Genomic DNA, 230,686 nt, shown 5'->3' with positions numbered 1-230,686 from the left:
TAGGACATCGAAGACTTCACTATTCAATTTCTCAATATTGGATTCTCTTAGTTTCATAGATTGTACTTATTTAAAACTCTGGGATTGCTCCAATTGAGCAAGGAAAAATACATAATCATCCAAGGAATAGCCTCAGTTGGAAAATAAAAAATTCATCATTTTTTATTTGACATCTTTCCTTATATCGGTAAAATACGATAAAGCAAAATGGGAATTACAAAAACGGAAAATTTTTCTAAGCACGAAAATGAAGTGGCGAAGTATGCCAAAGCACTCGCATCCCCAGCTCGAATCGCTATATTAGAAATCTTGATCGAGAGAAAAGAATGCATCTGTGGAGAGTTAGTTGAGCTCCTCCCTTTATCGCAAGCTACCGTATCCCAACATTTGAGAGAACTTAAGGACGCAAACCTTATCAAAGGTGAGATCTCAGGTCCGAAAGTTTGCTATTGCATTGATCTTGAAGGTTGGAACCAAATGGTGACATTGTTCGGAAATTTATTTACAAAAACCAATATACTATCAGCAACAAATGAATGTTGTTAAAAAATCAGGAACCTATATGCAAGAAAATTCAATTCCCAATGTCAATCCTAAATCTTTAGGATTTATAGATCGTTATCTAACTTTATGGATTTTTATAGCTATGGGAATTGGCATTGCAATCGGCAATTTATTTCCAGGTTTCTCAACGAATCTAGAAACAATGCAATCAGGTACAACTAATATTCCTATCGCAATTGGATTGATTCTTATGATGTATCCACCACTTGCAAAAGTGCGATACGATCAATTGCATATAGTTTTTCGAAATAAAAAAATCATTGCTATATCAGTTCTACTCAATTGGATAGTCGGTCCTTTATTGATGTTTGGACTTGCCATTCTATTTCTAAATGACAAGCCCGAATATATGGCAGGACTGATATTGATCGGAATTGCAAGATGCATTGCAATGGTGTTAGTCTGGAATGATCTTGCAGAAGGGAGTCGCGAATACGCCGCAGGATTGGTTGCTCTCAATTCCATTTTTCAAATACTTACTTATAGCTTTCTTGCATATTTTTTCTTATCCATTGTACCGGGCTACTTGGGTCTGGAAAATATGAAAATTGATCTTAGTATATATGATATAGCTGAATCTGTATTATTGTATCTTGGCATTCCGTTTCTTGCTGGTTTCTTGAGTCGATACTTTCTTGTCCGAATTAAAGGTGAAGAGTGGTATACTAAAGTTTTTGTTCCATTCATAAGTCCGATTACTTTGATTGCTCTACTACTTACTATTGTATTGATGTTCAGTTTGAAAGGAGGTTTGATTCTAACACTTCCTTTAGATGTAATTCGAATTGCTATTCCTCTTGTTCTGTATTTCCTAATCATGTTTCTTCTAACTTTTTGGATCTCCGTCAAAGTGGGAGCTAACTACTCTGAGAATGCTGCTGTTTCATTTACAGCAACGGGAAATAATTTCGAATTAGCAATTGCTGTTGCAATCGGAACCTTTGGATTGCAATCAGGCCAAGCATTTGCGGGAGTTATAGGACCTCTAGTAGAAGTTCCTGCACTGATTCTCCTAGTTCAAGTTAGCTTTATACTCAAGCGAAAATTCTACAAAAATAAAAAGTAATCTGATTCAATTGTGGAAAACAATAATACTCACTAAGGACATAAGCCCATGAAACTCTACCCGGAATTGGACAACTGGGTCCAAACTGAGATTTTAGATTCTCAGTCTCTTGCAGAAGATAGAATCGCAATATTAAATAAAATCAAAGAATATATCCTAAGCAAAAAGAAAGAAGATACGCTTGTGAATCTAAATTTTATATGCACGCATAATTCAAGACGTAGTCATATATCGCAGATTCTTGCTTATATTGCGTCTATTTATTATGAAGTGAATGGAATAGAATTCTTCAGTGGCGGAACTGAAGCAACTGCCTTTAATCCTAGGGCAATATCCGCCTTTCAAAACATTGGAGTCAACATTTCAACTTTAGATCCAAAATCACCAAATCCTCATTATATGATAAAAGCTACAGATAATGAAAATATTAAACCATTGATTGCATTCTCTAAAAAATACAATGACTCGCCCAATCCTAGTGAGAGTTATCTCGCAATTATGACTTGTGATCACGCCGCAGAAAATTGCCCAGTAGTATTTGGATCCGACAAGAAAATCAACCTTACTTATAAAGATCCTAAAGAATCGGACGATACGTCAGACGAGAAAGAAACTTATAGAAACAAATTGATAGAAATAGGAAGAGAAATGTTCTATCTTATGGCACCCTAAGAATAAGAATCTAAACATTTATTTGACTGCAAATTTCGAATTCCATCTGAAACGCATTGATTACATAATTTTATTTACCAAAATCGATTGACATGGCAATTTTCATTCTTTTGACTAAATTTGTAAAAGGGTTCGGTGTATTCGATAGCCCGGGACTTAAGCCCCGGGCTATTTCAAAACAATACTCGTTATCTCGGACGGGGCTCCAATCCGTAGCGGTGGCCCCCAATAACCTGTTCCACGACTAACATACAAAGTGGTTTTATTGTAAACATGTAAACCAGCAACAAATTTCTGGACTAAATAGATAATTAGATTACCTGGGAAATACTGCCCACCATGAGTATGTCCAGAAAGTTGAAGGTCATATCCAACCTTGGATGCTTCCAGAATACTATTGGGTTGGTGAGCAAGTAATATTTTGTAGTCAGCATCTTCACCGCCTTGAATAGAAGCATGGGGGTTAGTTGCATGTTGCGGCAAGATACTTCCAGCTTTCAAATCTGTTACACCACCTAATGCAATTTTTGCGGAATTGTGATTGATAATTGTATTTTCATTTAGGAGCACGCTGATTCCAAGATTTTTTATAATTTGAATCCAAGTTAGCACACCTGAATAGTATTCATGATTTCCCGTAACAAAAAAAGTTCCGTATTTTGACTTTAGATCAGCAAGAGGAAGCAAATGATCTTTGAATTGTGACGCAGGTCCATCTACAAGATCCCCCGTTATCACAACTATATCGGGATTCATATTATTGATTCTATTAACAACATGTTGTAAAAACGGCCTCTTTATCGTTGGACCAATATGCACATCCGAGATTTGCACTATTTTAAATCCTTTAAGATCTTTATGGTGTTGAGTTGCAGATACTTCGACGTTCACAGTTTTAATTCTCGTAGTTGCTTGGAACATTCCCCAAATCGTAAGAATCGCCGTTACAAAAAGAAAAAATAATGTGAGAACTAATTGTCCAAGGAAAGGATCATTGGTATTCCAGTTCAAACCAACTACGCGAACCAGATCTCCAAAAATTTTACTAAATTGTGAGTTAAGATCTATTGCTGCAATCAAAGGTATGAAATTAAGAAGTTTCCAAATCGAAAAAACCAGATCCATCACAACAATCATCGTGAGTAGAATGGTAAAAAATCCCAAACTTAAGAAAGCAACAAAACTTAGTGCCGACTGAATTCTTGCATGATTTACTGAATGACTTGCATAATAAGAAATGGGAATCGAAAAAACAAGAAATGCGATCAATAACCACAAACAAAAACTGGAAGTAGAATCAAGCTGTAAGCTTTGTATCAAACTTCTGCCAATATAAAAATATCCGGCGGCAATCAAACTTGTAAAAACAGATAAAAAAATTATCATTCTAGTCAATCAGAAATCTCCATTACTCAGAAATAAACTGATAGTTAGACAATTAGAATATCTAAGAAAGCTGTCTAAAATAGGATAATTGATAATTTAGATAACCTCATCAAAAATTAACTTATCTTTAATCAAGCATTCTAAAACATTATGACGAGAAATCTATTTACAAGCTTTAAAAAAAGTTCTAAACTATGAGACTACATGATAATCAATCAATTTATGATTTAGCCACAATTCGCGCTTTTTTTGAAAAAGATAGGCAAGATATTGCCTCATCTTCTAGCACACTTCATATCTCAATGGTTGATTTAATAGACGCTTGGATATCTTACTTTTGGCCTATATTTATTGGTGATTTTATATCATTAAAACGATTTGAGTCTTTAGACAGACCAATGATTTCATTTAGAAATAATTTATCTGAATTAATTGATTACTTTGAATCGCTTGAGAAGGAACAAAAAAATGACAATCCAATTCAAGCATACGATCTATTCAGAAATAAATTATCTCTTACTCGAAGCAATAGAATTATCGACAGAAATCTTGGAAATAAAATCCAAACAGTACTGAGTCAAATCGAGAAGACAATATTGACTAGTACTGTAAGAAATTTTAAAGATATAAATGGTCGCTCAGTGTTTCAATACGATCCTAAACTTAAGTCTATCAAAATCGAATCAGCATCTTACAATTGGCTCGAATCGGAGATTGATAAACTAAGAAAAAATGGAGAATCGAATCAGATAGTAATTACAAATCTATGGCTAAGTTTAATTCAAGAATTCAATACATTCCTAATCAAAGATAAAATCTCCTGACTGCAATAATTCAATCAGGATTGTATATGATGCATCACTTAGGAGGTCAACAATATCATTTGGTTTCTGCTATTGCATATCACTGAATGCTCTCGTGATGTAATTCAACCGACGAATTGAATAAGACTGACAAGTAAGATGCAAGCAAAGTGGAATCCGACCACCGGGATAATACTCTCCGATCTTTCTCGACAAAGCCCTGCAGACAGCCCAAAAACAAACCCACCTAGCATCTGCGAAACCCAGGCAAAATCTCCCAAGAAAGATTCAATTGGGAAAGTAAAATGAACAGGAGATAATACAACCGCTAATGCATAAATCATAGCGGAAATAATTACAGGAGTAGAGACAAACCATTCTCCACCTGATTTTTGAATTCGAAACATGCGAACCAGTTGTCCGTGTATAATTCCCCGAAACAAAACTTCTACTGCAATAGGAAGAGATAGCAACATTAAAATATTAGAAATCCCTGGTACTGCATCAACTATTCCAATTAAAGGAATCCAAGCTCCTCCCATCAAGGCACCAAGAAAAGTAATAGGAAAGAACAACCACCAATCATTGCCCGCAGGAATGCGCATTCCATAAAACCAAGGAATCTTTCTACCTATTGCGAAAAACAAAGTCGTTGTATACAATACTGTAACAACAGTGTAAATTTCTAGGGGCAATCCAAAGGATTCCAATATCCAAAATCCAAACGCATCCGAGAATTTCCAAAAGCCAAGACAAATCCAACCAAGGATTGCTAAACCAACTCCAAGAAAAGTTGTCCAAGATATTCTGACCAATTTTTCCAAAAAGTTTGGTTTATAAAATGATTCTCGAATGATATCGGCTATTTCGGACGGATTTAAATAAGTTCCAGTTGTTCTCGGTGATCCACCAATATCACCCGCCCCGCCCCAACGATTTTTGGGAATTTTACCACTAACATTTTTATCATATAGATTTAGCCTATCATAGATTAGGTTCATATCGAGCGGCGTGAAAATATCAGATTTACGAAGTGTGTAATGTCCATCTCGTTTTTGGAGTACTATAAGTCCTGGATTTTTACCGTACATTTTGTTCAAATGTTGTTCAATCTCGTATATGCCCATATCAGCTCGATACACGACTGCACTATTTTTATCATCTAGTTCAACTCGAGCCAATTCATCTAAACCTTTAAAATCTTTGAAATCTTCGGGATGATAGACTAGCTCATCAATTTTTTTGAGAACTTGAATTGTATATTCTATAAAGTCCGACTCTTCCCATTTGCCAGATTTCTTAACGGCAATTTCTTTCTTACGAAGAATTTCTATTTTTGCATTGGTCTCTTCTTGCAATTTTTTAGGAAAGGCTGTGAAATGATTCAGCTCTAAACCTATACCGTCAATCAGACCTTCCAATCTTAGAATAGGTAAGATCTCTGAAATGGTAGAATAATCTTCATCGTTTAGATGAACATGATTGAGTAGAACCCAGATAGCAAGTACTGTATCTAAGTCTGGATCATTCGCCCAGATATTCCAATTCTTCTCAGTGAGATCCAATCCTTTCATAACAAGGATTGCTGCTTGTTCGCATGTCGATAGAGTAAATGATCGCACAACACCTGTATGGTGATCTAGATTATAAACTTGTCTTTTAACATCTATAAATGGGGCAGCATCGCAAGCTCCATCAAGGAAAATAGTGCGATCGTTAGCTTTGCGTCCGCTATTTTCGGAGAAAACTTTCCCTTTCTCAATTCTTACGGAAAGATTAGGAGATTCTAAACAAATAATATGACTGCCTTCGGATGATTTTTTGATCGAATATCGATCAGGAATATTCTTACGAACGGATTTTATCTGAGGCTTTGATTGGGATTTATCTTGTCTTTGGGATGTTTTTTGAGACGAAGACTTATTGGTTCTAGTCTTAGATTTTTTCTTGGGAGATTTATTATTCAACAAAATACCCTAAAATTCAAGCCGTAAGTATTTACTATCAAGTTTCATATCACAAAACTATTTCTATCTCAATACTAAACGGCTTGTATTTTTTCTATCCTAGATCATATCCTTGACTTCGTTTCGCTCTTCTTGCAATTCTTTGTGAGTAAGATCAAATTTGCCCTTACCGAATTCATTCAAAGGAACATCTTTAACGATTTCATAGTCAGTTCCATTAGATCGGACAGGATATCCAAATATCAAACCTTTGTCCACACCATACTCACCGTTAGAGCATACAGCAACACTGAACCAATCTCCAGCAGGTGTTGGAGTAGTTAAGTTACGAACTGTATCAACAACTGCGTTTGCCGCGGACGCCGCAGAAGATGCTCCTCGTGCTTCAATAATTGCAGCTCCTCTCTTTTGTACAGTAGATATAAAATCAGACTTTAGCCAATCGTGATCAGAGATCGCATCAGTCGCAGATTTGCCACCCACTTTCGCATTGAAGAAATCTGGATACTGAGTTGCAGAGTGATTGCCCCAAATAGTTAGGTTCGTTACTTGCGATACAGGAACATTTGCTTTTTGCGCCAATTGACTCTTCGCTCTATTCTCATCCAATTTAGTAAGCGCAAACCATCTGTTAGCTGGGATGCTCTTAGCATTGTTCATAGCAATCAAGCAGTTAGTATTGCATGGATTTCCAACAACAAGTATTCTCACATCACTTGCAGCATTGGCCGCGATTGCCTTGCCTTGATTGGTAAAGATTCCGCCATTGATTTTGAGTAGGTCTCCTCTTTCCATTCCCGCTTTACGAGGAACAGATCCAACAAGCAGAGCCCAATTCACATCTTTAAAAGCTTCGTCTGCTTTATGAGTTACAGAAACTTTTTGCAACAATGGGAAAGCACAGTCATCCAACTCCATAATTACGCCACGAGCTGCAGGTAGAGCTGCTTCCAATTCCAGCAATTGCAATTCTACAGGAGTATCTGGTCCAAACATACTTCCCGATGCGATTCTAAATAATAATGAATATCCAATCTGACCTGCGCCACCGGTTATTGCTACTTTTACTGCTTTTTTCATAAATTCAATATTTCTCCTTTAATTTTTTTGCGCCTTGGTTACCACAATGGGATCAAGACGCGATATTCGAATATTCTAATTCAAATCTTAATCTAGTTCTTTTTTGATGATCTCATCAAAGTTTTCAAATGGAAGAGCTCCACTTACGAAAATACCGTTGATAAAGAAAGCAGGAGTTCCAGTTACACCGAACTTCTGTCCTTCAGACATATCAGAACGAATCTCAGCAACCAAACTCTCTTCTTTACTCATACATTCTTGGTATTTGCCTTTATCTAAGCCAGCTTTCGTTGCCAAATAATCAACATTGCCTTTGCCCAAGTTACCGGAATTTTCAAATAAAATATCAAAAAATTCCCAATATTTATCTTGTGGAATAGCACAATTTGCAGCGGCATGAGCGTACATTGCGTTCTCATGAAAGTCCAAAGGAAAATCTCTAAATACCCAGCGAATTTTGTCTTTGTATTTCTCGCGTAGTCTCTTGTTTACGTCTTGACTTCTCTTGCAGAAAGGACATTCAAAATCCGAAAATTCAATGATTGTAACTTTCGCATTCTTACTTCCTATTGAAGGATTGTCTCCCTCGGGAACTTCGTGACGAATTGTTGGAGGATCTTGAACATTCATAGCAACATTGTATTTTTTGATAAGTTCGCGTTGAACTGTCTGTGCATGTTGTCTTTCAGAGTTGCCAACTAGGTTTTTGCGAATCATATCTTTTGCTTCTGGAAAAGATCGCCCGCCCAATTGAGCCTTATACTGATTGTAAATCACAAGCATTTCAGAATCACTTGGTTCGCTCGCTGCAAATCCTTTTTTCAAAACTGCTTCTGGGGAATCAACACCAGCTTCTTTCATCGCAATATCCAAAATCTTTTTCTCGGTAAATTCCCCGAGGATTTCTTTTGATAGATTTGCTTTCTCAGTGAGGTATCGATTGTACAGAGCAGGATTCTCGCCCTTGATTTTCTCAAGAGTATAAGTGGTTCCATCTATTTGAACAGAGTCAGATGGGCTAAAAAAGCCAATCATTGCCGGTAAACTAGCTGCCAAATAAACTACGAATAAGGCAGCTATTCCAATTGCGGTTTTACCTTGCACGGATTGGATCCATGGGTTGTTATTTTCTTGCATCGTTAACCAGACTAGTCGGGTTCGACCTTTTCTGCAAATGTAAAATTTCTATAAAAAAAGTGAATTTTTAGTTAATGTTCGATCAGATATTCCGATAAGTACGATGGAGGAAAATCTTTTTCTCGAAGTCCATAAACACGGAGGTTTATGACTATGAATATATCTAACTCGCAGCAATACATCAATGCAGCTGCTTTTATGCCCAAGTTGCCTTCTTCTGGTTCGGAAACCGAATTGAATCTTCGTCCTGCAAAGGATAAAGAAAAAACGGAAGAATTGAAGGTAAATGAGCTAAGGCTTCCAGGCTCCAAAAAGAGCGAGGATGAAAATGAACATGAAGATCCCAAAGCAAAAATGAAGGCTTTGGATGACTTGGTTATGAAACCTTCTCCACTCAGCTTAGAGGAGAGAATGTCTCAAGTAATCAGTCCTGAGCAAGTTCGAGATTTGCTTTCTCTTATTGCAAGGTTTCCTGTTCAATCGAAAGATGAGAAACATAATCTGGATGTGAAACGCTGATTTGACTCTACATCTGGGCATTTTACTTCAAGACAGCCAAGTTGCGATGCAATGGCTTGTATTTGTGATAGCCCTGATTGGACTGATTGGTGTGATCATCCATCAATTCATTATACCATTTGCTAAGTTAAAAGCATTGGATCTTCCAGATGCTGTTAACGTCGGCGATAGCTTCGACTTCGTCGTTGATGAAACTTCAAGACAATCTAAATTCACAATCGGCAAAAGGCTTGGGAACATCCGTACGCTGTGTAAAGCGATTGATGATGATCATTTAATTTTTAATTTTAAGAAAGATCGCGATCAAGAAGAATATGAGATCACGGTTGATAGAAATGGTGCTGTTCTTTTCAAACCACCAAGAATGGATACCTATTCGAAAATGGAAGGTAAGGAAAAATTCGATAGCGTAGAAATCATTGGTCATTCTGCGGACTTTCGTTTATCTGATAAACTCACCAAAGAGAGAATGGTAAATTTTATTGAGATCAGTTTATCAACATCTTATTTCTTCAACAAAAATGGTGAAGAAAGAATGAAATTCACTTTTACGATAACTCGAATCCAACCAGGACTCAATCGAAACAAAAGAAATCGAGATGGATCTATGGATTGGGGAGCTGAAGCCGGTGATGAGGAAGAATCGGATGATGGTTCAAACGATAACGACGATTAGTTTACCTTTGCTTAACAATCTTTACGCCGATTGTATCTGTTTGCATTCGAGATAGTTTATAGGATACTCCCAAATTCTTCATTACCTCTGCTACTTCGAGTCCAAAGGCTTTTTCCAAACTTTTTACCTTTTTGCGTTCCATAAAAATTAGTAATGTAGGTCCAGATCCCGATAAACAGGTTGCCATTTGCTTTCTTTCTGCTATGGCAATTATCTCTCTCAGTCCAGAAATATGCGGAACACGATAAGGTGTGTGAACTCTGTCCTGCAAAGCAAGTTGCAGATCTGAGAATCTTCTAGTTTCGAAGAATTGAATCCAGGTTGCAATTCGAGTCATGTTAAAAATTACATCATCCACAGAATACGTTGATGGAAGAACTTTTCTGCTCTCATGAGTTGATACTTCTGTATTAGGTGTTAGAGCAAATATAGCAACACTGTTGGGAAATTTTTTCTTATAATAGCTTATATGTCCTCGTTTATCAAAGTATGATAGCACAAATCCACCAAGGTAAGCTGGGCTTGTGTTGTCAGGATGTCCTTCAAGCATAGCAAGCTCATACAAAAACCTTGCTTCGGAAGGAATCGGTTGGTTCGCATATAAATCTTTATGTATTTCCCTTGCAAGACAGAAACCCGCAACAACTGCAGAAGCACTAGAACCCAATCCTCCTTTCATTGGTAGGTCTAATTCCATTTTACATTGATAGGTTGGATAAGAAATATTCGGCAAAAATATTTTAAAATAATTCTTGTAAGCTGAATATACTAAGTCATCGGATTCCGAGAATGGAAGTGCTTGCCCATTCTTGAGGGTAGCAGAATATCCAATTGATGGATCAAAATAAAATTTGAATTCATTATAAACTTTTAATGCAAGTCCCAAAATATCAAATCCAGGACCCAAATTTGCGGATGTTCCTGGAACTGATATGGTGATAGATTTAGGCAAGCCCATTCCCTGACATGGTATTATTCTGGAGGTCTGGAATCAAGACAATCTCTTCGAAAGATTCAGTGCACCAAGAACAACCGCAGGAATTCCCTGCCCTGGATAAACAGTGTCACCTAGTAAATAAAAACCATTTACTGACTTGAGAAAAGAACTTGGAAAACGAAATGGATTGAAAAAATAGGAAGCAGGAATTCCTCCAACACGTCCTTGGCTGCGACCAGTCCATGTAACCCAACTAGCAGGAGAGGCAGAATTCTGATAAAGAATTTTTTTACGATCAAATCCTTGCCAATGGGATTCCAAAAATTGGATAACCGCTTCTGTAATTTCTAATTTACGACTTTTGTAATCTTCATCTTTTCTCGACCAAAGATGAGGATTTTCCACATGAGTAGAAATGGCAAGAACACGTTGTCCAATATTGCATCTTGTTTTGTCTTCAGAATGGGAGACTGAAATAAAAATCGAATCTCCACAACCATGCGGAAGTTTTGAATCTAAATGAAATTGGAAATGAATATTCGGATCATCAACCAAAAAATCTTGTACCACCATTGCTATGTTAAATGCTCCCCAAATGCCTTTGGAGAAAGCATTAGATCTCTTCTGAATCTCTCGTTTCAATTTCGAAATGATTGTTGAACTAGATTGGGAAGGTGAATCCAGTAATTTTTCTATATTCCAAATGGGAATTCCACTTACCAATTCCTTGGATTCATATACTTTATTTCGTCTGGTTGCTATTGAGTATTTAGTTTCATTTTTAATAAATGGATTTGAGAATATTGGCTTTCTTTCGGCCGTCAGTATATCAATCGATGTTACTTCTTCTAATAGATGGACTTCTCCTTGATTGTTCCGAATATATTCAACCAGGAATTTTGCAAGGCTTCCAATACCGTTATCTAAATAGTAATTTTTTAAATGAGCATAGGTGATTCCTGCGGCACCCATAGTTACAGGTGAGCCATCCGATTTTGTTTGAACCGTAATAAGTAATTGCTCGTCCAAAAACTTTTGGAACCGATTGGAACGTGGAAATCCAGGTAACCTTAGTAAAGTTGCCATGGACAATAAAGAAAATCCGAATATTACAATATCTTTGATCTTGAATTGAAACAATAACCTTATCCAATCAAGTCCTGACCTAGGAGGAAAATGAACAAATCGAGCGGACACATTCCAGACTTGATCTGCCAAATAGAAAATCAATTTCCAAAAACGTTTTTGTGCTTTCTCTTCCCCAAATTTCGAAATGCATTCTTGGACAAATTGTTTACGATCGGAATTTCTTGACAAAGAAATACTATCATGAAGATAAACTCTCATTGCCGGGTTGAGCATTCTAAGCGGAAGCGCTGAGATATCTACTTTTAGTTCTTGGAATAAACGCTGCAATGGTAGATTTTTTTCAAATCCAACCAAAGTAGTTGCACCCGCTTCAAATCGATACCCATCCTTGGTATAAGAAGAAGCACATCCTCCTGGCTCATTTGCTTTTTCAAGAACCAAAATTTTAGATCCTTTGGACGTACGAATTGCTGCATATGATAGTGCACCAAGTCCTGATCCTATGACGATCGTATCAAATTTTTGATTATTCATAAAAAACAAAGCTCATTGTAAAACTTACGTTTTAACGGCTTATTTTTCGATCAATTGTTTTATCTCATCGATGGTAAAATTCGGAAGTAACTTATGAATTTGTTCTATGGTCGCATGGGTTCCGTAGAGAATTTTAGCTTCAGCTTTTGCATCTTTTAGAAAATCCATTTTGGCTTGATCCGTAGTTGTTTGGAAAAGCTTCATAAAAGTATCTACTTTATCCAAAGTGGATTGTGTGGTTTTTTCTTGAAATAGCAGCCTTAAGTTCAATTGATCCAAAATGATTTTGCTTCGACAATTTTCTACTGCTTCTTCCAAAAGATTACTCATCTTGAAAAAATAAAATATCTTATGGTACCAACGCATTTGCGAAGAAAAGGATGCAAACAAGGCAAGCGTTCGATTCTTTCTATATTCTGAATCGAGAACCAATAAGTTTTTAAATTTCTTATTGTCCTCCAATACTTTGTCTAAATGAATTGCAAGTTCATAGCCTACGTAAGAAGATGATAATATTCTAAATAAATCAATCACATTCTTCACATCTTTCTTAACAAAAAGAACGTGAAGTCCTTTCTTACTATACCAAGTTGTATGCAAAATATCTGGATCTGTATACAAATGGTCCAGTACATCGCCACCTAGAAGTTCATCATCAATTTCAATTTTTAGAATTCGTGAAAATATATCGTTTCCATCACCAATCTTCTTCTTGATTACATCAATTGCCCTGGAAGCATTCGTTGTAATTTTTTTGGATCTAAATAGCTTCAATTTAAACGCAATGGATACAAGAAAGTTAGTTATCCAAAGTTTCTTCTCATCCTTTAAGTGTTCCTTTTTGGAATCAATAAAACTTGCCTTAAGAACAAATTCATCAATTGCAGAGACAGAATTTGGCTTCACCTGTGGCTTGGATGTAAAAAAAACTTTCACATCATGACGAAAATCTTCTTCCCAATCTTCTAAGCAAGATTTGAGTTCTGGCATGACTTCTGAATCAAATTTCCTACTTAAGTACGGAATGAACTCAGTTATAATGTTATCTGGAAGAAAAAAGAATCCAATCCCTTCGGCATATATGAAGCGACTGTCTGAATCTAGGCTCGCTTTCATGGTATTGAAAAAATCTCTCTTCATAACATCTATCGGAACGTGAGGCAATCCGATAACATTATCTAGAATTGGAAGTTCCGGGAAATGTCTGTGATCAATGGAAGTATGATCCATGGAATGATAAATACAGAATATACGGTTTAGTTTTTTATGATCTAAAATCTGATGCTTTATCGAATAGAGAGAAATTGCATTCAATGATCTACGCAACAAAACTTCCCAAGTGGTTCTCGGTTTATTGCCAGCGACAAGAACCATCTGGATTTCCAGATTCTCAGTGCTCGTGTTGAATGTTAGATAAAAAAGTTGCTGAATTAATTTCTCACTTATGAGAGATATAATTTCAGCTCTACAGTTAATTTCTGTTAGTGACTCATCAATTGTATATAATCCAATATTCTTAGGTAGAATCATTGCTGATTTACTTAGAATATCTGAATATACTTTAGAAGCGCGATCCCCCATCATATAGCTTCGGCTTCCGCGAAAGCGAGTCTGAGGTTCCAAATTTGTGTAGGATGCCTCTTTCTGGAATATTAAATGTAGGTCTGGGAACTCTAAAATACTAGAATTGGTAGGGGTCATAATTGATAGGAGTCATCATCAAAAATGACTTTATTGATAGTACATTTTGTAACTATTATGTCAATCTAAATTAGCAAACATTTAATTGAAAATTGGTCGTTATTATCATTTGCAATCAATTCTAGTCACAAAATGCCATCTTTTTAGCACAAAAGAAAAAATTTCCTAATATTACAAGGTATCAATGTTACAATAAAAAAAGATCAATTGTACATTCTTTTTAAATCAGCTGTAATATTCTTTTGCATTGCTTCATTGGTTCCACCACCAATGGATAGAAGAATAGAATCCCTATGTAACCTTTCTACTGGATATTCACGGCAATAACCGTAGCCACCCAATACTTGGATCGCATTTCTCGATACCCTCTCTGCCATTTGCGTTGCAACAAGCTTAGCACTTGCAGCACCGAGAGAGGATCTCTTATCGGGATCCAAATCTCCTGCAACCTGATATACCAATGCTCTTGCAGCAGCTAAATCTGCATAGGACTCAGCTACCATTCTCTGAACTTGACCGAACTCAATTAATTTTTTACCAAACGCCTCACGATACTTCATAGTATAATCACACATCACATCAACACAGCGTCTTGCGATCCCTAAACTCTGAGCAGCAAGAGTAACCCTTTCGATCTCTAAATTTCTCATCATATGAGTAATTGCTCCGTTATCATTACCTAGAAGATTTTCTTCAGGGACAACACAATCTTCGAAAATCAATTGCGTAGTAGGAGATCCACGCATTCCCATTTTTTCTTCTTTTTTACCAACACTAAAACCAGGATAACTAGATTCCACAACGAAGGATGTCATCTTACGGTTATCAAGAGAGTCTAACTTTGCATAAATGATAAATGCTGAGGCGATATTGCCATTGGTGATATATTGCTTTGTTCCATTCAGAATATATTTATTGCCTTTCTTCTTTGCAATAGTAGACATTCCAAGAACATCCGTTCCAGCTCCAGGTTCAGTCATTCCCATTCCGCCAATCCATTCTCCACTTATCACTTTAGATAAATACCTGGATTGCTGTTCGGCGTTTGAGCTATAATAGAAATTATTGACAAATAAAACTTCGTGGGCAAGATATGAGAGTGTGAACGCTGGATCGAATCTAGACATTTCCTCATGTACAATCACGCTTGCAACCGGATCCATTCCTAAGCCACCATCTGCTTCGGGAACTGTAATTCCAAATATTCCAATTTCTGATCCCAATCTTTTGAACAAATCGATATTAAAACTTTCATTTTCATCATGATGAACTGCTTGGGTGTCCATTTCTCGTTCAGCAAATTTTGCCACCATCTCGCGAAGTTCAAGATGTTCGGAAGTAGGATTGAAAAGATCATAATGTTTAGTATTTGTTGCTTGGATCATTGCTATACTATGGATTTGTTTGGGTTTTTGTCAATTTAGAAAATTCTTGCCAATCTTTCGCCGTATCAATATCAATTAACATTTCGAGTAGCTTGTACGTTTTTCCCATTGATGCAATTCTTTCGATTGTCTGATCCAACACTTTGTCAGTACTCCAATCAATTGATTGGAAAATTGTTTCTGAAAATTCTCGCATCCCAAGCAAATAGTATCCGCCATCGCGTGATGGTCCAATTACAAAATCAGATTTATCCAAAAATTCGAATGCACTCAAAACAATCTTAGGACTGAGATCTGGACAATCGGAACCAATGATACAGATTTTTGAATGAGATGATATGATTCTTGTTTCAAGATTGAAGATTTCTTCAAATGCTGAACTCATTCTCGCACCCAAATTTCCTTTGGATTGAAATCTCACTTGGAAATTATTGGGAAGAGAATAGTTGTTATCTATCTTTTCATCCCAGAACCAATATGTATTCCAATAATTGGATTTTGCTAGATCTTTAGTATATTGCAAAAGTTGTAAATAAATAGATAATGCTTGATCCTCACCCAAATCGACTGCGAGTCGAGTTTTTACTTTTCCGAGCTGGGGGTGTTTTGCAAAAACGATAAGATTTAGATTATTCATTATTCTTATATCAAAGATCTTTTTTCTATTAATCAAGTTATATTGACATCACGATTCAGCATTTTTAGTCTATCATTATGAGGTTAAGAAATGAGTAGCTATTACAATTCCGCTGATCTTGGTAGATTCTCAGAAATTGGTCGGGTCAATCCAGATCTTGCAGAAAAATTTTTCTCGTATTACGGATCTGTAATGGCTGACGGAGCCCTAACAGAAAGAGAGAAATCCCTAATTGCACTTGCCGTCTCGCACGCATTGAAATGTCCCTACTGCATTGACTCATACACAACAACATCTTTGCAAAAAGGTGCCGATGAGAATCAAATGAATGAGGCAGTCCATGTTGCAGCGGCCATTGCAGCTGGGATCAACCTTGTACATGGCATTCAAATGAATAACAAAATTGATGAATTGAGCATATAGCATCAATCGTTTATTACTATAACTCAGTTAGTTTCACAATTTATTGGTATAAAATAAATCTATAATGGTTAATATTTCTTCTTCAACCAAACAATGGGATATCTTAGAGTCCTATCCCAAAACATTTGATAGTTTTTTACATCATGATCCATCACATAATCAAGGATTGACGCCTAAGATGCTCGAAATTTTCCAAGTCAATCTAGGAAAATGGTGCAATCAAGCTTGTCATCATTGCCACGTTGATGCTTCACCAATTCGAACAGAAATGATGGATAAAGAAACAGTTGATTTCTGCCTAGACGTTATTAGAAAAATTGATACAATTCACACAGTCGACATTACAGGTGGCGCTCCCGAAGGAAATCAGCATTTCCGGTATTTAGTTGAACAATTGAGCGATCAGAGTAAAAATATTATTGATCGATGCAATCTAACTATACTAGAAACAGAAGGATTCGAATATCTCTATAAGTTCCTGAGTTCACATACAATTGAATTGTGCTGTTCTCTTCCGTTCTTCTCCCAATCTATCACCGACAAACAAAGAGGAGATGGTGTTTTTAACAAATCGATTACCGCACTAAAAAAACTAAATGACCTAGGATATGGAATAGATCCTAATTTAAAATTGAACCTAGTCTATAACCCTAGCGGATTATTTGTAAGTTCCTCACAGAAGCAGTTAGAGAAAGAATTCAAATCAAAATTACTAAATGACCATGGTATCGTTTTCAATAATTTATTTTGTATAAACAATATGCCAATCAGTAGATTTCTGAATGCCCTTATTCGTTCCAATAAATTTGAATTCTATATGGATGCTTTAGTAAATGCATTCAATCCAGCCACAATTGAAGGACTCATGTGCAGAAATCAAATTTCTGTTGGATACGACGGATCTATCTATGACTGTGATTTCAATCAAATGTTAGATCTCAAAATTAAAGAAAATTCCCATATTAGAAATTTCGATTTAGATTCATTTCTATCTCGAAAGATTATTACAAGTTCTCATTGCTTTGGTTGCACGGCTGGTTCAGGTTCAAGCTGCGGTGGAGAAATAGCGTAGGAGCTAGATTGTGAATCCTATCTATCAATCAATTGGCTTTTTAGATTTTTTTGTATTTGCTATTATCATATCTGCTATTCCTGCTCTCGGTATCTGGATAGGTCTCAAAAAAAGAAATAGCGAAGATTATTTTATGGCAGGAAGGTCTCTTCGTTGGTGGACGGTTGGTGGTACAATTTTTGGAACCAATGTCAATGCATCTCATCTTATAGGAATGCTAGGTATTGGCTACTCAGTTGGTTTTGCTCAGAGCAATTTTGAGATCCTGGCAATTTTTGCAGCTGTTATTCTATGTTATGTTTTTATTCCCCTCTATCGTAGCTTGAATATTTATACTCTTTCAGAATTTTTGGAGCTTCGATACAATCATCATGTTCGCTTGATATATTCAATTCTTATGATCACATTGATCCTTGTACAAATGGTCGGATCTTTATATATTGGAGCAAGAACCATTTTATTCCTTTCTGCAGGTAGTCCTTTCCCGATGAGTTATTCCGAAGGATTATTTATATTGTCAATTTTACTTCTCTCCTACACTTATTTTGGTGGGATGTCAACGGTTGTAATCACAGATAGTTTGCAAAGTGGTCTAATCATACTCGCGGCTGTAATTATATCCTATTTTACTTTCACAGAAATTGAAATTGGAGGACTGTCTGGACTATTGGAACTGGAAAGCATGGTTGATACTAACAAGAGAAAAATGCATCTATTTCTGCCTTCGAATCATCCGGACATTCCGTACTCAGGAGCATTTACAGGACTCTTGATTCTTCATATGTTTTATTGGACAACAAATCAATATTTGGTGCAGAGAACTCTAGCTGCAAAATCAGACTTCGATGCAAAAGTCGGAGTCATGTTTGCCTGCTTTCTCAAATTATCTATTCCTTTCTTCTCCATAGCAACTGGTGCTGCTGCTTTCCATTTGTTCAATCTAAGACTAGAAGGTGGATCTTCCTTAATAAAACCGGACGATGCGTTTATGAAATTGGTTCAAGTTGTAATTCCATCAGGTTATGGATTTATAGGCCTAATTCTTGTTGGGCTTACTGCAGCAACATTTTCGTCGGTCGATTCTATGATGAATTCTGCATCAACATTACTTTCATATGATGTTTACAAAAGATATTTCCGTAAAACAGCAAGTGGCAAAGAGTTGGTTCGATTTGGACGAATCGTTGTCATTATTTTGGTTTTTCTATCGGCAATACTCGCCTTGCTTAGTCATAATCCGCAAGAAGGTGGAAATTTCTTTCTGAAAATTTCCGCAAGAAGTTCTTATTTTACACCGGGGATTGTAATTGTTTTTACTTTAGGTATTTTCTGGAAGAAAATCGATACAAAAATTGCTATATTTACTCTTTGTTTGTCACCAATACTTGGTTATGGCATTGAATATCTTTACAAGGAGAATATAAATTATTTCCCATATCTACTGAATTCTTTCGGATATCACCTGAATTTTTTACATCGTGTATTTCTACAATCATTGACAATTTTAATCTTTATATTCACAGCAATTGCTATCAAAACTAGTTTTGGAAGAAATCGAGATTCCAAAATCGATCCTGACTTTTACAGTGAAAATCTTAGTAATTCTTCTGGCAAAAACATGAATCTACCTTGGCTTGCAATTGGAAAGTATATACTTGTGCAAGGTTCATTGCTGCTACTCTATCAATATTCAATTATTCACGAATACTTTTCACTAAAAAACTACGCTTTAATTGCAGGACTAATGGGTTTTTTAGGGTTTTTCTTATATGCAAAAAATTCTCGCAAACTATCCAACTTGGAATTTATTAAATCCGATCTCTGTTATTCTGGATTTATGGTGAGCGTTGCAATCTTTCTCAACTACTACTTTTTCTGATTCTCGAACTTTTCTAAGACTTGCAAAGGAAAGCATTCATTCCAAAATTGTTATAGATAATTCAATGGCAATCTACAAATCATTTTCAGAATCAGTCGGCAATACCCCTTTAATTCGCTTGAATAGTATAAGCAACGAAACTGGTTGCGATATCTATGGCAAAGCAGAGTTCATGAATCCAGGTGGCTCAGTCAAGGATAGAGCAGCGAAATATATTATTGAATCTGCAGAGCGGGATGGTCGCTTGAAGAAAGGTATGCTTGTGGTTGAAGGAACTGCCGGTAATACAGGCATTGGTGTAGCTCATATATGCAATTCCAAAGGCTATAAGACTGTGATTGTTATGCCCGAGAGTCAAGCCCAAGAAAAGAAAGATATTTTGCGTACACTTGGTGCGGAACTCATTCTTGCGGAAGTTAAGCCCTATTCAGATCCAGGTAACTATCAGAGGCAAGCGGAGAAAATTGCGAACGAAAGGAACGGATTTTGGGTCAATCAATTTGATAATATTGATAACAGACGTGCTCACTTCGAATCAACAGCTCCAGAAATATTCCATGACCTAAATGGTAAGATAGACTTTTTTACAACTTCTATTGGAACTGGTGGAACTTATGCAGGTATCAGTCAATATTTCAAATCCGTTGATCCCAAAATACAAACGTGGATAGCCGATCCTTATGGTTCAGGGATTGGTTCATATTATGAAACGGGTGAGCTCAAAGCTGAAGGCAATTCTTTTACAGAAGGAATCGGTAATATGCGAATTACCAAAAATTTAGAAGGTTCGCCTTGTGACGGAGTGTATCATATCCCTGATCAAGAAGCAATTGAATCCATATATCGAATGTTATACGAAGACGGTTTATTTATGGGAGGTTCTGTTGGAATCAACGTAGCTTCTGCCTATAGACTTGCTAAGCAATTTGGACCAGGTAAGACGATCGTGACCATTCTCTGTGATACGGGGGCAAAATACCAATCTAAGATCTTCAATCGGGAATGGCTGAATAAGCAAGGAATTGATACCAAAAAACTGCGATTTTCCTGATCACCCAAATATCTAATATATTGACGAATATTTCCATGATAACAACATGGCACTAGAAAAAGGAAGGTTCACCATGAAAAGAATTGTTTTATCTGCGCTTTTTATACTGGTTTCTTACACAAATCTGGTCGCTTCAGAATCCTGGTTCGTCAATCCGATCGATTCTAAGAAAAAGATCCTTTCCAATTCTGTCATATTAATTGATGCAAGAGATCCAAAATTCTATTTGGAAGGGCATATCGAAACCGCAAGATCGCTCACTTGGGAAGAACTCTCAGAACCTTCTGTCCCTTTAAAAGGCAATCTATTGCCTTCCGAACAACTTGTACAAAAATTCCAAGAATTAGGAATTTCTAATGATAGTGAAGTCTTGGTTTACGGAGATCCGCTCAATGGTTGGGGAGAAGAAGGACGGATTGCTTGGACGCTTCGCAGTCTAGGTCATAAGAAATCTTTCATTGTTGACGGAGGATTTCCAGCACTTGTAAAGCTCGGGCACAAGCCTACAAAAGAAATTCCTGCACCAGCTAAGAAAGGTTTGTTTATAAATATTCCCAAAAAATTGTACACAGTATCTGCAGATGATGTTCGCAATTCATTATCCAATCAAAACTTTGTGTTCATCGATTCAAGAGAGCCTAGAGAGTTTATTGGTGGAAATCCTTATGGAGAGTCGCGCGGTGGTCACCTTCCAGGCGCTAAACATTTATTTTATAAAGATTTTCTAGACAAAAATGGAGAAGTTCTCTCGTCCAAGGAAATTAAGAAAAAGCTCGCAAGTAAGGGCATCAACGATAAATCAATTCTTGTAAGCTATTGCACAGGTGGAATTCGATCAGGCTGGCTAACGGCTGTTTTAGTATCAAATGGCTATGATGCTCATAACTATCCTGGATCTATGTGGGAATGGTCTAGTCTTCCATCTGATACTTATCCATTGGTAAAAGGTTTAGACTAAACTGAAGCAATTATCTTTTTGCATAACAATCTTACTGCTTAGCTTTTCTGCGATTGCTTGGAATGCATGCAGTAAGCCTAATAGTAAGATTGCGAAAGTAGAAGAAGTTTTTCCAAATAAACAATGGGCGAAAGTGATTCCGCAACTGAAGAATGTCTCAGGAATTCCTGGTATCAAAGCTTCAGATTGTGGAACTTGCCATACGGCAATTTATAAGGAATGGCAAACTTCTACTCATTCTCAAGCCTTACATGACTTACAATTCCAGAGTGAACTTGCAAAAGATCCAGGACCTGCTTGGATTTGTCTTAATTGCCATATTCCGATTCAAAATCAAAGAGAAAGTTTTATCACAGGACTTGAGTCTCATGACTATAGAAAACCTGTGCACGTTGCTAACGAAGGTTTTGATCCTAGCATGCGCGAAGAAGGAGTAACATGTGCAACTTGTCATGTTAGACAAGACGACAACGGTGATTCCTATATTCTGGGTTCAATTGGAAATACAAACCCTCCACATCCAGTCAAGATAGACAAGCAAGCGCTTCGCAATCGATGCAATGATTGTCATAATGTACAACACAATTTAGATACATCACTTGTATGCTATTTCAAAACAGGAGATGAAATGGCTGAATCCAAGCATCTACCTGAATCAGAAAAATACTGTTCGAATTGCCATCTACCAAATGTTAAACGATCAATCGTTAAAGCAGAATTGAATAAGCCAATTCGTAATTCTCATAAACATAGTTTCTATGGAGGAGGTGTTCCCAAAAATTTCGACCTATACAGATCACTTCCTGAATCGGGATTTGAACCTGCATTGAGAGTTGCCGTTTCTGGAATTAAAAATACAGAGCAAGGTATTGAAGTGAATCTCAATATTCAGAATACCAACACGGCCCATAAACTTCCAACAGGTGATCCTGAGCGAGCGATTGAAATTTCACTTCAACTTAGAGATGCAAAAGGCAATATATTAGGAAAAGATACAATTCGCATAGGTCAAGTATGGGAATGGTGGCCGAAAGCTAAGCTCAATGATGACAATAGATTGGCACCAATGGAAAAACGAAATCTAACGATACTACTGCCCTATGACTTAGAAAATATTAGCAAATCCAAAACTTCAATACAAGAAAATAGAGAGACCGATAGTTTTCCTGAAGAAATTTTCATTCAAGCTAAGCATATTCGCTTAAGTAAAGAAAATGCAAAAATCATGATGGAAAATGCAGATCAAGTAAACCCTCGTTACTCAGCGAAAGTAAAAGAATTGGATAAATTCTATCCGCTTTCAACAAACCTCTTAGAAATTCGTTATGATATACAGTCGAGTAAATCTTCAACAAAAAATTGGAAAGAATTGAATCCGATTCAATAATGAAGACATCCTATTGGATAATCATTCCTGCATTAAATGAAGAAAAAAACATAAAAAATCTTCTAATAGATTTACAAAACATTCAGTATCCTCCTGAGAAAATAATTATTTCCGACAATGGATCAGTTGATAAAACAGCAGAAATTGCCAAGCAATATGGGGCAATTGTCGTGTATGAAAAAAAGAAAGGCTATGGTAGCGCATGTCTTCGAGCACTACAGTATGTAGAAGATTCTATTCGCAAACCGTCTATCATTGTTTTTATGGATGCTGATCGCTCGGATGATCCAACCGAAATTCGAGATCTAATCTCACCGATTGATACGGGCGAAGTGGATGTAACAATTGGATCGAGAACTTTAGGAATTGCGGAAATTGGATCCCTCAGTTTTGTTCAAAAGTTTGGGAATAAACTTTCCTGCTTTTTACTCAAATTTATTTATAATATTAAATTTACAGACTTGGGGCCATTTCGAGCAATTCGATACACAAGTTTAGAAAAATTGAAAATGTCTGATCCTGACTTCGGATGGACTGTCGAAATGCAGGCAAAAATCGCAATGTTGAATATTCCATATAGGGAAATTCCAGTCAATTATCGCAAGAGAAAAGAAGGAGAATCTAAGGTAAGTGGAAATCTCAAAGGAAGCTTTCTTGCAGGAAAGAAAATCCTTAGTACAATATTTTCCCTTGCGATTTCGAAATTTTTTATTGAGTGGAAAACTTATCCAAACGTAAGATTTATCGCTCTACTATTCACTATTATCGCATTGGTTTCTTTTACTGATAAATCAACAACGATAGCAATTTTTTTATTAGGAATTCTAGGATTCCTATTAATTCCTTATAAATATATTTATACAAAAAATATAGGAATCTATTTAATATTCACAGGAATTGTTCTAAGAATACCTACTTTATTTATTGAACCCAATTGGAGCGAAGACTACTACAGGATACTCTGGGATGCAATCTTGGTTGGCGATTGCGTGAGTCCATATCTTCACGCTCCAATGGAAATTGTGAATCAATTCGGCGATTTTCAATTTCTAATCCAAAAAATGAACTCGGCAGATTATTTTTCTTTTTATCCGCCGATACAACATTTTCTTGGAATGATTAGCCTCTCGTCCATGCGCTGGTTTGGCAATAACAACCTTGAATCAAATCTATTCATCTTTTCTTTGTTCCTGAAGTTAATTCTATTATTTTTCGAGATTGGAAATCTAATTCTCTTTCGAATCATTCTGCAAAGAAATTCAAATTTTATTATATTCTATGCTTGGAATCCAATGGTTATTATGGAGACGACCGGCAATATTCACCTAGAAACCGTTATGTTATTCTTCATTCTACTTACAATTATTCTATGGCAGAAAGCACAATACAGCCTTGCAGGTTTTTCATTTGGCTTAGCTATTTGGACAAAACTCATACCAATAATTTTTATTCCTTTTATTTACTTTCGAAACTGTCGAAATTTTCGGAATAGTTTTACATTCAACTGGAGAATTAATATAAATTTCTTTGCTCCAAGTTTTATTTTTATCATTCTATGGTTGTATTTAATTTCTGATGGACTGCTATCACAGTTTGAATTGGGTATTGGATTGTACAGTTCCTATTTTGAGTTTTTTTCTAGTATGAATTATCTACTCAAATACTTTCTTGCATCTTGGAATATACAATATGCCCAAACAGGAATTATAATTTGGATAATATTTGGAATTTTTCTTATATTACTTTCTTTCCAATTTGCAAAAACAGCCTACCGGAATCGTAAAGAAATTTCTTTACCGAGAGGCTTTCTGTATGTTTACAATTTGTTGCTTTTGCTTAGTCCAGTCATCCATCCTTGGTATCTAATTCCTTGGCTCGGACTTGGAATCATCAATTCAAGAATCTATCCTTTTGTGGGAAGCTTTTTCATTTTGTTTTCCTATTCTTATTATTCTTCGATACCTTATGTAAGAAACGAAGAAATCGTCTGGACAAGCTATATCCTTTTCTTTATATTCTATATCTGGGAGAAAAATGAATACAAGTTTAATCGGAATTCTATTCGCAGTCCTCGCAGTTCTATTCGCAATCTTCATTGAAGGGGCAAGTCTATTTGCATTTTTCAAAATTTCCTCCTTATTTCTAATCTTGGGTGGAACAGCTGGCGCAACTTTTGCCTCTTACTCAATGGCAGAGATTCGTAAATTTCAGATCCACTTCTTAGAGGCAATGGGAATTGGTAGAGATTTAGATCTTAAGAAAACTTTTCAAAAATTTATTGAGATCGCTCGCAGGGACGGACTGCTTGCTCTAGAAGAAGAGATCGGAAGAATCAATCATCCTTTTTTATCCAAAGGCGTTCGACTTGTAGTAGATGGCTCTGACCCAAGAACATTGGAAGAGATACTGATCGAAGCTGCAGAAGAATCCGAAGAAGAAGACAAACTCAGTGCTAAAGTATTGGAAACTGCAGGCGGCTTCTCACCTACCGTTGGAATTATCGGAACGGTTCTTGGATTAGTCCATGTCTTAGAAAATCTGGGAGCAGGAACAGCGGCTCTTGGTCAAGGAATTGCAACGGCTTTTATCGCAACCTTCTATGGAATTGCATTTGCAAACTTACTTTTTCTTCCATTGAGCAACAAACTAAAAAGTTATGCTAAGAAAAAATCACGAGAGAGACATGCAATCATTCGCGGAATCGTATCATTGCAAGCTGGTGAGAACAAAAGAATCTTATTGGAAAGAATGGAACCATTTTTGGATGAATGATGAGTCAACAAAAAATTAACAATTAGTCAACAAATAGCTAATTAGTTACTAAAAAATTACTATTAAATTACGAATAAATAGTTATCAAATTTTGAATATTCGATTGATTAAGAATTCAATAAAAAATTGATCTGCTCTTTCGATTCAACAGCTCGTTCAGATCGGTGTTGTCGAACAGTTCGAATAGCATCTTCAGCACCAATTCCTGATTTTGCAATTAGATAAGCTGCGGCAATAGTCCCAGACCGACCAAGTCCACCAACACAATGCACTAAGACATTATTTCCTGATTGCAATTCTTGGTCGATATCGTCGATTATCTTCGGGAGATCTTCTCTTGCGGGAATGCCTTGATCCAAGATCGGGAATGACAAAAAAGATAAGCCAGCTTCTTCATAACCCCACTTTAAATTGGGCACACCATATTCTCTATATTCATCTTCTGTAATGAGTGAGTAAACTTTTTTGATTCCTTCTTCTTTGAGGACATTCAAATCATCTGATAGATTTCGGTTTCTATCTTTCCTTCCAGGCAAAATAGTTAATCCAATTTTTCCTTTTCTATTAGGAATCGGTATAAAATCTATTCTGAGTCTCTTAGATAATAATAAGGAATCCCGTATTAATTTAGCCAATTTACAACCTGCATAGAGAGCGAGCCTTTTCTGAATATCGCTGCATTCATCAAATGACAAAGTATGCATAGCATAACGAAGAAACCCAACGTACATTTGGTACGGATCTCGATCCAATTGGATAAGCTTAGGATAGAATGATCGCAATTTGCAAACCGTTCTATATGTTCGCTGTATTTTCTCAGATGTAAAATTGTTAACCAAAGATTCTGACAATGGAACTCCCAAGTCTTCCATTCCCAAGATTGTATCAATCAAGAGACAAGCTTCATCCCAATCTTTATCATCGATCTTCATGAAAATATACAAAAGGTCATTTTCTAATTTGAGGAGATCCTTTAGAATATGCCCGCGGTGCGTATGGAAAAAATCTATCAACCAAACATTGTTCTGCGAATCTAGAATTATATTCTTCCCGTTTAGATCACCATGAATATAAGACACATAGTGAGGAATAGAACCAATTTCTTTGAGTTCTTGTAAATCCCGTTCGTAAAAAAGACAAACATTGTAGACTTCTTGAGAATGGGCACTGCCTATAGATCCAGCTCCTTCATTGCCTGATTTTTCCTGATCAATAGAAATACCTTTGTCGCCAGTATTTCCACCTATGATCGATATACTCTCTTCCATTCCAATTTCTCGTCCAAGAATTGCCTCTACTCTTTTTCGAACTGATTTTGCATATTTAGATGAAAAATCATAATATTCTAATAGATTCAATTTTTCTGGCTCTGATGCATCATAGAGTCTTCCCAACTGTTTGATAAAAACTGTATCTAATAATGCAAAAATTTCCGCTAAGTCACTTCCGCTCTCATAACGATCTTGGAAAACTTCCATTCTACCTTCGATCATCGCAGCATATCTGTATTTGATTCCACCCCTCTCCTGGATTTCTGCGAAATCTACAATTCTTGGAGCGGTATTCCCCAATACTTCCTCTATTCTCTCAAAGGAAGATCTCTCTTTAGCGATGGGATCTCTTGCGCCAATCTTTATAACGGTTGGTACTTGCTTGTGTCCGAATGCATCGATACTTTTGGCACGGAGAACCACATTCCCAGAGAATCCACCATCCAGACAATGGAACTCAACCATCTGACAATCTCTATACAAATAGTATAAAATATCTTGATCGATCTCAGTTGGCTTAAAATCATCTTTATAAATAAAATTAACTTTTGTTCTACTATTTCTTTTAGATCCAGGTAGTATTGAAATACTTTTGCCAGTCAGGAATTCACTAAAGCTTCCAATGGATGTAAATATTTCTATGCCAAGTAGATTGCGCATTTGATCCAGTGCAACATAGTGCATATGCCTTGTTGAACTTGCGGTAAGTGCGCTGCAAATTCCAATCTGGAAATTCGGATATCTTGTAACCAACTCATAAGCGAGGAAACTGATTTTGGCCTCTGTCCAGACGCCTATCAAGCCGACTCGCGCTGACCCATCGATCGAAGTGATTTCACGTATAATAGTTTCTAAATTTGTTTTATGAAAATCATTAAGCCCCGATGCATCTACTATATTATGTTTTTCTAATGATTGTCCCAGAAGCGATTGATAAACAAACTCGGCACCTTTTGTATTCTGCAAGCAATGAGGACTGAACTGATTGAGATGATCTGCCTCTTCCGGATTATTTGGATCATGCCAATCTCGAATATGAATTATCTCGAGGTTCTTAGATTTTTCCTCAAGCATCGCCCATTCCATGAAAGCTATTACAGCTCCTTCACTTGGATTCTCGCCCATAATTCTATGAGCTTCCGCATAACCTACATGCAATAAATTAGGTATAGGATCGTATTTCTGAATGGGCTCGACAAAATCATTCTGTAGACATTGAGTGATTAAAATTGATTTGGTTCCCATATAGTTTATCCTTTCTGCGATGCTGCAATTAATTTAGTGATTTTATCGGCTAATTTAATTTTAGCCGTAGTTCCTGTTGTAAATTCCAAGAAATCAGTCTCCATTCCATCAGAAAAAATGACACCGTTTTCTGGCATATGACTCTCAAGAACCAACTCTTCGCCTGAATCCACAGTTCCAGCTACAATATCTGCTTTACTCCATTGACTCATAAAAGGTTCCCTGACTGCAAATAACAGGCGCTTATCGCTCCAACTCATCTGAGTGAGAGTTAATTGTATTTCAGAATTTGCAAAACGATTCATTCCATTTGCCATATTGAAAACAGAACTAAACCAACCAGTCGAACCTGCAGGCGTTGAAACGATGATGCCACTAGAAATTTGTCTTTCCGATTCCGATCTATAATGAATCGTATATCTAGCGCTAGATTGTGATTTCGGTCCTATAAAAAAATCATTGAAGGCATACAGTTTCTGATTATCGCCCAATTGAACCTGTGCCATTGTGATATCATGGAAGGAAGGTTGAGCTTCGAATACACGACTGAGATTGGTTTGGATATCATCCGTTGTAAAAGGCAATAGAACTCCGTCAAATCTCGCTGGATCAGGATTTACAGCAAAAATTGGCTGCCCCGTTAGGTACTTTGCAGTGTTAACAACCAATCCATCCTGACCCAATGTTAGAACCAAATCATTTGGACCAAAAACATAATTGGTAAGATAGGATCGATCAATGAGATGGTATTTGATTCCTGGATCGATTGCTCGAATTACTTGCTCTTTTGCTTTGGAATAATTATCATACTCCAATTCATAATCTTCAAAAGATTGTCCACGATTTGTAACATAGAACTTAGCTTGCCCTTTCGTATTAAACTTTCTAATACTTTCTTCAAGACGAGTGCTACGAGTTACAATTACAATTTTATCGAACAATTCGTACTCACATCAAGGATTCGAATATCATAATAATCCTTAGGATTCTAATACTAAACATTTGGATTTTCTTTGTCCATTAGCATATTCAATAAATCAGGACTTATGTTTAGATTACCGATTTTTTCTGAATTCTTCGCAATATCTCGGAATGCTCGGGCAATGAGTTTCGAACTATCCATTTGGTTGGATGCAAGAACCTCCATAAATTCAATGGGAATCTCTTTGAAAGCAGACAATTCCTCTTTCATAGAAGCACCTTTTGCTTTCGCATATTCTAACATATTCTTTGTTTGGCTACTGATGAGTTCGGTTTTCTTCTTCTCTTGTTCGATTCTAGAATTCAATTTCAATTGTTCAATTTCTAATTTCTTAGATTCAATTGCTTGTACAGATTCCATCTTTGCGATTTCTACAAGTTTTTGTTTTTCTTGAACGGAGATTTCTGCATTCATTTTCGTTTCACGAATGGTTCGATTTTTTTCTTCTACAGCTATTTGTGTTTGCAATTCGTTTTCTTTGATTTTTCTTTCTTGCTCAACAGCAAAATTTCTTCTGTGAAAGACTGCCTCATCCGCTGTTTGTAAGAATCCTTCTCGAGTGGTTGCTTCAAGTGCGCGAGCCATCTCTGGTGCTGGACTAATTTTTAGAATATTAAAATCCAATACATCAATTCCCAACTCAACCAATGTTGATGAACTTTTTAGACGCTGTAGAACTGGTTCATACAACTCTGAAGCAGCTGTGAGTGCCTCAGTCAGATCCAGAGAACGAAATTTTTCTCGAACGGCAACTTGGATAAGATTCGTCATTCTTAGATTCAATTTTTCAATCCCATCTCCCATATAACGACCCGTCCCATCTATGGTGAAATCAAGTAGGGATGCTAACTTTTCAGGATTGTTGACTTTGAAAGTAACTTGTCCTTGGATGCTTATGTCTTGGTAGTCCTTGGTCATCTCTTGAAAGATAAAAGGTGCATCTCTTGTATCGGCTGGCACTATCACAAGAGTGGATGATGGTGCAAAATAGAAAAAACTTAACCCTGCACCCTTCTTATTAATCTTACCAGATGCAAATTGAATGACATAGTCTATGGGTCTAGTTTTTATAAATCGTATACCGAACATTTTGGCTCCTAAGCTTCAAGCTAAACTCTACAATACTTCTTTAATGCGACAAGAGTTTCAAATCATTTTTGAGTTAAATAATTATTGTCAAATTGAAAATTTAAAATGATATTTTACGTTTTTGAGGTTGTAAACTATTTCAAAAACAGTTAAATCGGTCATTAGGAGTGAATCATTATGGACGTATCTACGCAAGAGGGATTTGATATGCTTTTCATTTGGATAATCGGAATTGTTATCCTGGTTGCAGCAATTTGGATCATACGAAAATTTATAATGAATCGCGATCCACAGGGCTATTCCGAGAACGATACAGCCAATGCGATTTTGAATGAAAGATTTGCAAAGAGAAAAATCGACAAGAATAAATACCGCAGGTAGGTGAGAAGTAGTCGGTTCTCATCAATTAATTCTAATGAATGAGTTTGTAACCTACTTCTTCATTCCAATAAATCTGATAACGGATCCTATTCCATTATGATATTGACCTTCTTTTAATTCGATTTCTGTTTCTTCCAATTCCAATATTTGATAATTTGCAAAATCTTGTTTCATTTCCTCTATAGAAAAAAGGCTCTCAATGTCGCGAGGTCCGCCGACTTTTTCGTTAGCCTTAATATAGTCGATATGCTTTTTGCTGAATGCTTCAAATATAATTATTCCACCAGTTTTTAGATATTTATCTAGGGTTTTATGATAATACGATTTCAAATTTGCTGGGAAGTGAGCATATATCAAAGCAATTGCATCGAATTCTTCTAAATTGTATTTTAGTTTCTCTATATCACAGACTTGATAATCAATAATTACTTGATTTTTTTCTGCAAGTTGATCTGCTTTCTTTTTGCCTTCAGAACTTATATCAAATGCAGAAACGTTCCAGCCAAGTTTTGCCGCATAAACAGAGTTACGACCTTCTCCATCAGCTGGAAAAAGAATTCTCCCAGGTTGTAACTTGGACAATTGGCTTCTTAGAAAATCGTTTGGCTCTTCGCCATAAGCATATTCGATTTCTCTATAACGTTCGTTCCAACGCTTTAGCCAACTATCTTCAGTCACTATCCTATCTAGTTCCTATTGAATAGTACGAGAAACCAAGCTTCTCCATATTCTTAGGTTTGTATTGATTTCTTCCATCAAAAATAACAGGTGATGTTAATAAGGATTTTATCTTAGTAAAATCCGGCTCCCTGAATTCGCGCCACTCAGTTACAAGCAATAGAGCATCTGCACCTTTGATTGCTTCATAAGGATTTTCTTTATATTCTACTTTACCTTTGAAGTAGTACTCGGATGTTTCTTTGGCTACTGGATCGAAAGCTTGGATTTTTGCGCCACGTTTATGCAGTTCTAAGATCAAAGGAATGGATGGAGCTTCACGCATATCATCTGTTCCCGGTTTAAAAGCAAGTCCCCATATTCCAAAAGTTTTGCCAGAAAGGTCTTCTGTATTATAATGTTTTAATATTTTACTCAAGAGAATTGTCTTCTGGCTTTCATTTACTTCTTCAACCATTTCAATGATTCGAACGGGAGACCCGGACTCTTGTGAAGTTTTGATGAGTGCTTGGACATCTTTTGGAAAGCACGAACCACCGTAACCTATTCCTGCATACAAGAATTGCCTACCAATTCTTGAATCAGTTCCCATTCCTTTTCTTACGTCTTCATAGTTCGCACCCACGGCGTCACATAGATTGGCTATCTCATTCGAGAAAGAAATCTTAGTCGCAAGAAAAGCATTGCATGCATATTTAGTGAGTTCAGCTGAACGCAGGCTCATTCTTAGAATCGGATTACCGTTCAGAACGAACGGACTGTAAAGCTCTGCCATCAAATCAAGAGCTTTGTCGGAATCAGCACCTATTACAACTCTCTCAGGTTTCATAAAATCTTCAATTGCTGCACCTTCTTTCAAGAACTCAGGATTGGATACAACATCAAATGGATGTTTGGTGTTCTCGGATAGAACTTTTTTGACTCCGTCTGCTGTGCCAACAGGAACGGTGGATTTATCTACAACAATTTTGTAACCGTTCATAGCAAGACCGACTTCTTTTGCGACGCCGTAGACCATTGACAGATCAGCAGATCCGTCTGCTAAAGTAGGAGTTCCTACAGCTATAAAAACAAAGTCACTTGCTTGAACACCGTCGCTGAGTGAGGTCGTAAATTTTAATCTTTGCTCTTTTGCGTTATTGAGAACCAATTCGGATAGACCAGGTTCGTAGATTGGGATGATACCATTTCGTAAATTTTCAATTTTCTTTGCATCTTTATCAACGCAGATAACGTCATTTCCGTATTCTGCAAAGCAAGTTCCTGCAACGAGGCCAACATATCCAGTTCCAATTACGCATACTTTCATGTTTGCCAGTTTTTGCTTGGAAATTTATCTGGAAAGAAAGATTTTATGTTCTTATTCTGCAGTATATTCCATGCGAACTGGAAGATAGGACATCCCGATGAATTTCGGAACTTGGATTCTCTCAACTTCAAATGAGAATAATCCCTCACCCCAATAGTAACAATCTGTAACATGGCTGTCACCTTTATGGAGACTGAGTCCGAGAGAATATTTCCCAACGCCAATATTTAAGGGAAAATGGAAAACAACTGAATGCACTACACCGGGTTCCAGATCATGTAAAAAATTTCCTAGATGGAAACTAGATGTTCCAAATACTTTGAGTCCACTTGCATCTTCTAGATGAAAACCCACAGTTATCTGTGGAAGCGTTTCTCGCAAAATAAAATCCACTTGCAAACTCACTTCATCACCAACAAAAAAAAGAGTCGGATTCTCGACGCCGCTGCGAACTAATTTCCAATCTAATTTCTGCAATCGATTCCCAATTGCGAAATCCGTTTTCCCTTCGTTGGAATCACCTGCTATTGTTAGCATATATTTGCGCACAGCTGTAATGGAATCTCCGTCATAGATGATCGAACCCTTTTCCATAACAATGATTCGAGAGCAAAGTTGAGACAAAAGCGTAAGATCGTGACTAACGATAATTGTTGTTGTTCCGAGCTTTTGGAAGTCGTAGAATCTTTGGATGCATTTCTGCTGAAAACTCGCATCTCCAACAGCAAGTGCCTCGTCGACAACAAGAACTTCTGGCGCAGTTGCCGTCGCGAGTGCAAACCCCAATCGCATGATCATGCCTGAAGAATAATTCTTAATTGGAGTATTACGAAAATCTTGGAGTCCTGCGAAATCAAAAACCTTCTCCATTACGGGATAGATTTCTGTAGTGGAATAGCCCCAGACGAGACCGTTGTAGAAAACATTTTCTTCACCTGAAAGTTCTGGATTGAATCCAACACCCAATTCCAAAATGGATCGAACTTTCCCTGACACTTCAATTGAGCCAGAATCATACCCGCTAACACCCGTTATGACTTTCAATAAAGTGGATTTGCCGGCACCATTACGACCAATGATTCCAAGAATCTCTCCTGGTTTGCATTCTAAATTGATATCATTCAATGCGCGGAAGCGAACTTTTCCACCCAAATAACCAAAACTTAAGCCGCTTATGATTCGATCCAATGCTCCTGAGAAACCATGATAGTCTTTGGTTACTTTCTTGAGTGAGATCAAAGTTGGTCTAACACAACCTTATGAAATCGATTTCTAGAAAAATACCAGATCATAAAAAATACAAGTAAGAAAGGGATAAAGGAGTAGAATACAAAAGGACTTGTATAACTTTCCAAAATCAGCGAACGAAAAATATCTAGAGGAATATTAAACGGATGAAAACTATTGATCGTACCCAAGATTCCATTTGGATAATAGAGAATCGGGAGTGTCCAGAATAAAATTTGCGAAAGCAGACGCACCAAAGGTGAAATATCTTTCATGATGATATTCAATCGGGAAAGATAGTTGATGAGAAGCATTACATAGAGTCCTATAAAACCCATCCAGACAAAGGCCACAATCAATCCAACCCAATTCACTGAAGAATAGTATTGAAGTAGGATCACGATTGGAATCGCAGTCGCAAAGAAATGTATCAAATATTGGAAATACGGAACCCAGAGAAAAATATCCATTCCAAGACTTGATCTTTTGATCAATTGGCGATTGTCTGTGATGATACTTGTCCCTCGAGTAAGAAGCTCTTGAAGCGGGATCCAAAAAAGCAATCCAGAGAACACATAACCGCTGTAATCCGCTTGTGTGCCAGGATTTCTTAGATTCGAAAATAGAAACACAAATGCATAGATAAAAATTAAAGTAAGATTCTGCAATAGCATCCAAGTGATGCCAAGAAAACTTCCTGCATATTGAAGTGCGTAATCTCTACGGACTAGAACCCAGATGATCCTAAGATATGACAAACTCATAGATTCACTTACCATTCATTTCCTTATGATAAATTATCGGTTAGAAATGAGTATTCCTCTGGAAGAAAATCACGACTCCAATTCTTGCAATCGAGAACTTGAGAGTGGCGACAAGAATAGAGTCCGTCAATTCCAAGCACCCATTGATCAAAACAGGAAATCTCTAACTCAGCAAAGAATCGTCGCAATTCTGCAAATAGATTGAAGTCGGCAATGGATGCAAGGCAAGTCTGCTGAGGATGATTGTGGGCTATAAGGCAATATCCAGATGAATCGTCGAGAGCAACTTTTGCAAGGTCTCGTTTATGTATGCTCACTTCAGTCAAGGTTCCAGTTGCAACTTTTTCCACCCGACGAACCAAACCCTCTAAACTAAAAGTGATGATATAGAAGCATTCCCTAGTTTCTCTCGCAGTGAGTAGCCATAAACTATTGTAGAGGTCACACAAGGGAAAAGGACTAATCGTTTGCAAAAGATCGGATCTTCGGATACGGGATGCGAGCTCACTAATAGCAAGAAGAGTTGTCTTCTTCGCTAGTCCAAGTCCAGGTATATTGGGGAGTGTTGATTGACAGAACGAGGCAAAATTTGCAAGTCCACCTACATGGATGAGGATCTCTTGGGATAGCTTATAGACGTCCGTCTTATGACTTCCCGTCCTAAGCAAAATGCTAAGTAGCTCCCAATCCTCAAGCAATGCAGGATCACGCAAAATTCGTGAGCGAGGGTCTGTGCCAGATGCCTGCGACCCTGCCCTTAGAGCGAAAGACAACCTAGAGTTTCCTTAAGTTCCTCTTGCTAAGTTCCGAAATCTGCGGAGCAAACCATGTGCCCTGTTGAACGACTTCTCCACGGAATGAATCCGTTAGATAGTCTTCGAAAGTTTTGTTACCATCATCAGCACGGTTCTTAACCGGCTGAGAAACAGCACCTGGAAGGCCGCCTTTCTTCTCGCGATGGTAGACGGGTTGGTAAAGGGATCGTATCACCATAGGTTATTCCTCCTCGCCTATTTATTAGACGACATAATATTTAAAAGTACAACAAGAAATTCTACTAAACACCTGTTTCTACTACTTACTTCTTGAGTAGTAAATAGACAAGTAGTTTTTCTTATCTGATGAAAATATTACTGTAAACCCTGGACAAAATTGGCGATTTTTGATTTTTTTTTTGCGAAAATATTCAAAATCCAGCCCAAAATTCCCATTTTTTCCCCAACCCAAGAAATAGATCAGTATGGTGCGATTCTATGCGATTCCCGGCAATTCTCGAGTTCGATTGATTGATTTGCTATTTTATGGAGTTCTGGTGAGAGTAAATTTATTCTGTTGGATGATTTTTATGATTCCGATTGCTCCATTGCAGTCGGCACCAACTCCAAAGTCTCAATCCAATAAGCAAAAAGATTACAAATACGCTACTCAATACAAAAAAACCGAGCAAAAGAGAAAAGAACCCACAATCGTTTCTGCTCACTCCTTCAAACCAAAAGACAAAGAAGATGAAGTGCAATTTTCGGTCGGTGGTTCGGTTCAACAATTCCAATCCAGATATGCTGACGCAAAAGAATCATCTAAGGTCACGAATTTCGGTGAGATGCGATGGAAAAGACTTTCCGTTTTGGGTGAGAGTCGCGGCGATCGAAGTCTTGGATCAATTTCCTACAAAAATGATTATATAGATCTAGGTCTCGGTCATAGATACAAATCCATTCCAGGATTTTTCTTTGCAAAAGATCCAGAATTTTACAATACTTTAGGCGAGAACCAACCGATCCGTGAGTCCGCTTTTTTAAATTTTCTTCCAGGATACTTCTCACCTGGAATATTTTTCTCCCAAGATATAACGGGCGATAAACCAGGTTTTTCTTTGGTTTTTCCCGAAAAAACATTAGCTGTTACCTACTCTCCCGAAACCGAAAAAAGATCATTGTATGCGAATTTTTACCGAACGCCAATGAAATTTTATCCTGGCAAGACTAAGGTACTTTTTACTTTAAATGGTGAAGCGATCGGAACTAAGACTGACTACTTCGGAATCTTCCATACAAAAATCGAACACCCAGAATCTAAACTCTATCTTGAAGGTCTCACCTATAAAGACGACAATGGATTTCTCTTACAGAGTAGTGATAGTTTTCAATCTAGTCAAGAAAATGCAATCAACAGTTGGATCGCTATTGGGATAGGACCCTATCATAGAATCGAAGCATTTGATTCTGTAGAGATTGGACAAAGAGAGCGTTACCAAAGTATACGATGGGGAATCTGGGAGACTGTGCTTGGAAGCCCAGTATATCGGTACCGTGATTATTCCTATTGGTCAGAAATGGATGGCAAACGATTTGAAGATTTTACAAGAGCAGATGCAATTCTCTGGATGTATCATGGTAAGTCTATTGATTGGCTGATTGGTCGAGAGATTCGATACAACGGGGATCGGACAACGGAAGCTGGATTGAACTTTCGAGGAAATGGTTGGAAGCTTGAGACAAGTGTTCTATTTCAAGCAGAGACTAACAGATTTCGTAGTCCGGTAGAACGGTTTTCTGGATACGATACCGTACAAATTGCACTGTCTGATCGAGCAAAAATATTACGATTTAGATTTCGCACAGAATTCATAGAATGGAACATCACTTCTTCGGAGAGAATCAATCGCGAAGGTAGTTTTCTATTTATGAATCTTCAATACAATTGGATATTCTGATCTTTCAATCTATTGTTCATTTGGTGATTCAAAAATGATCGTGTCCGAATAGGATTCATTGTATGATACAAGTTTAAATACTGGTATTGTGTCTGGTTCTTTTTTCCATTCCAATTCAAGGTTTTCGTTATTGGGAAGAAATACAGGAATCGCTTGCTTGCGGCCTTCTAGATTCTTTCCAAAAAACAGAATTCCAGTGAACTCTCCTTGAACTTTGTAAGAACGACTTGGTAATAAATTATGGACAGCTTCTATTGCATCACGATCCCATTTATTCCTTCTGTATTTGAAGTGAACAGTATTGCCATCTAAATCATAAAATATTGCATAATCTCCCATCAACTCTTGAAAGAACAAATGCATTTCTTTTGGATAGTTAGGATTCTCTGAGCTCAATTCCGATTTATAATCTTTGATTCTTTTCTCTTGGATCGAAATAGGTCCGCGAAATCGCTCACTCCAAATTGAATCTACTAGGCTCAAATTTGCTACTGTTACAACAATTAATATCTCAATTAGGTAATTTTTTATTTTCCTCAAACTAGCAATTCTCTTTTTAGATAGAATTATTTCGTTTAAAAATTTTAACCTTGATATAGATTTTGATTTATAATTACAGTTCGGGATCATTTCCCAGTTTTTCCTGTTGATTGAGCTTTATCATCTATACTATCTTGGTTCGCCGATTCTGGCTTAGTTTCATCGCTCGCGGAATCGCTTCCCTCAGTTGTCTCACCATCTAATTTCTTGAGGGCGTCTGTTGCAGCTTTTTGTACTTTCGGACTTGGATCTCTTTTGGATTTATATTCCAGAATTTCTCGAGCTTCCGGTCTTTTAGAATCAAGCAAAAATTGGATTGATCTGAGTCTCACAATGGAGTCATCATCTTTGGTAAATTCAACGATCTCATCAAATACTTCTGCGTCACCTAACTCAATCAATGCGCCAAGGGAATAGATTTTGAGGAGTTGGTTTCTTTTACTATCTGAGTTTGGATTATTCCGAATTTCGGTTATGAGTTCTCTGAGTTTTGGCATTGAAGAAACCGAGTTGATCTTGCCTAAGCTACTAATCGCATAGGTCCGCAATGTTAGTGTCTCAGCTTCGGAGAAAGCCAATTGTTGGAGAGTTACTTCTGCATGAGTTAATTTCTTTTTGCCAAAATACAGTGCAATTTGTGCGCGAATTTCGGAACTATTGAACTTTTCTTTAAGCTTTGCCTCAAGATAAGTTGACGCACCTTCACCACCCGGAATCTCACCTAATGCATTGATAATGCTCACTGATAGATTCGAATTCTTGGATAGGTCTTCTTTCTTAAGTCGTCGTAAAAGATCATTCCAAGAGTCTGGATCTTCCCATTTCTTGAGTGTTGCAACTGCTGATCTCGCGATATCTTCATTCTCATCTTCTAGTGACATGAGAACATCATCTTTGGATTCGATTAGCTTGAGTGTGCCTGCGACTCTTAAGAAAGCAAGTCTCATTCCTGGATCTTTCTCTTTCTTAAAACTCTCGATGATCAAAGGTTTCAACTCATTCTGGTATTCTGAAGGGATTTTCTCAACTTCAGCTAGTGCGGCTTTTCTCTCAAGACTGGTTCCATACTTTAGAACTTGCGTAAGAACATCTGTCTTTTTGCGATATGCTTCCTCACTGATCGGTTTGGGTGCAGGTTTAACTGCTACTGCATCCAATCTACCAATCAATAAAAATATACAAACAAATCCATATAGAGCGATGTGAGTTGCTCTAAATATATTTAGATTTTTGAAAGTATTGCGTGCATAAAGGAAAATGAATTTAAATAGCTCTATTGAAAAATAGTAAGATAAGTTCTGTGATTTGATAGATGTGTAGTATATTCTTAAATGATAGTGAAAAAGCCTAAACCAACTAGGCCTTTTCCAATTCTGCGATTCTCTGGTTGAGTTGTGCAATGAGTCTTTGGTTCTCCAAATTGGCATGAAATTTATTGAGTAGTCCTTGAATGTCTTTGGAAAATTCTTCAATGTTCCAGGGCTTCTCAACGTAACGACTGAGACCGCCTTCATTGATTGCATTGATTGCTGAGTCCAATCCAGCTTGTCCTGTGAGCATAATCTTAATTGCATCCGGTAGCTTTTTATGAACTTCTTTGAGAAATTCATCTCCCTTCATTCCTGGCATCACTTGATCAGAGATAATCAACTCAACGATCTCTTGGTTGCTATGGATCTCGTCGATCAGAGCCATCGCATCCTCCGCACTCACGGCTGATTCGATCTCGTGACTATCTCCAAACTTAGCTCTCAGTTGCTCTGTCAGAGTTTCTAGAACTGATACTTCATCATCGACACAAATAATAAAACCTTTACTCATAGTACATCATGACCTTACTAATAACATTGAATAAAAGCCTCATTTGTCAAGGAAAGGTTACCAAAATTTCATAAAATATTTGTAATCGATCTAGGTTTTGTGCGTTTCATTGCTTTTACTTTCCAAATCTCATCACAATACTCTTGAATCGTGCGATCTGAGGAAAATTTTCCCATTCTTGCAGTGTTGAGTATAGATTTGCGAGTCCATACTTTCTGATCCAGATAGTCCTTGGAAATTTTCATCTGAATCTTATCATAGCTATCATAGTCAGCCATTAGAAGATAAGTATCCGAATAAGCAAGTGTGTCATGAATCGGAGCAAAAAGAGAATGATCGTTGTTTGCAAAGAATCCATCCCCAATCATCCTGAGAATTCTTGTCAGCTCGGGATTGCTTTGGATATAATCACCAGGATTGTAGCCTTGGGATTTTATCTGCATAACTTCGTGGGCTTCCAATCCAAAAATATAGATATTGTCCTCGCCTACTTCTTCACGGATCTCGACGTTCGCTCCGTCCAACGTTCCAACCGTCAAAGCACCGTTAAGTGCAAATTTCATATTGCCTGTTCCACTCGCTTCCATTCCAGCAGTTGATATCTGTTCCGATAGTTCGGTTGCAGGAATGATTTTCTCTGCAAGTGATACACGATAGTTCGGAAGAAAAATAAGCTTGAGTCGATCCCGTACATCAGGATCTTTGTTGACCACATCGGCAATTGAATTGATCAACTTAATGATAAGCTTAGCCATATAATAGCCAGGTGCCGCTTTACCACCGAATATCACAGTCCTTGGAGTATAATCTAAATGCGGATTTTCTTTGATACGTCTGTATTGACCAACGACATTCAATACATTGAGCAGTTGTCGTTTGTATTCATGAAACCTTTTGATCTGAACGTCAAAGAGAGAATGAGGATCGACTAACACTCCTGTTTCGGCTTTGATGATTTTTGCTAGAACTTCTTTGTTTGCAAGCTTAATCTTTCTCCAGTCATCTTGGTATGCAGAATCATCTGCAAATTTTTCCAAGTTTCGAAGTTCATCCAAATGCGAAGGAAATTTCTCTCCTATCTTACTTGCAATTGATTTAGCTAGATTTGGATTGCACTGAACAAGCCATCTACGTGGTGTTATCCCATTGGTCTTATTAGTGAATTTTTCTGGCCAATATTTATAGAAAGCTTTAAAGATTGTAGTCTTAATCAATTCGGAATGGAGTGCCGCTACCCCATTGACTTTATTGCTTCCAACGATTGCAAGATTCGCCATTCTGATTCTCTTATTAGGATGTTCTTCAAATATCGAAACATCTGAGATTTCTTGCTCGGACATTTTGCCCGAACTTCTCAATTCATTTAGAAAACGGAAATTGATTTCATTGATGATCTGCATATGACGAGGAAGTAGAAACTCAATTAAACCCACGCTCCAAGTCTCCAGTGCTTCTGGAAGTACTGTATGATTTGTATAAGCAAAAATGGAAGTGGTCATCTTCCAAGCACGATCCCATTCCCATTCTTCAGAATCCACAAGTATTCGCATAAGTTCTGCTATAGCAATACTTGGATGAGTATCATTCAATTGAATCGCAACCTTTTCGTTGAGATTGTCATAATTGCCGTAGGTTCTCTTGTGGCGAGTTAGGATATCTTGAAGAGAAGCAGTCACCATAAAGTACTGTTGCTTCAGCCTTAACAATTTACCTTGCTCAGTTGTATCGTTCGGATACAGAACTTTGGATATGTTCTCGGAAATTTGTTTATCTTCCACAGCTTTCATATAGTCGCCATGATTGAAATAATCAAAATTGAATTCCTCAGATGAACGAGCAGTCCAGAGCCTGAGATAGTTAACTGTAGATGTATTATAACCTGGAATTGGATAGTCATGAGCAGCAGCCATCACATTCTCTGTTGGAATCCAATTATGAGTGAGGTTGCCTTTCGCATTCACATGCTGTTCAACATGTCCATAAAAATTTACATTGTAGACTCTATCTGGTCTTACAATCTCATACGGAATTCCATCAGCATCCCAATGATCGGGCATTTCCACCTGATATCCGTTAGCTACAATTTGGTTAAAAATTCCATAGTCATATCGGATTCCGTAACCAAATCCCGGAATATCTAAAGTTGCCAGCGAATCTAGAAAGCAAGCTGCAAGGCGACCTAGACCACCATTCCCAAGTCCCGCGTCAGTCTCATATTCTAGAATATCCGCTAAATTGAATCCGAATCCACTAATGACTTTGTTAATCGTGTCGTAAAGACCTAAATTGAGTAATGCGTTGTGCAGAGTTCTTCCAATGAGAAATTCAAGAGAGAAATAATAAATTTTCTTAGGTTTTTCGTTTTCGTAGACTTCATGAGTCTCGTTCAAACGATCTATCAAAAAGTCTCGAATCGTATAACCTAATGCCTTATAAATATCTTCGTTCTTAATATCGTATTTTGTCTTGCCGATTGTATATTCTAAGTGATGACAGAATTGACTTTCTATAGAAGCTGGATCGATGCTCTGTTCTCTTTCGAGCAATTGAATAAGTCTGGAATTTTTCTCTGTCATGGGATGCTTCACCTCTTCGAATTTAACATCTTACCAAAGGGAAAAAACCTTGTCACTTAGAAAAGAAGCCTTTTACTGGAAGTAGGTTTGAGAAAATGAATAGGGAAAATCGATCCCTCATACAAATAGATGCATCTGCGATACGAAAGAAGACCGTCGAGGAATTGAAGGCCATTCTTGATAAGATCGACGAAGCGAAGCTCAATATAAAAATCTATAAGCAGAAAGAAAAACCTGCCTTTGTGGATTGGTATTCCTCTGAGCTTCTAGATCTCATCAATAAAGTAGAATCGCTCGAAAAAAAATATGCTACCAAGGAACATGATGTTCGTGAGGTTTTTGCCTATGCAGAATTCTATCAAATTCCTGCGACACAAGCATATTTGAGAGTTATCGAAAGGCGCAATACTCCGGAAGACGAGCGAGATTTTGATGCATTTTATGATGAAGAAGAAAAAGGCTATTGGGAGACTGACGAAGATCCTTTTTCTGACTGGGAGAAAAATCAAAAAAACAATTCATCGGAAGACGGCGAAGACTCTGATTCGGATACGGAATCCGAAGACAAAAATTCAAAAATTTTCAAAAATAAAAAGTTAAATGAAACTGCCGGTGAAATAGTAAAAGTCTTTCGCACCATTGCAAGATTTCTACATCCCGATAAAAACACAGATAAAGATACCGAAGATAATGAATCCTGGCTTGCTGCTATGGAACACTACAATAATAAAAACTTAGATGCTCTAAAAGATATACTAACATGGGTTCGCATCAAGAAAGAAGATACAGGTGACGAAGTTAGTGTTGGCGAGCTTATGTCTTTGCAGAAGAAATCCAAAAAGGATCTAAAAGTTGTTCAAAAAGAATTAAAATTTTATAAAAAGCATCCCGATTGGGATTTTAGAAAGAAGACAAAAAATCAAAAAAAGAAAATGAGAAAAGAATTGGAAGAAGATCTGCAATCCGAATTCATTCGAATTCATTATGAAATGGAAAAATTAGATCGAGTGTTATTCTCTTGGAAAGAATATGCAAACCGATTATCATCTTCCCACTACAGATTTTTCCAAGATTAATACGGATCCAATTGACACGCCATTTTCCTTAAACCAACCTTGGTTGACTTCTAGAGCATAGATAGCTTTGCTTCTTGCATTATAAACTTCAGTTGTCTGATTTGGTTTCATATTATGAATTTCTAATAGAATTCCATCTTGATCAAAATATCCGATGCTTAAAGGTATCTTAGTATTCTTCATCCAAAAAGATAGATAATCTTCATTAGGAAAAACAAATAACATACCTTCATTCCTGGCAAGTTTTGTGCGAAACATTAGACCAGTCGATCTTCTCTGCGGTGTATCTGCAATCTCAACTCTGAGAGAAGCCTTACCAATCTTGACAACCATCGTATCATTGGTTCCTGGCTTAGATTCCAAAGAAAAATAAGCCGAGAATACAATACTATTCAATATTACGAATGCAATTGTTGCATACTTAAGATTGAGAAACTGTCTAGATCGGAAAAAATTCATTCAATAAAACTCACTCAATTAAACTCAATTAACAAAAAATATTCCTCAAACTTCATCTAAGCTTAGAAATTCGGCTTTCTCTTGCCAAGAAATGCTGACATTCCTTCTTTAGACTCTGGCGTTCCAAAAAGTGAGGCAAATTTCTTTTGCTCCAAAACCATTCCCTCATCTACAGTTGAATTCAGTCCATCTCGAATGACTTTCTTAGCTGATTGGATTGCTATACTTCCTCGGCTTCGAATGCTCTGTGCAACCTTCATCCCTTCATTGAGCAATTCTTCAGGTTCAACCACTCTATTCACTACTCCTGAACTTAATGCTTGTTCTGCGCTAAACATCTCACCGCTATAAACCCACTCACTCGCAAGTCCAATCCCTATCAATCGGCTTAGCCTCTGTGTTCCACCAAAACCAGGAATGAGTCCAAGACTAACTTCGGGTAAACCGAGCTTAGCTTTGCTTGATGCGTAACGAAAATCGCAAGCAAGTGCAAGTTCCAATCCTCCACCGAGAGCAAAACCATTGATTAATCCAATCGAAATCAGTCGCGAATTTTCTAATTTACTAAATACCGTTTGTCCAAGGTTAGAGAATTCTAATGCCTGTGCTTCGTTGTATTCAGCCATTGCCGCAATATCTGCACCAGCTACAAATGCCTTTCCTTCACCAGTTAATATAAAGACTTTAAGGCTTGAATCTTTTTCTAGTTCAACAACAGCTTCACCAATTTCTTTTAAAAGGTCTGCGTTTAAAGCATTCAATGCTTCTGGACGGTTGATTCTCAAAATTGCAATACCATCAACAATTTCTTTTTTTATAAATTTCATTTCAATTCCTTCTCTAGTAATTTTCCGTTATTTCAAATAATAAAAACATAGTATCATCTGTAAATTTTTTCAAACCAAATTCTTGAAATATATCCTTGATCAATCGCTCTTTTAATACGGCGATATTTCTTTCTTCATTATGCCGATTGAGAATATTCAATAATTCTAATTCATCCAATGGCTCACCTGATAGAGTTGGGGACTCTATCAATCCATCCGTGTATAGAAAGAATCGATCTCCAGGTTTAATTTGCATCTCGATTTCTTCGCCAATCGGATCTCTAATATTGAAACCAAGAATTGATCCTCCCGTTTTTATTTCGCCAAATGTTCCACCTGCAGGACAATACATAACATAAGGATGACCAGCATTGCATAATGTGATCTTACTTGCTTGAAAATCGATAAACATATATATTGCAGAGGCATGATAATTATCTAAGTCATCAGCAAGCCTCACATCAAGATGTCCTAATAATTTGCCAGGACTCAATTTCAATCGATAGGGAATTGTCGAGACAATCACTTTGATAATAGATGCTACCATCGCAGATGAGATTCCATGCCCAGCTATATCAGTAAGAAAAATACCAACGTTACCTTCCCTCAATTGAATGAAGTCATAGAAATCACCGCCAAGGAAATTATGGCTTTGTCGAAAGACTTCATACTTCATTCCTTTGATTGTTACCGCATTCGGGAATAGACTATCTTGCACTTTTTTTGCAAGTTCCAATTCATTGTTGATCACTTGCTTTTCTCGATTCAGTGAAAAAATTTCGCGAATATCTTCTCTTCTAGCGAGTATGATTCCAGTGCCCAAAAAAGTAGTGATAAGATAAGTTAAATCTGGTAAAAATGCAATCAGCATTACGTTCTTATCTAGATAAACTACCATAAAAAGTAAACTGAACAAATGTAAAATAATCAGCGTTAAACCACAAATAATACTACTAAATCTTCTCAATCGAAAGGAATACAAAACAATAACCAAATTCAAGGTCATATAGTAGTTGTTCAGGTAATAGAAATTTAAATCTTTATAATAATATACCAATTGCCATACAGAAAGAAAAAGTAGAAAGCTCATTACAAATGATACAAATGAAATAGCCGTTGCTACATATTGCGTCTTTCTAGCAAGAAACAACAAAAAACCCATAAGCGAAGTTATAGCAAAAAGATTCAATCCAAGTAGAATATACAAATCTTGCGGATAGAAAAAGAAAGCTGCATAGAAAAAGAACTGCGAGAAAAATAAAAAATGTACAAAAAGTCTATCTAGGCGAATTTGAAAGTTTTTCTCATATTCTTCAGCACTAGATTCCTTCATAAAAAAAATCTTTAAAGATTCTTTTGTGAAGTTGTAGAATTCAAGGAAGTTGTTCATATGGTTCATGAAAAATGACTCCTTTGATTTCTGATCCTTTCAATTGAACTGTGATCGCTTCTCCTGTCTCCAAATATGCATCTAATTTTCTCATCATTCGCATAGCTTGTTCTTCTGTTTCCAATCGAAAGAATAGAGGAAAGGAAACAGATTTAAAATTATAAGGATAGCGCTCAGAAGTAATTAGGCTCACTCGATACTCTTCTTTTCTTGGATCAAGTACGATATGAGAGATGTTTTTTCGAGTAAGAATTCTTTCCTGAATAGAAAGATCCCAAGGATTAATTTCCTGACAGATGACGGATGAATGAACGAAAGTAACGAATAGAATTGCAAAAAGAGTTAGAAATGCATTGCGATTTGCGTTCAAACAGTATTTTACTAAGCTATAAATTATATAAAAGGTTCTCATCTAGATTATCTTATCGGTAGAAATAATTATTTGATTAATACTTGACCTGAGTCTGTAATCGTACCAACTTTTGATACGTCCAAACCTTGGTTCCTCAATTCATATAGGACAGATTCTGAATCCTCAGGAGACACTATAACGATAAATCCAACTCCCATATTGAATGTAGAGAATAAGGTTTCTTTTTCTAGACTGAAATCTTTTTGAATTCTCTCATAAAATTCCAATTTAGGAAATAAACTATATTGTAACTCAGCACCTTGTCCTTTCTGCAGAATTCTTGGAATGTTCTCATAGAAACCACCTCCAGTTATATGAACCATACCTTTTGGTTTATGTTTTTCTAATAACTTGAGAATATAAGGAACGTAAATGGTAGTTGGAGTTAATACAAAATTTTCAATTATTTTCAATTTATTGGAATCATTCGGTAGCTTGCCATTCTCCAATAATAGTTTTCTTAGAAGCGAAAAACCATTGCTATGTGGTCCACTTGATGCAATACCTATAATATGGTCTCCTAAATTTACCGTGCTTCCATCGATGATTTCATCTTTTTCAACTACACCAACGGCAAATCCTGCAAGATCATATTCATCATCATCCATCACACCAGGGTGCTCTGCCGTTTCTCCTCCTACGAGACTCGCAGAAGCAAGAGTGCAACCCTTTACAATTCCAGAAACGATTGATTCCATTCTTTCAAGATTCAATTTACCACATGCAATGTAGTCTTGGAAAAACAATGTCTTACCACCAAGAACTAGTAAGTCATTCACACACATTGCAACCAAATCAATTCCTATTGTATCATGACGATCTAGAAGTCTTGCAAAGACAAGCTTGGTTCCGACACCATCCGTTCCTGAAAGCATAATTGGATTTTTATAGTCTTTGAGAAAACTAACATCGTAAGCTGCGGCAAATCCACCCAAACCACCGAGAACATTTTTGTTATAAGTCGAATGAACCATATTTGTAATATTTTTTACAAAATGCTGTCCTTTCTCAGTATCCACACCGGCATCTTTGTAAGTGATCTTGGAGCTACTCATACTACCTTCTTCATTATAATATCTTTTTCTATCTTATTCATAAAATATATAACCGACTCTGAATCAGTTACATCTACATCGTTAAAATATATCTTTACTTTTCTATTTACATCTATATCAATTGTTTTCTTTTCAATATTCATGCTACGAATTATATGCTCAGCTGTTCCACTATTTCCATCAAATATTTTGATAGCTGGGAATTCCTTTCTAATAAACTCTTTTAAATAAATATAATGTGTACATCCGAGCACAAATGCGCTCACATCAAGTAAGTCACATTCATATATTCGATTTTTTAAATATTCAAAAGCAGCATCCCAATTCTTTTGGTCAATGAGATCGGCAAGCCCAGGACATGGAATCGGAATTACTCGATTCATAGGATCAATCTTATTCTTCAAAGAGAGAAATTTGTCTTCTTCCAAAGTAAGTTTCGTTGCAAGAACCGCAATTTTCTTACCAGGAACTTCCGATAGCGCAGGCTTGATAGCGGGTTCCATGCCAAAAATTGGAATTGGATATTTATCCCGTAGATAATCCACTGCAACAGCTGTTGCAGAATTGCAGGCAAGCAAAATTATATCAACATCATTGCTCAATAAAAAATCAACTGAGTCACTCACATGCTTCTGAACAGTCGTTTTCGACTTATTTCCGTACGGTGCATTTTGAAGATCACCGTAATAGACAATTTCTAAATTCAATTCTCTCCACAGAAACTCACTTACCATGGACAAGCCACCGTATCCAGAATCAGTGATCCCGATCCGAACAGGTCGTTTGTTCAACTATGCTGACTCCAAATATTTTTTGATCGTGTCGCGAAGAGTTTTAAAAATCCAATGAAATTTTTCTTCATTCTCTTCAAGAAGAGTAACTCGAAAACCATCTTTATCACAACAAAATGATGTTAGCGGAACAACACATATTCCTGTCAATGCCAAAAGATATAAAACCAAACGGCGATCTTCTTTTGCTCCAACCAAAAGCGAGTTCACATACTCACTTACTTTTGCATTGAGAATCGGAAGGTTCATTTTTTTATTTAATACCCCTTTTGGAAAGTGGACAGTTAAGTAAAAAGCTCCTTTTGGTTCAACGACTTGAACACCTTCAAGTCCATCAAAATAGGATGTTGCAATTTCTGCTCTTTTTCGAAACTTTTCGTTTCGCATTTTTAAATGAGGAATGAAATTAGGATGCGAATAGATTTTTGGAATCGACAATTGTGGGAGAGTTGTAGAACATACTTCCAACATTTTAGCATCTAATAGTGATTTTATGTATCTCTCAAAAGACGGATCATTTTTGCGATTGAAAACTTCCAGCCAACCACATCTTGCTCCAGGCCAAGGGAATTCTTTGGAGATGGATCTAAGTGCCATCCCGCACACTTTGTCTCCAATTACTTCAGATAAATGTATGGATCCACCTGAGGAAAAGTTAACATGCGCATAGGTCTCATCACAGATAAGGACGCAATCATATTTCTCACAGATTTTGACAATCTCTTGCATAACTTCTTTTGGATATACAGCACCTGTTGGATTGTCAGGATTGATCAATAAAATTCCAGCTATTGAATCATTGTATTTGATTTTGTTCTCGATATCCAGTAAATCTGGCATCCATCCCTTCTCGGGTAACAGATCGTAGGTGAGATGCTCGTAGCCACTATGTGCTGCTTCAGCGGAAGAAAGAGTTGAATAAGCGGGGCTTGGTCCAATAATTCTTGCTTCCCGTCTCATAAATCCAAAAATTTTTGCGACAGCGTCTCCCAATCCGTTAAAGAAAAAGATATCATCGCCGGTAATTTGAACGCCACCCCGCTCGTTCACACGCTCAGCAAGAAAATTCCTAGTAGTTGGGTCTCCTTGAGTGGCGGTATATCCCCAAGATTTATCCATGCCAACTAAATCTCGAACGATATCCTTCATCCACGGAACAATCTGTTCGCCTTTTTGAACCGGATCGCCAATATTCTCCCAAGTAATCTCTACTCCTAAGGATTCAATTTGCTTAGCAATAGCAACGATTTGTCGGATCTCATAAATTAGTGCGTCCGCACCAGAATGTACAATGTTTCTTCTCATTCGTAATATTTCTTCTCTATTAAAGTAATTTCAATATCTTTGATTTTAGATCTTCTTATAATATTTAATTTAAGATTTCCACCTAAGCCAGCTAGACTTACCTGCTCTCTCAATTCATTTGTATTGCGGATGACATTTCCGTTAGCCATTCTTATGTAATCAAATCTCTGCAATCCACCTAGTGCTGCGGACGAATCCGGGTCAATGTCATATACAAGGACACCAACTTCATTATTCGGTATTCCTAATGCTTCTCTATGGTGTTGAATCGGAACTGTTGCGACAACTCCTAAAGTAGCTGGACGAATATTCTTGCCAACATTCATCTCAATACTTTTGATTACCTTCTTCGCATAATTGATTGGTATTGCAAACCCAATGCCAGCACTAGATCCAGAAGCACTGCGAATCATACGATTGATTCCAATGACTTCACCATAAATGTTTAAAAGCGGTCCACCACTTGAACCAGGATTGATAGCTGTATCGGTTTGAATATGAGTCTGTCCCGTCTCATCCAAATCTTCTCTAGACTTTGCCGATACAACTCCAACGGTAAAAGTTTTCTCAAGACCATACGGTGATCCAACTGCTATCGCCCAGTCGCCCACTTCCACTTCATTAGAATCACCTAACGAAGCATATTCGTAATCATCGCCTTCTTGAATTTTGAGTAGGGCAATATCTGCACGTTCATGACTACCTACAAATCTTGCTGGTGCAACTCGTCCGTTGTGCAAAATGATCTCAATGATTTCCGCCGATCGAATAACATGGTAATTTGTAACAACAAATCCTCTTGGATCAATAAGAAATCCACTACCTACAGCAGAAACGGTTTCTTCTTTTGAGTCAAAATAATGATAAGGATTGTGAATTGTTTCCGTCTTTTTTGTACGAATAGATACTACAGATTTTTGTGCGATCTGATATACACTGCGAAATGAGTTCTGAAGCTGAACTGCTTGCATTTGTTTTCGAGGAGCGATAGGCTTTGTGGACGCAGTGAGATGACCTAAGCTATCTCGAATCTCTGGGAAAAATATTACCCCCAGAACGAGAAAGAGTAGGATAAGATTCAAGTAGACTATCCTAGGGATTTTGCGATTTTGGATCATCTCCCTTTCCAAATTAGGAAACCGTAAGGAACTGTAAATTTTTTAATTCAACTATGAAGATTTTTCGAATTTTAACACTTTTTTCCATTATTCTCCTCCAAAATTGCGTAATTTACCTATCCCACCTGGCAGGAGAACAGGTTGATCAATTTAAAAAAAGAGAGAGGATCGACAAGGTAATTGCAAATGATTCCGCAAGCCCAGAAGAGATCTCCAAACTTCGATTCATTCAAGATGTCAAAAAATTTGGAATCGAACATCTTGCACTCTCAGAAGATTCAGGATTCGAATATTACGTAAAGTTGGATCGAGATTCAGTTGGCTGGAATGTAAGTGCTTCTTATCCTTTGGAATTTCGTTCTTATACTTGGTGGTTTCCCATTGCTGGAGAGGTTCCGTACAAAGGGTATTTTGATAACAAACTTGCTTTAGAAGAAGAAAAATCTCTAAAGCATAAAGGCCTTGATACAAGAATTCGAATTACTGGTGGCTATTCTACACTTGGATGGTTCTCTGATCCAGTATTTTCCCCGCAACTTCAAGCACAGCTACCTGAGTTAGCTGGACTTGTGTTTCATGAAATGACTCATGCAACTGTTTATATTCCTGGTGATCCAGTATTCAATGAATCATATGCATCTTTTGTCGAAACAAAAGGAGTAGAACTCTATTACACTAACAAAGATTTGACTAAAGATTTGATTTCTTGGAAAGACAGGAAAGATAAGAAAATGAAATCCATTCAATTGATTCGATCTACTGCCGAAGTTCTTAAGAAAATTTACGAAAGTGATCGAAGTGATATGGAAAAATTGAAACTTAAAGCCAATGCAATTTCTGAATTCAAGGTTTCCGCAATCAAAAAAGGTTTTGTATCTAAAGAAAATATTGATAAATTTACAAAAAAAGATTGGAACAATGAAGATTTTATTGGGGCCCTTCGATATCAATCTGGCAATACATTTTTTGAACGAGTCTTTCAAGAAGCAGGTGGTGATTTTTTAAAATTTCACAACTTAGTCAAGAAATATGAAAAACTATCGAAAGAAGAAAGAAAGCAAATATTAAAAGATTACAATCAAGTCAAAAGTTCGACTACGGTAGAATAAAACTACTCGTATAGATTCTGTATCCATGCCAATATTTATCATATGAATAGCGATCTCGCATACTTGTTCTCGCATCAAGAAATCTATATCTAAGCTGTCTAGTCTCTTGCGTTTCTACCAATAAATTCTTAATAAACCAAGTATTTTGGAATTCAGATTGGTCTTCGAGAGATATGATTCCAGGACCTATATGTATATCATCTAAATGAAATAGTAAGTTATTTAGTAAATTCGAATATGAATATGGAGCTCCTAATTGAAATGAAGAAGCAATCCAAACAGATTGCCGATCTGATTTAGTTCGGTTGAGTTTTGCAACAGGTTGAGATCCAAAAACCAATCTTCCTTGTTCGTCAACTCTCGCTTCTTCTTGAGAAATTGAGATTCTATTTCCTTGTGATGAGGTTAGAAATGAGATCTCCCAATCTTCAACTGATTTGAGATTTTGAAACCAGGATTCGGTAAAATTAGTCTCGCGATATTTTTTTATATCTGATTTGCTCCATGCAAGGGAATTGAGGCTTCTCGGACGATGTGTCAATAGAGACGATAAATTTTGAACCTGATAAATAGGAATATCCAATTTCTGTAATAGTGGAACTTGCAAATGGGAACCAGAAAGATATAAATAATTGATCTGATCCTTCTTCATTCGAATCGTATTTTTGTATCGATCCTCTAGCAGATCTCTGAGTCTAGTCGCCTCACCACCTTCAGAAGAAGCTGAATAGTATTTTCTAATATTCTTATGAATATCGTTTGCGTTTGCAAATATCTCTCTTCCTTTAGTTGAACCTCGACTAACTGTAATAAGATAGGTTTTATTGAGATAATCTCCAATCGCATGAAGATCTTGTCCAACTGGAATTTTGGCAATGAGCTGATCCGAGATGGTATAAAACCGAGGCAAATCAGTGAACCTGGGACGACTTCCCAAAGTCTGCTCATTATATGCGGAAATTGTATCTTGAAAATGTAGCGCATCCAAAAACCCATCGGAGCTATCGAAGTCAAAAGCTACTTTCATCATATATTGAATGATATCTTTTGCTTTATTTCTATTATCTCTTGTGAATGCAGTTTTAGATTGGAAGTTTGAAGATTTAAATGAGTTCAATGCTTTTGCAAAAGACTCTGGTCCATCAGCACCGATTGTACGAAATAAATTATATACTATCTTTTCATCATTTCCAAAAGCTTCTGCAGCGTTATTCGGAAAAACAATTTGAGGATCGAATTGAGATAATCTAAAAATCAAATAGCTATAAATTTTTTCAATATATGGATGATAACTTTTCTTGGTATCGTAGTCTTTTTCAAAGAACGAAATGTATTTTTTTGCAGAATTAATTTTGCCATCTCTGAGCAATTGATCCGCATACAGAAGTGCATAAACATAAGCGCGATTATTGAAACCCTCTTCTTTCTCAATAGCAATCAAAATATCCATTAAGCTATCGCCTTCAATGGAAGTTTGATGCTTAGCCGATTGCGATAGAAGATAAAAATACAAACTTCGGTTGAGGTGAGTCATCTTCGATAATACCGAACCTCCCTCATACAATTCGTCCGGAATCAAAGAGATGGGCTCGAACTCACGTCCAAATTCAAATTCTTTCCATTTATGATACAATCTCTTTCGATATTCATCATAGATACTGTCTGCATCTCCAAGTTTTCTAAAGCCCTCTGAATTAACTTTCGTTGTAAACTGATCCCACTCTCTATTAAAACCTAGAGCGTAAGTTGTCTGAGCAGGTATTTTCGAATAAGCGAATTCCTCTCGACCTTGAACATAAGATTCGTGATATCGAATCTCAAGAATTCTTGCATTGATCAACCCTTTTTCCCTGGGTGATATTGCATGACGTCTTGCACGATTTGCATATATTTCCGATTCTTGAAAAAGAAAATTTTCTAAGTACAAATCAGAAATTTGCATATTACGCAGAAATTCGTCATCACCCTGTAGCTTCAGTGCTTCCTCAAGAGACCGATCTAAATTTCGAATTTCTCCATTGTACATCTTAGAATAAAATTCTGCAGGAAGACTAGCTACTGGATCTTGTTCTTTCCAAGATTTATAATAAGCATCACAAATAGATCTAGAATTCCTTAAAAATCGATCCGACAAGCAGTCCTTTAGAAATGCTGAATATGCAATATTTCTACTTTCAATATCAAGCTTAGGATTTTTAAGAATAGTTTTATAGAAATAATCGGGATCAAACTCTGGAAATATTTTCCTTTTCATTCGAGCCATATCAAGCTCGTTTTCCAATAATAATCTATTCTGTGAATCGTCCAAGAAAGATCCTGCATCATAGAATAACTCATAAGCAGAAGTATACTCTCTTGCTCTCTCTTGAAAAATTCCGGCTGATCTTAACTCTCTGTATCGACTGATAGGATTAACGGAAATATATTTTTGAGGAATCGTTCCAAAAGTTAGTGTTCTCTGAGCAAGCTCTTCTCGGTCAAGGGTCGCTCGTTGCTCTAGTGTGAGTGGACTAGAAACCAAAAGATTCATTTTCCTATTCGTAGAAGCCAAATCCCATACTAAACCAGCACGATTGATATCTTTATAATTTGGTTGATCAACTTCTAAAACAATTCCTGCAATTTCTGATGGGTTTGTAAAAATCTCTCTTAAGTTAAGAGAAGAAGAGCCAGCATAAGAAAGGATCGGTTGCTTAGTTGAGAGACTAGGCTTAGTAACAAAAACCAAATCAGTATCAAGAAGTCGCTCGTTTAGATTCATTGAATCATTGTACCGAATCCGCGAATCATTTGATTCAAGTTTCTCATCGACGAGTAAAGTTCTCCATCTCCACGCAATTCCTTCTGGATTTTTATACTCGGAAAAATCCGCTTCTTTAGTAACTAAAGTTATATGATTATTTCCAGCTTTATCAATTATTTTTTTATAAACAATCTCACAATTTCCTGGATTCAAATATACTTTTTTATTGCCAATTTGTTCAATCTGAGTATTGGATAAATATTCGCCAACTTCTAGAGAATTTAATTGTTTAAATTCTTTTTTGGTATTTTCCCGATTCCAAAACATATACTTGTCCCCAAACTGCATACATCTGCGCGAGATCGAGCTATTATCTAGAGGATAATAAGAATATAAATTGGATTGGTTATAAAATTTAAAATATTGAGGATAATTTACTTTTATATCATTGGAAATACGTGAGATTTCCTTTAAAATACTAGATTTCCTTCGCAAGGATTCATCAACTTTCTCACGTTTGATTGATTTATTTTCAATTTCCATTTGAATTTTATCAAGTTTCTTCATTTGGATCTGAAAATCTTTGTTGTATTTGTCCATTCGTAAATCCGAATATTCTAGCGAAGAAGTCAAAACTTCACGGGAGAGCTGAAAATTTCTCTGCGAATCGGCAATAAGTGGAATGTCCCAGAATCTTCCCGTCATCATTGACTGATCAATATTAATTGAGTAGTATTCTTCCAAAGTATGCTGCAGAAGATTGTATGGCAGAGTTTTCTCAGATTCAAATCTTCTCTTCAGATCAATAAGTAGTTGATTCGATTCTCTTTTCCGAACAGGAATTGTTTTGGATTCAGATTTCTTGGTCAATTCGTAGCCAATTAGATCGGACTGAAAAGATTCCCTTTCCAATCGAAATTCATACGCGCCTTCCTTAGCAATTCGATAGTATTTTTCGCTTTCAATGGAATCGCCTAACCTAAGATAAAGTCTCGCCAGATTCAAAAAAATACGAATTCGTTCTTTTCGATTGAACGGATCTTGGGGCATGAAATGGAACTTTGGATCTACATTGGCAGGATTTCGAAGCTTAGTAAGTGCTTTAGAATAATATACATAGGCGCCATTGAGATTGCCGTAACCTCGATGAATCTCACCAAGATAGAAATAATTCAAACCAACTAAGGTATCAAATTGTTTGAATTCTCTTCTTAATCGACTGAGGCAAATCTCCTCATCAGCAAATTCTTTGCAATTTTTAACAAATAAATCTCTATATTTGAATAATTCACTAAGGTTATCTTCAAGTAATTTCTTAGCATCCTGATTATTAGGTTCCGACTCCGACCAAGCAAAGCCTGAGTAATTTTTTCGAATAATTGCAATTCTCTCTCTGACTACATCTCCCGAATTACCAAATCCCGTCTTCATCCTGTTAAATGATTGACTCGCATTCAGGTAGTCTCCGGATTGAAAATGAATCTGGCCCTCTAGTGCAAAAGAATGGTGGTTAACCAAATCTCCCATTACCCATTTTTTGAGATTTCTATCTTCTATAAATTCCGAACGAGATTTGATTGCAGAAGCAGCATTTCGAAAATCCTTTTCTTCCAATAAATTATTTATCTGAATGCTTCTCGTTAAAAGACTCTTGAAATCTAATGGAAATTCTCCAGGAAATCTTCCATCACCCAAAACTCGGATATTATCAGGCAGCACAATTCTCCAAAATGCCTTTGTAAAAGAAAAATCAAGCCAAGATAGAATTAAGTTTTCAGCACGATACTCTTCTTCAGCACGACTCAGAATTTCTTTTGATTCACGGTATCTTCCTGTTTTCTGATAAGCAATTGCGAGAGCATTCCAGAGATTAATAGAATCAATTTCTTTACTGACTCGATTATGGGAAATTGCTGATTGAAGAAAAGGAATCGAATCTTCATAATTCCCCATTTCCATTCGACAAAGTCCGATCATACTGTTCAGAAGAGCAAGTTTAGACTTCACTTCACGATATTCGTTGTTTTTTGTTAGTTCACTATTTATTTCAAGAAATTTGAATATTCGGTTCCGATTATCTTTTTCTTCATTTGATGATGAGTTTTTCGATAATGATTGATAGTATTCTCGTTTTGTATAAATTTCAAGGGCAATTTCAAATTGTTCTATAGCTTTTTTGTAATCAGCCCGGTATAGTGCAGAACGACCGTAATTAAAACGAAAAACTGCTTCTTGTCGATAATCCTCAAACTGAGATCGAGAAACAATGGATCTACCTAGATTATCAACTTTGGCTCCTGATTCGTTTGCTTTCGGGTAGTTACTTAGCAGAAAGTAATTATTTCCTAGATTTAGATTGAGATCTGAAAGTATTTTCTTATTCGGGTAATCCTCACCCAAAAATTCCAATATCTGAGTATACAATTCAACATTTTCTTCGAAGTTCTTTTCTGGGAAAAACTTCTCATAAACAGAACTATATCTCTCTTCCTCGGTTGGGCCGTCCTCTTCTACTTTTTTAGATTTTATAATATCAATATATTGGTAAAGCCATCCTAGAAGCTGATAAGCATCCGGAAATGTAGGATCAGCGAAAAGAATCCATCGAAGTTCATACTCTGCTTTTTTATAATTTTCTAATATCTGTTGTTTGCGATTAGCAGTCATCGCTCCAGACTTATAAAGAGCTGTCTCATTCAGAATAGTTCGATTGATTAAATAATAAGAATATCCGTAAACAACTGCCAAGTTCAAAAAAGGTCGGTTCTTTTCTAAATGATAATTGAAATAGAGATCAGCCAAAGACAATGCATTCTCATGCAAGACGTCTTTATTCTGTAAGTCTCGAAAATCACCCAAAATTTTTAGGGCATCTAGGAAAGGAAGCTTCTGTAGAATTCCAAGCACATCAGAAAGATTGCCGATTACATCTAATTTTCCTTCACCCAGAATATTGATTCTATTGATAAGCTCTGCTTCTTCTTTCTCTCTTAGCTCTCGACCATATTGAAAAATTGTCTCAAGCATTTTTCTCTGGTAATAAACTGCATAATTGCCATAGAATCGATCCACTGAAATATTTTTAGACTTCGCAAGTGACATACCTAAGTTATTAAAATAGTAATTAACTGCTGCTTGTCGTAAATCTCCAAGTCGTTCATACTCAATTGCTTTTCTCTCCCAATATAGGAATAACTTAGAAAACTCATCTTCATCCAATTCTGGACTCACTAATGGATCATAGAACTCCATAAAAATTCTCAAATTACGGAGTGCCAATGCTCCATTGCCTTGATCTTGAGCATTTTTGTATCGCAAGTAATGAACATAAGATAATGCTGGATTTCTATACAACTTTATAAATTCAGGATATTCAAATATACTCTTTTGACCAGGTGGATCCATTTCCAAATCTTGGGGGATCGGTATCACGGCATCAATTGTGCTAGAGCTTAAGTCTAAATTTTTTTCATTTCGAAGAGTTGACGCTTTTAAATAGGCGAGAAAAGTTTTGAGAATTATTGATTGTTTAGGATTATTCTCATCGGATTCAATACTTGTTATATGTTCGAGTATCTGAGTTGAATTTCTATTTGTTCGGATTTTATTTTCTAAATCAAATAGTAAATCTTTTATTTCTAAACGACTCTGAATTGCAGGATCATCAGGTTGAGCCATCCGTTCTTCATAGAGTCTCAAAGTTTCTTGGTAAAAATGCGGAATTACTACAGATTCAGGACGAAATTCATAAAAGCCTGATTTGTTTTTTATTTCTCGGATCAAATGATATTCAGGATAATCTAATTGAATCTCTCGAAGTACGAGCTTAACATCATTGAATTTTGACTTTGATTCATACCAATCCGCAAGTAAATGAAGTAGTGAAGCCGATAACTGATATTTTACTGGTTCTGTAAGATCCGATTCTTTTACCTTTTCAATAGAGTTCTTAATTTTAGATTCAACTTCTCGGTCTTTTTTCGGATCCAAAATTGTAGCTTGAGCTCTAGAATAAATATCTTTGGTATCAGGACGTCCAGACATTTCACCTATCAGACTTGATGCGGCAACTTTGCGATTTTTCTTTTGTAGATACTCTACTTTTTTTGCATCAGCACGCGCTTTATAAATCGGATACAAAGGATCATCTTCATAAAAAAGTTCAATACTTTCCAATGCTAAGAAATATCTCGACTGACTATTGAATTTCTCGTATTCAAGTGCATAAGTGAATTGATCTATAATATTGGATTGCTTAGGAATTGATCCCGTATAAGGAATGAAATAAATATTTATTGAATTGTAAAATGATGCACTAAAGAGAACTGACCCACCATTAAAATCAGAATATTTAGTATCAAAAACAGAATTATCTCCAGAACTTAGAAATTTTTCTTTTCCATCTTTTAAATCCCTTTGAACAATCACGCTATAATCACGTTCATCCAATACACCGTTCCCATTTGTATCCTTACGAATGGAAGTATAAAAAAGGAATCGATTATCACTGGATACTGAAGGTGAATAATCTAAAAAATTGTTATTAGTGATTCGTAGAATTTTCTTATCTTCAAGATTTAGGGAGTATATTTCACCATCTTGACTGTCACGGTAGGATAAATAGTATATTGTTTTTCCATCGGCCGAAACATATGGCGAGCTACCACCGCTATATGTTAGCTGGGTCATTGAATTATTATCAGATAAGTCTAACAAAATAAGATTTTGAATACCTGGAGTATATCGATCACTTGAAAATACAATCTGTTCGGAATTCGGCATCCAAACTGGATCCGTATCAATTACTCGTTCTTGACGATTTTTATTCTTCCATTCAGGATTTGTTAAAACTTTAAAATCAGTATCAATAAATCTTTTGCCCTTTAGAATTGAACTCACCCATTCCTGTGGATCAATATCCAGTAACATAAGATCACCGTCTGAGTCAAATTGTTCGGATACAAAAACTAATCTTCTTCCGTCAGGACTGATTGCTGGTTTGTATTCTTGCGATGGATGTTCCGTAATAGGAACGATGACAGAACTATTTAAATCACGAAACCAAATGTCAAAATTTCCTTCTTTATTAGTTGCATAAAATAAATATTTACCATCAGCAGTTGTAGAATTATATAAATTATTTCCTCTTTGTATGGTTAGAGGGAAAGGTTTATCATTCTTCGGATTGAAATAATACTTACCGATCGCTTTGTAATCAAAAGCTATTGGTTTGATCTTGGTTGATTTCTGGAATACAACACAACCTTGTGCCAATAATCCGAATCCAAGAATAGCAAGATAGAGAAATCTCTTCATGAATCGAATGATCATTCTATTCTTTTCTCTCCCAACGTCCATTGCTTGATTCGAAATATTCGCCTGGTTCAACACTCAAATAATAGTCATTTAACAATGATTTTCTAAAATCTTCTTCAATGACCTGAGTATTTTTTTTCTTTTCTGCAATTATTGAAGCCTCAACAACTTTTGAACGGGTATCATTGACTAGATCAATTAGGCCTCGAATGCGTTTGTCCAAATTAGGATCTGCACTGAGGGTCGGATTGCGCTTCACTTTACCGTCGAATGATTCACCAACAAAGCCTTTTGCTTTGAATTCAAAAAGTTCAGCGCTCAAATAAGCGAGTTTTTTTAATTGAATCTGAGTATCGCGGTCCAATTTGGAATCAAGAGAGATGTCTCGTTCCCATTGATCTGATCCAGAGCTGGAAGACTTAATAGATGAGATCAACCATCCATCTTTTTCTATATCCTTGTCTTCTCCGATCATTTGTCTTTCAGATGCAGTCTGTGTCTGAGTAAATGTGATTGGAGGAGCTTTAAAGCTACAATTTTGAAAAATAATTGAGATAAAAAGGAAAATACTGATGAAATATAATTTAGATTCGATGTTAGGAATTGTTGTTTCTAAGTTCAATAGATTTTTCATAATTTTTGCTACCTATATGTAGAGATTTCTGATTCCGCTCGTTTTAAGAAATTTGCAAGAGGCATTCTCTGCTGAGTAATTTTATTGTCTTCCAATGCAACCATATAGCTTAAAATAGATTTTTTAAATAGTACATCAGCATATACTAATCCTTTAGATAATTCCACTTCTACTTTATCTACAGCATAACTATCTGTTATAAAGTTCATGATTGCACCCTTAGTGGAGATCACATTCAATGCGCTTTTACCAAAATCTCGACCGATTTGAAAAATACTAAAATATAGATCCATATTTGGAATAGGATCGGACAAATTGTTTCCAGAAATATTCAGGTCTGCTTTTATTTTACCATCATCTATGGATTTCTGTGCATTAACAGAGAGTAATTGGCGTAAATCAATATCACGCAATTGAAGCGTTGCCATATATTCCATTTTTGCAAGATCAGTCGAACCAATATTCACTAAGATGTCTTTACCATAAACCGTTCCATCCAGTAAAGAAAGCTTTAGTCCGTCGATGAACAGATAATTTTCCTTGTATTGAACTCTCGAAGTAAGACCGGGATAATTCCCTTGACCTTTAACATAAACAAAAGGAGCATCCACTATCGACGGATGAGAACCTAAAACCTGATGAATCGTTAAATTGTCTCTCCCCAATCTACCATAAGTCTTAATAAAGCGAGCCTTATCTCCATCAATGAGTGGAATAGTAGTATTTTGTGATAGATCATGCTGAATTGAAATGTCTGCATTCAAATTCTCAACCAGAAATAATTTACAATTATCCCCAGGACAACGCCCATTATTGTAGATGATTTTGGTATTATTCGAAATTACCTCACCTACCAAATCCTTATCTAGAATTTTCGCATCGAGGTATAGATCCCCTCGATAGGTTAAGCCTTTTGCGATGTATTTTTCTATATTAGATTTCAAGAATAGTTTTAAAGCTAAATTGCCGAAATAAGGACCGATTGGCGGCTTGACTGCTGATTTTTTCTCATAGAGTAGTCCTGATGCGTCAAGCCCTAGACTTCCACCGTAGGCACGAATTTTCAGTTGTTCAAGTTCTATTGCCTCGCCAAACTTGGATTCGGCTTTTAGTTTAATTGAAGTATCACAACTGAGATCTCTAAGTTCAAGTCCTGGGATCGTTCCATTTAAGTTCAACTTGTATTCTTTTTTGCTTATGTCAAAAATACCCTTAGCAGCTAGATCAATTTTGCCACCTATCGCAGATTCAACGGGAGCGACCTTTTCGCGCAGGTATAAAGGTAAGATGGGAATCAAATGGGTTAGATTGATTCCCAAATTTAAGCTATCAACTTGAATGAGAAATTTATCTTCTAAAAAAAGTCTTGGTTTCGCAATCAAATCGATGGCGGAAAGATTGCTATTATTCTTGGTAGAAAGCGTGAGCTTAGTATCTTTCACTTCACTCAATCCAAATGGATGATTGAATTTCAAGTTGCTTCCGATTTTGGCTTTTGAATGAGAAGTTCCAGATTGGCTACGATCCAGCATGAATCGAAATGATTGAAGATTTAGTTCGAAATCAAGCTTAAGATCCGAGAAATCGTATCCAGTCACTTTTCCTCGCACAGAAAGGAAGCCACCTAGTGTCGAGAGAAATGTCCTCAAATTCATTTTATCTAGAACCAAGTTAAGATCAATTCCTGAATCAGAGCTCGCATAACCAACTAGATTTGCTGTTAGATCATTGTATTCTGCTCTCAGATTTCGGATATCCAATCTCTTCAATATGGGAATTGGATCAGCTGCTGTTGGATTTTCTTCCGAATCCAAGTCGAGTCTTGCCAGTAGGTCCAAGTCTACGTACTTGGATGAATGCTCTTGCTTGCCACTTCGATAAAAAATATTTCTTGCCTGTGCTTGCCAATCCAAATTTAGATCGTTCGATGGACCGATCACATGCAAAGGACTTAGGTGAATCATTCCACCCAATTTCATCGGAGTGATAGGTAATTCTTCTAGGAATCTGGACAATTTGTCCAAGTTGATATTAGATTCGCTGAGACGAATATTTACGCTACGATTCGATGAATCAGGATTGAGGATTTCTCCTTGAGCTTGAAGCCACTGATCACCTTGAAAATGAAGATCCAAATTTTCTAATAGTATTTTATTCTCTACAGGAATAAAATCGATCGCATAACGAAGATAAGCACTCAAAACTAAAGCTTGCTTACCTTTCCTTCGAATCATTAATTCTTTACCGCCAATATTCATCTTCGACTCAAGGGAGAGTTGAGATTCACTTCGATCTGTATGGATAGAAATATGACTATCTAAAGGACTTTCGAATTCTAAATTCTTATCCTTATACCAGACAAGGATTGGATCGTTGGGATTGAGTTCCATATGAATAGAATCAATCAGATCTATTGCGGACAAATTGTACGGAATATTTGTTGTTCGAAAACTATCTAGATCCAACTTGAGATCGGCAGATTTAAAACCTAAATCTACAGGATTGAGGGGATCTCGCTTTTCTAAGCGAAAATCTAAATTTTCTATAGCAATCTTAATATAAGCGCTGATTGGAATCGGTAGTGGGAGAGAATTAGAATCTTCATTGGATTCATCCTTCTCTTCAATCAATTTCTCGGACTCCTGGCTTGTGTCCGATTGAACAAGAATATCTTGCCAATTCCAGATCCCATTTTCCTGGATCAAATGAATCTTAGCATTGTAGAGACCTATCTCACCGACTCTAAGTCTTCCCCATATAACGGCAGGTAGGTTATATCCCAATATAATTTTGTCTGCACTAAATACGGTATTGGGAGTAAACCTATTTGCATTGAATAGCTTTATATCTTCAATAGTTAAGCCATAAAATAAGGAAAGTCCAGAAACATTTGCCTTTAGGCTTCCATCTTGAAGAAATTTTGGATATAGTTGGTTGAGTAAAAATTGTCCTGTGAATGAATTGAAAATTGCATGGTATAGAAAAAAAATTACAACAACAAATTGTATTTTTTTCTTTCTAAGCCAGAATAGGATTTTCGATTGCATAATTCCAGTCGCAATGCTGTTAACGAAGTTTTGTAAAAAACTTAATTAGTATTCGAAAGATTCTAGAGCCTCTTCCAAAGTTTTGTATATTTCAAATATACTCGCAAGTTTCGTAATCTCCATCAAGTTCTCAATATCGGAGTTTAAATTTGCAAATACGATACGACCATTTAATCCATCTATATGTTTATAAATATTCAGAAAAGTTCCAAGCCCAGCAGAGTTTATAAAAGGGACTTTCTTCAAATCAATTATGAACTTGGGTACATTTCCTTTCTTAATATATTGTTCAATTTTCTCTCCCAATTCAAATTCATTGCCCGCCTTGATTGCGCCTTCAATTTTGATGATATGGACGTCATTTTTTGTAGTAACTTTAATTTTCATAACCCTGTTTGCATGTTTTGCGAAATATATTTCCCTGACCGGATGACTCTGTAAAGTTTTTTTTAACAGTCAAATCGAAAAACCATTTTATTTTTTAGGATAAAAATTCTAGGCAACCCTAATTTTTCGAATGTCCGGGATAGCCATCTCCCTTTTTTTCCATTTATTTAATTTATGCCTTACGATTCTCACAAGGTCTTTTTGTTCAATATCAAGCTCGATTGCAAGCTCTTCCATAGTGTACATACCTTTCCTAAGATGAAAGTTCAAGGATTTTAATTTATTTTCTTTATTTTTCTTAAATTTCTCCCGTTTTCGTAGGTCCTTTTCGTGATAAATCCGAAAGGTTAGGAATCGGAGGCGATCCAATAACTTTTCCTTTCGTTCCGTCCATAAATTTCTCCGATTTCGATGCGATTCCCAGAATTCTAAAGGGCTTCGGCTCTTTCGAAACAAAATCATCTTCAAGGCTCGCTCCATGGAAGCATCCAAAGAAATGTCGTGGCGGAGCGCCAAGGCAAGATTCCAAGGTGACCCAAGAGTTCCCAAAAATTGAAAAAGAATCTCTTTCTCTGTTGATTCATCGTTCTCCAGAGTATCCGACTCAATCTGTTCTAAATGTTCAAGAAAATCAAAGATTTTAGGTTCTTTCCATGCCTGTTTCTGGGAATTAAAATATTGATTGATCGCACAAGAATTCAGGAATCCTATTAGATTTTTCTTTCCTACACCTAAATGAAATTTATCGAGGAAAATTACAATTCGCTCCAAACAACGAATATATGCATCCGAACATGCATCTTCGTCATGAAATATTCGCATCAGGTATTCTCTCATATAATAAGGAGCGACTTCTCGGAATTTTTCCGTTTTGCCATCTAACAGAAAATTCTGATATGCATCAATTACAGATTCTCGGATTTCTTGAAGGTTTTTCATGACCTCACGATGAATTCAAGTGCAATAAGTCAAATACAAAAATTCATCAAGAGATTAGGTGATTGGTGAAAATATGCATGGATCAACGCGAAATGCGGATTTTATTATTTTATTAGGGCGCCATTTCCGGCTCTCCCTCTGGTCAATAAATTGTTAAGTGTCTTCCATTCCATAAATATTTTTTTCAATTTATTGACCCCAGTCGACAAGCCCAGCACCTACGCGGTAGCTGGTGCTTGGGTCCGGGGCGCAAGGATTGGTTCTTGGAACCTCATTACCCCTGGTTAAAACCAGGGGCTAACAGCTGAATTCTACCGCGATGAATTAAGAACAGCACCTAATGAAGAAATTGCTGCAACTAGAACAAAACCCAAATCAGCACCATAGATTTTCTCGTTAGGTTATCATCCTCCGTGATCTTCGTGTGAACTTAGCGAACTTTGTGGTAAAATTCTTCGTGGCTACCTTCGTTCTGTCTGGTGGCAAGCTGGTGATGAACCAAAGCCTTCACGAAGGCATTTTTCCATTTTCAAAAACGTATCTTTCAGACAATATATTGGAAATTGATAAATATTATTAATTAACTCATAACAGATCATTTAGTTGTTAGCATACTTAAGAATGATCCTAAACCTCGAACATCTCAATTCTGGCCTCTCCAACCTCCACCAATAGCCTTATACAATCCAATCGAGGATTGCAATTGTTCATTTTTAATTTCTACCAATTCGATTTGAGCCTCAATGAAATCACGCTGAGTGAGAAGAACATCAACATAATCAGTTCGTCCAGCACGAAATAAAGCATCCGCCGTTTCTGTACCTTTTTTTAAAGTATCAACTTGTTGAGATTTTAGATCATATATATATTTTAAGTTTTTTAATTTAATGATTTGATTACTAACTTCTGTAAACGACTCAATAAGAGTCTGTTCATAATTATATAAAGCTTGGATCTGCATATTATTTGCAGTCCTATAGCTTGCTTCTATTCCTCGTCTATTCAGTAGCGGCATAGTAATACCACCTGCCAGAGCATATGCAACTCCAACTTGAGTTCCATCAAAATGTTTAGAATTGAAAGCTTCATAACCTAAGTTTCCATCAATGGATAGCGAAGGATAGAACCGTGCTCGAGCAACATCTACATCCAGTTTACTTGCTTGCAATTCCAAACTTGCCTGTCGTAAGTCAGGACGATTTTCTAAGAGTTTAACTGGTACGGATGTTTGTATTTCAGGCAGATCTAAATTTAGAAAATCCTCCAGTTGGTAATTTATTGACTGTGGGAATCGTCCTAACAATGCATTCATTCGATTCTCAGCGATTGATAAATTTTGCTGTAACTGAAATTTCTTAGCTTGATTTTTTGAAACTTCAGCATTAAATCTCTGGACTGCAAGCTTATTTGTTCGCCCAGCTTGTTGAAGCAATGACACAATTTCATTTATCCTGGTTAAAACTTTAATGTAATCATCAATCAATTGCATCTGAGTATGCAAAGAATTCATTTCGTAATAAGTATTTGATATCTCGGATATTAGATTTGTAACTACAAATCGACGACCTTCAACACTCGCTAAATATCTTAAATAAGCTGCCTTGGTTGAATTACGAAGTTTTTTCCAAATGTCTATCTCCCAAGTCATCATAACTCCACCTTTAGTAAATAAGGTGGGGGAATTTGCATTTTCAGTACTGAATCTTTCGACCTTTTCTATTCCTGAATCGGCCACAAGGCCCAATTTAGGTAGATACTCACCTTGCCTAGCAAGAATTTCATTATTTGCAATTTGAATTTCCTGCTCAAGTTTTGCAAGTTCCTGATTATTAGCCATTGCAGTTTGAATCAAATTTATTTGATGAGGATCATTGAAAAATTTGGTCCAAACTTCTTCTGCTAGATTTTTGGTTTTTTCGTCTACTTCTTCTTCGTTGAAATTTTTTGGCAATTGCAAATTTCTATGATTTTCTTCCTTAATAGAAGGAATACACGAAATATAGAAAAATAAGCTAAGATAAATGCAAAAAAATAGAATTAGTTTATACATATTCATCCTTAATCAACCTCTCTTTGATTCTGAATTACGCTTACGAGTACGTTCTCTTCCTAGTCCAGATTGTTCAGAAAGTGGGAGCTCATCTTCTTGTTCATAGAATTCTTTACCTTCTGCAAGTGTTCCAAATATAACATACAATCCGGGAACAATGATAACACCAAAAATGGTTCCAAATAACATACCGCCTAACGCACATGCGCCAATGGTTCGATTGGCAAGTGCAACTGGCCCTCCTGTCGCAAGGAGAGGTATAAGACCCGCAATGAAGGCAAAAGAAGTCATCAATATTGGCCTAAACCTTGCTTTTGCACCTTCAATCGCTGCTTCAAAAACAGTAATGTCAGAAACAGCTTGCTTTTGCCTTGCAAACTCGACAATTAGAACAGCATTCTTTCCTAGTAGTCCAACTAACATAATCAAGCCGATCTGAGCATAAATATCATTTGCTAAGCCAAGAATTTTAAGTAAGAAAAATGAACCAAAAATTCCTGGCGGCAGGGAGAATATTACTGCAAATGGAATTATGAAGCTTTCATATTGTGCTGATAGAACAAGAAAGACGAAAATCAAAACAACTAAGAAAATATAAAATGCTTCATTGCCTCTTCGTGCCTCATCATAGGTTAAACCCTCCCATGCAACATCAAATCCACTTGGCAATTCCAGTGCAACTTCCCGAATCGCTTTAATAGATTCCCCCGTTGTAAATCCATCTCCTGGAATTGCATTGATTACCGAAGATGTGTAAGCATTGTACCGGGTAATTTCATTTGCACCTTGGGTTTGTTCTAAAGAAAGGAAAGCAGAATAAGGTACCATCTCACCTTTATCATTCGGGGTAAAAAGCTGAAGCATATCTGAAGGATATCTCCGATACTCAGGTAGTGACTGAACATACACTTTGAAGAATTGATTGAAACGAACAAAGCCTTGCTCATATGTACTACCAACGAGTATATTCAAATTTTCCATTGCTTCACCAATGTTAACTCCCTTCTGCATAGCAGTTTTACGATCCAACTTCACTTTCAATTGAGGAAATTTAGCAGAGTAAAAAGAAAAGAGACCACTCAACTCTTCACGCTTCTTTAGCTGATCCATAAATTCTTCATGAACTTTATCAAATCTATGATAATCTCCACTATTTGTCTTATCTAACAATCGAAAGGATAACCCACCGGCTGAACCAAATCCAGGAACAGCTGGAGGTTCAAAAAACTCAATGATCGCTCCAAAATCTTTCGTGGATTCTTCGAGTTCTTCAATTATATCATGTACTGAGTTTTTTCTTTCTGACCAGTCTTTGAGATTTATAAGACAAGTTCCAGCATTTGATCCTTCCCCTTCTGTGAGAATTTCATAACCTGCCAGAGAAGCGACAGAATCTACTCCTTCGATCTTCAATGCTGCTTCTTCTAATTTATTTGCAACAGAAAATGTCTTCTCAATTGTAGAACCAGGCGGAGTTTGAATTATTGCATACAACATTCCTTGATCTTCAGCAGGTACGAATCCTTCTGGAACAAATTTACTAATTAAAAATATTCCAAATATAAACCCAACAACTATGATTGAAGTAACAATTCGCCTACCAGCGAATTTGCGTATAAAAGCTATATAATATTCAGTAATAGTTTCAAAATGAGTATTAAACTTCGAAATAAACTTCGCGACTGGACCATTGTTGTGATGATCACCAGGTTTATGTGGTTTCAGAATTATAGCCGAAAGAACAGGAGTAAAAGTTAAGGCTACTATTCCGGATATACCAATTGCACTGGCCATTGTAATTGCAAATTGGCGATAGAATCCACCAACTGGTCCTGGTAAGAATGAAACGGGAATAAATACCGACATCATAAGCAGAGTAATTGCTATAATTGCACCACTAATTTCGTTTAGAACATATTTAACTGCTCCATAGATAGTAAGATTGGGATTTTCTGTCATTTTGGCGTGAACTGCCTCAACAACTACAATTGCATCATCAACAACAACACCAATTGCTAAAACTAATGCGAATAATGTGATTAAATTTATCGTTAACCCCATTAATTTCATAAATGCAAAAGCACCTATCAGTGAAATGGGAACCGCAATCGCTGGGATAATCGTCGAACGAAAGTCTCCAAGAAAAATAAATACAACAATAGCTACAAGAATAAATGCTTCATATAAAGTATGAAGAACACGTTCAATCGATGCGTCTAGGAAACTAGATACATCATAACTAAATCGATAATCCATTCCAGGAGGGAATGTTTTTTTTAGATCCTCTAGTTTAGTTTTTATTTCATCAATTACTTCATTTGCGTTACTTCCTTCAGTCTGTTTAAACATCATCGCAGCAGCAGGAAGTCCGTTAACATCCGTATAAATATTATAAAATTCGCTGTCCAACTCAACTTTCGCGATATCTTTTAAATATAAAATCTCTCCTGAGTTTTTTGCTCGAACAATAATTTCTTCGTATTGAAAAGGTTCATTGTAACGTCCATCATACGTTAAAGTATATTCTAGAGATTGAGGTGTTTTGCCTGAACTCTGGCCAAGGCGTCCCGGTCTTGCGATTATACTTTGAGAGGCTATGGATTTCATTACTTCATCAACAGTAACATTGTAAGCACGCATCCGATCTGGATCTAGCCAAACTCGCATGGCAAATTGTCTAGCACCAAGTATTTTTACTTGGCCAACTCCGCTGATTCTTTTTAGTTCTGGTATCAGATAGACAGTTGCATAGTTGAAAAGAAATTTCTCTGATGCATTCGGATCTTTGCTATAAAGATTCACATACATAAGCATACTAGGTTGAACTGGTTGAACCAATATCCCCTCTAATCGAACCAATTCCGGTAGGCGATACATGGTCTGATCTACCCTAGTTTTCACTTGCACAAGTGCATCATTTGAATCCGAACCTGGTTCAAAAAATACTTGAATTATTGCATCCCCCGAACTCGTTGAAGAGGATACAATATATCTCATTCCAGGAACTCCGTTAATAGCTTGTTCTAATATTGTTATAGAAGAATCTACTAATACCTGAGCACTCGCTCCCGGAAACGATAACAAAACCACAACTCTAGGAGGTGCAATTTCAGGAAATTGTGCTATGGGCAATGTCTTTATAGATAAAATCCCAACAAAGACAGTAAGAACAGAAAGAACGATTCCTAAGACAGGGCGATGTAAAAATTTTGCAAACATAGATTTCCTCCGAAAACAATCCTAATGAGCAACAAGCTCAAGCCCTTTCATCACTTCCTCGGGAGACTCTAGTTGAATACTAATTGATTCTCCATCACGGATCTTACCAATTCCTTCAATGAGTACTCTATCAGTATCAGTAAGCCCTGCCTTAATTATAAATAAATGAGGGAGTTCATTAGCAATTTCAACTTCACGCGTGCTAACCTTTCCTTTCTCATCAACAACGAAAACATAGTGATGATCCAGAACTTCGAATGTTGCCTTTTGAGGAATAATCAAAGCATCTGAAATAACTTCATCGAGAATTACATTTCCGGTTTCTCCATGACGGAGTAATCGTTCCGGATTTTTGAAAGTTGCTCGAAAGGGAACTGTTCCTGTTTCGCTATCAAATTCAGCTTCGATAGTATCTACATATCCTTTCTGGCTGAATTCCTCGCCATTAGCCATCATGAATCGAACTTTAGTATTTTCATCAGTTGACTTTTTTCTTTTCTGAAAGTTTAGATAATCTTTCTCGGAAACATTAAAGTATATCCATAACTTAGAAACATCGGATAGGGTTGTAAGAAGTGCCCCTTCGTCAAGAAAGCTTCCAAGCCTAACTTGAAATCTATCCATAATCCCTGTAAATGGTGCGTAAACGGTTGTTAAATCTAAATGGTTCTTTGCAAGATCCATTTCGGCTTTACTTTTTTTTAACCTAGCTCTGGCTGTCGCATATTCAGCGTTGGAAATTATTTTTTCTTTAAAAAGTATTTCTGTATTATCAAATTCAATTTGCGACGCTTCATATTCGGCTTTCGCTTTTTCATATTTAGAACGCAGAAGGATAGGCATGATTTGAAACATTTTTTGCCCTTTCTTTATAAGTTTGCCTTCATCCACATAGATATTAGTTAAATAACCCTTCTCAAAAGCTCTTAGCTCGATTCGCTGGATTGCTTTCACTTTCGCAACATATACTTTTTCTATGGATATATCCTGCCTCCAAGGATTTACTACTTTCAGTTTTTCTTTTTCCTCCTCATGCTTCTTGCCACAGTTTAAAATTAAAAAAATTATTAAAATTGATGGAAGTATGTTAACTCGGATAAATAAAATTCTCAAAAACCTAACTAAATGATTACGATATAGATACATTGTGTTCTCCCAATGTTATGGATAAACTCGCAATACAACTCATGAACCTAATATTTCGGATCAAAGTTGAAATAAATAAGATAGTCGTGTATCTTCAGAAAGAATCTTAGAAAATAGCACAGCTAAAATTTGATAGAAGTCTTTAGATTAAGAAATTGGCGGAGCGCGAGATCCGAGAGAATAGATGAGAAGAGAATTACCGAAAGAATACAGTCTAAAATCAAAAGTTTGAATATTGAATGCTAGATTATTAATTCTTAGATTGTTAGCAAGAGAGATAAAATCATCAGAATAAGAAGAGTGCGTTTCACTTTCTTCATTTATATTCGGTTCTAGGAGGAAAAATTGAACGGTTTGGTTGGTTTCAGAGCAAAATTCTAATTCTGCGGAATTAGAATCAAAATCTTGGAAATTGAATGATAACTCAGCCCATAGAAAAGACAGAATGATTAAACCAAAAAAGAATAGCTTTGATATTTTTAGTTTATTCATCAATTTCGTAATACCATCTACTATTCATGAAAAATTATTCACATATTTTGTCAATCACTTTTGAGAATCCTATGAGGTTTCCTAAACACAACAATCCCAACAGAAATAACAATATGAATCCAATGAAAGAAACAAAATGGTAAATAACTTATTGTTGCAATACCCAGGCTTGTGCTCATAAAGGCACCGCAAGAATTCCAAGGAATCAGAACAGAAGTAATGGTTCCAGAATCTTCCAAGCACCTAGCTAGAATTTTGCGATCAACGCCCATCTCATCATAGCTATCACGTAGAGTTTTACCTGGTATCACAATCGACAGATACTGATCTGATGTCGTTAGATTTGCGAATAGAGAAAATCCCATTGTAGATAATACAAGTGCACGCTCACTATGAACAATTTTTTGAATCTCATCAATGATTCTTTGCATCCTCCCACTAGCTTGCATGCAGCCACCGAAGACCATCGCAGAAAGTATAATCAAAATTGTAGGAATCATAGCAATCACTCCCCCACCAGAGAGAAGTGAATCCAATTTAGGGTCTCCGATATTGGATGTATAACCAAATAATAAACTTTCGAATATTACGATATATTCTTGGCTAACAATCGCAATTGCGATTATGATTCCTCCAATAATTCCCATAAAAAGTGAAGGAATTGCTGATATACCCGACATGACAAGAACCAAGACACCGATTGGAACAGCTATACTATAAACATTCAATGTATAAATTGATTCAAGTAAGGTTCTTATATCCAAGGATGTTTTCGAATCAGATACATTATCCAAGCCCAGGAAATAATAAATTACCAAGCTTATAGATAATGAAAGTAATGTTGTCGGAATCATAAAACGGATATGACTAACTAGCGGAACTTTTGTTATACCAGAAGCAAGATTGGTCGTATCCGAAAGCGGAGACAATTTATCACCAAAATAAGCACCTGACAGAATGCATCCCGCAACCAATTCAGGACGAAAATTCCATACTTCGCCTACGCCCATTAGTGCAACTCCAACTGTGCCAGCGGTTGACCAAGAACTTCCTGAAGCGATGCTGATAATAGCAGATGCAATACATGCTCCAACAAGAAATAGATCTGGACGAATCGTATTCAGTCCAAGAAGAATCAAGTTTGGCAGAATGCCAGACATTGACCAAGATCCAATCAATGCACCAACTAACAGAAGTATCTTTATTGCAATGGATACATTTTTGATATTATCATAAATTTGTTTCCAACAGTTGCGGAGGAATAAACTTACTTTTGCCTCTGATTGATTGAGATTCGAATTTTGAAATAGAGTTGGTAATTGATTTGTTTTTTGATTTGGATTTGAACTTAATAATTGATTTGAATTCTGGTTCGGAATATTGTCGCTAAATGGTAAATTTCTATTTAGGCTAAACTTTTGCAAATAGATCTTGCAGATATTTGGTGAGATGGCAAGTAAGCCTGCTACAATGAGTAGAACTTGACTTGGGCCGTTCATTGTGTTCCCATCGCCAAAATGCAAACTCAATCCAAGTCCTATCAAGAGAAAAATTACAGGGTATATGGCACCAAATAAACTCACAGCTAATATCTGCTAGGCTGATCTATTCAGAATTAGATACAAATAGTAAACTGCAAATAAGGTAAGAAAAATCAAACCCAGATACGATAGAATTTTCATCCAGCGACTCAATGGGTGAACGCCACTTACTTTAGTAGATTGGGCTATTTTGAAATGCATAAAAGCCAATATCGGTGCTGTGAGAAAAGATACTGACGTTGCAAAATCCACCATCGTTCGCATATTTTCACGGAAATTTGCCAATATAAAAATTGCACCACTTACAACCAATAGAATCATTATCCAATAGGATTTGGTAAAAGGCAATTTTTTCTCAGGATAGAGAACCTGTAGTGTTCTCGATACAACGCGAGGGTATGCATCCAGACAAGTTAGAGTCGTGCTAAACATTGTAAGACAAGCCGCAGTTGCGATAAAAGGATATGCCCATGCACCTAAGTTCTTGCTAATGAGTTGAACGAGTTGGTCAGAAAAAGTCACAGCATTGGTTGAGAAATCTTCTCCACTTCCATGCATCATAATTGCACCTAACGACAAGAAGATGATTGCAAGTCCTGTTGTTCCCCAATAGCCTACACGAAAATCGATCAGCGCCCATTTTAAACTAGGAAGTTTACCGTCTTTGCCCTTGGCAGAAATTGTCCAATCTGACTGCCACACAGCTGCCTCAATAGGAATTGGCATCCAACCAAGTAATGCGACTAAGAATACAATATCCGAATCAAGTGTCCACATAAAGCTTTTGGCTTCGCCCTCTTGAGTTGGTGCTCCATAAATTGCCATACCAAGTGAGACAATCACAGATATCGTGAGCAATAAAATCACAATCCGGATGATTCTATCCAATAATTTATATTCTCCAGCTACGAGCAGAACAGTGCAGAACAATAAAATGATTCCACTCCATTGCCATATCTCCAAGCTAATTCCCGTTAGATTATGTACTAGACCTGCAGTTACCATGGTTACTACAGCGATGATGATAAACATCGTACCTACAGTAATTGCAAGAAAACTCCATACAGCAAATCTTCCCAAGTCTCTATAGCCTTCTAGCAGAACGTTTCCAGTAGCGATTGTATAACGAGTTCCAATTTCAAAAAATGGGTATTTGAGGAGGTTTACAATAAGAACGCAAGCTACAAGATCAAAACCATACATCGCTCCTGCGCGAGTGGATTGAACTAAATGGCTCACTCCAACAGCAGCACCTGCATAGAGTAAGCCTGGACCTAAATTTTTGAATAAGACGGATAACCACTTCATTGGCTACCAGTCTTATAGAATGCAAAAAATCCGGAAATAATAAAAATCCTCAAGCGGCTCGAATGAATCAATGAGCTTGGCAAAATTTTGCGATCAGCTCTTTAGATTCATAGCAATCTCAACTGCTTTCTTGCTTCCGTTGTAAATACCTTTCTGTGCATTCGAGATCACACATTCGTTCATACGAAGCGATACTTCTGGACTCTTGACAAAAAGTAGCATAATGTCGTAAGCATGACTCGCTTCTCTACACTCAACACTGCCTTCACCGAGATCAAGTGAATACAATGCAGACTTTTCTTCATGATCGCCTACCCTACGGATAAAAACTTTAGGTATTGGGAAAAAAGCAAGCTCGGATGGTTTTGTTACCATAACATCTGATATGCGAATCAAAACATCCGTTGCGGAGAATCCTTCCGAATGTGTAAGAAAATGAAATAATGCAACCGGTTTTAGTTTAGAATCTTCTTTATCGGAAAGTTTATTTTTTGCGACAAATTCCTTTAGATCATTCCAACTTCGTATGCTTTCGTATTCGATCTCTTTGCGCTCTAAGGTTTCAACCAAATGCTTGTAAACATGTTCATGATCTCCCGCATTGATAAAGAATTTGAATTCACCTTCTTTCAATCGATCTGCTGAAAGTTCAATGAGCGAAGTGAGATAATTCTTCTGAGCACCTGCTCCACCAATGGGGATCAAGAATCTTTTTGGAGATCTATTGCGAGTTCGCTTGATTCGAATATCCGAATCCTCAGTTACATTTCGTAGAATGTCTTCCGATATCCAATGACCAACAAGTTCTAAATTTTCCCTAGGCACTCCCATCTTAAGAAAACCTTTGAGATTGTGTTCAGTCTGAACTAAGTTCAAAGCTCCTGGAACCAATAGATAATGTTGAGGATGGTTATCACAGATTAGGTGGACAACGTTTTTGAAACCTGCCTCAACTGCTATCTGACCATTGAGCGGATAAGTTGTGATAACAGGATTGTCATGCGGAATATCATTCATTAGTTTCTTATATTCTTTTGCAAGAACTGTTGATAGATAGAGAGATGATGCATTCCCCGAATTGGTGATATTACCCCATGCCCATTCCATAGGTCCACCCATATCACTCGACAAACGACTGAAGTAACTGTACACTCCGTCCACATCCCCAATAGCCCGAGATTCTGGTGAATCGATTGCAAGAAGATCGTGTAGATAGGTTGGGATTTTTTTTGCTATAGAATGAGAAAAAGCAGACAGAGCCATTCGATGATGACCATAGCCCATTCGAACTGATCCAACGATCAATCCTTTGCCTACTTTTGGACCTTCCCCTCTATGGATGAGCTTCAATCCTTTGTGAATGCTAGAGTCCACAGCCGTCAGAGGAATCTCATCGACTTGGTCTAAGTTGTACATTTTTCTTATGCCAAAAGACACAGAAGCTGCGATTTGTGCGGAAAATACGGGAGGATTCCAACCAAAAAATGGCTCTCTATTCAAATTCATGGCAAATCGTACTATAAAAAACCTTAAAAAAGCAACAGATTTTTCTAACTTTTCTGCAAAAAACGAAAGCCTGCATCCTACATTTGATTTTCCTTTTTTGCATCGTTTTAGATAAAGGATACATCATGGAAAAAATATACATACTCGACGGTGCAAGAACAGCTTTTGGAACTTTTGGTGGAACCATCAAAGATATATCCGCAATTGACCTCGGAGTCATTGCAGGAAATGAAGCAATGAAGAAATCAGGTGTTGATCCTAAGGATATTGAAGAATCCATCTGGGGAAATGTAGTTCCATCAAGCAAAGATGCAATCTATCTTGCTCGTCATATCGGACTCAAAATGGGAGTTCCCATCAATTCTCCAGCTCTCACATTGAATCGTCTCTGTGGATCCGGAATGGAATCCATTATCCAGGCTTATAGAAAAATATTTATGCAAGAAGCGTCCTTGGTTCTTGCTGGTGGAGCTGAGTCAATGAGCCAAGCTCCTTATGTAGTACGAAATGCACGCTGGGGTTCCAAATACGGCAATACCGAATTTGAAGATAGTCTCGCTCAAGGTCTGACAGATTTATATGTTGAACTACCAATGGGAAGTACTGCCGAAAATCTTGCTGACCAATATAAAATCTCAAGAGAAGAACAAGATGAATGGGCTTTTATATCTCAATCTAGAGCAGAAAAAGCAACACAAGATGGTCTTCTTAAGCAAGAAATTGTAGCAGTTCAGATTCCAGGCAAAAAACCAATCAGCTTCGAACAAGATGAATTCATTCGTGGAGTTGCATGCAAAGATAAACTTCCTGCTCTTAAGCCAGCTTTTAAGAAAGATGGAACCGTAACAGCAGGCAACGCTTCTGGACTCAATGATGGCGCAAGTGCTGTGTTAGTTGCTAGTGAATCCTATGCTAAGAAAATTGGAGCGAAACCTCTTGCTATCATAAAAGGTTTTGGTCATAGCGGATGCGACCCAGCAAAGATGGGAATCGGTCCAGCACTTGCTATCCCAAAAGCTCTCAACATGGCAGGACTTACCCTCAATGATATTGGTTTGGTTGAAGTCAATGAAGCTTTCGCGGCTCAATATCTTGCTGTTCAGAAAGAACTCGGACTTAAGCCCGACATCACTAATGTAAACGGTGGAGCGATAGCGATCGGACATCCACTCGGTGCATCTGGTAACAGAGTATCCCTCACACTTGCGTACGAAATGAAACGAAGAGGTGTGAAGTATGGAGTTGCATCTCTCTGTATTGGTGGAGGCCAAGGAATAGCACTTGTTTTGGAAAATCCAAACATCTAAACTTACTCTAGGTTTCCTTCTCTACTTCGTTCCGACAATAATTTTGTCTCAAGGAGTCGTAGAGAATGGAACCATCTATCTAGAAAAATCAACCAAAGTTTACCACCTTACAGGGACTTGGTCTCACAAGAAAGAAACAGGCAAAAATTACAACCCTGATCCCTCAGCTGGGAATTGGGAGCCAATCACAGTTCCAGGTATTTGGAAAAATATAGGTATTCAGCACGACGGCCCCATCTGGTATAAATTAGAATTTAGACTCTATAGAAGTTTGGCGAATCAGGATCTCGGACTTATGATTCCGAACACTGCATTCGCACATCAAGTTTTTCTAAATGGTAAATTCATCGATGGTGTAGGTGAATTCAATCCGGATGGATCCATTGCCCGCAGATCCACTCAGATGAATATGTATGTTCTGCCCAAAGAGTTCATTCTTCCCAAAGGCAAAAATACCGTCTTAGTAAGAGTTGGAAGTTATGGTTCCGTCGGAGGCTTCAATCTAAGCGACATCTACATCGGGGAAAAAGATAGAGTACAAGAAAAATTTCTTCGCTATCTACTCTGGAATACAATTCTAATTGCAATCTTTCTTTTTGTTGGAATCTACCATTTCATAATGTATGTCGCAAGACCCAAGGACAAAGAGTATCTATATTATTTCTTACTCTGTTTCACATTAGCAATATTCAATCTAAGTTTTAGTACACTATCCTATTGGGTATGGGATAATTTCTGGTTTTACTATTTCGGAACTTCACTCTCTGTTACCTTACTTCCTATATGGGTTATCCTCTTCTTCCATCGATTTCTCGAGTATAGAAAGCATTCGATTGCTTATCTTATCATGGGATTTTCTGTCTTTTTAGAAATCATGACCGTTGCACTGAATGTTACAGGTCCAGACAACTTCTCTACCTACAATGATATTTTTCTTCCCATACTTCTAGGTTTACTAGTGATATCATTAGTCTACCCCATCTACTATTTATTTCGCGGAATTCGAGACAAAAAAATTGGATCAATCGTAATCCTACTTGGATTTGTAATCTTCGCATTGGCAAGTATTAATGATATATTGAACTATCTTAGAATTCTCAATCTCAATATTAAATTTGTGGATAGCGGTTTTCTTGCATTTATCATTACGATTTCATTTGCTATGGCAATTAAATTTGCCCATGTTCATAATGAGCTGGAATATCTTACCAAGAATCTCTCACTCGAAGTGGAGAAACGAACTCGTGAACTATCCGCATCCAACAAGCGTTTGTTAGAGATAGATAAAATGAAAACTTCTTTTTTTGCAAATGTTACTCATGAACTAAGGACTCCACTCACTCTCAGCCTGCTTCCTTTAGAAAAAGCAATGGAGGGTAAACTCGATAAGAAAACGAGAGAATTGCTAGATACGAGTCATCGCAACAATATTAAATTACTAAAACTGATTAATGACTTATTGGATTATGCTAAAATCGAAGCAGGATTGATGTCGATTCGCTTAATTCCAACCAATATCTCAAGCTTACTCGACGGGCTTACATCGCATTTTCGAATCAGTGCAGAGTCCAAAGATATTCAATTAGAAATAGATATTCAAGACTCCATTACTGCACCGATTGATCCTGACAAAACAGAAAAAGTCATAGCAAACCTTTTATCGAATGCATATAAGTTCACACCCAAGAATGGAAAAATTTGGATTAGTCTTAAGGAAACGATTCGTTCGAATGGAAAGCAATATGCGTGTATAACAATTGCTGATAACGGTATTGGAATTCCAGAAGATAAATTGGATTCCATTTTCGAAAGATTCAATCAATTGGATATGTCCAAAGAGAGAAATTATGAAGGTTCTGGAATCGGCTTATCCTTGGTTAAGGAATTAACAGAACTTCAAGATGGCTATGTCGAAGTAAACAGCGTATTGCATGAAGGATCGGAATTTAGAATTTATTTACCTATCAATCAAATAGAAAAATCAAACTCACAAGAAACTAAAAATCGAATAGAGAATAAAATAGGAGATCTGGAACCAGCTCTTAATATAGATAGTGGATCTTCTTTTTCCATGCAAGTCTTAGATAGTCTGTCCCAAGAAAAAGAAATTATTGACGAAGAGCAAATGGACAATCTTCTGCAAAAAATTCTTGTCGTCGAAGACAATCAGGACATGCTCAATCTACTCAAAAAATTATTGCATGATCACTATCATATTGTCTCAGCAAAAAATGGACTCGACGGTTATAAAAAAGCTCAAATAGAAAGACCAGACCTTATTCTCTCCGATGTGATGATGCCCGGATACAATGGTTTCGAACTCACTCGAATGATAAAAGAAGATCCGAATCTGCGTTCCATTCCCATTGTTCTACTAACTGCGCTGAACGATTTAGATGGAAAAATCGAAGGTTTCAATAAGGGTGCCGATGACTATATATCAAAACCTTTTCAGCCACTGGAACTACTTGCACGAATTCGGAACCTTCTTGTTAAATCAGACCTTCAACTAGAAAAAAACAAACGTCTGTTACAGTTACAAAAAGAACTTGTACTCGCTCGAGATATTCAAAGTAAATTATTGCCAACGCAACTGCCCGATATTAAAGGATACAATTTTGCGGCACTCTACATTCCACTAGATGAAGTCGGTGGAGATTTCTATGATATCTACGAGAAAAATGATAAGACATATATATTTATTTGTGATGTCTCGGGGCATGGTGTGCCAGCATGCCTCATCGCATCCATGGTAAAAATGGTATTCCAGAGCGAGATGAAGAAGAATGTAGGAATTTCTCGAATTATGAAAGGAATCAATAGTTCTCTATATTCCATAATTGGAAATAATTTCGTGACAGCTTGTATTGTCGAACTTGATCCTCAGAAAAATTCTCTCAAATATACAACTGCTGGACATCCGCCATTCTATCATGTAAGCAAAGGTAGAATTCAAGAACACAAAACTATCGGCAAGCCTTTGGGTGTGCTTCCCAATGCAAATTTTGAAGAGTCAACAATCTATCCATCTCAGGGCGATATTGTATTCCTCTATACAGATGGAATCGTTGAATGCATGAATCAATCCGGTGAATTCTACGGTGAAGAGAGATTGGAAGATTTTCTTACAAGGTCATCAGAATATGAACCCAAGGAAATCATCGAAGCCCTTCGTGAAGAACTAAAAGGATTTCTAGGTCAGGAAAATTACGAAGATGATATTACTGCATTTACTGTAGCATTTAATGTTAATGAAAAATAAACCGAACAAAGATCATTGATAGCTACGACTCAATAATCGGCTATATTAGAATTTACTTATAATCAATTCAAAACGGAACATCTCAATCAATTAACAATTATTAGTTATTTAACTTCCAAAAAAAATATTTACCGAATAAATGGAGCAAAATCAAGAATTTTCCAATCTGTCCAACTTGTTCCATCTAAATTCTTAGACATGATAATGACATTTTCAGCTCGATTGCCAGCAGGCGTTGAATATATAGGAATATAAGCGAGTAATAATTTATCATCTGCAACTCCAAAATTATTCGATGCTACACTAGGCACACTAATTTCTGAATAATTGCTCGGTAATGGTCGAAATTTACTTGTGTTTGTTTGAACTTCCTGGAATCCAACACCACCTGTGAACATGACTCTAGTGGTAGAATATCCAGAACCAGTCAAATCATATTCCATCAAAGCACGGTTATCCGAACTTTGAATTTTTCGTAAAGTTTGCAACTGAGACAGTCCAGTTGTTCCAAGTTCTTTTACAAATGTCGGACCTTGCGCGGTAGATGTAGGAAATACCAAAGGAGTTCCTGGACTTGCAATTTTGATTGGTAAGGCTCCGAGAACTGCGAGTCGAACTGGAGAAGATCCATCATGATCCTTAAATAGGAAATTTCTCGTCCCAAAAACAGATGAAGTATTGGCTGTAAATAATATATCTGAACTGGAATAAGTAGAAGTACCATTTGATCCAGAAACATTAATATAACCGTAGTTAATTGCAAGTCCTACACTATAAATGTTGGAGTCTTGCATAAATACAGAACGAAGAGGATTCGGATTTGGATAAGTGCCTGAATAATCTAGAAAATCATTTACGGAATCTCCTCCTGGTGGAGTGAGGGCAAGCTTTGATGATAAATTAAGATCACTAGAAAATAAAGCCACTGTAGAAGATCCAATAAGGATCTCGCCAGAAACAATTCGAGTTCCATCTGTGAAAATGGGATACTCTGTAAAAATTCGATAGCCTCCAAGTTGCGGTGTAATTGTCTGCACTGTATAGGATCTCGGATTACTGATAGGAATTCGGACAAGATGTTGACTTGCAAGGTCTGACTCATTGATCTCCCCATTGTATTTGTTCATCAAGAGAAATAATTCTTGATCCGTACCTGTCGCTGTTCCAAAGTTACTGGAAAAAATTGATGCCCCGCCAGAATCTAATACGAGAGTCGCCTTGAACTCAGATAGAAAAATACTCTCCCAGTTTTCTCCGTCGATGCTATAAAAAATACCCGGATAATAGGCAGAACGGACAACAGTCGAATCTATATAAAAATCTCGATTCAGTATAAAGTAGGATTTAAAAAAATTCGTTCCTCCAAAACTTCCAGCGCTCGCAACAAACTGATCCTTCCAATCCAGAGAATAAATATCACCTTGTCTTATTTCTCGGTATGTCTTAAGAAAATTCGTTGCATAACCTGAAATCGTAACTCCGATAACATTAAGATTCTCTAATGTGAATTCAGGTTTTACTTCGAGAAAATACACTCCTGAATGAACTCGGTTCACCAAATCAGTATACAAATCCAGACGATATTTACCGGCGTCTTTCATATAAAGACGAACCAAGCCATCCCCAGAATTCCAAAAAGTTCCAATAAATTCTCCGGTTGAGAATTCCGTCTCTAAAACTGGGCTATCCGGGTAGCCAGAATCTTCACTTTCTGGAAGCTTCGTTACTCTAACGAATGGACGAGAGATTTCTTGCCCATTGAATCTCTCTGATCCATCTAATATTTCTATATCAACTACAAAATAATTGATTCCTTGATTGTCGCTTCCAGTGTCAGAGCGGTTCAAAAGAAGAAGTCCGTATAGCAAACTTAAACTAGAATTAGGATCAAATATGTTCTCTTTAAAAGGAATACAATTAGAAAAAAATACAAGAATAAAAAGTGTTCCAGAAGTGATAAACTTTCTCATACAAATGTAAAAATTCTAAAGTATCTTCTTTTACTCAACTTTTTTTTTGATTTAGGAGGTCCTACAGTTGTTAGCGGAATAATAACACCTATCAAATTAGATAGTATTCGAAGATAATTCCACAAATTTTCTTGAATTAGATTTATCATTACTAACTTTAGGTTACTATGATCAGGGAAGAGCTTATAAATAAAATATTTCCAATAATAGGAAGAAAGTGTAGCCAACGAATAATCCTACGAAATCTCACTAATATTTTATTCATTTCCGACATTTTGTATTAGAAACTTTTTACTGCACCGAAAACAAAGTACTCAAACGTCAAATGGGCAAATATAATTCAGATCAATTGGAAAATTAACAATAAAAAATTAACTCGACATATTCCCTCCGACTAATATAATGCTTTTTTACTTATGGGCTTAATATTTCGTATCAGTTTTAAATTTCGATGGTCATATATTTTAATTCCATTATTATTCACAACTCACCTTCAAGCTGAATCAATATTTTCTTCTGATTATCGTTTAGTTGGATTTGGTGGAATCTATGTAAATTCAGATCTAATGCCCATATCGTATAAATTGGATTTCAAATACAAACAATCCAATCTCTGGGCATTAGGAGTAAATCGAGAGTTAGACTGGAAGTATTCTATATTCAAATTTGAATTGGAAGGACTTGTTGGAATCCATTCGGGAGCTATGAGCCATAGTGAGGTTGTTGGAGTAGCTATTGCAAGAGTTCCTGATATTTTTGGCCTTCCCGTTAGCATTGCCTTGGGTGAAGGACAATCTATTGCTTCCAAAACACCTAGGTTAGAAGAATTGAGATATGGTATAGACAAAGGCAAGTTCAACTTAGATGATCTTGAGACCAAACCTTGGTTAAACTATCTTATGTTTGAAGTTGATTATCGATTGCCAAAATATTTCGACAACTCGAAATTATTTGTTCGAATTCACCATCGTTCCGGAATTTATGGAGTGTATTGTCCACCAACTCCACCTTGCGGCTCTAACTTTTTAGTTTATGGTTTGAAGATTCCCTTATAATTAAGAAAATTTCCTTCTTAAAAAAATCCTCACCTAACGAAAATACTTAACTAGGCTCACTTGATTGCCCTTATCATTGTATTCGATTATATCGAATACATCACGTGTCATCATGATTCCTCGTCCATGCTGGACATTGGCTTCATTTAACTTCTCCATCTTGGCTTCCATCATTTTCTTATGATCGAAACCCTTGCCCTCGTCTGTAATTCGGAAAGCTACTTTCTTAGAATCTAATACATATTCGATGGTAACCAATTTATCTTTGTATCTTGGATCTACTTGTCTCTGTTGGATGAATTGGAGATAATTCCCAGTCGCCATAACTTGTGTTTTCTCATCAAAACTAATATTGAGATTGCCATGCTCAATTGCGTTGATGATGATTTCACGAAGTGAAGTTCTTACACCAAGCATGGTATCGCCATCGGAGAATTTGGAAATATGCGCTGTAATCTTTTGGCTTATGATTTCTGCATTACGCAAATAATTATTGATCTTGAAGCTGATTCTTTCTTTAGTCAGATAACGTCCAATCACATCTTCCACAAGAACAGAAGCAGTTCCAAGTATCTCTTTGTTCTCATCCAACTGAACATGTTGTAACTTAACATACAATTCTTTTGGTTCCATCACAAACTTCTGGCGAAATTCAGCCTGAAAGTCGACAGGTTTGCCAGTATCAAGCAATTCTTCCAGCTTTTCTAGAACAAAAATGGAATTGTAAGTATCTTTTATATCTTTACTTTTATAAATAAATTCTAGAATATTTTTACCTCGAACTTCTTCGGGCTTGAATCCGAGATGCCTAGTTACAGTTCGATTCATATCAATAAAATTCCAATTGTGATCTAATACAAAAATCATATCCCCTACACCGTGAAAGAGTTCGCGAAAGCGGTTCTCGGATGTGAAGAGTTTTTGATTGGTTTCATTCAATTCTTTAACGCGAACTTCAATGTCTCCCGTTAACTCATTGATTTTGTTAGCAAGCCCCAGAGAAAGAAGCGCTACTTCAATAGAACTTCCGATCTGAATGGTCCAATTCGTAAATGGATTGGATGGGAGAATTCCAGCAGATTTCAACGCGTAAAGAATCGCACCGATGATCAACACGGAGAAAGCAGTAAGGAAAATTTTGGCTACCTTGATTCCTCTTGTGATCGCATAGATTCCATCACCAAACATGAGAGTTGCGACGCAAGCGGTGAAGACAGAAGCAATCTTAATCGCTAGTGAATATGGCAGGATAAACATGGAAATAAAAACAATACAACCGATTGCCCAGACTATTTGATAGATTCGATAGAGCCAAAAAACTGTAGTTCGAGTCTTGAGAAAATTGACTGTAAACAATGATCCAAACATATTTGCAAGAACCATAAATAGTAGCAGACTTAGATTGGCCCAAGTTGTTGATTCTGGCCAGAAATATTGGAATGCAAAACCATTCAATATAAATTGAAACATTGCAAAGGATGATATAAATAACACATAAAATAGGTACGATTTGTATCTTGTTGAAATATATAAGAACAAATTGTACAGAATCATAACGAGAACCCAGCCATAGTAGATCCCATAAACAATCTGCTCATTGATAATAAAATTGATCAATTCGTCATTGGAATATCCAAAGAAACCTAATGCTATCGTACTCTGGGATTGAATTTTTATATAGTATATGGATTGCGATGTCGGATCTTGCTCCATAGAAAAGATTGGAGTGCGGTAATTGATTTCTCTTGTGTGAAAAGATACTCGATCCCCTTGAGTTTTGAGTGGAGCTTCAGAATCAGGTGAATACAATTCTATAAAATCGATCACTGGTGAATCTGAAACCAAAAACCAATCCACTTTTTTGTCAGATGTATTTTCTACAGTGAGCTTAAGCCAGAAAACAGATGATGAATACCCTAGATTGGTTATCGAGTCCAGATTCTTGAAATTTGCTTCCTGAATTGATGCAAAACTTGCATCCCCTTTAGAATCTTCAAATATTTGGAAGTGTTGAGTAAGAGAATCTCCAGTAAGTTTACTTTTTACTTCAAAAGGTGCTTGTGGGTTGGCAAAAACACCCGAAAATAATATAAAGTAGATAGCTAGGAAGATTTTCATCTCGAGCCATTGTGTAATATTAAAAGGAAGAATGCAAAGGAAAAAATCTCTTTTGGGAGATTTTTGTTTTTACAAAGGAAATCTAATGAAATTGAATCGAAAAACATTTTTACAAAAATTAGGATTATTATCCATACCATTGATCGCAGGTTTTCCAAGAAAAACTTCAGCCGAAAAAGTTCCAGCAGATCCAAATCTATCTTCAAGAATTCTTACAAACACCGTGATCATCTTGGGCGGTGGACTGTCTGGATTGTATGCCGGTTACTTACTCAAGAAAAAAGGAGTTCGAGTACGAATTGTTGAAGCATCACCTCGACTGGGCGGCAGGGTGATGACCTATAACGATCCCATTAGAGGGATTACTGGTGATATCGGTGGAGAATGGGTTGGTGACTCACAAAGCACAATCCATAGTCTTGCAAAAGAACTTCAGTTAAAGATTGTTAGACCATCTTGGAATCAAATTATTTCCTTGTGGGATGAGAATAGATTGTCCGAGAAGTCAAGAAGTTCTTTGAATAAATTGGTGGCTTTTCAATCCAAAAGTCCTGACAATGTCGCAGAAGGACTGGATAAAGTTAGCCTTTATCGTTATCTCAAATACCAAGGTTTCTCCGATGGAGAATTAGATGATTTAGATAAAGTAGTGAAGGCTTTCTATGGCGAGTCGTCTAAGAATATTTCTTCTCAATTCTTATTATCGAGCATCGAATCCAAGAAGTCACTCTTTCAGAATCTTGGACGATTTGAGAATGGAGCAGAAAGTCTAGTTACAAAGTTAAAAGAATTTTTTACACCTGAAGAGATTCTACTTTCAGAAAAAGCAATCAAAGTCTCTCAGTCCTCAGCCGGCGTACAAGTTGAACTAGCTTCTGGTCTAGTTGTAAGAAGTAAAAAAGTAATCTGCACCTTACCGACGAGTGCGATCGCAGATATTCAATGGGAACCGGGTCTTCCTCGAGAGAAAATATTCAGCCTACTTAGAATTGGTTACGGTCGAATTAGGAAAGATATTATCTCGGCCGTAAGCCCTCCTCTAAGTCCTCAAGAAGGAAATGGTATTGTAGATTGGGTAATTCCGTCGGGCAAAAGTTTTATAACAACTCTATCAACGGAAGGAAGAGCGTCATCTCTTGATCGATCAACACCAGAAATCGGACGTGATCTTTTGCTTCGCTCCATCTCAGGATACCAGCCTAGCATTGTTGAGACAATCAATATAACTAGAGTTGGATTTGGAAGCAATGCCGTATCATTATTCTCGCCTTCTACATTTGGGATTCGATCGGAACTTGCCACTCCGCACAACCAAATTTATTTTGCCGGAGAACATCTTGGAGAAGTGCCAGGAACAATGGAAGCCGCACTTTCGAGCGCGAGCAAAGCAGTTTCTTCTATGTAGAATTACCTAATTCGTATATCAATATATTTGAATATTCCATTGTAGCATACTTTTCATTAGTATGCTACAATTTAGGAAGGTTGAAATTAGGTTGGTATAAATCTACATTTTCATGCCAAACAATCTGCGCAGTATCTGCGATTTGACAATTATACTGTCGTAGATTACAAAACTGAATAAGAATACTGAAATAGTATGAAAGATAAATTTGAACCCAAGATGTATATCGATATATAACAATAAATATCCGATGACAAGGGAGATTGGATGATGGATTAAGTAGATTGGGAGGCTAGAATCTCGCAAATAGACACTAACGGCTGTTTCCTTCTGAAAAAACCTCTTAAAAAATTCAATAAAGAAATAAATAAACCCCCAAGCCGTAAGACTTGCAATCAACAAATGAAAAAACCGAATCCATCCTTTTGTCCAGAAAAAACTCATCCATAGCGGATCTGTTTTCTCTGAATATTCGAATAGAGCAAGCAATCCGAAACCTAAAACAAAAATTACAACCTTCCACCATAAACCAATGGAATCGTCATTGAATATGGCTGAATTCTTATATGCTAGAATTCCAGCAAAAAAGAAACTAAAATAGAAAATAAATAGATACGGATCAATCCATAGATATCTCAATCCTTTTGGGAAAACAGCATTCCCGACCAGAGCAAAAGAAAAAGTTATAGAAAAAAACAAAAATAAATACATATTCGGCGACTTAATTTTGAACCGTAATAGTTTTGTTAGAAATTGAATCAGAACGAGAATAAAACAGTATATCACCAAATAATATAAAAACCAGAGATGAGATAATCCGAATTCCGCGAAACTAAAGAATTCAAAAAAGTATTCGAAATAAGTTTTTGACCCTGCCTTAATCAATGACATTAAATAGTATTGTATGGGTGCAAATAGTATAAGTCCAACGATCAATGGAATCAGTAAACGATTTGTACGGGTTTCTAAATAGTCCCGCCAACCCTTCTTACACCATACCATTTCGGAAAAATAACCTGATAGAAAGAAGAATAGCGGCATTCGAAACGAATGAATAAAAAAACAAAAATGGTCAAAAATTTCCGAACGCTCTGTTGACTTGATTGCGTAACCAACGGATTCCGCATAGACAATAGCAGTATGAAAAACAAGTCCTAATAGTAGGGCAAATGATCGTAAATTATCTAAATAGATCAATCGAGATGACACAAAATCAGAATTTCCCTAAGCCGTTTATTTTCACAGAAATTTTTCCTTTACAAGATTTAGGGACAACTTAGTTTATAGAACACAGAATCAGGAGCCAGTCATCAGAGATATTTTCCACATACCCAAATGGCATGAACTATTCGGTAAGTCGCCAGAATATATTTTATTTCGCGCATTGCCGAGGATGTATGCAGAGCACCTTCGTGATTTTACAATGCTTGAAGTTGAAGGACTGGAGAATGTCCCGAGGTCAGGTCGAGTTATACTTGTACCCAATCATAGCGGAATTCTAGGTTGGGATGCGGCGGTTCTTCATTACGAAATTTTTAAGCAACTCAAGAGAATCCCTAGAACAATGGCGCATGCTTTCTGGGAATCCAACGAGTTTTTCCGATCTGGGACATCTAAGCTTGGATTTTTTCCACCTGACTTCAAAAAGGCGATAAAATATCTAAAGAAGAATAAATTGATGATTATTTTTCCGGAAGCGGAACATGGGAATTTTAAACCTTCGATTAAGATGTATCAATTGACAGAGTTTAATCCAGGGTTTATTGCTCTTGCAATGATGACGAATTGTCCAATTGTACCAGTCTGTATCTTAGGAGCAGAAGAGAACTATATCAACTTAGGTACTGTTGATTGGTTTGAGAAGTCTTTAGGTGCCAAAATTCCAATTCCACTCAATCTTTTGCCTATTCCAGCTAAATGGAAAATTAAATTTCTACCACCGATATCATTTCAGAAATACAGCAAAAAAGATATTAAGAATGAGAAATTCGTTCGAGAAGTTGCAGAAAACATTAAGTTTCGTATCCAATCCAATATTCAACTTGAATTGGTCAAGAAAGGTATATTCAAGTTCTAGGAGAAATTATGAACCCTGAAGAAATTTCACGATCCGAAAGATTGCTCAAAGTAAAAGTAAAAGATGTTATGAATAAAACTGTGATCACAATTGATCACAATGATCTCATTGGCAAAGCAAGCCGCCTCATGTTAGAGAATCGTTTACATGCACTACTTGTTATAAAAGACGCAAAACCAAAATATATGATCTCAGCATATGATCTTATGAAGGTATCTTACGAAGATACATTCAATGAAAGCAATGCTGATATGTTACGAACCACCGTTGAAGAATTAGTCAAAAATCAAAATCTACTAAGCCTACCAAGTAGTGCCTATCTTATTGATGCACTGAAAATTTTTGTCGATTACCAGATCCATTCCATTCCTATCATTGATGAGGGAACTGTAAATGGTATTGTATCGCTTATGGATCTAGCTGGTTGGTATCTCAAGACCCATGAAGAGTTACGACGCTCCTGACGAATTTATTCCTTTTGTTTCCGATGATGTGATCCAGAAGGAACGCCGGATCGCAAAAGAACTTAAGAAGACTATTTGGTGGAAGAATAAAAGAGCATCAGGAATCTGTCATTATTGTCGAGGTAAATTTGAAGTCGCCGATCTCACTATGGATCATTTGATTCCACTGAATCGTGGAGGAACTTCCATCAAAGCCAATTTGGTTCCTTGTTGTAAAAATTGTAATAATAATAAAAAATACTCTTTGCCTCAGGAATTTCAACCTAACCATGATTAACGATCCTTTTCAAAATTTTTCTACAAATGAGAAAGAGATTTTAGAACTTCGAGATGATAGAGGTCGAGAGTATAGCGTTGAGATCATTACATCTTTTGCCATTGACGACAATCAATATCTTGTAGCAATCCCGATCGATGAAGCAGACTATGATCTGATCAATTTGGAATCTCCAGATCTCAACTCAGATCATGGTGGATTCTTAATTATGCGGTTGGGAGAAGACGCATCAGGTGACGAGACTCTTGAAGAAGTGAAAGATTTGAATGAACTAGACGAGATTAAGGAATTTCTGGAAGAGAGCTTGGCGGAATAACCTTGCATTCCCCTTTGCATACAATTTCATTTCTTTGATTGGTCCATAGAATCTTCATTGTCACCATTTTCATTTTAATTTGTTTGGCGGTAACTTCGACAGAGCAAGTAATTGTATCACCGAAGTAGGTTGGCTTACGAAATTTAGTCGTCGTCTCAAGAGCGATGGTTCCGATTCCAGGCAACTTCATACCCAATACAGGCGCAAGTAAGGAAGCTGCGAGACCTCCATGTGCTATCCTCGTTCCAAAAGAAGTTGTTTTCGCATATTCTTCGTCCACATGAAGTGGATTGAAATCCCCACTGATTCCAGCAAATAAATACACATCTGTTTCAGTTATAGTTTTGGTAAAAGATGCAGTCTCACCAATTTCGATTTCTTCGAACGATTTACCTCTTTTGTACATGGACATTCCTTTTATGTTAGAGTTTTAAATTTGTTTCTCAGTTTTTTATTTTCTCTCATTTAAGAAAAAATAGCAATCACCAATCTGCTTCTCCCAGTCAGTGATTTGATTAGTATTTCTTAATATAGCTTTTATAAAATCTGAGGAGGAGGCAAGTAATCTTAGTGAATGAAAATATTTCTCAATCAGAATTTCCATAAGGATACCAAGATCTCGCATCTGATCTACTGTAGTATACCAATTAGCCTTAAGCTTTTGAACTTTTGGTTCGCTTTGGTTAGATATATCTATTTGATCCATAGAAACCGTTAAAGATTTAATAAATCGATCAATGACAAGTAGAATGATGATGAAATCTGCAAAGGCAAATTCTATAGCTTGACTTTTTTGTTTATGAGGACCATCCTTCCAATCTAAGATTGCTTTTATAGCAAGAGAATAGAAATCTAAAACTTTGGATGGAATCTCAATTTGCAAATCATCTCGCACTTTATCTAAGTTTAAATTACAAAAATTATTAGATTCCTTTTTCGAGTTTGCATCCATATTTTCCGGTTCAAATAATTCAGACAGACTGCTCAAGGACGCAATAAATTTTTGACTTCCTGGATAAGTAGCTGCAATGATACTTCTCTGAATCTCAGAAGTCCCACCTCCAATAGTCCCTAACTTCACATCTCGATAGAATCTTTCAATATGGAACTCTTTCATAAATCCATATCCACCAAACAACTGAATGGTTTCTTTTGCAACGTCTTCCGCAACTTCTGATGTGAAAACCTTTACAACAGAGCTCTCTAGAGGTTTTGAATGACCCTGATCTTTGGACTCAGCGACACTATGAATCAAAATCCTCGCAGAGTTCATCCAGATCCAATTGCGGACAATTTTCTCTTGAATTGCAGAAAAGGAAGATATTGGTTTGTCAAATTGTATACGCTCATTCGAATATTTTAAACTTACATTTAAAGTATATTCCATAGCACCTACAAGACCCGCAATTAAGACCGTTCGCTCCCACTCTAAGGTCGCTTTGCCTATTCGCATAAATCCAGAATTGAGTGGACCCAAAAGATTCTCTTCAGGAACAAACATATTCTCAAAAATCAATTCAGCAGTCATTGATGTATGATGTCCAAGTTTTTTCAAAATTTTACTTACCGTAAATCCTTTGCTCGTTGAATCTACAATAAAAGCGGACACTCCCATTGGGCCTCTCGACTTACCTCCTGTTCTTGCCATGATGATAAAAACTTGTCCAACAGGTCCATTCGTAATATACATCTTTGAGCCATTGATTAAGTATCCGCCATCCACCGGTTCGGCTCTAGTAATTAGCGAACCAGCATCGGAACCAGCAGATGCTTCTGTTAGACCAAGTCCTGCAATCCATTCACCTGATGCTAGTTTGGGTAGATATTTATTCTTTTGCTCTGAATTTCCCTGAAAAACAATTGGCATAGCTCCAATGATCATATGAGCAGCCCAACTCAATCCAAATCCTCCATCAATACATGCAGCTGAAAATGCTTCCGTTGCAAGGCAGCATTGATAACAACTTGCATCCTGGCCTCCAAATTCGGAAGGTATAGGTAATCCGGCTAGTCCAGCCTTGGAAAGTTCTTTCCAAAGTTTATCGTCCCAGATACAATTCTCATCTCGGTGTTCTGCGGTTGAGAGGACTTTATCTCGAGCAAAATCATAAACAGATTTATAAAATTCACTGTCTGAATCTAGTATAAAAGGATCCCAAAAATTCATTTAGTTGCGATACATCCCGTCAATTTCTTTCTGGAAATTTTCTTGGATAACATTTCTTTTCATTTTTAATGTTCTTGTCATTTCCGTATCTGGGTCAAATTGTCTTGGCGAAAGATAAAAACAATTTCCTGGAATCTGTTCAAAATTCTTAAATCCATTGTTTTTTGAAATCAAACTTGTGATTTCTGTTTTGAAAAGATTTCTGATTTCTTTATTTTCATTCCAAAGTTTTGGATCTTTTGGTATATTCGGAATTGATGAAATCACATTTTCAAATTTAGGAACAATGATTACGCCTAATGTTTTTTTGTCATGACCTACAACCATTACTTGGTCAACAAAATTGGAAGAATGCAATTTATCTTCAATTGGGATAGGTTCGACATTTTCTCCACCAGCAAGCGCGATCGTATCCTTAGCACGTCCAGCAAACATAAGTTCGCCTCTATGAGTAATCAACATTATATCTCCAGTATCGAAAAATCCATCCTTGTCAAAAACTTTATCATTTAACTCAGGACGCTTATAATATCCTTTCAAAATCTGTTTGCTTCGTATCCAAAGCGTACCTTTCATACCTTGTTTCGTCACTTCACGATTCTGATCATCTTTTATTTTTATGTCATAGCCATCTATCGGAACGCCAACAGTCATCTTAGTTGGCTTTTCCATATACCGAATAGAAACAACAGCCGAAGTCTCTGTCATACCATAACCTTCCAAAACTTTAATACCGATAGCTGAAAGAAAATTATCAACTACACTTGGAAGTGCACTTCCGGCAGAAATCGAAACTCTTAGGTGACCACCCAATGCTTTGTGAATAGGTGAGAAGACTAAATTACTAAAAAGTTTTAATGGGGAAGCGAGTATGAGTAAGATTAAAGAAATTATTTTCCTTAGAACGGATACAATTAGATTGATACGCAATATTTGTGTATCATAATCTAATAAAATAGATTTTTGCTTCGCCCAGAACATCCCGATTGCTAGAGCAAATTTGAATATTCGTTCTTTTGCTCCACCAGCCTTAGTAATCCTTCCCATAATTCCCGAATACACTGATTCCCAAATTCTAGGAACCGATGGAAATATTGTTGGTTTGAAATCGCGAAGATCATCTTTTAGATTTCCCATATTCGAAACCGTAAAATCAATTCCAAGGGCAAGAATCGCGTATTCAACTGCTCTTTCAAATGCATGCCAAGGTGGAAGCAAGCTTACTCCTCGATCATCTGGCTCAAATTTCAATCTTGCAATAACAGATGTTATTGCAGTTATCCATCCAGTCTGACTGAGCATAACTCCTTTTGGGGAACCAGTTGTTCCGCTTGTATAAATCAATGTTGCTAAATCGTCAGGATTGGTTTCTTTGATTCTATTTTGAATTAGAGAAGGATCTTGTGCAAGGGAATTATCTCCTTTCAATCTAAGTTCTTCAATAGTCCCCGCTCCCGTTGCGATCTCTCCTGCTTTTTCTAATTCCAAAACATAAATTTTTTCTAACTTTGGAAAATGTTTGTCTTTTAATTTTTCCAATCTCAACTTTTCGTTTGCAGTCTGAACAACAGCGAATCTACATTCAGAATGAGAAAGTATATAGATTATATCATCATCAACTACATCGGTTCCTCGAGGAACGGACACAGCGCCAGCTGAAATGATTGCAAGATCAACTTGTATCCAAACAGTTGTTGCGTCACATAGATAAGCGATACGATCGCCCGTTTTCACTCCATCCGCAATGAATCCAGCTGTGATTCCATCTACCCTTCGCTTCAATTCAGAAAAACTGATACCCGGAAAACTTTTTCCATCAGTTGATCTCTTACGAAATGAAATCTTGTTTGGATTTTTTGAAGAAACATCAACCAAGAGATCATAAAAGTACCGAATAGATTTATTGTTATTCATTATTTATTTCCAATGTCCGAATTTATAGTCCTCCAAGTATGAAACTGCTAATTGATTTTTGCAAGAACTTATTTTTGCCACGTCCTTGACAAATAAAACAAGACCTTATAGAATCAGCTTTATCTGGAGGTCAGAGACCATGGATGTTTTGATCAAGAACGGGCTTGTGTTCAGTGGGGATTCAACTCCCCCGAAAAAATCCAATATATTTATTAGCAATGGTGTGATTCAGATGATCACAACCAATGAGATCCCTGAGAATCATTCGATGAAAGTTATTGATGCAAACGGCAATTGGGTGATGCCAGGATTTATAGATTTTCATACTCACTATGATGCTGAAATAGAAGCAGCTCCTGGTCTAACAGAGTCTTTGCGACATGGTGTGACAACTGTATCATTGGGAAGCTGTTCACTTAGTCTCGCACTTGGAACACCAGAAGATTTGGCTGATATGTTCAGCCGAGTGGAAGCGATTCCCAGAGAAGAGGTTCTTCCCTTACTTCAAAAAGTGAAAAATTGGAATAGTCTGCGAACCTATAAAGATCATCTCAATTCACTTCCACTTGGACCAAATGTAACTTCTTTTATCGGCCATTCTTGCTTACGCGCTCATGTGATGGGTCTTGAAAGATCTCTAACGAAAGGTGTAAAGCCAACACGCCAGGAAATGGACAAAATGAACGCATTACTTGAGGATGCTCTTCAAGAAGGTTATATGGGAATGAGCATCAACACTTTGATTTGGGATAAAATGGATGGCAAAAGGTTTCGATCTAGACCACTTCCTTCAACTTTTGCTAATTGGTCAGAGTATAGACATTTCAATCGAACACTGCGTAAATGGGGACGTATTTTTCAAGGTGTACCAAATGTCTCATCGAAATACAACCTTGTTCTTTTTATGGCTGAAAGCGTAGGACTTTTTCGGAAAAAATTAAAAACTACAATTATATCAATGATGGATGTCAAAAGCAATCGCTTCATTTATAAACTATTAGGTGCTCTTTCTAGAATTTTAAATAAATTATTTAATGCGGATTTTAAATATCAGTCTTTGCCTGAAGTTTTTGATTTGTATGCGGATGGAGTAGATGTAGTGGTCTTTGAGGAATTTGGAGCAGGAACTGCAGCAATACATTTACAGGATATGGTCGAAAGAAAAAAATTATTGCAAGATTCAAAATACAGATCTTGGTTTCGCAGACAATGGACTAATATTTTTCTACCTCGAATTTTCCATAGAGATTTTAACGATTCTAAAATCGTGGAATGTCCAGATGCATCCTTGGTTGGTAAATCATTTTACGAAGTTTCTAAAGAAAGAAAACAACATGTCGTCGATTGTTTTCTAGATCTATGTGCAGAGTATGGAAATGATATAAGATGGTATACCGTGATCGCTAATGACCGGCTTGAACCGCTTCAAACAATTGTTAGCCATCCGGATGTTATGATAGGATTTAGTGATGCGGGTGCCCATTTACGTGGAATGGCCCATTATAATTTTCCGCTTCGATTGCTTAAGCTTGTGAGGGATGCAGAACTTGCAGGGAAGCCATTTATGACAATGGAAAAAGCAATTTCTAGAGTTACTGGAGAATTGGCAGATTGGTTGGGCATAGATGCAGGTCATATAGAGATTGGGAAGAGAGCTGATATAGTAATCGTCCGTCCTGAATTTTTGAATCAAGAGTTAGGAACGGATTGTGAAGCACCAATGCCTGAATTTGGAAATTTTGTACGTTTAGTTCGAAGGAATAATAAAACCGTGCAAGCTGTACTTGTGAATGGGAAAATTGCAGTTATTGACGGTGAACCTATAAGTGAAGTAGGAAAATCTAAGGATTATGGAAAATTTTTAGAATGCTACTTAGGAAACAATGATGCTGTACCTACAATGGATGAAGAAGTTGAACCCAATCTTGTAATGGCAGTAGGTTAACGATTGGAAATTGCCTTGCAATATCTTTGAAAAGATCAAAACTTGGAATCTATGAATAAACTGATTCAGAAAATTCTTGTTCCCATTGATGGTTCAGAGAGCTCCAAGAAAGCACTTGAAATGGGCATTGCAATAGCTAAGGCATCATCAGCTCAATTGACCGTTTTAGAAGTAGTGGAAGATTTTGGTCCACTACCTGGCTATTATGAAGCAGCGCCTCCAGGTAAAGATAGAGTAAAATGGATCTCTGAGCAAAGATTCGAAAAAGTACATCCAATTCTAGATGGAAGTGAAATTCGTTGGGATAGGAAAGTTATGGAAGGCTATGCTGCAGACGAAATCGTTCGAGTTGCGGATGAAGGTAAGTATGATTTAATCGTAATAGGATCTAGAGGACTATCTCCAATCGGTCGTTTCCTAGTGGGGTCGGTTTCAGACAGAGTTGTTCATCATGCTCATTGCTCTGTAACAATCGTTAGATAAATGGTTTTTATCTGGGTTTCAACAGGTGTATCCGAACCATATCATCCGCAAGCCCAGCTCTATCCAACAGTTCCGAAAGTAAGATCCATTCAAGACTCGAAAGCAATCAGCGCTGAATTAATGGATTCGGAGACGGATCGCAAATCGTATACAGCACGAAATTATGTAGCAAAATCTTATGAAGCAAATTCGAATCCGACCAGTCCTGGCGACCCAATTAAATATGTTGATGAGATTATGACTCAGAATGTCGAAACATTACATTTGGATTCTTCAATTGAAGATGCTCGAAATTTTTTTACTAAAAAAAGATTCAGGCATGTTCCAATCGTTGATCGGAAAAACAATCTTATAGGGATTATCTCAGATCGTGACATATTGCGTCTGTTAGCTGACTCAGTATCGCTTGAATCAAAAGTTGCAGAATTCATGAAAGGAAAGGTTTTATCTGCGCAATCAGATACCCCAATTCGGGAGGCGGCTTCTGTAATGTTTCATCAGAAAATCGGTTGTCTACCAGTGCTTGGGACACATCATGAGATCAAGGGCATAATTACTCGGTCCGATATTTTACGAACTGTTATAAATAATCCTCCGCTTGATCTTTATGCTTAATCAGATCAACTAAGGTTAAATTCATTTTGTACATCGATCTAATTATCATTTTAGCTTTTTTTGTCCTAACCATGGGACTAGGTTTCTATTTCAAAAATCATTCAACGTCGAATAACGATTATTTTCTTGGTGGTAGAAGTATACCTTGGTGGGTTCTCAGTTTATCATTGGTTGCTACAGAGACATCAACTCTAACATTCTTGGGGATTCCAGCATTGAGTTATGTGGGTGATTATTCATTTCTCTCACTTGCAATTGGAATGATCATTGGGCGAATCATCTCAGCTATTTACATTTTACCTAAATATATTTCAAAAGAATACACAAGTATTTATGAATGGATAGGAGATGTTTTCGGTAAAAATTCCCAGAAAAGTTTATCTGCTCTTTTTTCTTTAATTCGAATTCTGGCAGATGGGGTTAGACTTTATGCCGCATCCCTTCCTTTATCTTTTTTATTATTTCAATTTTTTCCTGAAGAATACAGTTTCGATCAAATATCGATAATCAGTTTAATCATTATTAGTTTATCAACTATTTTCTATTCAGCATATGGCGGGTTTAAGGCAGTTGTATGGAATGATTTTATTCAGTTCTTTATTTATTTAGCTGGTGGAATAATCTGTATAGTATTGCTTTATATGGATTATGGTAATATTGAAATAAACTGGAATATTTTTCACAGCACCATGCGAAAAGATGATGGCAATTGGGATCCGTATTTTTTTCTATTCTCCATACCAGGTGGTATATTGTTGAGTCTAGGCTCACATGGGACAGACCAAATGATCGTGCAAAGATTACTTGCTTGCAGATCACTTGCTGAGAGTCGCATAGCGTTAATTAGTTCAGGATTTATTGTATTTGTACAATTTGTTTTATTTCTCCTGATTGGATCCTACCTGATTCACGCTTTACCAAATTCCAGTATGCCGAATCGAGTTTTTTCTGAATACATTGTGAACTCAGTCCCTTCGCCATTTAGGGGTCTTATACTTGCAGGAGTTTTCGCAAGTGCTATGTCAACTTTATCAAGTACTTTAAATTCTTTAGCTCTTACTACAAAGATTGATCTAAATTTTAGTTGGCTCAAAAAAATATCTACAATTGCTCTAACAGGTTTTTGGGGTTGTATATTACTTTCATCCTCTCTTTTGCCCTTTTTTCTAGATGAAAAAACTAAGTCTAGTATTGTCGAGCTAGGCTTGACTTTTTCATCTTATGTATTTGGACCAATGGTTGCTTTGTTTTTTCTAGAAATTTTAAATATTCCTAAGCCCGATTTGAAATTGAAGAACTTTTTCCCAGTTGTGTTATTCTTAAGTATAGCTCTATTGTTTCTAATTACTTATAGATTCCAAGCACCGTTTACATGGATGGTTGGTTTAGGTATATTAGCTTTCAATTTTATTTACGGTTTAGGATTTGGTTTTATAAAAATTCGTACCAAGCGTCTATGACTTAGGAGCATATTTCAAAGGGAATCGCTTTCGTTCAAAGCCCACGCGGTTCCAGACAGCACCCCATAGAAAAAAAGTAAAACTTAAATATGTGTAGAGCATTAAGACAACCATCTTGGAGATCAGATCATATGCATAACTGTAATTTACTGTTAAATTTTTGAATTGGAGATACCATTGGAAACCAAGGCTCACTGGAACCCATAGCATACTTGCAAGAATACCTCCGAACCAATGAAACTTCCATGGTATTTTCTTATGTGATGCGAGTCGATAAATAGTTGCGAATAGAAATGATAGAAAAATTAGGCTGACTGGCGCGATAAAAAATTCTGGATTTTTTCTCAAATAAGTGAACTTCCACTTTTTAAATAAAAAACCTTCCATGGTGTACATTCCATATATCAAATATGATAATATAATAAATATTATTGCCGAAATTGCAAATAATTTCATAGATACCAAGATCGATTTATAAAGAGGAACTGATTCCTTTAGTCCGTAAATTTTACGAATCGATTTGGAAACTGAGGCAAATATTGTGAATCCAGTAAAGATTGAAAAAATTAAACTGAGAGCAAAGGCTTTGAAGCTTTTAATTTTCGTTAGATTTGCGACACTTTTTTCTATGGGAAGAAAAATAGGATCCGGTAGAATTTTTCCAACTTGTTCTGTTAATAGATTAATTGTTTTTGAATCTTGGAATATACTTAGAAGACTTACAAACACGACGATTAATGGGAAAAGAGTAATCAGGAATGTAAATGAAACCTCGGACGCAAGTCCGTGGATATCGGTAACTCTGATTAGTTGAATGAACCTAATAATTTTTTTCAATGTTCTATTTGATTAAGGGATTTGTATGATGGATTATGGTGTGCATTCATTTGGTTTAATCTGGATCCCTCGGAATATGACTGGAATATTTTGAGAAATACTGTTTGCGCCGGGCTATTTCCTGATAATTTGTTGGGTATTTATATATTCGCAGTTTTTTGAGCCTGCGAGTCAATTTTTTTTTGCCGGAGTTTAGGTGAAGTTTGAGGATGGTTATGTTGTGAGGACGAGATTTTGTAGGAACTCCATCAGATTTTGAATCCATTACCTCCATATCCAACATCCACTTAATCAAAAGACAACGCGACACACCTAAACTCAAGGCTAGCAAACCAATAGTAGCCCAATCAGTAGACATAGGTCGAAAATTCAATCGCGTATACTCACCTTTAACTTGATACACCGTTCGATCACTCTTTGATTCCGGAAATATTCCATTTGGTTGGACGAGCGAGGAATACTTCAATACAAGCTTATGGAAAAATAATCGATTCCCACCATTTAACTTTGACAATTCACGAAACCGCCTTTCTAAATAAGGCTCTAATAATATTGTCACAACGGGCTCAATGTTTGGGAAAAGTTCAATCTCAGATACTGGCTCAGATTCGAAAACAACTTCCCCTGATTTATAATCAAAATCCATAAAAATACCCCTGATAAGGTATTTCCAAAGTTTACCACAAATCGACCTAATGAATCAAATATTCTTCAATTCTAGCCATTTCATAATATTAGAAATAAATTCATTAGCGTGAGTATAATGAATGTAATGTCCACCACCCTCAATTTCAACTATCGTCGCGTTTGGGAAAAACTTCTGCATTAAAGGTCTATCCTGGGGTTCCATGTATTCAGAATTACTGCCTAACATGAACAATACTCCAGAATCATGGACAGGGTTAAATAGCTCAAAATTACTGGAAAATAATTTTCGATCTCCTACTATCGCAGGTAAGTTCAATTTCCAATAGTAATTACTCTCATTTGGTGATTGAATTTCTTTTCGTTCAAGATTCATTAGTAAAAACTGTCGAATAAAAGTATTCGGAACAATTTCTTTCATAAGATTGTCAATTTCTTGCCTTGAATTTGCTTTCGAAACATCTAGGCTCATTGCTTCAACTTCCCTTTCATATTGAAATTGGTAATGTCTGGGAGCAATATCTTGAATGATAATTCCGCATAAATCCGCAAGACTTCTACCAGATACATCAGCTCCAAGCTCTGATCTAGATTTTAAAAAATATAACATGGCAACAAGACCACCCATAGAATGCCCAAGCACTATCGGTTTTAAAATATTATTCTCAATCAAGAATTCTCTTAAATCCTCAACCATGTCATTCAACGTATGACTTGAATAATGTGGTGAATTTCCATGGTTGCGCAAATCTAAAGAATAAACTAATCGATCTTTAGATAAATTTTTTGCGACGCTTACCCAGTTTTTTGATGATCCAAATAGCCCATGAAGAATTACAATCGGATGCTTCGAAGTTTTTATAAATTCAGGTGAATCAACCTCGCTATTGTTAAAATACAATTTGAAAAATAAACTCATATTCTAGGAAAGCATTCCTTTTCAATTTTTTGAATTGATAATTTCCAATTTACATACCATGGATATTTATTTTTGAATGATCGACTGGATTGATCTGTAATTTGATCTTTAGTTGAATAGGTATCTAATATTTTTTTCATTCGATTCTTGAAGTCTTCGATTTTCTTATACATAGATGGCGGTGATGGGGGAAAACATCGAACTTGATCAAAGTCCCTCGTGTAATCATTTAACAATTTCGTGACTAAAGTTTGATAGGATTTAGATTTTCTTCCAAATGGATAAATCAGTAAATAACGTAAGTATGTATCAGTAAGATATTCTAAATAACAAGATGGCTCTTTATCACAATTAGGATCAGGTGTATATTCGATTGCTAATTCAGCGGACAGCTGCCCTGATTTCAAATTTTGATATAAAGATGCATATTTCCAAAAATAGTTCTGATCCAATCGAACTATGCTTGATTCCGAATCTGCAACTTTTGTCATAAAGTTATTGTATCTAGAAATAAAATCAACATGATCTCGCTCATTGATATGGATTGCTGTAATCGCAAGACTTTCTCCCGCTCTTGCTTTTAAATATAAAAATTGATCTCCTGAATAGTTTGCTTCACTTACTGAATCAAAAAGGAAATCTGTTAATTGAATTGCGGACTCAAGCAACCGAGAGTTTGTTACATCAGCTTCTTTCTTCAATGAAGAGATAAATTGAATTTGGCGATCAACTTCTTTGGATAACACCTCAAACCGTTTTTGTCTTTTGTAAACAATGGTCTGGGATCTCATCAAAAACCCAGCTAATCCATTCTTTTCTTTTACAGGAATCCATTGCTTACTGGGATCCAGCAAATATTCTCCATCCCAATTGACAGAATGCCCATATGGCAGAACGGCTATGACTTCGGATTTTTTATCAGGACTTAGGTAGAGGGGAACAGAATAGCTTCGTATATGAACCTGATATTCTGAAGGAAGTTCTTCGCTATGAAGTGATTGGAATCCCCCAATAACAAGAATAAGATTGATTAAAATGCAAAGATTCGAATATTTTAATCTGCATACCCATTTATTTAGGCCAAACCAAAATACCAAATTTTTACATTTACTTGCTCTCAAAACTTCAAGACAAATCCGAAACCATTTTCTTTATTCTTTCAACTCCCTTTCGAATATCGTCTTCACCGAGAGCATACGATAATCTTAGAGCGTTGTCATCACCAAATGCTATACCTGGTACAGCAGCAACATTGTATTTATTCAACAATATATCACAAAAAACAGTGCTTTTGTTTGGTGAACTATTCTTCTTATCTGATTTTGCATTCGCTTCTGAATTCAATATTGCTTGAAATTTCGGCAAAGAATATACCCCATCAATATAAGGAAAAGCATAGAATGCACCTTGCGGAAGATTACATTGAATACCAGGGATCTCATTGAGTAGGTCGACTATCAATTTTCTTCTTTTATCAAAAGCAATTCGCATTGTCTCAACACAATCTTGATCGGCTTTTAGTGCTTCTTCAGCAGCTGCTTGAGATATAGAAGATGCATTAGAAGTTGATTGACCTTGCATAGTATCCATATTCTTGACAATCTCTGCATTACCCACTCCATAGCCTATTCTCCAACCTGTCATCGAATAGGCTTTTGATACACCGTTTACAATAAAAGTTTTCTCTTTCATAGCTTGGCTTATCATTGCAGGATTGCAAAATTCCAAGCCGTCATAAATAATTTTCTCATATATATCATCACTCAAAGTAATAATATCATGATTTACTAATATATCGCATAGTGCCTGGACATCTTTTTTGGAATAGGCAGCCCCAGTAGGATTTGAAGGAGAATTGAAAATAAAAACTTTCGTTCTTGGTGTAATATTTGCCTCTAACTGAACTGGCGTAATTTGAAAGTTAGATTCTGGAGTGGTTGAAACGATGACAGGAACACCTTCGGCAAGACGAACAATATCTGCATAACTGACCCAGTAAGGCGCTGGTATAATTACCTCGTCTCCTGGATTCAATGTTGCCATAAAGAAGTTGTAAATAACCTGTTTGCCTCCAGTTCCAACTATGACTTGATTTTTCTCATAATCGAGTCCATTCTCTTTCTTGAACTTAGCTAAAATGGCTTCTTTGAGTCCGACCGTTCCAGAGACAGGAGTGTATTTGGTTTTGCCCAGGTCCATTGCTTTCTTTGCCGCGACCTTAATATGGTCAGGAGTATCAAAATCTGGTTCCCCAGCACCAAAACCAATAACATCCACACCACTCGCTTTCAATGCATTTGCTTTTGCAGTGATAGCAAGTGTCGGAGAAGGCTCAACTACATCTAGACGTCTAGCAACTAACTTCATTTAGTTTCCTTTTACTTTCTTTTTATTAGACCGAGACGGCCTCTTCCTCTGGTTTATTATCGAGAGATTCGGCAAATTGATCCAAAGTATAGATCTGGTATTCATAACCTTGTTCTGTTAGAAATAATTGTCTGTTCTGACCAAATCTTTCTTCATTTGTATCCCTTGAGATCAATGAATAGAATACGGCTGTATTATCTACCGATTTTGGTCTGAGGATTCGACCCAAGCGCTGTGCTTCTTCTTGTCTAGATCCAAATGTTCCAGAAACTTGAATGGCAATATTCGCATCTGGTAAGTCAATGGAAAAGTTAGCGACCTTACTTACAACCAACTGGCGAATCTCGCCCGATCGAAAAGCTTGGTACAATTCCTGCCTCTCACCTAACGGAGTCTTGCCGGTAATCAAAGGAATTTTGAAAGTCTCAGCGATCACTTCAAGTTGATTGATATACTGACCAATGACAAGTAGATGAGAGTTTTTGTGTTTTTGAATGATGTATCTGATCCCACGTAATTTCTCCGGGTTCTCAGATGCTAGACGAAATTTCTCTCGATCATCAGCGACACTGTATTTTAGTCTAAGATCTTCTTCCATAGGAACACGGATCTCAACACATTTAGCTTCCGCAATCCACGACTTCGCTTCTAATTCTTTCCATGGGACATCAAATTTCTTTGGTCCGATAAGCGAGAATACATCTTCCTCCAATCCATCTTCTCGGACGAGAGTCGCTGTAAGTCCGAGCCTTCTCTTCGATTGAAGTTCAGAAGTCATTCTGAATACTGGTGCAGGTAAAAGATGCACTTCATCATAGACAATCAATCCCCAATTCTTAGCACTAAATAGATGAAAGTGAGTAAAGTCCCCACCCTTTTTCTTTCTATGTGTGAGAATATTGTATGTCGCAATAGTAATCGGTTTAATATCTTTTACTTCACCTGAATATTCTCCGATGTCTTCTTCTGGAATATCTGTTTTGTCAATAATTTCATTCTTCCATTGACGAATGGACAATGTGTTCGTAACAAGAATCAATGTCTCTGCACCAACAATTTGCATGACACCCATTCCAACGATTGTCTTGCCAGCACCACAAGGTAGAACGACTACTCCAGATCCACCATCGTTTTTGCCACCAGCATGGAAAGCTTCCACACTAGATCTTTGGTAATCTCGCATTCCAAATTTGATTCCAGACTTAGAAACTGGTTTCATATTGAACGCATATTTATTGCCTTCGTCATAGCCGGCAAGGTCTTCGACTGGAAATCCAATTTTGATTAACGCTTGTTTTATATGGCCACGGTATTCTTTTTTGACTAAGATTTTGTCTGGCTCAATAGTTTCGATGAAAGGCTGAACCGCACGATGCGCTCCAATTTCTTGCAAAAATCCGCGCTCATTAGATATGATCACCAATTCGCCAGTTTCTTCTTTTACAAGTTTAACCTTTCCATATCGGGAAATTTGTTCTTTTATATCATTTATGATGTTACGTGGAACATCATATCTAGCATATTTCTGCATTCCCTCGATGATCTCTTCAGCTGTCATCTTGGTCGATGCTGCATTCCAAAGAGATAAAGGTGAAATTCTATAAGTATGTAGATATTCCGGGCTTTTTTCAAGCTCGGCAAATCGGGATAATATGTCCCTACAGGCTTCAAATTCTGGATTGTCCACCTCAAGAAGCATGGTTTTATCGCTCTGCACGATCAAAGGTTTGCTCATAAATCCCCCATTTCCCATCCAGACTGGTAAACTAGGGTCTCGCGTCAACCACAATAGCTATCTAAGGAAAAAAACACCCTCTTGCAACCAGCCATCTATTAGACCGATCTCAGATCCAAGTGATTTATCGCTGAGAATCGGAGAAATCTCCAATAGGCGAGCCAAATGGGAGATTTTAGAAGTAGATGGAATTGATTGGAATGCATTTGGAAATAATTCTTCTTTCTTTAATATAAAACTCATTTGACGAAGAGTCAGAAGATAACAAGATATCAACGATCGAAAGTCTCCCATAAGTCTTCGATTTCGAACAACACTAAGTCCGCCCATAGGAACAACGTTTTGATTGCCTCCATTGGTGGGTATAGACTGTACGGAACCTGGATTAGAATCTCGTCTCATCTCCGCGACCAAATGAGTGCACAATAGACCAACTCCAGCAAGCCCTGCATATCGACCCGGTTGCAATGATAACATCAATGGCAACCTACCTTCATTTTCATTAGGATCTAAGATAAATTGGATCAATCTCTCCAACCATAAAGACAGTGATACCACAGAAAGACAGAGTTGATCCGCCGCATTGCTGATACGACTTCCATAGAAAAGAGCCCCCTCGATAAAGTTATCTGTTGATTCATTGTAAACTGGATTGTCGGAGACACTATTCAATTCCAAATCTATTATCGATGTTAGCTGATCGAGATTATCGAAATAGCAGCCCAGGATTTCCGGTATTGCACGAATGACATAGGAATCTTGGATCCGAACACCATCTATTTTGGTGCGTGCGTTAATTGAGGGATAAATATATTCACAGACTCTATTCAAGCCTTGAGATGGACTGCACACACTCAAGGCTGGATCAAAAGCGTCTTTGTAGACTGGCAACATCATTGTAAACAATCGTATTGTCTCTAATATAAGATTGCCATATTCACGAGCTGTTTCCAACTGATAGGATAGCAACCCACTCATAAATGATGTTCCGTTAGTTAAAGAGATTGCTTCTTTCGGTCTCAAAGATCGCGGAATTCCGGAAATTTTAGATTTATCTCCTTCACCTAACCAAACCCCTTCGCCCATTATACACAATCCTATTGCAGAAAGCGGAATTAGATCTCCACTAGCTCCAAGACTTCCTCGGGCGGGAATTTTTGGTATACAATCTTTATCAATCATCTCAATCAATAGATCAATCAGATCTTGACTTACCCCAGAATAACCAAGTGATAACACATGAGTTCGTGCAATTAGTACGGATCTTGATTCCCTATGGTTTAGATAATCTGACCCAGGAGATGTAACCGATAAATGATAAATGAGAGAACGTTGTAGCTCTTCTCTATCAATTTGATTAGAGAATGCATGGGGTCCAAAACAGGTATCGACTCCGTAAAGTAAATTGCCACCAGATTCGATATGCCTGACTAGTGCTGCAAATGATTTGCCTAGCCTATCACGATTTTCCTTCGGTTGCTCATAAGATTTAATTCCAAGAGCAATTCGATAGAGATCCGATGAATCCATCTTAGACTAGACAATCCATTTTTAAATCTACAAACTTTTCCTTAATTAAGGATTCATTTCCGTTCAAAAATTTAATTTTTATACGAATAAATCCCTATTTAAAAAAGATCAGCGTGAGTAAGAAAAATATTGGGAAAAGTATCCCAATTGAATACAACATGTATCCACCAAATGAAGGCATTTTGATCTTGTTCTCTTCAGCAACAGACTTAACCATAAAGTTAGGAGCATTACCAATATAGGAATTGGCTCCCATAAATACAGCTCCGACTGATATAGCTTTAAGCAAAGCCTCTGCGGCAGGATTGGCAAGAATTTGTGCAACTGAATTGTAACCTAGTAATCCCTTAGCTAGACTCAAGAATGTTAGATAGGTCGGTGCATTATCAAGAACAGATGAGAATAAACCAGTTGCCCAGAAAAAATGCCATGGCTCAGTCACGCCTAACTCGGCACCATGCGCTTCCAATAAGACTAATGCGGGAATCATACATACAAATATTCCAATGAATAAATAGGCAACCTCAGTGATTGGATGCAAAGTAAATTTGTTTTCCTTTCTGTATTCTTCTTTCGAAGTAAATAGTGAGAGAAGAATAAAAACAATCATCACGAATTCACGAATGAATCCAAGATAAGGGTAATCCTTAATTGCTGGAATGTAATTCTGGTTGATGAAGGCAACACTCAGAACAATTCCAAGTAACCAAATAAAATTTACTTGTCCGCTTAGAGTAATCGGCTGGATATTTGTCTGGTCTTTCTTGATATCCTTAATTGACTCTTGTTTGTATTTGATTGAATCCCATATAAAATATAAAATCAGTAGTATACAAGAAGCTATAAACATCTCTGGAAAAAGCCCAAATGTCCAAGTAAACGGAACTCCTTGTAAATATCCCAAGAAAAGTGGAGGGTCGCCTAATGGTGTTAAGGAACCACCAATATTTGAGACAAGAAATATAAAAAAGATCACCGTATGGACAACATGCTTTCTCTCTGCATTCGTATTCAATAGAGGACGAATCAAGAGCATCGAGGCACCTGTAGTTCCGATAAAAGAAGCAAGCAATGTTCCCGTTAACAAAAACAAGGTGTTATTAAGAGGGGTTGCTTCAATATCGCCTTTTAATACAATTCCCCCTGAAATATAATAAAGAGAACCAAGTAATATTATAAAAGGAATATATTCAAAAACTACAGTATGAACAATTGTATGGAACCAACCAAAATATGTGAGTGCAGCAAACGAAATTCCGCCCAATATCAGGGCGATCAATAATTTATTATTATTATTCTCCCACCAATGTTCTGTAGCATGAGATGCAATTGGAAGAATCGCTATGGACAGAAGAATCAAAACAAAAGGTATCACAGTCCAGTAAGGTAATTCCTCGCCTTTATGGTGGTCTACATGCTCTTCATGCGATTCGGAATCGACAGCAGGAGCTTCAGATATACTTTCAGTAGCCTCGGTCTTGTCCTGAGCGGATAAAGATAAAGATACAATGGAAAATGAAAACACTAGAACTAAGGCTATTAGTAACCTGCGAATGAGCATAGTGACCCCTCTGTTTTTTAGGACAGTGTAGAAAGCAGTCCTAAAGATTGCAATTAGTTCCCAAAAAAACTTTCTCCCAGTTTAAGATCCAAGAGCCTATCGAGAGAGATTGACCTTTTTTCGAGTTCCTTCTTGGTATACGGTACTGGCTCATCGAGCGGCTCGTCAGTCAAAACGAAAGTATTATAATGCATAGGCATTAGGAATTTTGCTTTCAAATCGATATAAGCCTGAACAGATTGAGGCGGATCCATGTGAACAGGCTCCATAAACCACTTCGGATTGTAGGCTCCGATTGGCAAAATGGCGAGATCAAATCCCTCAAACTTCTCTCCAATCTCTTTGAAACCGGGAAAATAGCCCGTATCACCACCAAAAAAAACCTTAGTCTTCTTGCCGATTATCGCATAGCTACCCCAAAGAGTCTCATCACGATCAAACACACCCCTTGCTGAAAAATGTTGAGTTGGAGTGAAAACGATTTTCTTACCGAGCACATCGATCTCATCCCACCAATCCAACTCCCGTACGTTTTGTATTCCTGCATCAATTAGAAACTGACGATTGCGCAAACCAACCAAAAACAAAGGTGAAAATTTTCGATCCAATTCAAGCAAACTAGGAATATCCATATGATCGTAATGATTGTGCGAGATAATTACCACATCGATTTTGGGTAGATTCTCAATTGCAACACCAGGTTTCGTGTATCTCTTAGGCCCCGCCCAAGAAACAGGAGAACAACGCTCCGACCAGATTGGATCGGTCACCACATTCATTCCTTCAATCTGGACTATAGTGGTTGCATGGCCGATCCAAGTCACAGACCAGCGACCATTATAATTCAATAATTTTTTCCCATCATTCTCATAAGTTATAAATTCGTAATCCTCTGGATCTAAGGACGTCTCATTGAGAAACCTCGTTGACATCCAGCGGAAAAGATCCAAAAATCCGTGATCTTGAAATCCAGGTGTTGGATTTATAAAACCAGATTTTGTATGGTGAGTTTTGTTTGGATCATAGAATAAATTGGATGAAGAACAATTGCCGAAAGTGAAAAACATGATGATAAAATAACCAATGAAGGTCGAAGTATTAAACTGCATTAGAAAACCAAACCATAAATGAATTGTTAATTAGACAACCGGCTATTGACAATTTGGTTTTTTATATTATAAATTTTTAAAATCTGCAACTAAGAAAGTGACATCGTCATGAAAGCCTGAATTTTTGCTGGCAAACCGATTCAAATCCGCAACTAGTGTTTGGGAAAAATCTTTTGGATTCAAATGAGCTTTCTCCGTTAACAGATTCGTGAGTTTTTCTATTCCAAACTCTTCACCTGAATCTGATTCCACTTCCACCAATCCATCTGTATAGATAAAGAATCGAGTTTTCTCTTCAATCGATATCACCTTCTCTTCGAGAGATTGATTTTTTAGCAATCCGATCAAGGCACCCTTGGTCAAAATTTCCTGAGGTTTAGGCTGCGACTCTGTCAGGAGTAACATGGGAGGATGGCCACATCGAGCAATTCTGAGTTCCTTGGAAGCTGTATCGCAGAATATATAAATAGCTGTTAGCTGAAACTTACCCAATGTCTCATAGAGATTGGAGTTTAGACTTTCTAAAAGTTTCGCTGGTGATTTCCAAGATTTTTTTGCAGATCCTGCAAGAGAAAATTTTACCATTGAAGCAAACATAGCTGCTGATACACCATGTCCCGTCACATCAGCCATAAAAAATCCAATCCCCGATTCATCGAGTTCTACAAAGTCATAAAAATCACCACCGATTTCACTTGCTGGGCGATAGTAAGCTTCGACGGATAGTTTTGAATTAGTTGGCTGTGAGCTAGGCAATAAATAATTCTGAATTGATCTTGCAACATTTAATTCTTGTTTGATTTCTGTTAACTTTTTGTCTGAGAAAAAATACTGCTTCTCAATATCATCTTTTTCATTCTTTAATTTTAGAAATTGATAACTCAATCCAGCTGTAATAAACGCAATTGAAAATAGAATATTGACCTGGCTCCAATCAATCCAATAGAAAAATTCGTGCAACTCGACGAAAGCCGATACAGCTCTAATTCCAGCAGAAAAAGAATAGAGTAAAATAATCGGAAGAAAGAAGTAAGAAATAATTACTTTTCGTATCAGACCTTGGACAACATTGAAAATAGAGATTCCAATGATCAAAAAAGCTGAAATAGTTGCCACTCGCAATGTAATCTCTTGAGGAAGAAAAAATCCAATTGCTGCAAAAATTAAACACAGTATCGATATTCCAATTTGGATTTTATGAAATTTCGGATAAGATGAGTTGATAATCATCGAATAGATCATGATCAAAAGAAACAATGCAAAATTGACAAAGACAAGACTCGGTGTTATTCTCGAAATAAATTCTGGATAGGTTGGAAAGAATACTGCAAAAAAATAACCAGAGAGAATAGATAGAAATACCAAACTGATTAAAATCATTAGTGCTAGGACTAGATAGATCCTTGATCTAAGAAGAAAAAACCAAACTAGAGTATAAACAATTCCGAACGCCATAATCCCATAAATGAATCCATAAATTAAACTATCTCTCTGAATCGACTTATAGAAACTTATGGGGGAATAGATACGAAAAGGCAAAAAGAAAAGGCTTGTAGAGTAAATTCGAATTAGAACTTCCGTCTTTTCTTGAGATTCGAGTTCGATCGGGAAAGTAAAAAAACGATTCTCTATTTTTCTCGTATCAAAATTGCGAAGATCGCCAGTATGAACATCTTGGATTACAACTCCATTCTTAATCTCATAAAAATCCACCTCATCTAACAAAGGATATCGGAGTTCTAGAAATGACGTTTTCTTGGAGTTACTGGGATTCGAAAATTGAAAATGAATCCATACTCCGCTACGCAAAAAACCTAAATTTGGATAATTTTGATTAAATTTCTTCCAATCATTCCCATCAATAGAAGAATCTTCATTGGATTGATTCGGACTCGATCCTAGGATCTGAGGATTTAGAGGATTCAGAATTTCTGGATCGACCACCTTGTATCTTGCAAGGTTTGAAATATTCTGAAAATCTTCTACATGAATGGAAATTTCTTCTGAACTTACGGTATTGCCGAAAATCAGAGCAGTCAGAATATACAAAAAAATAAATCGCCGAAGACAACTCACAGACATGAACCTATTCAAAGATTGCATTTTGACAAGGTTTATTTTATAGATTATTTTGAGATTTTAAGACAAAAAAAACCGCTGATATGATGTCAATGAATCTTATCAATAGTCAGTTCAGTCGACCAAGTATATAAGCCAGGAGTAAGTGGCATTGCACTAACATCACCTGCATCTAAACTCACATAGGATTTATAGCAGATCGGATCCGGATCAGAAACTCTGCCCGCAGCATCCGTATATGCTATTTCCATCTGATCTTCAGTTAATCTTTATTAGTCGATATAAAATGATAAATTGACCAATAAACCAGACAATAATTGAAAAAAGGAAATAATTAACTCATCGAATCAGATAATTTCACAATTTATCAATAAATTTCTCAGAATTCCAGTTTTATTCTCAGATCTGCCCAATTCTAGGACTCAACATTTAACGAATACAGTCGCCTTTTGACCCAAGAATTGCTAAGGCTACACCTATACTAATGGCATAAATCAATCCAAATCTCTTCATTTTGCGGAGATTTTTTCTTGTAATTATCTTGCGTTCAAGTTGTTCTTGAATTTGCATTAAATTGATCATTATTAGGTTTGAGGAGTGAATTTCAATGAAGAACGTTAACAGAAAACTATTGGTTATTGGTACAATCGTTTTATTACCAATCCTATATATAACTTTTCTCTATCTCTCACGTATGGAGAAGCGAACAGATCTAGTTTTCCCGAAGACTTTTTCCAGTTCAGAAATCTACTGTAATGACAAGCAATCCAAGAAATTAAAGTTCACTCCAGCCCAGACCAAAGAGTTACAAACTGTCCTCAATTCATTAGAAGAATGTACAACAGTTGAGCTCACAGCCGGAACCTTTGTATTCAACAATAGTGTCTCAATTTCTTCGGTAAATGGAATTACCTTGAAGGGTGCAGGCAAGAAGGCAACCATCTTAAAATTTGTAGAAGCAGGAAATGTTAATGGAGTAGATGTTGAAGCATCAAACTCTTTTACTATTCGTGATTTAAAAATTTTGGATAGCCCTAAGAACGGATTAGAAATTCGTTTATCCGAAAATATAATTATCGATAATATCGAAGTGACTTGGTCAGCAACATCCGGTGAGGATATGAAGAAGAATGGTGCTTATGGAGTCTACCCGGTGAATGTTGTGAATGTCCTGTTACAAAATACAGATACGTTCTATGCATCAGATGCAGGTTTGTATGTCGGTCAATGCATCAATGCGCTTGTTAGATACAACAGGGCTGAGTACAATGTGATGGGCCTCGAAATTGAAAATACAATTAATGCTGATGTATATGAGAATATTGTAACGAACAATACTGGCGGTTTTCTTGCCTATGATCTTAATAAAAATACAATAGTCTCGAGAAATATACGTGTCTATAAAAACAAAATCATGAATAACAATAATCCAAATTTTGCTAGCACAGGGATTGTAAAAACAGTTCCCGCTGGGATTGGGATGGTTCTAACTTCAATTCGTGATATTGAAATCTACGATAATGAATTTGGTTCAAACAATTCTACGGACATTGGAATTGTGAGTGGTCTAGTATCTGAGACTCCAAATTTCTCTGAGTGGCCTATGAACAATTGGAGAGCATATAATATCTATTTACATGACAATTCTTTTGGAGGCGGATCCGGTTCCGCAGTAGATAATGGCAAAACCAATGTTACAGATCGTCCACTAGGAGTGCTTGTCAAATTAGTGAATGATGCTGTGAATACATTTAACGCTTCGAAAGGACTAAAGCCTGAGCCAGTTCCGAACATAATGTATGATGGAGTTGAGCCTGGTTTTACAATTCTTGCGATGACGACTTGGTTCGGTAATAACCCAGGCAATCACAACAATATTTGCCTTAAGAACAACAATAAAGGAAAAGAAGATCCATCCATATTTGATATAAATCTTCCAGCCTTATTAAATAATTCTGAAGATCCAACGGATGAATCTATCAAAGCTTCCGTAGAAGCAGGTTATACAAGAGTATACAAAATATCAGACACACCATCCTACGGAGGAAGTCCGAACAATGGATTCGATTGTGAAGGATTCAAATTCGAAGGAATGCCGATAGAATTTCCTGGAACATGATTGCTTTTGCTAATCAAATAAAGGATAGAAATTATGGAGCCTAAATTGCAATTGATAGACAGATTAAAAATTCTATTTAGAATTAAATATAGGGATAGCATAGCGAAAATTATGATATCGTTTTTAGTCTGTCTTAATACAGCAAACTGCTCTTCGAAGGCAAATCTGAATCTAGATGGTAAAGCTATTAAAGTTCATGACAAAATTTCTCAGTATGGATTGTTTACTGAAATTAAATCTGAGAGTCTAACTTCTGTTTCTACTGGGATACCGTACGATTTGAACACTCCTCTTTTCTCGGATTATACCAGAAAGGATAGAATCATCTTTCTACCAGACGGAACCAATATGGCATATAACTCTGAGAAGGAATTTGAACTACCTATTGGAAGCATTATTGCTAAGACTTTCTCCTTGCCTGAGAATTTTGCAACCAAGTCAGGCAAATATGGCAAAAGGCTTGAGACGCGTCTCCTCATCCATCAACCTCAAGGATGGTTTGCGGTATCTTATCTCTGGAATGAGCTGAATACAGACGCAGAAATTGCCTACGCAGGAGAATCCATTCCGGTTGTTTACAAGGATGAATCTGGAAATAAACAATCTTTTAACTACAGCGTCCCATCCAGAAATCAATGCGCGTCTTGTCATCAAGCATATGAAGGTAGATCACAATCCATCGTGCCTATTGGAATCAAAGCAAGGCATCTCAATAAAGATTATAGCTTTTCTGCGGACAAAGTGAACCAACTGGAATATATGGAATCCAAAAAAGCATTAGTTGGTCTTCCTTCTTTCGGTATCCCTAAACTTGCAGATGCATCCAATACAAATGAATCTATAAACGATAGAGCGAGAGCTTACCTTGATATAAACTGTGCCCATTGTCATCAAGCGAGTGCGGCAGGTGGAATCAATTCCAAACTAATTCTATCATACAATGAGAGCGACTCATCATTGTTTGGTGTTTGCAAAACTCCTGGATCTGCTGGCAAAGGTGGCGGTGGCCTAAGATTTGATGTAGTTCCAGGCAAACCACTTGAATCAATCCTACACTACCGAATGGCTACAACTGATCCTGGAGCGATGATGCCCCAGATTGGAAGAGCGCTCACGCATGTTGAAGGTGTAGATTTAATATACAAATGGATTGAAGCTATGGAATCCAAATCTTGTCCATAGCTACTACTTACAATTACATTGCGGTTAATCCTAATTCGATTAGATGAACCATTTTTAAATATGGATCGCCTTACCATGAACAGCTTCTGCTGCCTCCATGATCACTTCCGAAATTGTTGGATGCGCATGAATAGATCTAGCAATTCCAGTAATCGTTAGCTCACTATTGATTGCGAGAACGATCTCATTGATCATCTCAGTTGCAGCACTTCCAATAATATGGGCACCAAGGATAGCATCCGTATTTTTATCTGCGATCAATTTTATAAATCCTTCGGCATCATTCATTGCACGTGCTCGACCATTTGCAGTATACGGAAATTTTCCAATATTGAATTCTAAACCATTCTCTTTTGCTTTTTTCTCGGTTAATCCAACAGATGCAACTTCAGGATGGCAATAAGTATTGCCTGGAATAGCCGAGTAATTTAGAAAATCAGGTTTTAAATGATGGGGATTGCCTTCCCGAATGGAAATATCTTCCGAGGCACGAATACCTTCACTGGATGCAACGTGAGCAAGCAAGGGAGTTGCAATGCAGTCACCAATCGCATAAATATTATCAACAGTTGACCTATAGAATTTATCTATATCAATGAATCCTCGTGATACTTTGATTCCAACTTCTTCTAGACCAATTTGTTCAGTATTTGGAATCACCCCAATTCCAACAATCACTCGATCACATTCAATCGTTTCTTTCTTGGAATCACTTCCTTCCAGAGTAAGAGAAATATTATTTGACTTTTTCTTATCAGAAACTTCAGCTGACAATACTTTGGTGGATGTATAAAAATCAATCTTTCGTTTCTTGAAAGATCTTTCCAATACTTTTGAGATTTCTTCATCTTCATTCGGCAACAGGTTTGGAAGAGCTTCGATGACAGTTACTTCGCTTCCCATTGAGGCATAAATATCAGCAAACTCAATTCCTATCGCCCCAGCTCCAATGATAGCTAGCTTTTTAGGAACTTCTTTTAGAACCATTGCTTCTCTGCTCGACAAAACAAATTTCTCATCAAATGGCAGAAATGGTAAGGGACGAGGTCGTGCACCCAAAGCTAAGATGATATAATTAGTTTTTAGTTTCGAAATAACTTTTTTATCTTTGTCAGAAACTTCTATAGTAGTCTTGTCGATGATTTTTGCATTACCATTGATCACGGTAATTTTATTCTTCTTCATGAGAAAATCAACACCACTTGCCATCTGGTCTGCAACGTTTCGTGAATGCTTTATGACTTCTGGGAATTCAACTGAAATCTTATCTGCTTGGATTCCAAATTGTTTTGATGATTTAATATCTTCTAGAAGATGAGCACTTTCTAATAAAGCTTTGGTTGGTATGCAACCCCAATTCAAACAAATGCCACCCATTTTTTCACGTTCTACTACTGCTACTTTAAAACCAAGTTGAGATGCGCGAATCGCTGCAACGTAACCTCCTGGTCCTCCTCCAACAACAATAACTTGAAATTCTTGGGTTTCTTCCGACATACATCACCTTCTTTGTGACTATTATGTTATCGTTTCTTTAGAACGTAAAGGATTCTTCCACCATATTTTCTGAATTTTTCACCACTGAAGCCACCAAACTGATTGAGGATTTCAAATTTTCCTTCTTTGATGGGAGTTTCCATCTCAAGAGGATAGAACACTCGCATTACATGCTTATCTTTGATATCGGATTTATTAAGGTTATAAACATAATTGACTTCAACCATTGTTAAATCATCTGCTCTCGTTAAACGAAATCCCCGATTACGACGAATCATTGTCTCACCAACTCTTATATTTGCAACAAGACCCAATGGTTTACGCTTGATTCTCTTTATCGGTTCCGCATTCCACACATCAAGTATTAGAATGCCAGCAGTCTTCAGATTCTTATAAGCATTCTGAAAAAACTTTTTGATATCATCATTTGTCATTAAATAATTGAACGTGCCGAATAGACAGACTAAGCCATCGATAGGCTCTTTTAATTTATAGTCTTCCATACGACCTACTTCAAATCGACAATGCGGAAATCGATTCTTGGCTGTTTCAATCATCTTCGGAGAGGAATCAATTCCCATGATTTTGAAACCCATTGCTTGTAGGTCTTTTACATGCTCTCCTGATCCACATCCGATATCCACAACGGATTTTACATTATGTCGCTTGAATACTTCAGAAACAAAATGGATTTCTTCATCCAATTTTCGTCCTGGTTTCTCAATATCGAAGTAATATTCAGCAAGTTCTGAGTAGAGTTTCAAAATTCCCCATCTTAGAAAAACGGTTTAGGTAGAACCATCTCTCCCGATACTATTAGTATACGGCAGAATGATTATGAAAGACAAACGAATTATTTATTTCCCAGCAATCGTCGGATTTCCAACACTTGCTATCCTGGGTTCAGGCTCAATTGAAACCTTAGCTCTTGGCGCAATCTCCATCACTCTACTGGCTCTATTTCTCTATACCATAATGCTTATGGGAAATACAGAAAGTACGGAAGCCAAAGATTCGATGGTGACCCGGGAGATTAGAAAATATGGTGAACCCGATAAAGAATTTTCGAAACCATATTCAAGCTTTCCGAATCAGGAAAGTTCAGGTGATGAAGATATATTGGATGAAGAATTAGAAAATCATGAAAAAGATAAAAATCATCAAAAACGTGATCAAATTCATCTAACTTCGAATAAATCATTTGAAAATATTTCATATAATTTAAAAAATAATTCATCGCAAAACAAGGAAAATAATCTCGAACCTGCCGGAATCAAAAATTTTCGCGTGGATAGATTCAAAAAGGAAACTTTGGGTCCAATTGTAAAAGAGTTCATTCAAGAACTTCCCAATCGCACAAAAATCGATAACTCACTATTTACTGTATTTGAAAAAGAGAATTTTATGGAATTCTTAATTCAGAGAGGAAATCTCTTTATCAATTGTGATATGGATGCATATTTGGAAGCCGACCCAACGATCATCACAAACCTTATGCAAAGAATACATATACGATCAGAAAATGGGAAAATAATTTATATCCCAATCTCCACTCCACATAGAATCTATGGGGCTATTATGATGGAGACGCTTTCTTCCTTTACCGATCAGGATCTATTGATTTTTCAATCGGAAGCAGATCGATTTGCTTTTGAATGGGAAGCTCGAAATGAATACGAACTTGCTATTATGGATCCGCGAACATTGGTCTATAACCGAAATCACTTCAAAACTATACTTCGGGAAAAATTCCATGCAACAGAACTGACCTCTTTATTTCTTTTAGAGATTGCAGGTTCGGATGACAGAGAAGAATTTATCGCATTTCTTGCAGAGATGCTTCCAACTTCAATCTTCCGAATCAAAGAATCCACACTCAGTTTCTTTTTGACTGCAACCGAGGTTGAAGATCTAGGTGAGCATTTGAATAAAACCTTGAAACTTATGGATGAGAACGGTTTCTATTCGGAATTTGTTTTAGGTTACTCCAAACGTGAAGCTAATTTTATAGATCCTAGTCAATGGGAAGAGAACGCCTTCATCCAGTTGAATCTTGCCAAAAGAAAAAGTCACAAGCTATCCGCTTAGGCAAAAAATAATGGATCCACTGTTAGACGAAAAATTCATTCTTACTATTTCACAAGTGCTACCGGACTATATCAGAAATACTTTGCGCATATCAGCAATTCGTGAAGCCTATGGACCGTCAAAGAACGAAGGGATCTGTTTTGAGAATTGTACGAAAGTTGCCTTCGAAGGTGAAGTCAATGGCGCCATGTTTTTGTGTATGGACGGATATACAAAATTAAAACTGCTACCTAAGATCGCTGATAGTTTCGGAATCGATCCGACAACAAGGCCGCATTCATCATCGATAGTTTTGGAGTTTGCAAATCAAATTTCTGCAAGTCTAATCAGTGAAATGAAGCAAGGAAGATTCAATATTGACATACTTCCTCCAGAAAATTTGAATCATAAATTGATTTCTGTAGATATGAAAAGGTTTAGGCAATACATACTCATATATTTTTTGACAGACAAGAGGGGTGGAATCAATTTGGGGAGAATGACTCTGATTCTCTTGATGGAAAAATTTACTGATGCAAGCAAATCCCTTACTTAAAGGTATCCCTTTACTCGGATACTATTCCGGAATTCGAAAAAATGATAAAGCTCAAGTTCATGAGACTGAGTTTGAATTTTCGCCAGGCAATCGAACAAGAACTTTACTTTTCTATCCACCAGGTAAAGACCCAAAAAACCTACCTGGAATATTCCTACTTCATGGAATGAGTGCTTTAGGAATTGATGATGTCCGAATCCAAAACTTAGCAAAAAATCTTGCGCTCTGCGGATACTCAGTTGCCTGTCCAGAGTTATCGGAAGTAAAATCCCTACTGATAAGGGAAGTAACCATTGAAAAGTCAGTCAATTTATTTAAACATTTTTATGAGAGAGAAGATCTCCACAAACCCGGTCAGGTTGGGTATTTCTCTGCAAGCTTTTCCGGTGCATTAGGACTCATTGCACTATCCGATCCCAAGGTAAGTGACCTCGTTCGCTCATCCATGTTAGTTGGTTCTTACAATTCATTTGGAGAATCATTAGTTTATGCTGTCGATAATTTTGAAATCGATAATTATGCGGGATTGATTGTTATGCTCAATTTCCTTGGATACTTAGACAAGAAATTGCATAACGAAGTGAACGAATCAGTTTACAATCTAGCTCTTGACAATGGACTGTATCGGACTGGGGAAAATGCTATAGGCCCCAAACTAATTGAGGGCTTAAGCAAATCAGCTCGAGACTTCATGAAACAAATGTTAAATGATAAAAAGTTCCGGATGTCCTTAATTGATGGAATTCGAGAAGTGATGCCCAATTCGATAAAAAGAGATTTCTCGCCTTATTATAAATTAGCGCAATTTAAATCTCCCCTAAGCCTGCTTCATGGCTACGATGACCCCGTAATTTCATATAAGGAATCTATCAAAATTCACGCCTGCCTGCGCAACCGAATGCATCCAGTTTACCTCGAGGTCTCAAATGTGATTACTCATGGCGACCAGCTGCCTCTCCATACACAAATTGCAGGCGTTCCTGGTGTAACAAGATGCTTTGGATACTTTTTTTCTTGGTTTTAAGGGCTCGGAATCGTTCTTCTATCTATCTTGAACATTCGTTTTTCATAAAGTCATTGTGAAAAGCTTCAAATAGAAAACTGAACTTGCAAATTTTGGGTTTTAGATTGTTAATAACTTATAGACGACGAAGATTTATACACTATCCATACAAATTTTTAGAAAAAATTAAAAGATGTGTGAGATTTACAGGTTTTATTCGTCTCAAGGAATGTGATGGATGGTAAAAATTTGAAAGATTCGAATAGTGACGGAACGCAATCAACAGTTGCTATGAATCCATTTCAAGCAGCACAAGCCCAAGAATACAATTTAGATCGGGGAATGAATGTGGAAGTTTCAAACGATAATCTTCTCGCAACCCTCGTCGTAAAACCTTCATGGCTCGTTGGCAAAGAAGCAACTGTCACTGATATAAGTCTTACTTTCGAACGATTTTCTATTCCAGAGAATCCCAATAATTATGAAAAGCTACAGAAAGTTGTAGCAGAGATCAATAAAGTCCTTGCATCTAAGGAAAATTTGACAAAGGTTCTTCACTTCCCAGTAGCCGAAGGAATTCCAGCGAAACCTGGAGTGGATGGTTGGATTAAATTCAATTTCCCACGAGCCCAAAGAGTCGTTATAAAAGAGGATGGATCTGCAGATTTTAGAAATATTGAAAGATTTGTTCATGTAAAGCAAGGCGAACAAGTTGCATCCCATTTCGAAGGAATTCCTGGTGAATCCGGATTGGACGTTTTCGGTAAAACCATCCATGCTCCAGCAATCAAAAGACCAAAATTGATTGTTGGTAAGAATGTCAGCTTCAATGAACAACATGATCCAGATAACGAAGAATATACGATAAAGGTATATTATGCAACTTGCAATGGTGTAATTTTTACTACAGATAATTCTGTGACAGTATCTCCTGAACTCAATATCGAAACTGATGTTGGTTTAGAAACAGGTAATATCAATTTTGATGGAACGATTCGTGTACAAGGAAGCATTGTAGATGGCTCGAAGCTAGTCTGCAAAGCAAGTCTATTCGTAAATGGAAATGTTGAATCAATGGATGTTGAAGTCGCTGAGACTCTTGACATCAAAGGCGGCATCAAAGGTAGAGATCGAAACAAAGGTCTTTTAAAAGTGAATGGCGACCTTCATGCAAAATTTATAGAAAACGCAAATATTGAAGTCGCGGGTGATCTAATCGTAGAGAATTATATTCTCAATTCTAAGATCTTATGCTTAGGTTCTGTTTTTGTTACTGCGGATGCTGGATCAATTATTTCATCCGATCTTCTTTTATACAATGGACTATCTGTCGCGAATCTAGGTTCAAATGCACAGCTAGACACAACCATAGAAGTAGGTTTTCATTACAGAAATGATCGCCTATTCAATGAAGGTATCATCAAACTAAAAAATTATGAGAATGAACTCGAAAACCTTGAGCCAAAGATCATCAAGATCAAAGAAGCCGTAACAAGATCTCGCGGTAAGCTGGATGATTCGAAGAAAGCTGAATTCAAAGAAATCTTCGAAGACTATACCAAACGAAAAAAAGTGATCGAGCTCTTTACGCAAAAGTTAGAATATTTGAAAACGCAAAGATTCAATCCAGACAATGTCAAAGTCGTAATCCGACATCTTGCATTTCCTGGCGTGACACTCAAATACAGACGTCAACTTGAAAAAATTTCCAAGCAACAATCTTCTTTTATGCTAAATTTCTTTCCTAACCAAGACAAAGCAGTCATGGTAGCTTGGAAACAAGGCAAGTAAACTGCTTAAGCAGCTTCGGGACTGAAGTTCTTATTCAATAAACGAAACTGCACTCTTTTTCTAGATTCTTCCATTAGCGCATCTGCCATCATATCTGCTAGCCAATCGATTTTTGCATTAAGGCTGGATTCGTTGAGTGATATGGACTTGTTCGCAATTGATTTATTCAGCAGAGCCTGGTTGATTGTATTGGATTCTGGGTTGGTTTTTACATTATTCATATTCTGTTCCTCATCTATAGAAACAGAATACAATAGACCCCGGACAAAATCTGAATGAATCAGAAATTTTTTATAAAATATTGATAAGATCATTGCCTTTGCATTCAGCTGAGGACTGAATGGGAATGAATCCAAATGGAAAAAAATCCCTATTCTAATGCAGTAAACGTAAGCCTTGAAGATCCTAGGCTAAATGAATACCGCAATCTCAAGGTGCCGAAGAATGATTCCCAAGTCTTTATTGCAGAAAATGAGAAAGTTGTACAAAGACTCATTGAATCGAACCTCCCATTGAAATCTATCTTGGGAACCAAGGAATCAATCGAAAGGAATTGCGAGTTTTTCCTGAGACAGAATATAGATCCAAGTTTCATTTTGCAAATTTCCGAGGAGAATCTTGAACAGTTGGTAGGATTCAAAATTCATAGAAATCTATTAGCAGAATCCTATATTCCAAAATCTTTATCTATTGAACAACTTGGCTCAGAAATCATTTGTCTCAATAGAGTTCATGATGCAGAAAATATTGGATCGATACTTCGTAGCTCAGTTGCTCTCGGAATTCAAAGTTTTGCTTATGATCAATATACCTCAAGTCCCTACTCTAGAAGATCTGTTAGAGTCTCCATGGGCAATGTATTCAATATGAAAATTGCCAAAATCGATTCGATCGAAAGATCAATCGATTTATGGAAACAAAATGGTTATAGAATTCTTGGGACTTCTCTACAAACAGATGCAAAGACATCTATACCGATTTGGGATTTTCCCTTTCCAGATAAATGGGTTCTCATTCTTGGAAATGAAGCATTCGGAATGGACCAAAATGTCTTAGACCTTTGCGATCAATTGATCAACATTCCAATGGACAATTCTGTTGATTCACTGAATATTGCCCACAGCCTAACATCGATTCTATCAATATCTAAATTCCAAAATAGAATGAAGCATCCAAGATAAAATATGGAAAATAAAAGCCAACATACTCAAGATTTTATCAGTTCAGTAAGAAAACAAATCCAGTTTCTTGCAGCGGAAAATCATTTTGAGTTAGTTGGATTCACCGAAGCTAAGCTACCCTTGCAAGATCGTGAAAATATCCAAAGTTTTATTGAAAATAAATTCTATGCTTCTATGGATTGGTTTCCGGAACGCCAGTCTATAAGAATGGATTTTGAGAATCTTGGATTCACAGTCAATTCCTGCATAGTCCTTGGATCGGTTTATTATCCTACGAATGAATCAACTGATGCTATGGTTCAATGGGAAGATAGAATTTCGAAGTATGCGTGGGGACAAGACTACCATGATGTTCTAAAAAACAAAGCGCGACCTATAATCGAATATTTAAGAAGGACATTTCCAGAATCCAAGTTTCGCCAAGCTGTTGACTCACTTCCGATTCCCGAGAAGATTCTCGCAAGGCAAGCTGGACTCGGATGGATTGGCAAGAACACATTACTTCTCAATTCGTCATTGGGTTCTTATTTTTTTCTTACCGTAATACTCTGTGAGAACAATCTACTATTCGAATCTAATTTAGAGAATACCAGCGATCCTGATTCGATTCTAGGAATGAGTAAGGATCGATGTGGAACCTGTACTGCTTGCATAGACGCATGCCCAACTCAAGCGATCGTCGCTCCCTATCAATTGGACGCGAATCTCTGTATTTCCCATCATACAATTGAAACGAAGGGAGAATATACAACTGATCTGCCAACGAAGAATTGGATCTATGGCTGTGATATTTGCCAAGATGTATGCCCCTGGAATCGAGTATCAGCTAGAAAGAAAAATGTTAAAACCCAGATAAGGGAATATTCTCCATTAATGATATTAGAAAAAACTAAATCTATACAAGATCTACTCGCAATCTCAGAAGAAAAATTCATAGAAGAATTTAAAAATTCGCCAATATTAAGAACTGGATGGAAAAACTTGAATCGAAATATCAATCACGTTATAAGCAATAGAGAATAATTTGCAATTGACTTGAAAGTCTTTTTGGATTCATCTAACATTTATGTTTCTCAAATATTTCAATCGTGAAATAAATTCCAACATCTTGCCTATATTAGAAGAAGAGAATTCAAGAAATGCAAGACAGATTGCCTTCTTTAGATCCATATCTACATTTCTCTGGCTTGCCATGTCTGTTGTTATGGGAATTTTTTATAAACAAGATGATTGGAGAATCCCAATACCTGCATTGCTCATCTATTTTCTAATATCATTATTGATTCTTCGAGGAACTAAAATCAACTCCAAACTCCATTGGTTGATTCACTGGTCAGCCCCTTTGGTCGACATTCCCTTTATATTCGCTTCCATTTATATGTCCATTAACATCGCTCCATATCCTCAAATTGGTGCAATCGTCATGATGACAATTTTTCTGCTCTTCATTATACCAGCACCATCTGGAATAAGGCATCTTCCTTCTATAGTCGCTGGCATCTCTTCACTTTTGTTTACATTGTACCTAATTGATTACGTGGGTGTAAAATTTCCAACTTGGGTTGCTTCTATTAGTTTAATTTATACATTCGCAGTATTAATTGCAATCAATGTCTCAAGGCGTCCCATTATCGTTGCTTCTGCTTTTGCCCAAGAACAGAATCAGAGAAGTAAACTAGCAAGATATTTCTCACCTAGTGTAAGTGATGTGATCATGAACCAGAGAAAAAATCAATCCTACTCTAATCCAGAAGTATCAGTATTGTTTGCAGATATACGAGGTTTTACAAGTTATTCAGAATCAGAATCCAGTGAAAATGTTGTGAAATTTTTGAATGCCTACCTAACTCGCATGGTTAGTGTTATATTTAAATATGGTGGGACATTGGATAAATTTATGGGTGATGGGATACTTGCCTATTTCGGCGCACCCATTGATCAACCTGATCATGCAAAAAAAGCAATTGAATGCGCAATCGAGATGCAAAAAGAAATGGATAGTATCAATTTAGAAATAAAAAATATTACAAACAAATCCTTTCAAATTGGGATTGGTATCCATAGTGGAAGAGTAGTGCTTGGTGATATTGGACCCGAACAGCGAAAAGAATTCACAATTATCGGTGATACCGTGAATCTGGCATCTCGCGTTGAGTCTTTGACAAAAGACTTGGATTCAAGTATACTTGTTACTTTGGATACATACAACCACTGTTCAAAAGATTTTACTTGGAAGAATACAGGTGAGGTAAATGTTAGAGGTAAGAAAGAAAAGATTCAACTTTTCTCACCATCGTCAAGTTAATATCTGTTCTCTCAGACTTTCGGAAATTTCTTATCATTGAGAAAACGCAAAATCCCATCTTTTAAAAGGAAATGATTCTGCATGGCAGTCATATTGATTGCTGCAGGAATCACATAAATTCCTGATAAGCTAAAGTATCGAAGACAGATTGCATCCTCTTCGGAGAGGTTCTCTATCGCTTTCTCAATCGAATTCAGAACACCGACCCAAGATTTAAAGAGCGGTAGTAATGATGAGTTGGTATCGGATAAATCTATATTGCCTGGGTCGCGTATGATGATTTCGGATAATTTCGGCGGAAGAGCTGGAGGATTGAAAAGATCTCGTATCTTAGTCAATTCGCGCTCAATCTCATCCTGAGATGCAGGTGAGAAGCGGAACAAACCACTCATTTTCAATGAGAACGGTAAGTAATTTGCGAAGCGACGATCATTCGAAACCATTGCATGCAAGGATTTTCTTATGCTAGGAAGCGCCAAATCATCAGGGAAATCCAGTTGGCTGTCCGTGAGACCTTTGGTTAGATTTATCGTGTTCTGAGTTAGCTTTATTTTCTCTACCCAGAATAGTTCGAGAGTCGTGGATTTCATCCTTTTAGGTAAGTATTTATGACATAATGCTTTTTTCAAGGAGGAAAAAAGAACTTAGATCCCCATTTTTTTCAAGCCCGAGATAATTCTCGCGAATACTATCTTTCGATTCGGTCATTTACTCTTCTCATTTGGAAATCCCTTTGCAAACAAGGAGATAGAAATATGCACAAGCTCGAAGCAAGCTCGCTAACCAAGACTCAAGATACAAAATGGAGAGAAATCACATCTGGCAAAAAGGAATTCTTCCATATACTCACAGTCTTGAATAATTACTATGAAGCAAAAGACAGTCAATTTGCTCGATCTAACGACTCTCAGAACTTTCGCAAAAATTTAGTAAAACAAAAAGAAAATGATGTTAGCATTTATATCAAGAAATTTGGAGATTATGAATTTCTAGTTCATGCAGAGATCCATAATAACCAAGAAGAAAAACAAAACGATACATGGGTTCATATTGATGGAATCGCCGAAGAAAAGAATAGTCTCCAAAAAAACGGTGTAACAGAGCATCCAATTTTCCATATCGTCGGACTATCCGATATATTCCACGATGGATCAATTGATTCGAAAAGAAACGATTTACCTGATTAAATGCTTGGAAAAATTTTTCTTTGCTCTGTAATTGCCGAAAGTGAACTCTAAATTTTCTGAAAACCTATCATTTCGAGAAAAATATAAAACCTTTTTTTTGCAATTTCAGAAATCCTTTTGCTTCCAAGTATTCATAATGATTTTGGTTTCCGTTTGGCTTGCACCTGAATCTGTCTATCCGGAATCCAAATCATTAGGTAAGATATCTTTTGATCCAAAACCGCAAGAAGGATATTTCCAAGGTTGGAACTACTATTATCGAGACAAAGATACAATTCTCTTTGCTACATTCCTTGTGAGCAACTTAGGTCCAGGAACTCACAATAATGGCGTGAGTTTGTATATAAAACATCCAAAACTAGGTACCTATTTTACAACGCAAGAATATGCTGATTATGATTTAATTGCTAAGACTGGAGAATTTGGACAAAAGTCTGGTGATAACAAAATGGAGAAAAAAGGACATAGTTTTTTTGTTACAATGCGTACTGGTGATTTGGAATTGGATTTAGAATTCAATGCATCCACACAAAAGTTCCCAATAGCATTATCTGGAGGAGATATTGACCTAACACCATTTAATGGATTCTTGAGAGCCGATGTGGGTTTCTCAAGGGTCCCAGCTAAAGGCCAGATACGTAAATCTGAAACTACAATTGATCTAAATGGGCTCGGTGGCATGGAGCATTTGAATACCAATCTCGAAGTTTATAAATACAGTAAAAGCTGGGAGATTCTAAGGTCCTTTTCCGAGCAAGGAGATCGACTCAATTTTGGCGGGTTTACAGGAACCGATAATTATCCAAATGGCTTTTTCAAAAGAATATCCATAGTATCGAATAAAGGTGAAGAAATTTTTTCAGGCAAAGTTACAAAAATTGAAATTCTAAAAAAAACTCATAATAAATTTTCTGGATACGACTTGCCGACTCAACAAAAACTCACGATCGATGGAGAAGATTCCTGTACCGCAACAATCACTGATACGAAAGTAATTGGCGAGATCAATGTGTTAGAAAATATTAGTGCTGTTTTGCGTTTTTTTGTTAGATTATTCTTTGCAAAACCCTATCAGATTCATTTGAATACATCTGTCGTATGGGATTGTGTCAACTCACCAATTCCCACACAGACCTTCAAATCTGGAATCCATTCTTACTATTTAGTTAACAGATAGAGTCATACCTTCATAAGCTACAATAACTTCGATATCATGATCGTAGTCATGTATCTCATTATGAATGATCTCCATAACAGAAGCATCAGTATGGTCGGGTTCAAAATGCGTGAGCACAACTTTTTTGGCACCCAATTTTACACCTGCTTTAACAGCCATTTTGACAGATGTATGACCCCAACCAATCTTCTTATCGGCTTCGTCTGTACTATACTGCGCATCTATGATCAATACATCTGCCGAGCCAACCGTCTCTTTCCATCGACTCAACGATTCCAATTCATCTTCTCGTAGCTCAACGTCCGTGCAGAAAAAGACTGCCTTATCGCCATCTGCAATTCGATATCCAGTACAACTTCCTGGATGCTTCAATGCGAAAGGAGTTAATTGAAAATCACCAATCTGAATCTGTTGCTTTTCTGTAAGTAAGGTAAAAGTTTTCTTGGAAGCCATCGCCTGAAAAGGTAATGGAAAATTATCTTCCCACTGCTGTCTTTCTAATCGTTCTTGCAAATCATCAATACAAGAATAAAAGTTTACAGATACATTGGGAGAATACGCAGGTTTGAAGAATGGCCAACCTTGAATATGATCCCAATGAGTATGAGTCATGAATATATTTAGGTCGAGGGGAACCGAACCAAATGCACGGGGAATTAGATCGTTACCTAGGTTACGAATTCCTGTTCCCATATCAAAAATAAATTTATTATCGTTCTTCGAAGTAAAACAAAGACAGGTTGTATTGCCACCGATATTTCGTTTCAATAAATCGGGAAGAGCTTCGTATAAATCGGCAGTACTAATATTCGAATCTCCGATTTCTTTTATCTTTTGCTTAGTGGCATCCAAAATTCCCATAACTTTATCCTTATACTCCTCTTTGCTAATTGGAGTTGGACAAGAGCCTCGGACACCGTAAAAATTCATTTCCATTTATAAAATGACTGCCTATTTATTATGATTAAAATCTATGGTACACTATCGGAATGTTAACAGAAGAACTTCGTCACAAACTTTGGAAAATCTGCAGACGGACTCCCTTTGAATCATCTATAGTTATTAGACCAGAATTAAATCCTGCTCCAATTAACCTTGTAGAATATTTTCCTTCATCCGTAAAGAGCTTATTTTTGGAATTAGGTTCTGGATGGGGAGAAGTCGTTATTGAACTTGCAAAAAGGAATCCAAGTACTGGTTATATAGCATTTGAAAAGAAATGGAATCGATTAAAACAAACAGAAGTCGAAGCAAGCAAGCTTGGTTTAGAAAATATTGCCTTATCTGGAATAAATTTCCAATGGTTTCTGGAAGATCTGTTTCTATACGAAACATTTGATACAATTTTGCTCAACTTTCCAGATCCTTGGCCCAAAAAGAAACATTTCAAAAATCGTTCCATCCAGATTCCATTTTTGGAATTGATCTACAACTTGTTAAAACCAGGTGGGAAATTTCTTTTTGCAACGGATCACGGAGGTTATGCTAGATGGTCGATTCGCAAATTAAGAGAATTCGAAAAATTAAAATGGAAAGATCAGGAATATAGTTTCGAGCGAAAAGATTTCCCCATCTCAGAATTCGAAAAAGAAAAAAGAGATGAGGGTAAACGGATCTACTATTTGGATCGATTCAAAGCTTGAATATAGAGTGAACTGACTTCAGCACGTCTGTCCTTCCAATCCTGAGGAACTTTGGTGTCTGCGATTGCCTTGCCAAGTTTATCATAATAGAAGGCAGAATCATTGCTCTTCCAGACAATAAAACCATCATCTACAGGCAATACGTCTTTTGCTCCTTTGGCAAACGATAGTTCCGTTGGCTCACCATTTCCATTCCAACTATAGAATGAATTGCCATTGGACAAAATTGCCGAATCACCAAATACTTTCGCTCGATCAAAAGATGTCTTCCAAGATTTAAAATCTCCGCTCGAAGATGAATTCATATATCCATTGTTGAATATTAGAAAGGCATTGTCGCCAATCCAAGAACCAAGTAAAGGTTTTTTAGTATTGGGGTTCGACTTTGAATTCTTAGAACTATTAGTCGCTTTTGCAACCAAATCATCAGTATCTTTTGCATCGAATAGAATTGTCGCATTTGTTTTGTTCCATGCCAAAATTTTCTGACTGACCGAATTATAAACAAAGTTCCACGAACCAGGAACAATCACTTCCTTCTTCTTGTCCAATTCATAGCTCCAAGTCTGGAATACAGTCGTAGTTGAAGATTGATAGGCTAAGATAATCTCGTCTCCAGTATTCGTACTAAAAACAAACTTCGCATCTTTCGGAAATCCATGTTCTTTGCGTCCAGCTATTTCACCGTCTTCAAGATTCCAACTTGTTATTGATTTAGAAGAAACTCCATACAATCGCATATCGGTTGCTAAATGCTGATAATTCTCATTTACTTGACTACGCCAGATTCTGGTTTTTGAAGCTGAGTTCGTTGCAACAATTGAGGAGCCATAATTGGCGATCATCATATCACCTACGAATATTGGATCCGATGCTAAAGTTCCTTGTATTCCATGATTTTGAAAATAGATTGGTTCATCTTTAAAAGCGGCTGCTTTTAATTTTGCTGCATACTGTGATGAAGGATAATTCTCTGTTAGCTCGCGAGCAACTGACTTCCATCGATTCGAATCTTTCTTCGCTTCCAGAATACGAGCATAAGCAAACAGATGTGCGGGAGTTCTTTCAATGTCAAGTGCCTTCAGTATGTTTTTCTCTGCCGAAGCAATTTTGCCTTCTTTAAAATCCAAGTAGGATAGCTGATGATAGCTCTCAGCGAAATCAGGATTTTTCTTAGCCAATTCTTGGAAAACCTTTCTTGCTTCTTTATCCATACTTTGATTGAAGAAAAGAATTCCAATATTATAAGATGCGATATCTAAACCGTCATCCTTTTCCATTGCTCGATCGAATTCTTCTTTTGCAACCTTTGGATCACCTTTTCTATAATAAACGACACCTTTTGCGACGTTTCCTGCGGGAAAATTATAATTCAAAATAAGAGATTTATCTAATAAAGAAATTGACTTATCGTAATTCTTTCGTCCCATCTCGATGAGTCCCAATTTATAGTAGCTATAGAATGATCCTTCGTTCTCAGAAAGTATCTTGTAGAATCCCTTTTCTGCTTTTTCCACTTCTCCTTTCTGCAATAGAAAAGAATACATAGCTTCTTGGAAATCGCTGCTTGATCCTTTATTATTTTTTGCAGCATTTTCTAAAAGGCTCATAGCCTTTTCTTCTTCACCCATACCGACCATACATTCTGCAACTTTTACTAGTAGATTCGGCTTTCCAGATTTAACAAAAGCTTCGTTATACAAAGCAGATGCTTCTTTGAATTTTTTTCGATCATAAAGAGTATTCGCTTTTCTTATCGTGGGAAGAACTTCATCAAATTTACGATTTTCTTTTATAACTCTCTCTGTTTCTGCGATATCAGGAAGATTTGGATTCTCTTTCTCTGCCTTTTTCAAGTAGCTTAGAGCTTCATCGTATTTCTCTTCGGTATTCTTCTCCACCGCCATTTTGTAATATAACACACCCAAACGAAATGGAACCGCATCGTCATCTGGAAATTTCTTTCTTAGATCTAGATATGTTTTCTCTGCACCAGCCAAATCCCCAGAGTCTTCTTTCAATCTTCCAATCAGAATTCCTGTAGTCGCATCGCCTTCGGTTAATTTTTCCAATCTTGCGAGATAGAATTTCTCTTTTGCTTTATCTTTACTTTTTGAATAATGGCGAATCATTCCTTGTAAAGCAGGAATATTATCGTTATCAATTGTTAATGAACGATTGTAGCTAGACACAGTCTTCGCAGAATTGCCTTCTATAAAATGCATCCGACCAAACGCATTCCAAACAGCTGGTTCTTCTTGATTCAGGGTTAGAGCCTTGTCATACTCTCTTTTAGCATCTCGAATCTTGCCTTGAGGAAGAAATCTATCTCCTTTCTCTATAAGTTCTAACTGATCACAAAACAATGCAGTTTTCTTATGCTGTTCGGCGTTAGACGGATCCCGAGTAATTAAATTATTGAACGTAAGTTTCGCATTTCGAAACCTCTTTTCTTCGATCAAAAGAAATCCAAGATTGCGTTCCGCTTCCATGAATTTCGGATTAATCTCGGTCGCTTTGCGAAAACTTAAAGCAGCTGACTTATTATCCCCCATTTTCCATTGAGCCAGACCTTGACGATTCCAGAGAGCTTCTGATTTAGGAGCTACCTTCAATCCTTTTACTGCCCAAGTCAATGATTGCGGATATTTCTTTTCTCGATAAAAAAGTGCCGAATAAGCCTCGTAAGCTGGAACAAACTCATCATTCAATTGCAAAGCTTTATTGAGGTTTGCTTCGCCTCCTCGATAATCTGACTGAAGTATCTGAGCATTTGCAAGAAAAACCAATGGACTTGCATTCTTTGGCTCATTCTTTACTGCTTTGCTATACTCAGCGACGGCAATATCATAATTTTTGGATGCCATTGCATTATTGCCTTTTTCGAGATAGGATGCAGTCTTAACGGAAGATGTGTTGGCCTTGAGTGATTTGGAATCAGGAGAATTCTTCTCAGCAAGAGCAAAATAATTTTCTGCTTCCTTGTAATTTTTTAGTTTCATCGAAACGTCGCCTAATTGCGAATACAGCTCTGTTTTCTGTGGAAATTTTTCTGGGTTTATAGATTTAAAAGTAGTTAAACTTTCTGTATATTTTCCCAGACCTTTTTCTTGGATACCTTTACGAAAAGAATAGATTGGCTCTTCAGGATAGAATTGAATCAACTCATTGTATATTTCAAGCGAACTTTCTTCGTCACCTAAAGTAGACTTAACGAGCGCTAAAGTAATTAGAATCTGTTCATTCTTAGGATCAATCTTTCTTCCGACCTCCAAATCACTGGCTGCTTCTTCATTTTTTCCCATTTTGTAATTGCTAACGCCAGCCAAGTAATAACCTTCGGATACTGGGAAATTTTCCAAAGCAGTTGTTGCTAGTTTTAAAGATTCTTTAAAATTGGATTTTTGAAATTCTCGGTTGCCTTGATTTACAATCTGCAATGCCCTATCATATTTTACTTTTTCTTCTGGACTTAATGTTGCCTTTACAGACTGTCCAGAATCTTTTGTAGTTCGAAATTCTCGGCTACTGCAATTTACAATCAGCCCTAATATACTAACAATTATTAAATGTTGAATTGATAATTTCATTATTTATCCCACTTCTTCTGTAATTTTATAAGATCTGGATATTTGATTTTTAGATCACGGAGAGGATTACCTTCGTAGAATTTCTCTCCGCGAGTTATAACACCAATCCGCCAGAGTGAATTCATATCGATGGGTGTTTCGAAAATTTTCTTATTGCCAAGAGTGATATAAGCGATTCCCTTTTCACGATTGGTTTCGATTTCGAAAGGTCTTTCTTTTTCTGGATCTTCTTTCTTGAATTCCCAAACATGCAAAGATTGTGATTTCTTGACTCCATTTTGAAAATGATAGAAGGCGATCTCTGAACCTAAGGTATCAATCATAAAAAGATCTTTTCCAACTTCCCAGAACAAACCATACTGATTTGTAACTCCCGCTTGAGGATTGGGGAAGGTTCCATTTATTTCAATGTTATCAGGAAATATATAAGATGAATAGAATCCATAATCACCAGGTGCAAGCCTTGTGCTCAGACGTTTGAACCCAAGCTTTGGTTTATAATCAGGACTAAATCCAATCTGTCCCATAGGAGTCCAGAATTCTGATGAGGACTGACCTACTCCATCTTCTAGTTGAAAAGGGAGTGCTAAGGATTTCGAATTTTTAGGTTCCAGACCAATGTCTGTCTCACTAAAAATGATCTCACCACCTTCCCACTCTCTTGTTAATTGTATATTAAACTCACCAGGTGCAATCTCACTGAAATACTGATTCGTCTGACCTTTAATGCTTCCGTCGAATATAACATTGAGACCTTGAGGAAAGCTAAATACACGAAGAGATGCGGTTGAGATATCGTCATCCCATTCTTGGTAGAAATTTTTTATTTCGCCGGCCCTCAGATGGAAATATTTTGTAATTGGATCTTTGCCTGGTTTAGAGATTTGCAGTCTATGCGGTCCATTGATAAATTTAAAATTCCTAATCGGAACATCTCCCATTGGTTTGCCATCTAACAAAACTTTAGTGTCAGAAGACGAAGCAAAAATCTGCAATGTTCCTTCATTTGCGGATTTCACCAAAGCTTGCCAATCACTCGATGATGGAAAGCTCAGGATTTTCGGGGAAATGTCTGGAATACGATTCAATATCTTCAATTCTGAATCCTTCTGAAGGATCTCGATTCCATTGCTCGAAGAAGATTCCAATTTATCGGGCTTCTTCCATTCAAAACTTGCAGATCCGTATTCTTTTGCATTGATAGAATCAATCAGCGTAGCATTGAATTTATATACTTCTTCTGTTGATTCGTCCATTAGGTTGAGAATTGCATCTATATCGTTTTTTTGGATAAAGGATAGTCTTTGATCAATGGCGGAATTAGCTGGAAGAATGATAAATTTGGTTTTTTCTTTCTTCAGAAAACTACGAATTTCATTCTGAAAATAAGTTTTTTCTTTTTCTGAGAGGGATGAATTCGGCAAACTAAAATCCAGCAAGATAGTAGGTTCAAGTTTATTTTTGCTTCTTACTCGATGATCTTCTTTATCCTGGAAATTATCTTTTTCTACAGTCGGTGTATAACGAGTTGGAGTCGGTCGTTCACGAGTGTGCGAAACATTTTCGAGTTGTTGAATTGAACTACAGTGCGTGAGGAGGAATGATAATAAAATCAACGAGGGAATGGAAATGGTCTGCATATTTAACATCCTAAAGTAACCGCGAATAGTACAATAGCGCGGTCGCATCAGAGTAGTAAATATGTTTTTTTACCTGAGTAATCCTTCCCACGCTATTTCGGAACTGAAAATCATAAACTAAATTAGAATGTTTCTTTTGGATCTAGTTTAATTTTTTCTTTGGCGATATCTTTCTTGAGATATCGAGATTCATCTGTCTCAGTTGCTAGCTTCTTAATCTCATCAGACTGCGTTTTGGAAGAAGACTTTTGCAATCTATCTTGCATTTCATCAAGGCTTCCGCTCGAGTCTAGAGCAGAAAGTTCTGAGCTTGTATTCTTAAGCTCATTTACTAGATTCTCGTATCCACCAATATTACTTTTGTGAAATACGATTATATCCTTTAGATCACCCAAAGAATTTTTGCCCAATGGTTTAACCAAATCTTGACTTAGCTTTTTATTGCCTGGTACATTCAGTTCGGAATTTTTACTTAAGAAAACTTCCTCAGGACTGTCATTTCTATGCACAGCAACGCTTCCGTCCAAAACAGAAACCTTCACTAGGCAATCTTCCTTGCCACATGCAATTCCTTTTTTGTTATCATTAACATTCTCTACTGAAGTTAGGAAAGTAGTGCCGCGAACTCCCGCAACCAAGGTTGGTGTGACAACATTGAAATTCTCATTTTTCTTTTCTTTCTTAACAATGGTAACTACTTTACCATAATCAATATGGATATTTGTGTCAGATACATCTGAATCGCGCATGAAAGCAGAAACCATCACCGAAGATTTGGAAGAGACTTTTACAAGACCCGATTGTCTTACCAAAATTTCTAACTTACCGTTCTCTCCAGTTAAAACCTTGTCATCACTCGCAAGTGCCATTCCAAGCTCAGGCTTACGTTCAACTGTATCTCTCATGATCTTGACATCACCTGAGAAAAAAGTAATCTGAACCGATTCTTGACTGGATTCAGTACGAACCGTATCTTCGCTCTTTTTGCCGCCACAGGAAACCATCACCAAAAGAACTAATAAAATGAACAATTTATTTCGAATCATCACAACACCTCGTCTATTGCGTAAGTATACAATAAATGAGACAATTAGCCAAGCCGGTTTTTTCTTCAAATAGGGTTTTTTGTCCAAAATGTTAGGTATTTTGCAAAAATAGAATTAACAAAACTCATTTGAATCAAGCATTTTGAATTCTTTGCTTGATATCATTCAGAATGGATACAGATATGGGTTTCGAGAAAAAGTCGTACACAACAGAATAATCCTTAGCTTTCTTGTAATCATCTGGATCTACTGTCGATGATAGAATAACAACTTTTGTATCAGGGAATGATGGACGAAACTTATTCATATATTCATCAAGAAAATCCCATCCTCCCATCACTGGCATATTCAAGTCCAAGAACACAATGTCCGGAATGAATCTATCTTGGTTACCATTTTCGCTATTTACGGTATTTTGACTTGAGATTTCCTGAAAAAACTCTAGAGCTTGTTTGCCATTGAGGACTGAGGCAACATCGCTTGAAAATGAAGCCTTTTGTAAAACCATTTTACACATCATTAAAGTTATAGCATCATCATCTACAAGTAGAACTTTGAACAATTGATTATTCTCCTTTAAACAAAATTTTGAAGGTTGTCCCGACGTCCACTTCGCTCGTAACTGTGATAGAGGCACCCATAGCCTCAAGCTGAGATTTGACTAGATAGAGTCCAAGTCCTTTACTATCTCCATGATTATGAAATCTCTGATACAATCCAAAGATTCTTTTCTTATTGTATTTCAGATCTATTCCTAATCCATTGTCTTGGATTGTAAGACCAATTTTCTCACCTTCCTGAAAACTTGTTATCTGAATGATTAATTTACGTTTTGGAGAATGGTATTTCACTGCATTTCCAATCAGGTTCAAAAAAATACTTTCTAAATAAGATTTCTGAAATTGAATAGAACTTGCTTTACTAAAATCACAAGCAATTTCTGCGTCTAAATTTTTTATTGAATTCGATAGCTGCCTGACGGCTATATTAACCATATTCTGAAATACTAATGTTTCTTTTTCTAAAGACGGATTGTCTTTTATAATTAGAATTCGAATCAAATCTTCTATGGTTAGATTCAAGAGATCCGTTGAAGATTGTATTCCTTGAATGATGTTTTGAAGCTCCGGATCATTTATTGCCTCAAGATCTATAAGACTCAAGAAACCAATCAAATTGGATAAGGGTGCACGCAGATTGTGGGAGGTTATATACGCAAATTGTTGTAAGTCCTTGATCTTGAGAGCCAATTCTTGGATCAGTGCTTCGCGCTCAGCTTCTTGTTTTTTTCTTTCGGTAACGTCGCGCTCAATCGCAATCCAGTGAGTATAGATTCCTTCTGCGTTTGCAACTGGAACGACGGAAAATTGAACCCAATACTCTTCACCATTTTTGCGATAGTTCAAAATCTCCGTTGTATGTGGCTGCCAGTTCTTAAGAGCATCCTTTAAATTACTTAATTCTTCTTTACTTGTTTTCTCACCCTGGAACATTCTTGGTGACTTCCCAATCACTTCCTCTTGTGTATAACCTGTCATATCACAAAAAGCTTGATTCATATAAAGAATTCTTGGTCCAGGATCGCTGATCGGTTCTGCCTCTGTAATCAAAACAGCATCCGATGTATTCTTAATCACTGATTCAAATAACTTGAGTCTATGTTCTTCTTCTATTAATTTTCTTTCGTTCTCAGACCTTTCTCGTTCGATCGCTAATTGCTCTGTGATATCTTCAGCAACGACCAAATACGCATTCTTCTCACCATATTCGATTCGATTGCACTGAATCTGGACATCAATCAATTCACCATTCTTAATTCTATGTTTGAAAATACCTTTGTAGATAAGTTCAGGATCGTATCGAAATGATTCTAGAATCTGCAGCAAGTTAGGAACATCTTCCTCAGGACGTATGGCAGTGATCGTCATCTCCAGAAACTCTTCATGTGAATAGCCATATCGATTGATTGCGGCTTTATTCACATCCAAGAACCGGAGAGTTTCATACTCAAATACGTATTTAGCGATTGGACTTAATTGAAAAAGATTTCGATAATTTTGTTCGGATACTTCAATTCTACGATTGATAATTTTTCTTTCTATGCTGTAGAATATGCTCTTGCTCAAAGAAGCAGAAGTCAGTCCGTCTTTAAGTAAATAATCAGAAACTCCAAGGGATAATGATTTGATTCCGAACAATCTGTCCGTATATCCAGTTAGAACAACGACTGGAATGTCTTTCGCTAGACTGATTGTTTTTTCTACTAAGCTTTCACCGCTTGCGTCAGGGAGAGATAAATCCAACAAGATAATGTCAAAATTTTGATTTCTCTGAATTGTATTTAGAAATTCACGAAAAGATCGAACATGATTGCGAACAGATAGAACCAATTCATCCTTTAAAAAATCCTCAATGAGAAGAAAATCTCCTTCATTATCTTCTACGATTAAGATTCTTATTTCTTTTTCGGGATACATCATTCCATTTTCAATCTAGGCAATTGAACTGCCGATATCCAGAAGTTTTGGATTTTATGAACGATACTTACATAGTCGTTTACATCAATCGGTTTCGTTATGTAACAATTTACATAACTTCGATACGAAAGATTGATATCAGCATCCAAGGAAGATGTTGTAAGCATAATTACAGGAATATGCTTGATTTTATGATTCGCCTTAATTCGATTCAGTACTTCATGACCATTCATTTTTGGAAGATTCACATCCAATAGAATCAAATCTGGGATTTGATTTTTCAAATTCCCGTCTAAATCTACTTCTTCTAAATATTGGATTGCCTTCCAACCATCTTTTATGACAGTTACCTCATTCGAGAACTTACCTTCCAGCAAGGCTTCTTTCGTGAGCAGGATATCTCCGTCATTATCTTCCACAAGCAAAACATGTATTGAGTTCATTTTTTACGCCTAGAATTATTACAATTCATTGATTCTTTCCAATTGAGAAATGAAAGACACTTCCCTTACCTAATTCAGATTCAACCCAGACAGTTCCATTGTGGTTTTCGACAATTTTCTTGGTGATAGCAAGACCGATTCCCGTACCAGAATATTCTTCTCTACTGTGTAGTCGTTGGAATATGACGAAAATTTTGTCAAAAAAAAGTTTATCAATTCCAATTCCATTGTCTTTGATCGAAAAAATCCAATGAGTCGGGTTTTCAGAATGAGAAATCTCGATTTCCGGTCTGCAATCCGGATTTCGATATTTTATGGCATTAACTATGATATTATGAAAAACCTGTTGAATTAACGTCTTAGCTCCCTGGATCGTCGGCATGGGCATCTTAATCTCAATAATCGCATTGGTTTCGTCAATCATAGTTTTATTAAAATTCAGAACGACCTTTAATAAATTTCCTAATTCAATGGTTTCAATAGGTAAATCTTTTTTACCCAATCTTGAATACTCAAGCAGATCCAGAATGATTCGGCGCATTCGAGTCGCGCCATCCACTGCGAAATCTATATATTGCTTAGCTACATCATCCAAAACATCTTTGTATCGAGTCTCTAGTCTTGATAGGAAACTTGTTACCATCCTAAGTGGTTCTTGGAGGTCATGCGAAGCTATAAATGCAAATTGTTCCAACTCTCGATTGGTCGAAATCAATTCAATCGCTCTTTTCCCAAGAATTGTATTGAGCTCAAGTAATTTGATCTCATTTTGTTTTCTTTCTGTAATATCTTTGCCATATATAAAAAAAACATCACTGTCTTGCGTTACCCTGGAGAAAGACCAAGAAATCCACTTAATCTGATTCAATTTTGTCTGGCACCGAATGATGACAGGATCTGGATTTCTATCATTTGAGATCGAATCAATCCATTTCTCCATCAACTCTTTATCTTCTGAATGTATATAGTAGGTAAAAATTCTCGATAATAATTCAGATTCAGAATATTCTAAACTATTTAAGAAGGCTGGATTTGTCTCAAGCAATTGACCCTGAAAATTCATAATGCCTAATAAATCCGGAGAATTCCGCAGAATATTCTTTAGCCCATCCTCGCTGATTTTTCTTGCAATATCGATTCCGATATGCAGTGAGATCTTTTCCAAGAGTTCATGTTGGTTGAAGGCAATATGGTTGTTCTTATTGCTAAAGAAAACAAAGACTGCAATTACCTGATTGTCGATTGATATAGGTAAGCCTAAACCTGCAGTAAGATTTAGTTTGGATAAATAATCACGTTGAACAAATTTCGGATTCTCGGATAAATTTTCCCAGAAAATAATTTCTTTCTCTTCCCATGTGCTTCCGGGTAAACCTTCTCCTCTTTTGAACTTGCTAAAAGAATTTATAGATTCGATTTCAAGTTCATGGCTCCGACACCACTTCCCTCGCAAATGGATCTGATTGCCAGTTCGACTGACAAGCCAAGCCTCACCAAGATCAAAACCAAAATACAGACCGATCAATTTGAGAACATCAACTATGGATTCTTCCAAATCTTCTTTTGTATGAAATGTTCGTAGGATTTGCGAGATTAAATTTTGTTCTAGGCGATAATTATGACTATCCGTTACATCACGAAAATTATCAACTATACCTTGAATATTTGGATCGTCGAGGAGATTCTTAATTGTGGATTCTATCCATCTCCAGCTTCCATTTTTGTGAAGCATTCGAGAAGTATGCCCTGGAATAGAAATTCCTGGATTTTGGATAGCTTGACTGAGTGCATTCTGCACGCCTTCTTTGTCATCATCATGTATAAGAGAAAACAAATCTAATTTACTGCTTTCTTCTTCTGTATATCCTAAGACTTTTTCTATGGATGGAGTTACATAAGTTGGCTGACCATCTGCCGATATAATTGCAACGGAATCGCGACTATTCTCAACCAAAGATCTAAATCGATTCTCACGACCTATAATGGTTGCTTCGTAATTTTTCCGGTCAGTAATATCTATACATGAAATAAACGCTCCAACTGTATTGCGATCTGTATCAAATGCCGGTTTATATTTTAACTCAAAGTAGCGAGTATTTCCCTCTTTTGTTGGGACTACAATTTCAGAAATTATTTCTTCACCAGCAAAGACTTTCCTATAAATTTCTGCTACAATCTCTCTTCTTTCTGGTTGAGCATATTCTAAAATACTTACACCTTTTCGAACCTGGATACCAAAATACTTGGAATAGAGAAACTCGAATTGACGATTGAAGGAAATAACTGCAAGATTGCGGTCTATAATCAGAAAACTCTCCTGCGTATTCTCAAGTAAGAGCTGAAGCTCCCAATCCGCAGAAAAGTTTTCCGAAATCATTTGATGAATATATTAAATATTCAATAATTAGTAAACAACTATTTAATCCAACTTTCCTTATAAGTTCTTGCATACTTTTCAAAAGTAATTGGATCTTTACCAGTTAACTCTTTTACAGAATTCGAAATTGGTGCGGCATACCCATCTCTAAGTGCACTAGCAATATAGAGTAAGAATTTAGAATAATCCTCAGATAATCCTGCAGAAACCAAACTTTTGTAAAAATCATCTGGATTCACATCAACATATTGAATGTCCAATCCTGTAACTTGTGACATGATTGATGCCGCTTTGTCATGATCAATTGATTCACTACCGGTCAAATTGTACGAAAGATTCTTCTTGGAATCGTCAGTGATCAGAGAAGCCGCAACACTCGCAATGTCATGAGCATCTATAAAACTAACGTTCGCTTTACCGCCAGGGAAATAGACCTTTCTATCAGCCAGTATACCATGTATCCAAAATGAATTAAAATTCTGCATAAACCAATTGGGTCTTATTATATTGTAATTGAGTCCTGAGTTTTCTAGTGCTATCTCAAGTTTTCGAAATGGTGCTTCTGGCGGTGCGGAGTCTACGCCCATAGCCGTCATCAAAACTACTTTAGATATACCAACCGATTTTGCTTTTTCAACCCAGGGATTCAGAATTGCGAATTGTTCTGTCTCTCCTGGAGGAGACAAAAGGAACATACGTTCAACCTTTTCCAAAACTTCTAAACCTAAAGTCTTTTGATTCGAATCTACATGAACCCAGTTAAGATTCTTTTCTGCTTTCTGATTAGAGACATTTCTAGTTCCAGCATAGACTTCATGGCCTTTAGCCAATAGTTCATCAATCAAAAAACCTCCCACTGTTCCTGTTCCGCCATATACAAATATTTTCATTGTAAACTCCTTTAATTGAATCTAATTCTATCAGGTTTAAAGTATCTGTCCATATCCATGGATCAAAAAAACATATCCAATCGTCTATTTTGATAGACTTTTGTAGGATTCCATCTATAATTGTCCTATGGATCTACTATCAGAAATTCTCGACACAGCAAATTGGAAGAATGATTTACTCTCAAGAAAGACTCTTCATGGCAATTGGGGTTTAAAATTCCCATGCGAAAGAAGTGGCGGATTTCATATTATTACACAAGGCTTTTGTTATGTGAGATTCAATAAACAAATTATAAAACTAGAAAAGGGAGATCTATTCTTTATCACGCAAGGACTTCATCATGATCTCGTATCAACGCCAAAAGAGAAAGCACTCGACATCAATCAATTCCATTCCCTTAGAGAAGCGACTAAGTTAGATCCAAACGAATCAAAAATGGCTTTCATTTCTGTTCGCTATGAAGTTCCAGACGGGCCGCGTCATCCTTTTTTTAACGCTCTGCCAGAATATATCCATGTAAAAGGTCATGAAGTACCCAATCACGACCCAATTCACTCCACCACACAATTGATCTCTCAAGAAATTGAATCTGGCATCGGCTCATCGCTCATTATTCAAAGGTTAACTGATATTTTATTATATTATGCTATTCGAAGATGGATTGAAACTAATTCTTCTAATAATCCTGGATGGATTGCAGTTTTTCGAGATGAGAAAATTCTATCATGCCTCGAAACAATTCATAAGAATCCATTACACAATTGGACGATTGAATCACTAGCCAATACAGTAGGAATGTCCCGAGCATCACTTGCAGCCAGATTCAAACAAGCACTAGGTGAGACACCGATTGATTATCTAGCTAAATTGAGGCTCGATCGTGGTCGTTATCTTCTAGAGAACGCAGACGTCACTCTGGAAGATGTTTCTAGGCAAGTTGGATATTCGTCTGCTTTTGCATTTTCGAAAGCATATAAAAGAATCTACGGCCATTCTCCACGAAGTAAGAACAATTTCATTCGTGAAGAAATAGCAATACATTCCGATTCGGAATCATTTTCCAGGCAAGCTGGGTAGACTTCTATTGGTCTTTTGTTGATCGGGATGAAAACCCATAGCGGCATCTATCATCTCGACAATTTTCTTATGACCTTTCTCAACGGCAAACATACGTGCATTCCATCCTTGATAGGTCTCTGAGAAATCCGCATTCTTTCTCAATAATTCCAAAACCACTTGTTCATGCCCCATATAAGATGCATACAAAAGAGGAGTCCAACCTTCGTATTTAGCATTTGGATCGGCACCTCGATTCAGTAAACTCCTTACTTCATTCGTGTTGCCTTCGTAGCAATGATAGATTAAGTTGCTATTCAATTCTGGATTGAGAGGTTCCGTATTATTGGTAGTAGTCGTGGTTGTAGTAGTAGTAGTAGTTGAGGTCGTTGAAGTCGGATTCGTAGTTGTAGTCGAACTTGGATTCGTTGTAGTTGTAGTTGCAACATTTTGTTGTCCAAGATTGGAATGTTGACCACGATTTCCATTGGAGACATGAGTTAGATAGAAACCTTGCTTGAATCCATCACAATGTGTATTGGGATCGCAGTGAAGACCAAATAAGGATTCACTTCCTTCTTCTATATTCAACCAATATGCAAAATCACGATTATTTGACTGAAAACTAAAAGAAATTACATCTAATCTTGATTTGCTGATCTTATCATCTAGATTGATAACTTTTTGAGAATTGCGTCCTCCAGTTGAGTCAATTGTCTCAACTGCCTGCCCATTGACAAATATTGTCATCTTGCCATTCTTAGCTGTTGATCGAATAGCTATTCCACTATTTTTGAAATACAGATGGATTGGTTTAGTGTCACTCGGTCTTGGTTTTCCAGGAAACATTTTCATGATTCCTTCAATGTCACCTTGAGAAAGTCCGAATCTCCTTCCCATAGGTTTGCCGGATTTGAATAATTCTCCAGGAAAATAGTAAGCCATAACGGATACTGGATCTGCCTTTGTATAATTGGAATATTTATCGGCTCGTAATTGCAGAATATCTGTATCGATTGTATTTCGACTCCAGCCCATTTTATTTCCAAAATAATCATAGACTTTTTCTGGAATCCAGGTGGATTTATTCGATGGATTGTATTGCTCATGATGGAGGCCGAGAGCGTGCCCAAATTCATGAACGATTGTACTGCAGGCATTGGCACCTTTGTAAGGAGTATCATATTCCATACTGGATCTATTTGGATCCGTCATACCTGTTCCTAGATAAGACCATCCCAACACACCTTGTTTCTGCGGACCAAATTTTATATTTATAGCAAGTTCATTGCTTCTCTTTACACCTTGCTTGAAGTCAAAACTGAAATTGCCATATCGTTCCCATTCACGTGCACAGTGTTCGGTTGAAGCTTTTTGTTCTGCAGTCCCGTTCATAAAATAAACGGGGATTTTTGATCCAGTTGCCCAGCGAACGTTTGAGATCCAGACTGCCCTTTGCTTGATAAGTTTGGTATCATTGAAGATCGGCAAGCCACATCCAGGATCCAGGACTTCGCCGACATCCGATGCCTCTTCTGCGGATAGGGTAAAACTCCCTATTCCGTAAAAAGCGACTGCTAAAATTATTGGGTACTTATAGAATCTTTTCCATTGGTCAAAAAACATTCCACAACCCTAAACTAAGATTGGAAAAGATCAAGAAATAAATTAACTAAGTATTAATAAGTGCAGGTTCTTTTCGGTTCATTCTTACCACAGCGATACCTAAAAGCACCAAAGTTGCAGCAATAACCGCAATCATAAATTTCCAATTATCTGGAGATTCGTTACTAATAGAAAGATATGATTTATAAGGGAAAAATTCCCTAAGCTGATCCAACCATTCGATTTTCTCAATCATTTGGATTCCACTCAGTATTCCGCGAAAAACACCTTCAAACAGAATAAAATATAGAACATTCTGAACTAAAGCAGAAGTTGCAGAAAACTTAGTAGTTACTGAAAAAATGGATATAGCAACCGTTAATGGAATTCCTACTAAAGGAGCCAACTGATCAATCCATGGAATGGATGAGAAGGTTTCTGTAAAACTAGCTGGAGAAAAAAGAAAAAATATTCCCAAGATTAGAAATGAATACAACAAATATTCTAATATAAAAATTATCGAGAATGCAATAAATTTAGAAAGAATTAGATTCGTTCGGCTGAGTCCTTTGATAAAAAACTGATGAACCGTTCGCCATTCAAACTCACGTCCGAATTGAGTACAAATTGTAACAGAAATAATCATTAGAAATATAAAATGGGTAAAAAACGAAAGTATTTCGATGATTGATTTATGCCTTTCTAAGCTATAGTCAACTTGAACATCCGACCTAGACGAAAATTGAAAATATATTCCCAAGATACAAAAGAGAACCACAATATTGATCACAGCTATTCTAAGAGGAACTTTGAGGAGATTCAATTTCAACAACTCAGATCTGGTTGCATGGAAAAATTCAATGAATTGACTGCTTGATTGTTGGGTCATTAGAATATTATTTTGTTTGTTTATTGTATTGTCAGAATTCATTATTTCACTGCCTCAAGAAATAGATCCTCTAAAGGAATCTGTTCTTTGTAAAATCCATTAACGGGAAGGTTTGCATCGACCATCTTCTTGAGTAAGACGGATGCATCAGATTCTTGGTTCCATTTTACCTTTATGGAAGAATTATTACGAGATGATTCAATGATTTCAATCGAGGGTTCGTTCTCACAATAATCCTCTAATCTCGTGAAATTCTCATCCGAAATAGATATATAAAATAAATTCTCTCGACCTTCCAATTCTTTGGAAGAAATCAATTTACGAAGATCTCCATTTCTTAAGATTACGATTTTTTTACAAACTAGCTCGACTTCGGAGATCAAATGGCTACACAAAATGACTGTCTTGCCAGTTGCTGATAATTTCTGTATAATCTCTCGAACTTTCATGATCCCTTCTGGATCAAGTCCATTCGTCGGCTCATCAAAAACTAAAATTTCTGGATCATTGAGTAAACTAAGAGCAATCCCCAATCTTTGTTTCATTCCCAATGAATAGTTTTTGAAAGGAACTGAACCTGCATCGGAAAGACCAACTAATGAAAGTAATTCGGTAATTTTTTCTTTTCGATTCGGTATATTTAGAAAATTTGCAAATACAAGTAAATTGTCTGTCCCTGATAGTTGAGGATAAAGTCTTGGAATCTCAACTACAGCCCCTACATTCGATAGAATTCTTGAGGTATCCGCAGTAAGATTGACAGAATCATAAAAGACACTTCCTTCATCAGGCTTCAGCATACCCAATATAATATTGATCAGAGTTGTCTTACCGGATCCATTCGGTCCCAAAATTCCGACCGTATCGCCTTTCTCAATTTCGAAACTGACATTATTTAATGCTTTTTTCGACCCATAGTATCTTGTTAAATTTTTTATTTCTATCATATTACAGTTTATTTATAAATATTCCGTTTAAAGTATCTAATTAGAATCATAATGCCATCATCTAAATTTTTGAATATAGACGCAAGCATGGAAATATGAAAACGATTGTAAAGTTAATAAATGATATCGCTTAACCCTTTAAACCCGTTCAATTCATAAGCAAATCCAGTCATCGAAATCGATGAATTCACATCATCATTGAACAATTGTATTTTAGATAAATCCACATCTTTTCCCATAAATCCCAAACAGTAAAGTGCGGGTACAAAATGTTCGGCTGAATTGATAGCTAGATTTGCTGCTTCTCCCAATTTATGTGCGAGGCTCAAATTTTTTCCGTCGGCTTGTAGGATCAATTTTTTGAATTGCTCACTCGCCTCTATTGCCCATTCCAATTTTTCATTTTGATTGCCCCAATTTAATAATCTCAAATTATGAACTAAATTTCCAGATCCCATTAATAGAATTCCTTCATTTCGTAAACTAGAAAGTTCTAATCCAAATTCGTAGTGTTCAAGAAAACTCATCTCAGCATTGATGCTAAGCTGTAATACAGGGATATTTGCTTCTGGGAATGCCCATTTTAATACAGACCATGTTCCATGATCTAATCCCCAATTGCTATCCAATTGAATATTATAATTTTTGAATTTATCGGCTATTGACTTCGCAATATCTGCATCTCCATGCGCCGGATACTGAACATCGAAAAGCTCCTGCGGAAAACCTTGGAAATCATGAATGGTTTTCGGATTTGCCATTGCCGTAATCGAAGTTCCCTTCGTAACCCAATGAGCCGATACCATAAGAATAGCTTTGGGTTGGGGATTTTTTGCGGACAGAATGTTCTCTCCGATTCGAACCCAAGTCTCTGAATATTGATTCTTATCGATTGCATACATGGGTGAGCCGTGGCCAAAGAAAATTGCAGGTAACATAAATGTTAGACTTGGTATAGCAATCCGGAAGCTTGCGGATTCAAAGATTTGAATTTTGATTATATATTAACGATTCTGCTGTGCGAGAATCTCAAGTGCTTTAGCGCGTAGAATTGGATGCACACGAAAATCATCAGGATTTAAAGTAGATTGTTTGGATTTCTCGTCGGAAAGAGGTTCAATATTATTTGCAGCTGGACGCGCATCATTGGACGCAGATGCAGGTTTGAATTTATCTCTACCAATCCAAGTAGATAGGGCAAAAATCATTCTTTGGAAAATCTCATCCACCTTCGATTGCATTCCAGCTTTTTTATAGTATCCGAATGCGAGCATGGGAAGTTTTCGATCATACATAAAATAATCACCCAATCTCACCAAGCCATCTTTGTAATCTGTCTTTAGATACAATTCACGAGCTTTGCGAATATCTTTATCGTTAAAAGCCGTATTAGCTTCTCGTATCAATTGTGCTCTGAGTTTCGAATCCATACCTATTATTAGACTCGGATGAAATTTCTAAATTGACAAGTGAATTTTTATGAGTTTATGTCTAATTATTATAATCAAATTTTGCAATAGAATATCGGAGAAATGAATGAGTTACCCAGAAATTGGAAAGAAAATTCCTAGTTTTACAGCCAAAGATACAACTGGCACCCCTAAAAAACTAAAAGATCTTGTAGGAAAAAAAGGCTTAGTATTGTATTTTTATCCACGTGATTCAACTCCTGGTTGTACAACAGAAGCCTGCGACTTTCGAGATAATCTAGCCCGCATAAAAAAACTCGGTTATGAAGTTGTGGGAATATCGAAAGATGATACAAAATCGCACCAGAAATTTACGGATAAACAGAATTTGAATTTTCCTTTGATCTCTGATGACACTGGAGAAATCTGCGAGAGCTATGGTGTATGGCAGATGAAGACATTCATGGGTCGTAAAGCGATGGGAATTGTTCGAACGACTTTTCTGGTTGACTCGTCTCTCAAACTCTTAAAGCTATACGAAAAAGTAAAAGTCAACGGACATGTTGATCAAATCATTGCAGACATAGAAAGTTTAGGAAAATAATGAAAATAGAATCTACTCCCATTCGCTACAGCTTTGGCGAAAATCAATCTGAATTTGTATACAAAACTCATTTCGTATTTGCAGAAGAAAATAAAAATACTCAAGCAAAAAAATTCGCCGAACAGTGGAAAGCTGGAATTTTCACTGGAGAAATGGGTCAGATCTTCACCGATGAAGCATCTAAGACTATTCTCATTGGACTCGGTGATCCCAAAAAGTTACTATTACGTAAAGTTGCTGCGATTTTCATCAAACTTGGAGCTCGACTGGCAAAGTATGATTCAGTTGGATACCAGATATATTTTCGCAGAGAATTGCTCGAAATTTTGCCCGTACAGAAGTTAACCTATCAAATTGCAAACTCCATTGATATTGGGTATTATAAACTCAATGTATTGGCTACAAAAAACAAAGCCAAAGAGAAGAAAAAACCAGGCGGTGTGAGTTTTCTTGCAGAAGATACCTCAGTAGAAAATGATATTATTGCTGGAATAAAAAAGAGTCAAGCTGTCGCAAAACATGTGAATGGTGCAAGATATATTGCGCATTTACCAGCCAATCATTTTACCCCAGAAGAATTTGTAAGTCGATCCAGGGAGATTGCAAAAGAACATAAACTCAAAGTCACAGTATTGGATGAACCACAGCTCAAAAAACTGGGGATGAATGGCATCCTTACAGTCGGCGAAGGCTCTGACAAAAAATCCAAAATGATCCTCATTGATTACAAACCAGTCGGTGCAAAGAAAACTTTTGCTATAATTGGTAAAGGGCTAACCTTTGATAGTGGTGGTATCTCAATTAAGCCATCAGCAGAAATGCATGAGATGAAATACGATATGTGCGGTGCCGCTGCCGCCATACATGCAATAGGTGCAATTGCTGCAACTCAACCCAAGATTCGAGTTGTAGCTGCAATTGGAGTTGCCGAGAACATGCCCGACGCAAAGGCTGTAAAACCTGGTGACGTTTATACAGCTTATAATGGACTTACCATTGAAGTTCAGAACACAGATGCAGAAGGTCGATTGGTTCTTGGAGATGTGCTATCTTATGTCTGCGACAAGATCAAGCCAGACTATATGGTTGACTTGGCTACACTCACTGGAGCGGCTATCATTGCTTTAGGACACGAGGCGGCGGCAGTTCTATCGAATAACGAAGATTTGACGTCGGCAATCAAGAAAGCGTCTTTAGAATCTGATGATAGAACATGGGAACTTCCATTATGGGATGAGTATGGTGAAGACCTAAAAAGTGATATTGCAGATCTCAAGAATATCACGGGTGGTCGTGGTGCAGGAACTATTTCAGGTGCGATGTATCTATCTAACTTCGTTGATTCCAGCATTCCTTGGGCGCATCTTGATATAGCAGGAGCTGCATGGAGAAAGAAAGCGTCTGGGACACAACCAAACGGTCCAACCGGATACGGAGTGCGACTGTTAGTTGAACTAGCTTCTATACTGAGTGAGAAGTAGATAGCTTCTCATAGAACAGACTTTTCATGGTTCTTGGTAGAACCATGAAAGCAGAAACATATCGCCCGTGGTGACTTAGGGACACAGGTTGAATAGATCCTGTTTTGGATTCTTTTACCATGGGAGGTAGTTCTTTTGTAACCTCAATACTTTCGGGTGGTAGATTCAAGAAAGCACCAAGGCGTTGCGACACAAGAGTGCGAACTGCAACGGATGAATTCAAATGGAATCCTTCTGATAATTTACTCACTTCACCAATCCAATGCAATAGGGTTGATCGTTTCTCAAGATTGGAATTGAAAACATAGACAGCGATCCAATCATCATCACCATCATCAATTTCGAATTTTAGTTTTCCATACTGATGGTGGCTTATTTTCTTTTTTTCAATGTCAACATGGATAGAAATTGGTGAAAATATCATTTTCGGATTTTGTCTCTTCCAAGCTTTGAATCCGGATTCTTTTAGGGTCCAAATCATCCAGAGAAGCTTACGAGGATTAGCAGAATTTTTTATTTGCAGCTGTTCAATCGGTCTAAAAACACGATTCAAATAGTTTGAACTTTCCATAGCAGGATAGGCATCAACATCCTTTAGATCCACAATGTCATTACCGATTAACATATTCACCTCTCGCTTGAAAGTATTCAGTCTCCAGTTTATGTATCTCTTGTCCAATCTGTAGAGTAATATCCTTTTGCGCGCGTAGTCCCTGAAGATCACTTGTTGGTTTGATCATTTTCATTTCTATAAACATTGTTTCATTTTTGATTGGATATCTTGAAAAGCTAGATTGACTATCTCCACGGATATATACACATAACACATAACATTTTTTTAAATCTTGGACAATCTGTCCGACTCCGTATGCGAGTTGATCCAATTCGAATCGAGCCGAGCGACTTCTTGTTCCTTCTGGAAAAATCAAAAATGCATCGCCTTGTTTTAAAAGAAATTTGACCTTTTGAAGAACAGCATCCGTATGTTGCTTTCCTCCTTTTCTATCAATCGGTATGCATTTACCTAAATAAGTTAGTATCTTCAATACAGTATTTGTTTTGAAATTCTCGATTGCTGGGATATTCCAAGGAAAATCACGGAAATTAAACCACAACCAAATCGGTGAAGCCAATGCCCACTCAAGTATGATGGAATCAATCATAGTTAAATGATTCGGACAGATTAGAAGCGGACTGTTCCCTCTCTGTTTACAAATTGTTCGGTATTTGGTTCGAACTTCCTTCAGGTTATGAATTTTATAACCCATAAAATATTTGAGAATCATCGATAGAATAATTGCAAGGAATGGGAAAAAAATCCAATCCATAGTTCTCTGCCACATGACAGAGAAGTGGTATTTTTCTATTTTGGAAGTTGAGTCAGTCATGATCAAATTTTGGATTTGATTAAACCTACAGCAGCACCTATGGTTGTAACTTTGTCAGCATCGCCATCTCCCACTTCGATATCAAATTCATCTTCAAATGCAATGATGATGTCAACCAAGCGACTAGAATTGACTTCAAGTTCTTTAAGAATACTTGTATCTGTTGTCGCATTTTTTAATGCTTCTTTGTTTTTTGCGTAAGGAGAAAGAATATTGATTACTTTTTCCATGATTTCTGATTCACTCATTTTGTACCTCTTTTGTTAATTCCTATTTAGTTTCCCATTTTTTAAAAATAAGACATCCATTTACATCACCAAAACCAAAACTCGCCTTAGCCATTATATTCACGGGACTATTCTCTGTTTGGTGTAGTATTGATTCTTTGTATGGAAGAATTTTTTCATGCAAATCTTCACAGTTGATTGATTTATGGAGAAAACCTTTGTTGATTTGAATTATAGTTGCTACGCTTTCAATTGCTCCAGCCGCTCCTAAGCAGTGTCCAATCATAGATTTCGTACTCTGGATTTTGGGTAATTGATTTGGTGCAAGATTGAGGGCAATAGACCAATTCTCTACTTCATAAGGATCTGCAAATGTTGCTGTTAGGTGTCCATTGATTCCATCTATTTGGTCTGCCTCAATTCCCGACATAGCCAATGCTTGCTGAATACATCTTCGAACAGATATCGGATTCGGAGCTGTCATGCTTCCGCCCATTCTATGTCCTCCACAATTCACATTTGCACCAAGAATTTCTGCATAGATCCGAGCGTTTCTCTTTACTGCACTCTCGAGTGATTCCAAAATTAAAATCCCAGCTCCGGAACCTGGCACAAATCCAGCTGCAGACGCACTCATGGGTCTTGATGCCTTATGAGGATCATTGTTAGATCTTGAGTTGATTACTTTCATTGCATCGAATCCAGCCCAGACATGAGGAGACGAACCTTCTACACCACCAGCTACCATCTTATCTGCTAGACCTGCTCGAATTCTATCAAAGGCCATAACTATCGCCTCAGTTCCCGTGTTGCAGGCAGAGGAATTGGAAGTTACTTGGTTCCCCAGTGCCAAAATTCCCGATAGCTTAGCCGACACACCGCTTGCCATTACCTGCTCTACAATTGTTGATCCCATCCTTTTCGTCTTACCAGCATTAACCATAGGAATTACTTTTTCGGAGATTACATCCATTCCGCTGATTCCAAGGCCTACCACACAACCTGCATCCCAATTCACTTCGGACTTATCATGCGGAACAGATAATCCTGCATCCTTCCACGCATCAATAGCTGCAATTCCTGAATATATCTGCGTTTCATTCATTGCGAGTAAGGATTCATCCGAAAAATACTGAGGAGCAATCTCTCGAATTCCTTTTGGAATACCGCCAACATGACAGGCAAAATTCAATTCCTTCATCTTTTCTTGAAATTCTATTCCTGATTTGCCAGTGCGAAGCGCTTGTTCAAATTCGGCAATTCCATGTCCGTTAGGTGCAACTACACCCAGTCCCGTAATTACGACTCTACTACTCATTGAATATTTACTCCCAATCCCGAAAGCAGACCTGAAGCTGCAATTGAGCCGTCTTGGTTCTTCATAACAACTCGAGATTTAATTTTATTTCTTCTAAAAAATTCAAGATCGCCTCGGATTTCGACAGTCTCACCCGGACGAACCATATTGCTGAATTCTATCTCAGCTTCTGTAAATAATGTAGTATATTTATTGTTTGGTTGTCCAAATTTGAGATTTAAAAAAATACCCAATGCGACAACCGATGTCTGTGCCATTGCTTCTATTAGAATCACTCCAGGTGTAACTGGATTATCAGGAAAATGTCCTTTGTAAAAATACTCATCTTCACGAAATCTATATTTACCCACACAATGCAAAGTCGATAGCTCAAGTATGTCATCGATGAATCGAAAAGGAGATTTCTGCGGAATAGATGCGAACACATTGTCCCTCTCCCAAGATGTAGAATTGATAAATTCAACCTGCATACATCCCTCCATTTACATGAATTGTTGTCCCGGTTATATAATTCCCAGACGTTGCCAAAAACTGAACAACCTCAGCAATTTCTGTTGCCTTACCCATCCTTGCCAAAGGAATGTTCTCTAATATTCTATCACGAATGTCCACTGTTAGATCCTTCGTCATATCCGTATCAATGAATCCCGGAGCAATTGAGTTAACAAGAATTCCATTCTGTGCAAATTCAAGGGCAGCCACTTGCGAAAAATTATTTATACCTGCTTTGGTCATTCCATATACTGATTGCGTTGCGTTGCCTTTGCTCCCTACAACTGAAGATATATTTATAATTCTTCCTTGCTTGTTTCGAATCATTAGTCTGGACAATCTTTTTGTTAAATACCAAGTCGCGCGCATATTGATTGCAATCATCTGATCGAACTCATCTAGCGTGGCTGAGAAAATTGGATTGTCTTTTACCCAACCCGCATTATTCACCAGGACCTCCAATGGAAAAGGCTGAGCTTTGATTGTGTCATAAACTGAATCGCAACCTTCCCCAGTTGACAAATCGGCTCCGATTATAAAGGATCCTGGGAGTGAATCACTGAGAGCTTTTGCTTTAGTATGACTTGAATTGTAATGAATTCCAACAATAAATCCAGATTCGGACAATGCTTTACAGCAAGCACGGCCAATGCCTGTAGCTCCGCCAGTAACAATTGCTATTTTATTTCTCATTCAATCTTCCTTATTTAGTATATTCTGAAGTTGGTTTGCATGAGTCATCGGGTAGTTTGGATATCGAAGACCTAGGAATATACCGACTCGAGCATTGGATACTTTATAGATTTGCGAGTCGTCAACAAACAAAGTTCCAGTACCTAAAACCATCGAAGCTTGCTGGGATTCAATAAAGGAATACCTTCGAACATCAACTTCCATTCTTAGAACTTTATTATGAGGTCGGATCTGACCTGTAAATTCGACTTGATCACATCCCAACGCTCGACCAGATCCTTTTGCTCCATTCAATGAACAATATAAACCTAGCAACTGCCAGATGGCATCGACACCTAAACAACCAGGCATTACCGGATCATTTCGAAAATGGCACTGAAAAAACCATTCATCTATACGAATTTTTTTTTCAGCTACAATCCGTCCGCGACTTCCATTCCTTTCAATAGAATTTATGGAATCTAACATGAGAAAAGGGGGTGCAGGTAAACTTGGAATCTCAAAATTGATATCTTCAACCAGAGTATTGTGCGAAAGAGCAAGCACTTCTAATTCTGTTAGAGATGTTTTTTTTATAAAATCTTCATACTTCATCCAGAAATCCTCTCTCCTCCATCCACTCGGATAACTTCTCCGTTAATCCAGCGAGCTTCATCCATACATATCAAAAACACAACATTAGCAACATCGTCTGTAGTTGTTAGCCTTCCATTCGGGTTTCTCAACCTCGATTGAGCTGCCATATGAGTATTACCAGGAATCAAACGAAGAGCCGGAGTATCAGTGACACCAGGTTGCAATATATTGGATGTAATTCCGTATCCGCCCATTTCATAGGCAATACTTCTAGATACTGATTCCATAGCAACCTTGGCTGCACTCACGGCCGCATAACCTCGCCATGCTACCTCGTTGCCTTCGCTCGTAAGTCCTAAGACTCTCGCTTCTTTTGCAAAAAGACCTGCACGAAAAACAGCGGATGTCCAAGTAAGCAGGCTCGTTCCCATTGCAAAGACAGTGTTCGCCATGTCTTCGTTCTCAATGAATAGATCATTATTGTATTGAATGGGATCGGACAAATGAATGAAGTCGTCATACCCTGCCTCAAATAATTTATTAACCGCAAGGCTCAATGTTTCTCTAGGTATTCCCAATTCTTTTGCCAAAATTACTTGAGAAGATTCCTTATCTGTTTTTTTCTGAGGAGCAATCAATTTCAGATTGCCGAAAGCAATTGAATGCATAAGTAATCTTATACTATCTTGATCACCCATCTTTTCTTTTAGTTCTAATAGAGCATTTTGAATTGCATCAGAAGCTAGTGCGTCCATATTCATGGAAAGAAATTTTACTCCCTCTTTGCGTATCGATTGAAATTCCTCTTCAATGCGAGCCATTGAGCCTTTACGATCTCTATGTATGATGCAAATATTCATTCCTTCACGGGCGAGTTTCTTGGCTGAGCTCAAACCAAAACCACTTGATCCACCCAGAACCAATGCCCAATAGTTTCGATCTGCAAATGGTTTATTCATATTTGCTCTACCTTGAAGTTCTTAAGCATAGAACGCTGATTGATAATCGAATTCACTTCCTTTCCTAAGCTAAGGAAAAATTTACCAAGAACTCTATTTGGCCCAACCTCCAATATCTCTACACCAAGCTCTAACAAGCGATGCATATTGGTTATCCAATCCACAGATCCACTAATCTGACTTACAAGATTGTCTATTAAGGAATCTTGCGTATGGAATTCGCCTGTATAATTCGATAAAACCTTGCTAGCATTCTCAAAGTTAAATGGGAATTGAATAATATATTTTCTGAAGTCCTCTTCAATAGATCGAATTAGGCTACTATGAAACGGGGCACTGACAGTCAGTCTCACAATATTCATATCAGGATATAGCTCGCTTAACAATTTACAGGCTGTCTCTATAAATTCTGTCTTACCACTTATAACGACTTGATCCTTGGAATTGTAGTTGGCGACCTCAACTTCTGCCTGCTTAACTATAGATAGAAATTCGGTCTGTCCAATATCATCTTTAACCAACGCAGCCATGCTACCAATCCCTTCAGGTACTGCATACTGCATCAATTCACCTCTTTTGCTAACAATTCGGAGAGCAGAACCCAGATCAATCACACCTGCTGCAACTAACGCAGAATATTCCCCGAGACTATGCCCAGCAAAATAATTTGCCTTGATACCATACTCCGTCTCGATAACTTTGAGCATTGCTATCTCAGTTGTTAGTATCGCTGGCTGTGTAAACTTTGTTAGATTAATCTTATCATTCTCATGAAAGCATATATCTTGTATATCATATCCAAGTGCTTCATTTGCCTGATCATAAATAGATCTTGCTTCCGGATATTCCGTATAAAAATCCAGACCCATACCGATTCTCTGAGAACCCTGACCTGGAAAAACAATTGCTAATTGATTATTTAGCATTAGATTGACCTCTTTTCTTTTTTGCTTAACAACATTGAGCCAAATATCAAGGCATTCAAAAACATAAGAAGGCTGTAGGTTACGGGAACTATCGTCATTTCAGAATTCTTAAGTATCGTGCCTGTAACAAGTAATGCGGTAGTTCCATTTTGGATTCCTAGCTCAAAAGCAAGCGTGATAGTTTGGGCTTTGTCTAGCTTTGCTAGTAGTGAGATTCCAAGGCCAAGAGATAAAGAGATGATATTTAAGGTGAAGGATGCCATACCACTCTCCAGAAAAAATCCGTACATTTTGTCCCAATTCTGATGAATTACACCTGCTACTATAACAAACAGTATTACCATTGAGAATATCTTGATAGGTTTTTCGGCAATTTTGGATATCATAGGTTGGAAATGTCGAACTAACATTCCAATACCTACTGGGAGTACAGTAATCACGAATAATTGGATGATTGTCTTGAGAATCGGGAGTTCAATGGTTTTACCTTCTCCCAGAAAATGAAGCATCGCATAGTAAGCTAATATAGGTAAGGTGAATGGCTTAATGATACTGATTAAAGCGGTAAGGCTTATCGAAAGAGCAACATCCCCTCGAAAAATATAAGAGTACATATTCGAAGTAGATCCAGACGGGCAAAAGGAAAGAATCATCAATCCTACAGCTAAATTTGGTTCGAGTCGAAATAGTGTAGCAACGCCAAATCCAATCATTGGCAACAATAACAATTGCCCAATGATACCAAGAATCATTGCTTTCGGATATAAGGCTATCCTAGAAAAATCTTTGCTAGTGAGTGATAGTCCCATTCCCAGCATGATGATAAATAATGATACAGGCAAAAAAATCTCTAATAGATACCCAGTTTGCACTCAATTCCTCCAAATTTTTACTAATTCCAAACTGATTCGATCAGCGGACTCGATTGCCATTCTCAACCTTCCCTATAGAGCATTCAAACTTTTTATCGTTTAACCATAGAATGTTGTTCATTTTTATATTTAATATAACACTAGATTTATTATATAACATTCATTTGTATTCTTTTTAACTTTCATTATTAAAAATATCCCTTTTAATTAAATATATAGCCTAACTAGAATCAATGATTCGGATTAATCCTCCATAAGGACTAAAAATAAACCGCAATGGGCATTATAATATCAAGGCATTCTCCTTTCTTTTTTTCCCAAAAGAATTGATCCGAAGATTAGAGCATTGAAAAACATCAAAAGACTATATGTGATTGGAACGATTGTCATTTCCGGACTTTTGAGAATGGTTCCCGTGACAAGTAAGGCAGTTGTTCCATTTTGGATTCCTAATTCAAAAGCCAATGTTATAGTTTGAGATTTATTCAATTTTGCCAGAAGAGCAATTCCGAATCCTGCAGTGAGTGATATGACATTCAAAGTGAAAGAAGCAAACCCACTTGCAAAGAAGAAGGAAAACATTTTGTTCCAATTCTGATAGACCAAGCCGCCAATGATGACAAAAAGTATGATCATCGAAAAAATCTTGATCGGCTTCTCAGTGATTGAAGAAATGCGAGGCTGGAAATAGCGAACCAACATTCCAATTCCAACTGGTAGAACTGTAATCAGAAATAGTTGAAGTATGGTCTTATAAATTGGTAGCTCGATCGTTCTAGCCTCGCCCAAAAAATGTTGCATAGTATAATATGCTAAAATAGGTAACGTAAAAGGTTTGATGATGCTAATCAAAGCTGTAAGGCTGATTGAAAGAGCTACGTCACCTCGAAAAATATAAGAATACATATTAGATGTTGGGCCAGATGGACAAAAAGAAAGAATCATGAGTCCAACTGCTAAATTGGGTTCAAGTTGGAATAGATATACTACGCCAAATCCGACCAAAGGCAGCAAAAGCAGTTGAGCAAAAATCCCAAGAATGATAGCTTTAGGATAGAGTGCGATCCTGGAGAAATCTTTATTGGTCAGTGTTAATCCCATTCCCAACATGATAATAAAGAGCGACAAAGGTAATAATATTTCTAATAAATAACTTGATTGCATAAATAATCCTTTAATAACTTATATATATTTTATACGAACGATTGATAAATCATCAGTGATGTTCCCAAAACTTTTTATACTTCCGTAAATCTCATCTAGATCTCCTTTGCTTTTTTCTACATGTTCTAAAAATACTTCTTCTCCATCGTTAATGACACGAATACCATCATTCGTATTGCCAATCTCGAGATCATCTTTGCCATCTGAACCTATAAAGATCATATCACCCGATACCAATTGAAATGTTTTGACAAGAAATGGAGAAGTTGCATCGAAATGCATACCCAATCTACGATATAGATGATTGAACTCAAGAAATCGTGCTTTACCATTTCGGTATATAACAGGATTAGGATGTTCTGCATTGACCATATACAATTTTCCAGAGTCTTCATCTATCACACCTAATATGGCTGTTACAAGCATGCTTCCTTGAAATATATCAAACACCTTTGCAATTTCTAAGAAAGTTGTCTTGATCCATCGATCTGGAGTGATATTAGAAAGTTGATTTTTATATATTTGTGTTCTGTTGATTATTGATCCAAATAGTGATCCTAATACTAGTGCTCCACCTGCTCCTTGGATGGATTTACCCATAGCATCTGCATTGATAAAGACAATACAATTTGAAGAGCCAATTTTTAGATTTGTTGCCATCGATAAATCGCCTCCAATCTCATGAGTTTGATTTTTGAATTGGAATTTTTTCATTTGTTGAGTCAAAAATTCAAGATGCACTTTATCGGTTTGAATATTTGCAGTTAGAAATGGCTTAAGTAAAAGAGAGGTTAGAAAATAATCACCTTGTTGCTGATTGAGAGATTGTGTTAGTTGGTGTGTCCGTTCCTTAACCTGCTCTTCTAACGTCTCTGCATAGACAGAAAGAGCAGTCTTAGCTTCCCGAATCGAAGAGATCATTCCATTAAATGATGAGGTAAGATATCCAATCTCATCATAGATTCTTACGGGGACTTGAATTCCCATATCACCAGAATTTACTTTATCAATTCCACTCAATAAATTCTTGAGCGGAATCCAAATTGCCCCTTTGAAGAACCAACGAAATCCAATTAAAACAATTATCAAGGATGCAAAAAGTATTAATATATAAGGAAGAATCCGCTCATGCAAGAAATCTCGATATTTAATGTAAGGATATCCAACTTCATAAATTTCTTTTGATGACGAATTCTTGACTCGATAAGCAAGAACTGAAGGATTCCCGTTATGATCCAATCTCAACAGCCTAGATGAATCAAATATTTTTGCTTGAGTCAAAGGATTTGTGGAATCGGAATTCAACAGGCTTTCAAAAAATTCTAATTCTAGCTTACTATCAAGTTCTACATACTGAAATGCATTTGTTAGTGGTGAATTGTCTGAATATTTAATTAGATAGACACTGTCTTCGGAAAGCTTTCTGTTATGAACAATAGATTGAGAGATGGCAAGATTTCTCTCATCAAATAATAATTCAAATTTCTCAACAGAAATAAGTATAACAGAATAGAACAAAAGCCAAAAAGTACCAAGACAAATTCCCGTGATTCGATTCAAGAAATTAGTTCGATCTTTAGTTGTGTTAATGTACAAAACGAGAATGATAAAACTTCCTATCGTCATACAAAAAGTATAAACGGATAGGAAATCAGATCTCATGATAATTCCTGCTCGCGTCAAACTATTAGCAATGACTGGCGGAAAAATCAAAAAAGAAAAGAAAATAATAAAATAAATAGTAACCCTGCGATACATTCCTTGGTTTTGAATGCTTCTCCAAATTCCAGTCGTGAGCATGACAAATGAAAAGATTAGAATACAAAAACCTAATACTTTGTTTTCTTTTGCATTCGGGAATGTCCAGATCTGCTCGCTTCGATCAAAGATTGGATCGAGACCAAGAGTAGAGTTGATATAGTATCCAAGCAGAATAAACCAAAGAACTAATTGAGTTATGAAGAAAATTTGAGATGATCGTTTATGGATTGGTGAAGGGTAATTGTAAAAAAATTGTCCCATACATAGAAATCCTGGAATCACAAAAAGTACTAACCAGCGATGATAAGCTGCAATCGGATGATTCACAGAATAGGCCAAAACAAATGAAGAAGCATGAATCGAAAAGAATAGAAAAGATAAACCTAAGTAAGTACTCGAACTTGAGCGATCACGAATTTTAAAAAGAAAACTGGCAAGCACCGCAGTAAAAATGCAAACGATAAGTGATCCAAGTGAAAAGAATGTAAGTTGTATATTCATGACTCGATGAACAGTATAGCAATAACCATGCCATCGATATTTTTGATCACAGAGGCATTTTAGAACGTATTAGGTGATTGATTTCAGTCAGTTAATGGAATTCCAATCGATTGAATTCAAGCAGCCTCAAAATTCTGGCTTTATTCTAGGATTCTGAGCCTATTGCAGTGGCATGATTCATGCAATTCTCCAATCCATAATGAACATTTGGAGAAAAATTTATGCTGATCACGCTTAATAAAATTAAACACAAAGGAAATAATTTATTATTCGGAATTATTTTGTTAACTTTGTTTTCTTCTTACCCAGCAATTGCTGAAGAAGTGAAGCTTACAACTGAGAATAAGGAACCTAAGGAAGATTATTGGAGGCTATTGGTTGGAGCTTTCACTGGACAAATGAATCTACAACTGCAGACTTATCTACCTTTTGGACATACAGATCCAACTACTGGACAGAGAGCAAACCCAACAATTGGTAGGCTATCAGGGTTAACTCAATCTGGTGCGCTTGACTTAGCCGTTGATGGAACTGGTCCTCAGAAAGGCTTCCAATTCCTCTTATTGAGTGAATCTTTAGTGGTTCAAGCTACGTATGCAAGAGCAGAAGTCGCCTTTTCTCCACTAAAAAGTAGTGGCTCACTCCCTTTGAATACGGCAGAAGGTGGTGCCGGCGGCAATGTTTATTCAACTGGATTCGAGTATTACCACAAAATCAACCAGACTTTTGCGCCGATGGTTGGTCTTAGCCACAATGGATTTGGAGCTTATTATAAAGTAAAAAATGTAATCGGAACAACGGTTGGAACAAATCTCTACCAATCATTTCCTGTCATCGATGCAGATGATCGTTACCATTCAAATGTTGGAAAAGTCGGACTCCGAATCAAGCTCCCATTTCAAAGCTGGTCAATTACACCGTACATTCAGTACGCAGCCAATAGATATCATATCAATGTTAGAACTACAGCTGGAGCTGTGAGCGGCCAACAGAATTTTCTTCCATCGGATCCTGAGTCGCTTGTTGACGCTTGGCTTTACCGAGGCTTGGGGGATGTTAGCTCAACCGATTCGATGACCAAGATACCAAGAGATGACAAAAGTGGTGGATTAGTTCTATTTATGGACTATAAAAAGTTTATTAGCTTAACGATCAATGCAAGAAGAAACTATAGTCGAGGAGCTTGGAATGTATCAGCAACTGGATTGGTTTTCTTCCATCCTAATGCGGGTATTATGGTAAACTATGCTTACTCGGATCCTGAGATTACTCTGACTTTCAATAGAAGTTGGGCGATTGGACCTGTATTTATGACTTCATTTTAAGGAATAAGGGAATCAAATTCTATGAAATCAATTTTGTTTTTTATTAATTTAATTATGGCTATTAGTACATTTCAATGTACGACTATTTTTATATACTTGATTAAACCGGGTTCTGACTTTCAAGAAAAGAATTTACCTAGTCCGCCCAATTATACAGATAGAGAAAGTTGGGCAGCTCTACCAGATCAAAAAGACGAGGTAGATTTCGTGCCGAGTAAGACGGATCTTACCGATCAACAATCCAGTGCCAAAGCTGATGTATTCTATGTGCATCCTACTACTTATTTAAAAAGTGACGGTTGGAATGCAGATGTACAGTCGAGTTTAATTGTATATGGGTTGTCTCCATTGAAATTACAAGCGAGCGTATTCAATGGATCTGCAAAAATTTACGCTCCGAGATACAGACAAGCAACTCTTTATTCATTTATTGATGATTCAGGCAATGCGGAAAAAGCATTTAAAATAGCCAGAGAGGACGTAGAAAAAGCTTTTGATCATTACATGAAATACTATAATAAAGGTAGACCATTCTTTCTTGCTGGCCATAGTCAAGGCTCAATGATGTTATTGAATATTTTGCAGAATCGCATTGAAAAGAATAAATATCCAAATTTTATAGCAGCCTATTTACCAGGTTGGGCAATCCAATCGAAAACTTTTTCTAAACTCAAACCTTGTAATTCACCTACTGAGTTGCACTGCTTTATTAGTTGGAATTCAAAAAAATGGGGTAGCGAATTGAATGATTTTTCTCTGGCTCCAGAAAGATATGTTGGTGGAAGTTGTGTGAATCCGCTATCTTGGAAGAACAATGAAGATGTAGTAGAAAAAGATAAGCATTTAGGTGCAGTTGGAATCGGATTTGAAGCAATTGATCGAAACTATGTTCGTGCTAAATGCAAAGATGAAATGCTCTGGGTAGATCTTCCTAGTGATCCAAATTATGAATCAAGGAGAGGTAACAAAAAAAATTACCATATTGCAGATTATAATTTATTCTACATAGACATTCGAGAAAATATAAAATTAAGATTACAAACTTATCTAAATAGAAAATAAAATCTACAATTAGTTTAGAAGCAAAGTTGATTTCACGAAATCTAAAGACTGCTCCTGATCATAAATCGAAAAAATAATAATCCACCAGTATTTGAAAAAACAAGATTGCAGAGACTGGTGGATAATTTGAGAATCAACCAATGTATATGCAATTTCTAACTCTTTCATTTCTGATAGCAACGATGCTTTGCATATTAGTAGTAATTTATTGCCTAAGTGTTAGAAATAAATTTTCCGGGTTGCTTGAGTTAGCTATATCATTTTCTTGTCTATCGCTGATGTATGGCGCCTGCGTGTATACTTCAATTGAGCTTGAGTCAATGGGAGCTTTGCACCGTTGGGTTACTGTCACATCAGCACTCATATCACCTGTGTTCTTTCTTAGTTTTTTTCTAAAATTCCCTACTCCTTTTTCCAGAAACTTAATTCTGATTTCTTTCAGTATTCTGATTACAATAAGCACAATTTTATCTATCTGGTTTATTACCGAGACCTATTCCGCACCTAGAGTATTCAATTTCAATGCACATTATTGGGATTTCGATTCAAGCAATCCTGGTAAAATTGTTGCAATTTATATTTTGTTTCTAGTTGTTCTGGTTTTGGTTTCAGCAATTGCTCAGATCATTCGCCATAAAAAGGAAAAGAGAATTGCTTTGATAGGAATTCTTCTCTCATTCTTTTTTAGCTTTCTATTGCCTGCAATGTATTTAACTATGTTTCGACTTGGTCGAGTTAACGCAGAAGATTTTGTCAATTTATTAGCTGTGTCAGTATTAGCGGGATTTTTTATTTTTATAATATTTTTTGTGAGCTATGGAGGCTATAAGAATTCGATTGGAATTCGAGTAATGACGATTATTCTAGCTATGGCACTTTTTGTAACTCAACTCATGTCGGGTGCGATGAGCAAAGTTGTTGAGAATGAATTCGATCATTATTATAAAGCGATTCTTGCATCAAGTCAAAGCAATGTTCCTATCGGTTCTGTTTATAGTATTCCCTTAGAGATTAACTCTACGGAACCAGTTTTTCGAAGATATGCATCACAAAATCTTGAGAATCTAATCGTTATTTTTAGTGATGTTACCATGAAGAGAGAAGTTGCTTTTCCATACATAAACTATCGAAGCTTTGTCCATCGTTATGTGATTGATTGGGCAATAATTTTGGGAATTTGTTTTATAATTCTAAGCGTGGGTTTTCTGTCTTTTATGAAATTAAGTCTTCTCGATCCGCTTAATAAATTATTGAAAGGTGTCCGAAGAGTTGAGGGTGGAGAATTTGATATACAGCTTCCCGTGACGAGCGACGATGAGATTGGCCAACTTACAACTGCATTTAATAGAATGGTCGTGTCAGTTGGTGAGGCTCGTGAAGAACTCCGATTGTATACATCAAATCTAGAAAAAACGATCATAGAAAGAGATTCAATATTCGATGCTTCTCCTCACCAAAAAGAATTAGAGAACAAAACTTTAATATATGCAAGCAGCAGCATGAAAAATTTGATAGAAAGAGTTGAGCGAATTGCAACTCGTGAACAGCCAGTACTCATACAAGGTGAGACCGGAACTGGTAAAGAAATTATTGCCAATCTTCTTCATGAAATTGGCAAAGGAAGAGGCAAACCCTTTGTTCCGATTAATTGTGCCGCAGTTCCTGCCTCATTATGGGAGAGTCAAATCTTTGGACATGTTCGTGGAGCGTTCACGGATGCCAAAACCGATTACGGTGGACTTGTTGCAGAAGCTAAAGGAGGCACCTTATTCTTTGATGAAGTCGGTGAGATGACACTTGATATTCAACCAAAAATTCTTCGATTGCTTCAAGAAAGAAAATACAAAGCTGTAGGTGGGAGAACAGAGTTAGAAGCTGAATGCAGAATTATTTTTGCAACGCATCGAAATCTAAAAGCAATGGTCGATCAAGGATTATTTCGCGAAGACTTATATTATCGAATCAATGTATTCGAACTTCGGATTCCACCATTGAGAGAGAGAAGATCGGATATAATTTTTTTGATTAATCGTTTTATTGAATCCTATTCCAAACAAATGAATCTTCAGATTGATTATATAGATAGTGCTTATATTGATTTTCTAAATGAACATCCTTGGCCTGGAAACATCCGTGAATTGGAAAATTGTATAATCAAAACTCTAGCTAATGTTAACGGAGACTCAATCATGTTAAAGGATTTGCCTCCAGAAATAAAACAATCAAAGTTAAGCATTCAAAAAGACAATACCAAAACATCACAACCTGCATTGGAATCTCATGGTTTCGAATCGATGGTTGCAACCTATTCCAAAAGACTGATTGAATCTACTCTTGAGAGATGCAATGGAAACAAATCGGAAGCAGCCCGTCTTTTGAAAATCTCTAGAGGCAAATTGCAATACCAAATGAAAATGCTAAATATGGAATAAAATTATAGTGATTGCTTAATTTTTTCAATGGCTCCTTCTAGCTCACTTACTTCTTGATTGAACAATCGATGTTGATCTTCAGTAAAAGACTCTTTGTATTTCTCTCTCATTCGATACATCAGCTCAATTTTATCTTTATTTTTCTTTATTAGCAATTCTTCATATTCTTTAGCTTCGTCCGAGGTAAGCGAATTCTTTCCTCTTTTAAGTGATAAGTCATCTATTCTTTCATGGAATTTTCGGTTTCTATGTGCAAAAATACTTTCGATATTAAAAATACTTTCTACTGATAGCAACAATGTTGTAGGAATCAAATTGGATTCCATAGCAGTAAAGAAATCGTGAGCGATATTATCTTCAACTTCTTCATTTTTTCTGGAATCAACATATTCGATCATTTCTCCCGATATCGTGGTTCTCGGTTGCTGTTCATGGTGATATCCGTCAAAGCCTGGAAATTCATCCTGCTGATTATTCACACTTTCTACTTCAAGTTTCGAGAATTCCGAATTCGAGTTATTGAATTGAGTGTATATGATAGATAGGAATAGACTTAGAAAGATGCTCGATGTAAACATTAAAATTAAATTAAATTGATTCTTCATATTTTTCCTTATTTAATCTACTGATAACAGTGACCAGATGATCACTGTTATGAATTCTTTTATCTATATTTATTGAACCAAGAGTAGATTTCATTCGGAGACGACGAAACCCACTCATGAGAAGCAAACCAATCTGTATGTTTCTTGGTTGGCGTTCCATTGGATATCAGCTTATCATAATATAGATCCATGCTCCACCATGGAACTATAAGATCTAACCATCCATGTACAAATAATGTCGGTGGGTGGTTGGCTGGAAGATTCGGAACCAAACAAAGAGGCCCACTGCAAGTCGCATATGATCCAGACTGAACTGCCAATGCTTTAAATTGACCTGGAAAAGAAACAGCCATACGACTTGTATTATATCCACCACTGGATATTCCAGTTGCGAATTTTTTATTTGAATTTATATTTCCAAAGACTCCGTTAGCGATTCCATCGAACAGATTGTTCAGAAAGATATAATCGGCAGTAAGTTCGTAAATGGTTGGTAGATTAGTCTCCCAGAATAGATCAAATCCAGCGTCTGGTGCAATAACCGCAAAACCATTATTTAGCAATTTCTCGATAACCTTGACTTCATAGTAGCCACCAAATGGATCACCTTGTTTGCGAGTGAACTCAACAGGATAGAATGAACCTTGGTAGATCACAACAACTGGCCATCCTCCAACTGGTGCTGTGCCTTCAGGAACTTGGAATTTTACTTTTCTCGTAAATCCAGGTCTTGCTTGAACGTACGTTACATTGTGAGTGCAACTTGTTGTCTTAATAATGAATCCAGTAGTTTTGCATCTCGCCGCCATTAAACTACCAGAGCTTGTTACTAGAAATATTGTGACCATTGAAAACATGGCCCACTTAAATTTTATTCTCATTCAGGTATCCTCCAAAGATATCCGAGAATCCATCTGCTCTACCGAACAGATTGTCCCGAATTGTCAAATTGCAAGAACCGTGCTAGAAAGAATTCAGCATACAAAACACGAAAAGTGCATATAAAAGGTGATTTGAAGGCTTTAGCAAATCAAATTTATAAAATTATTTCGAATCGATTAAATTCAGTCGATTGATTTTGATCAACTTACAAATTCTAATCGAAATATTGAGTCTTTCGCTCTTTTGCAAGCGATAATCCATCAATAAGATATTTCCTTAGTTGGGAAACTTTTGGAATCAAGAAATCCATAATTCCAGTATTTGCAGCATCAACAGATGCTCGCGATTTATTATTGAATTCTTGAATATAATCTTCCTTCAATTGGATCGCCTGTTCATTGTTTCCTTCTTGGAGAAGTTTTGAATACCTAGCTCCCATAAAAAGATCAAATGATGCTGATCCCCCCATAACAGAAAGTATCGAACTTTCAAGTGACATATAAACTATACCAGGACGTATTGTTTTGCTAAAAGCATGAATCTGCCTTCCACCATAATTTTGGTTCAGAACAACCGATACAACTGGAACTTCTCCCAAAATATTCGCATCTAAGGATTCTGCTCCGATTTGTTGGATGCGCAATCTTTCTTGCTTTGTCCCTGGATAGAATCCTGGCGCATTCGAAATCATAACAATTGGAATTTTGTATTTATTTAAGAATTCAGTAAAAATTCTAAATTTCTCTGTGCCTGGAGCATCAGGAGCTCCTCCCATAATACTTGGCTGATCTGCAATCACACCAACAGTCTCATTGTTAAGTTTTGCAAGACCAGTAATAAGGCAAGGTCCTTGAATTGGATCGTTCATGTCTTGAAAGAATTCAATAAATGAATCTTTATCAAAAGTTCGACTAATAACTTTACCGAACATATCGAAAGGTACAGTTGGATCCGTAGGGATCTCAGGTTCAAGTTCTGTCACTGAAGAAAATCTATTTAGATGAATCGGTGAGCTATCCCTATTATTAACATATTCTAATATTCGTCCACATACTTCAAATGCTGATTCTAAATTCTCAGAAATAAAATGAACTGATTTCGAAGCGAATAATATGTCCGCTCCATCCATATTCTGTGACTTAATGAAAAAAATTATATCTGCAAGGCTCAGAATCGGCGCTCTCTCCAAGCCCGAAAGTTCAGTTACAATTTGTATTTTCATTCCAGACCCTTTGGCATAGTTATTCAAAAAGTCTTTTCGCGCTTGTATGGTCTGTGCATCTTTATTCATAAATTCATAGAACCATCTCTTGCCAAAAATCAAAATTTTATCAGCTTTAGTCTTATTTGCAGTGATTGACAATTCTTTAGCCCTGGTTACCGAAGGAAAAGACCTTATCCCATAATTAGTCCGTGCACCTAAAATACAAACAGGCGATTGGTTCAACCTTCCAAATCCACCGATCAGAGATCCCGATCCATAATAGTCCGATTTAAAATGAGTAAATTCTCGGTCATCTAGCAATTCCATTACCATCTGATCATTTACGACATCATTTCGATTGAGAGGATTCATCCATTTTCTATTACTAACTTTAGTTTTTTCGAATAAAGGAATGCTCTGCAATCTAGGAGTGAATATTTTTTGGATTTTACGAATAATAGATAGGAGTTGTAATTTGTGTTCAGCAACAATATCAACAGTTCCAGTCCATTTGCTCATCACGCTCGCCCCACCAATTTCATAATTGGTAAAGTCTTCACCCATAACAGATTTTATAACATTAGAACCAGTAAGAACTCTATAAGATTCATCCATATCAACCATCAGTTGTATGGATGCCTGACTTGAACCATATACATCTAAACCAGTAGAAGAACCAACACCTATTGCAACAACAATACATCTTGAATTTTGTATCTTACTATTTTGATCAATGAAATCAGCGTCTAGTTCATTGAATAGAGACCGCAATCGAGAATCAGGATTTTCTAATGTGAATTTTCTAAATTTTTGTTCATTTCGTTCGGATGTCAGAAGGGAATTCATCATAAAACCTTGACCTGCGCGATTTAGAGAAATCATTCCTTCTTTAATGTTTGCTCCTGCACCATCATTCCATATATAAATAGGAATATTCCACTTGTATGCAAGATACATTGCTGCAATATACTTCAAACCCTCCAAATCACCGGTAGAGCCTCCATTGATCCGCGAATCCTTCATGTAAAATATTGAACTATAATTTGCGATTTTACCTAAATATATTTTGCTACCTACTGGTTTGAATTCACTCTTTCCGTTCTTGGGGTTGATCCATTCGCAATGATCAATACTTGGTATAACTATTTCTTCAAAAGTATCTGGATCAAAGTTTTCTCTTGCCCAAATTTCTATTGGCCATTTATTTTTTTCTAATAAACGATTGGTTGCTTGATTGAAATTTTTGTCATAATAAAGGTCTCTTGGATCATTCTCGAGCAAAAGATCCGGTGTCACTTTGCCATTCTTTGCCGCGATTAAATATTTCTTATGAACTGGATCACCTCCCATTGGAGATTGACAAGCTAGATGTACTATTATGCGACTCACTTCCAAGCCTTTCAAAAAATGATTCACTCTAAGAATGATTGGAAATAAATTTCTTGAGGATAGAATATCATCCCGATCCTCTCCCAGATCAATGACCGACGGTTTTTGGTGAGCTAGAATCTCAATCTGGTTATTCAATCTGGGTTGAATCATCTGATAATTCTTAAGAAGAAATGCAGATTCTATAGTAGCTCGCTCTGCATTATTGCTTCCAATAATTTTGTTATCGATATCTCTATCTTCATCCATCTTGCCAATATTATAAAATAATAAATATCTTTTGTCTTCAGCAACTGTTTTCGATTCAAGTGAATAGATCAGTAGATCTCCAATCGGACTATGAAGTCTATTTACCGAATATTTCTCTTGGATCATTAAAACTTTCTTTGAAACCTCATTGAAGAAAAAATCTTGTCTATCCTTACTGTTGGGAACTATTGAGAGACTCTCAGCAAAAGACTGATTGAGTTTATCAATCCAATTGTCCCGATTGATGCTTTTACCATTCGCATAAAAAGAATATGGGTCATTTCGAAAGATAAGAAACTCATTTAAATATTTACGTGAAATGGATTGAGTAAACATTCTCATTTCATTCAAAATATTGTATCTTTTCAATACGGATGTTATGACCTCAAATAACTTTCCATCTTTTTCTGATTCTTCAATGGAATACAATCTCTTAAGAACGGAAGAAGTATTTTTTTGTAATGCGATTGGCGAGCTTAAGGTGATTAAATTCAATATGCATTCAAGGCTTTTAGAATTATTCGATATATTGTAATATGCCCTTTGCATAAAGAATATCGCAAATTGAATTTCTGTAATATCCAAATCTGTAATTCCAATCCACCTTGTAACACCATAAACTTTAAACAATGAATCCATAACATTCTTGAACTTAGTAGACACAGAGAACATCTCATCTTTACAGTTTTGAATATAGTCGTTTAACTCATTAAAAATCGAACGCATATCTCCTACGGATGGTGCATATACGTTTTTCAATAAGCAATGTATCGTGATAATTTTTCTAATTTCAGATTCTATTGATTTACTTTCATCGATAGATAGTGTGACCTTATCAATATCGGCTAAACTTTTGATTGAAGTCTTATACACAGATTCATCAATCGGATAACCCGATATATACGATCTTATAATAGATAAGTAAAGTTTTAATTTCTCATAATCGGAAATTTTGGTATCAATTTTTCCAAGGAAAATCGACTCTAATGCACTTGAATAATCGGATAAAGGTGTTGAACGAATAAGATTCGACTGCTTTTTTACAGAATCTACAGATATTGATTCTTCAATTTTATCCGATTCTATATTAAATAGGATTTCACCTTCTGCAATATTTTTACCGATAATCTGTCCTTGAGGAGTGAATCCTATCTGAAGCTTAGATAAGTCTCCGTCCTCGATCAATTGTTTGATTTTTCCGTTAGTTGGTGAAGCGATAACCGTTTCCATTTTCATCGCAGAAATAACGATAATCGGGTCTCCTTTCTTAACTAAACTTCCAATACTCAATCGATCTCGATTAGCAAATTCATCTCTAGCAAACTTAACAAAACTTCCTTGGAATGGAGATCTCGTAATTCCTTGCGAAGCTGTATTATTTCCTAAACCTTCGCTTGTAATCTTCATTCGCAAATAACTAGTTCTATTCTTCATATTCTTAATACGAATAATACTAAAGTTAGGACGCGAATCGATTCGGACCGTATAAGAGCTGATTCCAACTCGAATTAAGTAATTGTCTACACTTGCAGGTTTAGCAACTATATCAGCTTCCCCTAAATGCAAATTATTTAGAAAAATATGAAATGATTGAATATCTGTTTGGATTAAGCTAATCGTATTTTTGAACTCACCAATTTCTACTTGAAAGCTTGTTGGCAAAATTGTTTTACCGGAATTGTAAACGGATTTCTCCAAGTCTCCTACTTGGAAAGAATTTGCAGCTTTTGTTTTCATAAGATTAACATATTCACATAAAGTAGCAAAAGCAGATCCTAAGATTACATCGTTTTCATGAATTGGATTCTCTTCGAGATAACTCTTATCATCTAATAGTCGATTTGTATAATCACCACTTAGAAAATCAGGATCACGCATAATCAAAAGCAATTGATTCACATTCGAAGTTATACCTTTAATATACAATTCGCTGAGTGCACGTTCCATTCGAGAAATCGCAACCTCTCGACTATCACCTCGAGTGATTACTTTACCAATCATAGGATCATAATGTGGAAGAATGATATCACCCTTTCGGAATCCAAAATCACATCGAGTCCCATTGAATGTTGGAAGATCTAATTCTTCTATAATTCCAGGTGAAGGAGTATATCCTGATTCAGGATCTTCGGCATAGATCCGACATTCGATGGCATGATCTTTATGAGTGAATCTTTTTTCTAAAGCTGTTTTATAATGAATATTTGATTCTCTGCCATCAAATTGGTATATTTGCCATTTAGCTAAATCAATGCCAAGAGATTGGTCAGTTACAGGGTGCTCAACTTGAAGTCTTGTATTCATTTCAAGAAATCCAATAGAACCAGAATCTTGATCATACAAAAATTCTACAGTTCCCGCACCAGAACCGTTAGAATAACCAGAGATTCGAGCCATATTTTCCGCAGATGCAAGCAGTGAGAGACAAGTATAATCGTCTATAAATGCATCACCAGATTCTTCGATCACTTTTTGGTTTCTTCTTTGAACTGCACATTTTCGAATTCCAATTGCAGTGCTATTGAAAATCTGAACTTCCATATGCACTGGCTTAGTGATGTATTTTTCTAAATAAAAAGTATCATCATTGTACAATGATTTTCCAATTCTTTTCGAAGACTCAATAGCGGAAGAAAGCTCTGCTTCTTGAAAGACTGGAACCATTCCTTTGCCGCCACCTCCATTCGATAGCTTTACAATAATCGGATAACCGATCTTAGCTGCATAGGATCGAGCTTCTTCAAAATTTTGAATAGAATGTGAACCTTCAAACAATGGTACACCATGTTCGGAAGCAAGTTTCCTTGCTGAGAGTTTATCTCCCACTTTCTCCATTACAGAATCATCTGGCCCCATAAAAATAAGTTCTTGATTACAAGCTTCTGCAACGACTTTGATGTAACGAACAAAAGCTGGATTCTCAGATAGAAATCCATATCCTGGATAGATTGAGTTTGAATTGGAGAAAATCGCAGCCGACACGATCAAAGGTATATTTGTATAATTCGAAAGATCACCGATTCGAATAAATTCATCTGCAAACTCATACCAAGACTGACCAAGATCCACGTCCGTTACAACTGCTACAGATGGAATTCCCTCTTCTCTTAAGGACAGAAAAAACCGTTTCGCAATCTCTCCGCGGTTAGCTATCAAAACTTTTTGCAATCGACCTTTTGTTCGTCGTAGTTTCGTTAGTTGCTTATTCTGAAATCCTGGATTGAGTAAAGTTAGATTTTTTAAGTATGGTTCGATCTCTGAGAACATAATTCACCTATTATTTTGAATTGCTCAATGCTCAGAAACAGTCTGTTAAAAACAAGAAAAATGTAAAATTTAAGTCATATAGGCATAGATGTGTCAAATATCGTTCAACTTAATGTCGTGCCCAACTTTTGAATTGATCTCTACATTGGTATAGGCTAGAAGAGACCCTACTTTTCTTCCAATTGTTGCCTCAGGCTGATCTCGAGTGCTTGCCTAATCTTCAAAGACATTGCATTGTCTGGATCAATTGCATCTATTCGATTGAGTAGAAATGACGCTCTAGGAAAATTACCCAAGAATCGATGAACATCTGCTAGGTTAAGTAAATTTTTAATATGCAAAGGATCTCTTAAAAATAACCGCTCACCGAAGTTTAGCGCTTCTTGGTAGTCTTTCTTTTTCTTATTTGCATATGATGCAAAATAATATGCCTCTAAATCGTCAGGAAATTCATCAGTGACGAGGGCAAAATTCATTGCAGCAGCATTATAATCTTTGTCGCGCAAGCATCCACGTGCAGTCATCATCAAGTATTCGTGATGCTCTTGAATCTCAGTTCGCATACTTTCTGTTATGTCTTCATCAGGTGTATATGCCAATCTTATCAGTGAGAGGTCGTCTGTGAGCTCCCCTTTCTCAAGGATTGCATTGACTGTTGCCATGAGATCGCCTTGCGATTCTTCTAGACAACGCAAGAAAAGTTTTTCGTCTTCGTTGATGATGCGTTCGCCTGAATCAGTTTTGCCAAGCAATAGATCATCTCGTCCATCTGAACCTACAAAAATCACATCACCCACTTCAAGCTGAATTGATTTCACTCGAAATTCAGAATCCAATCCCATAGTTCCAATTTTGCGAAGCTCAAGATCGGTCTCGAGAAATCCCGCTTTGCCATCACGATACAAAACTGTCCAAGGATGTTCAGAGTTCACATAGAACATAAATCCTGTCTTAACATCGATTAGACCCATAATAACGGAGATCAGCATCGATCCATCAAAGGTCTCAAATACAGATTGTAATTCTAGGTAACATTCTTTGAGCCAAGTTTCTGGCCCACGGAAATTTGCATCCTTTCTACTATTGGTTCGAGTAACTACTGAATGGAAAATTACACCTAACACCAATGCTCCACCTGCACCCTGCATGGATTTACCCATCGCATCACCATTGACGAACACAATGTACTCTCGCCCTTTTAGATAGAGTTGGTCTACAATATTTATATCTCCACCAATCTCCATATGTTTGCCGCGAAATTCGAAAGTCTTCTTTTGCTTCGCATAGAATTGAATATCAAAATCTTGAATCGAATTCTGTACTGTGTTTCTTGTTAGTGGATTGATCAGAAGAGATGTAAGGAAATAATCTCCATCCTGTTGTACTTTAAGTGACTGGATCTCATCAAGGGAACTCTTTAGTTCGAGTGTTCGTTCTTCTACTTTTTTCTCAAGACTTTCGTTGAGTTCTTCCACTGCTTTATGAACTCTCAAGAATCGGTTCGCCAATATAAAAGCAATACCTACTACGAAAAAGAAAAACCCAAATCGCAATAGTCCCAAATTTTGGAACTTGAATAATCCAGTTGCTCCGCCGACATCCCAGATCGCACAAGCTATGATCACAAGAATCCCGATCAATAGCCTTTTTATATCTGGGACTTTTCTGCGAATCGCGATTACGGATACAACGATCGAGTGCCCAAGAACATAGAGGATACTCATCTGCCACCAGAACAATAATTTATTGAGAAATTGACTTGGTCCAAATGCAGTCGGGATTGCAATGAGGATAAGCAATCCAAAGTAGATTCTCGACATGGTAGTTAGCTTACCGAGAAAATAGCGATCTAGGAAGAATAGCATAAACGATGGAATAAAGAAAACAGTAATAAACTCAATTCTCTTCAACAAGAGTCCATCCAAAAATTCCAATTCGAAAACTGCTTGGCTTCTTGTATAAATATAAACTGCAAGAAATACACTAAATAACGCATAATACAGATTGTACTGTTCTTCTCTTCTTTTTATAAAAAACAAAAGATGATACAATCCTAATATAAAATACATAAACATTAGCATGAGAGTGATTCTCTCGGACTCAATTTTTCGATTACTGCTGAGTGTATCCAAGCGTATGTTCTCGTTATCTGCTACAGCTGTCATATCAATTGTATGACCTTCATATCCTGCAATGACGACTCTTAGTTCATTATCACCCAAGGCAATTTTGGATCTAGAAATCGGAGCAATCAGATGACGGCGAAGTGTAAATCCTACGATTTTGCCATCTTCGATCTTTCCGCCTTGAGAAATTTTATCGCCATTCCAATAAACTTCATAATAGGAACTGATGAAGGGAATATGCAAACTGAGTGCATCTTGATCAATAGCATTGAGATCTTCCGCAGTTATAAGAATATTTTTCTTTAGCGTCACATATCTCAATTCTTCTTGAAATTCTACGGATCCGATTGCTTTGGAGAATGGTAAAGATTCCAATTGAGTCCAATCGTCAGATACTGTAGATAGATCCTTGGCTGGTTTATATAGCCAGTCATTGGTAAGGTCGACGGGTATAGCGAGGACAGTCTGCACATATAGGAGTTGCAGTATCAGAATTGAAATGATTTGGAAGGATTTATTTTTTAGCTTGGTTGATTTCATTGTTTGCTATTCTCACCGATGAGAACTTTGAGAGTTTTGCCATAGGCATCTTCGAATAGGTCTTTATTTTCTTCAATTGCATAGAGTTCAAGATGCGGATCTGACTTCTTTAGTGTTTTTAAGCTTAAGACAACGATCTTATCTTGGATAGAAATTTCCAGATCAGAAATAATTTTTTTCTGGGATCTATTCATTGCATCGGCAATTTTGAGAATAGCAGCAAGTCTTCGGACAAGATTTTGTTCTTCTCCACTCAAAACTTTAAACTCCTCGTGCTTAGGCTTAGGCATACTTTTACGATGGTATCTTGCAATCAAAGCTATGAGTTCAATTTCTGCATTGGAAAATCCGACCATTTGCTCAGAATTTCGAATGATATAGTAACTATGTTTGTGGTAGGCAGAATGGGAGATCGCAAGACCAATCTGATGTAGACTTGCAGCCGCTTCCAAAAATTCTTTTTCATGTACTCCATATCCATGCAAAGAGGACAGTTCATCATACAATCTCAGTGAGAGATGTGTAACTTGTTCTGCATGATCTTTACCTTGAGGATAGAGGTTTGCAATCGAGCGGATCGCCTTAGCACGGATATTATCGAGTCCATGTAAATTGGATTTCTCGTAGCGTTTCCAATTTTTTATGATATCATAGATGATTCCTTCGCGCAGTGCATAGTCACTGATCATCAATTTCTTGAGATTGAATTGGTTGAAAATTTCCTCTAAAACTAAAGATCCCCCAATGATTATATCACCACGTTTTTCTTCAAGACCTGGAATTTTCATGCGCTTTTTTAAAGTATTTGCTGCATTCAATTCTTCTCTAACAGATTTCAATTCTTGAGATGTAAACTCATAACCGTTCAATCTGTCCCTTTTTTCTCCTCGTTTGGCAAGAATCATCGAACCAATCGAAGTGACAGATCCTGATGATCCGATTATTATTTCTGGTTTGAGTTTATTTATAATGGGTATCAGAGGCAAAAGTACAGACTCTATATGGAATCTACATTTTTGAACATCCGTTATTTCTATATTGTCTTTGCGAAAGAATCTCTCTGTGAGTCTGACCGCACCCAATTTCAAAGACTGAGAGAACAAAACGTCCCCGGCCTCTCCAATCAGAAGTTCCGTACTTCCTCCACCAATATCAATCATAAGAATACGTTTCTGGAAAACAGGAAGTCCTTGCAAAATTCCAAAATAAATTAACCGAGCTTCTTCTAATCCGTTAACGACTTCAATTTTTATTCCTGTTTCTTTTTTTGCTTTGTTAAGAAATATATCTCTATTCAGAGCTTCGCGAAGAGCACTTGTTGCGATTGCATGTATTTCTGCTTTATGCGAGTCTGCTAAAGTTTTGAACCTTTTGAGACAAGCAATTCCTCGGTCCATTGCATCTTGATGGATCTCATCATACTCACCTGATCCACTGCCCAATCGAACAGATTCTTTTTCCTTAGCGATGGGTTCAGTCGTTCCATCAGACCTCACCTTCACGATAAGCATATGGAATGAGTTTGTGCCGAGATCGATTGCTGCGAGATTTTTTTCTTTCATAAAAAGGTTTTCCAAGCATAAACCCATCAATTTTGTGGGTAAATCTTTTTTTTTTCGAATCCTTCTTGCTATGGAAAATCAAAAATTTTATATGGATAGATAGATTTACTTCAGAATTTTCCCCAAATGCGGGATAATAATTAGTAGCATTAGTCGTCCAGGAAGCCTTTATGATTTTCGATAAACTCTACGCACTTTTTTCAAATGACATGGGAATTGACCTTGGCACAGCGAATACGCTTGTGCATGTCAAGGGACAAGGCATTGTTCTATCCGAGCCATCTGTTGTTGCTGTTCAAGCATCAACTGGTCGTGTTCTTGCAGTCGGTCAAGAAGCTAAACGAATGCTAGGTAGAACTCCTGGTGATATCGTTGCTATTAGACCTATGAAGGACGGTGTGATCGCCGACTTCGAAACCGTCGAAAAAATGATTCGATACTTCATCGCTAAAGTTCACAATAGAACAACTTTTGTGAAACCGAGAATTGTAATCGGAGTTCCTTCTGGAATTACAGAAGTTGAGCGAAGAGCGGTTCGTGAATCTGCAGAACAAGCTGGAGCAAGGGAGATTTTCCTTATCGAAGAAGCACTCGCAGCGGCAATTGGTGCCAATATCCCAATCCAAGAGCCTGCCGGTAATATGATTGTTGATATCGGTGGTGGAACGACAGAGATTGCCGTAATTTCCCTTGGTGGAATGGTGATAGCTGAGTCCATCAGAACTGGTGGAGACGAATTTGATGAAGCTATTATAAAATACCTTCGTAACCAATACAACTTGGTTGTCGGAGAGAGAACTGCAGAAGATATTAAGCTGACAATTGGGAATGCTTTCACAGATAAGAAAGTGGACACAATGGAAGTAAAAGGTCGAGATGCAATCTCTGGTTTACCTCGTACATTGGAACTTGACAGCAATGAGATCCGAAAAGCACTGAAGGAACCAACTGACGAAATCTTAGATGGAATCAAGAGCGTTCTTGAGAGAACTCCGCCTGAACTTGCAGCAGACATTGTTGAGCGTGGCATCATTCTTACTGGTGGTGGATGCCTTCTTCGTGGTCTGGAATTGTATCTATCCAAAGAGACGGGAGTTCCTGTTTTCCGAGCTGAGAACCCACTCACTTGCGTGGTTCTTGGAACTGGAAGATATCTGGACGAATTGAAATACATCAAACCGGGAATTCGTTAAATCCCATAATCCACACCCAATGTCAGAAGCATCTGACGTTGGGGAAATTTCTTCTTTACGAATAAAGTCACAACAGCTTGAATCTGAGAATATCGATATCTAAATGGGTATTCCTTTAAAATAGTGTTTCCTTTTTAGGGAAACTAGAAATAATGAGACATAAATCTTATGCTTTGGGAAAAAATAGCTAAAAATCGAGAATTCGCCTCACTCCTTTTTGTAACAGTATTCTCTATCACTTCTCTCGTCTGGAACGGCAATTTTCTAGTCAGTGGTATTGCAGGCTTTCAACGTGTTGGAGATTTTTTCTCTGGATCGCTGGATGCTTTCGGTGGTCTATTCAAAGGCGCCTATACAAAGTTAGAGTCCTTCGAAAAAGTACGTGAAGAAAGAGATTCTTGCCTCAATGTAATGGAAGACTATTACAAATTGAATCAAGAATTGGAGCGCCTCAAATCAGAAAACAGCGTCCTTCGCCGTGAACTAACATTTGTTCCAAGGACAGATTTCCCAACCGTCCGAGCAGAAATTCTATCTGTTCGTTTGAATACAATTTACAGAACGATCATTATCGACAAAGGATCTAGTTCAGGAATCCAAGCCTATATGCCTGTCGTCACAAGAACATTAGATGACAAAGGACGATTCATTGAAGCACTTGTCGGTAAAGTAATTGCCGTTGGAACTTCCACGGCCGTTGTGCAACCAATCATCAACTCCAACTTTTCCATGGGTGTTGCAATTCCTGGAACTTCCCTATGGGCGAGTCTTTCGGGCAATTCAGGCAAAGGAACAGAAGCCATTCTAGAATTTATTGACTCAGGAATTGTAATCGATCCAAAAGTATTCGGATCTTTTCCAATGGGACCCGCATCTGCACCCGGTCCACATAGTACTGTCATGCCAGAAGGCTATAGCAAAATCGGTAAAGCGGTGTATACATCTGGTGGGTCTGGAGTTTTTCCGGAAGGAATTCCTGTTGGTATCATAACAGAAGAAGGCCCAAGGGAAGGATCATTTAAGACTGCTTATTTGAAACCATTTGTGCAATTTGATAAATTAGAATATGTTACAATTCTTAAGAAAAATCCTGATAGATGGATTGAAGAATGGCCAGCGGAAAGATCCATCAAAATCGACAATCCTTATCTAGGTGAACTCAATTATCCCGAAGATGAGCGCAAAAAGGAAAAGGCTCTCGAGAAACAGAAGTTGAATCCAAACTCGAATGGTGCAACTAACACAAACGGGACAACCAATTCAAGCGGACAAAATTCCACTCAAGGCTCTAAGCCCAATAGCGGAACGACCACCAAACCAGCAACCACCTCAGGAACCACAAAACCCGTTGATAAACCTGAGAATAGTTCTGAACCAGCCCCGACTCCCAAGGTGGAATCAGGAGGTGACAATCCATGATTTTTGAAAAACTAATTATTGGCTTAGGAATTTTTCTCTGCCATTTTCTGAATGGTTCCAATATATTTGAATTAGGTGGATCCTTTAAGCCAGACTTCATGATGGTATTTGTAATTTTCTTTGCACTCCGAAAAGGTTCATTCTATGGAATATGGGTTGGATTTCTCGGTGGATTGCTAACCGATTCTGGATTAGGTGGAGAAACAGGCGCCGATCAAGTAATCTATTATAAGATAGGACTCCATTCGTTCACATATTCTATCCTAGGTTATGCGATTGGTAGATTCACGAAAAATGCGTACAATGAAAATTATCTGTCTATCACGATTTATACTTTTGTCTTCACCTTACTGAGTCGAATTATATTGTATATTATGTTCAGTATTTTCTTTCACGATAATGCGAATTATTCTTTCCTATCGACAACAATATATACAAGTATTCTATCTCCCGTTTTGTTCTTCTTACTGACCTGGATCTATCGCCTAGACCCAGATGAGGGTAAAGTATGAATTACTCAAGATCCTCCAGCGAACACAAACTGGAAGCATCTTTTCGAAATAGATTGTATTTCTTCTCTGGGCTTGTTGTTATAACACTTTTTATATTCATTCTCCAATTGGTGAATCTTCAATTGATTCAAGGATCTGAGAACGCTATTAAAGCTGAACGATTTGTACGAAAGTCGGAATCCATTCTTGCAGCACGAGGTCAGATATACGATAGGAATTTTCTCACGCCTGAGACAAGTAATCCGTTAGTTTCCAATTCTGCAGCACTTGATCTAATCCTCAATACGAATCTACTTAAGAATGATCCGAAGCGTGTTCGTGCCTTCATTGAAGAATTCTGCAAATACCTTTCCATACCTAAGTCCTACTACGAAAAAGAATTACAACAAGACCGTTTGGTTCGAAAAATTCGATCTAGAGAACCATTTATTCTATTGGAAGGAATCTCTAAGGCACAACAAGAACGTATTTCTGTTTTTGATAATATCAATAAATATGTTCAGATGGTTCCCTCACCTACAAGGATTTATAATATGGGTCCAGCCCTTGCCCATGTTACCGGATATCTTGGTAAACCTAACAGAGAAGATATACTCGACAAGGATATAAAATCTTACCAATATGTTGGTAAAGGTGGATTGGAAAGTGTATACGATACAATTCTTAGAGGAACTGATGGATATCGAATTCAGAAAAGATCAACTGAGGGCAATATCGAAGAAGAACGTATCATTGAACATGCACAATCTGGAAATAATTTAATTCTCACTATTGATCAAGAAATGCAGATCGCAGCCTACAGAGCTCTAAAAGGAACAAGAGGAACTGTTATCGCAATCAAACCGACAACGGGTGAAGTTTTAGCTCTTGCGTCCAATCCAAGTTTTGATCCGAACATATTGTCCGGAAAAAATCGCCAAGAGAGAATCAATCATTATAAACAAGTCATTGATAATAAGGGTCTTCTTAATCTAGCAATTCAATCCAAATTTCCACCCGCATCAACTTATAAGACGTTAGTTGCCTTAGCAGCTTTAGAGAGCGAACATAAAATCCAATATGATCCTTCTACAGAATTCCATTGTGATGGTAAATTTACACTCAAGTCAACATTTGCAGGTGTTCCAGACCAAGTCTTTCGCTGCTGGGAGAATCGTGGTCATGGAACGAATGATTTAGCACATGCAATTGAGAAATCTTGCTCTGTTTATTTCTATAATTTAGGATATAAACTGGGCTCCGAATCTATTCTATCTTACTCAAGACTTTTTGGTTTGGATAAAAAATCCGAAATTGATCTTCCTGGTGAAACAGTTGGATTTATTCCAAGCTCAGAATGGAAGAAGAGAACATACGGAACGAAATGGTTCGACGGAGATACAATCAATTTATCGATAGGTCAAGGATTTATTTCGACAACCCCAATTTCTATCACTCTCTTCTATTCAGCAATCGTCAATGGTGGAAAAGTTTACCAACCATTTATTGTATCCGAAGTTCGTAATCCAATTGATAACTCAATCATCCAGAGAACAGAACCAAAAGTAATCCGCGATATTCCACTCAAAAAATCAACAGTCGAAGCTATAAAATACGGATTAGAATTAGTTGGTATATCAGGAACAGCATCCTATGTAATGAATCAACCGAATATGCCAGAAGTTGCGGGTAAGACGGGAACTGCACAGACAAGGAGACGTGGTGCCTCTAGAACAAACCACGCTTGGTTTATGGGATATGCACCAGCCAATGCCCCACCCGACAAACAAGTACTAGTTGGAGTTTTCGTAGAATTTGGAGTGGGTGGATCTGCTGGAGCTGCCCCTGTTGCACGTGAAGTATTTAAAGCCGCATTTCCTCCAGGTTCTTTTCCCAAATCTGACCGTGGGCGCGGCAAAATCATGAAAGAGGAAACTCCAATTGACACAGAGGAGACAGAAATATAATGGCTGATCGTAATAGTGAGAAATTGGATTATTTTTTGATATTTTCCGTTATATTTGTAGTTTGTTGTGGTGTATTAACCCTTTATACTCAAGAAGCAAATATAAGTGACGGACCAGGTCGCTGGTATAAGCAGATGATTTATGGAATCATTGGACTTGCTTTCATGTATCTAATGGCAAGGATCAATTACCAATTGATCGGAAGTTATGCTGTTTTTATTTATCTGGCTGCTCTGATACTTCTCATAGCTACGTTAATTCCTGGGATTGGTTATCTACCAGAAGGACGAGGCGCTAGATCATGGATTAGACTCGGTCCAGTTGGTATGCAAACATCAGAATTTGCCAAGCTAGCGACTGTTATATTATTAGGGCAATACCTTGTGCTCCGAGAAAAGGATATGAAAAAGCTATCAACTTTGATTATACCTTTTGTTATCGTATTGATTCCAATGTTTTTCATTCTATTGCAGCCAGACTTTGGAACTGCAGTATCTTTTCTTCCCATTCTATTTGCTATGCTATTTCTTGGTGGCGCGGATATTTTGCATATTGGTTCCTTGCTTGCGTTAGGTGGAATATCTCTTGGAATTCCTATGTATATTGAATATAGCAAGCTCACACTTCTCCCAGATGTATTGGAATTCTTACGTAAAGAACAAAAAACTGATCTACTCTCGCTTGTATCTCAAGCAAAAGGTAAAATATGGCCTATTCTGGAAGGACGTACTTTAGGAATAGGAACTGAGAAAACTGGACTTGAAGATCCGAGAATCTTACAATCCCTTCGTGAAATTGTAGAAACTGTAATCAACGAACAAGGCTCTATCATGTTTCAGATTCTATACAATCAGAAAATACTCATTGGCGCTGGGGTGATTTTGATTTTGATTTCTGCAATTATGATTTTTGTAAACATTGCAAGGGGTCTCAAGAAAATTCGTACTTATTACATTCCGATCGGAATTTTGGGTATATCTATTCTGAGTTCAGTTGTAGTTTATAAAACCATTCCGTTTCGAGAAAACCAAGTTGTCCGCCTAACAGCATTTTTGAATCCAGATAAATTCAAACAAGGTGCTGGCTATCAATTGAGAGCCTCCAAGCCCGCAGTTGGATCCGGTAAATTCTTCGGAAAAGGTATAATGAAAGGCGAGATGACTGAGGGAAGATTTCCCCATGTTCCCGAATCAGGAACAGATTTTATATTTGCTTCTTGGGCAGAACAGACGGGATTTTTTGGATCTGTAATTCTATTGTTTTTTCTCATGTCTATTCCTTTGCGGGGACTACAGGTAAGCTTCGAAAGTAAAGATAGATTTGGTTCCCTATTAGCATCGGGAATTGTTGCATTAATATTTTTCCATCTAGCAATCAATGTCGGAATTGTAATTGGTTTATTGCCTGTAACGGGTGTTCCACTATCATTTATGAGTTATGGTGGAAGTCATATGATCATGTCAATGATGGCTGTTGGAATTATTCTTTCTGTCAAGTTAAGGAAATTCGCAAACTGATATGGCAAAATCCAATTCTCGAATTGAAGATTCTAGGCTCTTCTTCGAGAAGAAGTTTCAAATAAAAATTGATCTCGAAGCATATGAGAAGCTAATCTTTGAGGCGAGCAAAATATTGGATAATGCTCGAGCTAACAGTAAATTGATGGAAGAGATCGCTATCAAAAGAAAAGCCTATTTCTTTTTACATAGAACTCGTCGTTTGAGCCTTCAAATTGATGATCTAAAAGAAAATCATGGCTATGAGAAGAAGGAATTTGACTTCATCTATAAGCTACTTGATAAAATAGATGAGAACGAAAGTAGTGATTTTCTAGATAGCCTTCTAAAAGGAAGTATCGAGAAAGTAGCGAGCTCTCTCAATCCGTCAACTCAATCAGATGCAAAAAAATTCCAAGATCTCAAAGATAAAAAATCATTCTTTACATTCACCTATCGTGGAGTAAATTTTATTGCTCCAAAAAAACCTAGAAAAACGATCTTAAATGTAAATCCAAGCAAAGGATCCGTAGTAGTCGGTAACAAGAGATACGAAATTCATCCTGGTAAATCATTCGGATTGGATCCTGATAGTGATTTTGCAGAACCCACCCATTTATGCATTTTAAAAATAGATAATGGTAGCATCCCTTATCGTTGCTTCTTCTATCATAAGATGGACAAAGAAATACGTTTCGATGAATCAAGCGTAAAGTCACGACTTAGATCTATTGAGGATACCAAATCTGAATATATAAAATCATACTTTCGCTATGCCGGAGTAAATTACTATTTGATCGAAACTTAAAAGTTTATGGATCAAATTGTAATATAATTTTTAAATCCATACTCGAATGACATAAAGAGAAAATCAATCGAATGCAATTCATTGCTTTTACTATTGGGCTTTGTCAATATTCCTATTGACAAAGATTTACTTTACTCACAAAATGACTATATTTCTATCCATTTGACTATCTTAAGGCTATTATAATAGTCATATTTAGGGGAAACTTTTATGAAACTAAGCAAGATCCATTCAAAAAATACAGAATATGCGCTTAGCTATCTTGGATCGACAATTAGAATCTATCGAAAAAACAAAAAAATGAGCGAATCTGAACTCTGCCAAAGGGCTGGAATTTCTCGGGCAACATTGCAGAAAATTGAAAAAGGAGACCCAGGCAGTCGTATAGGGACAGTTTTTGAAATCGCTTTCTTAGTCGGAATCCAACTGCTTGCTGATAATAATCCAAAATCTTTAATGGAGCTATCGCAAGATTCTAAAAAAATATTGAACCTTCTACCGAAGCGAATTGTAAAAAAAGAAAAAAAGGTTTATGAAGATTTCTAAAAAACATATAAATCAACCGGATGAAGCTTTTGTTTGGATATGGCTAGAAGATTCTTTAGAACCTGTTGTTGCCGGAAGACTAGAATCACATAACGGTAGTTATATATTTAATTATGGAAAAAGCTATCTTGAACTTAGTTTAACAGATAAAAAGTATATCCCTATTTATCTTCCTGAGCTTCCTTTGTCGAGAGGAGAAATATCTTTACAACCTGGACTGCATATGCCTGGCTGCATTCGAGATGCATCACCAGATGCCTGGGGTCGAAGAGTGCTGCTAAATAGAAAATTTGGATCCAAGGCAAAATCTTATGATACGGTCATGATAGACGAACTGACTTATTTATTAGAATCAGGATCTGATCGGATTGGTTGTTTGGATTTTCAATCATCACCAACTCATTATATTCCAAGATTCAGTGTAAGCCAAGACCTAGAAGAAATAATAGAATCTGTAAAACGAGTTGAGGACGGACTTCCTCTTTCGCAAGAATTAGATCTAGCATTATTTCATGGCACCTCAATTGGAGGAGCAAGGCCAAAAGCCTTGATCGAATGGAATGAACGCAAATTAATAGCTAAATTTTCTTCAGCAAGTGATATTTATAGTGTTGTAAAGTCAGAATTTATTGCTATGAAACTGGCTGAAATTTCTGGCATCAAGGTAGCCAAAGTATACCTTCAAAAAATTCTAAATAAAGATGTTCTATTGATTGAAAGATTTGATAGATACAAAGTAGGGTTAGGGTGGGCTCGCAAATCATTAGTCTCTGCACTTACTTTATTTGGCTTAGATGAAATGATGGCTCGATATACTAGCTATGAACAATTAGCCGAAATCATTAGATTTAGATTTATAAAACCTAAAGCAACACTAGAAGAATTATTTAAGAGATTAATTCTAAATGTTCTTGTAGGAAATACAGATGATCATGCCCGAAACCATGCCGCTTTTTGGGACGGAAAACAATTGGAACTTACTCCAGCCTATGACATCTGCCCGCAACCTCGATCTGGTAATGAAGTCTCACAGGCAATGTTAATTCATAAAAATAATCGAGAAAGTAAACTCAGTACATGCTTGAAAGCTGCTCCGCAATTTCTCTTGTCTACTCAAAAAGCAAAAGACCTTATACAAACGATAAAATCATCAATCGAAAAAAATTGGAATGATGTATGCGACGAAGCAGAATTGTCAAAAATTGACCGAAATATTTTCTGGAAACGACAATTTTTAAATCCATACTCGAATGATGTTTAAAAATAATATAGCAGCTCATACGTTTTTATTTGGATTCAGTTGACTCAATATTCCTGGTAGTGCCAAATTTGTAAAAAATTGACTCAGCGCAAGTGAGTCCCAATCTTCTTCTTCAGTTAATAACTCTCTAGTAAAATTGAACAATGCACCTGTCAAATATTGATTGATACGAATATACGGAATTTTACCAGCGTAACGACTTCTTAATTGTTCATGAGTTCTAAAACTCTCATCACGGATATAGTCCAAGAACTTCGCTTGAAAGGAATATGGCATCCCATTAACAAAAAGTGATCTAAAAAAGTATCTGTATTTCTTGATCCATTCGAAGTAATAAAAAGTTAGAGGCTTGCCTTCACTCAAATGCGTTATGGGATCAAGCTTTTCAACTTTTTCCTCTACCTCAAGATATAGATATTTAAATGTTTTCCAAAGTAAATCATCTTTATCAATAAAATAATTGTAGAAATTTACTCTAGTCATACTAGATAGTTTGGCAATTTCTTGAATAGAAATACGATCATAAGATTTGCTATCTAAAAGTTTTATAAAAGATTCCATGATTATATTGTAATTTTTTTCTATTTTATCTGACATTATTATACACCTGTAAAATTATAACTGCTCAACTATTCATCTCTTAACAAGATCAGGCTTGCAGAAAACTTCTGCCTTCCATTCTATTATTTAAATATGAATCACAATAAAAAACCTTTTTTCCATTATTATTTCGCTTTCGTCTTATTTGTTATGTTTAACCAATGTGCGAGCTTCCCCAAAGAAAGAGGTGGTAGCTATTTAGAAACGGAACATTGGCATAGATATCAAAGATTTTTACCTGAGTCCATGAAATACAAAGCTGATTTGCTTCCAAGAGAAGAATACTGGGCATGGAAGAATCACTCAGTTCACTTGGACAGATATATTCGAAAAAATGCAGATTGTAAAATCATTTTGGTTCATGGAGCTGGGGGAAATGGAAGAGTGCTTGGGCCAATCGCAGTTCCGCTTTTGACGGATACAAATTGTGATATTATTTCACCAGATTTTCCCGGTTATGGCTTAACAGTAGTTCCATCCGACGCAAAAACCAAGTATGAAGATTGGGTTGAACTACTTTCCGACCTCATGGATAAAGAAAGAATACATGGTCAGAAGTTATATCTATTCGGTCTAAGTATTGGCGGTATGCTATCATACCATGCAGCTGCAAGAAATAAACAATTAGATGGCTTGATTGTTACTACACTTGCAGACTTGAGAGATCCGAAAGTAAAAGATGCTGCTTCATCCAATCTATTCTTGAGTCGCATTGGAATTCCTTTGAACTCAATATTTTATTGGCTAACGGATCCAATTCATCTTCCAATAAGGTATCTTAGCAAAATGGAATTGATCACCAATGATCCTGATTTCTCAGAGGTATTTGAAACGGATCCTTACGCTGGTGGTGGTAAAGTATCAATGAGATTTCTGCGTACTTTCATGTCGTATTCTCCTGAAATAAATCCAGAAGACTTTACAATATGTCCAGTTCTAATGGTTCATCCCAGCTTAGATCCTTGGACACCTTACGAACTTAGTAAAGAATTTTATGACAAATTAAAGTCTACTAAGGGAGTGATACTACTCGACGGTGCGGGACATCTTCCCTATGAAGAACCCGGAAGAACGCAAATGTATAAGGAAATAATAAAATTCATATCTGATGTGAATACATCCGTTATTGAGTAAATATATTTATGATACAGTAATAATGGGGAAGAATACCTATGAATTTGGCTATAAATACGGATTGGAGCCTGGACAGAAAGCATACCCACATATGAAGCATACTATTTTTTCCAACAATCTGACTTTGGAAAATCCCCATTCCGAAGTTGAAGTTAGAAAATTCAGAACAATTTGAAAATGGTCTACAGATTATGACATTTAACATTGAATATACTTCTGATTGACGAGAAAATATCGCAAAAACTCGACAATGTATATTTTAATTTAGATCCAGAAATTATTCGCCATCGAAAGCTTTCTGTAAAGCTTCAATCTCAAATTTTTTCATCTGTAAGAAGGCTGAAGAGACTCTTTGCACCTGCTCGCTATTACCTTTTGACATCATATCAGAAAGGATTGTGGGAACAACTTGCCAAGATATTCCGAACTTATCCTTTAGCCAACCACACTGCTGGGCTTTAGGATTACCGCCTTTAGAGAGCTCCTCCCAATAGTAGTCAATCTCTTCTTGACTTTTGCAGTTGACAACGAACGATATAGACTCATTGAATCCAAAATCATATTCGAGAACACTCTCTGAAAAATTGAACTTACTTCCATCCAATTGAATCTGTGCATGTTGGATACTTCCTTCTGGATCTTGTCCACCTGCCGCATAACGCCATATTCCATCAATTTTGGAATTAGAAAATATTTTCGTGAAATAATTTATTGCTTCTTCTGCTTTTCCATGAACAGAACCGGTAAATAAAAAACTCGGTGTAATCTTCTGACCTACGTCTTCCACTTTGCCCAAGAATAGCTGCCAAGAAAGTCCATAACGATCAGACAGCCAACCATAGCGATCACTCCATTCATATTTATCGATTGGCATCATTATGGATCCATTCTCGGAAAGTTTTTTCCAAAGTTCATCAATTTCTTCAATTGTCTCGCATATCACCATAAATGAAATACTGGGATTGAATTGAAATCGCGGTCCACCATTGATTGATGTATATCGCAATCCATCTAATTCAAATTCGGCAATCATCAGAGTTCCCTCAGGCATACGATGGTGTTCAAAACCTTCTTTGCCATAGTAAGATTTTTTACCAATTTTGGAATTGGAGAATAGTTTTGTATAAAAATTCACTGCCTCTTCGGCATCTTGATTGAACCATAAAAAAGGTGTTATTCTTTGCATAAACGTTCTCCAAATTATATATTTAATTTTTCTAACACTGCATCATGCTTATTGAAGCTCGATGACCATCCAGATTCCATTCCAGTTTTAACAAAAATATCCTTTGCTTGGTAAGAGAGAAACTGTATCTGCAAAGAAAGTAAAGTGAAATTCTTCCTATTCTAGTTTTTTCAATTTTTGATTTCATATATCTTGAAACAGGATAAGGATTGACTGATTAATCAATCAATAAACCGAATTCCATCTTCTGGCTGAGGGATTCGACATGTCGAAGATCTGCCGAACAATCTGTATCGATATTTTGCGACAAGATAGTAGATTGTGTTTGTGATAAAATCAGGTATCCATCTGAAAAATTTCAATATTCGTATAATTCCATTTAGATGATTTGCAATTCGGAATACTGCATGCGATTTGGAGTATAAAAATCCATCTTCATAGAAAAGAATTGTTGTTGGATCCGTGCTTGGATTTAGGGCTCTGAGTTTTTCTATGTCGATTCCAGTAAGATTTTTCCTTGGCTCAATGTTAAGTAAAATATCTTGAATGAGTGGAGAACGAATCGGCGCAAAATGTAAATTGAAATCAGGATCGCGTTCTATACAAAAGTTCACAAAAAAATTACATAAATTACAGTCGGAATCAAAAATTACAATTCGTTTGCGTTCATAATCTTCCATTCAATCATTAGACTTCCAATCTATAAATACTCGCTCAAAACTAATTTTTAACTCAGTATGGATTTTAATTTTACAGACATCAATACAATTTTTTAATGAATCTAGAGGTCGATATTTATGTCATTTCCAGAGTTTAGATCAGACAATTTAGATAACAAGAAAATTAACTTCTTGGATAAAGTTAAGTCCAATAAAGATGAATTAGAAAGACTACTTGCCTTAGACCAAATCGATTACGAAAATTTTCTAGTTCCCTATCAGAAAATGAATCATGATCTTGATGTAATATTTACTGAGATCTCTCACCTCAATTCCGTCAAAAACTCGAAAGAAACACAAGCGATTTATACTGAACTACTTCCCATCATATCTGATTATTACACTACTCTATCTCAAGACAAGAGAATTCTCGCTGCCTATGAATCTGCACTAACAAAGAACGTATCAAAACTCAATCAGGCTCGCTTAAAAGTATTGAATGATGGAATTCGAGACTTCAAACTGAGCGGTGTTGACTTGCCTAGCGAACAAAAAGATAGACTAAAAGCCATAAATATTCGATTATCAGAATGTTCTAATCAATTCTCTCAAAATATTCTAGATGCAACCAATAGCTATGAAAAAATAATCACGGATCCAAAAGATGTGGAAGGAATTCCCGAATCTGACTTACGAGCGGCTACAGTAAGCGACAATCAATACAAGTTTACCTTACAAATCCCAAGCTATATGGCTTACATGACTTATGGACCCAATCGATCTATTCGTGAAGAACTTTACCGAGCGTATACAACAAGAGCTCCGCAGAATGGTGCTCTCATCGAAGAGATACTCCAATTAAAAAAGGAATTAGCTAGCTTGCTTGGATTTTCCGATTATTCTGAATATTCACTTGCGGTAAAAATGGCAGACTCAACAAAATCTGTTTTGGATTTTTTGAATGGGCTTGCGAGCAAAGCAAGACCGTTAGCTGAGAAAGAATTGCGTGAATTGCAAGTTTTCGCATCATCCAAAGGATTGGACAAATTAGAATCTCATGATGTGGCTTTCTACTCGGAGCTTCTTAAAAAAGAGACTTTGCATTTCAATGAAGAAGAATATAGACCCTACTTTGAAAAGGAAAAATTAGTTGCAGGTGGATTCCAATTCTTAGAGAAGCTACTTGGAATTCAATTCAAATTGATCAATGTCGATGTCTGGGAACCAACAGTTCAAGTTTTTGAACTTTCAAGAAATAACAGCCCTTTTGCGAGACTCTATGTTGACTTGGAAGCGAGGCAAGACAAAAAAGGTGGAGCGTGGATGCACAACTGGCATTCGCGTCACAAAACTGATGGTACAACAATTTTACCTACAGCATTTATAGTTGGTAATTTTCCACCATCTTTACCTGATAACCCTTCCCTATTAAGGCATAATGATGTCGTAACTTTTTTCCACGAAATGGGACATGCGCTTCATCATTTAATGACCGTTATAGAAGAACCATTTGTAAGTGGAATCAATGGTGTGGAATGGGATGCTGTTGAATTTCCGTCTCAGTTTTTGGAAAATTTTGCATACGAGAGAGAAGCACTAAAGTTTTTTGCATATCACTATAAAACCGGTGAACCAATTCCCGATTCAATGATACAAAAATTAATCGATACTAAGAATTTTCAATCGGCTATGGGAGTTGTAAGACAACTTGAATTTGCAATTTTTGATTTAAAAATTCATAAGGAATGTCCAGACGAGGAAGGTGTTCAGAAAATTCTTGATTCTGTTCGCAAGGAAGTTGCAGTTCTAATTCCACCAGCTTATAATAAATTTCAGAACGGCTTTTCGCATATTTTCGCTGGTGGTTATGCTGCCGGATACTATTCGTATAAATGGGCGGAACTTTTGAGTGCTAATGCTTTCTTTCGTTTCGTAGACAATGGAATTTTTGATTCCAAATTGAGCGAGTCCTATTGTGAAAATATTTTATTTAAAGGTGGTTCGGAACCAGCTATGGATTTGTTTCGAAAATTTTATGGAAAAGATCCAGATATCAATCCGTTGCTTCGCTTATTGGGCCTAGCAGCATAGGCAATAAATTTCCAAATATGGGAATCGTGAGTTATTACTAGTCCAGTATTTTCTTGACAAATAAAGGATAGGTAAATTAGGATATACCGATCTCTTAAATGATTCATTAGGAAGCTTGAACATGAAAAAACTACTTTCCGTACTTGCAATTCTTGCAATAACTACACCGATTTTTTCTCAAGAGGGAAACTACGATCTTACTGTAAATTCTTGGCCAACAAACTTAGCAGAATTTGATGTATTCCGAACCGAGAATTCCTCAAACCCACAAGGCGCGGTTGTTTCATTGATTGCTGCACTAGATATTTTTGTAAAAAACGAAGAAGATGGTAGAAAGGCTCTGGTTCTGATTCTTGATTCAGGAAGTCTCAGCCAAGATACAAGCGGAAAAGGTTACAAAGGTTTCAATGTTTCTAGAAGTACAATGGATCTGGTCAAAAGACAACTTTCTCAGAACCCAGCTCTGCCAGGGTCATATCTTCCAGGATCCAGCACTCAGAATGGGTACACTCCGTCCCCACCACCCTACACTTTCAACCTAACAGCGAATAGATATAGTGGTGAAGTTAGCAAGGGAGCAATCAAGCTCTTCGTTCCATGTTCTGGAGCAAGTTCGGCAAGACCTGTATCAACAAAAGTGAATTCTAAAGGTGCTTGGAAAATCACTGAATTCTCTAGCTTATTAGTTGGAGTTGCTAAGCCTGCCAATCAACCCAATCCTGCAGATGACCTATAAATAAATTATTTTTTATCTGCGAATGTATCCATAAAATTTTTCTCTGCTAAGGGGGAGCCAATCAATATGATTTCTCCCTCTGCAGGCAATGGCTCATGGATTGGTGGCAAAGACTCAATCAACTGATGGCCTTGACACAAAGCAATAATAGAACAATCTGTTCGCTTTCTAATATTCATTTCGGCAATTGTCTTGAGCTTTAAAGCGGCTGGAATCGGAATTCTAAAAATCTCCAAGCCTTCCTCAAGCATAATATTATTGGATTTTCTAATTATATTCAGCAAAAGCATAGCACCAATTGAAGAATAAGAAATAACAAGATCAGCTCCAGCGCGATGCAGCGTGGAGACGTTTCGTTCCAAATTGGCTCTACTCAAAATTAGAACATTCTCATTGAGTTTACGACAGTAAACAGTAAGAAAAATATTCGAAGAATCTTCATGAGTGCTAATAATAACAGTTGATGCCTTGTTTAAACCGGCCCTTTCCAAATCATCTGCTATGGAAGCATCTCCTAATATAAATCGATCTTCAATATTTATGCCTTCGGAAATAGCTTTCAATTTTCTCTCTGGCACGTTATCTAGAATATTATAATCTACTCCCAAATGATCGAGATGTCTTGCAGTTGCTCGTCCGACTCTTCCACATCCGATGATTAGCACTTTTGAATTTTGAAAATGTTCTGGTTCAAATAAACTATTGATATTGGTCATATCCTTTTCGGCACCTGTAACAATCAATATGCTGTTGGATTCAATAATATCTGTAAGTTCGGGTAAAATAAATTTGCCTCTTTTCCATATACCAACCAAATATAAATTCTTTAGCTTTGAAATAGCTTCAGATACTTTTATCCCACATAACTCTGATCCTAAAACAGGAACTTCCCAAACTACGAGTTGGTCGAATCTTCCGATTTCAGCTATATAATGATCTCTAGATATACATCTTTTGCTGAATGATTTACCGAGGGTTTCTGTAATCTCTATAGTGCTTTTGCAGCCAGCAAGATACAAAATGTCCAAGAAATTCAAGTTTTGTACGTTGGTTACTATTTCTATCTCAGTATTAATTTCACGTGCTGTAAACGCAATTGCTGTGTTTAACTTCTCATTCTCTGCATTAGCAAAAACCATAATCGCTGAACCAATGGCTGCTCTTTCGTAGGCAAGGGGATCATCAGGATATCCATGAAGAACTTCAAATCCCATGTCTTTCCAATCTTTTGCCTTCTGAATGGTATCTGCCATTAATAGATATTTATATCCATAATATTCTAATTTTTCGATAAACGATTCAGCAACGGAATCCAATCCTACTATTATGATATGATTTTGAATTCCCGAAGGAGCAGTTTTCTGAACTCGAAATTTATTCTGAAATTCAATAAGTGGATTATAAAAAAAAGTAAGAAAAGTATAGGGAAAAAGTACCAATAGATAGATCATTCCTGACAATAGAACGACAAGGCTAAAAATTTTGCCCACATCAGATTGGAAAGTAATGTCACCGAATCCCAAAGTAGACATTGTGGTCAGTGTCCAATAAGTTCCTGTAATCCAAGAAAACTGTTTGCCCTCCCATAGCATAATAAAGTGAAAAGTGATGGAATAAATCATCACCATCGCGATTAAGGTGAGGACGAATTTGGAAAGTTTGTGAATATTTTCTTGGAGCCGAAGATCATAAAAAAAACCCCGATTGAAACGTTTTTTGTTCATTGATACAAAAAAATTACGAAAACAGCAGATTCTTTCAAGTATAAAATCTGATTTGTGGTATTCTTATTCTAATTATTGAGGAGGATTTTATGAGATTCGCAAATGAAATGGCTTTTTACTCAGCTTATCACCAAGAACGTCGAAATATTATGATTCATATTTTTGGTGTCCCGGCAATTTTTTTCAGTCTGCTGATTGTTACAAGTTGGGTGAATTTATATACGATAGGGGAATTTACAATTACCTTATCGATGGTATTCACTGCAATTGTGTTGGGATACTACTTTAGTTTGGATCTAAAATTTGCTTTGGCTTCCACAGTGATTCTTGGGATTTTACTATACACAGCTAATTGGCTATCGCTGAACCTTGAATCTAATGTTGTATGGGGAATTTTTGCAATTGCTCAGATCTCAGGATGGGGAACTCAGTTTTACGGACATTTTGTATACGAAAAAAGTAGACCTGCTCTTTTCGATAATTTATTTCAAGCTGTCGTGTCGGCTCCTTTATTTGTAATTGCCGATGTATGCTTTGCACTTGGAATCAGAAAAGAATTAGAAGAACAAGTAAAAACTGTCCTTAAAGAACGAGGCAAATACAAAGATTTTTCCAAACAAGTAGCTGCTTAACTTAACAAAAGAATCGACTATTTGTTAGTTGGATCAAGAATTGAGCTCTTTAACTAGAGCTCTTTTTCATTGAATTTACATCTCTACTCAAGATTCTCTCACTTCGCAAAATTGAATATCTATATGATTGGCTGGTTGGAAAATCAATGACGGCTGAACACCTAACATATCTTTTACAGTCCTGCTCATATGAGATTGATCAGAAAAACCAGCAGCATACGCAGCTTCTGTAAGATTACCACCACTTTGTAAACTTTTTATTGCAGCATTGATTCTCTGCCATAATACATATCGCCTAACAGGTATCCCTATTTCTTGCTTAAAAATATGCATGAACCTTGTTTCTGACAATCCAATTGCGTCAGAAAGTTTTCTTACAGTCATTGGCTCCAGTAAATTAGATTTTATAAAATCCATTGACTTTTTGATTCGCGGATCAATGATTTTATTTCTCCTCTTTTCAGATCCTAATAGTTGAAGAATCTTATGGAAAATAATTTCAATCTGATTGCAATCAGTTCCTTGATTAAGAACTGATTCAAGATCCGGTATAAACTGAGAAATTCTCTCTCTTGATAGATGATGGATGGTTGCCTTTTTAACCCAGTTCGAAAGGGGAACTGCTTCTTCTTGGTGAGGATCTAATTGGATAACAACAATTTTTGAATTCAATGCTATCAATTTATGTTTTGCATTCGATCCAAGAATCACAAATCGACAATCGGATGTTGTCTTATCAAGGGTTTCAATGGTAAAAGAATTATCTAAACTCAAAATAATAGAAATCGCATAATGGGAATGAAACTCAGAAACCAGACCCGGTTCGGTAAGAAAGAAAATTCCCTCCTGCATAACAAACAATCTAGAACGAATTTCTTGCATCTAGAATCAAATCGATAGGATTCTATCCAGGTTTAAAGAAAAAAATATTCATATATTTGGGAAAATAGATTGATTTCAGAAATCAGATTGCTGAAATTAAGATGGTCTCCGCTCTAATCTAGAGATGAATATGAAAGTGAATAATAAATTGAGAAGAATTAAATCGTGTGTATAATTTTTAGAAACAATTCGATTGATTCTTACATAAAATTTGGATATTGGTTTCATAAATTTATAACTTTTAGCTTATTTATATTATTCTTGGTTGGCTTTTCCCTTAAGGCAGAAACCGAAATCATTCTCACATCCGATCTTCCTTCCATAGATAATCCTGCTTACATCGAACAGATCAATTGTGAAGATACAAATTGTATTTCACTATTCCTAAAACATGAAAATTCAGATGAAGTATGGGATAAAGTATATGATCTTCTTGGACAGAATGTGGGTAAAGTCCTAGTCGAAGTAGAAGAATCCCCAAGTAAAATTGATAGCCTTGAAAATAATCTTCTTCGTGAATACTTAAGAGAGATTGCCAAACGTTCAGGCAAAATTGCCTTTGAACCTTACTACATCAATACTAGAGGTGAAATTCTTCCGAGCCCATCCACATTCTTGGATATATTTACCATAAGCTTTAATATCTACCAGAAATTGAAATCCTACTTTCTCTACGATAGAATGAAAAATTACAACGCAAAAATACTCTATCACCCATTAAATCATAATATACTGGTATACTTTTTTGTGCACAAAAGTTTTGGTGATATTTGCAATACAATCTACTCTAGATGTGATACCCTTGAATACTTGGATGATGATTCCTTTGATTATCAATTGGTTGAAGTTCTAAAAAATGCTAAAGATAAGAATCAAAAAGTCACTGTCAACTTCAACAAAACCACGGCTTTTCTTCCTCAAGCGAAAATCGACATTGATTCTCTTGTTGCGTTAAACCAATCTTCTCGAGTCTATAAATGGTTGGTTGCTTCTAAAAGAGTCGAGAGGCAAAATGTAAAAAAAGAAAGATTTATGACTTTGCAGATTGCAATCACAATTATCGACTATTCATTAAAGGCCTATGATTATATCCAACAATATAAAATGTATTCGGTTGCAAGCGATTGGTCAGCAAGAGCAACTTACGAAGAAACGGATAAAGGTTCTGTATTGAAGTCTATAGTTTTTGAACTCAATCAAGATAAAAATTGAAAAAAATCCTAAAAAATAAAGTATTTTTATCTTTTCTCCATCTTCAAATTTATTTGGAAGAAAAGCGAAAAGAGATAAGAAATTACTATGTCCATAAATTTTTACAATATGGTCGTTGGTTTTATTTTCTATCGGGTCTATTATCCTTCACAATACTTTTATTAGAATTCGGATTCTATTATCCAACAGATTGGGAAGAACCAATTCGCGTAGTTGTGGAAATTCTTATCCTCAATCTTCTATCTTACGAAATAATTGCATTTGTATTTACTGATTCAAGATTTATTGACTATCTGAAGACTCATGTAACAGAATTCGTCATCATTCAATTGGTTCTACTTCAGAAATTCTTTGAAAGAGATATTCTTGAATTCATTGGATTCGGGTTCATTGGTTCCAACCAGGCTGGCCTGGTTTTTCTCTCGATCACTCAAGTTTTCTTTTTATTCTCCAATCTATCACATATCATCCGGAACATGAAATTTTATGAAGCCAAGAAGTTAAATCCATCATTACTATTTGTTGGAAGCTTTGCATTTATAATACTTGTTGGAGGTTTGTTATTACATTTTCCTAAAGCTTTACAAATACAGGTATCATCTATTGATTTATTTTTTATTGCAGCAAGCGCAACATGCGTAACAGGATTAAGTACTGTAAACATAAGCGAAGTCTTCACAATTCAAGGACAAGTAATCGTGCTAATCCTCATGCAAATTGGAGGACTAGGAATTATGACTTTGGCTAGTTTTTTTGGAATCTTTCTGACTGGCAAATCATCCGTAAGTGATAAATTGCTAATGAAAGACCTATTAAGCGAGGATTCATTGGGTCGAGTCAAAAGTCTACTTGCTAGAATAACGGTATTTTCTTTCTGTATTGAGGGTATTGGATTCATGATATTATTTACAAATCTTCCGATTGAATTGTACAATGATTGGCAAGAGAGATTCTTTCTATCTTTGTTCCATACAGTTTCCTCTTTTTGCAATGCTGGGTTTAGCTTGTTTTCCGATGGATATGCTACAAAAGAAATTTTTCAATCCAAACTTTGGTTATCTGGTTCAATGGCAATGATTGTTCTTGGGGGATTGGGTTTTCCAGTTTTGAGTCAAATCTATGATAAGGCTATGAATTATAATAATCCAAAGGTCAGAATTTCAGTAACAAGCAAATTGGTACTAATTTCGAGTCTGGTTATGTGGATTCTAGCATTGTTCTCTTGCTTTGCTATTGAATATAATAAGAGCTTACAAGAATTGAATCTTTTCGATAAATTATTTCATTCTCTCTTCTACTCAATAACTCTACGAACAGCGGGTTTCAATACTTTTGATATTGCTTTGATGTCGGAAACTATGGTATTTTTTTCCCTATTCTTTATGTGGGTAGGCGCAAGTCCTGTCTCTACAGGAGGCGGGATTAAAACCACCACTTTTGCAATCGCTGTATTAAACATTATAAATGAAATTCGTGGGTTCGAGAATGTAGAAGTCTTCAAGCGAACTATTGCAAGAGCGAGCATATCACGCGCCTCCGCTACAATTTTAATGTCTTTTTTTGTTATTTTTACTGGAATATTTCTTCTTACTATAACTGAAGATTTTAGTTTTTTAGATCTAGCTTTCGAAACAGTTTCTGCCTACGCAACTGTTGGGCTATCAAGAGGTCTTACGGCAGACCTTTCGGATTATGGCAAGATAAATTTAATCATTGTTATGTTTATGGGAAGAGTTGGAGTATTCAACCTTGCACTTGCATTATCGAAACCAATCGCACATAAGAATTATACCTATCCAAAAGAATATGTAGTAGTGAGTTAATATGATAAGAAAAAAAATCGCAGTGATCGGTCTAGGAAGTTTTGGTAAAGTGTTGGTTGATCGTCTTTTTCTCGAAGGCCATGAAGTTCTTGCTATAGACAATTCGCAAGAACAAGTTGAAGAGGTAAAAGATTACGCAACAGCTTCTGTATGTCTGGATGCAACTGATGAGATGGCAATGAGATCTCAAGGTTTAGATGAGATGGATATCGTTGTGATATCGGTGGCTGAGAATTTTGAGACATTGGTAATCGCTGCAGATATTTTAAAGAAAATTGGTGTCAAAGAGATCTATGCCCGCCACAAAACTGCATTGCAAAAGCGAGTTTTGAACTTAATTGGTGTGGATCAAGTTTTCAATCCAGAGGAAAAAGCTGCAACCAATATGGCGGAAAAGTTGCGACATGATGATATCTTATCGAATCTCTTCCTATCTAAAGAATATAGGATTGTTGAAGTAAAAGTTCCGACATCTTTGGTTGGAACGACTCTGGGTGAATCGCAAACTCGAGAGAAATACAATTTAAATATTATCACCATTAAACGTATGATCAGAAATCCATTGCAAAAACGTAAGCAAGATTCCGAAGAAGAAATCTTGCTTGGAATTCCAGATTTGAATGAAAAATTTAGAGCAACGGATATCTTAATGTTATTCGGTAAACAATCAGATATCAATCGCTTTCTGGAATCTTAAAATTTCCGCAGGTATATGCGAATTCTATTTTCGATTTGAGTAATTCCCATTGTGAAGCTTTGAATTTCTCTTCTTTCTCAAGATATAGATCCTGCATTTGATAATAGAACGAGGAAGATGACCGACCGGCAAGATATCGACTCTTCTCTGAGTTTCGTTTATTTCGAATATTCGAAAGTTCAGTTTCAATGCTCTCCAGATTATAGATATTTGATTTCAATTTACCTTCTGCATCTTTCTTCGCTACTTCGATTTTTCTAACTGCATCAGCCAATTGGGCTTTTAGAGAATTGATTTCTTCATCTTTTTGCTTCTTCCTCCCTGACCGAAGTCCTCGAGATTGTCCCAAAAACCGTTAGAAATCAATTAGGCGGATAAAGATATATTCATCTCTGTAAAGTTTTCTTCAATTACTTTTTTATTGGCTAAATAATTGGATAGAAATTTTTCTATTTCTTTGTATCCTTTTACTTTTCTGAAATGAAGCTCTTGTGCATATAGGAGAGCTGCTGTCCATCGTGTTGTCATGTCTCGATTTTTACGCCACCTTTTTACTCGGTTCATTTGAAATCTTGGATGTGAAAAGGCTGAATCAATGGGATTCGTTGATTGAAATGTTTTTCGAATTTCGATTGGTAATTGGATTCTATGACAAGTCAATAGATTGTCTTGACCTTCTAACAGACTCATCTTAGCTGTTTCACTGATATTCCCTAACCAATGTTCCATTGCTTTCAAAGATTCTTTAGCCTTCGAGTATTCATTCAAATTGAAAATTGCTTTATATTCAATTTGAAATTCATCATGATATTCTTTGGGCAAGCACGCTTTTATATTTCTCATTTTATGTAAAATACACCTTTGGTGATCATAGTTTTCACCAAAGTATTGCTTAATGCCTTTCTCAATTCCTTTTGAACCATCTGAGACAACCAAAACCCGTTCAGTAAGTGAAATTTCACGATCTTGTAGTTTCCTTAAAGCAGATAATACTATTTCAGAATGTTCACTTGAGCCTTGTACCACCGACAAAAAATGCTTGTGTCCTTCTTTATCTACACCTAATACAACTACTATCACTTCATCCGCTACATGAATACCATCAATGAAAATGGAAAAGAATTCTTTGCCTGGAAATTTTCTCGTATTCAGTTTGTTAAAATGTGCTCTAGAAGCATTTACAAATTCTCTGGATATCTTTGATTTTGAAACTCCAAGTTGCTCAGATACATCTTTCAAGCATTCTCTAAATCGCCGTGTCGTTAGACCAGATACCATCAGTTTGAAAACAATTTCTCCAAGATCTGCTTCGGATTTTAAATTTGCATAGCTTTCTAGTAAAACTTCTTGTCCAGATTTTCTGACTCTTGGTTTTTTGATTTTATGTTTCTGACCCAATATTGGAACAAAAACATTCTCTGAACCTGCACGATATGCTAGACTTTCTTCTACTTTACGGCTAAATCTTTTTCCGCATAGGGCTTCGATTTCCTCTTCCATGATCTCTTGGATAAATTCTAAGGATTTTTTTCGGATTTCAGTTTCTATGTTTGATTTTAAAAAAGATCGAAAACTATCAATATTCGATTGACTATTCGATGTGGTTGTGTTTTTATTTTTCATTGGTGGAACCCCTTTATGATTTTGTTGTCCAAAACTATATTATGGACGGGTTCCGCTTTTTTCAATTCCTAACGGTTTTTGAGTCTAGCTCGAAGTCCTCCATCGAAGATATTCATCTTCACACCGACAGCAAGCTGTGAGAAAGCATAAGGATTAGCGTTACCTTGGTCAGAGTAGATTAAATTCCCTTTCGCATAGACCTCTGGATATTCTTCGGCTTCAATTCCTTTGAGATCTTTGGAGATAGATTCAATCTTGATCTGAAATGACCGAATATCATCTCTGACCGCATTATCAAGGTTCGCTAAACTTATATCGGGGACAGCATCATATAAAGGTTCTGCCGGAATGTCTCGATCTATCAATCTTCCTAGCTCCATTCGACAAGAGTTCAATCCATTCTCAATAGCTATCAAGCCGCGTTCTATTTCACCTTTGGAAGTTTGGATCTTAACGATATCTACTTCTCTTGCATTTCCATTAAAAGCCAAACGTTTCGTCTCGGAGATAAGTAGATCAAGATTCTTCGCCCTTTCTTCAAAGCTCTTTTTTCGAATATCCAGCAGAACACAATCTACGAAAGTAGTGGCAGCGTTGTACCTGGCACTCTGGTTTTCCCAAGCTGCTTTTTTTAATGCAGCCTCCGCCAGCAATTCAGCGCTAGGTGCATTGCTGAGTAAAGCGCGAGGACTCCATAGTGGTTGGTACAATTCAAGTCCTGATTGATAAAAAGCTCGGTTACCAAGACTCAACTGTCCAAATGGAGAATTGAGGAATAGATCTTGATCACGAAAGACTCTCTCACCATAGACATTGATATTCGGTAAATAAGAAGTCTTTCTAAACCCGCTCGCAATCGCTTTTGCACCAGCGGCATCATGAAAAGACGCTTTCGCCTGCAGTGAATTCGAAGACAGTGCAAGAGTTTCACGAAAAGTGACTTTTGTGAATGAAGAATCATTCGCTAGAAGGTCGTTTATTGGAATTAATCCTAGAATAGCAGTTGATAATAAGAATATTAGAATGTTCTTCTTTACCATTCTTTTAATCACACCTAGATCTATAGATTTTTTACCCATTGCAGAATCGAGATCACTTCCACCTTTACCTCTATGCATAATAAGATACAATCTCGGTATAATGAATAAAGTTGAGATCGAAGAAATCAATAGTCCTGATACCATGGACCACGCAAATGGAGGCCACAGTGTAGAGGAAGAGAATCCAAGAGGAATCATTCCAAGAATTGTTGATCCCGAAGTAAGAAGAATGGGTCGCAAACGACTTGATACACCAATTCTTACAGCTTCTTCGTATGTATTTCCTTCGGACACAGCTAATTGGAATTTATCGATGAGAATGATTCCGTTATTCACTGCAATTCCAATCAGAGCAAATAGAGCCAAAAGAGGCAAAAATCCAAAAGGTTGACCTGATATCACAAGCCCTGGAATCATTCCTAAAAATGCAGTCGGAACGGTTGTCAAAATAATCAATAGCAACTTATAGCTGTTAAATTGCCATATTAATGTTGCTAGCAGTATAGTCATACCAATTGGCATTGTCTTGAAAAGTGCGTTGTTGGAGTCATCACTATTGCCCTTTTCTCCATCGAATTCGTAATCAACCCCATTTAGAAGATCATGTTCTTCCATGTAGTCGTTGATTTTTGCTATTACATCTCCAGAATTTCCATTTTTCTTCATATCTACGAGAAACGAAACATAGGACCGGCGATTGTATCGCAAGTGAACTGACTCATTCTCAGTTACCTTTTGTTCGGCAACAGCATCCGTAAGAATTGCTCGATCATAAGTTTGTCCGACAACTGTTTTACTGAGTTGTTGTAGGGAATTTTTTTCTTTGGATTGCGAAGATACAACAATTGGAATACTCTCATCCCCCGTTTTAAAAAAACCAGATTGGATTCCATATGTACTTTTAAGTAGAGCAAGTGAGACTTCCCTTCGATTCGATCCCAATTCAGAAAGTCGCTTGTCATCTGTTTCAAAAACTATTAACTTCTGATTACCGATTGAATCCGACCAAGCGATTTCCACATCTGGGTGTGCTGAAATTTGAGAAGATAGTTCTTGCACATTTTTCTTCCATAGTTCCAAATCTGGATGATACACTCTTACGATTATGGTTGCTTCTGCTGGAGGTCCTTGCTCTAAACTTTTTATCCGCACTTCTGCATCGGGAACTTTGACTTTAGATCGAATTTCATTTAGAAGTTCATCGGAAAAAGAATTTCCTTCAGAAATCAATAGAAATTGCGCAAGATTAGGAACGTTCGGTTTCTGAGGTAGATTGTAGTAGAAAAAGGGTGTACTACGACCCACAAATGAAGCAACCCCTTTTAACTCTTTTGTTCCGAACAGACTGTTCTCAACATCAATCACCGCCTGCCTTGTTCTATCATACGAAGTCCCCTCGGGAAATGATAAGATCATAATCATCTGATTACGATCAGCTGATGGAAAAAACTTAGCTCGCATAAAAGGAAGAAAGGCTACGTCTGCAATAAGAAAAATTACCAATGCTAGATATAGAGTTTTTGGCTTTCTTATACTTACATTTGCGATAGCGGATCCCATATCTTCCAATAGAGACTTTTTGGCGATCTGTGGCTTGAGGAATTTGAGTGCAAGGCTTGGACTTAAGAAAATGGATGCAAAAAAGCTAACGATCAGTGATACGATAACAATTTTCGGAATTGCTTCAGTGAACTCAGCACTTGTATCTTCAGCTAGAGCCATAGGAAGAAAGGCTGCAATAGTTGTTATCGTAGAAGACAACAACGGCATCGTGAATTCCTTTATTGTTTCCGATCCGGCATCAATTCGTGATTTGCCAGAGTTGATCTTTTCTTGGATGCTCTCAACAATTACGACAATATTATCGATTAAGATTCCGAAAGAGAGGACAAATGCGGCTATTGCAATTTGATGCAGGATACCTCCAGCGATTCCATACAATGCAAAAGCTATTAAACTGATAACGGGAAGCATTACAGAAACGGCTATTCCTACACGAAAACCCATAAAAATTATCATAAATGTAGATAGCAAAGCAACCGATGATAGAAGTGAAAATGCAAGATCTGTTAGTCGATCTTTTACATAATTTGGTTGGGAATTGATTACATGTATTTTAAAATCAACACCTTCTTGATATTTTTCAAGTTCAAATTCTTTTAATGATTTGTTAACTGATTCTCCGAAAGCTCTTAGATCGAGTTGCCTCTTAGCGATTACACCGAGTCCATAGACTTCTTTTCCATTCCATCTAAACTCTTCGTTAGGTGGACTCTTAGGTTCCAGTTCAATTTTTGCCAATCGACTCAGCGGTATTGTAGATCCATTCGCCGTTGCAATTGGAAATTTCTTAAGTTCATTTATATTTTCAAAAATATTGGAAGCTTGAATATTTATCCTTTGACCATCCGATTCTATGTAACCACTGGCAATCTGAGTATTGGCAAGCTGTATCTGACCGATGAGTTGAGGAACCGAAATTCCAGAATTCGCCAATTGAACTTCTTCAACTTGAATGGACAGCTGACTACCTTCATCACCAGTTCTCCTTAACCTCGAAACAGTCGGATTAACCAATAATTTATTTTCTAAATCTAAGAGTAATTTATGCCTATGTTCAAGCGGTGCTTCGATTGCAATTAAAATTGATTCTTGATCATTGGGTCTACGATCCAGATCAGGTGCCAAGGCACCTTGAGGGAAAACCTTGTATGCTTTATCCAAGGCATCCTGGACTTCATCCCAAGATCTCGAAATAACCCCGTCGTCTTTTACTGAAGACTTGAATTCGATTCGAATTGCTGCAAATCCTGAGCGGATAGTGGTTGACATTTTGGCAATCGCTTCAACGGATGCAAGCTCTCGTTCCGTTTCTTCAACTACGTACTTTTTGATCTGAGGGACAGAAGCTCCTGGATAAACCAATTTTATAAATCCAAATCGTGCCTTGAGTCTCGGGTCTTCTTCTTTCGGTATCGAGAACCAAGTGAAAAGTCCTATCATAGTCCCGGCTATGCCGATCATCCAAAAAAAACGGGTGCGATCTAATATTTTATTTGCTGAGTCCATAAATAAACAGCGATTTCATATTTGTAGTCATTGTCTACTTTTTATTAGTCAATGACTACATTTTTTTCAGGAATTTGTTTCCAAAAATTTCGTGACCTGGAAAAATTGGCTATGCCAACTTCTAAACCAGCTTCGAAAAAGAAAACCATAGCTGTTAAGAAAGCAATTTCCATACACAAAGAATCTCTGAGCTCGGTTCGTGATCGTATATTGGAGGAAAGTCTAAAAATTATTTCCGAAAATGGCGCTCAGGCCTTGAATATGAGAGAAGTGGCACGCAGGCTAAAATTGTCACACGCAGCCCCATATCGACATTTTTCCAGCAAGGAAGACGTGCTTGCAGAACTAGGGAAGCTCGGATTTACAATGTTTGCTGAACATTTGGAACGGAATCTTCCAATAGCCTCAAGCAAAGAAAATCTAATGGAACGCTTCAAAATTATGCGGATGAACTACGCTGACTTCGTTGATAAATACCCTGAACTCTACCAAATTATTTTTAGCACAAATCTACCTGACAAAAATCTCTACCCTGAACTTCTCGTCGTTGCAAGAAAATCCTTCGAGATACTTCTCAACCAAATCGCAGCAATGAAAGCGGCCGGACTCATTGAAGAAGAAGACGTCATTCTTGCCTCTTTTTTCGTTCATATGCTGGTTCATGGACATATGAGTCTAAAAAAGACCGGATCCATTGACAAAATTTGTGAAGATTTGGGATACAAGGTGAATCTAGAAGAAGGTGCATCACGATTAATTTTCAATGCTTTAGGTATGAAAAACCCAAGTTTGTAATATTGTAATGTTTGAAGTTATTTACACACGGTTCTAAAAAGGTCTAATATTAAAGAGAGGGTTCCATGAAGGTAAATCGTTTCCGCAATTTCCGATGGCTCGTATTTCTGATAATCGCAGTTTTTATTAATTTAGATTGTGCTTCTCTAAGCAATCGCTCTAACCCATGTTCTGGCAGTTCCGATCCAGAATGTGATTCGAATTCAAGAAATGGAAGTGCTTACCAGAGAGATCAACGGTTCTTTAGATTTCCGTACAATAATTACAGATATCATAGAAATACGCAAAATCCAAATTTTAACAATAATAGAAAGCAACACAATCCTCTACATATTCCGAAACAAAGATTCAATAATGCAACCAGACCATCTAAATGGAAATTATAATTTCTAAATAAATTGTTTCCATACAAATTAGGATATGTATCTTCATCTTTTAAAAGCAATTATGAAGAAATCAATAATCCTATTTACAATCTTAATTTGTTCTAATTTTCTATCTGCGAAGGATACTCCGAATTTTACAACCAGGGTTCTTGATGAAGCAGGGATCTTAAATGCGGAGACTAAGCTTGCGATCGAATCTCTCTCGGAAGATTTGGAAAATCGTACTTCTGCACACTTGATACTTTACACGACTCCTACTTTAGATGGAGAAATTTTAGAGGAATACTCGATTCGAGTGGCTGAATCGAATGGGATCGGTCAAGCCAAAAAGGACAATGGAATTCTTGTAATCATTGTAACAGATGATCGTAAAATGAGGATCGAAGTTGGCTATGGACTCGAAGGAACTTTAACAGATCTTTATTGCAATAGAATTATTCAGAATATTTTCATACCCAATTTTAAGTTAGGTGACTACAATATAGGAATTATGCAAGGTATGATAGCCATTCGTCAAATTTTGGATGGAGATGCAGAGGGCAATCCCAATCTAAATCCTGAAAAAATTGAAGAAGATATACTCAATCAGAGAAAAGGAGACCATTTTCGGGAATGGAATCGGGTGGATGAAGAATCCTTTATCCAAACACTAGTACTGCTTGGAATTTTTCTTCTTATTGGTGTCTTGTCAAAAGTTTTGGAATCCAAATTCAATTGGCTTGCGAATACAATTTCTAGAATCATTTTCGGATTTCTTGCAACTTGCCTCTCATTGTTTTTTACACCAAAAGGTTTTATTCTTTTGCCATTTATCGTTTATATATGTGCAATCTTCTATAGCTTGGTATTTCTTTCTGAAGAGAAAAACCATAAAAAGAAATCCGATTCTAAGGCGCAATTAGCCTATCCAATTATCCTTATAGCTCATTTGATTCTTGCGATTGCTATCTATATCATTGATGAAGACGTAACAGTAGGTATATCGTCATTCATAACCTTAGTTTTACTTTTTATAACAATAGCGATAAAACTAAATATTGATGGACATATACAAAATTCTTATGATCTAGTTTTCAAAAAATTAGGTTTCGAAGATAGAAGCTTTTCTGCAACCAAAGGATATTTCTTTTCATTTCTATTGTTTTGTTTATTTATCATCTCGATTATTTGTGACTTGTCGTTTCCTACAGCATTGTATCTTTTTAGCTTATTCGGACTTGCTTTCTTTATTGGATTCTGGGTAAAAAGCGCAAAATTCTTAATCTATTTTGCAATTGCTTATGGAATTTGGGTAATAGCCTTTTTTACTTATTTCTATCATATATTCGAGATTGTACCAGAAACAATTGAGTTAACAACATTTGTGATATCGGATGCGATTGTATACTATTCTTTATTTCATGGATATGCATCGTTAATACTTGTACATAGGTTTATTCCCTCAACGAGTAATATTGTACGACTTCTAAAATTTTCCTTAATAGCACTCCTCTGGACAATTGTTCCATATATCAATACATTGATTCAAGGCGGTGAATGGCCGAATTTGTTGATCTTTCCGATCAATCTTGGAATAATTTATTTCATAAAATTTTGTAAGGTTGTATCTGAATCCGACACAGGTGGCTACTCTTCAGGAGGTAGCTCATATTCTAGTTCAAGCTCCAGCTCTTCGAGCTCTTATTCAAGCTCATCATCTAGCAGCAGTAGTGGAAGTTCTTATAGTGGTGGAGGTGGAAGTTTTGGAGGCGGTGGTTCCAGCGGAAGTTGGTAAGCGATCCAAAACAGTATTGTAGCTTTACCTTGATCTGTAAATCTATAGATTCTGATTATAAATCCAGGGTCTTTCTATTTCAAGAACCTGGATTGGATTCCTTAATCAAAATAAAATTACTCAACCAATTGAATCCTACAAATCCAAATACAAATAGCATGGACGCTCCATTGAAAATCTCCCCCTCCGTAAAGGTAAAATACAGAGATAAAGCTCCAAGGATTGCCAAAAGAATTGTATAGCCAACGAGCAGGGTTTGAGATTTGGATGCTGAGAACATAACACCTAACGGTGCCATCATGACAATTCCAAAAATTCCAATCGGTATAAATCGCATATCTTCAACATACCAACCAATCAATAAGCTAGCTATTCCAATCAACAAACTTATTCCAACTAAATTGGAGCTCAATTTCTCCTTTGAATCTAGAAGAAATTGACCATATCGATTCAATCTAAGAAATAAATTACTGATCGGTGTGATGATCCAAGTGGAGAAAGCTAATACTCCCATAATAACTACGATCGGAATCAAATAAGGATAAAGATTCTCATAAGATTTAGCAACAGATTTTAAAATTCTAGTTAGGACGTAGAATCCAATTATAAAAGCCCATTGTCCTCCACTGGACAATCGCTCCATCCAAAATGAATATTTCAGAAAAATTCTATATAAAAAATATCGGGCTTTTAGAGCTTGAACCATTCCTAATTGTGCATAACCTGAATTCGGGTCATGCAATAATGCTTCTTTAAAATGTTCTAATGCTCGGGCATGCTCGTTTTTTTCTAGTAAGGACCAACCGTAATTAGCATGAGTATAAGCATTATTTGGATCTTCTCTCAGTGCTCCATCAATCGTGTCAAATGATTCTTTTTTTCTATTTAACTTAAGCAATGCGGTGCTTCTAGAATTTAGAGCAAGAATATTCTCTGGATTGATAGCAAGTGCTTTATTCGCAAGTTCTAAAGCAAGTTCGAATTTTTTTCTTAATATTTTTATCTGTGAATCTAAAGCGTAATAGTATTCATCATTAGGATTAAGAGAAATAGCATCTTGAATACTCTGTTCTGCCTCTTTATATTTTTCTTTGCTAATTTCAAGTCTAGCCTTAAGATAAAAAAGATCAGGATTGGTAGGCTCTAATCCTATCGCATGTTGAATAATTTCAATACCTTGGTCATATTTACTCAATTGCAAATAAACTTCTGCAAGAAGAGACAAAAGTTCAACATTATTCGGTTCATTAGTCAATAAATTCTTAATATTCTTCTCAGCGTCTTTATAATTGCCTTGCTGGATCAAAATGCCAATTCTTGATAGTTGTAAGTCGTTATTCATTTTATTTTTTAATTTTTAGATAATCTAGGATTTCGTCGTATAAACCTGAGTCATTTGCAAATAGAGCAAAGTTCTTAGCAGTTGCAAACCACTCTTGAGTACTCGGTTTGTGAATCTTGATAGCATTCAAGAGATCTTTATTCGAGATAGGTTGAATCTGTCCATCTTCAAACGAACCTTCAAGTTTATATTCGATTGCTCGATCAATGATTGCATCTATATCTGCGCCCGAGTAGTGATTCATTTTTTTAGCGAGAGATAAATAGTCCAAGTTCTCAATAGGTTTGTCTTTTAGTTTCAATCTAAGAATAGATTCTCTCGATTTTTCATCTGGTGGAGGGACAAACAAAATACGATCAAATCTTCCCGGACGTCTAAATGCTGGATCTAGATTCCAAGGAGTATTGGTCGCTCCAATTATCAGAATTCCTTCATTCTGAGATTCAATTCCATCTAACTCTTGTAAGAATTGATTGATCAAATGTCTACCACTGGATTGCTTCATATCCGTACGACTTGCACCCAAAGCATCGATCTCATCTACAAAAAATACACAAGGCGAATTATCTCGGGCCAATTCAAAGATATCGTGAAGATTCTTCTCACTATTTCCAATCCACATATCCAAAATATCATTCAGTCCAACACTTATAAACTTTGCATTGACCTGACCTGCTGTAGCTTTGGCTAGATAAGTCTTACCGCAACCTGGTGGGCCATACAATAAAATTCCGCCACCCACTTTTTTACCGTACGCTTTGTACATTTCAGGATGTGTTAGAGGTTTGATAATCTTTAAATCGATTTCTTTCTTTATGGAATCCATTCCGCCAACATCCGAGAAGTTGACATTCGGTTTTTCCAAAAAACGGTGATCAAGACTATCGTCTTCATATTCATCCAATGATTCCGACTTTAATCTTAGTTGTTCGTCAAGGTCGTCACTGGTATTATTTGGATCTAAAAGTAGAGCTTTCTGGTAGAATTCCCTAGCTTTTAAAATAGAATTTTCTTGCATTAGACCTTTTGAATACAATAGAAATGCACGAGAATCATTATAACCTTGGTCTATAATTTCTTCTAAGATTACATTGCATGCAGAATAATTGCCTTTTCTGTAATACACATCCGCAAGACCAAACTTAGCCTTGGGGTCTACATCATTGCGAGCAAGGTAGGTAAATTCTTCTTCGGCTTCATTCAAACGATTCATTGCAAGGTAAGTCTCTGCAAGTAAAAGTCGTAGCGGATTATTGTCCGGAGAATGCTTGAGTGCCTCTTTTAAACTAGATAAAGTTTGTTCGTTCATACTCGGTTATTCAATTACTAATTTCACTAATTTATATTCAATAAAATTTATCTTGCTTTTACAACTATTTTACCTCCCCTAGAAATTCTTGAGTAGATACTCCAGAACTCTTCATTTCCAAGTTTATATTCGTTTTTAGAAATCTCAGATTTAGAATTTTCAATATAACTTTGATTATTTGATTTAGATAAAGATGAAATTTTCATTTTACCTTTGTATTTATTCTTGAGATCCAAAAGATAATACATCTCCATATCTCCCTTATTTTTTGCAGCAATTGCACCTCTTGATTCCAATTGGAACAGAGGATACAATAGATTGTAGACCGCACTTGATACGTTTACTTGTCCTGGACTTCCTGAACTTTCCATTCTGCTCGCAGTATTAACGGTATCACCCCATATATCGTAACTAAATTTTTTATTTCCAATGACTCCCGCAGTTAGATCTCCCGTATGAAAACCAATCCGAACTTGCCAGAATGGTTTGCCATCTGATATTTTCTTGTTATACAATTCGTTCATTGCATCTCTCATTTCAAGTGATGCCAGAGCGCAATCGAAAACATGAGTGTGATTCGATTGTGGAATTCCACCGGCGCACATATAAGAATCTCCAATAGTTTTGATTTTCTCTAAACCATATTTATCAATAATATTATCAAATATTGAAAAGCATTCGTCTAGTTCTTGGATCAATTCTTTTGCTGACATCTTCTCACTGAGCTGAGTGAAACCTTTAAAATCCGTAAAGATCACAGTCGCTGAATCCACTTGAATTGGATCAACACGATTCTTTTCTTTGAGCTCTGTTGCAATCGATACAGGTAAAATATTATGCAATAGTCTTTCAGAATCTTCTAAGGCTATGTGTAGAATATTTTCAAAAAATTCATTCACCACTGCTTGATATTCACTACTCTGTTCATAGATCACATCCCAGGCTTCTTTATAATCAATATCAGGAATATCGAAAATAATTTCTCGAAGTAGCTCTCGCATATTATTTTCGTAATTTAGAAAATCTGACACTGCAAATCCAGGTCGCTTGTAATCAAACTTATTGAATATATCTAATGTTATACGGTGAAAATCTTTACGACTTGATTCTGACCAATCCAATAAGCATAAAATTCTCTGAAGGAATATTAAATTGTACGAATCAAGAGTGAATTGATCATAGGCATATACAAATTTGTTTTTCTTCCACCAGAGTAAAAATAAATTAAATCTTGGCTTGGGTGTTATTTCCAATTCAGGAAGAACACTTAACAATTCATTTCGAACCCCAGTGTGAATCTCTCTTGCAGTCTTGCCATCAAAGATTGAACCATCCAGAACTTCGGAAGATTTAGCCAATTCCATATCGAGATGATCCAAAAAATGTCTACCTATATCTAACGCAACTCTATGCCTAGTATTCATTGATTATCTAAAATCCTATCCTATTCATTTTTTCACAGAATCGAGAGTTAAACTTCATTCGACAGTCGTTGGATCCCAACATGTTCGCAGTCCTTCATCCCAGCTTTCCATTGAGACCATGTCTGCTGCATTGATCTCAAAATCATAAACGTCTGCATTCTGGACAATTCGTTCGGGATTTGCAGACTTGGGAATCACAACCATTCCCTTCTGTAAACTCCATCGAATCAAAATCTGAGCGTTGCTTTTGTTATATTTTTTTGCAAGTTCACTTACTTTAGGATCGTTTAGTTTCTGTCCATGCGCAAGTGGACTGTATGCTTCTAAGATTATTCCCTTCGAATTACAAAAAGAAAGAAGTTCATTATTGTTTAGGAATGGATGATATTCCACTTGATTCATCGCGGGCAATACCTCTGTTTCATTGATCAGCTCTTCTAAATGCCAGATCATATAATTGCTCACACCGATGGCCTTGGTTTTTTTATCAGATTGGATTTTCTGCAATGCGCGCCATGAGTCTTTTCTTTTGTCAGCAACTGGAAAATGGATCAAATACATATCAACATAATCTGTCTTTAGATTTGATAAAGATCTATCGATCGCTTTCAAAGCCGAATCATATCCCTGATCAGCGTTCCATAACTTCGTAACCAAAAAAATTTCCGATCGTGGAATTCCTGAATCTCGAATCGCATCACCAACTTCGGACTCATTTCCATAAATCGCGGCGGTATCGATATGTCTGTAGCCTGCTTTGAGTGCGGAAATCACAGCTGAATAGCATTCCTTCGGCTTGGACTTCCAAACACCCAATCCAAATCGGGGAACCAACACATCTTGATTAGATTTAATCATCGAATTTATATTCAATTTTTCCATAATCATAGTTGGACTGCTGACAAACTCTAGTAAATCATAAATTTACTTAACTTGCAGAGAGATTGTTATTTTTTGTACTAAATTGATTAGATTGCACTAACATCATTGTTAGTTTATTGTATGGATAATAGGTTAATTGACTTCAAATTTCCAATGCATAATCGAGAAAAGAGGATAGATATCTTAAAGGGTAATTGTTGATACATGGTGGCTCGGGATGAGCCACCATTTCTATACCAGATTAATGGTATTCTTTGTTAGTCTTTGGACACATTTGATTTAATGTTTTGTTATCATCAAAATGTATTGCTTTCACTATTCTATTGATAAAGGCATCAGATTCAATATCATAACCTCTATCGTGAGCTTCAGTTAAACAACCTTCCAGAAACTCTTCGTTAATTTCATAGTCATATGCTGACAAACCAGCAAATCCCATAGAAACAAAAAGCAATGCTAAGATAGCAAAGTTTTTAATTTTGTTCATTCTTGTAAATCTCCTATACTCGTGAAATCCACGAAATAATGAGCTTGCATAGAATTTTAGAAAAGTAAAGAATTTTTTAACTTTTCTAAAAAATAAATTATTAACTTTTTTTCTAATAGGGTAAAATCCCCTATTAGATTTTTTTTAAAATTTTGGGTTTAAATCAATTTTAGTAAATCATTCGTTTGAATTAGAATCTTCGGATACTATTATTAGTTAATATTATAAATTCTTGAGTTGTGAATTTATAATAAATGCAACTTACTTGCCGTTAGCCTTGCTCTTTGTCTAGCATCTTCGATTGTTGATGATCTTGCAAGAGCCACACCCATCCTACGCTTTCCATCAATTGTAGGCTTTCCGAATATACGAATATCTGTTTGGACATCAGTTAATGATTCAGCAAGGCCACCGATTTTAGGAGAATCTGTCTTAGCTTCCAATAGTATCGCAGCACTGGCTGCAGGAGTATGGTAAATAATTTCTGGAATTGTGAGTCCCAATAAAGCACGTAGATGCAATGAAAATTCAGAAAAATTCTGGCTAATAAGTGTGACAAGTCCTGTATCATGCGGTCTTGGTGAGACTTCACTAAAGAATACTTCATCACCTTTTATAAATAGCTCAACTCCAAAAATTCCAAATCCTCCCAGTCCGCTGGTCACTTTGTTCGCAATCTCGCGTGCTCTTGTTAGAGCAAGATCTGACATTGGCTGAGGCATCCATGATTCTACGTAGTCGCCATTTACTTGCTTGTGGCCAATTGGTTGAAGAAAAGTTACGCCATCAACATGTTGAATTGTAAGCAAAGTTATCTCATAGTCGAATTGGATAAATTCTTCAATGATCATTTTACCTTTGCCTGCACGACCGCCCTTCTGACCATAATCCCAAGCAAGTTCAATATCATTATCTGATTGGATTAGACTCTGCCCTTTGCCGGAAGAACTCATAATTGGTTTTACAACGCATGGGAATCCAATGGACTCAATGGCTGATCGAAATTCCTCAAACGTATCTGCGAAAAAATATTTAGAAGTTTTCAAGCCAAGTTCTTTACTGGCAAAATTTCGAATACCTTCCCGATTCATTGTGAGGTGAACAGCCTTTGCTGATGGTACAATTTTGAAACCATTTGCTTCCATAGAAACGAGTGTTTCAGTATGAATGGCTTCTAGCTCAGGAATGATGAAATCTGGCTGAATTTCTCGAAGGGACTTCTCGAGCTCAGGACCATTGAGCATGTCAATCACTCTAAACTCATTCGCTACTTGCATTGCAGGTGCAACTGGATAACGATCAATGGCAACAACATAGATTCCCAATCTCTGTGCTTCAATAGCAATTTCTTTACCAAGTTCTCCTGAACCTAGTAATGCAAGTTTTGCGGGTTTTGATCCAATAATTGTTCCTGAGTGATTCATGTTTATCCTTAGAATAAAAAATTTTTTATATAAGGGAAATACTTTAGTTTCAATAAATTTTTGCAAATGCTATTTGATTAATTTTTGATTTCTACTAACTTAGGCATAACCGAATCAATTTCGATTGAATAATAAGGAATTCTATATATGCCAAATTCTGATAAAAACATTCCCATTTTTGTATCTGGTGCGTCCGGATATATCGCATCTTGGATTATCAAATACCTACTAATCGATGGATACAAAGTTCATGGCACTGTCAGATCACTAAATGATACGAAAAAAATTGAACATTTATTAAAATTTCAGACAACCTATCCTGGACAATTGAATCTATTCGAGGCGGATCTTCTATCGCCGGGATCATTTGACACAGCAATTGACGGATGCGAAATTGTAATTCATACAGCATCGCCTTTTTTCGTAACAGGAATCTCAGATCCTCAGAAAGAATTAATTGATCCAGCAGTCAAAGGTACAGAGAATATTCTAAATTCTTGCAATAAGTTTTCATCGGTCAAACGCGTTGTTCTTACTTCTAGTGTGGCTGCCGTAATGGGCGACAATATCGACGCACAGAAATCCAAAGATTCAATCTTAGATGAGTCTTATTGGAATCAGACTAGCAATCTCAGTCACCAACCATATTCCTATTCCAAAAAGATTGCCGAAGAGATTGCTTGGAAAATTGCATCTGAACAATCACGATGGGATCTCGTAACCATCAACCCTTCTTTTGTATTGGGACCATCTCTATCAAGCAGAATGGATGGAACAAGCGTACAATTCGTTCGAAGATTGATAAGCGGAGAATTGAAAATGGGTGTGCCGAATCTTTATTTCGCAGTTGTTGATGTTCGTGACGTTGCTCAAGCTCACCTCCTTGCTGCTTTAGAAAATAAATCCAAAGGAAGATACATTTTGTCCAATACTACCAAGTCTATGTTAGAATTGTGCCAGATTATAGAAAAAATTTATCCAAACAAATATCCGACTGGTTCTTTTGCACTTCCTAATTTTCTGATGTATGTAGCTGGGCCAATTCTTGGATTGAATTGGGAATTTCTAAATAAAAACTTAGGGATTAGTTTCGGATTCAATCATTCTCGTAGCTTAGAATTGGGTATCAAATACACAGATTTAGAACTCACTCTCAAAGATCATGTTGAACAACTGAATAAATTGAAATAAATTACCGATTTTTATAAATAAAAACCATATATGAATTGACAATTTATTAAATTGCTCTATATTCTATCAGAAATATGGAGTCGAGAAATTATAGCTTAATTTCATCATATATTAATATAGCATTGTATATATTCACCGTAATTTGTACATCTGCTTGCGAAATTATGCCTTCCATTGATAAATTACCGATCCATGAAGCTCTAGAAATTCGAGCCTTTATCTGCCTGACTGATGCGAGTTCGAATTTATGCAATGGAAGTTCTAATTCAACAGAAAGTGAAGTATCCCTTAGTCCTGTTACTGGACTTACTGCAACTCCAAGTTCCATATTTGTTAGATTGCAATGGACGAATTCAACTGAACCAAGTGTTAGCGGTGTCAAAATTCTACGAAAACTAGGAGCTTTTCCTGAATCTGCAAATGACGCAAGTGCGACTGAAGTTTATACGGGATCCAATTCGGAATTTCTGGATAGTGGACTCACAAGTTCTACCAGTTATTTCTATTCTGTTTACTCAACAAATACAGCTGGTGCATTTTCGCAAGCATCACAAGTGACAACAACCACGAATGCATCGGGAGGGATAGATCCTTCTTTCAACCAAGGAACGGGAGCAATTGGAGGAGCTATCCTTTCAGCAATTCTCCAACCTGACGAAAAAATAGTGGTGGGAGGAGATTTTACCACTTATAACGGAGTCTCCAGATCCCGTGTTGCAAGAATCCTGGTAGATGGCGCTCTTGATACAAGTTTTGATCCAGGCACTGGGACTAATTCTCGAGCGTCAGCACTGGATATTACTTCAGATGGTAAGATTTATATTGGCGATAATTTCACCTTATACAATGGAGTTACGAGAAATGGCTTGGCTCGATTACTTCCAAATGGTGATTTAGATTTAACTTTTGATCCGCTTCTTGGTCCAGACAATCGCATCAGGGCTGCGGGTCTTCAATCCAACGGAAAACTAATTATAGGTGGGATGTTTTTAAATTACAATGGAACTCCTGTAAATCGTATAGCGCGTGTTAATACAGATGGAAGTATTGATCCCACATTTATGATTGGAACGGGAGCCAACGCATTGATTCGAGATATTTATGTAATGCCAGATGATAAAATCTGGATCTCGGGAGATTTCAACTCATTCAATGGATCAGCGAAACCGTATATAAATCGATTGATGCCCGATGGGAGCAATGATCCCAGTTTTACTCCTGGAGGCGGGCCGAATTCTACTGTTACTTCGCAGTGCTTTCTATCCGACGGATCAAGTATAATTTCTGGGATATTCAATACTGTCTCTGGGACTCCAAGACTGAATTTGGCTAAATTAACACCTAACGGAGCTCTGGATCCATCCTTCGATCCTGGAACTGGTTTAGGTGGATCCACTTTTATCAATTGCTTAGAGCTTCCAGACAAAACCATTTTTGGTGTGGGAACTTTTACTACCTACAATGGACAGACAAGAAATCGAGTAGTGAAAATATTACCATCAGGAGCAATTGATCCTAGTTTCAATCCAATCAGCGGTGCTTCTGGAGAAGTCGCGCGCGTATTTTTTACTTCGACAGGTAAGCTAGTAATAACCGGTTCACTTACCTCTTACGATGGTGCTACTGTCAATCGCATAACAAGAATATTTCCATAGCCATTGGAAAATATCTATCTAACTAATTAATTCTAGACAAAATTATAAATACTCGATGGCAATCACAACCGACTATAACTCTTCCCGTTTACTCCATTAATCCAATTGGTTCGCATTACGGTCGATATATGCTTTTTTTATTTCATTTGCATGCCAATAATATTTTAAATGTTGATATCGTTTTCAATGATTAGAAAAAAGTTTCATGCGCATAACTTTTATTTTGCATAGATTCTTCAAATTATTTATAAGACTTTTAATTTTTAGTTTTGGATTGATCTCATTTTATGGATGTGAAATTTTTCCAACTCTGAACAAATTGCATATTGATAATCTAGCTGAGATTAATATTGCAATCTGTATTGCAGATCCATCTTCCAGCTTTTGCGAAACTGGTATTCCCAATTCCACAACGGAAACAGATGAAGGCACCGATTCCGAAGAAGGGGAAGTGCCTCAGGAGCCAATTACCAATCCAGAACCTCCTAGTGTCATAGAGCCTGATCTAACGCCTCCTACTCTTATCAGTACTTATCCATTGAATGGTTCATCGCAGGTTCCACCTTGTGATGGGAATCCATGCCGAGGGCGAATCATTTTGACCTTTTCAGAATCTATGGATACGAACAAGAACCATTCAATGGACATTTTTGTTTCCGATGCCGGCACTTTTCTTCCTGTATCAAATAATCCAGAATTTGTATGGACAACTACATCTTTTGCAAATGATACCTTAAATGTTTTTGTATCTTGGTATTGGTTTCCTGAAAATTCAAGACTGCAATTCAAACTTGATATTGAGAATCTAATGGATAGTTCTGGCAATAAATTGTTGACACCTATTGAATTAACTTTCGCAACAACTGTTTCGAATCAAAGTTTTCAGATCTCGGATACTGATGTCTCGACTTGCTATAATGAATCTGGATCTGTTCCTGTATGTGCTGTTGTCTCTGCTAGCTATCCCCTCCAAGATGGAAGCCTCATTGGAACACCTCAGAATCGCTCTTTTGAAGGTCCCATACTCGCAGGAGTTGGAGAACATATAACGCGCGATAATGTATCAGGACTTGTATGGGCTACCTGTAATATTGGACAGTCTGGAGTTGGTTGTTCTGGTATAGAGGAGAAATTAAATTGGTATCAAGCCTTAAATGCATGTCATAGTTATAATATGGCAAATTTTGAATCTGGATATGCGAATCGAAAAAACTGGAGACTTCCGACTAAACAGGAAGTCGCTTCACTTCCGCCGCTAAACTATTTTAATCCTGCTTTAGATCCGAGCCTCTTCCCAAATTCTACATCATCGAATATATGGACTCTAACTGGAAGGGGAACAGATTCCTTTGGATTAAACTTTGCATGGAACTTAAATGGAAATACAGGTATAATTCAGAACTCAATGAAGACGAGTACATCCTTTATTGTTAGGTGTGTCTCTTCGCAAGCTCTTAATCTTGCAAGAAGTTTTACCGACAATGGTGATGGAACTATAACCGATAACAATGCTAAACTTAGATGGAGAAAATGTGTAAATGGTCTGTCTGGTTCAAGTTGTGCGACCGGTAGTGTAATGCCAAGTAATTGGGGAAATGCACTTTTGGAATGTGAAGCCCTGGGATCTGGATGGAGATTACCGAACTACCATGAGCTACTAAGCCTGGTCGACAATCGATTCAACGCTCCTTCCATTGATCCAATCTATTTCCCGAATACATCTCCGTCTAGTCACTGGACTTCAACTACTTCGGCTGATAATTCCAAAAATGCATGGATTGTCTTATTTAGTAATGGAGCATCCAATCCTGTAACTAAAACATCATTCGCTCCATTGATACGTTGCGTACGAAATGAACCATAGCGATTTGGTAGTATATTTATAGATTATGAATAGGTATATAGCAAAGAATATTCTAATATTGATTAGAATTTCTAAAACATATTCATCTATAATATAGACTTCAATCTATCGAATACAATCCCTTCTGCTGAATCCAATCTTCCAAAGCTAAGAACTTGTGTCGGACAGTTGACTACACAGGCTGAACATCGAACACACTGAGGATCTTCCATGGGAATTCCTTTGTTCGCAAAATTCATAATGTCAATACCTTGATGACAGACAGATGTGCAGACATTACAGGAAATACATTTCTTTTTATCAGAGAAAATTCGAAATTGAGAAAATCGAGAATAGATATGCATAAGAGCTGCAAGCGGGCAACCAAATCGACACCAAGTTCGACCAGAAAAGTGAAAATACAATCCAACACCCAATATCCCAGCAATCCAAACATCTACCACATAATAGTAATTAAGTGGAAACCAACCAAATAATATGAAACTAAATACATAATTTGCGTAATATCCTACAACACCCGGAACAAACCAAGAAAGAATTCTTAGCAATAGTAGAATCATTACTATCGCGAGAATTCCTTGACCCAGAAAATTCAAGCGATTCCAGAAAGGACCATGTGGCATCTTTTTACGATGGTCATCTCCAAGAGTTTCTGCCAAAGCTCCACAACTACAAATCCATCCGCAATAGGCACCTTTGCCCCATCGCCAAACAATGATTGGTATGATGACAAAAGTCTGAATCAAACTAATAACCAACCATCCCCACATGGGAGATCCAGAAAAAACATTCCAAATAAACAATGGCCATGCTAAAACAAAACCAAAAGCTCGCCAATACTCGCGCCCAAGACCATAATCAACTTTTGGGAAAAATTCATCCGCAAACCAAGCACCAAATCCAGATTCAAAAACTCCGATACTTCCAAGCCAAGGAAACAAGAAATAAGGTAGAAAAAAAAGTGGGAGAGCTTGGAAAAAAAATAATGAAATAGTCTGCAATTTTATATAAGGAGTCGGTCTCTTGATCACTCGACGAATTCCAAAAACCCCAACCAACGCTGTATACATGAATGAATAATAGAAAGATGGACTAACCAAATTCATTGCAAGAACCCAAGTCATTCCGTTTTCTTTGGAGAAATGCTTCGCCCACGATTCAAATCCAAATGGAAATAAATGATTGCCTTTGAAAAAATTTGAAATCCATGATCCATCCATCTTCCAATGATACAAGCCAATGCAAAAAGCCAAAAAACCTACTAGAGTGAGAATCTTGCCATAGTTCCATTCGCCCATGATTGCGATTTTGGATCTTCGAAAAAAGTCTAAGGGCGCTTTTCTTCCAATTTGTGTGAAGACAATATCATTTTTTATTAAAATTTCTTTACTTTTGTTCTGTACAATCCGTACGGAATCTGGCTTAATTTCCTGGACTGCAGAATCCAAATAGGCAGTTATTTCTCCTGATTCTATGAGAACGTTGATTTTTTCAATATTCTCTGATTTAGCTTTCGCAAAATCCTGACCTCTATGAACAAGCGTTACCTTGCCACTCGATTCAGAAATAGCAACTGCAGTTTCCAGAGCCGTATCCCCTCCTCCGACAACAAGCACCTTCTTATCGCTATAAACGGCAGGATCATGCAATCGATTGAACACTTTGTCCAGATCTTCGCCCGGAATATTTAACTTGCGGTAGTTTCCAGAATTGCCAATAGCAACTACAATATGATTCGCTTTAGCAATTTCTTGTTCTTCTTCATTGACTATGAAAAAATATCCATTTTTGGATTTTTCAAATTTGTATGCTTTATCATGAATTATACGATTCGAATTCACAAGCACTTTGCTTGATTCTAGCAGCTCAGAAACCAGTGCTTCTTTCACTGCCCCCGTCATTTTCAATTTCGTATCTGGGATAAAATCTTGGGGGTAGAGGAAAATTGGTTTGCCTTTTGGAAAATCCAAAATCGTTGCAAAATTGCGATCAGCTTCTATAATTTTGAAATTGAGATTAAGCTCTTGGGCTTTCAGACCGGCAGATATTCCAGAAATTCCACCTCCAATGATCACAAGATCAAGTATAAGATCTTCACTTTTTATATTGCGATTCTTAGTATATTCGCTTGAATCTTCTGGCTCTTTGTCTTTGTCTTTGTAATTTGCTTTGTTTGTTTGATTCTTGATTTTCTTATGAATTGATATTACAGCTTTAGATCCGCTATCTGCCGCTGTCTTCAGAAGAGGAATGCCCGTTAAGTCACCAACGATCCATACCCCTTCAACATTGGTCTCACCCGAATCTTGGATAACAGGAAGGCTCGGGACTAGTCCCGCAGGCCATCGAAGGTGTAACCAATGCATATATTTCTTCAATTGTTTCAACATCTAAGGAACAGATTTCCGTTTTTCTCTGAATGAATCAATTGAAATTTTTAATTTATAAGATAAGCATGGTTCCAATTCGGACTATCTTTTGAGATTTTCCATAGAAGTTGATCGGGAAGATATCTTAATTTAGAAATTAATTTTCAATAATTAATTGAATAAATCCTATTCTCGAGATGTAAATCAATAAATCTCCAAGCCTAATACTAAGCTTGAAGATTTCATGATTAAGAAAATGTTAAGCCCGAGCAAGCTTTACATTAGTCTTTAGATTTGGTCCAGGGAAAGTCATTCTGAGGATTCGCATAATCGTTGTTCCAAATTGTCGACTGAGTCTTCCTGTATTGTAAGGAAGGTTGAATCTAGCACAGAGTGCTTGAATTCTTGGAGCAATTTCTGGATAACGATTGCTTGGCATATCAGGGAACATATGATGCTCGATCTGATGGCTAAGATTGCCAGACATGATATGAAATAGCTTTCCACCCTTGATATTGCACGATCCAAGAAGTTGTCTCACATACCAATGCGATCTTGTTTCGTTCTCCACTTGTTTGCGAGAAAATACATGAACTCCTTCCGAGAAATGTCCACAGAAAATAATCATGTAAGTCCATAGATTTCTTAAGATACAAGCAACCGCATTGGCTCCGGCGACATAGAAGAAGAAAGGACCGGCAAGCAAAGGAAATAAAATATAATCTTTGAGAATTTGGCGAAGCATTTTCATTCCAGACTTGCGAAGAATTGGACGCATCTTGGATAATTTTCTCTTACCAGTTAGAACGAGTCCCAATTCTAATTCTTGGATGGCAACTCCCCACTCAAAGAACAGAGCAAGTAACAGAGCATAGATGGGATTTCCTAGATTGAATTTCGTCCATTTCTGTTCAGGGAAAATTCTAAGGAGTCCGTATCCTGCAACATCTGCATCTTTACCGAACACATTGGTCCAGGTATGATGACGCACGTTATGTGAATGCTTCCAAAGATCAGAGGAACCAGCATGATCCCATTCCCAACTACCCGATTGAATATTCGGATCTCTCATCCAATCCCATTGAGCATGAGAAATATTGTGGCCAATTTCCATATTTTCTAGAATCTTCGCTGTGGCGAGCATTAGCACACCAAGCCCAATCACTGGGAAAAAGTATAGATAACTTGCAAATTGATGACCCCATTCAGGCAAGAATCCAATACTAGCAAAAATGATCACTCGCCCAATCAAAGCCATTGATCTTTGGATTTTGATCAGTCCACGAATGTAGCGTGCATCTCGTTCACCACGTGAATCCATGATCTCGTTTCGAATCTCTTCAACTTCGCGACCGAATTCTTCGATTTCTGCCTCATTGAGAGGAACGGGGAATCCTACTTCTTGTTTTAACATTGCTTTGTTCATAGTTCTACCTCAACATCTCCTATTGATGCACTTACACATATTTGAATATTCTGACCTGGTTCTGAAGTGATTGATCCATTGCGTAGATCACGAACCGAACCTGATACCAATTTGCAATCACAGCCATGACAGATTCCCATTCGACAGCCATGCGCTGGATTGAGACCTGCATCTTCTGCCACTCGCAAAAGATTCGTTACACCATCAGTATCATAATCAATTTCACTTTTGGTAAAATTTACCTTTCCGGATAGTATACTTCCAGTCGGAGTCTCTGCCAATTTTGCTCGGAAACGTTCCGTGTGAAGATTTCGAGAGAGTCCAGCTTTTGCCCAATGCTCTTCTAAAGAATCCAAAAGGCTTGCAGGACCACATGCCCATACTTCACGATCTCGCCAATCTGGACAGATTGTCTCCAATTGCTCCGGATTGAAGTGTAATTTTTTCGAAGTTTTCTCACCTAACTCTCGTGTGTAGATGCGAGTGAGATTGTAGTTTTTCTGATTCTTGGACAAATTGTCCAGTTCTTTTCCAAAAATCACATCGTAAGCATGAGGCGCATAATGGATATGTGAAATATCAGGAAGAACTCTAAATTCTTTAGAATAGTTCCGAAGCATTGCCATAACAGGCGTTATTCCACTTCCCGCAGTTATAAATAGAGGATGAACTGGAATCGCATCTGGTAGAACAAATTCACCTTGAGGATCACCGATTGGTAAGAAACTTCCAACTTTCAGATCCCGCACAAGATGATGAGACACACGACCATTATCAATTGCCTTAACCGTAATCGATATGCAGCCGTCTTTTGAGCCAGGAGCAGAGGAAATCGAGTAAGTCCTAGTATGGCGCATCCCACCGATCGGGACACCAACTCGAATGAATTGGCCAGCTCTATGATTTCTCCATCCACGTCCAGGCTTGAGTGTGATCGTGCGAGAGTCTTTGGTTTCGTCCCATACTTTTACTACTTTCGCTTGAAGAGCATGTTTGGTCCAGAGAGGATTGATTAGCTCCAAGTAATGAGAGAATCGGAGAGGATATGCGAACATATCTACAAATTGGGTAAATTGATTGAAGGTTTTTTGGTAAACAGTGTTAGTTTTCGACATAGCTAATGGTGTTAATTATAGCGAGAATTTGTCAAGAAAAAAATACGAAAATCCTCAAGAAATTATAAAAAAAATTGAGGAAGGTAGATTCGACTCGATTGCCCGATTATAAAGGATTATGTCCCATAAGTAAGTTATAATAGCTAGCATGCAATTATGTCGCTTTTGATAGTTCAATCTGTTCCGTTCGGGGATTATGTCCCATACGATTGAAATCCTCTTCCTAATCGCAGGGAATTTTGCATTAATTTAGTTCAGATCTTGGATTTTATCGGGTAATTTTTTGCAAATAAACCAAACCCAAAAAATCAATCCGACATGGAGCACATCATTTTCTGTAAACCAGATGCCTTTATTCCAGAGCAAGGAAGTAAGATCCATTTCTAAAGACACAACATAAGCAATCATAACAAGAATTAGGAGTAACCAAGTAATTAAGAGGTTTAAGTTCATATTGTCCTTCTTCGTAAAATACCCATAAGCAGAGCTTGCTAGGAAGAAAACTACTGCTGGCAGACAAGACAATTCCAAGAACTCGAAGGAAATAAAAAATTGAATCGGAATAATCGCTCCGTATATTACTAAACAAGAATAAACGATCGTATTGAGAAGTGAGTATCCAATTAAGATTTTACGGAATAAACCTTTCGCATTTGTATAAGCTGCAGCAACCAAGAACCCATTCATCCCAGCATTTTGTAGGATTTCATAATTTATTTCCCACCACGTAGTCCAACGACAGTATTCTCGACCAGAACATTTTAACTCATAACCAAAAGCTTGGTAGGAAATTCCGGCAAGGATCGCTGCAATGCCTGTCAAGAAAAATCCGATCGCCCACCATAAGCGAGATTTCTGAGCGCGAAGATCTCTAATGAATTGGTAGCCTACATAAATATAAAAGAAGCTAAGTAAAAATACAAAAAAGCTGGAGCTTGGCTGACTTAGGACAAAACCATTTTCCCCAAGCGGTATCTGCCAGAAGTGCTGTCCTGAAAGAAAATCCGATGGCGTGAGATTGGGAGAATATTGGATGGTATCAATTTGATTGCAATTTGTAATCAAATGAATTGAAATCATAAATAATATACATTTTAAAAACTTAAGAATCATAAGAATTTCCTGCGCGATCGTGATTGAGAAATTCAATTAGTTTAGAATTCTCTTGTTTAGTATACAATTTTTATGAACTGATTGATAAAAGAGGCTCAAGAATTTATTTTCTCACTTAATAAAATGATTTTTTTTAAATTTCTATTTTATTCAGACTAGTATTTATATTAATTTATTAATATAAAATCACCAGACAAATCAGTGAAATAGCCTTGGTGACTAGCACAGTGGGACGGACGCCGATCCTTTATGTCCGAGTACAATGTGGGAATTCTTTGTATATTGCAATGCCGACCTTCACGCCAGAGCCAGGTGAATTTTCTTCAGCTCTGTCTTTAACATTGACAACCACTGAATCGCTAGGAAATATATTTTATACGACCGACTCATCCAACCAGTACGTTGCTTATTTTATTAAATTGCGGAGATAACTACAACTATTGAAAAAGTCACGTTAAGTCTTTCGGATACTACGAAAGCATTATTTTGGATCACAAATACCAGTTCGATCTGCACAAATTCTCGGGAACTAGCCTACGTCGAACAATGATTTGAATCAAAGAAATTTAACTTTGTTTCAATCAACAAACAGATTCTGATTCTAAATTGAAGTTTAAAATATTCTATTAGGATTATTCTTCATCCTGTCGGGATATTAATTTCTCAAATTTACCATAGAATTTATTTTTTTTATAATTTAACTTTTAAAAAAAACATAAATCTAAATATATCAATCTAAGATTCGTTTTCAGCTAGCTCAACTAATTTTATAAAGGAAAAAATCGAAATTCGATTACAATATTAAAGGATCAACTCTTGAAAAACAATATCATTCAAACCTCGAAATTTTTTTTAGTATTACTCATTACATTGTTCGGAACAGAATGTTCAGGCGTAGAAAAAAATAAGATATCTCAGCAGAAAAGTTTCAATACGAACACAACTAAGGATTTAGAGTTCACAAATTATGAACCAAAAACTCGATTGCAAGTCTTGAAAGAATTTGATCCTACAATAATTAAGGGTTTGGCAAAAATAGCATCGCCTGACAATTATGGAGCACTTAGTAAGAATAAATCTGGATACTTCCATGTCCGATTTCAAATGTCGATATCCCAGCTAGCAGACTATGCAGTGGCAAGCGAAGATGTAGATGCGCTAGACATAGCCATTAAATCAATTGAGTATTCGTTTCAGTACCAGCAAGGAGATGGAAACTTTAGGTTAGCTATCCCGAACAATTTAAAAGATCAAAAGCCGAATCCAGCAGATATAGCGAGTGGAGTTTCATTCTTCTTATCATCAGTTGGTTTGGGTTTGGTTGATTTTCAACAGAGCGAGTGGTACAATTCGTCCGCTAACTCGAATTATAAATCTAGAATCGAATTACTTCGTCCAAAACTAAATCAGTCCGCATCATGGCTACTATCACAAAAATCTGTACTTAAACTAGGAGACAAGAATGCACCCAATCGTTTATTATTCGATGCATTGGCTTTCTATAGCTTGGGATCTTGGTTAGGAAGAAACGATCTTAAATTTGCGGCTAAAGAATTTGCATTTCTCGCTATTGCTTTATTAACCAAGGATGGATATTTCTTAGAAGGTGGCGGTTGGGACAGCAGCTATCAGGGAGTGGCAAACAATGTTGGTATGAATCTTTTTTCCATTCTAAGTGAAGACGTTTCTTGGAAACAAAATTTATGGAAATCCTTAGCGCGATCAACGGCTTGGCAGAGGTCTAGAATTCTGCCTAGTGGAGAAATTTCAACCAAAGGGAATACGCGGGTTTATTCTGGCGGTGAATCTTTCATGGGAGAGACAAAAGCTATGGACTGGAAACAAACAATGAATAGTTTTTATTTGATAGGGTACTACTCAAAAGAGCCGATTTATATAAACCTGGCAAATCTTGTACTAGAATATTATAAATAACTAAATCAAAAAACTCCATTTTCCGAGAAACCCATCTCGAAGCATCGGATAAAGAAACCAAATCTTTAATGGATATTTGAAGCAAATAATCATGGATTTGGTTTTTAAACTGAAAATTCAATGCTGATCAAATTGAAGAATTGAAATTGTTTCCTTACACTTCGATTCGTCTTTCCATTACTAATTTTTAACTTCGAAAGAGAATAACTACTCGAAACCTGATCCAAATTGAACAAATCGGCCAAAGGTTTCATAACGCTAGTTCCAAAATGATATTAATTAATTAAATATATATGATCTGTACATTTTGTACAATGTAGGCCGAATGTCACATCGAGAAAAATGTTTTCTATCAAATAATTATTTTTTCATTGCGAAATAAACAACAATTCATCTTAGGATAAATCTAGGGTAAAATTCCTTCAATGAAATGGAGACTAGTCCTTAACTCATAAAATTATGGAGATTCAATTGTATGTCTTTAAATAATTCAAACTATTTGGAAAAGGGGAGTATGATTGCGAACAACATTCGCCTAGTCTTTGCCTTTGTAATGTTATCAATCAATCTCTTCTTTATGTTCGCAATACCGACCACGGATAGGACAATGACTATTACATTATCTATATTGGAGTTATTTATAATAATTTATGGTGCATATTTATATTTCTTATCAAAACGGGGAAGTTTTTATCCTAGATTAGCGTATGGTTCTATACTACTTGATATAATAGTTTATTCTAGTATTTTTGCGATTGTAGTCATAACTTCCATAACACCAGAACAAAAGGTTGCAATAGCTAATTTGCCTTTCGTTATTCTTACCTTATTTTTCGTTGTAATCTATTCAGGATTTCTCTTATCTCATCGAATAACATTATTGGTGGGATATATTGCGATTTTTAGCATATTATCATATGTTTATCTAGCTGTAATCGGTGGGGCTGAGATCAAATTTATCGCAACAGGTCCAAACGAATTCTCAATACCTTATATTGGCATTAATTCAATTGCAATGATCTGTGGAGTACATATGATGAGTTCAGTCGTAAGATTTATGGCAAACGCGAGTCTGGAAGCAGTTATTTCAGCAGAAGATGCAAGTAGAAAATCTGATACTGCGAATGCAACGAAACAAAATATTCAAAAAGAAGCAGAATCCTTAAATAAAAGTGTTCAAGAAATGATGGAGTCTATGGATTCACTCAATTCAGAAATCCAAACTCAAGTATCAAGTGTAGAACAAATTAGTGCTTCAATGGAAGAATTGGCTGCGTCAATGAATAGTGCAGGTGACTTCGTAAAATCACAATTTTCTAAAATTGAAGGTCTGAACCAAGAAAGCGCAGTAATGGATAGAATTTTATCTGAAGTAAATATAGCTACTAACAATCTTGAACAAACTACGGACGAGTCGAAGCAATATAGTTTAATGGTAACCAATGCGATGGATTCAGTAAGTTCAAATTTTGAAGAAATAAAGTTGAGCTTCCAGAAAGTAGAAGATGTTAACCAAATCTTAAGAGACATCGCTGATAGAACTAATTTACTTGCACTCAATGCTTCCATTGAAGCTGCAAGAGCTGGAGATCACGGCAGGGGTTTTGCTGTAGTAGCTCAAGAAGTAGCCAAATTAGCTGATAGTTCTCAAGAGAATGCATCACTTATTTCTAATATTATAACTCAGGCTGCGAAGCAAATTGTGAGTGGCAATTCTGCTGCATCAGAGACAAAAGAAAAAATGGGAGTTCAAGAAAAAGGATTCGAAATTTTAGTATCGAACCTTAAAGAACTCAAAACTAAAGTTCAGAAACAAGGAACGATTCACAGTTCGTTTCTAAACTCATTTCAAGAATTATTCTCTCTTTCTAAACAACTTGAAGTTGTTGCATCTGAACAAAAGATTGGAACCAAAGAAATGTCTCGCGCACTAGTATCAATTGAACAATCTGCATCTTCATTGGCTGATAATACTTCACATCTTAGGGAAACCGTTAGCGGTTTATCGAAACAATCAGAACGATTAGCAAATCATTCTTAATAGGTTTTGAAATAATCAAGGATATTTAGAATGCCAAAAATCATTTCTAATATTACTTTGTAATCTTGAAATTTTCGGTAATTCTGATTTTTTAAAATATAAGGAGCTGGGCGACCATTTTGATCTATTTGTAAAATAATGAGGCAGCAATTCCATAATGATTTTTTATTTCAATCGTATCATCGAATTGGTTTGAATACCATTTATCTTTCATTAACGTAAAATTCGCATCCTTTAAAAGAAAATTTATCTTTTAAATACCTTTCCCTATAACCTACACAAAGAAGCAATAGAACAGCAAAACGAGTTTTGACTTCAGATTCTCATCCATTGTAACCCAAAACTCCCCCCGCAAAAAGCTCCCCAGCACCATTTTTCATTCGTACACAAAAAAAGCTCCCTCG

185 protein-coding genes (1 of these 185 running past the window's edge) are annotated in these 230,686 nt (G+C 36.7%); 72 read left to right on the top strand and 113 right to left on the bottom strand.

From position 1 onward, the window contains the following. Positions 1-57, bottom strand: the beginning of a protein-coding gene (locus O4O04_RS05645) for a glycerol-3-phosphate dehydrogenase/oxidase (protein WP_272534757.1). The gene continues 1,659 nt to the left of window position 1, outside the view; the window shows 57 of its 1,716 coding nt (coding positions 1-57); its start codon is at positions 55-57; its stop codon lies beyond the left edge, outside the window. Positions 58-207: 150 nt separating this feature from the next. Between O4O04_RS05645 and O4O04_RS05640 the strand changes: the two genes are divergently transcribed. The 3 genes from O4O04_RS05640 to O4O04_RS05630 are packed head-to-tail and all read left to right on the top strand — an operon-like array spanning position 208 to position 2,302. Next, entirely contained in the window at positions 208-546 is a 339-nt protein-coding gene (locus tag O4O04_RS05640) for an ArsR/SmtB family transcription factor (protein ID WP_272534755.1), read from the top strand. 16 nt (positions 547-562) lie between these two features. Beyond that, the gene (gene arsB, locus O4O04_RS05635; protein ID WP_272534754.1) at positions 563-1,630 is read left to right on the top strand and encodes an ACR3 family arsenite efflux transporter; all 1,068 of its coding nucleotides are present in this window, start codon (positions 563-565) and stop codon (positions 1,628-1,630) included. A gap of 48 nt (positions 1,631-1,678) precedes the next feature. Next, complete coding sequence (locus O4O04_RS05630) at positions 1,679-2,302, top strand: low molecular weight phosphatase family protein (protein WP_272534753.1); 624 nt, start codon at positions 1,679-1,681, stop codon at positions 2,300-2,302. Between the two features lie 168 nt (positions 2,303-2,470). Here O4O04_RS05630 and O4O04_RS05625 read toward each other — a convergent pair whose 3' ends face one another. Next, a complete protein-coding gene (locus O4O04_RS05625; protein WP_272536030.1) occupies positions 2,471-3,688 on the bottom strand; it encodes a metallophosphoesterase in 1,218 nt (405 codons plus the stop codon). 194 nt (positions 3,689-3,882) lie between these two features. On the opposite strand from O4O04_RS05625, the gene O4O04_RS05620 reads away from it, so the two are divergent. Next, positions 3,883-4,512 (top strand): hypothetical protein, encoded by a 630-nt coding sequence (locus tag O4O04_RS05620; RefSeq protein ID WP_272534752.1) that lies wholly within the window; start codon positions 3,883-3,885, stop codon positions 4,510-4,512. 104 nt (positions 4,513-4,616) lie between these two features. Here the strand turns inward: O4O04_RS05620 and O4O04_RS05615 are convergent, their stop codons facing one another. From O4O04_RS05615 to O4O04_RS05605, 3 genes are all read right to left on the bottom strand, one after another. Then, positions 4,617-6,458 carry a CPBP family intramembrane glutamic endopeptidase gene (locus tag O4O04_RS05615; RefSeq protein WP_272534751.1) on the bottom strand — a complete coding sequence of 614 codons (1,842 nt, stop codon included), beginning with the start codon at positions 6,456-6,458 and terminating at the stop codon, positions 4,617-4,619. Positions 6,459-6,557: 99 nt separating this feature from the next. Beyond that, complete coding sequence (locus O4O04_RS05610) at positions 6,558-7,538, bottom strand: malate dehydrogenase (RefSeq protein WP_272534750.1); 981 nt, start codon at positions 7,536-7,538, stop codon at positions 6,558-6,560. Positions 7,539-7,625: 87 nt separating this feature from the next. After that, positions 7,626-8,675 (bottom strand): DsbA family protein, encoded by a 1,050-nt coding sequence (locus O4O04_RS05605; RefSeq protein ID WP_272534749.1) that lies wholly within the window; start codon positions 8,673-8,675, stop codon positions 7,626-7,628. Between the two features lie 153 nt (positions 8,676-8,828). On the opposite strand from O4O04_RS05605, the gene O4O04_RS05600 reads away from it, so the two are divergent. Beyond that, complete coding sequence (locus O4O04_RS05600; protein ID WP_272536159.1) at positions 8,829-9,194, top strand: hypothetical protein; 366 nt, start codon at positions 8,829-8,831, stop codon at positions 9,192-9,194. A 1-nt stretch (position 9,195) separates the two neighbouring features. Beyond that, a complete protein-coding gene (locus O4O04_RS20400) occupies positions 9,196-9,870 on the top strand; it encodes a hypothetical protein (RefSeq protein WP_336297493.1) in 675 nt (224 codons plus the stop codon). Position 9,871: 1 nt separating this feature from the next. Here the strand turns inward: O4O04_RS20400 and thrB are convergent, their stop codons facing one another. The 5 genes from thrB to O4O04_RS05570 all read right to left on the bottom strand — a co-directional run bounded on the left by thrB (position 9,872) and on the right by O4O04_RS05570 (position 16,153). Next, on the bottom strand, positions 9,872-10,822 hold the full coding sequence (thrB, locus tag O4O04_RS05590) for a homoserine kinase (protein WP_442915929.1): 951 nt from the start codon (positions 10,820-10,822) through the stop codon (positions 9,872-9,874). Positions 10,823-10,861: 39 nt separating this feature from the next. After that, positions 10,862-12,430: a phytoene desaturase family protein gene (locus tag O4O04_RS05585; protein WP_272534745.1), complete on the bottom strand. Its 1,569-nt coding sequence runs from the start codon at positions 12,428-12,430 to the stop codon at positions 10,862-10,864. Between the two features lie 39 nt (positions 12,431-12,469). After that, entirely contained in the window at positions 12,470-14,131 is a 1,662-nt protein-coding gene (locus tag O4O04_RS05580) for a hypothetical protein (RefSeq protein WP_272534744.1), read from the bottom strand. Between the two features lie 203 nt (positions 14,132-14,334). Then, positions 14,335-15,516, bottom strand: coding sequence for an acyl-CoA dehydrogenase family protein (locus tag O4O04_RS05575; RefSeq protein WP_272534743.1), 1,182 nt, complete (start codon positions 15,514-15,516; stop codon positions 14,335-14,337). A 7-nt stretch (positions 15,517-15,523) separates the two neighbouring features. Beyond that, complete coding sequence (locus O4O04_RS05570; protein WP_272534741.1) at positions 15,524-16,153, bottom strand: TIGR04282 family arsenosugar biosynthesis glycosyltransferase; 630 nt, start codon at positions 16,151-16,153, stop codon at positions 15,524-15,526. 90 nt (positions 16,154-16,243) lie between these two features. Here O4O04_RS05570 and O4O04_RS05565 point away from each other — a divergent pair, with 90 nt between their 5' ends. From O4O04_RS05565 to O4O04_RS05530, 8 genes are all read left to right on the top strand, one after another. Further along, on the top strand, positions 16,244-16,576 hold the full coding sequence (locus O4O04_RS05565; protein WP_272534739.1) for an arsenosugar biosynthesis-associated peroxidase-like protein: 333 nt from the start codon (positions 16,244-16,246) through the stop codon (positions 16,574-16,576). A 64-nt stretch (positions 16,577-16,640) separates the two neighbouring features. Next, positions 16,641-17,648 carry an arsenosugar biosynthesis radical SAM (seleno)protein ArsS gene (gene arsS / locus O4O04_RS05560; RefSeq protein WP_272534738.1) on the top strand — a complete coding sequence of 336 codons (1,008 nt, stop codon included), beginning with the start codon at positions 16,641-16,643 and terminating at the stop codon, positions 17,646-17,648. 10 nt (positions 17,649-17,658) lie between these two features. Beyond that, positions 17,659-19,527 (top strand): SLC5 family protein, encoded by a 1,869-nt coding sequence (locus tag O4O04_RS05555; protein ID WP_272534737.1) that lies wholly within the window; start codon positions 17,659-17,661, stop codon positions 19,525-19,527. Positions 19,528-19,591: 64 nt separating this feature from the next. Continuing rightward, on the top strand, positions 19,592-20,578 hold the full coding sequence (locus O4O04_RS05550; RefSeq protein ID WP_272536029.1) for a cysteine synthase A: 987 nt from the start codon (positions 19,592-19,594) through the stop codon (positions 20,576-20,578). A gap of 73 nt (positions 20,579-20,651) precedes the next feature. Next, positions 20,652-21,536, top strand: coding sequence for a sulfurtransferase (locus O4O04_RS05545; RefSeq protein ID WP_272534736.1), 885 nt, complete (start codon positions 20,652-20,654; stop codon positions 21,534-21,536). Positions 21,537-21,669: 133 nt separating this feature from the next. Then, the gene (locus tag O4O04_RS05540) at positions 21,670-22,923 is read left to right on the top strand and encodes a multiheme c-type cytochrome (RefSeq protein WP_272534734.1); all 1,254 of its coding nucleotides are present in this window, start codon (positions 21,670-21,672) and stop codon (positions 22,921-22,923) included. Then, positions 22,923-25,022 carry a glycosyltransferase family 2 protein gene (locus tag O4O04_RS05535; RefSeq protein WP_272534732.1) on the top strand — a complete coding sequence of 700 codons (2,100 nt, stop codon included), beginning with the start codon at positions 22,923-22,925 and terminating at the stop codon, positions 25,020-25,022. The genes O4O04_RS05540 and O4O04_RS05535 overlap by 1 nt, the downstream gene beginning before the upstream one ends. Next, positions 24,958-25,695, top strand: coding sequence for a motility protein A (locus tag O4O04_RS05530; protein WP_272534731.1), 738 nt, complete (start codon positions 24,958-24,960; stop codon positions 25,693-25,695). Before O4O04_RS05535 ends, O4O04_RS05530 begins: the two co-directional genes overlap by 65 nt. Before the next feature lie 107 nt (positions 25,696-25,802). Here O4O04_RS05530 and O4O04_RS05525 read toward each other — a convergent pair whose 3' ends face one another. The 3 genes from O4O04_RS05525 to O4O04_RS05515 are packed head-to-tail and all read right to left on the bottom strand — an operon-like array spanning position 25,803 to position 30,282. Further along, on the bottom strand, positions 25,803-28,211 hold the full coding sequence (locus O4O04_RS05525) for an isochorismatase family protein (protein ID WP_272534729.1): 2,409 nt from the start codon (positions 28,209-28,211) through the stop codon (positions 25,803-25,805). 5 nt (positions 28,212-28,216) lie between these two features. Beyond that, the gene (locus O4O04_RS05520) at positions 28,217-29,152 is read right to left on the bottom strand and encodes a diacylglycerol kinase catalytic domain-containing protein (protein ID WP_272534728.1); all 936 of its coding nucleotides are present in this window, start codon (positions 29,150-29,152) and stop codon (positions 28,217-28,219) included. 53 nt (positions 29,153-29,205) lie between these two features. Next, on the bottom strand, positions 29,206-30,282 hold the full coding sequence (locus O4O04_RS05515) for an SPFH domain-containing protein (protein WP_272534726.1): 1,077 nt from the start codon (positions 30,280-30,282) through the stop codon (positions 29,206-29,208). A 177-nt stretch (positions 30,283-30,459) separates the two neighbouring features. Between O4O04_RS05515 and O4O04_RS05510 the strand changes: the two genes are divergently transcribed. Next, positions 30,460-30,663, top strand: coding sequence for an SHOCT domain-containing protein (locus tag O4O04_RS05510; RefSeq protein WP_272534725.1), 204 nt, complete (start codon positions 30,460-30,462; stop codon positions 30,661-30,663). 51 nt (positions 30,664-30,714) lie between these two features. Here the strand turns inward: O4O04_RS05510 and O4O04_RS05505 are convergent, their stop codons facing one another. The 6 genes from O4O04_RS05505 to O4O04_RS05480 are packed head-to-tail and all read right to left on the bottom strand — an operon-like array spanning position 30,715 to position 35,634. Then, positions 30,715-31,341 (bottom strand): class I SAM-dependent methyltransferase, encoded by a 627-nt coding sequence (locus tag O4O04_RS05505; protein ID WP_272534724.1) that lies wholly within the window; start codon positions 31,339-31,341, stop codon positions 30,715-30,717. 4 nt (positions 31,342-31,345) lie between these two features. Beyond that, positions 31,346-32,650, bottom strand: a complete 1,305-nt coding sequence (locus O4O04_RS05500; protein WP_272534723.1) for a UDP-glucose dehydrogenase family protein — start codon at positions 32,648-32,650, stop codon at positions 31,346-31,348. Between the two features lie 51 nt (positions 32,651-32,701). Further along, positions 32,702-33,886, bottom strand: coding sequence for an ABC transporter ATP-binding protein (locus tag O4O04_RS05495; protein ID WP_272536028.1), 1,185 nt, complete (start codon positions 33,884-33,886; stop codon positions 32,702-32,704). Continuing rightward, a complete protein-coding gene (locus O4O04_RS05490; RefSeq protein ID WP_272534722.1) occupies positions 33,886-34,656 on the bottom strand; it encodes an ABC transporter permease in 771 nt (256 codons plus the stop codon). The genes O4O04_RS05495 and O4O04_RS05490 overlap by 1 nt, the downstream gene beginning before the upstream one ends. A gap of 8 nt (positions 34,657-34,664) precedes the next feature. Continuing rightward, positions 34,665-35,414 carry a JAB domain-containing protein gene (locus O4O04_RS05485; RefSeq protein WP_272534721.1) on the bottom strand — a complete coding sequence of 250 codons (750 nt, stop codon included), beginning with the start codon at positions 35,412-35,414 and terminating at the stop codon, positions 34,665-34,667. Position 35,415: 1 nt separating this feature from the next. Continuing rightward, positions 35,416-35,634, bottom strand: a complete 219-nt coding sequence (locus tag O4O04_RS05480; protein WP_272534719.1) for a hypothetical protein — start codon at positions 35,632-35,634, stop codon at positions 35,416-35,418. A 247-nt stretch (positions 35,635-35,881) separates the two neighbouring features. On the opposite strand from O4O04_RS05480, the gene O4O04_RS05475 reads away from it, so the two are divergent. After that, positions 35,882-37,354, top strand: coding sequence for a hypothetical protein (locus tag O4O04_RS05475; RefSeq protein WP_272534718.1), 1,473 nt, complete (start codon positions 35,882-35,884; stop codon positions 37,352-37,354). Between the two features lie 9 nt (positions 37,355-37,363). Here O4O04_RS05475 and O4O04_RS05470 read toward each other — a convergent pair whose 3' ends face one another. From O4O04_RS05470 to O4O04_RS05455, 4 genes are all read right to left on the bottom strand, one after another. Continuing rightward, the gene (locus O4O04_RS05470; RefSeq protein WP_272534716.1) at positions 37,364-37,894 is read right to left on the bottom strand and encodes an LIC_11959 family protein; all 531 of its coding nucleotides are present in this window, start codon (positions 37,892-37,894) and stop codon (positions 37,364-37,366) included. An 86-nt stretch (positions 37,895-37,980) separates the two neighbouring features. Then, complete coding sequence (locus O4O04_RS05465; RefSeq protein ID WP_272534715.1) at positions 37,981-39,294, bottom strand: HEAT repeat domain-containing protein; 1,314 nt, start codon at positions 39,292-39,294, stop codon at positions 37,981-37,983. Continuing rightward, entirely contained in the window at positions 39,251-39,715 is a 465-nt protein-coding gene (locus tag O4O04_RS05460) for a response regulator (RefSeq protein ID WP_272534714.1), read from the bottom strand. Before O4O04_RS05460 ends, O4O04_RS05465 begins: the two co-directional genes overlap by 44 nt. 68 nt (positions 39,716-39,783) lie before the next feature. Next, positions 39,784-42,291 carry a glycogen/starch/alpha-glucan phosphorylase gene (locus O4O04_RS05455; protein WP_272534713.1) on the bottom strand — a complete coding sequence of 836 codons (2,508 nt, stop codon included), beginning with the start codon at positions 42,289-42,291 and terminating at the stop codon, positions 39,784-39,786. A gap of 95 nt (positions 42,292-42,386) precedes the next feature. Here O4O04_RS05455 and O4O04_RS05450 point away from each other — a divergent pair, with 95 nt between their 5' ends. After that, entirely contained in the window at positions 42,387-43,367 is a 981-nt protein-coding gene (locus O4O04_RS05450; protein ID WP_272534712.1) for a hypothetical protein, read from the top strand. Here O4O04_RS05450 and O4O04_RS05445 read toward each other — a convergent pair. From O4O04_RS05445 to O4O04_RS05410, 8 genes are all read right to left on the bottom strand, one after another. After that, entirely contained in the window at positions 43,335-43,826 is a 492-nt protein-coding gene (locus O4O04_RS05445; protein ID WP_272534711.1) for a DUF192 domain-containing protein, read from the bottom strand. The two genes, O4O04_RS05450 and O4O04_RS05445, sit on opposite strands and share 33 nt — an antisense overlap. 62 nt (positions 43,827-43,888) lie before the next feature. Then, on the bottom strand, positions 43,889-44,653 hold the full coding sequence (locus O4O04_RS05440; RefSeq protein WP_272534709.1) for an enoyl-CoA hydratase/isomerase family protein: 765 nt from the start codon (positions 44,651-44,653) through the stop codon (positions 43,889-43,891). 13 nt (positions 44,654-44,666) lie between these two features. Continuing rightward, complete coding sequence (locus O4O04_RS05435; protein ID WP_272534708.1) at positions 44,667-46,052, bottom strand: PP2C family protein-serine/threonine phosphatase; 1,386 nt, start codon at positions 46,050-46,052, stop codon at positions 44,667-44,669. Further along, a complete protein-coding gene (locus O4O04_RS05430) occupies positions 46,027-46,455 on the bottom strand; it encodes a hypothetical protein (protein WP_272534707.1) in 429 nt (142 codons plus the stop codon). The genes O4O04_RS05435 and O4O04_RS05430 overlap by 26 nt, the downstream gene beginning before the upstream one ends. A 26-nt stretch (positions 46,456-46,481) precedes the next feature. Beyond that, positions 46,482-47,510 carry a phosphoribosylformylglycinamidine cyclo-ligase gene (purM, locus tag O4O04_RS05425; protein WP_272534706.1) on the bottom strand — a complete coding sequence of 343 codons (1,029 nt, stop codon included), beginning with the start codon at positions 47,508-47,510 and terminating at the stop codon, positions 46,482-46,484. Beyond that, positions 47,507-48,301 carry a glutamate racemase gene (gene murI / locus O4O04_RS05420; RefSeq protein WP_272534705.1) on the bottom strand — a complete coding sequence of 265 codons (795 nt, stop codon included), beginning with the start codon at positions 48,299-48,301 and terminating at the stop codon, positions 47,507-47,509. The genes purM and murI overlap by 4 nt, the downstream gene beginning before the upstream one ends. Beyond that, complete coding sequence (locus tag O4O04_RS05415; RefSeq protein WP_272534703.1) at positions 48,302-49,606, bottom strand: pyridoxal phosphate-dependent aminotransferase; 1,305 nt, start codon at positions 49,604-49,606, stop codon at positions 48,302-48,304. Further along, positions 49,603-50,724: a S1C family serine protease gene (locus O4O04_RS05410; protein ID WP_272534702.1), complete on the bottom strand. Its 1,122-nt coding sequence runs from the start codon at positions 50,722-50,724 to the stop codon at positions 49,603-49,605. Before O4O04_RS05410 ends, O4O04_RS05415 begins: the two co-directional genes overlap by 4 nt. Before the next feature lie 53 nt (positions 50,725-50,777). Here O4O04_RS05410 and O4O04_RS05405 point away from each other — a divergent pair, with 53 nt between their 5' ends. Beyond that, entirely contained in the window at positions 50,778-51,833 is a 1,056-nt protein-coding gene (locus O4O04_RS05405; RefSeq protein WP_272534700.1) for an aminopeptidase, read from the top strand. Here O4O04_RS05405 and O4O04_RS05400 read toward each other — a convergent pair. The 12 genes from O4O04_RS05400 to O4O04_RS05345 all read right to left on the bottom strand — a co-directional run bounded on the left by O4O04_RS05400 (position 51,820) and on the right by O4O04_RS05345 (position 76,161). Then, positions 51,820-59,907, bottom strand: a complete 8,088-nt coding sequence (locus tag O4O04_RS05400; RefSeq protein WP_272534699.1) for a hypothetical protein — start codon at positions 59,905-59,907, stop codon at positions 51,820-51,822. The two genes, O4O04_RS05405 and O4O04_RS05400, sit on opposite strands and share 14 nt — an antisense overlap. A 1-nt stretch (position 59,908) precedes the next feature. After that, entirely contained in the window at positions 59,909-60,526 is a 618-nt protein-coding gene (locus tag O4O04_RS05395) for a DUF1318 domain-containing protein (protein ID WP_272534698.1), read from the bottom strand. A gap of 8 nt (positions 60,527-60,534) precedes the next feature. Then, positions 60,535-63,573 (bottom strand): LIC_11026 family protein, encoded by a 3,039-nt coding sequence (locus tag O4O04_RS05390; protein WP_272534697.1) that lies wholly within the window; start codon positions 63,571-63,573, stop codon positions 60,535-60,537. A 45-nt stretch (positions 63,574-63,618) separates the two neighbouring features. Continuing rightward, a complete protein-coding gene (locus tag O4O04_RS05385; protein WP_272534695.1) occupies positions 63,619-63,960 on the bottom strand; it encodes an STAS domain-containing protein in 342 nt (113 codons plus the stop codon). Between the two features lie 108 nt (positions 63,961-64,068). Then, positions 64,069-64,899: a hypothetical protein gene (locus tag O4O04_RS05380; protein ID WP_272534694.1), complete on the bottom strand. Its 831-nt coding sequence runs from the start codon at positions 64,897-64,899 to the stop codon at positions 64,069-64,071. Between the two features lie 643 nt (positions 64,900-65,542). Further along, a complete protein-coding gene (locus tag O4O04_RS05375; RefSeq protein WP_272534693.1) occupies positions 65,543-66,949 on the bottom strand; it encodes a TolC family protein in 1,407 nt (468 codons plus the stop codon). Between the two features lie 12 nt (positions 66,950-66,961). Further along, positions 66,962-70,168, bottom strand: coding sequence for an efflux RND transporter permease subunit (locus tag O4O04_RS05370; RefSeq protein WP_272534691.1), 3,207 nt, complete (start codon positions 70,166-70,168; stop codon positions 66,962-66,964). A 21-nt stretch (positions 70,169-70,189) separates the two neighbouring features. Next, the gene (locus tag O4O04_RS05365) at positions 70,190-71,314 is read right to left on the bottom strand and encodes an efflux RND transporter periplasmic adaptor subunit (RefSeq protein ID WP_272534690.1); all 1,125 of its coding nucleotides are present in this window, start codon (positions 71,312-71,314) and stop codon (positions 70,190-70,192) included. A 147-nt stretch (positions 71,315-71,461) separates the two neighbouring features. Further along, on the bottom strand, positions 71,462-71,806 hold the full coding sequence (locus O4O04_RS05360) for a hypothetical protein (RefSeq protein WP_272534689.1): 345 nt from the start codon (positions 71,804-71,806) through the stop codon (positions 71,462-71,464). Positions 71,807-71,856: 50 nt separating this feature from the next. Beyond that, positions 71,857-73,389: a Na+/H+ antiporter NhaC family protein gene (locus O4O04_RS05355; RefSeq protein WP_272534688.1), complete on the bottom strand. Its 1,533-nt coding sequence runs from the start codon at positions 73,387-73,389 to the stop codon at positions 71,857-71,859. 12 nt (positions 73,390-73,401) lie between these two features. Continuing rightward, complete coding sequence (locus O4O04_RS05350) at positions 73,402-74,655, bottom strand: NRAMP family divalent metal transporter (RefSeq protein ID WP_272534687.1); 1,254 nt, start codon at positions 74,653-74,655, stop codon at positions 73,402-73,404. 93 nt (positions 74,656-74,748) lie between these two features. Further along, positions 74,749-76,161, bottom strand: coding sequence for a DUF6938 domain-containing protein (locus tag O4O04_RS05345; RefSeq protein ID WP_272534685.1), 1,413 nt, complete (start codon positions 76,159-76,161; stop codon positions 74,749-74,751). 125 nt (positions 76,162-76,286) lie between these two features. Between O4O04_RS05345 and O4O04_RS05340 the strand changes: the two genes are divergently transcribed. Beyond that, the gene (locus tag O4O04_RS05340; RefSeq protein ID WP_272534684.1) at positions 76,287-77,468 is read left to right on the top strand and encodes an acetyl-CoA C-acetyltransferase; all 1,182 of its coding nucleotides are present in this window, start codon (positions 76,287-76,289) and stop codon (positions 77,466-77,468) included. Then, positions 77,443-80,730 (top strand): SpoIIE family protein phosphatase, encoded by a 3,288-nt coding sequence (locus O4O04_RS05335; protein ID WP_272534683.1) that lies wholly within the window; start codon positions 77,443-77,445, stop codon positions 80,728-80,730. Before O4O04_RS05340 ends, O4O04_RS05335 begins: the two co-directional genes overlap by 26 nt. A gap of 128 nt (positions 80,731-80,858) precedes the next feature. Here the strand turns inward: O4O04_RS05335 and O4O04_RS05330 are convergent, their stop codons facing one another. After that, positions 80,859-82,700: a hypothetical protein gene (locus O4O04_RS05330; protein ID WP_272534682.1), complete on the bottom strand. Its 1,842-nt coding sequence runs from the start codon at positions 82,698-82,700 to the stop codon at positions 80,859-80,861. Between the two features lie 416 nt (positions 82,701-83,116). Between O4O04_RS05330 and O4O04_RS05325 the strand changes: the two genes are divergently transcribed. Beyond that, positions 83,117-83,755, top strand: a complete 639-nt coding sequence (locus O4O04_RS05325; RefSeq protein WP_272534681.1) for a hypothetical protein — start codon at positions 83,117-83,119, stop codon at positions 83,753-83,755. A 33-nt stretch (positions 83,756-83,788) separates the two neighbouring features. Here the strand turns inward: O4O04_RS05325 and O4O04_RS05320 are convergent, their stop codons facing one another. Then, positions 83,789-85,873, bottom strand: a complete 2,085-nt coding sequence (locus tag O4O04_RS05320; protein ID WP_272534680.1) for a 7TM diverse intracellular signaling domain-containing protein — start codon at positions 85,871-85,873, stop codon at positions 83,789-83,791. 85 nt (positions 85,874-85,958) lie between these two features. Between O4O04_RS05320 and O4O04_RS05315 the strand changes: the two genes are divergently transcribed. Then, positions 85,959-87,278 carry a flavin monoamine oxidase family protein gene (locus O4O04_RS05315; RefSeq protein ID WP_272534678.1) on the top strand — a complete coding sequence of 440 codons (1,320 nt, stop codon included), beginning with the start codon at positions 85,959-85,961 and terminating at the stop codon, positions 87,276-87,278. A gap of 102 nt (positions 87,279-87,380) precedes the next feature. On the opposite strand, the gene O4O04_RS05310 is transcribed toward O4O04_RS05315, so the two are convergent. Further along, on the bottom strand, positions 87,381-88,487 hold the full coding sequence (locus O4O04_RS05310; protein WP_272534677.1) for an acyltransferase family protein: 1,107 nt from the start codon (positions 88,485-88,487) through the stop codon (positions 87,381-87,383). Between the two features lie 184 nt (positions 88,488-88,671). On the opposite strand from O4O04_RS05310, the gene O4O04_RS05305 reads away from it, so the two are divergent. Genes O4O04_RS05305 through O4O04_RS05290 form a run of 4 tightly spaced genes read left to right on the top strand, consistent with a single transcriptional unit; the run spans position 88,672 to position 90,412 of the window. Continuing rightward, entirely contained in the window at positions 88,672-89,355 is a 684-nt protein-coding gene (locus O4O04_RS05305; protein ID WP_272534676.1) for a 1-acyl-sn-glycerol-3-phosphate acyltransferase, read from the top strand. An 8-nt stretch (positions 89,356-89,363) separates the two neighbouring features. Continuing rightward, positions 89,364-89,819 carry a CBS domain-containing protein gene (locus O4O04_RS05300; protein ID WP_272534675.1) on the top strand — a complete coding sequence of 152 codons (456 nt, stop codon included), beginning with the start codon at positions 89,364-89,366 and terminating at the stop codon, positions 89,817-89,819. Then, positions 89,797-90,096: an HNH endonuclease gene (locus O4O04_RS05295; RefSeq protein WP_272534673.1), complete on the top strand. Its 300-nt coding sequence runs from the start codon at positions 89,797-89,799 to the stop codon at positions 90,094-90,096. Before O4O04_RS05300 ends, O4O04_RS05295 begins: the two co-directional genes overlap by 23 nt. Further along, positions 90,089-90,412 (top strand): DUF1292 domain-containing protein, encoded by a 324-nt coding sequence (locus O4O04_RS05290; RefSeq protein WP_272534672.1) that lies wholly within the window; start codon positions 90,089-90,091, stop codon positions 90,410-90,412. The genes O4O04_RS05295 and O4O04_RS05290 overlap by 8 nt, the downstream gene beginning before the upstream one ends. Here the strand turns inward: O4O04_RS05290 and O4O04_RS05285 are convergent. Genes O4O04_RS05285 through O4O04_RS05275 form a run of 3 tightly spaced genes read right to left on the bottom strand, consistent with a single transcriptional unit; the run spans position 90,378 to position 94,493 of the window. Continuing rightward, positions 90,378-90,818, bottom strand: a complete 441-nt coding sequence (locus O4O04_RS05285; protein WP_272534670.1) for a MaoC family dehydratase — start codon at positions 90,816-90,818, stop codon at positions 90,378-90,380. The genes O4O04_RS05290 and O4O04_RS05285 overlap by 35 nt on opposite strands. 45 nt (positions 90,819-90,863) lie before the next feature. Further along, the gene (locus O4O04_RS05280; RefSeq protein WP_272534669.1) at positions 90,864-92,579 is read right to left on the bottom strand and encodes an acyl-CoA dehydrogenase family protein; all 1,716 of its coding nucleotides are present in this window, start codon (positions 92,577-92,579) and stop codon (positions 90,864-90,866) included. Then, complete coding sequence (locus tag O4O04_RS05275) at positions 92,580-94,493, bottom strand: AMP-dependent synthetase/ligase (protein WP_272534668.1); 1,914 nt, start codon at positions 94,491-94,493, stop codon at positions 92,580-92,582. It abuts the gene before it with no gap. A 139-nt stretch (positions 94,494-94,632) separates the two neighbouring features. On the opposite strand from O4O04_RS05275, the gene O4O04_RS05270 reads away from it, so the two are divergent. From O4O04_RS05270 to O4O04_RS05255, 4 genes are read left to right on the top strand one after another with little or no spacing between them, the layout of a single operon-like run. Then, positions 94,633-96,438 (top strand): N-acyl-D-amino-acid deacylase family protein, encoded by a 1,806-nt coding sequence (locus O4O04_RS05270; protein WP_272534666.1) that lies wholly within the window; start codon positions 94,633-94,635, stop codon positions 96,436-96,438. Between the two features lie 51 nt (positions 96,439-96,489). After that, positions 96,490-96,921 carry a universal stress protein gene (locus O4O04_RS05265; RefSeq protein WP_272534665.1) on the top strand — a complete coding sequence of 144 codons (432 nt, stop codon included), beginning with the start codon at positions 96,490-96,492 and terminating at the stop codon, positions 96,919-96,921. Then, positions 96,922-97,536, top strand: coding sequence for a CBS domain-containing protein (locus O4O04_RS05260; RefSeq protein WP_272534663.1), 615 nt, complete (start codon positions 96,922-96,924; stop codon positions 97,534-97,536). It abuts the gene before it with no gap. A gap of 26 nt (positions 97,537-97,562) precedes the next feature. Beyond that, a complete protein-coding gene (locus tag O4O04_RS05255; RefSeq protein ID WP_272534661.1) occupies positions 97,563-98,996 on the top strand; it encodes a sodium:solute symporter family transporter in 1,434 nt (477 codons plus the stop codon). Here O4O04_RS05255 and O4O04_RS05250 read toward each other — a convergent pair. The 11 genes from O4O04_RS05250 to O4O04_RS05200 all read right to left on the bottom strand — a co-directional run bounded on the left by O4O04_RS05250 (position 98,991) and on the right by O4O04_RS05200 (position 112,029). Continuing rightward, positions 98,991-99,833: a YihY/virulence factor BrkB family protein gene (locus tag O4O04_RS05250; protein WP_272534660.1), complete on the bottom strand. Its 843-nt coding sequence runs from the start codon at positions 99,831-99,833 to the stop codon at positions 98,991-98,993. The two genes, O4O04_RS05255 and O4O04_RS05250, sit on opposite strands and share 6 nt — an antisense overlap. 55 nt (positions 99,834-99,888) lie before the next feature. After that, positions 99,889-100,479: a DUF1564 family protein gene (locus O4O04_RS05245; RefSeq protein WP_272534659.1), complete on the bottom strand. Its 591-nt coding sequence runs from the start codon at positions 100,477-100,479 to the stop codon at positions 99,889-99,891. Positions 100,480-100,533: 54 nt separating this feature from the next. Beyond that, the gene (locus O4O04_RS05240) at positions 100,534-101,397 is read right to left on the bottom strand and encodes an alpha/beta fold hydrolase (RefSeq protein ID WP_272534657.1); all 864 of its coding nucleotides are present in this window, start codon (positions 101,395-101,397) and stop codon (positions 100,534-100,536) included. Then, positions 101,394-102,518: an SH3 domain-containing protein gene (locus O4O04_RS05235; RefSeq protein ID WP_272534656.1), complete on the bottom strand. Its 1,125-nt coding sequence runs from the start codon at positions 102,516-102,518 to the stop codon at positions 101,394-101,396. The genes O4O04_RS05240 and O4O04_RS05235 overlap by 4 nt, the downstream gene beginning before the upstream one ends. A gap of 4 nt (positions 102,519-102,522) precedes the next feature. Next, the gene (locus O4O04_RS05230; protein WP_272534655.1) at positions 102,523-103,764 is read right to left on the bottom strand and encodes a pyridoxal phosphate-dependent aminotransferase; all 1,242 of its coding nucleotides are present in this window, start codon (positions 103,762-103,764) and stop codon (positions 102,523-102,525) included. Positions 103,765-103,789: 25 nt separating this feature from the next. Then, complete coding sequence (locus O4O04_RS05225; RefSeq protein WP_272534654.1) at positions 103,790-105,499, bottom strand: DNA repair helicase XPB; 1,710 nt, start codon at positions 105,497-105,499, stop codon at positions 103,790-103,792. 57 nt (positions 105,500-105,556) lie between these two features. Continuing rightward, positions 105,557-107,029: an aromatic amino acid ammonia-lyase gene (locus O4O04_RS05220; protein ID WP_272534653.1), complete on the bottom strand. Its 1,473-nt coding sequence runs from the start codon at positions 107,027-107,029 to the stop codon at positions 105,557-105,559. Between the two features lie 94 nt (positions 107,030-107,123). After that, positions 107,124-108,590: a sodium:proton antiporter gene (locus O4O04_RS05215; RefSeq protein WP_336297492.1), complete on the bottom strand. Its 1,467-nt coding sequence runs from the start codon at positions 108,588-108,590 to the stop codon at positions 107,124-107,126. 53 nt (positions 108,591-108,643) lie between these two features. Then, positions 108,644-109,657 (bottom strand): MBL fold metallo-hydrolase, encoded by a 1,014-nt coding sequence (locus tag O4O04_RS05210; protein WP_272534652.1) that lies wholly within the window; start codon positions 109,655-109,657, stop codon positions 108,644-108,646. A gap of 108 nt (positions 109,658-109,765) precedes the next feature. Further along, a complete protein-coding gene (locus O4O04_RS05205; protein ID WP_272534651.1) occupies positions 109,766-111,781 on the bottom strand; it encodes a SpoIIE family protein phosphatase in 2,016 nt (671 codons plus the stop codon). A gap of 86 nt (positions 111,782-111,867) precedes the next feature. After that, positions 111,868-112,029 carry an ice-binding family protein gene (locus O4O04_RS05200; protein ID WP_272534649.1) on the bottom strand — a complete coding sequence of 54 codons (162 nt, stop codon included), beginning with the start codon at positions 112,027-112,029 and terminating at the stop codon, positions 111,868-111,870. Positions 112,030-112,385: 356 nt separating this feature from the next. On the opposite strand from O4O04_RS05200, the gene O4O04_RS05195 reads away from it, so the two are divergent. Together O4O04_RS05195 and O4O04_RS05190 are read left to right on the top strand one after the other, a co-directional pair. Beyond that, a complete protein-coding gene (locus O4O04_RS05195; RefSeq protein WP_272534648.1) occupies positions 112,386-113,897 on the top strand; it encodes a parallel beta-helix domain-containing protein in 1,512 nt (503 codons plus the stop codon). A gap of 111 nt (positions 113,898-114,008) precedes the next feature. Further along, positions 114,009-115,079 (top strand): SO2930 family diheme c-type cytochrome, encoded by a 1,071-nt coding sequence (locus tag O4O04_RS05190; RefSeq protein ID WP_272534647.1) that lies wholly within the window; start codon positions 114,009-114,011, stop codon positions 115,077-115,079. Positions 115,080-115,133: 54 nt separating this feature from the next. On the opposite strand, the gene lpdA is transcribed toward O4O04_RS05190, so the two are convergent. Then, positions 115,134-116,576: a dihydrolipoyl dehydrogenase gene (gene lpdA, locus O4O04_RS05185; RefSeq protein ID WP_272534646.1), complete on the bottom strand. Its 1,443-nt coding sequence runs from the start codon at positions 116,574-116,576 to the stop codon at positions 115,134-115,136. Positions 116,577-116,602: 26 nt separating this feature from the next. Further along, the gene (locus O4O04_RS05180) at positions 116,603-117,340 is read right to left on the bottom strand and encodes a class I SAM-dependent DNA methyltransferase (protein ID WP_272534645.1); all 738 of its coding nucleotides are present in this window, start codon (positions 117,338-117,340) and stop codon (positions 116,603-116,605) included. A 73-nt stretch (positions 117,341-117,413) separates the two neighbouring features. Here O4O04_RS05180 and O4O04_RS05175 point away from each other — a divergent pair, with 73 nt between their 5' ends. The 4 genes from O4O04_RS05175 to O4O04_RS05160 all read left to right on the top strand — a co-directional run bounded on the left by O4O04_RS05175 (position 117,414) and on the right by O4O04_RS05160 (position 121,993). Beyond that, positions 117,414-118,664: a hypothetical protein gene (locus tag O4O04_RS05175; RefSeq protein WP_272534644.1), complete on the top strand. Its 1,251-nt coding sequence runs from the start codon at positions 117,414-117,416 to the stop codon at positions 118,662-118,664. 10 nt (positions 118,665-118,674) lie between these two features. Then, entirely contained in the window at positions 118,675-119,199 is a 525-nt protein-coding gene (locus tag O4O04_RS05170; protein WP_272534643.1) for a chemotaxis protein CheX, read from the top strand. Next, positions 119,177-120,223: an alpha/beta hydrolase gene (locus tag O4O04_RS05165; protein ID WP_272534641.1), complete on the top strand. Its 1,047-nt coding sequence runs from the start codon at positions 119,177-119,179 to the stop codon at positions 120,221-120,223. The genes O4O04_RS05170 and O4O04_RS05165 overlap by 23 nt, the downstream gene beginning before the upstream one ends. Before the next feature lie 213 nt (positions 120,224-120,436). After that, complete coding sequence (locus O4O04_RS05160; RefSeq protein ID WP_272534640.1) at positions 120,437-121,993, top strand: DUF342 domain-containing protein; 1,557 nt, start codon at positions 120,437-120,439, stop codon at positions 121,991-121,993. A gap of 5 nt (positions 121,994-121,998) precedes the next feature. Here O4O04_RS05160 and O4O04_RS05155 read toward each other — a convergent pair whose 3' ends face one another. Then, positions 121,999-122,307: a hypothetical protein gene (locus O4O04_RS05155; protein ID WP_272534639.1), complete on the bottom strand. Its 309-nt coding sequence runs from the start codon at positions 122,305-122,307 to the stop codon at positions 121,999-122,001. 42 nt (positions 122,308-122,349) lie between these two features. Between O4O04_RS05155 and O4O04_RS05150 the strand changes: the two genes are divergently transcribed. Genes O4O04_RS05150 through O4O04_RS05140 form a run of 3 tightly spaced genes read left to right on the top strand, consistent with a single transcriptional unit; the run spans position 122,350 to position 125,479 of the window. Then, entirely contained in the window at positions 122,350-123,174 is an 825-nt protein-coding gene (locus O4O04_RS05150; protein WP_272534637.1) for a TrmH family RNA methyltransferase, read from the top strand. 3 nt (positions 123,175-123,177) lie between these two features. Beyond that, positions 123,178-124,197 (top strand): tRNA epoxyqueuosine(34) reductase QueG, encoded by a 1,020-nt coding sequence (gene queG / locus O4O04_RS05145; RefSeq protein WP_272534636.1) that lies wholly within the window; start codon positions 123,178-123,180, stop codon positions 124,195-124,197. Positions 124,198-124,240: 43 nt separating this feature from the next. Continuing rightward, positions 124,241-125,479, top strand: coding sequence for an adenylate/guanylate cyclase domain-containing protein (locus O4O04_RS05140; protein WP_272534635.1), 1,239 nt, complete (start codon positions 124,241-124,243; stop codon positions 125,477-125,479). An 11-nt stretch (positions 125,480-125,490) separates the two neighbouring features. Here the strand turns inward: O4O04_RS05140 and O4O04_RS05135 are convergent, their stop codons facing one another. Then, a complete protein-coding gene (locus O4O04_RS05135; protein ID WP_272534634.1) occupies positions 125,491-126,069 on the bottom strand; it encodes a hypothetical protein in 579 nt (192 codons plus the stop codon). A 165-nt stretch (positions 126,070-126,234) separates the two neighbouring features. Here O4O04_RS05135 and O4O04_RS05130 point away from each other — a divergent pair, with 165 nt between their 5' ends. Beyond that, a complete protein-coding gene (locus O4O04_RS05130; RefSeq protein ID WP_272534633.1) occupies positions 126,235-126,666 on the top strand; it encodes an LIC_13246 family protein in 432 nt (143 codons plus the stop codon). A 136-nt stretch (positions 126,667-126,802) separates the two neighbouring features. Continuing rightward, positions 126,803-127,843: a hypothetical protein gene (locus O4O04_RS05125; RefSeq protein ID WP_272534631.1), complete on the top strand. Its 1,041-nt coding sequence runs from the start codon at positions 126,803-126,805 to the stop codon at positions 127,841-127,843. Here the strand turns inward: O4O04_RS05125 and O4O04_RS05120 are convergent. Then, positions 127,829-128,779: an MBL fold metallo-hydrolase gene (locus O4O04_RS05120; RefSeq protein WP_272534630.1), complete on the bottom strand. Its 951-nt coding sequence runs from the start codon at positions 128,777-128,779 to the stop codon at positions 127,829-127,831. The two genes, O4O04_RS05125 and O4O04_RS05120, sit on opposite strands and share 15 nt — an antisense overlap. A 53-nt stretch (positions 128,780-128,832) precedes the next feature. Between O4O04_RS05120 and trmB the strand changes: the two genes are divergently transcribed. Then, the gene (gene trmB / locus O4O04_RS05115) at positions 128,833-129,486 is read left to right on the top strand and encodes a tRNA (guanine(46)-N(7))-methyltransferase TrmB (RefSeq protein WP_272534628.1); all 654 of its coding nucleotides are present in this window, start codon (positions 128,833-128,835) and stop codon (positions 129,484-129,486) included. On the opposite strand, the gene O4O04_RS05110 is transcribed toward trmB, so the two are convergent. From O4O04_RS05110 to O4O04_RS05075, 8 genes are all read right to left on the bottom strand, one after another. Continuing rightward, a complete protein-coding gene (locus O4O04_RS05110; protein ID WP_272534627.1) occupies positions 129,462-133,076 on the bottom strand; it encodes a tetratricopeptide repeat protein in 3,615 nt (1,204 codons plus the stop codon). The genes trmB and O4O04_RS05110 overlap by 25 nt on opposite strands. Further along, positions 133,076-134,716 carry a peptidase associated/transthyretin-like domain-containing protein gene (locus tag O4O04_RS05105; RefSeq protein ID WP_272534626.1) on the bottom strand — a complete coding sequence of 547 codons (1,641 nt, stop codon included), beginning with the start codon at positions 134,714-134,716 and terminating at the stop codon, positions 133,076-133,078. The genes O4O04_RS05110 and O4O04_RS05105 overlap by 1 nt, the downstream gene beginning before the upstream one ends. 122 nt (positions 134,717-134,838) lie before the next feature. Then, on the bottom strand, positions 134,839-135,831 hold the full coding sequence (locus O4O04_RS05100; RefSeq protein ID WP_272534624.1) for a FecR domain-containing protein: 993 nt from the start codon (positions 135,829-135,831) through the stop codon (positions 134,839-134,841). A 64-nt stretch (positions 135,832-135,895) separates the two neighbouring features. Further along, the gene (locus O4O04_RS05095) at positions 135,896-136,324 is read right to left on the bottom strand and encodes a response regulator (RefSeq protein ID WP_272534623.1); all 429 of its coding nucleotides are present in this window, start codon (positions 136,322-136,324) and stop codon (positions 135,896-135,898) included. A 4-nt stretch (positions 136,325-136,328) separates the two neighbouring features. Next, on the bottom strand, positions 136,329-138,242 hold the full coding sequence (locus O4O04_RS05090) for a PAS domain S-box protein (protein WP_272534622.1): 1,914 nt from the start codon (positions 138,240-138,242) through the stop codon (positions 136,329-136,331). Beyond that, the gene (locus tag O4O04_RS05085) at positions 138,239-138,682 is read right to left on the bottom strand and encodes a response regulator (protein ID WP_272534620.1); all 444 of its coding nucleotides are present in this window, start codon (positions 138,680-138,682) and stop codon (positions 138,239-138,241) included. The genes O4O04_RS05090 and O4O04_RS05085 overlap by 4 nt, the downstream gene beginning before the upstream one ends. 25 nt (positions 138,683-138,707) lie before the next feature. After that, positions 138,708-141,059 carry a PAS domain S-box protein gene (locus tag O4O04_RS05080; RefSeq protein WP_272534619.1) on the bottom strand — a complete coding sequence of 784 codons (2,352 nt, stop codon included), beginning with the start codon at positions 141,057-141,059 and terminating at the stop codon, positions 138,708-138,710. Between the two features lie 38 nt (positions 141,060-141,097). Then, positions 141,098-141,949 (bottom strand): NmrA family NAD(P)-binding protein, encoded by an 852-nt coding sequence (locus O4O04_RS05075; protein WP_272534618.1) that lies wholly within the window; start codon positions 141,947-141,949, stop codon positions 141,098-141,100. 127 nt (positions 141,950-142,076) lie between these two features. Between O4O04_RS05075 and O4O04_RS05070 the strand changes: the two genes are divergently transcribed. Then, entirely contained in the window at positions 142,077-143,027 is a 951-nt protein-coding gene (locus tag O4O04_RS05070; protein ID WP_272534617.1) for an AraC family transcriptional regulator, read from the top strand. On the opposite strand, the gene O4O04_RS05065 is transcribed toward O4O04_RS05070, so the two are convergent. From O4O04_RS05065 to O4O04_RS05045, 5 genes are all read right to left on the bottom strand, one after another. After that, entirely contained in the window at positions 143,004-144,632 is a 1,629-nt protein-coding gene (locus O4O04_RS05065) for an ankyrin repeat domain-containing protein (protein ID WP_272534615.1), read from the bottom strand. The genes O4O04_RS05070 and O4O04_RS05065 overlap by 24 nt on opposite strands. A gap of 46 nt (positions 144,633-144,678) precedes the next feature. Next, entirely contained in the window at positions 144,679-145,542 is an 864-nt protein-coding gene (locus O4O04_RS05060; RefSeq protein WP_272534613.1) for an ABC-2 transporter permease, read from the bottom strand. Further along, positions 145,542-146,447, bottom strand: coding sequence for an ABC transporter ATP-binding protein (locus O4O04_RS05055; RefSeq protein ID WP_272534611.1), 906 nt, complete (start codon positions 146,445-146,447; stop codon positions 145,542-145,544). Before O4O04_RS05055 ends, O4O04_RS05060 begins: the two co-directional genes overlap by 1 nt. Before the next feature lie 113 nt (positions 146,448-146,560). Next, a complete protein-coding gene (gene ygiD, locus O4O04_RS05050) occupies positions 146,561-147,385 on the bottom strand; it encodes a 4,5-DOPA-extradiol-dioxygenase (RefSeq protein WP_272534609.1) in 825 nt (274 codons plus the stop codon). A 66-nt stretch (positions 147,386-147,451) separates the two neighbouring features. Further along, positions 147,452-147,877, bottom strand: coding sequence for a hypothetical protein (locus tag O4O04_RS05045; protein WP_272534607.1), 426 nt, complete (start codon positions 147,875-147,877; stop codon positions 147,452-147,454). 106 nt (positions 147,878-147,983) lie between these two features. Between O4O04_RS05045 and bcp the strand changes: the two genes are divergently transcribed. Continuing rightward, positions 147,984-148,460, top strand: coding sequence for a thioredoxin-dependent thiol peroxidase (gene bcp, locus O4O04_RS05040; protein ID WP_272534606.1), 477 nt, complete (start codon positions 147,984-147,986; stop codon positions 148,458-148,460). Then, a complete protein-coding gene (locus O4O04_RS05035) occupies positions 148,460-149,941 on the top strand; it encodes a leucyl aminopeptidase family protein (protein ID WP_272534604.1) in 1,482 nt (493 codons plus the stop codon). The genes bcp and O4O04_RS05035 overlap by 1 nt, the downstream gene beginning before the upstream one ends. On the opposite strand, the gene O4O04_RS05030 is transcribed toward O4O04_RS05035, so the two are convergent. The 12 genes from O4O04_RS05030 to O4O04_RS04975 form a co-directional block, all read right to left on the bottom strand. Next, complete coding sequence (locus O4O04_RS05030; protein ID WP_272534602.1) at positions 149,922-150,566, bottom strand: 4'-phosphopantetheinyl transferase family protein; 645 nt, start codon at positions 150,564-150,566, stop codon at positions 149,922-149,924. The two genes, O4O04_RS05035 and O4O04_RS05030, sit on opposite strands and share 20 nt — an antisense overlap. Beyond that, a complete protein-coding gene (locus O4O04_RS05025) occupies positions 150,553-151,329 on the bottom strand; it encodes a lysophospholipid acyltransferase family protein (protein WP_272534600.1) in 777 nt (258 codons plus the stop codon). The genes O4O04_RS05030 and O4O04_RS05025 overlap by 14 nt, the downstream gene beginning before the upstream one ends. Before the next feature lie 2 nt (positions 151,330-151,331). Next, positions 151,332-151,577, bottom strand: coding sequence for an acyl carrier protein (locus O4O04_RS05020; RefSeq protein ID WP_272534598.1), 246 nt, complete (start codon positions 151,575-151,577; stop codon positions 151,332-151,334). Between the two features lie 22 nt (positions 151,578-151,599). Continuing rightward, positions 151,600-152,874: a beta-ketoacyl-[acyl-carrier-protein] synthase family protein gene (locus tag O4O04_RS05015; RefSeq protein ID WP_272534596.1), complete on the bottom strand. Its 1,275-nt coding sequence runs from the start codon at positions 152,872-152,874 to the stop codon at positions 151,600-151,602. Then, positions 152,871-153,344 carry a 3-hydroxyacyl-ACP dehydratase FabZ family protein gene (locus tag O4O04_RS05010; protein ID WP_272534594.1) on the bottom strand — a complete coding sequence of 158 codons (474 nt, stop codon included), beginning with the start codon at positions 153,342-153,344 and terminating at the stop codon, positions 152,871-152,873. The genes O4O04_RS05015 and O4O04_RS05010 overlap by 4 nt, the downstream gene beginning before the upstream one ends. Then, complete coding sequence (locus O4O04_RS05005; RefSeq protein ID WP_272534592.1) at positions 153,334-154,059, bottom strand: 3-oxoacyl-ACP reductase family protein; 726 nt, start codon at positions 154,057-154,059, stop codon at positions 153,334-153,336. The genes O4O04_RS05010 and O4O04_RS05005 overlap by 11 nt, the downstream gene beginning before the upstream one ends. Continuing rightward, positions 154,060-154,653, bottom strand: a complete 594-nt coding sequence (gene fabA, locus O4O04_RS05000; RefSeq protein WP_272534590.1) for a bifunctional 3-hydroxydecanoyl-ACP dehydratase/trans-2-decenoyl-ACP isomerase — start codon at positions 154,651-154,653, stop codon at positions 154,060-154,062. Beyond that, positions 154,650-155,594, bottom strand: a complete 945-nt coding sequence (locus O4O04_RS04995; protein WP_272534588.1) for an SDR family oxidoreductase — start codon at positions 155,592-155,594, stop codon at positions 154,650-154,652. Before O4O04_RS04995 ends, fabA begins: the two co-directional genes overlap by 4 nt. Continuing rightward, positions 155,591-156,520: an ACP S-malonyltransferase gene (locus O4O04_RS04990; RefSeq protein WP_272534586.1), complete on the bottom strand. Its 930-nt coding sequence runs from the start codon at positions 156,518-156,520 to the stop codon at positions 155,591-155,593. The genes O4O04_RS04995 and O4O04_RS04990 overlap by 4 nt, the downstream gene beginning before the upstream one ends. Further along, a complete protein-coding gene (locus tag O4O04_RS04985) occupies positions 156,520-157,392 on the bottom strand; it encodes a bile acid:sodium symporter family protein (protein ID WP_272534584.1) in 873 nt (290 codons plus the stop codon). The genes O4O04_RS04990 and O4O04_RS04985 overlap by 1 nt, the downstream gene beginning before the upstream one ends. A 291-nt stretch (positions 157,393-157,683) precedes the next feature. After that, positions 157,684-158,556 carry a bile acid:sodium symporter family protein gene (locus tag O4O04_RS04980; RefSeq protein WP_272534582.1) on the bottom strand — a complete coding sequence of 291 codons (873 nt, stop codon included), beginning with the start codon at positions 158,554-158,556 and terminating at the stop codon, positions 157,684-157,686. 18 nt (positions 158,557-158,574) lie between these two features. Next, positions 158,575-160,818, bottom strand: a complete 2,244-nt coding sequence (locus tag O4O04_RS04975; protein WP_272534580.1) for a SpoIIE family protein phosphatase — start codon at positions 160,816-160,818, stop codon at positions 158,575-158,577. Between the two features lie 221 nt (positions 160,819-161,039). Here O4O04_RS04975 and O4O04_RS04970 point away from each other — a divergent pair, with 221 nt between their 5' ends. The 3 genes from O4O04_RS04970 to O4O04_RS04960 all read left to right on the top strand — a co-directional run bounded on the left by O4O04_RS04970 (position 161,040) and on the right by O4O04_RS04960 (position 165,637). Next, the gene (locus tag O4O04_RS04970; RefSeq protein WP_272534578.1) at positions 161,040-162,143 is read left to right on the top strand and encodes a hypothetical protein; all 1,104 of its coding nucleotides are present in this window, start codon (positions 161,040-161,042) and stop codon (positions 162,141-162,143) included. Between the two features lie 21 nt (positions 162,144-162,164). After that, complete coding sequence (locus O4O04_RS04965) at positions 162,165-163,205, top strand: DUF3089 domain-containing protein (RefSeq protein WP_272534576.1); 1,041 nt, start codon at positions 162,165-162,167, stop codon at positions 163,203-163,205. 140 nt (positions 163,206-163,345) lie between these two features. After that, positions 163,346-165,637: a sigma 54-interacting transcriptional regulator gene (locus tag O4O04_RS04960; RefSeq protein WP_272534575.1), complete on the top strand. Its 2,292-nt coding sequence runs from the start codon at positions 163,346-163,348 to the stop codon at positions 165,635-165,637. Between the two features lie 2 nt (positions 165,638-165,639). On the opposite strand, the gene O4O04_RS04955 is transcribed toward O4O04_RS04960, so the two are convergent. The 5 genes from O4O04_RS04955 to O4O04_RS04935 form a co-directional block, all read right to left on the bottom strand. Then, positions 165,640-166,242: a hypothetical protein gene (locus O4O04_RS04955; RefSeq protein ID WP_272534574.1), complete on the bottom strand. Its 603-nt coding sequence runs from the start codon at positions 166,240-166,242 to the stop codon at positions 165,640-165,642. Between the two features lie 59 nt (positions 166,243-166,301). Beyond that, the gene (locus O4O04_RS04950; protein ID WP_272534573.1) at positions 166,302-167,123 is read right to left on the bottom strand and encodes an extracellular medium-chain-length polyhydroxyalkanoate depolymerase; all 822 of its coding nucleotides are present in this window, start codon (positions 167,121-167,123) and stop codon (positions 166,302-166,304) included. Positions 167,124-167,338: 215 nt separating this feature from the next. Beyond that, positions 167,339-173,233, bottom strand: coding sequence for a carboxyl transferase domain-containing protein (locus O4O04_RS04945; RefSeq protein ID WP_272534572.1), 5,895 nt, complete (start codon positions 173,231-173,233; stop codon positions 167,339-167,341). A 167-nt stretch (positions 173,234-173,400) separates the two neighbouring features. After that, positions 173,401-175,899 carry a SpoIIE family protein phosphatase gene (locus tag O4O04_RS04940; protein ID WP_272534571.1) on the bottom strand — a complete coding sequence of 833 codons (2,499 nt, stop codon included), beginning with the start codon at positions 175,897-175,899 and terminating at the stop codon, positions 173,401-173,403. Continuing rightward, entirely contained in the window at positions 175,896-177,461 is a 1,566-nt protein-coding gene (locus O4O04_RS04935; protein ID WP_272534569.1) for a Ppx/GppA phosphatase family protein, read from the bottom strand. The genes O4O04_RS04940 and O4O04_RS04935 overlap by 4 nt, the downstream gene beginning before the upstream one ends. 170 nt (positions 177,462-177,631) lie before the next feature. On the opposite strand from O4O04_RS04935, the gene O4O04_RS04930 reads away from it, so the two are divergent. From O4O04_RS04930 to O4O04_RS04895, 8 genes are all read left to right on the top strand, one after another. Further along, positions 177,632-178,654: a rod shape-determining protein gene (locus tag O4O04_RS04930; RefSeq protein ID WP_272534568.1), complete on the top strand. Its 1,023-nt coding sequence runs from the start codon at positions 177,632-177,634 to the stop codon at positions 178,652-178,654. A gap of 168 nt (positions 178,655-178,822) precedes the next feature. Further along, on the top strand, positions 178,823-180,073 hold the full coding sequence (gene mreC / locus O4O04_RS04925; RefSeq protein ID WP_272534566.1) for a rod shape-determining protein MreC: 1,251 nt from the start codon (positions 178,823-178,825) through the stop codon (positions 180,071-180,073). Continuing rightward, the gene (gene mreD / locus O4O04_RS04920) at positions 180,070-180,585 is read left to right on the top strand and encodes a rod shape-determining protein MreD (protein WP_272534565.1); all 516 of its coding nucleotides are present in this window, start codon (positions 180,070-180,072) and stop codon (positions 180,583-180,585) included. The genes mreC and mreD overlap by 4 nt, the downstream gene beginning before the upstream one ends. Beyond that, a complete protein-coding gene (mrdA, locus tag O4O04_RS04915; protein ID WP_272534563.1) occupies positions 180,582-182,531 on the top strand; it encodes a penicillin-binding protein 2 in 1,950 nt (649 codons plus the stop codon). The genes mreD and mrdA overlap by 4 nt, the downstream gene beginning before the upstream one ends. Beyond that, on the top strand, positions 182,528-184,048 hold the full coding sequence (locus O4O04_RS04910) for an FtsW/RodA/SpoVE family cell cycle protein (RefSeq protein WP_272536026.1): 1,521 nt from the start codon (positions 182,528-182,530) through the stop codon (positions 184,046-184,048). The genes mrdA and O4O04_RS04910 overlap by 4 nt, the downstream gene beginning before the upstream one ends. 1 nt (position 184,049) lies before the next feature. Further along, complete coding sequence (locus O4O04_RS04905; protein ID WP_272534561.1) at positions 184,050-184,835, top strand: hypothetical protein; 786 nt, start codon at positions 184,050-184,052, stop codon at positions 184,833-184,835. Positions 184,836-185,045: 210 nt separating this feature from the next. After that, positions 185,046-185,381: a helix-turn-helix transcriptional regulator gene (locus O4O04_RS04900; RefSeq protein ID WP_272534559.1), complete on the top strand. Its 336-nt coding sequence runs from the start codon at positions 185,046-185,048 to the stop codon at positions 185,379-185,381. Next, positions 185,368-186,642: a type II toxin-antitoxin system HipA family toxin gene (locus tag O4O04_RS04895; RefSeq protein ID WP_272534557.1), complete on the top strand. Its 1,275-nt coding sequence runs from the start codon at positions 185,368-185,370 to the stop codon at positions 186,640-186,642. The genes O4O04_RS04900 and O4O04_RS04895 overlap by 14 nt, the downstream gene beginning before the upstream one ends. 15 nt (positions 186,643-186,657) lie before the next feature. Here O4O04_RS04895 and O4O04_RS04890 read toward each other — a convergent pair whose 3' ends face one another. Next, the gene (locus tag O4O04_RS04890) at positions 186,658-187,239 is read right to left on the bottom strand and encodes a TetR/AcrR family transcriptional regulator (protein WP_272534555.1); all 582 of its coding nucleotides are present in this window, start codon (positions 187,237-187,239) and stop codon (positions 186,658-186,660) included. A gap of 153 nt (positions 187,240-187,392) precedes the next feature. Here O4O04_RS04890 and O4O04_RS04885 point away from each other — a divergent pair, with 153 nt between their 5' ends. Both O4O04_RS04885 and O4O04_RS04880 read left to right on the top strand, forming a co-directional pair. Continuing rightward, positions 187,393-188,376, top strand: a complete 984-nt coding sequence (locus O4O04_RS04885) for an alpha/beta hydrolase (RefSeq protein WP_272534553.1) — start codon at positions 187,393-187,395, stop codon at positions 188,374-188,376. A gap of 22 nt (positions 188,377-188,398) precedes the next feature. Next, a complete protein-coding gene (locus O4O04_RS04880) occupies positions 188,399-188,551 on the top strand; it encodes a hypothetical protein (RefSeq protein ID WP_272534551.1) in 153 nt (50 codons plus the stop codon). A 102-nt stretch (positions 188,552-188,653) separates the two neighbouring features. On the opposite strand, the gene O4O04_RS04875 is transcribed toward O4O04_RS04880, so the two are convergent. Both O4O04_RS04875 and O4O04_RS04870 read right to left on the bottom strand, forming a co-directional pair. Beyond that, positions 188,654-189,562, bottom strand: a complete 909-nt coding sequence (locus tag O4O04_RS04875) for a VOC family protein (protein ID WP_272534550.1) — start codon at positions 189,560-189,562, stop codon at positions 188,654-188,656. 221 nt (positions 189,563-189,783) lie between these two features. After that, complete coding sequence (locus O4O04_RS04870; protein ID WP_272534548.1) at positions 189,784-190,242, bottom strand: thiol-disulfide oxidoreductase DCC family protein; 459 nt, start codon at positions 190,240-190,242, stop codon at positions 189,784-189,786. A 117-nt stretch (positions 190,243-190,359) separates the two neighbouring features. Here O4O04_RS04870 and O4O04_RS04865 point away from each other — a divergent pair, with 117 nt between their 5' ends. Next, entirely contained in the window at positions 190,360-192,312 is a 1,953-nt protein-coding gene (locus tag O4O04_RS04865) for a M3 family metallopeptidase (protein WP_272534547.1), read from the top strand. 121 nt (positions 192,313-192,433) lie between these two features. Continuing rightward, positions 192,434-193,048 carry a DUF6935 domain-containing protein gene (locus O4O04_RS04860; RefSeq protein ID WP_272534545.1) on the top strand — a complete coding sequence of 205 codons (615 nt, stop codon included), beginning with the start codon at positions 192,434-192,436 and terminating at the stop codon, positions 193,046-193,048. Positions 193,049-193,053: 5 nt separating this feature from the next. On the opposite strand, the gene O4O04_RS04855 is transcribed toward O4O04_RS04860, so the two are convergent. Then, on the bottom strand, positions 193,054-194,772 hold the full coding sequence (locus O4O04_RS04855) for a potassium channel family protein (protein WP_272534544.1): 1,719 nt from the start codon (positions 194,770-194,772) through the stop codon (positions 193,054-193,056). 89 nt (positions 194,773-194,861) lie between these two features. On the opposite strand from O4O04_RS04855, the gene O4O04_RS04850 reads away from it, so the two are divergent. Continuing rightward, a complete protein-coding gene (locus O4O04_RS04850) occupies positions 194,862-195,404 on the top strand; it encodes an Mpo1 family 2-hydroxy fatty acid dioxygenase (protein ID WP_272534542.1) in 543 nt (180 codons plus the stop codon). An 87-nt stretch (positions 195,405-195,491) separates the two neighbouring features. Here the strand turns inward: O4O04_RS04850 and O4O04_RS04845 are convergent, their stop codons facing one another. After that, positions 195,492-196,286, bottom strand: a complete 795-nt coding sequence (locus O4O04_RS04845; protein ID WP_272534540.1) for a helix-turn-helix transcriptional regulator — start codon at positions 196,284-196,286, stop codon at positions 195,492-195,494. Between the two features lie 165 nt (positions 196,287-196,451). Between O4O04_RS04845 and O4O04_RS04840 the strand changes: the two genes are divergently transcribed. The 3 genes from O4O04_RS04840 to O4O04_RS04830 are packed head-to-tail and all read left to right on the top strand — an operon-like array spanning position 196,452 to position 200,018. Then, on the top strand, positions 196,452-197,498 hold the full coding sequence (locus tag O4O04_RS04840) for a hypothetical protein (RefSeq protein ID WP_272534538.1): 1,047 nt from the start codon (positions 196,452-196,454) through the stop codon (positions 197,496-197,498). Beyond that, complete coding sequence (locus O4O04_RS04835) at positions 197,495-199,321, top strand: TrkH family potassium uptake protein (RefSeq protein ID WP_272534536.1); 1,827 nt, start codon at positions 197,495-197,497, stop codon at positions 199,319-199,321. Before O4O04_RS04840 ends, O4O04_RS04835 begins: the two co-directional genes overlap by 4 nt. Position 199,322: 1 nt before the next feature. After that, positions 199,323-200,018: a potassium channel family protein gene (locus O4O04_RS04830; RefSeq protein ID WP_272534534.1), complete on the top strand. Its 696-nt coding sequence runs from the start codon at positions 199,323-199,325 to the stop codon at positions 200,016-200,018. Here the strand turns inward: O4O04_RS04830 and O4O04_RS04825 are convergent. From O4O04_RS04825 to O4O04_RS04815, 3 genes are all read right to left on the bottom strand, one after another. Continuing rightward, a complete protein-coding gene (locus O4O04_RS04825; protein ID WP_272534533.1) occupies positions 199,996-200,367 on the bottom strand; it encodes a hypothetical protein in 372 nt (123 codons plus the stop codon). The genes O4O04_RS04830 and O4O04_RS04825 overlap by 23 nt on opposite strands. Before the next feature lie 17 nt (positions 200,368-200,384). Next, positions 200,385-201,641, bottom strand: a complete 1,257-nt coding sequence (locus tag O4O04_RS04820) for an IS256 family transposase (RefSeq protein ID WP_272532316.1) — start codon at positions 201,639-201,641, stop codon at positions 200,385-200,387. A gap of 68 nt (positions 201,642-201,709) precedes the next feature. Beyond that, complete coding sequence (locus O4O04_RS04815; protein WP_272534531.1) at positions 201,710-205,750, bottom strand: efflux RND transporter permease subunit; 4,041 nt, start codon at positions 205,748-205,750, stop codon at positions 201,710-201,712. A 111-nt stretch (positions 205,751-205,861) separates the two neighbouring features. On the opposite strand from O4O04_RS04815, the gene O4O04_RS04810 reads away from it, so the two are divergent. From O4O04_RS04810 to O4O04_RS04800, 3 genes are all read left to right on the top strand, one after another. Next, positions 205,862-206,545, top strand: a complete 684-nt coding sequence (locus O4O04_RS04810) for a TetR/AcrR family transcriptional regulator (RefSeq protein WP_272534529.1) — start codon at positions 205,862-205,864, stop codon at positions 206,543-206,545. 65 nt (positions 206,546-206,610) lie between these two features. After that, positions 206,611-206,931 carry a hypothetical protein gene (locus tag O4O04_RS04805; protein ID WP_272534527.1) on the top strand — a complete coding sequence of 107 codons (321 nt, stop codon included), beginning with the start codon at positions 206,611-206,613 and terminating at the stop codon, positions 206,929-206,931. A gap of 61 nt (positions 206,932-206,992) precedes the next feature. Then, entirely contained in the window at positions 206,993-208,705 is a 1,713-nt protein-coding gene (locus O4O04_RS04800) for a TPM domain-containing protein (RefSeq protein WP_272534526.1), read from the top strand. 79 nt (positions 208,706-208,784) lie between these two features. Here O4O04_RS04800 and O4O04_RS04795 read toward each other — a convergent pair whose 3' ends face one another. From O4O04_RS04795 to purT, 6 genes are all read right to left on the bottom strand, one after another. After that, positions 208,785-210,047, bottom strand: a complete 1,263-nt coding sequence (locus tag O4O04_RS04795) for a tetratricopeptide repeat protein (protein ID WP_272534525.1) — start codon at positions 210,045-210,047, stop codon at positions 208,785-208,787. Position 210,048: 1 nt separating this feature from the next. After that, the gene (locus O4O04_RS04790; protein ID WP_272534523.1) at positions 210,049-211,356 is read right to left on the bottom strand and encodes an AAA family ATPase; all 1,308 of its coding nucleotides are present in this window, start codon (positions 211,354-211,356) and stop codon (positions 210,049-210,051) included. A 47-nt stretch (positions 211,357-211,403) separates the two neighbouring features. After that, a complete protein-coding gene (locus O4O04_RS04785) occupies positions 211,404-212,780 on the bottom strand; it encodes an adenylate/guanylate cyclase domain-containing protein (RefSeq protein WP_272534522.1) in 1,377 nt (458 codons plus the stop codon). 54 nt (positions 212,781-212,834) lie between these two features. Further along, positions 212,835-213,662 (bottom strand): aldo/keto reductase, encoded by an 828-nt coding sequence (locus O4O04_RS04780; RefSeq protein WP_442915949.1) that lies wholly within the window; start codon positions 213,660-213,662, stop codon positions 212,835-212,837. 241 nt (positions 213,663-213,903) lie between these two features. Next, positions 213,904-214,149: a hypothetical protein gene (locus tag O4O04_RS04775; RefSeq protein ID WP_272534520.1), complete on the bottom strand. Its 246-nt coding sequence runs from the start codon at positions 214,147-214,149 to the stop codon at positions 213,904-213,906. 245 nt (positions 214,150-214,394) lie between these two features. After that, positions 214,395-215,573 carry a formate-dependent phosphoribosylglycinamide formyltransferase gene (purT, locus tag O4O04_RS04770; RefSeq protein ID WP_272534518.1) on the bottom strand — a complete coding sequence of 393 codons (1,179 nt, stop codon included), beginning with the start codon at positions 215,571-215,573 and terminating at the stop codon, positions 214,395-214,397. A 147-nt stretch (positions 215,574-215,720) separates the two neighbouring features. Between purT and O4O04_RS04765 the strand changes: the two genes are divergently transcribed. From O4O04_RS04765 to O4O04_RS04755, 3 genes are all read left to right on the top strand, one after another. Further along, positions 215,721-216,764 carry an SDR family oxidoreductase gene (locus O4O04_RS04765; RefSeq protein ID WP_272534517.1) on the top strand — a complete coding sequence of 348 codons (1,044 nt, stop codon included), beginning with the start codon at positions 215,721-215,723 and terminating at the stop codon, positions 216,762-216,764. A gap of 74 nt (positions 216,765-216,838) precedes the next feature. After that, positions 216,839-218,419 carry a delta-60 repeat domain-containing protein gene (locus O4O04_RS04760; RefSeq protein WP_272534516.1) on the top strand — a complete coding sequence of 527 codons (1,581 nt, stop codon included), beginning with the start codon at positions 216,839-216,841 and terminating at the stop codon, positions 218,417-218,419. 205 nt (positions 218,420-218,624) lie between these two features. Further along, the gene (locus tag O4O04_RS04755) at positions 218,625-220,283 is read left to right on the top strand and encodes an Lcl domain-containing protein (RefSeq protein WP_272534515.1); all 1,659 of its coding nucleotides are present in this window, start codon (positions 218,625-218,627) and stop codon (positions 220,281-220,283) included. An 86-nt stretch (positions 220,284-220,369) separates the two neighbouring features. Here O4O04_RS04755 and O4O04_RS04750 read toward each other — a convergent pair whose 3' ends face one another. The 4 genes from O4O04_RS04750 to O4O04_RS04735 form a co-directional block, all read right to left on the bottom strand. Next, on the bottom strand, positions 220,370-222,649 hold the full coding sequence (locus O4O04_RS04750) for an NAD(P)-binding domain-containing protein (protein WP_272534514.1): 2,280 nt from the start codon (positions 222,647-222,649) through the stop codon (positions 220,370-220,372). 262 nt (positions 222,650-222,911) lie between these two features. Next, positions 222,912-224,078, bottom strand: a complete 1,167-nt coding sequence (locus O4O04_RS04745) for a fatty acid desaturase family protein (protein ID WP_272534512.1) — start codon at positions 224,076-224,078, stop codon at positions 222,912-222,914. Continuing rightward, the gene (locus O4O04_RS04740; RefSeq protein ID WP_272534510.1) at positions 224,075-225,193 is read right to left on the bottom strand and encodes a ferredoxin reductase; all 1,119 of its coding nucleotides are present in this window, start codon (positions 225,191-225,193) and stop codon (positions 224,075-224,077) included. The genes O4O04_RS04745 and O4O04_RS04740 overlap by 4 nt, the downstream gene beginning before the upstream one ends. 249 nt (positions 225,194-225,442) lie before the next feature. Beyond that, positions 225,443-226,306, bottom strand: a complete 864-nt coding sequence (locus tag O4O04_RS04735; RefSeq protein ID WP_272534508.1) for a DUF6962 family protein — start codon at positions 226,304-226,306, stop codon at positions 225,443-225,445. A gap of 816 nt (positions 226,307-227,122) precedes the next feature. Between O4O04_RS04735 and O4O04_RS04730 the strand changes: the two genes are divergently transcribed. After that, a complete protein-coding gene (locus tag O4O04_RS04730) occupies positions 227,123-228,241 on the top strand; it encodes a hypothetical protein (protein ID WP_272534506.1) in 1,119 nt (372 codons plus the stop codon). 514 nt (positions 228,242-228,755) lie between these two features. Next, positions 228,756-230,282 (top strand): methyl-accepting chemotaxis protein, encoded by a 1,527-nt coding sequence (locus O4O04_RS04725; RefSeq protein WP_272534505.1) that lies wholly within the window; start codon positions 228,756-228,758, stop codon positions 230,280-230,282. Positions 230,283-230,686: the final 404 nt, after the last annotated feature.

This window comes from Leptospira sp. GIMC2001 (assembly GCF_028462125.1).
Classification (GTDB): domain Bacteria; phylum Spirochaetota; class Leptospiria; order Leptospirales; family Leptospiraceae.
The sequence above is the reverse complement of the archived record's forward strand: the minus strand, read 5'-3'. Positions and strand labels throughout refer to the sequence as shown.

What these genes read in the sequence shown, in the direction of transcription:
- O4O04_RS04845 (WP_272534540.1), bottom strand. Translation starts at nt 196,286, where the DNA reads ATGCAAGAAATTCGTTCTAGATTGTTTGTTATGCAGGAGGGAATTTTC.
- O4O04_RS05080 (WP_272534619.1), bottom strand. Translation starts at nt 141,059, where the DNA reads ATGATTTCGGAAAACTTTTCTGCGGATTGGGAGCTTCAGCTCTTACTT.
- O4O04_RS05320 (WP_272534680.1), bottom strand. Translation starts at nt 85,873, where the DNA reads ATGAAAATCTTCCTAGCTATCTACTTTATATTATTTTCGGGTGTTTTT.
- O4O04_RS05090 (WP_272534622.1), bottom strand. Translation starts at nt 138,242, where the DNA reads ATGATGTATCCCGAAAAAGAAATAAGAATCTTAATCGTAGAAGATAAT.
- O4O04_RS05025 (WP_272534600.1), bottom strand. Translation starts at nt 151,329, where the DNA reads ATGACTGACTCAACTTCCAAAATAGAAAAATACCACTTCTCTGTCATG.
- O4O04_RS05565 (WP_272534739.1), top strand. Translation starts at nt 16,244, where the DNA reads ATGAGTAGCTATTACAATTCCGCTGATCTTGGTAGATTCTCAGAAATT.
- O4O04_RS05150 (WP_272534637.1), top strand. Translation starts at nt 122,350, where the DNA reads ATGGAAAAAAATCCCTATTCTAATGCAGTAAACGTAAGCCTTGAAGAT.
- O4O04_RS05640 (WP_272534755.1), top strand. Translation starts at nt 208, where the DNA reads ATGGGAATTACAAAAACGGAAAATTTTTCTAAGCACGAAAATGAAGTG.
- O4O04_RS04950 (WP_272534573.1), bottom strand. Translation starts at nt 167,123, where the DNA reads ATGAGAATAAAATTTAAGTGGGCCATGTTTTCAATGGTCACAATATTT.
- O4O04_RS05260 (WP_272534663.1), top strand. Translation starts at nt 96,922, where the DNA reads ATGGTTTTTATCTGGGTTTCAACAGGTGTATCCGAACCATATCATCCG.
- O4O04_RS04805 (WP_272534527.1), top strand. Translation starts at nt 206,611, where the DNA reads ATGAAGGTAAATCGTTTCCGCAATTTCCGATGGCTCGTATTTCTGATA.
- O4O04_RS05375 (WP_272534693.1), bottom strand. Translation starts at nt 66,949, where the DNA reads ATGTATAAACTAATTCTATTTTTTTGCATTTATCTTAGCTTATTTTTC.
- O4O04_RS05120 (WP_272534630.1), bottom strand. Translation starts at nt 128,779, where the DNA reads ATGGAAATGAATTTTTACGGTGTCCGAGGCTCTTGTCCAACTCCAATT.
- O4O04_RS05570 (WP_272534741.1), bottom strand. Translation starts at nt 16,153, where the DNA reads ATGAATAATCTAAATCTTATCGTTTTTGCAAAACACCCCCAGCTCGGA.
- trmB (WP_272534628.1), top strand. Translation starts at nt 128,833, where the DNA reads ATGTTAACAGAAGAACTTCGTCACAAACTTTGGAAAATCTGCAGACGG.
- O4O04_RS05005 (WP_272534592.1), bottom strand. Translation starts at nt 154,059, where the DNA reads ATGAGAAATAAAATAGCAATTGTTACTGGCGGAGCTACAGGCATTGGC.
- O4O04_RS05620 (WP_272534752.1), top strand. Translation starts at nt 3,883, where the DNA reads ATGAGACTACATGATAATCAATCAATTTATGATTTAGCCACAATTCGC.
- O4O04_RS05340 (WP_272534684.1), top strand. Translation starts at nt 76,287, where the DNA reads ATGGAAAAAATATACATACTCGACGGTGCAAGAACAGCTTTTGGAACT.
- O4O04_RS05450 (WP_272534712.1), top strand. Translation starts at nt 42,387, where the DNA reads ATGAATAGGGAAAATCGATCCCTCATACAAATAGATGCATCTGCGATA.
- O4O04_RS05135 (WP_272534634.1), bottom strand. Translation starts at nt 126,069, where the DNA reads ATGAAATCCACGACTCTCGAACTATTCTGGGTAGAGAAAATAAAGCTA.
- O4O04_RS04905 (WP_272534561.1), top strand. Translation starts at nt 184,050, where the DNA reads ATGGCAAAATCCAATTCTCGAATTGAAGATTCTAGGCTCTTCTTCGAG.
- O4O04_RS04970 (WP_272534578.1), top strand. Translation starts at nt 161,040, where the DNA reads ATGCTGATCACGCTTAATAAAATTAAACACAAAGGAAATAATTTATTA.
- O4O04_RS05345 (WP_272534685.1), bottom strand. Translation starts at nt 76,161, where the DNA reads ATGAATTTGAATAGAGAGCCATTTTTTGGTTGGAATCCTCCCGTATTT.
- O4O04_RS05175 (WP_272534644.1), top strand. Translation starts at nt 117,414, where the DNA reads ATGAAAGACAAACGAATTATTTATTTCCCAGCAATCGTCGGATTTCCA.
- O4O04_RS04775 (WP_272534520.1), bottom strand. Translation starts at nt 214,149, where the DNA reads ATGAACAAAATTAAAAACTTTGCTATCTTAGCATTGCTTTTTGTTTCT.
- O4O04_RS04955 (WP_272534574.1), bottom strand. Translation starts at nt 166,242, where the DNA reads ATGAAGAATCAATTTAATTTAATTTTAATGTTTACATCGAGCATCTTT.
- O4O04_RS04850 (WP_272534542.1), top strand. Translation starts at nt 194,862, where the DNA reads ATGAGATTCGCAAATGAAATGGCTTTTTACTCAGCTTATCACCAAGAA.
- mreD (WP_272534565.1), top strand. Translation starts at nt 180,070, where the DNA reads ATGATTTTTGAAAAACTAATTATTGGCTTAGGAATTTTTCTCTGCCAT.
- purT (WP_272534518.1), bottom strand. Translation starts at nt 215,573, where the DNA reads ATGAATCACTCAGGAACAATTATTGGATCAAAACCCGCAAAACTTGCA.
- O4O04_RS05395 (WP_272534698.1), bottom strand. Translation starts at nt 60,526, where the DNA reads ATGAAAAATCTATTGAACTTAGAAACAACAATTCCTAACATCGAATCT.
- O4O04_RS05280 (WP_272534669.1), bottom strand. Translation starts at nt 92,579, where the DNA reads ATGAATTTTTGGGATCCTTTTATACTAGATTCAGACAGTGAATTTTAT.
- O4O04_RS04795 (WP_272534525.1), bottom strand. Translation starts at nt 210,047, where the DNA reads ATGAATAACGACTTACAACTATCAAGAATTGGCATTTTGATCCAGCAA.
- O4O04_RS05445 (WP_272534711.1), bottom strand. Translation starts at nt 43,826, where the DNA reads ATGAATTTTTTCCGATCTAGACAGTTTCTCAATCTTAAGTATGCAACA.
- O4O04_RS04995 (WP_272534588.1), bottom strand. Translation starts at nt 155,594, where the DNA reads ATGAATAAACCATTTGCAGATCGAAACTATTGGGCATTGGTTCTGGGT.
- O4O04_RS05245 (WP_272534659.1), bottom strand. Translation starts at nt 100,479, where the DNA reads ATGGATTTTGATTATAAATCAGGGGAAGTTGTTTTCGAATCTGAGCCA.
- O4O04_RS04895 (WP_272534557.1), top strand. Translation starts at nt 185,368, where the DNA reads ATGAAGATTTCTAAAAAACATATAAATCAACCGGATGAAGCTTTTGTT.
- O4O04_RS05370 (WP_272534691.1), bottom strand. Translation starts at nt 70,168, where the DNA reads ATGTTTGCAAAATTTTTACATCGCCCTGTCTTAGGAATCGTTCTTTCT.
- O4O04_RS04830 (WP_272534534.1), top strand. Translation starts at nt 199,323, where the DNA reads ATGATAAGAAAAAAAATCGCAGTGATCGGTCTAGGAAGTTTTGGTAAA.
- O4O04_RS05070 (WP_272534617.1), top strand. Translation starts at nt 142,077, where the DNA reads ATGGATCTACTATCAGAAATTCTCGACACAGCAAATTGGAAGAATGAT.
- O4O04_RS05285 (WP_272534670.1), bottom strand. Translation starts at nt 90,818, where the DNA reads ATGTACAAAAGAGGTAAATCGTTCGAAGAAATCGAAATTGGTGAGACT.
- O4O04_RS05055 (WP_272534611.1), bottom strand. Translation starts at nt 146,447, where the DNA reads ATGATAGAAATAAAAAATTTAACAAGATACTATGGGTCGAAAAAAGCA.
- O4O04_RS04800 (WP_272534526.1), top strand. Translation starts at nt 206,993, where the DNA reads ATGAAGAAATCAATAATCCTATTTACAATCTTAATTTGTTCTAATTTT.
- O4O04_RS05190 (WP_272534647.1), top strand. Translation starts at nt 114,009, where the DNA reads ATGATATCGTTTTTAGTCTGTCTTAATACAGCAAACTGCTCTTCGAAG.
- O4O04_RS05240 (WP_272534657.1), bottom strand. Translation starts at nt 101,397, where the DNA reads ATGAGTTTATTTTTCAAATTGTATTTTAACAATAGCGAGGTTGATTCA.
- O4O04_RS05205 (WP_272534651.1), bottom strand. Translation starts at nt 111,781, where the DNA reads ATGTCTGTGAGTTGTCTTCGGCGATTTATTTTTTTGTATATTCTGACT.
- O4O04_RS04760 (WP_272534516.1), top strand. Translation starts at nt 216,839, where the DNA reads ATGGAGTCGAGAAATTATAGCTTAATTTCATCATATATTAATATAGCA.
- bcp (WP_272534606.1), top strand. Translation starts at nt 147,984, where the DNA reads ATGAGTTACCCAGAAATTGGAAAGAAAATTCCTAGTTTTACAGCCAAA.
- O4O04_RS04750 (WP_272534514.1), bottom strand. Translation starts at nt 222,649, where the DNA reads ATGCATTGGTTACACCTTCGATGGCCTGCGGGACTAGTCCCGAGCCTT.
- lpdA (WP_272534646.1), bottom strand. Translation starts at nt 116,576, where the DNA reads ATGTCGGAAGAAACCCAAGAATTTCAAGTTATTGTTGTTGGAGGAGGA.
- O4O04_RS04980 (WP_272534582.1), bottom strand. Translation starts at nt 158,556, where the DNA reads ATGCAATCAAGTTATTTATTAGAAATATTATTACCTTTGTCGCTCTTT.
- O4O04_RS05490 (WP_272534722.1), bottom strand. Translation starts at nt 34,656, where the DNA reads ATGGTAAGTGAATCTATGAGTTTGTCATATCTTAGGATCATCTGGGTT.
- O4O04_RS05530 (WP_272534731.1), top strand. Translation starts at nt 24,958, where the DNA reads ATGAATACAAGTTTAATCGGAATTCTATTCGCAGTCCTCGCAGTTCTA.
- O4O04_RS04990 (WP_272534586.1), bottom strand. Translation starts at nt 156,520, where the DNA reads ATGCTAAATAATCAATTAGCAATTGTTTTTCCAGGTCAGGGTTCTCAG.
- O4O04_RS04965 (WP_272534576.1), top strand. Translation starts at nt 162,165, where the DNA reads ATGAAATCAATTTTGTTTTTTATTAATTTAATTATGGCTATTAGTACA.
- O4O04_RS05455 (WP_272534713.1), bottom strand. Translation starts at nt 42,291, where the DNA reads ATGACAGAGAAAAATTCCAGACTTATTCAATTGCTCGAAAGAGAACAG.
- O4O04_RS05315 (WP_272534678.1), top strand. Translation starts at nt 85,959, where the DNA reads ATGAAATTGAATCGAAAAACATTTTTACAAAAATTAGGATTATTATCC.
- O4O04_RS05195 (WP_272534648.1), top strand. Translation starts at nt 112,386, where the DNA reads ATGAAGAACGTTAACAGAAAACTATTGGTTATTGGTACAATCGTTTTA.
- O4O04_RS04740 (WP_272534510.1), bottom strand. Translation starts at nt 225,193, where the DNA reads ATGTCGAAAACTAACACTGTTTACCAAAAAACCTTCAATCAATTTACC.
- O4O04_RS05630 (WP_272534753.1), top strand. Translation starts at nt 1,679, where the DNA reads ATGAAACTCTACCCGGAATTGGACAACTGGGTCCAAACTGAGATTTTA.
- mrdA (WP_272534563.1), top strand. Translation starts at nt 180,582, where the DNA reads ATGAATTACTCAAGATCCTCCAGCGAACACAAACTGGAAGCATCTTTT.
- O4O04_RS05290 (WP_272534672.1), top strand. Translation starts at nt 90,089, where the DNA reads ATGATTAACGATCCTTTTCAAAATTTTTCTACAAATGAGAAAGAGATT.
- O4O04_RS05035 (WP_272534604.1), top strand. Translation starts at nt 148,460, where the DNA reads ATGAAAATAGAATCTACTCCCATTCGCTACAGCTTTGGCGAAAATCAA.
- O4O04_RS05580 (WP_272534744.1), bottom strand. Translation starts at nt 14,131, where the DNA reads ATGACCCCTACCAATTCTAGTATTTTAGAGTTCCCAGACCTACATTTA.
- O4O04_RS05065 (WP_272534615.1), bottom strand. Translation starts at nt 144,632, where the DNA reads ATGTTTTTTGACCAATGGAAAAGATTCTATAAGTACCCAATAATTTTA.
- O4O04_RS04890 (WP_272534555.1), bottom strand. Translation starts at nt 187,239, where the DNA reads ATGTCAGATAAAATAGAAAAAAATTACAATATAATCATGGAATCTTTT.
- arsS (WP_272534738.1), top strand. Translation starts at nt 16,641, where the DNA reads ATGGTTAATATTTCTTCTTCAACCAAACAATGGGATATCTTAGAGTCC.
- O4O04_RS05155 (WP_272534639.1), bottom strand. Translation starts at nt 122,307, where the DNA reads ATGATCTTATCAATATTTTATAAAAAATTTCTGATTCATTCAGATTTT.
- O4O04_RS05575 (WP_272534743.1), bottom strand. Translation starts at nt 15,516, where the DNA reads ATGATCCAAGCAACAAATACTAAACATTATGATCTTTTCAATCCTACT.
- O4O04_RS05300 (WP_272534675.1), top strand. Translation starts at nt 89,364, where the DNA reads ATGAACCCTGAAGAAATTTCACGATCCGAAAGATTGCTCAAAGTAAAA.
- O4O04_RS04975 (WP_272534580.1), bottom strand. Translation starts at nt 160,818, where the DNA reads ATGAATATACAACTTACATTCTTTTCACTTGGATCACTTATCGTTTGC.
- O4O04_RS05020 (WP_272534598.1), bottom strand. Translation starts at nt 151,577, where the DNA reads ATGAGTGAATCAGAAATCATGGAAAAAGTAATCAATATTCTTTCTCCT.
- ygiD (WP_272534609.1), bottom strand. Translation starts at nt 147,385, where the DNA reads ATGTTACCTGCAATTTTCTTTGGCCACGGCTCACCCATGTATGCAATC.
- O4O04_RS05400 (WP_272534699.1), bottom strand. Translation starts at nt 59,907, where the DNA reads ATGATCATTCGATTCATGAAGAGATTTCTCTATCTTGCTATTCTTGGA.
- O4O04_RS04870 (WP_272534548.1), bottom strand. Translation starts at nt 190,242, where the DNA reads ATGGAAGATTATGAACGCAAACGAATTGTAATTTTTGATTCCGACTGT.
- O4O04_RS05545 (WP_272534736.1), top strand. Translation starts at nt 20,652, where the DNA reads ATGAAAAGAATTGTTTTATCTGCGCTTTTTATACTGGTTTCTTACACA.
- O4O04_RS05430 (WP_272534707.1), bottom strand. Translation starts at nt 46,455, where the DNA reads ATGAGAACCTTTTATATAATTTATAGCTTAGTAAAATACTGTTTGAAC.
- O4O04_RS04855 (WP_272534544.1), bottom strand. Translation starts at nt 194,772, where the DNA reads ATGAACAAAAAACGTTTCAATCGGGGTTTTTTTTATGATCTTCGGCTC.
- O4O04_RS05385 (WP_272534695.1), bottom strand. Translation starts at nt 63,960, where the DNA reads ATGAAAATTAAAGTTACTACAAAAAATGACGTCCATATCATCAAAATT.
- O4O04_RS04820 (WP_272532316.1), bottom strand. Translation starts at nt 201,641, where the DNA reads ATGAAAAATAAAAACACAACCACATCGAATAGTCAATCGAATATTGAT.
- O4O04_RS04885 (WP_272534553.1), top strand. Translation starts at nt 187,393, where the DNA reads ATGTTTAACCAATGTGCGAGCTTCCCCAAAGAAAGAGGTGGTAGCTAT.
- O4O04_RS05330 (WP_272534682.1), bottom strand. Translation starts at nt 82,700, where the DNA reads ATGAGAAAGTTTATCACTTCTGGAACACTTTTTATTCTTGTATTTTTT.
- O4O04_RS04945 (WP_272534572.1), bottom strand. Translation starts at nt 173,233, where the DNA reads ATGTTCTCAGAGATCGAACCATACTTAAAAAATCTAACTTTACTCAAT.
- O4O04_RS05625 (WP_272536030.1), bottom strand. Translation starts at nt 3,688, where the DNA reads ATGATAATTTTTTTATCTGTTTTTACAAGTTTGATTGCCGCCGGATAT.
- O4O04_RS05550 (WP_272536029.1), top strand. Translation starts at nt 19,592, where the DNA reads ATGGCAATCTACAAATCATTTTCAGAATCAGTCGGCAATACCCCTTTA.
- O4O04_RS05215 (WP_336297492.1), bottom strand. Translation starts at nt 108,590, where the DNA reads ATGCTCATTCGCAGGTTACTAATAGCCTTAGTTCTAGTGTTTTCATTT.
- O4O04_RS04865 (WP_272534547.1), top strand. Translation starts at nt 190,360, where the DNA reads ATGTCATTTCCAGAGTTTAGATCAGACAATTTAGATAACAAGAAAATT.
- O4O04_RS05510 (WP_272534725.1), top strand. Translation starts at nt 30,460, where the DNA reads ATGGACGTATCTACGCAAGAGGGATTTGATATGCTTTTCATTTGGATA.
- O4O04_RS05160 (WP_272534640.1), top strand. Translation starts at nt 120,437, where the DNA reads ATGGATGGTAAAAATTTGAAAGATTCGAATAGTGACGGAACGCAATCA.
- O4O04_RS05170 (WP_272534643.1), top strand. Translation starts at nt 118,675, where the DNA reads ATGGATCCACTGTTAGACGAAAAATTCATTCTTACTATTTCACAAGTG.
- O4O04_RS05475 (WP_272534718.1), top strand. Translation starts at nt 35,882, where the DNA reads ATGGTGCGATTCTATGCGATTCCCGGCAATTCTCGAGTTCGATTGATT.
- O4O04_RS05015 (WP_272534596.1), bottom strand. Translation starts at nt 152,874, where the DNA reads ATGAGTAGTAGAGTCGTAATTACGGGACTGGGTGTAGTTGCACCTAAC.
- O4O04_RS05600 (WP_272536159.1), top strand. Translation starts at nt 8,829, where the DNA reads ATGAATATATCTAACTCGCAGCAATACATCAATGCAGCTGCTTTTATG.
- O4O04_RS04725 (WP_272534505.1), top strand. Translation starts at nt 228,756, where the DNA reads ATGATTGCGAACAACATTCGCCTAGTCTTTGCCTTTGTAATGTTATCA.
- purM (WP_272534706.1), bottom strand. Translation starts at nt 47,510, where the DNA reads ATGAGTAGCTCCAAGATCACTTACAAAGATGCCGGTGTGGATACTGAG.
- O4O04_RS05325 (WP_272534681.1), top strand. Translation starts at nt 83,117, where the DNA reads ATGGGCTTAATATTTCGTATCAGTTTTAAATTTCGATGGTCATATATT.
- O4O04_RS05500 (WP_272534723.1), bottom strand. Translation starts at nt 32,650, where the DNA reads ATGAAAGTATGCGTAATTGGAACTGGATATGTTGGCCTCGTTGCAGGA.
- O4O04_RS05085 (WP_272534620.1), bottom strand. Translation starts at nt 138,682, where the DNA reads ATGAACTCAATACATGTTTTGCTTGTGGAAGATAATGACGGAGATATC.
- O4O04_RS04780 (WP_442915949.1), bottom strand. Translation starts at nt 213,662, where the DNA reads ATGGAAAAATTGAATATAAATTCGATGATTAAATCTAATCAAGATGTG.
- O4O04_RS05390 (WP_272534697.1), bottom strand. Translation starts at nt 63,573, where the DNA reads ATGCAATCGAAAATCCTATTCTGGCTTAGAAAGAAAAAAATACAATTT.
- O4O04_RS05200 (WP_272534649.1), bottom strand. Translation starts at nt 112,029, where the DNA reads ATGGAAATAGCATATACGGATGCTGCGGGCAGAGTTTCTGATCCGGAT.
- O4O04_RS04940 (WP_272534571.1), bottom strand. Translation starts at nt 175,899, where the DNA reads ATGAAATCAACCAAGCTAAAAAATAAATCCTTCCAAATCATTTCAATT.
- O4O04_RS05410 (WP_272534702.1), bottom strand. Translation starts at nt 50,724, where the DNA reads ATGATCCAAAATCGCAAAATCCCTAGGATAGTCTACTTGAATCTTATC.
- O4O04_RS05220 (WP_272534653.1), bottom strand. Translation starts at nt 107,029, where the DNA reads ATGGATTCATCGGATCTCTATCGAATTGCTCTTGGAATTAAATCTTAT.
- O4O04_RS05270 (WP_272534666.1), top strand. Translation starts at nt 94,633, where the DNA reads ATGGATGTTTTGATCAAGAACGGGCTTGTGTTCAGTGGGGATTCAACT.
- O4O04_RS05480 (WP_272534719.1), bottom strand. Translation starts at nt 35,634, where the DNA reads ATGGTGATACGATCCCTTTACCAACCCGTCTACCATCGCGAGAAGAAA.
- O4O04_RS05060 (WP_272534613.1), bottom strand. Translation starts at nt 145,542, where the DNA reads ATGAATTCTGACAATACAATAAACAAACAAAATAATATTCTAATGACC.
- fabA (WP_272534590.1), bottom strand. Translation starts at nt 154,653, where the DNA reads ATGAAGTATGAAGATTTTATAAAAAAAACATCTCTAACAGAATTAGAA.
- O4O04_RS04960 (WP_272534575.1), top strand. Translation starts at nt 163,346, where the DNA reads ATGTATATGCAATTTCTAACTCTTTCATTTCTGATAGCAACGATGCTT.
- O4O04_RS05110 (WP_272534627.1), bottom strand. Translation starts at nt 133,076, where the DNA reads ATGAAATTATCAATTCAACATTTAATAATTGTTAGTATATTAGGGCTG.
- O4O04_RS05010 (WP_272534594.1), bottom strand. Translation starts at nt 153,344, where the DNA reads ATGCAGGTTGAATTTATCAATTCTACATCTTGGGAGAGGGACAATGTG.
- O4O04_RS05585 (WP_272534745.1), bottom strand. Translation starts at nt 12,430, where the DNA reads ATGAATAATCAAAAATTTGATACGATCGTCATAGGATCAGGACTTGGT.
- O4O04_RS04810 (WP_272534529.1), top strand. Translation starts at nt 205,862, where the DNA reads ATGCCAACTTCTAAACCAGCTTCGAAAAAGAAAACCATAGCTGTTAAG.
- arsB (WP_272534754.1), top strand. Translation starts at nt 563, where the DNA reads ATGCAAGAAAATTCAATTCCCAATGTCAATCCTAAATCTTTAGGATTT.
- O4O04_RS05125 (WP_272534631.1), top strand. Translation starts at nt 126,803, where the DNA reads ATGATTTTGGTTTCCGTTTGGCTTGCACCTGAATCTGTCTATCCGGAA.
- O4O04_RS05045 (WP_272534607.1), bottom strand. Translation starts at nt 147,877, where the DNA reads ATGGATTCGAAACTCAGAGCACAATTGATACGAGAAGCTAATACGGCT.
- O4O04_RS05210 (WP_272534652.1), bottom strand. Translation starts at nt 109,657, where the DNA reads ATGTTTTTCACTTTCGGCAATTGTTCTTCATCCAATTTATTCTATGAT.
- O4O04_RS05305 (WP_272534676.1), top strand. Translation starts at nt 88,672, where the DNA reads ATGTATGCAGAGCACCTTCGTGATTTTACAATGCTTGAAGTTGAAGGA.
- O4O04_RS04880 (WP_272534551.1), top strand. Translation starts at nt 188,399, where the DNA reads ATGGGGAAGAATACCTATGAATTTGGCTATAAATACGGATTGGAGCCT.
- O4O04_RS04790 (WP_272534523.1), bottom strand. Translation starts at nt 211,356, where the DNA reads ATGAACGAACAAACTTTATCTAGTTTAAAAGAGGCACTCAAGCATTCT.
- O4O04_RS04735 (WP_272534508.1), bottom strand. Translation starts at nt 226,306, where the DNA reads ATGATTCTTAAGTTTTTAAAATGTATATTATTTATGATTTCAATTCAT.
- O4O04_RS04930 (WP_272534568.1), top strand. Translation starts at nt 177,632, where the DNA reads ATGATTTTCGATAAACTCTACGCACTTTTTTCAAATGACATGGGAATT.
- O4O04_RS05030 (WP_272534602.1), bottom strand. Translation starts at nt 150,566, where the DNA reads ATGTTAATCGGTAATGACATTGTGGATCTAAAGGATGTTGATGCCTAT.
- O4O04_RS04765 (WP_272534517.1), top strand. Translation starts at nt 215,721, where the DNA reads ATGCCAAATTCTGATAAAAACATTCCCATTTTTGTATCTGGTGCGTCC.
- O4O04_RS05350 (WP_272534687.1), bottom strand. Translation starts at nt 74,655, where the DNA reads ATGAAGTGGTTATCCGTCTTATTCAAAAATTTAGGTCCAGGCTTACTC.
- O4O04_RS04860 (WP_272534545.1), top strand. Translation starts at nt 192,434, where the DNA reads ATGAAAAAACTACTTTCCGTACTTGCAATTCTTGCAATAACTACACCG.
- O4O04_RS05360 (WP_272534689.1), bottom strand. Translation starts at nt 71,806, where the DNA reads ATGAATAAACTAAAAATATCAAAGCTATTCTTTTTTGGTTTAATCATT.
- O4O04_RS04785 (WP_272534522.1), bottom strand. Translation starts at nt 212,780, where the DNA reads ATGAATACTAGGCATAGAGTTGCGTTAGATATAGGTAGACATTTTTTG.
- O4O04_RS05265 (WP_272534665.1), top strand. Translation starts at nt 96,490, where the DNA reads ATGAATAAACTGATTCAGAAAATTCTTGTTCCCATTGATGGTTCAGAG.
- O4O04_RS05535 (WP_272534732.1), top strand. Translation starts at nt 22,923, where the DNA reads ATGAAGACATCCTATTGGATAATCATTCCTGCATTAAATGAAGAAAAA.
- O4O04_RS05380 (WP_272534694.1), bottom strand. Translation starts at nt 64,899, where the DNA reads ATGAAAAACCTTCAAGAAATCCGAGAATCTGTAATTGATGCATATCAG.
- O4O04_RS05295 (WP_272534673.1), top strand. Translation starts at nt 89,797, where the DNA reads ATGAAGAGTTACGACGCTCCTGACGAATTTATTCCTTTTGTTTCCGAT.
- O4O04_RS05225 (WP_272534654.1), bottom strand. Translation starts at nt 105,499, where the DNA reads ATGAGCAAACCTTTGATCGTGCAGAGCGATAAAACCATGCTTCTTGAG.
- O4O04_RS05365 (WP_272534690.1), bottom strand. Translation starts at nt 71,314, where the DNA reads ATGTATCTATATCGTAATCATTTAGTTAGGTTTTTGAGAATTTTATTT.
- O4O04_RS04745 (WP_272534512.1), bottom strand. Translation starts at nt 224,078, where the DNA reads ATGAACAAAGCAATGTTAAAACAAGAAGTAGGATTCCCCGTTCCTCTC.
- O4O04_RS05130 (WP_272534633.1), top strand. Translation starts at nt 126,235, where the DNA reads ATGCACAAGCTCGAAGCAAGCTCGCTAACCAAGACTCAAGATACAAAA.
- O4O04_RS04935 (WP_272534569.1), bottom strand. Translation starts at nt 177,461, where the DNA reads ATGAAAGAAAAAAATCTCGCAGCAATCGATCTCGGCACAAACTCATTC.
- O4O04_RS04815 (WP_272534531.1), bottom strand. Translation starts at nt 205,750, where the DNA reads ATGGACTCAGCAAATAAAATATTAGATCGCACCCGTTTTTTTTGGATG.
- O4O04_RS05415 (WP_272534703.1), bottom strand. Translation starts at nt 49,606, where the DNA reads ATGAGAAGAAACATTGTACATTCTGGTGCGGACGCACTAATTTATGAG.
- O4O04_RS05230 (WP_272534655.1), bottom strand. Translation starts at nt 103,764, where the DNA reads ATGAAGTTAGTTGCTAGACGTCTAGATGTAGTTGAGCCTTCTCCGACA.
- O4O04_RS04755 (WP_272534515.1), top strand. Translation starts at nt 218,625, where the DNA reads ATGCGCATAACTTTTATTTTGCATAGATTCTTCAAATTATTTATAAGA.
- O4O04_RS05405 (WP_272534700.1), top strand. Translation starts at nt 50,778, where the DNA reads ATGAAGATTTTTCGAATTTTAACACTTTTTTCCATTATTCTCCTCCAA.
- O4O04_RS05605 (WP_272534749.1), bottom strand. Translation starts at nt 8,675, where the DNA reads ATGCAAGAAAATAACAACCCATGGATCCAATCCGTGCAAGGTAAAACC.
- O4O04_RS04875 (WP_272534550.1), bottom strand. Translation starts at nt 189,562, where the DNA reads ATGCAAAGAATAACACCTTTTTTATGGTTCAATCAAGATGCCGAAGAG.
- mreC (WP_272534566.1), top strand. Translation starts at nt 178,823, where the DNA reads ATGCTTTGGGAAAAAATAGCTAAAAATCGAGAATTCGCCTCACTCCTT.
- O4O04_RS05440 (WP_272534709.1), bottom strand. Translation starts at nt 44,653, where the DNA reads ATGAAATTTATAAAAAAAGAAATTGTTGATGGTATTGCAATTTTGAGA.
- O4O04_RS04900 (WP_272534559.1), top strand. Translation starts at nt 185,046, where the DNA reads ATGAAACTAAGCAAGATCCATTCAAAAAATACAGAATATGCGCTTAGC.
- O4O04_RS05165 (WP_272534641.1), top strand. Translation starts at nt 119,177, where the DNA reads ATGCAAGCAAATCCCTTACTTAAAGGTATCCCTTTACTCGGATACTAT.
- O4O04_RS05515 (WP_272534726.1), bottom strand. Translation starts at nt 30,282, where the DNA reads ATGTTCGGTATACGATTTATAAAAACTAGACCCATAGACTATGTCATT.
- queG (WP_272534636.1), top strand. Translation starts at nt 123,178, where the DNA reads ATGGAAAATAAAAGCCAACATACTCAAGATTTTATCAGTTCAGTAAGA.
- O4O04_RS05105 (WP_272534626.1), bottom strand. Translation starts at nt 134,716, where the DNA reads ATGCAGACCATTTCCATTCCCTCGTTGATTTTATTATCATTCCTCCTC.
- O4O04_RS05140 (WP_272534635.1), top strand. Translation starts at nt 124,241, where the DNA reads ATGTTTCTCAAATATTTCAATCGTGAAATAAATTCCAACATCTTGCCT.
- O4O04_RS05275 (WP_272534668.1), bottom strand. Translation starts at nt 94,493, where the DNA reads ATGAATAACAATAAATCTATTCGGTACTTTTATGATCTCTTGGTTGAT.
- O4O04_RS05435 (WP_272534708.1), bottom strand. Translation starts at nt 46,052, where the DNA reads ATGAACCATATGAACAACTTCCTTGAATTCTACAACTTCACAAAAGAA.
- O4O04_RS05610 (WP_272534750.1), bottom strand. Translation starts at nt 7,538, where the DNA reads ATGAAAAAAGCAGTAAAAGTAGCAATAACCGGTGGCGCAGGTCAGATT.
- O4O04_RS05075 (WP_272534618.1), bottom strand. Translation starts at nt 141,949, where the DNA reads ATGAAAATATTTGTATATGGCGGAACAGGAACAGTGGGAGGTTTTTTG.
- O4O04_RS05525 (WP_272534729.1), bottom strand. Translation starts at nt 28,211, where the DNA reads ATGGGAACCAAATCAATTTTAATCACTCAATGTCTACAGAATGATTTT.
- O4O04_RS05460 (WP_272534714.1), bottom strand. Translation starts at nt 39,715, where the DNA reads ATGAGTAAAGGTTTTATTATTTGTGTCGATGATGAAGTATCAGTTCTA.